The organism is Polyangium jinanense, assembly GCF_028435265.1.
Classification (GTDB): Bacteria; Myxococcota_A; Polyangia; order Polyangiales; family Polyangiaceae; genus Polyangium; species Polyangium jinanense.
This window is the reverse complement of the sequence record NZ_JAGTJK010000001.1, coordinates 170,842-394,270: the sequence shown is the minus strand read 5'-3', so window position 1 is coordinate 394,270 and position 223,429 is coordinate 170,842. Positions and strand designations below refer to the sequence as shown.

At 68.7% G+C, this 223,429-nt stretch carries 179 protein-coding genes, 7 tRNA genes, 1 other RNA gene and 2 pseudogenes (1 of these 189 cut by a window edge); 94 read left to right on the top strand and 95 right to left on the bottom strand.

Annotated features, from left to right (window positions below; all coding sequences use genetic code 11):
* The first annotated feature begins 114 nt into the window (after nt 1-114).
* The gene (locus tag KEG38_RS01690; protein WP_136930390.1) at nt 115-723 is read left to right on the top strand and encodes a response regulator; all 609 of its coding nucleotides are present in this window, start codon (nt 115-117) and stop codon (nt 721-723) included.
* Nucleotides 724-798: 75 nt separating this feature from the next.
* Here KEG38_RS01690 and KEG38_RS01685 read toward each other — a convergent pair whose 3' ends face one another.
* Nucleotides 799-1,551: a thioredoxin family protein gene (locus KEG38_RS01685; RefSeq protein WP_272417189.1), complete on the bottom strand. Its 753-nt coding sequence runs from the start codon at nt 1,549-1,551 to the stop codon at nt 799-801.
* Nucleotides 1,552-1,561: 10 nt separating this feature from the next.
* Between KEG38_RS01685 and KEG38_RS01680 the strand changes: the two genes are divergently transcribed.
* Nucleotides 1,562-3,100, top strand: coding sequence for an anthranilate synthase component I family protein (locus KEG38_RS01680; protein WP_272417188.1), 1,539 nt, complete (start codon nt 1,562-1,564; stop codon nt 3,098-3,100).
* A gap of 12 nt (nt 3,101-3,112) precedes the next feature.
* On the opposite strand, the gene KEG38_RS01675 is transcribed toward KEG38_RS01680, so the two are convergent.
* From KEG38_RS01675 to KEG38_RS01665, 3 genes are all read right to left on the bottom strand, one after another.
* A complete protein-coding gene (locus KEG38_RS01675; RefSeq protein ID WP_272417187.1) occupies nt 3,113-4,738 on the bottom strand; it encodes an NHL repeat-containing protein in 1,626 nt (541 codons plus the stop codon).
* 154 nt (nt 4,739-4,892) lie between these two features.
* Nucleotides 4,893-5,270, bottom strand: coding sequence for a hypothetical protein (locus KEG38_RS01670; RefSeq protein WP_272417186.1), 378 nt, complete (start codon nt 5,268-5,270; stop codon nt 4,893-4,895).
* 57 nt (nt 5,271-5,327) lie between these two features.
* Nucleotides 5,328-6,650: an amidohydrolase gene (locus KEG38_RS01665; RefSeq protein ID WP_272417185.1), complete on the bottom strand. Its 1,323-nt coding sequence runs from the start codon at nt 6,648-6,650 to the stop codon at nt 5,328-5,330.
* Between the two features lie 138 nt (nt 6,651-6,788).
* On the opposite strand from KEG38_RS01665, the gene KEG38_RS01660 reads away from it, so the two are divergent.
* From KEG38_RS01660 to KEG38_RS01625, 8 genes are read left to right on the top strand one after another with little or no spacing between them, the layout of a single operon-like run.
* Nucleotides 6,789-9,212 (top strand): type VI secretion system Vgr family protein, encoded by a 2,424-nt coding sequence (locus KEG38_RS01660; protein WP_272417184.1) that lies wholly within the window; start codon nt 6,789-6,791, stop codon nt 9,210-9,212.
* A gap of 28 nt (nt 9,213-9,240) precedes the next feature.
* Nucleotides 9,241-11,889, top strand: coding sequence for a DUF2169 domain-containing protein (locus KEG38_RS01655; RefSeq protein ID WP_272417183.1), 2,649 nt, complete (start codon nt 9,241-9,243; stop codon nt 11,887-11,889).
* Nucleotides 11,886-12,935, top strand: coding sequence for a pentapeptide repeat-containing protein (locus tag KEG38_RS01650; protein ID WP_272417182.1), 1,050 nt, complete (start codon nt 11,886-11,888; stop codon nt 12,933-12,935). Before KEG38_RS01655 ends, KEG38_RS01650 begins: the two co-directional genes overlap by 4 nt.
* A gap of 23 nt (nt 12,936-12,958) precedes the next feature.
* A complete protein-coding gene (locus tag KEG38_RS01645) occupies nt 12,959-13,609 on the top strand; it encodes a DUF3540 domain-containing protein (RefSeq protein WP_272417181.1) in 651 nt (216 codons plus the stop codon).
* Between the two features lie 19 nt (nt 13,610-13,628).
* Nucleotides 13,629-14,033, top strand: coding sequence for a hypothetical protein (locus tag KEG38_RS01640; RefSeq protein WP_272417180.1), 405 nt, complete (start codon nt 13,629-13,631; stop codon nt 14,031-14,033).
* A 36-nt stretch (nt 14,034-14,069) separates the two neighbouring features.
* The gene (locus KEG38_RS01635) at nt 14,070-14,462 is read left to right on the top strand and encodes a DUF4150 domain-containing protein (protein ID WP_272417179.1); all 393 of its coding nucleotides are present in this window, start codon (nt 14,070-14,072) and stop codon (nt 14,460-14,462) included.
* Nucleotides 14,459-14,908 (top strand): hypothetical protein, encoded by a 450-nt coding sequence (locus tag KEG38_RS01630; RefSeq protein WP_272417178.1) that lies wholly within the window; start codon nt 14,459-14,461, stop codon nt 14,906-14,908. The genes KEG38_RS01635 and KEG38_RS01630 overlap by 4 nt, the downstream gene beginning before the upstream one ends.
* Before the next feature lie 13 nt (nt 14,909-14,921).
* Nucleotides 14,922-15,797, top strand: a complete 876-nt coding sequence (locus tag KEG38_RS01625; protein ID WP_272417177.1) for a S66 peptidase family protein — start codon at nt 14,922-14,924, stop codon at nt 15,795-15,797.
* An 82-nt stretch (nt 15,798-15,879) separates the two neighbouring features.
* On the opposite strand, the gene KEG38_RS01620 is transcribed toward KEG38_RS01625, so the two are convergent.
* From KEG38_RS01620 to KEG38_RS01605, 4 genes are all read right to left on the bottom strand, one after another.
* Nucleotides 15,880-15,956: transfer RNA gene (locus tag KEG38_RS01620), tRNA-Met, on the bottom strand.
* Between the two features lie 69 nt (nt 15,957-16,025).
* Nucleotides 16,026-16,102, bottom strand: a tRNA-Met gene (locus KEG38_RS01615).
* A gap of 123 nt (nt 16,103-16,225) precedes the next feature.
* On the bottom strand, nt 16,226-18,481 hold the full coding sequence (locus KEG38_RS01610) for an ATP-binding domain-containing protein (protein WP_272417176.1): 2,256 nt from the start codon (nt 18,479-18,481) through the stop codon (nt 16,226-16,228).
* A 269-nt stretch (nt 18,482-18,750) separates the two neighbouring features.
* Nucleotides 18,751-20,379, bottom strand: coding sequence for a SulP family inorganic anion transporter (locus tag KEG38_RS01605; protein ID WP_272417175.1), 1,629 nt, complete (start codon nt 20,377-20,379; stop codon nt 18,751-18,753).
* A 245-nt stretch (nt 20,380-20,624) separates the two neighbouring features.
* Here KEG38_RS01605 and KEG38_RS01600 point away from each other — a divergent pair, with 245 nt between their 5' ends.
* Nucleotides 20,625-21,026: a hypothetical protein gene (locus KEG38_RS01600; RefSeq protein ID WP_272417174.1), complete on the top strand. Its 402-nt coding sequence runs from the start codon at nt 20,625-20,627 to the stop codon at nt 21,024-21,026.
* A 216-nt stretch (nt 21,027-21,242) separates the two neighbouring features.
* On the top strand, nt 21,243-22,199 hold the full coding sequence (locus KEG38_RS01595; RefSeq protein WP_272417173.1) for a GHMP family kinase ATP-binding protein: 957 nt from the start codon (nt 21,243-21,245) through the stop codon (nt 22,197-22,199).
* On the opposite strand, the gene KEG38_RS01590 is transcribed toward KEG38_RS01595, so the two are convergent.
* From KEG38_RS01590 to KEG38_RS01575, 4 genes are all read right to left on the bottom strand, one after another.
* Nucleotides 22,196-23,230, bottom strand: a complete 1,035-nt coding sequence (locus KEG38_RS01590) for a zinc-binding dehydrogenase (RefSeq protein WP_272417172.1) — start codon at nt 23,228-23,230, stop codon at nt 22,196-22,198. The genes KEG38_RS01595 and KEG38_RS01590 overlap by 4 nt on opposite strands.
* A 1-nt stretch (nt 23,231) precedes the next feature.
* The gene (locus tag KEG38_RS01585) at nt 23,232-24,350 is read right to left on the bottom strand and encodes a D-alanine--D-alanine ligase family protein (RefSeq protein WP_272417171.1); all 1,119 of its coding nucleotides are present in this window, start codon (nt 24,348-24,350) and stop codon (nt 23,232-23,234) included.
* A 101-nt stretch (nt 24,351-24,451) separates the two neighbouring features.
* Nucleotides 24,452-24,799, bottom strand: coding sequence for a hypothetical protein (locus tag KEG38_RS01580; protein ID WP_272417170.1), 348 nt, complete (start codon nt 24,797-24,799; stop codon nt 24,452-24,454).
* A 62-nt stretch (nt 24,800-24,861) separates the two neighbouring features.
* Nucleotides 24,862-25,470 carry a 2-hydroxychromene-2-carboxylate isomerase gene (locus KEG38_RS01575; protein ID WP_272417169.1) on the bottom strand — a complete coding sequence of 203 codons (609 nt, stop codon included), beginning with the start codon at nt 25,468-25,470 and terminating at the stop codon, nt 24,862-24,864.
* Nucleotides 25,471-25,596: 126 nt separating this feature from the next.
* Here KEG38_RS01575 and KEG38_RS01570 point away from each other — a divergent pair, with 126 nt between their 5' ends.
* Nucleotides 25,597-25,848 (top strand): hypothetical protein, encoded by a 252-nt coding sequence (locus KEG38_RS01570; protein ID WP_272417168.1) that lies wholly within the window; start codon nt 25,597-25,599, stop codon nt 25,846-25,848.
* Between the two features lie 119 nt (nt 25,849-25,967).
* Here KEG38_RS01570 and KEG38_RS01565 read toward each other — a convergent pair whose 3' ends face one another.
* From KEG38_RS01565 to KEG38_RS56385, 15 genes are all read right to left on the bottom strand, one after another.
* The gene (locus KEG38_RS01565; protein WP_272417167.1) at nt 25,968-29,252 is read right to left on the bottom strand and encodes a hybrid sensor histidine kinase/response regulator; all 3,285 of its coding nucleotides are present in this window, start codon (nt 29,250-29,252) and stop codon (nt 25,968-25,970) included.
* Nucleotides 29,253-29,318: 66 nt separating this feature from the next.
* Nucleotides 29,319-30,134 carry a lysophospholipid acyltransferase family protein gene (locus KEG38_RS01560; RefSeq protein ID WP_272417166.1) on the bottom strand — a complete coding sequence of 272 codons (816 nt, stop codon included), beginning with the start codon at nt 30,132-30,134 and terminating at the stop codon, nt 29,319-29,321.
* Nucleotides 30,131-31,579, bottom strand: a complete 1,449-nt coding sequence (gene gatB / locus KEG38_RS01555; protein ID WP_272417165.1) for an Asp-tRNA(Asn)/Glu-tRNA(Gln) amidotransferase subunit GatB — start codon at nt 31,577-31,579, stop codon at nt 30,131-30,133. Before gatB ends, KEG38_RS01560 begins: the two co-directional genes overlap by 4 nt.
* Nucleotides 31,580-31,688: 109 nt before the next feature.
* Nucleotides 31,689-32,363 (bottom strand): NuoI/complex I 23 kDa subunit family protein, encoded by a 675-nt coding sequence (locus KEG38_RS01550; protein ID WP_272417164.1) that lies wholly within the window; start codon nt 32,361-32,363, stop codon nt 31,689-31,691.
* A 12-nt stretch (nt 32,364-32,375) separates the two neighbouring features.
* Nucleotides 32,376-34,145 (bottom strand): complex I subunit 1/NuoH family protein, encoded by a 1,770-nt coding sequence (locus tag KEG38_RS01545; RefSeq protein ID WP_272417163.1) that lies wholly within the window; start codon nt 34,143-34,145, stop codon nt 32,376-32,378.
* Nucleotides 34,142-35,767, bottom strand: coding sequence for an NADH-quinone oxidoreductase subunit G (locus tag KEG38_RS01540; protein ID WP_272417162.1), 1,626 nt, complete (start codon nt 35,765-35,767; stop codon nt 34,142-34,144). The genes KEG38_RS01545 and KEG38_RS01540 overlap by 4 nt, the downstream gene beginning before the upstream one ends.
* 1 nt (nt 35,768) lies before the next feature.
* Nucleotides 35,769-36,983 carry an NADH-quinone oxidoreductase subunit D gene (locus tag KEG38_RS01535; RefSeq protein WP_272417161.1) on the bottom strand — a complete coding sequence of 405 codons (1,215 nt, stop codon included), beginning with the start codon at nt 36,981-36,983 and terminating at the stop codon, nt 35,769-35,771.
* A 3-nt stretch (nt 36,984-36,986) separates the two neighbouring features.
* Entirely contained in the window at nt 36,987-37,568 is a 582-nt protein-coding gene (locus KEG38_RS01530) for an NADH-quinone oxidoreductase subunit C (protein WP_272417160.1), read from the bottom strand.
* Nucleotides 37,565-38,152, bottom strand: coding sequence for an NADH-quinone oxidoreductase subunit B (locus tag KEG38_RS01525; protein ID WP_272417159.1), 588 nt, complete (start codon nt 38,150-38,152; stop codon nt 37,565-37,567). Before KEG38_RS01525 ends, KEG38_RS01530 begins: the two co-directional genes overlap by 4 nt.
* Nucleotides 38,140-38,496 (bottom strand): NADH-quinone oxidoreductase subunit A, encoded by a 357-nt coding sequence (locus KEG38_RS01520; protein WP_272417158.1) that lies wholly within the window; start codon nt 38,494-38,496, stop codon nt 38,140-38,142. Before KEG38_RS01520 ends, KEG38_RS01525 begins: the two co-directional genes overlap by 13 nt.
* A 233-nt stretch (nt 38,497-38,729) precedes the next feature.
* Complete coding sequence (locus KEG38_RS01515) at nt 38,730-39,848, bottom strand: hypothetical protein (protein ID WP_272417157.1); 1,119 nt, start codon at nt 39,846-39,848, stop codon at nt 38,730-38,732.
* A 206-nt stretch (nt 39,849-40,054) separates the two neighbouring features.
* A complete protein-coding gene (locus tag KEG38_RS01510) occupies nt 40,055-41,038 on the bottom strand; it encodes a hypothetical protein (RefSeq protein WP_272417156.1) in 984 nt (327 codons plus the stop codon).
* A 148-nt stretch (nt 41,039-41,186) separates the two neighbouring features.
* On the bottom strand, nt 41,187-42,182 hold the full coding sequence (locus KEG38_RS01505; protein ID WP_272417155.1) for an FAD binding domain-containing protein: 996 nt from the start codon (nt 42,180-42,182) through the stop codon (nt 41,187-41,189).
* A 7-nt stretch (nt 42,183-42,189) separates the two neighbouring features.
* Nucleotides 42,190-44,520 carry a xanthine dehydrogenase family protein molybdopterin-binding subunit gene (locus tag KEG38_RS01500; RefSeq protein ID WP_272417154.1) on the bottom strand — a complete coding sequence of 777 codons (2,331 nt, stop codon included), beginning with the start codon at nt 44,518-44,520 and terminating at the stop codon, nt 42,190-42,192.
* Between the two features lie 2 nt (nt 44,521-44,522).
* A complete protein-coding gene (locus KEG38_RS56385; RefSeq protein WP_272417153.1) occupies nt 44,523-46,142 on the bottom strand; it encodes a hydroxymethylglutaryl-CoA lyase-like TIM-barrel protein in 1,620 nt (539 codons plus the stop codon).
* A gap of 236 nt (nt 46,143-46,378) precedes the next feature.
* On the opposite strand from KEG38_RS56385, the gene KEG38_RS01490 reads away from it, so the two are divergent.
* Nucleotides 46,379-46,507, top strand: a complete 129-nt coding sequence (locus KEG38_RS01490; protein WP_272417152.1) for a hypothetical protein — start codon at nt 46,379-46,381, stop codon at nt 46,505-46,507.
* 45 nt (nt 46,508-46,552) lie between these two features.
* Here KEG38_RS01490 and KEG38_RS01485 read toward each other — a convergent pair whose 3' ends face one another.
* Nucleotides 46,553-46,705 (bottom strand): hypothetical protein, encoded by a 153-nt coding sequence (locus KEG38_RS01485; RefSeq protein ID WP_272417151.1) that lies wholly within the window; start codon nt 46,703-46,705, stop codon nt 46,553-46,555.
* Nucleotides 46,706-46,880: 175 nt separating this feature from the next.
* On the opposite strand from KEG38_RS01485, the gene KEG38_RS01480 reads away from it, so the two are divergent.
* The 4 genes from KEG38_RS01480 to KEG38_RS01465 all read left to right on the top strand — a co-directional run bounded on the left by KEG38_RS01480 (nt 46,881) and on the right by KEG38_RS01465 (nt 52,787).
* The gene (locus KEG38_RS01480; RefSeq protein ID WP_272417150.1) at nt 46,881-47,645 is read left to right on the top strand and encodes a hypothetical protein; all 765 of its coding nucleotides are present in this window, start codon (nt 46,881-46,883) and stop codon (nt 47,643-47,645) included.
* A 108-nt stretch (nt 47,646-47,753) separates the two neighbouring features.
* Nucleotides 47,754-50,063 carry a S16 family serine protease gene (locus KEG38_RS55370; RefSeq protein WP_272417149.1) on the top strand — a complete coding sequence of 770 codons (2,310 nt, stop codon included), beginning with the start codon at nt 47,754-47,756 and terminating at the stop codon, nt 50,061-50,063.
* A gap of 29 nt (nt 50,064-50,092) precedes the next feature.
* Entirely contained in the window at nt 50,093-52,120 is a 2,028-nt protein-coding gene (locus KEG38_RS01470) for a hypothetical protein (RefSeq protein ID WP_272417148.1), read from the top strand.
* A gap of 31 nt (nt 52,121-52,151) precedes the next feature.
* Nucleotides 52,152-52,787, top strand: coding sequence for a hypothetical protein (locus KEG38_RS01465; protein WP_272417147.1), 636 nt, complete (start codon nt 52,152-52,154; stop codon nt 52,785-52,787).
* Here the strand turns inward: KEG38_RS01465 and KEG38_RS01460 are convergent.
* From KEG38_RS01460 to KEG38_RS01450, 3 genes are all read right to left on the bottom strand, one after another.
* Complete coding sequence (locus tag KEG38_RS01460) at nt 52,784-53,911, bottom strand: hypothetical protein (protein ID WP_272417146.1); 1,128 nt, start codon at nt 53,909-53,911, stop codon at nt 52,784-52,786. The genes KEG38_RS01465 and KEG38_RS01460 overlap by 4 nt on opposite strands.
* A 72-nt stretch (nt 53,912-53,983) precedes the next feature.
* Nucleotides 53,984-55,009: a tetratricopeptide repeat protein gene (locus tag KEG38_RS01455; RefSeq protein WP_272417145.1), complete on the bottom strand. Its 1,026-nt coding sequence runs from the start codon at nt 55,007-55,009 to the stop codon at nt 53,984-53,986.
* Complete coding sequence (locus KEG38_RS01450) at nt 55,006-56,007, bottom strand: tetratricopeptide repeat protein (protein ID WP_272417144.1); 1,002 nt, start codon at nt 56,005-56,007, stop codon at nt 55,006-55,008. The genes KEG38_RS01455 and KEG38_RS01450 overlap by 4 nt, the downstream gene beginning before the upstream one ends.
* A gap of 166 nt (nt 56,008-56,173) precedes the next feature.
* Between KEG38_RS01450 and KEG38_RS01445 the strand changes: the two genes are divergently transcribed.
* Nucleotides 56,174-59,875: a serine/threonine-protein kinase gene (locus KEG38_RS01445; RefSeq protein WP_272417718.1), complete on the top strand. Its 3,702-nt coding sequence runs from the start codon at nt 56,174-56,176 to the stop codon at nt 59,873-59,875.
* A gap of 51 nt (nt 59,876-59,926) precedes the next feature.
* Entirely contained in the window at nt 59,927-60,976 is a 1,050-nt protein-coding gene (locus KEG38_RS01440; protein ID WP_272417143.1) for an NAD(P)-dependent alcohol dehydrogenase, read from the top strand.
* Nucleotides 60,977-60,979: 3 nt separating this feature from the next.
* On the opposite strand, the gene KEG38_RS01435 is transcribed toward KEG38_RS01440, so the two are convergent.
* A complete protein-coding gene (locus KEG38_RS01435; protein WP_272417142.1) occupies nt 60,980-62,263 on the bottom strand; it encodes an adenylosuccinate synthase in 1,284 nt (427 codons plus the stop codon).
* A gap of 72 nt (nt 62,264-62,335) precedes the next feature.
* Here KEG38_RS01435 and KEG38_RS01430 point away from each other — a divergent pair, with 72 nt between their 5' ends.
* From KEG38_RS01430 to KEG38_RS01415, 4 genes are all read left to right on the top strand, one after another.
* The gene (locus KEG38_RS01430; RefSeq protein WP_272417141.1) at nt 62,336-63,358 is read left to right on the top strand and encodes a hypothetical protein; all 1,023 of its coding nucleotides are present in this window, start codon (nt 62,336-62,338) and stop codon (nt 63,356-63,358) included.
* A gap of 149 nt (nt 63,359-63,507) precedes the next feature.
* On the top strand, nt 63,508-63,711 hold the full coding sequence (gene tatA / locus KEG38_RS01425) for a twin-arginine translocase TatA/TatE family subunit (protein WP_272417140.1): 204 nt from the start codon (nt 63,508-63,510) through the stop codon (nt 63,709-63,711).
* Nucleotides 63,712-63,807: 96 nt separating this feature from the next.
* Nucleotides 63,808-66,957: an MXAN_5808 family serine peptidase gene (locus tag KEG38_RS01420; RefSeq protein WP_272417139.1), complete on the top strand. Its 3,150-nt coding sequence runs from the start codon at nt 63,808-63,810 to the stop codon at nt 66,955-66,957.
* A 34-nt stretch (nt 66,958-66,991) separates the two neighbouring features.
* A complete protein-coding gene (locus KEG38_RS01415; protein ID WP_272417138.1) occupies nt 66,992-67,480 on the top strand; it encodes a tellurite resistance TerB family protein in 489 nt (162 codons plus the stop codon).
* Here the strand turns inward: KEG38_RS01415 and KEG38_RS01410 are convergent.
* On the bottom strand, nt 67,477-67,752 hold the full coding sequence (locus KEG38_RS01410; protein WP_272417137.1) for a hypothetical protein: 276 nt from the start codon (nt 67,750-67,752) through the stop codon (nt 67,477-67,479). The genes KEG38_RS01415 and KEG38_RS01410 overlap by 4 nt on opposite strands.
* An 83-nt stretch (nt 67,753-67,835) precedes the next feature.
* On the opposite strand from KEG38_RS01410, the gene KEG38_RS01405 reads away from it, so the two are divergent.
* Nucleotides 67,836-68,693 carry a uroporphyrinogen-III synthase gene (locus tag KEG38_RS01405; RefSeq protein WP_272417136.1) on the top strand — a complete coding sequence of 286 codons (858 nt, stop codon included), beginning with the start codon at nt 67,836-67,838 and terminating at the stop codon, nt 68,691-68,693.
* A gap of 21 nt (nt 68,694-68,714) precedes the next feature.
* On the opposite strand, the gene KEG38_RS01400 is transcribed toward KEG38_RS01405, so the two are convergent.
* A complete protein-coding gene (locus KEG38_RS01400) occupies nt 68,715-69,467 on the bottom strand; it encodes a hypothetical protein (RefSeq protein ID WP_272417135.1) in 753 nt (250 codons plus the stop codon).
* Between the two features lie 267 nt (nt 69,468-69,734).
* On the opposite strand from KEG38_RS01400, the gene KEG38_RS01395 reads away from it, so the two are divergent.
* Genes KEG38_RS01395 through KEG38_RS01380 form a run of 4 tightly spaced genes read left to right on the top strand, consistent with a single transcriptional unit; the run spans nt 69,735 to nt 74,341 of the window.
* Entirely contained in the window at nt 69,735-70,937 is a 1,203-nt protein-coding gene (locus KEG38_RS01395) for a hypothetical protein (RefSeq protein WP_272417134.1), read from the top strand.
* A gap of 23 nt (nt 70,938-70,960) precedes the next feature.
* Nucleotides 70,961-72,172 carry a DUF1549 domain-containing protein gene (locus tag KEG38_RS01390; protein ID WP_272417133.1) on the top strand — a complete coding sequence of 404 codons (1,212 nt, stop codon included), beginning with the start codon at nt 70,961-70,963 and terminating at the stop codon, nt 72,170-72,172.
* Between the two features lie 28 nt (nt 72,173-72,200).
* On the top strand, nt 72,201-72,947 hold the full coding sequence (locus tag KEG38_RS01385) for a hypothetical protein (RefSeq protein ID WP_272417132.1): 747 nt from the start codon (nt 72,201-72,203) through the stop codon (nt 72,945-72,947).
* Nucleotides 72,948-72,958: 11 nt separating this feature from the next.
* Nucleotides 72,959-74,341 (top strand): hypothetical protein, encoded by a 1,383-nt coding sequence (locus KEG38_RS01380; RefSeq protein ID WP_272417131.1) that lies wholly within the window; start codon nt 72,959-72,961, stop codon nt 74,339-74,341.
* A gap of 57 nt (nt 74,342-74,398) precedes the next feature.
* On the opposite strand, the gene KEG38_RS01375 is transcribed toward KEG38_RS01380, so the two are convergent.
* The 3 genes from KEG38_RS01375 to KEG38_RS01365 form a co-directional block, all read right to left on the bottom strand.
* Nucleotides 74,399-76,339 (bottom strand): RCC1 domain-containing protein, encoded by a 1,941-nt coding sequence (locus KEG38_RS01375; protein WP_272417130.1) that lies wholly within the window; start codon nt 76,337-76,339, stop codon nt 74,399-74,401.
* Between the two features lie 71 nt (nt 76,340-76,410).
* Nucleotides 76,411-78,861: a tetratricopeptide repeat protein gene (locus tag KEG38_RS01370; protein WP_272417129.1), complete on the bottom strand. Its 2,451-nt coding sequence runs from the start codon at nt 78,859-78,861 to the stop codon at nt 76,411-76,413.
* Between the two features lie 178 nt (nt 78,862-79,039).
* Nucleotides 79,040-79,462 (bottom strand): HemJ family protein, encoded by a 423-nt coding sequence (locus KEG38_RS01365; protein ID WP_272417128.1) that lies wholly within the window; start codon nt 79,460-79,462, stop codon nt 79,040-79,042.
* 137 nt (nt 79,463-79,599) lie between these two features.
* Between KEG38_RS01365 and KEG38_RS01360 the strand changes: the two genes are divergently transcribed.
* From KEG38_RS01360 to pdxA, 3 genes are all read left to right on the top strand, one after another.
* Nucleotides 79,600-81,048: a TldD/PmbA family protein gene (locus KEG38_RS01360; protein ID WP_272417127.1), complete on the top strand. Its 1,449-nt coding sequence runs from the start codon at nt 79,600-79,602 to the stop codon at nt 81,046-81,048.
* Nucleotides 81,049-81,109: 61 nt separating this feature from the next.
* Nucleotides 81,110-81,850: a winged helix-turn-helix transcriptional regulator gene (locus tag KEG38_RS01355; protein ID WP_272417126.1), complete on the top strand. Its 741-nt coding sequence runs from the start codon at nt 81,110-81,112 to the stop codon at nt 81,848-81,850.
* Nucleotides 81,847-82,899 (top strand): 4-hydroxythreonine-4-phosphate dehydrogenase PdxA, encoded by a 1,053-nt coding sequence (pdxA, locus tag KEG38_RS01350; RefSeq protein WP_272417125.1) that lies wholly within the window; start codon nt 81,847-81,849, stop codon nt 82,897-82,899. The genes KEG38_RS01355 and pdxA overlap by 4 nt, the downstream gene beginning before the upstream one ends.
* Here the strand turns inward: pdxA and KEG38_RS01345 are convergent.
* Genes KEG38_RS01345 through KEG38_RS01330 form a run of 4 tightly spaced genes read right to left on the bottom strand, consistent with a single transcriptional unit; the run spans nt 82,894 to nt 85,393 of the window.
* A complete protein-coding gene (locus KEG38_RS01345) occupies nt 82,894-83,868 on the bottom strand; it encodes a ketopantoate reductase family protein (protein WP_272417124.1) in 975 nt (324 codons plus the stop codon). The two genes, pdxA and KEG38_RS01345, sit on opposite strands and share 6 nt — an antisense overlap.
* Nucleotides 83,869-83,912: 44 nt before the next feature.
* Nucleotides 83,913-84,362: a D-aminoacyl-tRNA deacylase gene (dtd, locus tag KEG38_RS01340; RefSeq protein ID WP_272417123.1), complete on the bottom strand. Its 450-nt coding sequence runs from the start codon at nt 84,360-84,362 to the stop codon at nt 83,913-83,915.
* Between the two features lie 6 nt (nt 84,363-84,368).
* On the bottom strand, nt 84,369-84,785 hold the full coding sequence (locus tag KEG38_RS01335; protein WP_272417122.1) for a hypothetical protein: 417 nt from the start codon (nt 84,783-84,785) through the stop codon (nt 84,369-84,371).
* Nucleotides 84,782-85,393, bottom strand: a complete 612-nt coding sequence (locus KEG38_RS01330) for a hypothetical protein (protein ID WP_272417121.1) — start codon at nt 85,391-85,393, stop codon at nt 84,782-84,784. Before KEG38_RS01330 ends, KEG38_RS01335 begins: the two co-directional genes overlap by 4 nt.
* Before the next feature lie 483 nt (nt 85,394-85,876).
* Between KEG38_RS01330 and KEG38_RS01325 the strand changes: the two genes are divergently transcribed.
* On the top strand, nt 85,877-87,400 hold the full coding sequence (locus KEG38_RS01325) for a YcbK family protein (protein ID WP_272417120.1): 1,524 nt from the start codon (nt 85,877-85,879) through the stop codon (nt 87,398-87,400).
* Here the strand turns inward: KEG38_RS01325 and KEG38_RS01320 are convergent.
* The 8 genes from KEG38_RS01320 to KEG38_RS01285 form a co-directional block, all read right to left on the bottom strand.
* A complete protein-coding gene (locus KEG38_RS01320) occupies nt 87,383-87,913 on the bottom strand; it encodes a hypothetical protein (protein WP_272417119.1) in 531 nt (176 codons plus the stop codon). The two genes, KEG38_RS01325 and KEG38_RS01320, sit on opposite strands and share 18 nt — an antisense overlap.
* Complete coding sequence (locus KEG38_RS01315; protein ID WP_272417118.1) at nt 87,910-88,368, bottom strand: hypothetical protein; 459 nt, start codon at nt 88,366-88,368, stop codon at nt 87,910-87,912. Before KEG38_RS01315 ends, KEG38_RS01320 begins: the two co-directional genes overlap by 4 nt.
* 11 nt (nt 88,369-88,379) lie before the next feature.
* Nucleotides 88,380-88,577, bottom strand: a complete 198-nt coding sequence (locus tag KEG38_RS01310) for a hypothetical protein (protein WP_272417117.1) — start codon at nt 88,575-88,577, stop codon at nt 88,380-88,382.
* A gap of 75 nt (nt 88,578-88,652) precedes the next feature.
* Complete coding sequence (locus KEG38_RS01305) at nt 88,653-89,231, bottom strand: HD domain-containing protein (RefSeq protein WP_272417116.1); 579 nt, start codon at nt 89,229-89,231, stop codon at nt 88,653-88,655.
* Nucleotides 89,232-89,420: 189 nt separating this feature from the next.
* Nucleotides 89,421-92,888, bottom strand: a complete 3,468-nt coding sequence (locus KEG38_RS01300; RefSeq protein WP_272417115.1) for a UvrD-helicase domain-containing protein — start codon at nt 92,886-92,888, stop codon at nt 89,421-89,423.
* Complete coding sequence (locus tag KEG38_RS55365) at nt 92,885-96,136, bottom strand: PD-(D/E)XK nuclease family protein (RefSeq protein WP_272417114.1); 3,252 nt, start codon at nt 96,134-96,136, stop codon at nt 92,885-92,887. The genes KEG38_RS01300 and KEG38_RS55365 overlap by 4 nt, the downstream gene beginning before the upstream one ends.
* A 93-nt stretch (nt 96,137-96,229) precedes the next feature.
* Nucleotides 96,230-97,258, bottom strand: coding sequence for an RNA 3'-terminal phosphate cyclase (rtcA, locus tag KEG38_RS01290; protein ID WP_272417113.1), 1,029 nt, complete (start codon nt 97,256-97,258; stop codon nt 96,230-96,232).
* A 5-nt stretch (nt 97,259-97,263) separates the two neighbouring features.
* The gene (locus KEG38_RS01285) at nt 97,264-98,490 is read right to left on the bottom strand and encodes an RtcB family protein (RefSeq protein WP_272417112.1); all 1,227 of its coding nucleotides are present in this window, start codon (nt 98,488-98,490) and stop codon (nt 97,264-97,266) included.
* Nucleotides 98,491-98,643: 153 nt separating this feature from the next.
* Between KEG38_RS01285 and rtcR the strand changes: the two genes are divergently transcribed.
* A complete protein-coding gene (gene rtcR / locus KEG38_RS01280) occupies nt 98,644-100,275 on the top strand; it encodes an RNA repair transcriptional activator RtcR (protein ID WP_272417111.1) in 1,632 nt (543 codons plus the stop codon).
* A 21-nt stretch (nt 100,276-100,296) separates the two neighbouring features.
* Nucleotides 100,297-101,091, top strand: coding sequence for a sulfite exporter TauE/SafE family protein (locus tag KEG38_RS01275; protein WP_272417110.1), 795 nt, complete (start codon nt 100,297-100,299; stop codon nt 101,089-101,091).
* Here the strand turns inward: KEG38_RS01275 and KEG38_RS01270 are convergent, their stop codons facing one another.
* Together KEG38_RS01270 and KEG38_RS01265 are read right to left on the bottom strand one after the other, a co-directional pair.
* Nucleotides 101,092-102,597 carry an NHL repeat-containing protein gene (locus KEG38_RS01270; protein ID WP_272417109.1) on the bottom strand — a complete coding sequence of 502 codons (1,506 nt, stop codon included), beginning with the start codon at nt 102,595-102,597 and terminating at the stop codon, nt 101,092-101,094.
* Nucleotides 102,594-103,142, bottom strand: coding sequence for a hypothetical protein (locus tag KEG38_RS01265; protein WP_272417108.1), 549 nt, complete (start codon nt 103,140-103,142; stop codon nt 102,594-102,596). Before KEG38_RS01265 ends, KEG38_RS01270 begins: the two co-directional genes overlap by 4 nt.
* A 166-nt stretch (nt 103,143-103,308) precedes the next feature.
* Here KEG38_RS01265 and KEG38_RS01260 point away from each other — a divergent pair, with 166 nt between their 5' ends.
* From KEG38_RS01260 to KEG38_RS01235, 6 genes are all read left to right on the top strand, one after another.
* Nucleotides 103,309-104,169, top strand: coding sequence for an urease accessory protein UreD (locus KEG38_RS01260; protein ID WP_272417107.1), 861 nt, complete (start codon nt 103,309-103,311; stop codon nt 104,167-104,169).
* A 78-nt stretch (nt 104,170-104,247) separates the two neighbouring features.
* The gene (locus KEG38_RS01255; protein WP_272417106.1) at nt 104,248-105,009 is read left to right on the top strand and encodes an urease subunit beta; all 762 of its coding nucleotides are present in this window, start codon (nt 104,248-104,250) and stop codon (nt 105,007-105,009) included.
* Nucleotides 105,010-105,031: 22 nt separating this feature from the next.
* The gene (gene ureC / locus KEG38_RS01250; protein ID WP_272417105.1) at nt 105,032-106,747 is read left to right on the top strand and encodes an urease subunit alpha; all 1,716 of its coding nucleotides are present in this window, start codon (nt 105,032-105,034) and stop codon (nt 106,745-106,747) included.
* 12 nt (nt 106,748-106,759) lie between these two features.
* On the top strand, nt 106,760-107,428 hold the full coding sequence (locus KEG38_RS01245; RefSeq protein WP_272417104.1) for an urease accessory protein UreF: 669 nt from the start codon (nt 106,760-106,762) through the stop codon (nt 107,426-107,428).
* 16 nt (nt 107,429-107,444) lie between these two features.
* Nucleotides 107,445-108,170, top strand: a complete 726-nt coding sequence (gene ureG, locus KEG38_RS01240; protein ID WP_272417103.1) for an urease accessory protein UreG — start codon at nt 107,445-107,447, stop codon at nt 108,168-108,170.
* Between the two features lie 153 nt (nt 108,171-108,323).
* A tRNA-OTHER gene (locus KEG38_RS01235) sits at nt 108,324-108,448 on the top strand.
* A 176-nt stretch (nt 108,449-108,624) separates the two neighbouring features.
* Here KEG38_RS01235 and KEG38_RS01230 read toward each other — a convergent pair.
* The gene (locus KEG38_RS01230) at nt 108,625-109,020 is read right to left on the bottom strand and encodes a hypothetical protein (protein WP_272417102.1); all 396 of its coding nucleotides are present in this window, start codon (nt 109,018-109,020) and stop codon (nt 108,625-108,627) included.
* Between the two features lie 439 nt (nt 109,021-109,459).
* Between KEG38_RS01230 and KEG38_RS01225 the strand changes: the two genes are divergently transcribed.
* A tRNA-OTHER gene (locus KEG38_RS01225) sits at nt 109,460-109,583 on the top strand.
* 156 nt (nt 109,584-109,739) lie between these two features.
* Nucleotides 109,740-109,865 (top strand): annotated as a pseudogene (locus KEG38_RS01220).
* A 77-nt stretch (nt 109,866-109,942) separates the two neighbouring features.
* On the opposite strand, the gene KEG38_RS01215 reads toward KEG38_RS01220, so the two are convergent.
* From KEG38_RS01215 to KEG38_RS01205, 3 genes are all read right to left on the bottom strand, one after another.
* Complete coding sequence (locus KEG38_RS01215; protein WP_272417101.1) at nt 109,943-110,458, bottom strand: GNAT family N-acetyltransferase; 516 nt, start codon at nt 110,456-110,458, stop codon at nt 109,943-109,945.
* Between the two features lie 72 nt (nt 110,459-110,530).
* On the bottom strand, nt 110,531-111,145 hold the full coding sequence (locus KEG38_RS01210; RefSeq protein WP_272417100.1) for an HdeD family acid-resistance protein: 615 nt from the start codon (nt 111,143-111,145) through the stop codon (nt 110,531-110,533).
* Nucleotides 111,146-111,270: 125 nt separating this feature from the next.
* Complete coding sequence (locus KEG38_RS01205; protein WP_272417099.1) at nt 111,271-112,224, bottom strand: dioxygenase family protein; 954 nt, start codon at nt 112,222-112,224, stop codon at nt 111,271-111,273.
* A gap of 128 nt (nt 112,225-112,352) precedes the next feature.
* On the opposite strand from KEG38_RS01205, the gene KEG38_RS01200 reads away from it, so the two are divergent.
* From KEG38_RS01200 to KEG38_RS01185, 4 genes are all read left to right on the top strand, one after another.
* Nucleotides 112,353-113,024, top strand: a complete 672-nt coding sequence (locus KEG38_RS01200) for a winged helix-turn-helix domain-containing protein (protein WP_272417098.1) — start codon at nt 112,353-112,355, stop codon at nt 113,022-113,024.
* On the top strand, nt 113,021-114,451 hold the full coding sequence (locus tag KEG38_RS01195; protein ID WP_272417097.1) for a sensor histidine kinase: 1,431 nt from the start codon (nt 113,021-113,023) through the stop codon (nt 114,449-114,451). The genes KEG38_RS01200 and KEG38_RS01195 overlap by 4 nt, the downstream gene beginning before the upstream one ends.
* Nucleotides 114,452-114,749: 298 nt before the next feature.
* On the top strand, nt 114,750-116,381 hold the full coding sequence (locus KEG38_RS01190; RefSeq protein ID WP_272417096.1) for a TROVE domain-containing protein: 1,632 nt from the start codon (nt 114,750-114,752) through the stop codon (nt 116,379-116,381).
* 56 nt (nt 116,382-116,437) lie between these two features.
* On the top strand, nt 116,438-117,103 hold the full coding sequence (locus KEG38_RS01185) for a hypothetical protein (protein WP_272417095.1): 666 nt from the start codon (nt 116,438-116,440) through the stop codon (nt 117,101-117,103).
* Nucleotides 117,104-117,106: 3 nt separating this feature from the next.
* On the opposite strand, the gene KEG38_RS01180 is transcribed toward KEG38_RS01185, so the two are convergent.
* On the bottom strand, nt 117,107-118,306 hold the full coding sequence (locus KEG38_RS01180) for a hypothetical protein (RefSeq protein WP_272417094.1): 1,200 nt from the start codon (nt 118,304-118,306) through the stop codon (nt 117,107-117,109).
* Between the two features lie 387 nt (nt 118,307-118,693).
* Between KEG38_RS01180 and KEG38_RS01175 the strand changes: the two genes are divergently transcribed.
* From KEG38_RS01175 to KEG38_RS01155, 5 genes are all read left to right on the top strand, one after another.
* Nucleotides 118,694-120,466 carry a vWA domain-containing protein gene (locus KEG38_RS01175; RefSeq protein ID WP_272417093.1) on the top strand — a complete coding sequence of 591 codons (1,773 nt, stop codon included), beginning with the start codon at nt 118,694-118,696 and terminating at the stop codon, nt 120,464-120,466.
* A gap of 83 nt (nt 120,467-120,549) precedes the next feature.
* Nucleotides 120,550-121,881, top strand: a complete 1,332-nt coding sequence (locus KEG38_RS01170; RefSeq protein ID WP_272417092.1) for a P-loop NTPase fold protein — start codon at nt 120,550-120,552, stop codon at nt 121,879-121,881.
* Nucleotides 121,874-124,000, top strand: coding sequence for an ATP-binding protein (locus tag KEG38_RS01165; RefSeq protein ID WP_272417091.1), 2,127 nt, complete (start codon nt 121,874-121,876; stop codon nt 123,998-124,000). Before KEG38_RS01170 ends, KEG38_RS01165 begins: the two co-directional genes overlap by 8 nt.
* An 11-nt stretch (nt 124,001-124,011) precedes the next feature.
* Nucleotides 124,012-125,250: a phospholipase D-like domain-containing protein gene (locus KEG38_RS01160; protein WP_272417090.1), complete on the top strand. Its 1,239-nt coding sequence runs from the start codon at nt 124,012-124,014 to the stop codon at nt 125,248-125,250.
* A gap of 38 nt (nt 125,251-125,288) precedes the next feature.
* Nucleotides 125,289-126,824 (top strand): hypothetical protein, encoded by a 1,536-nt coding sequence (locus tag KEG38_RS01155; protein WP_272417089.1) that lies wholly within the window; start codon nt 125,289-125,291, stop codon nt 126,822-126,824.
* Nucleotides 126,825-126,828: 4 nt separating this feature from the next.
* Here KEG38_RS01155 and KEG38_RS01150 read toward each other — a convergent pair whose 3' ends face one another.
* Nucleotides 126,829-128,760, bottom strand: coding sequence for an ABC-F family ATP-binding cassette domain-containing protein (locus KEG38_RS01150; protein WP_272417088.1), 1,932 nt, complete (start codon nt 128,758-128,760; stop codon nt 126,829-126,831).
* A 123-nt stretch (nt 128,761-128,883) separates the two neighbouring features.
* Here KEG38_RS01150 and KEG38_RS01145 point away from each other — a divergent pair, with 123 nt between their 5' ends.
* On the top strand, nt 128,884-130,887 hold the full coding sequence (locus tag KEG38_RS01145; RefSeq protein ID WP_272417087.1) for a protein kinase domain-containing protein: 2,004 nt from the start codon (nt 128,884-128,886) through the stop codon (nt 130,885-130,887).
* A 1-nt stretch (nt 130,888) separates the two neighbouring features.
* Here the strand turns inward: KEG38_RS01145 and KEG38_RS01140 are convergent, their stop codons facing one another.
* A complete protein-coding gene (locus KEG38_RS01140) occupies nt 130,889-132,190 on the bottom strand; it encodes a DUF362 domain-containing protein (RefSeq protein ID WP_272417086.1) in 1,302 nt (433 codons plus the stop codon).
* Between the two features lie 116 nt (nt 132,191-132,306).
* On the opposite strand from KEG38_RS01140, the gene KEG38_RS01135 reads away from it, so the two are divergent.
* Nucleotides 132,307-132,389, top strand: a tRNA-Leu gene (locus tag KEG38_RS01135).
* Nucleotides 132,390-132,464: 75 nt separating this feature from the next.
* Nucleotides 132,465-133,064, top strand: coding sequence for a DciA family protein (locus KEG38_RS55955; protein ID WP_372518153.1), 600 nt, complete (start codon nt 132,465-132,467; stop codon nt 133,062-133,064).
* Here the strand turns inward: KEG38_RS55955 and KEG38_RS01125 are convergent.
* From KEG38_RS01125 to purD, 4 genes are all read right to left on the bottom strand, one after another.
* Nucleotides 132,949-133,815, bottom strand: coding sequence for an FHA domain-containing protein (locus KEG38_RS01125; protein ID WP_272417084.1), 867 nt, complete (start codon nt 133,813-133,815; stop codon nt 132,949-132,951). The genes KEG38_RS55955 and KEG38_RS01125 overlap by 116 nt on opposite strands.
* A gap of 9 nt (nt 133,816-133,824) precedes the next feature.
* Complete coding sequence (locus KEG38_RS01120) at nt 133,825-134,766, bottom strand: FHA domain-containing protein (protein WP_272417083.1); 942 nt, start codon at nt 134,764-134,766, stop codon at nt 133,825-133,827.
* Nucleotides 134,767-134,844: 78 nt separating this feature from the next.
* Nucleotides 134,845-135,351, bottom strand: a complete 507-nt coding sequence (locus tag KEG38_RS01115) for a hypothetical protein (protein WP_272417082.1) — start codon at nt 135,349-135,351, stop codon at nt 134,845-134,847.
* 27 nt (nt 135,352-135,378) lie between these two features.
* Nucleotides 135,379-136,722 (bottom strand): phosphoribosylamine--glycine ligase, encoded by a 1,344-nt coding sequence (purD, locus tag KEG38_RS01110; protein WP_272417081.1) that lies wholly within the window; start codon nt 136,720-136,722, stop codon nt 135,379-135,381.
* Between the two features lie 174 nt (nt 136,723-136,896).
* On the opposite strand from purD, the gene ffs reads away from it, so the two are divergent.
* From ffs to KEG38_RS01090, 4 genes are all read left to right on the top strand, one after another.
* Nucleotides 136,897-136,984, top strand: an RNA gene (gene ffs, locus KEG38_RS01105) — signal recognition particle sRNA small type.
* A 64-nt stretch (nt 136,985-137,048) separates the two neighbouring features.
* Entirely contained in the window at nt 137,049-137,840 is a 792-nt protein-coding gene (locus KEG38_RS01100) for a hypothetical protein (protein ID WP_272417080.1), read from the top strand.
* Nucleotides 137,841-137,904: 64 nt separating this feature from the next.
* Nucleotides 137,905-138,666, top strand: a complete 762-nt coding sequence (locus KEG38_RS01095; RefSeq protein WP_272417079.1) for a TerC family protein — start codon at nt 137,905-137,907, stop codon at nt 138,664-138,666.
* Nucleotides 138,663-139,208, top strand: a complete 546-nt coding sequence (locus tag KEG38_RS01090; RefSeq protein WP_272417078.1) for a DUF2914 domain-containing protein — start codon at nt 138,663-138,665, stop codon at nt 139,206-139,208. The genes KEG38_RS01095 and KEG38_RS01090 overlap by 4 nt, the downstream gene beginning before the upstream one ends.
* Before the next feature lie 28 nt (nt 139,209-139,236).
* Here the strand turns inward: KEG38_RS01090 and KEG38_RS01085 are convergent, their stop codons facing one another.
* Nucleotides 139,237-139,857, bottom strand: a complete 621-nt coding sequence (locus KEG38_RS01085; RefSeq protein WP_272417077.1) for a DUF4360 domain-containing protein — start codon at nt 139,855-139,857, stop codon at nt 139,237-139,239.
* Between the two features lie 207 nt (nt 139,858-140,064).
* On the opposite strand from KEG38_RS01085, the gene KEG38_RS01080 reads away from it, so the two are divergent.
* Entirely contained in the window at nt 140,065-142,797 is a 2,733-nt protein-coding gene (locus KEG38_RS01080; RefSeq protein WP_272417076.1) for a phosphoenolpyruvate carboxylase, read from the top strand.
* On the opposite strand, the gene KEG38_RS01075 is transcribed toward KEG38_RS01080, so the two are convergent.
* Complete coding sequence (locus KEG38_RS01075; RefSeq protein ID WP_272417075.1) at nt 142,794-143,555, bottom strand: hypothetical protein; 762 nt, start codon at nt 143,553-143,555, stop codon at nt 142,794-142,796. The two genes, KEG38_RS01080 and KEG38_RS01075, sit on opposite strands and share 4 nt — an antisense overlap.
* Before the next feature lie 170 nt (nt 143,556-143,725).
* A complete protein-coding gene (locus KEG38_RS01070; protein ID WP_272417074.1) occupies nt 143,726-144,127 on the bottom strand; it encodes a DUF6184 family natural product biosynthesis lipoprotein in 402 nt (133 codons plus the stop codon).
* A 154-nt stretch (nt 144,128-144,281) separates the two neighbouring features.
* Here KEG38_RS01070 and KEG38_RS01065 point away from each other — a divergent pair, with 154 nt between their 5' ends.
* The 5 genes from KEG38_RS01065 (at nt 144,282) to KEG38_RS01045 (ending at nt 151,480) form a co-directional block, all read left to right on the top strand.
* Entirely contained in the window at nt 144,282-145,067 is a 786-nt protein-coding gene (locus KEG38_RS01065; protein ID WP_272417073.1) for a sterol desaturase family protein, read from the top strand.
* Nucleotides 145,068-145,161: 94 nt separating this feature from the next.
* Nucleotides 145,162-148,650: a WD40 repeat domain-containing serine/threonine protein kinase gene (locus tag KEG38_RS55360; protein WP_272417072.1), complete on the top strand. Its 3,489-nt coding sequence runs from the start codon at nt 145,162-145,164 to the stop codon at nt 148,648-148,650.
* 96 nt (nt 148,651-148,746) lie between these two features.
* On the top strand, nt 148,747-150,081 hold the full coding sequence (locus tag KEG38_RS01055) for an NfeD family protein (RefSeq protein ID WP_272417071.1): 1,335 nt from the start codon (nt 148,747-148,749) through the stop codon (nt 150,079-150,081).
* Nucleotides 150,082-151,071: a flotillin-like protein FloA gene (floA, locus tag KEG38_RS01050; RefSeq protein ID WP_272417070.1), complete on the top strand. Its 990-nt coding sequence runs from the start codon at nt 150,082-150,084 to the stop codon at nt 151,069-151,071.
* Between the two features lie 4 nt (nt 151,072-151,075).
* The gene (locus tag KEG38_RS01045) at nt 151,076-151,480 is read left to right on the top strand and encodes a hypothetical protein (RefSeq protein ID WP_272417069.1); all 405 of its coding nucleotides are present in this window, start codon (nt 151,076-151,078) and stop codon (nt 151,478-151,480) included.
* Between the two features lie 2 nt (nt 151,481-151,482).
* Here KEG38_RS01045 and KEG38_RS01040 read toward each other — a convergent pair whose 3' ends face one another.
* Complete coding sequence (locus KEG38_RS01040) at nt 151,483-152,346, bottom strand: SIMPL domain-containing protein (protein WP_272417068.1); 864 nt, start codon at nt 152,344-152,346, stop codon at nt 151,483-151,485.
* A 240-nt stretch (nt 152,347-152,586) separates the two neighbouring features.
* Between KEG38_RS01040 and KEG38_RS01035 the strand changes: the two genes are divergently transcribed.
* Nucleotides 152,587-156,006 (top strand): ATP-binding protein, encoded by a 3,420-nt coding sequence (locus KEG38_RS01035; RefSeq protein WP_272417067.1) that lies wholly within the window; start codon nt 152,587-152,589, stop codon nt 156,004-156,006.
* A gap of 3 nt (nt 156,007-156,009) precedes the next feature.
* Here the strand turns inward: KEG38_RS01035 and KEG38_RS01030 are convergent, their stop codons facing one another.
* Nucleotides 156,010-158,412 (bottom strand): FG-GAP repeat domain-containing protein, encoded by a 2,403-nt coding sequence (locus KEG38_RS01030; protein ID WP_272417066.1) that lies wholly within the window; start codon nt 158,410-158,412, stop codon nt 156,010-156,012.
* Nucleotides 158,413-158,572: 160 nt separating this feature from the next.
* Between KEG38_RS01030 and KEG38_RS01025 the strand changes: the two genes are divergently transcribed.
* Nucleotides 158,573-160,372, top strand: a complete 1,800-nt coding sequence (locus KEG38_RS01025) for an NYN domain-containing protein (RefSeq protein WP_272417065.1) — start codon at nt 158,573-158,575, stop codon at nt 160,370-160,372.
* A gap of 26 nt (nt 160,373-160,398) precedes the next feature.
* Nucleotides 160,399-161,961, top strand: coding sequence for a carotenoid oxygenase family protein (locus KEG38_RS01020; protein WP_272417064.1), 1,563 nt, complete (start codon nt 160,399-160,401; stop codon nt 161,959-161,961).
* Here KEG38_RS01020 and KEG38_RS01015 read toward each other — a convergent pair whose 3' ends face one another.
* The 4 genes from KEG38_RS01015 to KEG38_RS01000 form a co-directional block, all read right to left on the bottom strand.
* Nucleotides 161,962-162,801 (bottom strand): helix-turn-helix domain-containing protein, encoded by an 840-nt coding sequence (locus KEG38_RS01015; protein ID WP_272417063.1) that lies wholly within the window; start codon nt 162,799-162,801, stop codon nt 161,962-161,964. It abuts the gene before it with no gap.
* 1 nt (nt 162,802) lies between these two features.
* Nucleotides 162,803-164,425 (bottom strand): PAS domain-containing protein, encoded by a 1,623-nt coding sequence (locus KEG38_RS01010; protein ID WP_272417062.1) that lies wholly within the window; start codon nt 164,423-164,425, stop codon nt 162,803-162,805.
* Between the two features lie 104 nt (nt 164,426-164,529).
* Entirely contained in the window at nt 164,530-165,870 is a 1,341-nt protein-coding gene (locus KEG38_RS01005; protein WP_272417061.1) for a plastocyanin/azurin family copper-binding protein, read from the bottom strand.
* Nucleotides 165,871-166,017: 147 nt separating this feature from the next.
* Complete coding sequence (locus KEG38_RS01000; protein ID WP_272417060.1) at nt 166,018-167,127, bottom strand: DUF4215 domain-containing protein; 1,110 nt, start codon at nt 167,125-167,127, stop codon at nt 166,018-166,020.
* 68 nt (nt 167,128-167,195) lie between these two features.
* Here KEG38_RS01000 and KEG38_RS55355 point away from each other — a divergent pair, with 68 nt between their 5' ends.
* Genes KEG38_RS55355 through KEG38_RS00980 form a run of 4 tightly spaced genes read left to right on the top strand, consistent with a single transcriptional unit; the run spans nt 167,196 to nt 171,598 of the window.
* Entirely contained in the window at nt 167,196-169,301 is a 2,106-nt protein-coding gene (locus tag KEG38_RS55355; protein WP_272417059.1) for a c-type cytochrome, read from the top strand.
* Nucleotides 169,298-169,801, top strand: coding sequence for a hypothetical protein (locus KEG38_RS00990; RefSeq protein ID WP_272417058.1), 504 nt, complete (start codon nt 169,298-169,300; stop codon nt 169,799-169,801). The genes KEG38_RS55355 and KEG38_RS00990 overlap by 4 nt, the downstream gene beginning before the upstream one ends.
* Before the next feature lie 37 nt (nt 169,802-169,838).
* Nucleotides 169,839-170,747, top strand: a complete 909-nt coding sequence (locus tag KEG38_RS00985) for a formylglycine-generating enzyme family protein (protein WP_272417057.1) — start codon at nt 169,839-169,841, stop codon at nt 170,745-170,747.
* Between the two features lie 8 nt (nt 170,748-170,755).
* Nucleotides 170,756-171,598: a phosphate/phosphite/phosphonate ABC transporter substrate-binding protein gene (locus tag KEG38_RS00980; RefSeq protein WP_272417056.1), complete on the top strand. Its 843-nt coding sequence runs from the start codon at nt 170,756-170,758 to the stop codon at nt 171,596-171,598.
* A gap of 1 nt (nt 171,599) precedes the next feature.
* Here the strand turns inward: KEG38_RS00980 and KEG38_RS00975 are convergent, their stop codons facing one another.
* A complete protein-coding gene (locus tag KEG38_RS00975; RefSeq protein ID WP_272417055.1) occupies nt 171,600-172,628 on the bottom strand; it encodes an aldo/keto reductase in 1,029 nt (342 codons plus the stop codon).
* Nucleotides 172,629-172,718: 90 nt separating this feature from the next.
* On the opposite strand from KEG38_RS00975, the gene KEG38_RS00970 reads away from it, so the two are divergent.
* Nucleotides 172,719-173,273 carry a hypothetical protein gene (locus tag KEG38_RS00970; protein WP_272417054.1) on the top strand — a complete coding sequence of 185 codons (555 nt, stop codon included), beginning with the start codon at nt 172,719-172,721 and terminating at the stop codon, nt 173,271-173,273.
* Between the two features lie 51 nt (nt 173,274-173,324).
* Entirely contained in the window at nt 173,325-175,502 is a 2,178-nt protein-coding gene (locus KEG38_RS00965) for an SBBP repeat-containing protein (protein WP_272417053.1), read from the top strand.
* Between the two features lie 15 nt (nt 175,503-175,517).
* Here KEG38_RS00965 and KEG38_RS00960 read toward each other — a convergent pair whose 3' ends face one another.
* The 5 genes from KEG38_RS00960 to KEG38_RS00940 form a co-directional block, all read right to left on the bottom strand.
* Nucleotides 175,518-176,732: an aminotransferase class V-fold PLP-dependent enzyme gene (locus tag KEG38_RS00960; protein WP_272417052.1), complete on the bottom strand. Its 1,215-nt coding sequence runs from the start codon at nt 176,730-176,732 to the stop codon at nt 175,518-175,520.
* A gap of 13 nt (nt 176,733-176,745) precedes the next feature.
* On the bottom strand, nt 176,746-177,249 hold the full coding sequence (locus KEG38_RS00955; RefSeq protein ID WP_272417051.1) for a hypothetical protein: 504 nt from the start codon (nt 177,247-177,249) through the stop codon (nt 176,746-176,748).
* A gap of 11 nt (nt 177,250-177,260) precedes the next feature.
* On the bottom strand, nt 177,261-178,685 hold the full coding sequence (locus tag KEG38_RS00950) for a reverse transcriptase family protein (RefSeq protein WP_272417050.1): 1,425 nt from the start codon (nt 178,683-178,685) through the stop codon (nt 177,261-177,263).
* Between the two features lie 61 nt (nt 178,686-178,746).
* Nucleotides 178,747-179,091, bottom strand: coding sequence for a DUF4351 domain-containing protein (locus tag KEG38_RS00945; RefSeq protein ID WP_272417049.1), 345 nt, complete (start codon nt 179,089-179,091; stop codon nt 178,747-178,749).
* A 47-nt stretch (nt 179,092-179,138) separates the two neighbouring features.
* Complete coding sequence (locus KEG38_RS00940) at nt 179,139-179,801, bottom strand: Rpn family recombination-promoting nuclease/putative transposase (RefSeq protein WP_272417048.1); 663 nt, start codon at nt 179,799-179,801, stop codon at nt 179,139-179,141.
* A gap of 358 nt (nt 179,802-180,159) precedes the next feature.
* Between KEG38_RS00940 and KEG38_RS00935 the strand changes: the two genes are divergently transcribed.
* Nucleotides 180,160-180,999, top strand: a complete 840-nt coding sequence (locus KEG38_RS00935; RefSeq protein WP_272417047.1) for a hypothetical protein — start codon at nt 180,160-180,162, stop codon at nt 180,997-180,999.
* Nucleotides 181,000-181,408: 409 nt separating this feature from the next.
* Here the strand turns inward: KEG38_RS00935 and KEG38_RS00930 are convergent, their stop codons facing one another.
* Entirely contained in the window at nt 181,409-184,330 is a 2,922-nt protein-coding gene (locus tag KEG38_RS00930) for an aldo/keto reductase (RefSeq protein ID WP_272417046.1), read from the bottom strand.
* 115 nt (nt 184,331-184,445) lie between these two features.
* Here KEG38_RS00930 and KEG38_RS00925 point away from each other — a divergent pair, with 115 nt between their 5' ends.
* A complete protein-coding gene (locus tag KEG38_RS00925; RefSeq protein WP_272417045.1) occupies nt 184,446-185,213 on the top strand; it encodes a hypothetical protein in 768 nt (255 codons plus the stop codon).
* A 3-nt stretch (nt 185,214-185,216) separates the two neighbouring features.
* Here KEG38_RS00925 and KEG38_RS00920 read toward each other — a convergent pair whose 3' ends face one another.
* Both KEG38_RS00920 and KEG38_RS00915 read right to left on the bottom strand, forming a co-directional pair.
* Nucleotides 185,217-185,738, bottom strand: a complete 522-nt coding sequence (locus KEG38_RS00920) for a Uma2 family endonuclease (protein WP_272417717.1) — start codon at nt 185,736-185,738, stop codon at nt 185,217-185,219.
* A 10-nt stretch (nt 185,739-185,748) separates the two neighbouring features.
* The gene (locus KEG38_RS00915) at nt 185,749-186,324 is read right to left on the bottom strand and encodes a Uma2 family endonuclease (protein ID WP_272417044.1); all 576 of its coding nucleotides are present in this window, start codon (nt 186,322-186,324) and stop codon (nt 185,749-185,751) included.
* 357 nt (nt 186,325-186,681) lie between these two features.
* On the opposite strand from KEG38_RS00915, the gene KEG38_RS00910 reads away from it, so the two are divergent.
* Nucleotides 186,682-187,329, top strand: a complete 648-nt coding sequence (locus KEG38_RS00910) for a hypothetical protein (protein ID WP_272417043.1) — start codon at nt 186,682-186,684, stop codon at nt 187,327-187,329.
* Nucleotides 187,326-187,904 carry a hypothetical protein gene (locus KEG38_RS00905; protein WP_272417042.1) on the top strand — a complete coding sequence of 193 codons (579 nt, stop codon included), beginning with the start codon at nt 187,326-187,328 and terminating at the stop codon, nt 187,902-187,904. The genes KEG38_RS00910 and KEG38_RS00905 overlap by 4 nt, the downstream gene beginning before the upstream one ends.
* 25 nt (nt 187,905-187,929) lie before the next feature.
* On the opposite strand, the gene KEG38_RS00900 is transcribed toward KEG38_RS00905, so the two are convergent.
* Nucleotides 187,930-188,538 carry a hypothetical protein gene (locus KEG38_RS00900; protein WP_272417041.1) on the bottom strand — a complete coding sequence of 203 codons (609 nt, stop codon included), beginning with the start codon at nt 188,536-188,538 and terminating at the stop codon, nt 187,930-187,932.
* 42 nt (nt 188,539-188,580) lie between these two features.
* Between KEG38_RS00900 and abc-f the strand changes: the two genes are divergently transcribed.
* Both abc-f and KEG38_RS00890 read left to right on the top strand, forming a co-directional pair.
* Nucleotides 188,581-190,512 (top strand): ribosomal protection-like ABC-F family protein, encoded by a 1,932-nt coding sequence (gene abc-f / locus KEG38_RS00895; protein WP_272417040.1) that lies wholly within the window; start codon nt 188,581-188,583, stop codon nt 190,510-190,512.
* Between the two features lie 146 nt (nt 190,513-190,658).
* Nucleotides 190,659-191,996, top strand: a complete 1,338-nt coding sequence (locus KEG38_RS00890; protein ID WP_272417039.1) for a hypothetical protein — start codon at nt 190,659-190,661, stop codon at nt 191,994-191,996.
* A gap of 135 nt (nt 191,997-192,131) precedes the next feature.
* On the opposite strand, the gene KEG38_RS00885 is transcribed toward KEG38_RS00890, so the two are convergent.
* From KEG38_RS00885 to KEG38_RS00875, 3 genes are all read right to left on the bottom strand, one after another.
* The gene (locus KEG38_RS00885) at nt 192,132-192,710 is read right to left on the bottom strand and encodes a hypothetical protein (protein WP_272417038.1); all 579 of its coding nucleotides are present in this window, start codon (nt 192,708-192,710) and stop codon (nt 192,132-192,134) included.
* 131 nt (nt 192,711-192,841) lie between these two features.
* Nucleotides 192,842-192,914 (bottom strand) — tRNA-Lys (locus KEG38_RS00880).
* Nucleotides 192,915-192,979: 65 nt separating this feature from the next.
* Nucleotides 192,980-193,053: transfer RNA gene (locus tag KEG38_RS00875), tRNA-Arg, on the bottom strand.
* A gap of 149 nt (nt 193,054-193,202) precedes the next feature.
* Between KEG38_RS00875 and KEG38_RS00870 the strand changes: the two genes are divergently transcribed.
* Complete coding sequence (locus tag KEG38_RS00870) at nt 193,203-194,246, top strand: penicillin-insensitive murein endopeptidase (RefSeq protein WP_272417037.1); 1,044 nt, start codon at nt 193,203-193,205, stop codon at nt 194,244-194,246.
* 4 nt (nt 194,247-194,250) lie between these two features.
* Here KEG38_RS00870 and KEG38_RS00865 read toward each other — a convergent pair whose 3' ends face one another.
* From KEG38_RS00865 to KEG38_RS00855, 3 genes are all read right to left on the bottom strand, one after another.
* The gene (locus KEG38_RS00865) at nt 194,251-194,691 is read right to left on the bottom strand and encodes a hypothetical protein (RefSeq protein WP_272417036.1); all 441 of its coding nucleotides are present in this window, start codon (nt 194,689-194,691) and stop codon (nt 194,251-194,253) included.
* Between the two features lie 119 nt (nt 194,692-194,810).
* Nucleotides 194,811-195,596, bottom strand: a complete 786-nt coding sequence (xth, locus tag KEG38_RS00860; protein WP_272417035.1) for an exodeoxyribonuclease III — start codon at nt 195,594-195,596, stop codon at nt 194,811-194,813.
* A 39-nt stretch (nt 195,597-195,635) separates the two neighbouring features.
* On the bottom strand, nt 195,636-196,472 hold the full coding sequence (locus KEG38_RS00855; protein ID WP_272417034.1) for an alpha/beta fold hydrolase: 837 nt from the start codon (nt 196,470-196,472) through the stop codon (nt 195,636-195,638).
* Between the two features lie 62 nt (nt 196,473-196,534).
* Here KEG38_RS00855 and KEG38_RS00850 point away from each other — a divergent pair, with 62 nt between their 5' ends.
* Nucleotides 196,535-197,041, top strand: coding sequence for a pentapeptide repeat-containing protein (locus KEG38_RS00850; protein WP_272417033.1), 507 nt, complete (start codon nt 196,535-196,537; stop codon nt 197,039-197,041).
* Between the two features lie 19 nt (nt 197,042-197,060).
* On the opposite strand, the gene KEG38_RS00845 is transcribed toward KEG38_RS00850, so the two are convergent.
* A complete protein-coding gene (locus KEG38_RS00845) occupies nt 197,061-197,720 on the bottom strand; it encodes a response regulator (RefSeq protein ID WP_153821281.1) in 660 nt (219 codons plus the stop codon).
* Between the two features lie 238 nt (nt 197,721-197,958).
* On the opposite strand from KEG38_RS00845, the gene KEG38_RS00840 reads away from it, so the two are divergent.
* From KEG38_RS00840 to KEG38_RS00820, 5 genes are all read left to right on the top strand, one after another.
* Nucleotides 197,959-198,372: a response regulator gene (locus KEG38_RS00840; RefSeq protein ID WP_272417032.1), complete on the top strand. Its 414-nt coding sequence runs from the start codon at nt 197,959-197,961 to the stop codon at nt 198,370-198,372.
* 129 nt (nt 198,373-198,501) lie between these two features.
* Nucleotides 198,502-201,345 carry a glycoside hydrolase family 65 protein gene (locus KEG38_RS00835; protein WP_272417031.1) on the top strand — a complete coding sequence of 948 codons (2,844 nt, stop codon included), beginning with the start codon at nt 198,502-198,504 and terminating at the stop codon, nt 201,343-201,345.
* The gene (locus tag KEG38_RS00830; RefSeq protein ID WP_272417030.1) at nt 201,342-202,250 is read left to right on the top strand and encodes a universal stress protein; all 909 of its coding nucleotides are present in this window, start codon (nt 201,342-201,344) and stop codon (nt 202,248-202,250) included. The genes KEG38_RS00835 and KEG38_RS00830 overlap by 4 nt, the downstream gene beginning before the upstream one ends.
* A gap of 99 nt (nt 202,251-202,349) precedes the next feature.
* Complete coding sequence (locus tag KEG38_RS00825; protein ID WP_272417029.1) at nt 202,350-204,665, top strand: AAA family ATPase; 2,316 nt, start codon at nt 202,350-202,352, stop codon at nt 204,663-204,665.
* Nucleotides 204,666-204,863: 198 nt separating this feature from the next.
* Nucleotides 204,864-206,174 (top strand): choice-of-anchor L domain-containing protein, encoded by a 1,311-nt coding sequence (locus KEG38_RS00820; RefSeq protein ID WP_272417028.1) that lies wholly within the window; start codon nt 204,864-204,866, stop codon nt 206,172-206,174.
* A 131-nt stretch (nt 206,175-206,305) separates the two neighbouring features.
* Here KEG38_RS00820 and KEG38_RS00815 read toward each other — a convergent pair whose 3' ends face one another.
* Entirely contained in the window at nt 206,306-208,552 is a 2,247-nt protein-coding gene (locus KEG38_RS00815) for a TonB-dependent receptor family protein (RefSeq protein WP_272417027.1), read from the bottom strand.
* 116 nt (nt 208,553-208,668) lie between these two features.
* Here KEG38_RS00815 and KEG38_RS00810 point away from each other — a divergent pair, with 116 nt between their 5' ends.
* The gene (locus KEG38_RS00810; RefSeq protein ID WP_272417026.1) at nt 208,669-210,399 is read left to right on the top strand and encodes a bifunctional metallophosphatase/5'-nucleotidase; all 1,731 of its coding nucleotides are present in this window, start codon (nt 208,669-208,671) and stop codon (nt 210,397-210,399) included.
* A gap of 4 nt (nt 210,400-210,403) precedes the next feature.
* Here KEG38_RS00810 and KEG38_RS00805 read toward each other — a convergent pair whose 3' ends face one another.
* Together KEG38_RS00805 and KEG38_RS00800 are read right to left on the bottom strand one after the other, a co-directional pair.
* Nucleotides 210,404-210,925 carry a M17 family peptidase N-terminal domain-containing protein gene (locus KEG38_RS00805; RefSeq protein ID WP_272417025.1) on the bottom strand — a complete coding sequence of 174 codons (522 nt, stop codon included), beginning with the start codon at nt 210,923-210,925 and terminating at the stop codon, nt 210,404-210,406.
* A gap of 11 nt (nt 210,926-210,936) precedes the next feature.
* Nucleotides 210,937-212,562 (bottom strand): thiamine pyrophosphate-binding protein, encoded by a 1,626-nt coding sequence (locus KEG38_RS00800; protein WP_272417024.1) that lies wholly within the window; start codon nt 212,560-212,562, stop codon nt 210,937-210,939.
* 48 nt (nt 212,563-212,610) lie between these two features.
* Here KEG38_RS00800 and KEG38_RS00795 point away from each other — a divergent pair, with 48 nt between their 5' ends.
* Nucleotides 212,611-214,038, top strand: a complete 1,428-nt coding sequence (locus tag KEG38_RS00795; protein ID WP_272417023.1) for a hypothetical protein — start codon at nt 212,611-212,613, stop codon at nt 214,036-214,038.
* A 2-nt stretch (nt 214,039-214,040) separates the two neighbouring features.
* Nucleotides 214,041-214,886: a LysR family transcriptional regulator gene (locus tag KEG38_RS00790; RefSeq protein WP_272417716.1), complete on the top strand. Its 846-nt coding sequence runs from the start codon at nt 214,041-214,043 to the stop codon at nt 214,884-214,886.
* Between the two features lie 179 nt (nt 214,887-215,065).
* On the opposite strand, the gene KEG38_RS00785 is transcribed toward KEG38_RS00790, so the two are convergent.
* Nucleotides 215,066-216,442 carry an MATE family efflux transporter gene (locus KEG38_RS00785; RefSeq protein ID WP_272417022.1) on the bottom strand — a complete coding sequence of 459 codons (1,377 nt, stop codon included), beginning with the start codon at nt 216,440-216,442 and terminating at the stop codon, nt 215,066-215,068.
* Nucleotides 216,443-216,557: 115 nt separating this feature from the next.
* Between KEG38_RS00785 and KEG38_RS00780 the strand changes: the two genes are divergently transcribed.
* Together KEG38_RS00780 and KEG38_RS00775 are read left to right on the top strand one after the other, a co-directional pair.
* Complete coding sequence (locus KEG38_RS00780; protein ID WP_272417021.1) at nt 216,558-217,706, top strand: pyridoxal phosphate-dependent aminotransferase; 1,149 nt, start codon at nt 216,558-216,560, stop codon at nt 217,704-217,706.
* A 42-nt stretch (nt 217,707-217,748) separates the two neighbouring features.
* Nucleotides 217,749-219,197 (top strand): serine/threonine-protein kinase, encoded by a 1,449-nt coding sequence (locus KEG38_RS00775; protein ID WP_272417020.1) that lies wholly within the window; start codon nt 217,749-217,751, stop codon nt 219,195-219,197.
* Nucleotides 219,198-219,206: 9 nt separating this feature from the next.
* Here the strand turns inward: KEG38_RS00775 and KEG38_RS00770 are convergent, their stop codons facing one another.
* From KEG38_RS00770 to KEG38_RS00760, 3 genes and pseudogenes are all read right to left on the bottom strand, one after another.
* A complete protein-coding gene (locus KEG38_RS00770; RefSeq protein WP_272417019.1) occupies nt 219,207-220,721 on the bottom strand; it encodes an amino acid permease in 1,515 nt (504 codons plus the stop codon).
* Nucleotides 220,722-220,775: 54 nt separating this feature from the next.
* The gene (locus tag KEG38_RS00765; RefSeq protein ID WP_272417715.1) at nt 220,776-221,261 is read right to left on the bottom strand and encodes a peptide chain release factor-like protein; all 486 of its coding nucleotides are present in this window, start codon (nt 221,259-221,261) and stop codon (nt 220,776-220,778) included.
* 9 nt (nt 221,262-221,270) lie between these two features.
* Nucleotides 221,271-221,717, bottom strand: a pseudogene (locus KEG38_RS00760) (PCRF domain-containing protein); the annotation flags it as partial.
* On the opposite strand from KEG38_RS00760, the gene KEG38_RS55350 reads away from it, so the two are divergent.
* Together KEG38_RS55350 and KEG38_RS00750 are read left to right on the top strand one after the other, a co-directional pair.
* Nucleotides 221,628-222,644 carry a 2OG-Fe(II) oxygenase gene (locus tag KEG38_RS55350; protein ID WP_308215617.1) on the top strand — a complete coding sequence of 339 codons (1,017 nt, stop codon included), beginning with the start codon at nt 221,628-221,630 and terminating at the stop codon, nt 222,642-222,644. The pseudogene KEG38_RS00760 and the gene KEG38_RS55350 overlap by 90 nt on opposite strands.
* 127 nt (nt 222,645-222,771) lie before the next feature.
* A protein-coding gene (locus KEG38_RS00750; protein ID WP_272417018.1) for a hypothetical protein crosses the window boundary here: on the top strand, nt 222,772-223,429 show its 5' portion. It continues 407 nt past the right edge of the window; 658 of the gene's 1,065 nt are visible here — the first part of the coding sequence; the start codon lies at nt 222,772-222,774; the stop codon falls past the right edge of the window.

Genomic DNA, 223,429 nt, shown 5'->3' with positions numbered 1-223,429 from the left:
CCCCCCTCTCTGTGCTCCCCCCCTCCCTCCTGTGCCGTGGGGGCGGCCGCCCCCCCCCCCCCCCCCCCCCCCCCCCAAACCCCCAGTCGATGTGGCCGCGAATAGGAGGACAAGGTGGCAATCGAGCTTCCGGCAGTTCGCATCCTGATCGTGGACGATGACCGAGCCATCTGCGACTACATGCAGACGCTGCTCGAACGGGATGGATACCAGGTGAAGACCCTGGTCGATCCATCAGCCGTGGAGGAGGAGGTCCGCACAGGCGGGTATCACCTCATCATCCTCGATCTGATGATGCCCAAGCTCGACGGCATCGAGGTGCTCAAGCGCATCCGCAAGGTCGACACCGACATCGCGGTCGTCATCTTCACGGGCTTCCCGAACCTGGAGAGCGCCGTGCAATCGATGAAGCTCGACGCCGTCGACTACATCAAGAAGCCCTTCAACGTGGACGAGTTCCGCGAGGTGCTCGCCCGCGTGATGCGCAAGAAGGGCCTGGCGCGCACACCCGAAGAGCAGCTGCACCGCGTCATCGGCGACACGATCCGAAACCTCCGCAAGGAGAAGGACCTGACGCTGAAGCAGATGGCTCGCCGCACAGGGCTCAGCGTGTCGCTGCTCTCGCAGATCGAGCGCGCCGAGTCGAGCGCGTCGATCTCGTCGCTCTACAAGATCGCGGTCGCCCTGGAGTCCCGCATCCAGGACCTCTTCGGGCAGTACTGACAGACTCCCTCACCCCCAACCCCCTCTCCCTGGCGGGAGAGGGGGCGAAAAGCCGCGTTCTCCGAGGAGAAGAGGCTAGGGCGAGGAACCTTTGATGATCGCGCGGTCGAGCCGCGCTAGGTCCACGCCGGCGATGCGGTCGATCGCAACGCCGCGCTTGTCGTACACGACGACGTACGGGAGTTGGGGCACGTTCGCGAGGTAGCGCTTCGCGAGCGGCGTGTCCCAGTCCCCCACGTCGAGGCGCCGGTACGCCACGTCCGTGCGCGCGCCGAGCACCTTCGCCATGTGCTCGTCCACCTGGCGGCACGGGCCGCACCACTCCGCAGAGAAGTCGACGACCGTGACCTTGCCCGACGCGAGATGCGGCGCGAGGTCCGGTACGTCGCTTCCGTCCTCCACGACCATGCGCACGTCCGCGCCTTCGGGGAACGGTACATGTTCGAGGTAGCGGCCCTTGCCCGCACCGAGGATCGCCTCGAACCCGTCCTCGGCGGCAAGCGTGCGGACCGCCGTGAACACGTCGACGTTCGGCGCAGCCACGACTTGCACCTCGGCCTTGCGGCGATCGAAGCGAGCGTCGTAGACGCCCGGGCGCTCGCGCAAGTCCCGGGCGATCCCGTCGCCGCAGTCGCTGCAATCGAGCTTGTCGAGCGAGACGATCACGGTGCGCGCATCCTTCGGATAGGAGCGCGCGCCGCCGCACGCCGTGAGCAGGACGAACGCAGACAGCGTGAACAGGTGCTTCACCGAAATGCGCATCGCGAGGCGCACACGATGCCGCCCCGGTCGCACGAGAGCAAGGCGCGCGCGCAGGCCTGAATCCACGGGGCAAGGCATGCTCGCTCGGTGTACGCTCTCGCGCGTGAGCCAGAGCCAGATCCTGACCCGGACCCTCGCCGCCGATCACGTCACGCCTGTCCGCGCATACAACGCGCTCCGGGCGCAATCCGTCGGTCGCTCGTCGTTCCTGCTCGAATCCGTGCTGCCTGGAGAGCGCTGGGGGCGTTACTCGATCCTCGGCTACCGCGCGCGCACCGAGCACGCCTACCCGCCGGGCGCAAACGCGCTCGAGCTGCTCGCCAGTGACGCCTCCGAGCTCGAGAACGCCGAGGGCCTCGCCGCGCGCTTCTCGCAAGCGCTCGTCGGCTTCCTCGTCTACGACGCGGCCAACGTGGCGAACGGCATCAAGCCGTGGCCGAACGAGGGCATGAGCGGAAGGCTCATGCGCGACTGCACGGTGGTCGTGTTCGACAACCTCCAGCAGACGCTCACGATCGCAGGGCGCTCGAAGGGCGCGATCGATCGGTGCGCCTGGGAGATGACGCACGGGCCGGAGCTCGATCCGCTGCCGTCGCCGGATCCGACGCTGGAGGCGCTGTTCACCGAGCCGAACATCGACGACGACACGTACGCGGCGAAGGTCGCGAAGGCGAAGCAGTACATCGAGGCGGGCGATTGCCTGCAGATCGTTTTGGCTCGAACGTTCCGCGCGCCGATGCGGAACGCGGACGCGTTCGACGTGTACCGCGCGCTGCGCGTGCTCTCGCCCTCGCCTTACCTGTTCTTCCTGGACTTCGCGGAGACGCCGTTCGCCGAGGGGATGGCGATCGCGGGTGCGTCGCCCGAGACGATGGTGCGTGTGTCCGGCGGAAAGGTGACGCTCCGGCCGATCGCGGGGACGCGCAAGCGCGGGGCGACGCAGGAGGAGGACGAGGCGCTCGAACGCGAGCTCGTGGCCGATCCGAAGGAGCGCGCCGAGCACGTGATGCTCGTCGATCTGGCGCGCAACGACGTGGGGCGCGTGTCCGCGCCAGGGTCGGTGTCCGTGACGAGCGAGATGCGCGTGCAGCGTTTCTCGCACGTGATGCACCTCGTGAGCGAGGTGGAAGGGGCGCTCGCGGAGGACAAGTCGCCGATCGACGCGGTGCGCTCGGCGATGCCCGCGGGGACGCTCTCGGGCGCGCCGAAGGTGCGGGCGATGCAGATCATCCGCCAGCTCGAACCAGGTCCGCGCGGCGTGTACGGCGGCGCGATCGGGTACGTGCTGCCGGATGGAACGGTCGATTTCGCCATCCCGATCCGCACGGTGATCGCGCGCGGGGCAGACTTCGAGGTGACGGCGGGCGCAGGGATCGTGGCGGACAGCGATCCGCTGCGCGAGGCCGAGGAGACGCGCATCAAGGCGCGCGCGGCGCTGGCGGCGATCCGGAGCGCCCAGGACGCGGTCGAGCGGCGCGAGGCGGAGGCCGCGGCGCTGCAGAAGCGGCGTGAGGAGGCGGAGCGGAAGAAGGCCGAGGCCGCCGCAGCGGAGGCAGCAGCCAAGGCGAACGAGGACGGTGGAGGGGGCTCGGGCGAGCCGGGCGCGATGAACTGAGGGCTCTCTCGATCAGGGCGAGAGCTTGGCGAGGAAAGCGTCGCCGCTAGTGAGGTACGCGCTCAGCGGCCCGCCGCCGAAGTCGATCGAGCCGCCGTAGAGCACGCCCGCGAGGATGGTGTTCCCGGCGGTGTCGACGGCGAGGCCGCCGAGCCGCTGCTCGCCGCTGTCGCCGAAATGCCCGGCCGAGAGCGTCGCGCCCGAAGGATCGAGCTTCGCGGCGAAGACGTCGTACGTCGTCGTGGAGGAGCCGGGGACGTAGCCGAGGCCGAGATCGACGCTGCCCTGGTAGCTGCCGGCGACGCTGATGTTGCCGGCGGCGTCCACGTCGAGCTGCACCTGCTCCTGATGATTCGGGCCACCGAGGCGCTTGGTCCAGACGTGGTTGCCCGTCGGGCCGAGCTTGACGACGAACCCGTCGGAATTGTCGATGCCGTTGAGCGTCGGCCCGCCGAAGTTCGCGCGGTAAACGAAGTGGCCGCCGAGGAGGAGGTCGCCGCTCGGATCGACGCGGAGCGAGGACAACGTCTGGTCGTACGGGCCGCCGAGGCTCTTCGCCCATACCGTGCTCCCCGAAGGGTCGATCTCCGCGAGGAGGATCTCAGCGCCCGAGCCAGGGAACGCGCCCGTGCCCACGTCGGCGGAGCTACTGTAAACGAAGCCGAGGATGACATTGCCCGAGGCATCGACGTCGATCACCGGGAGCATTTGCGATTTCGTCGCGACGTACCGTTTGCCCCAGACGAGGTTGCCCGCCGCGTCGAACTTCCCGAGGACGACGTCACTATCGGCGCCGGTGAGCGCGCCCGCGCCGAAGTCGAAGGGCAGCTCGCTGTGGCTCGCGTAATAGACGTTGCCCGTCGCGTCCACGGCGACGCTGCCGCCGTGCGAGCCCCCCGTGAAGGGTCGCGCCCATAACGTATTGCCGGCGGGGTCGAGCTTCACGACGAAGGAGCCGAGTCCCGTGACCGTCATGGGTCCGGTGCCGAAATCACAGGTGCCGCTGAAGATGCCGGCGGCGAACACGTTGCCCGCCGCGTCTGTCGCGAGGGAGTAGACGCCTCCGCCACTGGCGCCGCCGACGTTCGGGCAGAGGGGCTTCATCCAGGCGTGAGAGCCGGACGCGTCATATTTGACCACGGCCATCCCGCCCGTGATGGGGATCGGGCCGCTGCCGAAATCGACGCTGCCGCTCGCGCCGAGGGCGACGAAGATGTTGTTCGAGGCGTCGGTCGCCACGGCACTGTAGTTCTGCCCTCCTGCGCCGAGGAGCCCGCGGCTCCAGACGTGCGTGCCGCCGGGGCAGCCGCCGAAGCCGTCGCAATCCTCGTCCTCGGGGGTGTTGCAATCCTCGGGCTGCGGCGCCTGATCGGGCACGCATTCGAGCTCGGCGTAGTAGCCGCAGGTGAGCGTGCCGGCGGCGCAAATGCCGGGCTGGCCGGTGTCACAGGCGAGGCCGTACGACGGATCGTCCTCGTCGACCTCGCCGTCGTAATCGTTGTCGAGGCCGTCGCAGACCTCGTCCCCAGGCGGCCCGAGGACCGCGGGCGGCGGGCCCGGGACCAGGGAATTCGTCTGCGGGCTAGGATCGCCGGGCTCCGCGCCGCAACCGGCGAAGCCCCAAGCAGTGACGAGCATGAGAACAGGAATGGAAGCGGTGAAATGGAAGCGCATTCGGACCTCCCTGCGGGTACGCCATCGACAATTCCGTCGATAGCCGATTCGCAGAAGAGCCGAGCCTACACCGGTCGAGGCCGGTCGGCAGTATCTTTTGGAAATGCCGGAGATGAAATCAGATGCGGGGCGCGCCCACGCCGAAGGCCAAGCGCACGTTCGGGCGCGTCAGATAAAAGACGACCACGGCCGCTATCACGATGGCGATCCACGCCGGCCAGGCGGCCGGCGCCGCCGCGACCGACACGATTGCAAAGAGGCCGTTCACGGCCTGGATTCCGAGCGTCACCACCCACGCCCAGGCGCGCAGCGTGATGAGGCCCCACGCGACGGCGAACATGGCAATTCCGACGGCCACGTCGAGCGCGATCGCCCAGGGCGGCAGCTCCGCGCCCGTGACGGCTGGGACGCTGGAGAGCACGGTGAGCACGCCGCTGAGCGCCATCAGCACGGCCACCACGGTGACGCCCGCAGGCCTCGTCTTCAGTTCATTCATGAAGACGGGCCGATGCAAGAGGCGCGCGACGCGTGATTCCGCTCCCGGTCCGCGCGGCTAGGACTGGTATTCGCGGAGGACGGTCAAATCGCGGGAGACCATGCGAAATGCCGCGCGCTCGGCCTCGGCGCGGATCTTCTCCTCGTCGAGCGTCAGGATCGTCCCGTTCGCGTAGAGGAGGTTTCCCGCGACGAACACGTGGCTCACGTCGCTGCCCTTCGCGGCGTGCACGAGGTTCGCGACGAGGTCGTGACGCGGCACGAGGTGGGGTTTGTCGAAATCGAAGAGCACGAGATCGGCCGGCCGCCCGGCTTCGAGCACGCCCGCCTTGGAAAAACCCATCGCGCGTGCGCCGGCCTGCGTGGCGATGCGGAGCGAGGCGTCGCCGGCGATCACCTCGGCGTCGCGGCGCGCAAGCTTCTGGAGCAGCGGCAGGAAGCGGACGGCTTCCTTCATGTCCATGTCGTTGTTCGACGCTGGCCCGTCGGTCCCGAGCGCGACGTTGACGCCCGCGCGGAGCAGCCGCGGCACGTCGCCCGGGCCCATCGCGAGCTTCATGTACGTGATCGGGCAATACGCCACGGTCGTCCCGTGCCGCGCGAGGATCGCCACGTCGTCGTCGCTCAGGTAGAGCGCGTGCGCCGCGATCGTCGGTACGTCGAGTACGCCCGTCTCTTCGAGCAGCCGCGCGGGCGTCACGCCGTGCGCGGCGAGCGAGCGGCTCACCTGCTCTTCGCTCTCGGCGATGTGAATGTGCAGGCCGAGGCCCTTCTCCTTCGCGAGCGCCGCGATCTCGCGCAGGAACGCGGGTGGACAGACGTAGGGCGAATGCGGCCCGAGCATCGCGCGGATACGCCCGTCCGCTTTGCCGTTCCATCGCTCCGCGAACGCGAGCGCGCCTTCGAGATCCGCGCCGACCTCCTTGTCCGCGCCGAGCCCGAACTGGCACCACGTGAGCGAGGCGCGCATCCCCGACGCTTCCACGACCTCGGCGACGTGGTCCATGTAGAAGTAGTGATCATTGAAGGCGACCGTGCCCGAGCGGATCATCTCGCACGCGGCCAAGAGCGCGCCGGCGCGCACTTCCTCGGGGCCGAGCGCGGATTCGGCGACCCAGACGCGCTCGTTGAACCAGCGATCGAGCGGCAGGTCCTCCGCGTAGCCGCGCACGAGCGACATCGACGCGTGGCAGTGGGCGTTAAAAAATCCAGGGACGGCGACGTGGTTCGTGCCGTCGATCGTCGTGTCGGGCACGAATTCGACGGGCGCCTCTCCGACGGCCACGATATGTGCGCCGTCGATGGCGAGGGCGCCGCCCCGGATCACCGTGCCTTTTTCGTCGAGGGTCACGATGTCCACGTCCTTGATCAGCGTCTTCACGGCTCTTCCTCCGGGCTCCGGGCGCTAGCGCCGTGGCGCATCCTACAACGAACATTCGTGATCCCAAAGCGCGAGGGACGATGCTAGTCTCGACGGCGCTTCGAGGACTTTGGGGGTCATCCCCGGGAGAGCTGGGCCATGGCTTTGACCGACCTCATCACCATTTCGTCGAGCGTGCTGCCGGACACGACGCGCGTGATCGCATTCCGCGGCGTCGAGGCGATCTCCCGGACGTACGAGTTCGAGATTTTCCTGTCGCTCGAAGGGGAAGAGGGCGACGGGCTGGATCTCGGCGACGCGATCGGCGCGAAGGCGCAGCTCGTGATCGACCGGGCGGACGATAACCTCCCTCCATTCGTGTTCGCCGGGATCCTGGCGAGCGTCGAGCTCCTGCACGCGGTCGAGGGCCGATCGCTCGTCCGCGCGGTGCTCGTCCCGCGGCTATGGCTGCTCGGGCTCTCGAAGCACAGCCGCATCTTCACGAAAAAGAAGCTGCCCGAGGTGATCGAGTCGATCCTCGAGGAAAACAGCCTCTCCGGCGACGATTACGAGCTCCGCCTCGGCTCCTACGAGACGGAGGAGCACATCTGCCAGTACCGGGAGAGCGACCTCGATTTCATCTCGCGCTGGATGGAGCGCGAAGGCATCTATTATTACTTCATCCACGGCGAGGAGGGCGAGAAGCTCATCATCAGCGACGGCTCCTCGTACGAGGAGGACATCCTCGGCAAACCCGTGCGGTATTACCCGCAGACCGGGCAGGATCGGAGCGCGGGGGCCTCGTTCCGCGCGTTCACGAGCCGCCACCGCACGCTGCCGTCGATGGTCAAGCTCAAGGATTACGATTACGCCCGGCCAAACCTCACCATCACCGGATCGGCGCAGGTCTCGTCGAACGGCGCGGGCGAGGTGAGCCTCTACGGCGAGCGGTTCTTCTCGGCCGCCGCGGGCGAGCGATTGGCCAAGCTCCGGGCCGAGGAGATGCTCGCGCGCGAGGTCGTCTACCAGGCGCGCGGCACGCGCTCGCACCTGCGCGCCGGGCACGTCTTCGAGATCGAGGAGCACCCGCGCGCGGCGCTCAATGCCCGTTACCTCGCGGTCGAGGTGCGCCACCACGGCAACCAGGCCGCGGGTGCGTCGGCGTTCAAGCAGCTTCTCGATCTGGACCACGACGAGGTGTATTTCGTCGAGGTCGAGGCGACCCCGGAGGGCACGCAGTTCCGGCCGGAGTCGCGCACGCAATGGCCGCGGATCTACGGCTACGAGAATGGCACCGTGGACGGGCCGGCCGACAGCGAGTACGCGCAGATCGACGACCATGGCCGGTACTCGGTCAAGTTCAAGTTCGACGAGACGAACCTGAAGGACGGCAAGGCGAGCACGTTCGTGCGCATGATGCAGCCGCACGGCGGCGGCATCGAGGGCTTCCATTTCCCGCTGCGCAAGGGCACCGAGGTCGTCTTCAGCTTCCTCGGCGGCGATCCGGACCGGCCCGTGATTTCGGGCGTCGTGCCGAACGCGCTCACGCCGAGCCCGGTCACGAGCGGCAACCACACGAAAAACGTGATCCAGACGGGCGGGCGCAATCGCCTCGAGCTCGAGGACAAGAACGGCCAGCAGCGGGTCACGCTCTCGACGCCGTACTCGAACTCCTACGTGCGCATGGGCTCACCGAACGAGGACCACGAGCTCATCGTGCGCACCGACGACAATACGCTCCTGCACGCCGGCAAGAACTATGACCAGAAGGTGGGCGAGAACAACGGCGGGACCTGGACGGTCACGGTCGCGAACGACTGGAAGTCGTACATCAAGGGCGGCATGTCGCTCGGCGTGGGGACGTTCTACGGCGGGCCCAAGGCCGGCTGCATCGGGATCGCGGCGCACGATAGCATCGGGATCGAGGCGAACACGGGCAGCTATACACTCACCGTGAAGAAGGGGCCCTGGACGACGAAGGTGCCGGAAAACTCGATGACCACGACCACGAAGGGCGATTACACGGTCACGGTCACCGCGAACAACACCAAGATCGACACGCAGAACGGCAAGACCGACATCCTGAGCAAGGGCAACATCAAGATCGAGTCTGCGAGCGGCGACATCACGATCGATGCGAAAACCGGAAAGATGACGATCAATGCCAAGAGCGGCATCGACATCACGTCCGAGGGCGACATCAGCGTGAAGGGCGCGCAGAAGTGGTATCAGTACACGGCCGGTGACTGGATCAAGTTCAACTCGAGCTCGGGCATCTCGCTCACGATGGGCATCACGAGCGACACGAAGATCGGCATCGCCAACGAGAACTTCATCGGCGGCAAGGTCTCGACCACGGTCGGCGGGTTCGCCGAGTTCAATGCGGCGTACAAGTTCTCCGTGACGGCCGCGGTCGCAATGGAATTCAAGTTCGGCGCGTCGCTCTGCATCAACGCCGCCGCCGAGGTGACGGCGAAGGCCACGCGCGTCAATGGCGTGGCCGCCGCCATCGAGAACATGCCCACGTGGATGGGCACGAGCGCCGTACGCTTCAGCCTCTCGGGCGTGCATACGCTCATGTGAAAGCGGCGTCCCGCCCTCTCCTCCCATCATGCGCGTCATCAAACCCCTCCGTCTTTCGGTCGTGCAGCGCATGCTCATGGTGCGGCGCGAAAACCGCCTGAGCATTGGCCTGCTCGTATATTTCCCGTTCGAAGCGCCCGATCGGCCGCTGCCCGAAATCGCGATGTGGCAGAAGGTCGTGAAGGAGATCGGCAAGGACGCCGCGCTCGACGAGGGTTTGCCCAAGCCGCGCGGCGAGGTCCTCGTCCACGGCAAGGCCCATGCGCCGGGTGGGCAGCCGCGGACCGCGTTCCAGGCGCGCCTCTCCATGGGCGACATCGACAAATCGATCGTCGTCGTGGGCCGGCGAAAATGGACGCTCGGCGGGCCCACGCCGCCCGAGCCGATCACGGAGATGCCCGTCACGTACGAAAAGGCGTTCGGAGGCGCCAGCTACGCGCAGAACCCGATCGGAATGGGCGCCGCCCCCGTGGAGGAGAACGGGGCCAAGGTGCATTGGCTCCCGCACCTCGAGGACCCGAAACGCCTGCTCAAGCACCCGGACGACCGGCCCCCGCCGGCCTGCTTCGGGCCGATCGACATCACCTGGCCCCAGCGCGCGAAGAAAGCTGGCACGTACGGCACGAAATGGCTGGAGACGGACTTCCCTGGCCTCGCGAGCGACATCGATCCGGAGATGTTCCAGACCGCGCCCGAGGATCAGAGGCTCGTCGGGTATTTCAAGGGCGGCGAGGAGATCACGATCGAGAACATGCACCCGACGAAGCCACGCCAATCGACGCGCGTGCCCCGGCTGCGGGTCCGGTGCTTCGCCTCGATGAAGCGGGCCGAGAGTGATTCTCCGCTCCTCGAGGTGCCGACGCGCCTCGAAACGGTGCTCCTGTTCCCGAACCTCGAGCGTGGCGTCGCGCTGTACCGCTGCGTGCTCCAGACCGTCGAGGACGACGCCGCCGACGTGGCGAGCTTGGTCGCGGCGATCGAAAAGCCCGAGGCGCCGAAGTCGCTCGACCATTACGAGGCCGCGCTCCGCAACCGGCTCGACAAGGAAAAAGGTCATCTCTACGGCCTGCGCGACAAGGACCTCATGCCCGAGCCCGACCCCGACGCGCCCGCGCTCCCGGACGAGGTCGTGAGCGACATGGACGAGCTCGTGAAGCGCGAGGACATGCTCCAGAAGCGAGGACACGCGCGGGCCGAGCGGGAGCTCGAAAAGGCGCGGCTCGCCATGCGCGTCGCCGGGCAGGACCCGGACGCGGCGCTGCCGAAAGCGATCCCGCCGCCGGAGAAACCGCCGAAGATCGAGGACCTGCCCGATTACGTCGAGAAGCTCCAAGCCGAATCGAAGAGGGTCCAGGAAGAGGCCGAGGCGAAGCGCAAAGACGCAATGGCGGAGGCCCGGGCCCAATGTGAAAAGCAGGGGGTCGATTTCGACGCGCTGCTCGAAAAGGCGAAGCGCGAGGGCGGCGGCCCGCCCGCGTTCCGCGCGGAGCTCGAAATCCAGCGCCTCCGGGACCTCGCCGACATCGCGCGGAACGGCGGCACGCCGATGGAGGAGCTCGAAGCGAAGATCGAGGATCCGGCCTTCCGCAAGAGCCTCGAAAAGATCGAGGAGATGCAGCTTTTCGCGTATCGCGGCTTCGCGCACCACTTCCCGCCGGCGCCCGATCGGTCGCCGGAGGATCAGGCGCGGCTCCGCGCCGAGGTGGAGGCCGCGATTGCCGCGAAGAAGCCGCTCGTCGGCTGCGATCTGACCGGCGCGGATCTACACGGGCTCTCGCTCGCCGGGGCGAACCTGCGCGAGGCGCTGCTCGAACGCGCCGATCTTTCGGGCTGTGATCTTTCGGGCTCGGATCTCTCGGGCGCGGTGCTCACGCGGGCGACGCTCGCGGACGTGAAGTTCGCCGGCGCGAAGCTCGTCGGGACGAACCTCGGCGAAGTGCTCGCCGAGGGGACGAGTTTTTCCGGGGCGAACCTGGAGAAGGCCGTGTTCTACAAGGCGCGGCTCTCGTCGGCGAAGCTCGCGGGCGTCACGCTCCGCGGCGCCGACATGATGGAGGCCGTGCTCGAAGGGGCCGACCTCTCGGGCGTCGAGGCGGCGGAGGTGCTGTTCTTCAAGGCAAACCTCAAGGGCGCGCGGTTCGAGCGGGCGAAGCTCGGCAAAGCGACGTTCTTCCAGTGCTCCTGCGACGGGATCGATTTCAGCCGGGCAAACCTCGACGCGACGAGCTTCGTGGAGCTCTCGGCCGAGCGCGCTTCCTTTCGGGAGGCCGCCGCGCAGAACCTCCGGCTCGTCTCGGCGACGTCCTTGCCCGGCGCAGATTTCACGGGCGCCGACCTCCGGCTCGCGAACCTGCGCGAGGTCGATTTCAAGGGGGCGATCTTCGACGGCGCGCTCTGCGAAAACGCGGACTTCGGAGAGTCGAACCTGAAAGGCGCGCGCCTGCGCGGGCTGCGCGCTCGGGGCGCTCGTTTCATCCGCGCGGACCTCACGGACGCGGATTTCACGGGCTCGAATCTCATGGAGGCGCTGCTCCTTCACGCGAAGCTTCCCGGCGCGAAGTTCGAACAGACAAACCTCTTCCGCGCGACGCTGATGAACGCGAAGGGCGACGACCGCACGAGCTTCGCGGGCTCCTACGTGCGGCAGACGCTGTTCACGCCGAGGCAAGGCTCATGACGAACGAAGAGGTCCTCGCGAACGTCGAGAACGCCGAGCCGATCACGGGAGTGGATCTCGCCGGGATCGATCTTTCGGGCCGCGATCTTTCGGGCGCGGTGTTCGAGAAGGTCAGCCTCCGCGGCGCCAAGCTCGCGGGCGCCAAGCTCTCCGAATCGCTCTTCAGCGAATGTGATCTGTCGAGCGCCGATCTCTCGGGCGTGCAAGCGCGGCACACGACGTTCAGCAAGTGCACCTTCCTGCTCGCGAACCTCGTGGACGCGAATCTCGTGGGCGCGAGCCTCGTCGACGTCGACGTGTCCGGCGCGCGGCTCGATCGGGCAAACCTGACGATCGCGGCCCTCATCAAGCCACGGGCCGACGAGACGAGCTTCCGCGACGCGACGCTCGATCGCTCTGCGCTCGTCGATTTCGTCGGCGCGCGCGCGGTCTTCGAGGGCGCGCTGCTCAAGCAGACGGGGCTCATCAAGGCCGACCTTCGGACGGCGATCTTGCGCGGCGCGAAGCTCGAGAACGCGCTGCTCATCGGCTCGAACCTGGAGGGGCAAGACCTGTCGAAGATGAGCCTCGTCCTGACGCAATTCACGGACGCGGACGTCTCGCGCTGCGATTTCCGCGGGGCGAACCTGACGCAGGCGATCTTCAAGGGCGCGAACCTAAGGGGCGCGAAGCTCGACGGCGCCACCGCGGAGCGCGCGCTGTTCGTCCAGGCAGACCTGTCGGCCGCGAGCCTCGCCAAGGCCGTCCTGCGGCAGTCGATCTTCCTCGAAGCGACGCTCGCGGCGACGGATCTGCACGAGGCCGACCTCTTCCAGGCCATCTTCAAGAGCGCGAAGTGCCCCCAGGCGAGTTTCCGCGGCGCGGAGCTCACGTATGCCGACTTCTCGTACGCCCGCCTGGAGGAGGCCGATTTCTCGAAGGCGCAGCTCTTCCGCGCCCGATTCCATCAAACGGAGGAGCGCGGCGCATTGTTCACGAACCGGGCGCTCGCGCTCGGCGACGACGAGGAGCTCCGCGCGGCCGAGCGCTGGAAGCCCAAGGCATGATAGGCTGATCAAAGGAGACGACGATGCGAGACAACTTGGCCAGGCAGCGGGTCCAATCGTTCGCGACGCAGGAGGTCGGCACCATCGTCGCGCTCCTCGGCCGCACGTTCCGCGTGCGGTGCGGGTCCGGCGAGCACGAGGCGCGGCGCGCGGTGAGCTGCCTCGTCGCGCCGGCGCTCGGCGACCGCGTGCTCGTCGCGCTCCACGACGAGGGTTGCCACGTGCTCGCGATCCTGGACCGCGACGCCGAGGCGCCGACGCGGCTCGTCGCAGACGGTGACCTCGAGCTCAGCGCGCCCGAAGGCACGGTGACGGTGACGGCCGGGGAGGGCGTGCGCGTCGTTTCGCCGGGAGAAACCGCTATCGCGTCGGGCACGGTGCGCATCGCCGCGTCGGACGCGTCTCTCGCGGTGGGCGCGCTGCATTACGTGGGCGAGCAGATCGCGGCGCAGGTCGACCGCGTGAAGACGGTGTCACGCGAGCTCGAAAGCGTGGCGGATCGCTGGGTGCAACGGCTCGGAAACGCGTACCGGTTCATCACGGAGTCGGAGCAGGTGCGCGCCCATTACCTCGAATATTCGGCGACCGCGGCCGTGAACGTGAAGGCCAAGACGACGATCGTCTCGGGCGGCGAGCTCGCCAAGATCGACGGCTCGCAGGTCCACATCGGTTAGAGTGGCGAGGAAGTCGCGCATGCTGGTTCTCGTCGCGCTCGTCCCGATCACCATCCTGCTCGTCGCGGGTATCGTCGTGTATCGCCTCGTCCGAGGGGAGCACCAGGCCGCGGAGATGGGCGCGGAGCAGCGGGCGGAGCTCGGCGCGCGCATGGCGCTTGGAATCGGCGCGCGCGCCGCCGTCGTGAAGAGCCAGACGATCGTGGCCATGCCGGGCCGCGGCGCGGCGGCAATTCAGGTGCACCTCGACGTGGAGGCGCCCTCCGGCGAGAGGTACCCGGCGAGCGCGAAATGGGAGGTCGATCTCATCTCGCTTTCGCGCCTGCAACCTGGGCAAATCGTGGGCATCAAGATCGATCCGGACGACAGGACGAGGGTGTATCCGGGCGAGTCGTGGGCCCGAATTTACGCAGACGGTCGATGACGGCGCGTCGCCGCGCGGCGCTGGAGGAGGACGACGATGTTCGCGAATTCGCAGATGATGGGCATGTCGCTCGGCTTCCCCGACGTATGCCTCACGCCGACGCCCGCGCCGGTGCCCATTCCGTATCCAAACATCTCGGCGCAGCCGATGGGCGTGCCCGCGGCGTACAACATTCTCTTCATGGGCACGCCGGCCCACAACATGGCGACGTCGGTGCCGCTCACGAACGGCGATAACCCCGGCGTCGCGCTGGGCGTCGCGTCGGGGATCGTCATGGGGCCGTCGCGGCACCTGACGGCGGCATTCCGGGTGCTCGCCGGCGGAATCCCGGCGACACGAATGACGAGCATGACGCTCACGAACTCCACCAATTGCCCTGGTGTCTCGATCGTGCCGAGCCAGGTGAAGGTCCTCTTGCTCGGCCCGTGAAAGAGCAAAACAAGAATCGCCTCGCGACCATCACGGGTCGATACGCCTCGCGGCAACGCGAGAAGGCTGCGCTCGACCGTCGCGCCTTCGACGAGGCCTTCGTCGAGGTGCGCGAGAAGGTCCTCCGGCCCGTATTCGAGGACATCGCGGACGAGCTGCGAGGCGCAGGGCACACGGCGGTCGTCGCTATCGACGGTGCGACGGAGACGCCGAGTATCGAGCTCGTGCTCGGGATCGGCGGGAATACGACGAAGGACGCGCACGATCGTGTCGCCTTCGTGGTCATCACGCGCAGGCCGGCGCCCGAGGTGCTCGCGTATCTCGTGGTGCGGCCACCGGCGCTCGACCTCGTGCGATTCGCGTCGCCCTCGGACATCACGGCGGAACAGGTGGAGCAAATCCTGGTCGACGCCGTCGAGCACATCTTCGCGTGCCATTCGGTTTGAAAGCGGATCCGCCATGCTGAAACGGAATGCCACCATCGCCGTCGTCGCCCCCGCAGGGATCCCGCAGCTCGCCGGCGTCGCGGCCGGCGTACGGCTCGTCAAGAGCTGGGGCTACGAGGTCGTTCTCGCGCCGAATCTGGAAAAGCAACACCATTTCACCGCAGGCACGGCCGAGGTGCGGACGCAGGATCTCCTCTGGGCGCTTTCGGCCGAGGGGATCGACGCGGTGTGGCTCGCGCGAGGCGGCTACGGGTGCATGCATTGCCTGCCGAGCCTGCCGAGCGAAGGGCTCGACGGGAGGCCGGTGCTCGGATGCTCGGACGCGACGGCGCTGTTCGCGGCGCTCGTGAAGTCACGCGGGGGCAAACTCGTGCACGGGCCGATGCTGGAGACGATCGCGACGAAGGTGGACGACGCGACACGCGAGCGAATCCGGGCAATGCTGGCCGGCGAGGAGGTCGCGGCCATTCCAGCGCAGCACTTCGCAGGGCCGAAGGAAGAGGTGCACGGGCGGGTCGTCGGGGGAAACCTGTGCGTGCTTTCGAGCCTGGCAGGCACGCCATGGGCGCTCGACGCGCGGGGGGCGATCGTGGTGCTGGAAGAGGTGACGGAGGTGCCCTATCGGGTCGATCGGCTGATCATGCAGCTGCGCCTGAGCGGGGCGCTCGACGGAGCGGTGGGGATCGCGCTCGGCGATTTCGTGAAATGCGACCCGCCGGAGGGCGCGCGCTACGAGCTCACGGACGTGCTGCGCGAGGCGCTCGAGCCGCTGGGGCTGCCCGTATGGTCGCGGCTGACCCTCGGCCATGACAAACGCAATCTGGCGTTCTGCATCGGCGAGGAAGGGTCGCTCGGGCCGGGCGGGCTGTCGCAAGCGCGATCGGTCTGAGGACCGACGAAACATCCGAGCGCCAAAAAGCAAAGGGGCCGACCCATTTCGAGTCGACCCCTTGCTTTCCGCTTTGCGGACTTGGTTGCGCGGGCAGGATTTGAACCTACGACCTTCGGGTTATGAGCCCGACGAGCTACCAGGCTGCTCCACCGCGCGTCAATTTGTCACTTCTACAAAAACAACCGAGCGTGGAGGACAGCGACTACGGCTGGCCCCACGCTCCGCTGGTTGCGCGGGTAGGATTTGAACCTACGACCTTCGGGTTATGAGCCCGACGAGCTACCAGGCTGCTCCACCGCGCGTCATGTTCGCCAAACGAAGCGGCGACGACGGGTCGGAACCTACTCCTGTCCGTGCAGGAGTCAAGCCCCTCGTGACCGTTCGATCACGCTTCCCGCGGGAAGGCCGTTTTTCCCAGGTCTCCGTCAGGCATTGAGCAGCCACGCCGGCACGAGCGCACTCGGCTTGGACGTCGAGATCACCCAGAGCTGATGCGCCGCGCGCGTCGCCCCGATGTGCAGGAGGTGCCGCGACTCGTCGTCCGCCGGGTAGGTCGATGCGTTCACGTCGACCAGCACGACGTAGTCGTACTCGAGGCCCTTCACCTGCCGGATCTCGGTGACGTCCACGCCCGGCCGGAAGAGGAAGTCGAACGCGCGCACGCGGCGGAGGCTCGGAATCTCCGCCATTTTCAGCGCCTCGTAGTACGCGTCCGCCTGCTCGGGGTGGCGCGCGAGGATCGCCAGCGTGGCGCGCGGCTCGCGCGTGAAGAGCGGGCGGATCGAGTCCGCGAGGAACGCGACGGCCGCGCCCTGGCTCGGGAAATGGTGGTGCTCGACGGGCGCGCCCGTGCGCGGCGCGACGGGCGGCGTGGGATCGGCGAGCGGGCCGAGGATGTCACGCGCGACCGCGAGGACTTCACGCGTCGAGCGATACGCGATGCGCAGAGGCTCGATGTTGACCGAGGAGAGACCGAGGTCTTCGAGGACGCGGCTCCAGTCGCGGAAGCCCGAGTCCATGAAGAGGCGCTGCGCGGTGTCGCCCGCGAGCGTCACGGACTTCTGCTTGGAGACGACGCCGAGCAGGACCGCGAGATCCACGGGCGCGAGGTCCTGCGCTTCGTCGACGAAGAGGTGCTCGACGACGTAGGGCTGTTTGCCCTTCTTGAGGTCGCCCTTGATGACCTGGTAGGCGCGGAGCAGGAGCGCGTCGTCCTCGGGATCGAGCAGCGCGCGCTCGTCCTCCTCGATGGGCTTGTCGTCGGCGCCGAGGCGCTCCTCTTCGGGATCCTCGTCCACGGGCTCGTCCGCGAGCGCCGCTTTGCGCTCGGCGCGATCGCCGGGATCACGATCGAGGACCGCGGGGCAACGCTCGGCGCACCAGCGCCACGCCTGGCGAACCTTGTCGAGGCTGAACTCGGGATCGTTTGCAGAGGCGAACGCCTTCTCGATGCTGTCCTTGTCCGTGAGCAGATCGGCCCAGAACCAGAGGATGCCGCGCGAGTCCTTGCGGGTCGTGGGATCCTCGGCGTACGCCCTCGCGCGCTCTTCGAGCAGGCGCAGGAGCGCCGGGTGCGTCTTGTACCGCGTGACCGCGCTCGGGGTGTTCTCCTCGACCGGGACGTCGAGCCACGGGTAGGCGCGCAAGCGCACGGCGCGGGCCCACTCGGCGAAGGTCTCGACCTGGACCTGGCCGATGCCGAGCGCAGGCAAGACCTCGCTGATGTACGCCCTTAGCGCGGGGCTCCCGACGATGACGAGCATCTTGTCGCCGGAGAAGCGAGCGCGGTTGTTGAACGCGAGGAAGGCCATGCGGTGGACGCCGATGGTGGTCTTGCCGCTGCCCGCTCCGCCCTGGATGACCACGATGCCGGAATCGGGCCGCGAGATGAGCTCGAACTGGCGCGGGTCGAGGAGCGCGGCGATCTCGGGCAGGTGCCGATCCTCCTTCGCCGCGAAGCTCGCGCCGGTGCCGAGCGCGCCGCGCATGTCCTCGGGGCGAACGGCTTTGCCCTGCCCGCCCGCGAGCACGACGGCGCGGCTGTCGAGCCGGCGATAGCCGTTCTCGACCCGCACGAAGACGCCCTGCGGCGCGGCGATGCGATAGAGCTCGCCGTCCTCGATGGTGACGGTGCGCCGGGCGAGGACCTTGCCCTCGACCTCGCGGTCGCCGAAGGTCTCCTCGTACTCGGCGCCTTCCTCGTAGCGGTAATAAAGCTGGCTCACGGGCGCATGGCGCCAGTCGACGATGCGTACGCCGGCCTTGGCGTCGACGTGCGTGGTGCGGCCGATGAGGACGTCGCGGTCCTGTTTGCCGCGCTCGCGGAGACGGAGGTGACCGAAGTAGGGCGAGCGCGGGTCGACGGGCTCGGTGACGACCTCGGCGCGACGCGCGGCGACGCCCGCGATGCGCTCCATCTGCTGCACGAGCGCAGGGACGTCTTCGAGGCGGCTCGCCGCGATCTGATCGCGCAGCGAGATCATCTGCGACTCGTAGTCCTCCGTGGGCGGCGGGCGCGAGGGCTTCACCGTCGCGAGGTGCTCACGGACGCGATCGAGCAGCGCTTGCTCTTCGCGAACGATCGTGAGCTCGTCCGCGCCGTTCGTCTGCGGCGTGCTTTGGGGGTTGCCCGAGCTCGACTCGGGACGAAGCGGCTGCGCGGTCGTCTGCTTGGCGGTCACGGTGGATTACGTAGCGCGCGGAGCGGGGTTGGGAGGGACAGGGCCCCTCGATTTCCATTTCCATCCGCTGTCCGGAAGACCGGTGGACGGACGGCAGAGCTCGCGGATGTTCCGGAAAAAGGGCTTCGGCCGCGAGGCGACCGCGCGTTTTGACCCATCCTCCCGGGCCGCGCAAGGGTTTGTCGAGGGAGAGCCTCACGCTCGGACGGACCGGTTCGGCCGTCCGGGCAGGAGGTGACCGTGGGGCGAGAGGGATGGGGCGGGACGCGTCAGGTGCGCGCTTCGGCGGGCGCCGGGCTCGACTCGGAGACCGAGGACATCGTCGGCCTGCGCGCGTTCTCTTTCGTGCGGACGTCGCGCACCTCGACGTGGATGCCGCGCATCGCCGCGGAGATCTGGAAGTCCTCGATCACCTCGAGGATGTCCTGATCGATGAACTCGGCGCGGGTGCCGTCGATGATGACCGACGAGCCGTCGGGGATGCGCTTGAGGACGCCGATGAACGTCGCCTTGTTGAGGAAGGAGACGTCCTTCTTGAAGGTGATCACGCGCTTCTTGCCCTCCTTCGCGATCGTGAACGCCGCGCGCATGTGGCTGCGCAGGACGAAGCCGACGCCGACGACGATGCCCGCGAGGATGCCGCGCAGAAGGTCGGTGAGGAGGATGGCGGAGATGGTGAAGACGAACGGGATGAACTGATCCCAGCCGAGCTTGTACATCTTCTTGAAGAGCTCGGGCTTGGCCAGCTTGTAGCCGGTCATCAGCAGGATCGACGCGAGGCACGCGAGCGGGATCATGTTGAGGAACCGGCCGATGAAGAGGACGGCGAGCAGCAGGAAGAGGCCGTGGAAGGCCGTCGCGGCCCGCGTCCGTCCGCCGGCGTTGATGTTCGCGCTGGAGCGGACGATCACGCTCGTCACGGGCAAACCACCGAGCAGGCCGCTCGCCGCGTTGCCGATGCCCTGCGCGACGAGCTCGCGGTCGAGCGGGGTGTTGCGCTTCCACGGATCGAGTTTGTCCACGGCCTCGATGCTGAGCAGCGTCTCGAGGCTCGCGACGATGCCGATCGTGAGCGCGACGATGTAGACCTGCGGGTTCGAGAGCGCGGCGAAGGTCGGCGTGCGGAGCTGCCCGAGCGCGCCGCCCACGCCGTCGTAGGCGGGCAACGTGACGAGGTGCGTCTGCTCGAGCGCGATGGGCAAGCTCGCCTTGCGGAAGAGGAGGTTGAGCCCGGTGCCGACGAGGACGACGACGAGCGCGCCCGGGAGCCACGAGAGCTTGCGCAGCCGCTCGGTCTTCTCCCAGAGGACGAGGATGCCCATGGAGACCGCGCTGATGACGAGCGCGCCACGCTCGAGACGGCCGAAGGCGTGGAGGATCATGGTGAACGTGTTCTCCTCCTCGGAGACCACGAACTGCTCGGAGCCCTCCTGATCGAGGTCGTACCCGACGGCGTGCGGGAACTGCTTGAGGATCAGGATGAGGCCAATCGCGGCGAGCATCCCTTTGATGACGGACGAAGGGATGAGGTAGACGGCCGTGCCGAGGCGCGCGACGCCGAGGATCACTTGCAGGACACCGCCGAGGACGACGGCGACGAGGAAGTTCTCGAAGGTGCCAAGCTTGTCGATGCCCGCGAGGACGATGGCCGTGAGGCCCGCGGCCGGCCCGCACACGCTGAGCGACGAGCGGCTCATGAGCGGGATCAAGAGCCCGCCGATCACACCCGCCGTGAGACCCGCAAAAAGCGGGGCATTCGACGCGAGCGCGACGCCGAGGCACAGCGGCAGCGCCACGAGGAACACGACGAGGCCCGCGGGCAAGTCGTATTTGAGGTTCGCGAGCGGGCTGAGGTTCGGCCGAGTCACACCGGCGCCGCTCGTCTTCGCGTTGGCCATCGCTTCCTTGCTCCGTATCCGGCTTGTTTTCCCCACCGCCGAAGGACCGGTAGGGGAGTAGCGTGCGCGGCAAACCCCGGCAAACGCCGAGGTCCGACGCGCGCAAATTCATCCGAACTCGAAGGATCGCACAAACGCGGCGCAAGAGCGAATCGCAGGCGGTTCCGTGTTCCAAAGTACGCAGTCTGCCCGGGGTCCACGGCGGTCTTGAGACCGAGGCGCACTGGGCTTATGGGTTTTCATGCATGGAACGCTCCTTTTCGAATGACGCGCTTCCCCTCCACGACCTGATTTTGCGCTCCTTCCGGCAACGGGATGCGCTCTTCCACCTGGTGCTCGCGACGTATCGCGTGGAGCTCACCGGCGTGCTCAGTCGCGCCGCGAAGACCGGGTTCGAGCTCGGAGACGCAAACACGGTGATCGATCTGGCCGATCAGATCGCGTCGGCCGCGCGCGCCGTGGATCTCACGGCGATTCGCAAGGACGCGCTGTCGCTGCGGACCTTCGCGTCCGCTGCCCAGGACGGCGGCGAACAGGAGGAAGGCAAGGTGCTCCTCGCAGGGCTCCGGTTGATCGATCGGATCCTCGACGAGGCCAAAGAGCGCGCGAAGGCGGCCGAGCCGTCCACGCCGCTGGTCTTGAACTAGCCGGGCGCGAGGGCTCGCCGTGTCACCCCGGTGCGCACGCGTTCCCCTAGCCCCCTGGCGCGGTCCGTGCTGCACCGCGCGCCGCGGACGTCCGTGCCGGCGTGATACGCCGAGGGGCGGCACCTCCGCGCGCACCCCATGAGCACCTGCGCCGTCTCCATGCCCGAAGCCCGCTCCGCACGTAGCCCGCAAAGGCGCGCCGTCGCGAGCGCACCGATGCGCGTGTCGTTCGCCGGAGGCGGCACCGACCTGCCGCCCTTCATCGAGGGCCTTCCCGGGCGTGTCGTGGGCAGCGCGATCGGCCTGCGCGTGCGTGCGCTCGTGGAGCCGTTCGATCGAGGCTGGGTGCGGCTCGAGGTGCCCGTGGCGGACGAGACGACCACGCGGCGAAGCCACGAGCCGCCGTCGAGCGAGCTCGCGTTCCGACTGCTCGAAGCCGCGCTCGCGCACACGGGCGTGACGGACGGCGTAAAACTCCGGATCGACACCGACGTCGCGCCGGGCGCAGGGCTCGGGGGGAGCGCGTCGACGGCAGTGGCCACGCTGTCGGCATTGCGGTGGAGCGTGGGTGAGGTGACGGCCGAGGAGGAGCTCGCACGCGAGGCGACGACGATGGAGCGCGAAGGGCTGTCGATCGTGTGCGGCGCGCAGGACGCGATCTTCGCCGCGTGCGGCGGTCTGCTCGACCTCGCATTCGGCGAGGCGGGGTGCACGCGGATCGAGCGGATCACGCCGGAACAAGCGCTCGCGGCGGAGCTCGAAGCAGGGCTTTTGCTGGTCGACACGCACGTGCGACGCGTGTCGGGCGCGGTGCTCGAGCAGGTCGACGCGGCGGCGGCGCTCGCGAACGTGGCGGAGCTCGTGGAGTCCGCGACGGAGGTGGCCGCGGCGCTGCGCGAGGGATCCCTCGCGCGTGCGCTCGCGGGGATGCGAAGGACCGCGATGGCCAAGGTGCGGCGCGCGCCGGAGGCGAGCGCGCTCGCGACGGAGCTTGGTGACAAGCTCGCGGGGCTCGGCGTGGAGGTGATCCGCGCGTGTGGCGCGGGCGGAGGCGGGCACGTGCTCGTGTGGGCGCCCGAGGCGCGTCACGCGGAGATTTTGCGCGCGCTCGGCCCTGCCACCGTGCGAAGGCCTGCGCTCTCCGCGCCTGGCGTGCGGATCGAGCCTGCCTAGGGGATCAGCACGACGCGGCCGAAGACGGCGCGCGCTTCGAGCAGTGAGTGCGCTTCGGCGGCGTAGCGGAGCGGGAGCTTGCGATCGATCACGACGCGCAGCGCGCCCGAGGCCGCGAGGCCGAGCACGTGTTCGAGGTCCTGCCGCGTGCAGGAGGCCGACCCAGCGATCGTATGACTCCAAAGGATCAAAGCGCCAAGCTTGATCGAGACTTTGGCCTGATCGATGTTGCCGACGACGACCATGCGTCCGCCGCGGCGGAGCGACTTCAACGCGGAGCTGAAGGTGGCGCTGCCGGTCAGCTCGAGCGCGACATCGACGGGGCCGCCGAGGCGCGCTTTGACGTCGTCTTCGAACTTGCCGTCGGGGCTCACGACGACCTCGTGCGCGCCGAGATCGGCGAGGGCGGCGGCCTTCGAGGGGCTGCCGGTCACGGCGACGACGCGGGCGCCGAGGTGCCGCGCAACCTGGATCGCCGCGGTGCCGACGCCGCCGCTCGCGCCCGTGATGACCACGGTCTCGCCCGCGGCGAGCCGCGCGCGGGCAGCAAGCGCCTGGTAGGCGACACCCGCGGTGCACATGAGCGTCGAGGCGTCCTCGAACGGGACGGACGCGGGGACCTTTACGAGGGCGCGGTGGTGCGCGACGACGAGCTCGGCGTAACCGCCGTCGACGGTGTGGCCGAAGCTCTGATAGGCGCGCTCGCAGAGAAGCTCCTCGCCGCCCACGCAACGCGGGCATTCGCCGCAGCTCGGCCGATGCAGGTTGGCCACACGATCGCCCGGGGCAACCCCGGCGCGCGCAGCCTCCTCACCCACGGATTCGACCTCGCCGGCGAACTCGTGGCCGAGGATCGTGGGCAGCTTCATCAGCGGGAAGCCACCACGCCGATCGATGAGATCACGGCCGCAGACAGCCGAGGCGCGGACGCGGACGAGGACCTCGTCGGCCGCGGGGACGGGGTCGGGCGTGTTCGGCGACGGGACGAGTTTGTCCGGTCCGCCGGTCTCACGAAGGACGACGGCGCGCATTTCAGGTCGAGGTCCGCAGCTTGCGACGGCGCTCGGACCGCGCGAGCGCGAGGTCGATGAGGCGCGCGACGAGCTCACGCGGCGGGATGCCGCTCGCCTCCCAGAGCTTCGGATACATCGAGATCGAGGTGAAGCCGGGCAGCGTGTTGATTTCGTTCACGTAGACCTCGCCGCTCTTCGACATGAAGAGGTCGATCCGCGCGAGGCCGGAGGCTTCGAGGACGCGGAAGGTACGCAGCGCGAGGAGCTGTACGGCGCGCGTCTCGGCATCGGTGAGGTCGGCCGGAACGCGCGTGGTGGCGCCGCGCTCGTCGATGTACTTGGCGGCGTACGAGTAAAACCCGTCCGGGTGATCGACCACGATCTCGCCCGGGATGCTCACGATGGGCTCCTCGTCGCCGAGGACCGCACACTCGATCTCGCGCGCGCCCTCGACGCCCTGCTCGACGACGATCTTGGTGTCGTACTCGAACGCGAGGCTGATCGCGTCGGCGAGCGCCTCGTACGTTTTCACCTTCGTCACGCCGACCGACGAGCCGAGGTTCGCGGGTTTGACGAAGAGCGGGAGCACGAGCCTCTCGCAACGCGCGAGAACCTCGCTCGGATCACGCTCCCACGCGAGGCGACGCACGGTCTCGTAGGGGACGAGGGGCAGCTCATCCTGCGCGAGAAGGCGCTTCATCACGTCCTTGTCCATGCCCACGGCCGAGCCGAGCACGCCCGAGCCGACGTACGGCACGCCCGCGAGCTCGAGCAGGCCCTGTACCGAGCCGTCCTCGCCCATGGGCCCGTGCAGCACGGGGAAGACCACGTCGATCGCCTGCGAGGATCCGCCGATCGTGAGCGCCGCCTCGCCGGCCGGGCTCGGATGCGCGAGGAGCGCGACGTCCGGCGCAGACTGATTGAGGCGCGCGAGTCGCGGATCACGCGACGCGCCGAGGAGGAGCGCCTCCTCCTGCAAGAGCCACCGGCCCGCCTTGTCGATGCCGATGAGGACGGGCTCGAAGCGATCCCGATCGAGGGCCTCGACGACGTTGCGGGCCGAAAGGAGGGAGATCTCGTGCTCGGCAGAGCGACCGCCGAAGAGCACGGCGACACGGAGCTTGCGCGGGGCGCTCATGAAGGCCGCACCCTAGCAGGGTGCTCGGGCCCGGTGAAACATCCGGCCGAGGAGCCCCGATCCACGCAGGATCGAGCGCTCGTCCCGCCGCCCTCGCTCGGCTACTCCTTGGACTCGTCGGCGACGGTGAACGCCTTGCGGATCGCGTCGACCGCGACGCGCTTCAAGACGTGCCCATCCGCGAGCTCGACGTCCACCGTGGCCACGCGACCCTTCTGCAGACCGACGCGCGTGACGTGGATACGCGCGCCTTTGCTGAGCGCGGCGTCGCGCAGGGTCACGTCTTCGGTAGCGACGAGATACATCCCTACGCCGATCTCGCGTGGCTCGCCGGCCTCAGGCGCCTCTTTCGTATCCGGCGTGTCTGCGTGGGCGACGCTCGACGTGGCCACGAGGCCCGCCGAAGCGGCGACCAGGGTCAGGAGCGAAGACAAAAGCCGCGCACGCATGAACACCATCCTACAAGATCCCCTCGATCGAAGCTCTACTTTTCACCGGGCGGCCGCGGCCTTCACGATTCCTTGGGACGCCAACCATCGAGCGCCTTCTCCACGAAGAGCAGGCGGTCCTGACCCCAGAACAAGAGGTCGTCGACGAGGAAGCTCGGCGCGCCGCAGACCCCGATCCGCTCGGCCTGTTCGGTAACGTCCTTGAGGCGCTGCTTCATCCGCTCGTCCACCGTCGCAGCCACGAGCGCGGCGCCATCGAGCCCCACGGAGGTCGCGATGTCGGCGAGGACCTCGTCCGCGGAGATGTCGCGATCCTCTACCCAGTAAGCGCGGTACACGGCGGCGACGAGCGCGGAGACACGATCCTCCGGCGCTGCGAGCACCATCCGCAGCGGCTTGACCGTGTTCATGGGGAAGCGCGAGGCGAAGCGGAACGGAACGCCCCAGTGATCCGCCCAGCGATGAAGGTCCGCCCGCACGAGCCTTTGCTTGGGTTCGGGCATGGCGAAGAGCGGGACGTTGGGAGTGCCGATCGCCTTGAAGAGAGCGCCGAGCAGGAAGGGCCGATACACGAGCGAGGCTCCCTTCCGCGCCGCGAGGTCCTCGATTTGCGTGGAGGCGAGATAGGCGAAGGGGCTCGAGAAATCGAAGAAGAACTCGACGCGCTTCATGGAGGTTCGGAACACGAGATTCGACCGAGGTTCCCCCGGAGCTCAACCGAAAATTCTTCCGTCCGCGATCGGGGCCCAAAGCCCGGCGAGGGGGCCGTGTCGGAAGGAGCGAACGGAGGAACGACGATGCGAAAGACGACGATGATCCTGCTTGCGACCCTCGGCACGACCCTCTTCACGAGCGCGGCGTACGCAGAGCCCAAGAAGGAGAAGAACGACAACTACGGCTACACGTTCGAGGACGACGACCTTCTCGGAGGTGACCTCGGCGTCCAGACCGGCATGATCAAGGTCCGGCAGAAGGGGACGCGCGACAGGCTGATCCGCCCGCGCGTGCAGTTCGTGAACGAGCTGCTCAAGTCGGTCGAGGCGCTCTGAGCCGCGGCGCCTTCGCGGCGCTCTCCCCTCTCCCCCATCCCCCCAACATCCCCTCGCATCGTCACGAGAAGCGCCTCCGCGCGGGCCCATCTACGCCCGCCCGCGCGGAGGCTCGTCCCTCACGTCGCCACGGACGGCGGCGCAGACTCGCGCGACGTCGTGCGCGGGGACAAACTGGCCACCGTCGCAGCAAGCTCGGCCGCATCCACAGGCTTCGGGACGTGCATCTGAAAGCCCGCCGCGAGCACACGCACGCGGTCCTCGGCGCTCGCGTATGCAGTGAGCGCAACGGCGGGCAAGGCGCCCCAGCGCGCAGGCTTCAGCGCACGAATCTGCCGGATGAGCGCGTAGCCGTCCTCGCCGGGCATGCCGATGTCGGAGACGAGGACGTCGGGGCGGAACTCGTCGAGCGCGGACAAGGCCGCAGCCGCCGAGGACACGCACCGCACGACGGCGCCGCACTGCTGGAGCATCGCGGCCAGCATCTCGCGGCTGTCCTGTTCGTCGTCGACGAGCAAGAGACGCAGGCCTTTGAGCGAAGGCAGCTCTTCGAGGCCTGCCGGCTGCGGCGTGAAGCGGTCGAGGCTCGCGAGCAAATCCGGGTTCGGGCTGAGCGGCAGGAGCACCGAGAAGATCGCGCCCTTGCCCTCGCCCGCGCTGTCGGCGCGCACCACGCCGCCGTGCAGCTCGACGAGGTGCCGCACGATCGCGAGCCCGAGTCCGAGACCGCCGTGCTTGCGCGTCGTGGTGCTGTCGCCCTGGCGGAACCGATCGAAGACGTACGGGAGGAACTCCGGCCTTATCCCTTCGCCCGTGTCGCGGACCGTGATGCGCGCGTGCTGGCCCGATCGGCCGAGCGTGAGCTCGACGCGGCCGCCGTGCGGGGTGAACTTGATCGCGTTCGTCAGGAGGTTCCAGACGATCTGCTGCACGCGGCTCGGATCCCCTTCGACGAGGCAAGCGCCGCGCTCCAGGTTGTTTTCCAGGCAAACCGACTTCGCCGTGGCCGCCGGACGAACCGCCTCGATGGCCGCGTTGATCGGGCCGACGAGGTCGAGCGTGCGTAGCTCGAGGCGCAGCTTGCCCATGACGATGCGCGAGGCGTCGAGTAGGTCCTCGACGAGCCGCGCCTGCAGCATGGCGTTGCGCTCGATCGTCGCGAGGGCGCGCTCCTGCGAGGTGCCGTTGAGCGACGCGGTGCGAAGCATGCGCGTCCAGCCGAGGACCGCGTTGAGCGGCGTGCGAAGCTCGTGCGAGACGGTGCCGAGGAACTCGTCCCGCATGCGCGTGGCCTCCTGCGCGTTCTGGTAGAGGCGCGCGTTCTCCAGGGCCATCGCGGCGCGATGCGCGAGCTCCTCGGCGAACGGAAGATCCTTCGTCGTGTACCGATCACCGACGCGGAAGAGCGAGAGCGTGGCAGAAGCCGTGTCGCCCACGGTCAAGGGGATCACGATGGCCGAGCGCGCCCGGAGCTTCGCAAGTCGCGCGGCCTGATCGGGCGAACCCACGATGCGTTCGAGCGAGGAGACGCCAAGGTCAGTGAAGATCTCCGAGGTGCGGGTGCGGAGCGCGCGCGTGACGGGGCCATCGCTCCAGCCGTCGGGCGCGCTGCCGCCGCGGAGATCCTGGACGTCGCGCTCGAGATCCGGATCCTCGTGCGCCACGGCGACGGTGACGATGGTGCCGTCCTCGGAGGCGATGTCGAGCATCGCGTACGTCGCCATCGTGGGCACGACGAGGCGGACGATCTTTTCGAGCGTGGCCTCGTAGTCGAGCGAGGCGGAGAGCAGCGCGCTCGCCTCGGCGAGGAACGAGGAGCGCCGGGCCGCGTCCTCGGCCTCGGCGCGCGCGATCTGCTCGCGGATGAGGCGCGTCCTCTCCTCCTCGGCGCGCTTGCGCTCGCTGATGTCGCGACAAACGCCGACGAGGAAACGCGCGCGGCCCTCCTTGTCGAAGACGGGCTTGGCCGTGGTCTCGATTGGGACCGTCGTACCATCCTTTCGAACACAAACGAGCTCGCCGAGGAACGCGCCCTGATCGCGGATGCCACGCAGGATGCGCGGGCCGATGCGCTCGACCGTGTCGGGGTGCGCGAGGATCGTGACCGGGCGGCCGACGGCCTCGGTCTCGGTGAAGCCGAAGATCTGCGTGGCCTTGCCCATCCAGCGCAGGATCGTGCCGTGGAGGTCGGTCACGAGGATCGCCTCGGGCATCTGCTTCAAGATCTCGTGCGAGAGGTGGACCGCCTCCTCGGCAGCGCCGGCGGAGAGCGAGGCGCGATCGAGGGCGTCGGCGCAATGCTGGGCGAGCGAGAGGACGAGCCAGCGCTCGTTGTCGTCGAAGGCGCGCGGCTCCTGGAACGAGAGCGCGAGGCTGCCGACGACCTGGCCGTCGACGAAGAGCGGCACCGCAGCCCACGCGTGGCTGCCCTGCACGAGATCGCCGAGCGGAAGGCCTGGATAACGTGCCGCGAGATCGGCGCGCGAGCGGAGCCAGATCGGCTGCTTGATGCGCACGGCCTCGGCGACGGGCGCCTCGGTGGCCATGGAGATGCGCGGGGTGTGCGCAGGGATCACCTCGGGAAAACCCGCGGCATGGACGATCTCGAGCTCGGCGCCGCAAGGCGAGAGGCGTGCGATCACGCACGCGCGAGCCCCGAGCACACGCGCGCCGTCCTCGACCACACGCCGCGCGACCTCGTTCGGCGAGACCGCACGCGAGAGCGCCGCCGTGACCTCGGAGAGGCGCTTCATCTGCACGAGCCCACGCTCGGCCGCCTCGAAAGCGCGCTCGCGTGATGCGCGCGCGAGCGCCGTGTCGATGGCCGAAGCGCCAAGGCGAACGAGCATCTCGATCAGCGCGCGCTCCTCGCGCGGCATCACCTCGCGGAACGGCCCCACGCCGACCGACAGGACGCCGTGCGTGCGGTTCGCGACGCGCAAGGGGTAGATCATCTCGCTGAGCACACGCGTCTCGCGCGACCGCGCAGGCGTCGCCTTGCCGTCGGGTGCGATCCGCGTGATGCGCATGGATCCGCGACGCGTCTGCGGCTCGCCGCTTTCGAGGGCTGCACGCGCGGCGCGTTCGTGGGCCTCGGCGTCGCCGTCCGGGCTACACACGTCCCAGAGCCGCTGCTCGTCACGCATGTCCACGTGCGCGACGGCGACGCGGCGAAGCTCGCCGCGCTCCAGGAGGTCGAGCGTGCAGTAATCCGCGAGGTCCGGCACCGCGAGCCATACGACCCGCGTGAGCACCTCTTCGAGTGTCGACACGCGCAAGAGCTCGTCGGCCGCTCGCTCCACGAACGCGGCGCGGCGCCGCGTCCGAGCGTCGTTGATGTGCGTCACGCCGGTCTGCGCCTGCTCGCGGACGCGCTCCGTCTTCGATGCATCCCCCGCCATCATGCCCCGATCACTCAGCCTAGCGATCGGTGAGCACGCTCGCCAGCGAGCGGGTCCCTTGCTCTCTTGTCAGGAAGAGCCTTCTCCGTCTGCGTCGAGCGCCCGGCGCGCCGCGTAGACGAGCGACTGGACCTCTGCACGTGCACGCTCACGAAGCTCGCCGACGTCGCCCCCAACGTCGACGATCGGCTCACCAACGACGATCGCCGCGCGTGTCCGCGGTGCACCGCTCACGCGAACCATGTGATCGGCGAAGCTCTCGGAGCCGAACGACGCAGCCGCGCCTTCGTACGCGAGGCCAACCGGGACGATCTCCGCGTCCGTGCGTTGTGCGGCAAGGAAGGCGCCGGGCTTGAAAGGTCGCACCTCGTCGCCCTCGTACGTCGTGCCCTCGGGGTAAACGAGCACGCCGCGGCCTCGCTCGATGGAGGCGGTCATGGCGTTGATCGCGGCCGCTCCGCTCTGCTTGTTCGTGCGATCCACGAAGAGCGTGCCCACGCGCCGCGCGGCGACGCCGATGACGGGCCAGCCCGAGAGGTCGGCGCGGCTCAGGATCGTGGCCTCGATGTGGGCAAGGCAGATCGGGATGTCCAGGCCGGAGCGGTGGTTCATGACGAACACGCGCCCGCGCCCGCTGGCGCCGCGGCCCGGGTAGATGTCGCCGCGCTCCACGTGAGGACCGCGGGCGATCATTTTGACCCCATACAATTTGAGGAGCGCCTCGCCGTAGCGACGGATCCACGCGTGGAGCACGGCTTCGCGCTCGGACGCGGGCGAGATCGCCGTGTCGAGCTCGAGCATGCCGTACATGCTGAACGTGAGGCCCACGAACGCGGCCGTGCGCCCGACGAATCGCCCCTTCTCCACGATGGACTGTCCGCTCATGCCTCGCTCCCTTCGCCGAGGAGACGCACGAGCACCGCGTTCACCGTGGCCGGGTCCGCGCTGCCCTTCGTCTGCTTCATGATCTGTCCGACGAAAAACCCGAGGAGCGCCGTCTTGCCGGCGCGGTACGAGGCGACCTGCTTCGGGTTCGCCTCCATCACGCCGCGCGCGATGGCCTCGATCGCCGACACATCGCCGAGCACCGCCATGCCACGCTCGCGCACGACGTCGGAAGGCGCGCGGTCCGTGCCCGCGACGGCCGCGTAAAGCTCCTTCGCCTGCTTGCCGCTGATCGTGCCCGCGTCGACGAGCCGCAGGATCTCGGCCACCTGCGCGGGCGTCACGGGCAAGCTCGCCGAGAGCCCCGTCGTCGTGACGTCGCGCAGGACCTCGCTCTGCACGAAGTTCGCGAGCTTCACCGCGTCGGGATAAAGCGCGCGCGCTTCGTCGAAGAACCGCGCGATCGCGGGATGCGCGCCGAGCACGCCGGTCGCATACGCGGTGAGGCCGAGCTCGAGGGCCCATCGCGCGCGTTTCGCGACGGGCAGCTCCGGCAACGCGCTGCGGATCGACTCGATCTGCGCCTCTTCGAGCACGAGCGGAGGCAGATCCGGCTCGGGGAAGTAGCGGTAGTCGGACTCGCTCTCCTTGTCGCGCAGGAGGTAACTCTCGCGCTTTTCCGCGCTGTAGCCGCGCGTCTGCTGACGGACGCGCTCGCCGCGCTCGACGAGGTTCACCTGCCGGCGGATCTCCACGTCGATCGCGTCGGCGACGAACTTGAACGAGTTGATGTTCTTGAGCTCGACGCGCGTGCCGAGCCGCGTCTCGCCCACCTTGCGAATCGAGACGTTCGCATCGCAGCGGAAGCTGCCCTGTTCGAGGTTGCCGTCGTTCACGCCGGTGAACATCAGGACCTCGCGCAGCCGCCGCAGATACTCGGCCGCCTCGGCACCGGATCGCAGATCAGGTTCGCTCACGATCTCGATGAGCGGCGTGCCCGCGCGGTTCAGATCGACGACGGACTCGTCGCCGATGCCGTGCAGGTTCTTGCCCGCGTCCTCCTCCATGTGGATCCGGCGGATCCCCACGCGGCGCGGCGTGCCGTCGACCTCGACGTCGAGCACGCCCGAGAGCGCGAGCGGCAGGTCGTACTGGCTGATCTGGTAGCCCTTCGGCAGGTCCGGATAAAAATAGTTCTTCCGGGCAAACACGCTGCGCGTCTGCAAGGAGCAGCCGAGCGCGAGCGAGGCGCGCACCGCGAGGGCCACGGCCTCGGCGTTCAGGACGGGGAGCGCGCCGGGCAAGCCGAGGCAGACGGGGCAGGTGTGCGTGTTCGGCGGGTCGCCGAAGCTCGTGGCGCAGCCGCAGAACGCCTTTGTCCGCGTGAGCAGCTGCGCGTGCACCTCGAGCCCGATCACCGGCTCGTACGCACCGTAGGCGGTCATCGGGCGGATTATGGCAAGCCGAGGCGCGGATGCCCCTGTTTTCCCGCTGAAAGCAAAAACCCCCTCTCCCGCGAGGAAGAGGGGGTTTCTGTCCATCAGCGAATCGGACTCAGTGATCCATCTGCTCGCGCGACAGGCCCGGATGCGTCGGATCGCCCGGCTCGTGGCGCGGGTTCGCCGACTTGCGCGAACCGTCCCGGCCGGTGAACTCCATGAGCAGGTCCTTGCGGTAGATGAACTGCTCGCGCGAGTCGTACGGCGTCGCGTGAATGCCCGTGTCCATGCGAATCGCGTCGCAGGGACAAGCCTCGACGCAGAACCCGCAGAAGATGCAGCGCAGCTCGTCGATGACGAACGTCTTCGGGAAACGCTCGTAGCCGCGCCGATTGTCGCCCTCGGCGTACTCGCCCGCCTCGATGTGGATGCACTGCGCGGGGCAAGCCGTCGAGCAGCACAGGCACGCCACGCAGCGCGGTGAGCCGTCGTCACGGAGCGTGAGGCGATGCAGCCCGCGGAAGCGCTCCGGATAGGGGCGCTTCTCCTCGGGGTAGCAGATCGTCGTGACGCCGTCGTTGAGGGCCTCGAGCACCGGGTCGGGCTTCTGGCCGAGCATCATCTCCTTCGTGTTCTTGAAGAAGTGACGCATGGTGATCGCCATGCCCCGGAAGAGCTCGGGCAGGTAGGACTGGACCTCGGCCGTGCGGCGCGGCCGCGGGATGGGCTTGCCCTGAATGGGCGCGCCGGCCGGCTTGGTCCACGGGTTCGAGGGAGTGCGCTTCGCCATCGTTCGATCCTCTCAGGCCTGCTGAGGCTCCGGCTTGACCCCGCCCACCGCGGCCGCGAAGCGCGCCGCAGACGAGGCGAGGAACTTCTTGCGCTCGACCGGCTCGAGCAACCCGACCACGACCGCCACGAAGCCGGCGAGTGTGGCGACCGCGACGACGCCCTGCGTGATGTCCCCGAGGAGCTTGACCCACGCGTCCGCCTCCGGACCCGCGTTGCGAAGCGCCAGCACGACCACGCCCGTCACCATCATGTTCGCGATGGCGAGCGGCAGGAGCTTGGTCCAGCCGAGCTTCATGAGCTGGTCGTAACGGAAGCGCGGGAGCGTCCAGCGGAAGAAGATCTGCACCCACGTGACGAAGACCGTCTTGCCGAAGAACGCGAGCGCCGAGATGAGGCTCACCGCGAGGTGCGTCATCTTGTACTGGAACAGCACCGTGTTGCCGAACGCGACGGTGATGCCGTCCGGGTGCAGGAACGGCAGCGAGTAGCCGCCGAAGAAGAGCGCGACGAGCAGCGCGCTCGAGAAGACGAGCTCGATGTACTCGCCCGTCATGAACATGCCCCACTTGAACCCCGAGTACTCGAGGAAGTAGCCGGCGACGATCTCGCTCTCGCCTTCGGGCTGATCGAAGGGCACGCGCTTCGTCTCCGCACAGAGCGCCGTCAGGAACAGGATGAACCCGAGCGGCTGCACGAAGACGCCCCACGCGTTCTGGCCCTGCCACACGGCCATGTCGCTGAGCCGGACGCTGCCGTAGACGAGGAAGAGGCCGACGAGCGAGAGGCCCATCGCGACCTCGTACGAAACCATCTGGCTCGACGCGCGCAGGCCGCCGAGGAGCGCGAACTTGTTGTCGCTCGCCCAGCCCGCGATGGCCGCGCCGATGATGCCCGTGCCCGCGATGCCGAAGATGTAGAGGATGCCGACGTTGAGGTCGATGATCTGCAGCTTCACGCGGAAGCCGTTGCAAGCGCCGCTCGCGGGGACCGTGGCCAGGAGGTTCGTGAGGTCCGAGAAGTCGAGCGTGCCGTTCTTGTTGCCGTCGGCGAAGCAGAGGTCGTTGCCGAAGGGGATGACGGCCATCACCGCGAGCGCGGAGAAGACCGCCAGCATCGGCGCGAGGCCGTGGAGGAGACGATCCCCGTTCTTCGGGATGAAGTCCTCCTTCCAGATCATCTTGATCGAGTCGGCGAGCGCGTGGAGAGTGCCCGCGAGGCGCAGCGGGATCTTGCCGTCGGGCACGCGCGAGGTCGCGTAGAGGCCGACGAGCAGGAAGACGCCGCCGAGCACGAAGCCCGAGACCTGCGCCGCGAGCGGCCACGCCGCCTGCGTCACGAGGCGCCCGGCCACGAGACCGATCGCGTGCACGCCGAGGCCCGCGAAGAAGATCGATCGCGGATCCACGTCCTCGAACACCTGCTCGGCGCGGTTGATGGCGCCGCCGCTGCGCACCTTCGCGCAGAGCACGAGCAGGCTGAACCAGGCCACGAGGATCGTGAGCTGCACGTTCACCGTGAACCGCTCGGCCGCCGCGCGCCCCACGACCTGACCGAGCGAGCTGAAGATCGCGAGCACGCCGAAGAGCGCGGGCGGCAGGAGCACGATGGCCCGCGCCGCCATGTTCGGCAGGTACACGACCGCGCGGTTCGGACCGACGCGGTCCTGCACCATCGCGCCCTGCCGGCGGTCCGCCCACGTGCTGAGCGCCGCCATGTTCAAGAAGAACAGGGCGAGGATGAGGATCTTGACGACTGCCAGGACGATCTCGACGGCACTCATGCGCTCACCTCGGGCTTCGCGGCCCGATCCGCGTCACGGCTCGGGGCCGGCGTCTCGGGCGTCATGGCCCGACGCACGTCCGCGAGCGTCTTGTAGGTCATCGCGTAGCCGAGCTCTTTGCCGAGCTTCGCCACGAGCTCCCAGCCGGGTCGCGCGTCGCCGCGCGGCTTGAGCGCGCGCTCGCTCTTCTGCGCGAGACCCTGACGGTTGACGTACGTGCCGTCCTGCTCGGCCCACGCGGTCGCGGCGAGCGCGACGTGCGCGGCACGCGCGAGCGGCCCGTCGTGCGCGGCGATCGTCACCACGCCCTTGAGCTTCGACAGCGCGCTCTCGGCGTCCTTCGCGTCGACCTCGATCTCGGCGCCGAGCGCGATCACGAACGAGTACTTGCCCGCCTTGATCGCGTCGAAGAGCGACGCGATCGGCTTCGGCGCCGGCGCGCCCGCGAGCTGCATGACGCCGAGCGTGTTCGGGTTTTTGTCCTCGCTCATGAGGATCTTGTCGCCGCGGCCGAGCGGACGACCCGACACGTAGAGGTCCTTCGCGCCGATGAACGTGCGTGCGAGCGTGAGGAGCGCGTAGTTGTCCTCGTTCGAGTGCTGCGCGCTGAGCACCACGGCGACCCGACCCGGATCGTCCTTGAGGCCCGCGAGCTGATCCTTCGCCGCCGCGAGCGCCTCTTCGAGGCTCGCGTCCTCGCCGCCGACGAGCGCCGTGCCGAGGCGAGCCTCGACCGCGCGCCTGTACGAGAGCATGCCCTCGTCGCACATCCAGTACTTGTTGACCTCTTCGTTGTCGCGCGGGCGATGCCGATGCGGAACGTTCGTCCGCGGATCGTAATCGAGGTACGCGTTGCAGCCCGTCGCGCAGCCCTGGCAGACCGTGCGCGCGCTGCGGAGGAACCACACGCGCGCCTTGAAGCGGAAGTCCTTGGAGGTCAAAGCGCCGACGGGGCAGACGTGCTCCGTCATGAGCGTGTAGTCGTGGTCGAGCTCGCGGCCCGGCGAGACGACGATCTCGTTGAGATTGCCGCGCTCGCGCACGCTGAGGACCGGATCCTTCGCGACCTCGGCCGTGAAGCGGACGCAACGCGTGCACACGATGCAGCGCTCGGCGTCGTAGACGATGGTCGGCCCGAAATCGACGGCCTTCGGCTTGTGCACGACCTCCTGCTGCATGCGCTTGCCCGTGCCTTGATGCTCGAGCCAGTAGTCCTGCAGCCGGCACTCGCCCGCCTGATCGCAGATCGGGCAGTCGACCGGGTGGTTCAGGAGCAGGAGCTCCTGCACCGCGCCGCGCGCCTCCTCGACGTGATCGCTGCCCTCGGAGAGGACCTCCATGCCGGGCGCGCAGGCCTGCTGGCAGGCGGGAACGAGCTTCGGCTTGCGGGCGGGGACGTAGTCCTTCTTCTGCGGATCCCAGCGCAGGATGTCGAGCTGCATCGCGGGACGGCCGGGAGGCGGCGCGACCTCGACGAGGCACATGCGGCAGTTCGCCGCGACGGAGAGGCCCGGGTGCCAGCAGTAGTGCGGGATGTCGATGCCGGCGCGGTGCGCCGCTTTGATGATGGTGTCCCCTTGCTCGAAGGGGATCTCGCGCCCGTCGATCTTGATCGTAGCCATCTCAGTGATCGCACTCCCCGCCGATCATGTTGAGGGAACCGAACGTCGGGACGACGTCCGGGATCATCAGGCCCGTGATGAGCTGCTCGAGGCCCTGCGTGGTGGCGAAGCAGGGGGGCCGGATCCGCACGCGGTAGGGCGTGCCGCTGCCATCGGAGACCAGGTAGAAGCCGAGCTCGCCGTTGCCCGCCTCCGTGTACGAGTAACACTCGCCCGCCGGGACCTTGATGCCCTCCATCACGATCTTGAAGTGCTGGATGGTGGCCTCGATGGTCGTGTAGACGTCCTGCTTCGGCGGCAAGACGATGCGCGGATCGTCGATGTTGATCGGACCCTCGTCCGGCATCTGATCGAGCGCCTGCTCGATGATCCGCGCCGTCTGCCGGATCTCCTCCTGGCGGCACATGAACCGGTCGTAGTTGTCGCCCGTCGTGCCCACAGGCACGTCGAACTCCATCCGGTCGTAGACCATGTACGGATGCGCGCGGCGCACGTCGTACGGCACGCCCGAGGCGCGCAAGACGACGCCCGTCCACCCGAGCGCGAGCGCGTCCTCCTTCGACATCACGCCAACGCCTTCGAGGCGGTCGAGGAAGATGCGGTTCTTCAGGAGGAGCTTCTCGCCCTCGCTGATGAGCTGCAGCACGCGCGGAACGCCCGCGCGGACCATGTCCTTGAAGTACTTCGTCGGCGGGTTCGCCATGCCGCCCACGCGGCCGAAGCTGTGCGTGACGCGCGCGCCCGTCTCCTCCTCGAAGATGTCCCAGATGATCTCGCGGGCGCGGGCGAAGTAGAGGAACGGCGTGAACGCGCCGAGCTCCATGCACATCGCGCCCGAGCAGATCATGTGGTCGCAGATGCGCGCGAGCTCGCCGAGCGCCACGCGGTAGTACTGGCAGCGCTCGGGCACCGTCACGCCGAGCATCTTCTCCACCGCGAGCGCGAAGCCCACGTTGTTCAGCATCGGCGAGACGTAGTTGCAGCGATCGACGTACGGGAAGATCTGCGTCCAGGTGCCCCGCTCGCACATCTTCTCGAAGCCGCGATGCAGGTAGCCGATCTGCACGTCGGCCTTCTGGATCATCTCACCCGAGAGCTCGAGCACGATGCGCACCGTCCCGTGCATGGCCGGGTGGGACGGGCCCATGTTGAGCATCATCGGCTCGCTGGGCAGCTCGAGGAGACCCTCCTCGAGGTCACGATCCAAGGGTTCCATGGGTCAGTTCGTCTCCTCGCCCCGCGGGTAGTCGTGGGTCTGACGCCCGAACGGCATGCCCTCGTCGATGCCGAAGGGGGGTAGTTTGTCGGGGACGTTGCGCAGCTCGACGAGCGGCTGGATCTTGTCCGCCGGATAGTCCTTGCGAAGCGGGTACCCGACGAACTCGGGGTACATCAGGATCCGCCGCAGATCGGGGTGGCCCTTGAAGGTCACGCCGAACATGTCGAAGCACTCGCGCTCGAACCAGTTCGCGCCTTTCCACACGGGCACGACCGAGTCGATCTCCACGCCGTTCGCGTCGTCGTCGCCGATGCGCGCCTTCAGCCGGATGCGGTGGCCCCTCTCCAGCGAGCGCAGGTGCAGCACGACCTCGAAGCGCGGCGTCTGCCGGCCGAGGTAATCGACGGCGGTGAGGTCGACGAACATGTTCATCGCGCACTGCGAGTCGTCCCGGAGAAAGCGCGCGATCTCGCGCCACTTCTCGGGGTTCACCACGGCGGTGTCGTCGCCGAACTGCGAGTGGGTCTCGTAGATGTCGCCGCCGAACTTGCTCTTCAGGATTTCGAGGACGCGCTTGCTCATGTTGCGGTGCTCTTCTTGCCGAGCCTCACGAGGTTGCCCGCTTGCACGGTGGGGTCGCGGCGCGGCTTCACGATCGCCGGCGTGCGGTCACCACGCGCGATCTTGTCCTGCAGCAGGAGGAGCCCATCGATCACGGCCTCGGGGCGCGGGGGGCAGCCAGGGACGTAGACGTCGACGGGGATGACTTTGTCGATGCCCGCGAGCGTCGTGTAGTTGTCGTAGAAGCCGCCGCACGACGCGCACGTGCCGAAGGCGAAGACGTACTTCGGGTCCGCCATCTGCTCGTAGATGCGCTTGAGCGCGGGCGCCTGGCGCTGGCTGATCGTGCCCACGACCCAGAGCAGGTCCGACTGGCGCGGCGAGAAGCGCGGCGCCTCGGCGCCGAAGCGCGCCATGTCGAACCGCGGGCTCGCCATGGCCATGAACTCCATGGCGCAGCACGCCGTGATGAACGGGTACTGGAACAGCGAGTACTTCCTCGCCCAGTTGAGGAGGTCGTTGAAGCGCGTCGTGGCGAACCCGGTCTCCGATCCCTCGAGGACCTGAATCGTCGTGCCAGCGCCGCCTGAGGTCACTTCTCCCATTCGAGGGCTCCTTTTTTCCAGACGTAGAGCAGCGCCACCACGAGCATGAGGATGAACGACCCCATGGTCGCGAGGCCGATCCAGCCGAGGTTCTTGAACTCCACCGTCCACGGGTAGATGAGCACCGCTTCGATGTCGAAGACGACGAAGAGGATCGCCGTGAGGTAGAACTTGACGCTCGGCTTGACGAAGCGACCGCCCGTCGTTTCGCTCCCGCACTCGTACGGGATCATCTTCTCGGGCGTCGGGTTCTTCGGCCCGAGCACGGTGCTGATCGTGAACAGCGCGCCCGCGAGGACCGCTGCCACGATGAAGAGCAGGAACAGGGGGACGTAGGTGGACATCGTTTGCTCCGGGTGCTCCGGGTGCTCCGGGGTACGCGGTGTACTCCGGTTCTAGTGCCGACCGAGAAGGTGGGTCCTCGCTCGCGATCGCTCGCGATCACGAGCGGACGCTGGCAGGCTCCGAGATGCATCGAAATCCGTGCGATCTCGGCACAATCGCCGCGGCTATGTAGCTTTGGGGTTCTGGGGTGTCAATTGCGCGGCCAGGGGGTATGGGGCCACCTGCGCGCCCGTCAACTCCTGGTGCTCAGCACGAGCCCACGGAACGCCGTCAGCGCCGTGCCGAGCCGGGCCTCGATCTCGCGGATCTCCTCGATGAGCTCGGCGTCGGGCACGCCCGCCGCGCGAGCCTCCCGCACACACGCGAACGCGGCCACGTAGCGCTGCCGCTTCACGTACGCCTTCGCCAGGAGCGGCCAGATGAGCTTGGGCGGCGCGCCGAGGCTCGCCGCGCGCCGGAGCCCACCGATGGCCTCCCCTGCACGCCCGTTCTCGAGCTGCGCCTCCCCGAGCCGGCGGAAGATGTCCGCCGCCGCCGCCCCATCCTGCGCGTACTGCACCGCGAGGCGCATGACCTCCTCGCCCTGGTGCTCCTCGCCGAGCTTGACGCACGCCGTGCCGAGCAAGCCGAGCCCCTTCGCGATGAGCGCGCGCGCATCGGTCGTGAGCATCTGCCCCTCGGGCGTGCGAAGGAAGATCGCGAGCGGCGCCGGCCACGCGCCGAGGAGCTGCACCACGCGCGACCAATCGCCGCGCTGGCTTGCCGCCTCGGCCTCGGCCACGCGCGTCAGATCGATCGCCGAGCGCGAGCCCGCCGAAGCGCGCTCGAGCTCTTCGCGCACGTGCGCGCGGATGCGCGCCCGGAACTCGCCGAGCTCGTAGGTCTGCTCGAGGCCGTCACGCAGGACGAGCAGCCTCGAGGTGCGACCGTCGACGTAGAGCTTGCGCAGGCTGTAGCCGAAGAGCGGCGCGAGCAGCAGGTAGCGCACGCCGATGTGGAGCTGCAGCGCTTCGATGTCCGTGTCGCGCTCGGGGGGCCCTGGCGTCGCGTCCTCGGTGAGGAGCGCGCCGACGAGCCGATGCCGGAAATCGGCGAGCGTGAGCCGCTGGACCTCGCTCTCTTCTTCCTCGTCGCCCGGAGGCGCGATGACGAAGTCGACGAGGGTGTTGTCGGGGTTGCGGCGGTCGACCGTGAGCGCGGTGATGCGCGCTCCCGTGATCATCGAAAAGGCGAAGAACGTCTCGCCGACGATGTCGCAGAGAGCCTGAAAGCTGCCGATCCCATCGCCGATGCGTTCGAACCAGCCGTCGGTGCGGACCGCATCGAGAGAGAAAACTCGTTCCTTCGCCATGAGCGGGAGATTGGGGAGAGTCGCACGAGCCGCGCGGGATGTCACCGCCCGTGGTCGTCGCCGCGTGCAGTCTTGCCCGTCCATCGGGTCGTCGAAAAGCCCCCTTCTGCGAAGAATTTTGTGCTTCGTGCCACAAAATCCGCAAAAACCTGGGGGCAGGCCCACCAATCGACGCCGTGGCCGCGAATTTTGCGCGGTTCGGCGGATCAGGTCGCCGGGCGCGCGCTCGCGGAGGCGCGCACGTGGCGCTTGGGTCGCGCGCCGATGTTCGCCACGTCGAAGCTCACGCTGCCGCCGAGGCTGTCGCTCCCCCCGCCCTTGTTGATGTTCGTGCCGCCCGTGCTGCCGTCGGGCATCTGCAACTGCGAGACGACCTCGACCATCACGATCGCGCCCTGCGCGTACGACTCCGGCAGCGTGAACTGACGGCTCGCGAGCCGACCGCTCACCGCGCCCGCGACCGCGCTCCAGTCGCCCGCGTTGCCCGCCGACGAACGCACGACACGCACGCTCGCCACGCGACCGCCGGGCGCGATGCGCACTTCGAGCGTCGCGCGCGCGACGTCGGGCGTTCCCGAGCCGCGCACGACATCCGAGACGACGGACGCGATCGTGCCCGCGCCCGGCAGATCCAGGCCGAGCTGTCGATCTTTTTCGCGCATCACGTCGGTGATCACGCGGCCCGCGATCTTGCGATCGACCTCCGGCGGAGGCCCGACCGTGGTGGGCGCGGGCTTTGGCTTGCCGGCCTCGGGGATGACGCCGGGCATCGCCCACACGGGGCCGCCGATCCCGGGGATCCCAGGGCCTCCGGGCACCGGCGGCGGCGGCGCGCCGTACTCGTCGGGCGGGCCCGCCGAAGGCGTGCCCGTCGGCACGGGCTCGACCTCTTGCGGCCCGGTGCTGCTCGGTGGCGTGTCCGTCGGATTCACGATGCGCGGGTCGACGGACTCCGTCGTGCGCGGGCGCGTGTCGTTCATCGCGACGGCCGGATCCGGCTCACGCTCGGGACGGGGTTCGTCCGGGCGCATCGGCTCGATCGGGACGTTCTCGATGTCGATCTCCATGCGCCGCGCCATGCCGGTCGAGATCGCGAGGAGCGGCCCTTGAGGCCGCGGCGCGACTCGAGCGACGACCGGGATGAAAAAATGAAACCCGGTGGCGACGAGGACGAACGGGAGAAAGCGCACCTACGAGGACCTTGGTCCGCGCGCGTCGGCGCTGCAAGGGAGGAATTTGGAGGCGCGCGGGGATCCGCGCTCCCGTCGCGGGGTCAGGGACCGTCGTGGGTCCGAGGCGCCGGCAGGGAGGATCGCAATTTGCCTCGGATCTCGGCCTTCAACCTTCGAGGCGCGTGACGGCGCGCTCGACGAGGGCGGGGACCATCTCGCGGCGCCACTCGGTGTCGTCATCGACGTTCGGGAGAGGCTTGCACTCGGCGTAGGCGCCCTCGGCGAGCTCGCGGGCGGCGACGTCGAAGGGGGTCCCGGGACGGATCTTCGAGGCGGCTCGGATGCGGCGCGGGCGAGCGCCGAGCGCCGAGACGACGACGTCCGCGCCGTCGACGCGCGTGGTCTCCACGCCGGACACGTCGAGCCTCACGGCGATCGAGAGCAGCGGAAAGTCGATCGCGTTCCTGCGCCGCAGCTTTTCGAAGCTTGAACGGCGGCCGGGGTTTCGCGTGATGGAGACACGCACGACGAGCTCGCCGGGTTCGAGCACGGTGTTCTTCACGCCGTCGGCCACGTAAAAATCGTGAGCCTTTACGACACGCGCGCCGCGCGGGCCGAGGAGATGGAGGTCGGCTTCGAGCGCGATGAGCGCGGGTGCCGTGTCGTTCGAGGCGGCGGCGACGCAGCGTGATCCGCCGCGCACGACGTGGCAGACCGTGCCGTCCTTCTTGAGGCAAAAGCCCAGCGATTTGCGCCAGAAGTAGGTCTGGTTGTAGTAGCGGCAGCGCGTGTCGAGGCAGATGTTGCCGCCGAGCGTGCCCATGGCGCGGTGATGCGGTCCGCCCACCTGGCCCGCGGCCTCGGCGAGCGCGGGCGCGATGCGGCGCACGAGGATCGAGCTCTCGATCTCGGCGAGGCGCGCGCCGGCGCCGAGGACGAGCTTGTCGTCGTCGCCCTCGCGCACGAGCGAGATGCCGCGCATCTCCTCGATGCCCGCGATGGAGACGACGTGCTCCGGCTCCACGAGCCCGTGCTTCATGTTGGGCAGCACGTCGGTGCCGCCGGCGATGACGACGGCCTTGTCGCCGAGGCGCGCGAGCAGATCGAGCGCCGCCGAGAGGGTGCGCGGCTTGTGATGATCGAAGACGGGCAGCGGCAACATGAAGACCTCACTCCGCAGCAGCAGTCGCCGCAGCTTGCTCGTCGGCCTGCTTCTTCCGCAGGGCCGCGAGCACGCGCGCGGGCGAGAACGGGAGCCTGTCGATGCGTACGCCGACGGCGTCGAAGATGGCGTTCGCGATGGCCGGGATCGACGGGTGCAGCGGGCCCTCGCCCGACTCCTTGGCGCCGAGCGGGCCCTCTTGATCCTCGGACTCGACGATGAGCGCGTGGAGGTCCGGGACGTCGAGGCTCGTCGGGATGCGGTAGTCGAGCAGGTTCGGCCCCTTGTGCAGCCCGTCGGGACCGATCACGTGCTCTTCGAGCAGCGCCTCGGCCGCGCCCATATATGCCGATCCTTCCATCTGCCCCTCCACGATCACGGGACAGAGCGCCTTGCCGCAGTCGTGCGCGACCCAGATCTTCTCGACGCGAACGAACCCCGAGCGCGGGTCGACCGAGACCTCGGCGACGTGCGCGGTGAACGAGTACGCGGGCGAGGCGCCGATGGTGCCGCCGCGGTAGTCGCCGCCGAGCTTCGGCGTGTTGTAGTGACCGACGGCGCCGAGCGTGCCGAACTTCGCCTCGGCGAGCTGGATGGCCTCGGTGACGGGGACGCCGCGCGCCGGATCGTGCACGACCACGAGCGCGCCGCGCGTGACGAGCACGTTCCGCGGATCGACGTCGAGCTTCTCGGCGACGGCGGCGACGAGCTTGCTCTTGATCTCGCGCGCGGCCATGAGGCACGCGTTGCCGTTCATGAACGTGCCGCGCGAGGAGTAAGCGCCGAGGTCGACGGGCGTGAGGTCCGTGTCGCCGGAGATGACACGCACCGACCCGAGATCCAGGCCGAGCTCGTCGGCGACGAGCACCGCGAGCATCAGGTCGCAGCCCTGACCGATTTCGCTTTGACCTGAAAAGACCGTCACGACGCCCGAGCGATCGACCTTGAGCTGCACGGCGCTCTGGGGCATCGCGTTCGGGTAGATCGCGTAGTTCGTCCCGCTGATGTACGCGCTCGTGGCCACGCCGAGCCCGCGCCCCTTGGGCAGCTTGCCGAAGCGATCCTTCCAGCCGCTCGCCTTCTCGACCGCGTCGAGGCACTGCTCGATGCCGTTCGAGGTGACGCGCAGGCCGTTCAGCGTGGTCGTGTTCGGCGGGACGAGGTTTTTCCTTCGCAGCTCGATCGGATCGATCCCGAGCGCGCGGGAGATCTTGTCGAGCGAGACCTCGAACGCGAAACGCGGCTGCACGCTGCCGTGGCCGCGCTTCGGGCCGCACGGAGGCTTGTTCGTGAAGAGGCGCGTCGAGCGGAAGCGGTAGGTGTCGGCGAACGCGGGCAGCGTGAGGAGCTGGCCCGAGTAGTACGTCGTGACGAGACCAAACGACGAGTAGGCGCCGCCGTCGATGAAGGTGCGCGCGTCGACGCCCGTGAGCTTGCCGTCGCGGCTCGCGCCGACCTTCATGTGGATCTGCATCGGGTGCCGCCCGCGATGCGCGTAAAACTCTTCTTCGCGCGTGTAGAGGAACTTGACGGGGCGGCCCGTGATCATCGCGAGCTTGGCCGCGCAGAACTCGAGCGAAAAAGGCTCGCTCTTGCCGCCGAACGCGCCGCCGACGGGCGGCTGGATGACGCGGATGCGCGTGGGCGGGACGCGCAAGACGCGCGAGAGCTCGCGGTGCAGGTAGTGCGGCACCTGCGTCGTCGACCAGACCGTGAGCAGGCCGTTCTTGTCGAGGTTCCCGATGGCGCAGTGGGTCTCGATCGGAACGTGCGCGCTGCCCTCGTAGTAGTAGTCGCCCGTGATGACGACGTCGCTCCCGGCGAGCGCGGCGTCGACGTCCCCGAACGCGAGGTCGACCTCCTTCGAGACGTTGTCCTTGCCGCCCTTGCCGAGCCCCACCTCGGGCTTGTCGATCGCCGTCTGCAGATCGGTCGCGGCCGGCAGCACCTCGTACTCGACGTCCACGAGCTCCGCGGCCTCGTGCGCGATGCGCTCGTCGGTCGCGGCGACCGCGGCGACGGCATCACCGACGAAACGCGCGCAATCGAGGGCGAGCGGGTACTCGTCCGGTGTCCACGGGATGATGCCGAAGCGCTCGGGCATGTCCTTGCCCGTGATGACGGCGATGACACCCGGCTTCGCGAGCGCGCGTGTCGCGTCGATGCGCACGATGCGCGCGTGTGGATGAGGGCTGCGGACGATCCGACCCCACAGCATGCGCGGCAGGTGGATGTCGTCGGTGTAGCGGACCTGCCCGGTCACGCGCGGCGCGAGCAGCGTGCGCGTGCGGCTGCCGACGAGGCCTCGGAGCTCACTCGGCTTTCGCGTGTCCGTCATGGCTAGCCCTGCCTCCCCTCGCGCGAGCTCTTGTTCGAAGGCAACGGCGGCGGCGTGTTCTCGATCCCCGGCAAGCCCACGCCCGCCTCCGCCTCGCCGCGACGGATCTGCGCCGCGAGCTCGATCGCGTCGACGATCTTCCCGTAGCCCGTACAGCGGCAGAGGTTGCCCGCGATCGCGCACTTGATCTCGTCACGCGTGGGACACGGGTTCCTGTCGAGCAGCGCCGTCGCGGTCATGAGCATGCCGGGCGTGCAGAAGCCGCACTGCCCGCCGCCGAGCCTGTCGAAGCCGTCGAGCAGCGCGTCGATGTGCGGCGCGCCTTCGAGCGTCTCGACGGTGCGGACCTCCTTGCCGTCCGCGTCGAGCGCGAGCGTGAGGCAAGAGAGGATCGCGACGCCGTCCACGACGACCGTACACGCGCCGCAGTCCCCCTTGTCACAGCCCTGCTTCGTGCCGACGAGGTCGAGGTCGTACCGCAGCGCTTCGAGCAGCGTCCTGCGCGGAGGGACGGCGAGCGCGACGGCGCTGCCGCCGATCTTCATGCACATCGGGACGAGTTTTTCCATGGGCTCCAAGGGCTCGGATGCAGGCGCCTCCTCGGGCGTCGCGTGGTAAGGGCGTACCTCGAAACGCGCGCCGCGCATGTTTGCGCCGGCGATCGGATGTCCCGCGGGGATGGGATACCGGAGCGCGCGGGAGGCGAGCTCGCAATACTCGACGAGGCGCGCCTCGGGCACACGCGGACGCGCGCCGAGCAGGCCGAGGTTCTCGACGAGCAATTCGAGGCTGGTATTGCCGACCCGCTCGCCGACGCCGAGGCCGGTACCATGCACGCGATCGACGCCCGAGGCGGCCGCCCAGAGCGCGTTCGGCAGGCCGATGCCGCGGTCGTTGTGCCCGTGCCAGTCGAGCTCGACGTGCCGCGCGCCGAGCTCGTCGAGGGTGCGCCGCGCGAACCCGACGAGCGCCTCGATGCCGTACGGCGTGACGTGGCCGGTGGTGTCGCAGAGGCAAATGCGGCCCGCGCCCGCTTCGATGGCGGCGCTGTAGAGGCTGCGGAGGACCTCGGGGTTCGAGCGGGTGGTGTCCTCGGTGACGAGGCAGAAGGGCAAGCCCGCGGCCTTGGCCTCGCGCGCGGCGGCGGTGATGGCGCCGATGAGGAAGTCCGTGTCCCAGTTTTCGACGGCGAGGCGAATGGGGGAGCTGCCGATGAAGGCGTAGACCTCGATGGGGATGCCGGCGCGATCGGCGGCGCGGGCGATGCCGTGGACGTCGGCGACGACGGTGCGCGCGGCGGCGGTGGGGACGACGCGGAGCTTGGAGCGGACGATCTCGCGGCAGAGGAGGAAACAATCCTCGGCATTGACGAGGCCGGCGGCGGGGAGGCCGACGCTGACGACGTCGACGCCGATCGCGGCCATGGCGTAGAGGAGATCGATCTTCTGCGCGGCGTCGGGCTGGTAGCCGGCGGCGCTCTGCAATCCATCCCGGAGGGTCTCGTCGACGACCTTCACGGGCCGCACCCTGCGCGCGAAGTCGCGCCGCACAGGCCCGCCGGAGAGGGAGAGCACGCGGCCCGATCCATCGACGGACGGGACGCTGTCGTTCCAGTCGTACATGGCAACCCCCGGGAGTGATTCCGAGGTGATGAGTACCACGGAACGAGGTTCGGCCGGGACGCTGGATCGCGGGGACGTACGGGGAAAAAGCTATGGCGCGGTGCGGCGGAGGACGGCTGTAACGTTACTGTATCTGTTGCAGTACGCGCCCCCTCCATCCAGCCCATTACCTCGGCGTTCGGCCGGTCGGAGGGCCCGCGAGGGTCATTGGGCCGCCAAGAAAGCCGCGTCGAGGCGTGGAATGGCGACTGGCATTGGCCTTGCTCTTCGCAAGGAAGATCATGACCCTCCTCGAAAAGCACCAATCGCTTGTGCAGAACCTCGCCCTCAATGCGTGGCAGACGCCTGCGCCCGCGCTCTCCTAACTCCGCGGCGTCGAGGGGCACGTACCTCGAAGCGCAAGCAGCCGATCAAGCGATCGGCAACTTCGAAAGCAACATCCCCCGCTCCGAACCCCCGATCCCCGTATCCGCCCCTACACTCCCCTGCTCCCCGAGCTCGATCCCCTGCTCCCGCAGGTCGATCCCCTGCTCCCCGAGCTCGATCCCCGTATCCGACTTCACACTCCCCCGCTCCCCGAGCTCGATCCCCGCCTCCGCCCACCGAGTCCCCGGGGGGATCCGCCTTCCGGAGCGGGGGACGCACCTTCCGAGAGCACGATTGCGTCGTTCATGATCGGGTTCACACGCGTTCTGGACGGGAACTACCTGGGTCCACCCCCATAGGGAGGTTTCCATCATGGCAAGGCTCACCATTGGTCAGAAGGCCGAACGCGTCCTCAAGCTCCTCATCGCCCTCCGCAACCCGCGGATCGCCGCCCCCCTCGCCCGGCACGGCTTCACGAACGTCGACCTCGACGAGGGATGGTCGCTTCTCAAAAACGTGACGCGCACAAAACTCGATTTCGTCGAGGCGCCGCCCACCACGGACCCCGACGCCCTGCGCGCCCTCGACGCCTGGGAGAATCAATGGTTCGTCATCGCGGATGCCACCTTGACGCGGCACGCGCCGGAGATTCACGCGCAGGTCTTCCGCAACCTCTCCCAGACCGACGGCATGGCCGTCATCGTCTCCGTCGGCACCTTCGTCGAACGACTCGACACCATCGACAACCCCGAATGGAACGGCGGATTCGGCCAGGCCGGGAAAGATGCCCGAGCCCTGCTCGCCCAGCGCGGGCTCACGGAGATGGTGGTCGACGAGGCCAAGGCGCTGCTCGGAAAACTCCGCAACGTCGACGGGCCGTTGCCCGATCTGGAAAAGATCGCCGCCGAGGACGAGACCTTCGAGAAGGCCGAGGCGGCGCTCTGGGCCTGGTACCTCGAATGGAGCGCCATCGCCCGGAGGGCCATCACCCAGCGCGGCCTGCTGCGGCAGCTCGGGTTCCTGCGCACGACGCCCGGCGGAAAAGACGTCGAGGTGACGGACGACGAGGTCCCGGAAGACGCGCCCGCCGCACGCACCCCGCCGGTTCGAGCGGACGCCACCACGATTCCGGCGTAACCCGCGCCTCCCCCCACCGAATCTGGCTGGCGCACCACACCGTTGGACCGGTAAAACCCCGGTCCGTCCACGGGCAATCCCTGCCCTCGGACCCTCGCTTGCACGAACGTGGCGCGTACACAGCTCCCCCTCGTCGGCCTCCTCGAAGAGGCCATCCTCCCCGGCGAAGAACGCACGTTCGCCGTGCCCGCCATCGACACGGTCGCCCTCGTCGCGCTGTCGCGCGTCGCCCGCGACGGAAAACTCCCCGCGGAGATCCTCGCCGTCACGATCACCTCGTCGGTCGAGCTGCCCTCGCTGGTCACCGGCAGGTGGGGCACGACGTGTCGGATCGTCTCCGTCGACGCAGCTTCCCTCACGCTCGCCGGCCTCCGAAGAGGTCGGCTCGTGGCGGCGCGCGGCAAGGAGCCCCCGTACACGGCCGACGTGGACACGCCCGACGAGGACGAGCCCACGCCGGACACGAAGGCGCTGCTCTCCGCCGCCCACCTGCTCTTCGCCGCCCTCGACGAAGGCGCGGTGCCCGAGCCCCTGGACTTCCACGCCCCCCTGCGCACCGCGCTCGCCGCCGCCACGCGCGCGGTCTCCGGCAAGAGCGAGCTCGCCGAGCTCACGCAACACCCGCTCGAAGAAGGGATCCGCCGCGTCGCGCTGCTCCTCGCGTCCCGCGCCGAGGGTCGACACGCCGCCTCCGAGCTCGAAGCGATGCTGCGCCAGGCGATGGCCAAACCCGAGGTGCCGAAGGCCCTCCGGCAGAAGCTCTGGTCGCAGATCGTGGAGCTCCAGAAGCGGCTCGACCTGCACGATCCCGCGATCGCCGAGGAAGGCGACGACCTCGCCCGGCTCCAGCGCAAGCTGTCGCAAGCAGGGATGCCCAAGCTCGCGCGTGAGACGGCCAAGCGCGAGCTGCGCCTCTTGCGGGGCATGCAGTCGAACCACCACGACTACTCCACGTACACGAACCACCTCGACTTCATGGCGCGCCTGCCCTGGCAGCCAGACCCGGAGCGCCCGATCGATCTCGCCGCCGTGCGCGCCGCGCTCGATCGTGGTCACCACGGCCTGGAGAAGCCGAAGCGGCGCGTCGCCGAGTACCTCGCCGTGCGCAAGCTCGGCGGCGAGAACGCTTCGATGATCCTCTGCCTCGCCGGCCCGCCCGGCGTCGGCAAGACGACCATCGCCCGCGCGATGGCCGAGGCCCTCGGGCGCCCGTTCGCACGCGTCGCGCTCGGCGGCGTGCACGACGAGAGCGAGATCCGCGGCCACCGTCTGAGCTACGTCGCCGCGTCGGCAGGCCGGATCCTGCGCGCCATCGCGGAGGCAGGCAGCGCGAGCGCGCTCGTCTTGCTCGACGAGATCGACAAGATCGGCGAAGGGCGCGCCCGCAGCCCCATGGCCGCGCTGCTCGAGGTGCTGGACCCGGAGCAAAACCCCCACTTCCAGGACAACTTCCTCGGCGTGCCGTACGACCTGTCGCACGTGCTCTTCGTGGCCACGGCGAACGACACGTCCCAGATCCACCCGACGCTGCTCGACCGGCTGGAGCTCTGCGAGATCGAGGGATACACGGCCGTCGAGAAGACCATGATCCTGCGGACGCACCTGCTCGATCGGCTGCGCGCCGAGATCGGGTTGCCGAAGACGCCCGCGATCGAGGACGACGCCGTGATGGCGCTCATCGACGGCTACACACGCGAGGCCGGCGTCCGGCAGCTCCGTCACACGCTCGCGACGGTGCTCCGCGCCCGCGCCCTCGCGCTCGTCACGCGCCGAGAGCAAGGCGAAGCCGACGCCGCCGGCGAGGAGCAAGCCCCGCCGATCACCCAGGCCGAGGTCGAGGCCGTGCTCGGTCCGCCGCGCTTCACGAAGGCGAAGGCGCTCGGCGCGCTTCCCATCGGCGTCACGACCGGCCTCTCCGTCGGACCCGGCGGCGGCTCGGTGCTGTTCGTGGAGGCCGCGACCATGGCGGGGCGCGGCGAGCTCGTGTCGACGGGCAACCTCGGCGACGTGCTGAAGGAGTCCGTCCGCGCGGCGTTCTCGCACGTGCGCGCCGAGACGAGCCGCTACGGCGTCGAGCCGGGCAGGCTCGCGGCGACCGATGTGCACGTGCACGTGCCCGAGGCGAGCCTCGCGAAGGACGGTCCGAGCGCCGGGACGGCCATCTTCGCCGCGCTGGTCTCGGCCCTCTCGGGCAGGCCGGCGCCCGCCGATACCGCGCTCACCGGGGAGCTCTCCCTGAGCGGCCGCGTGCTCGCCGTCGGCGGCATCCGCGCGAAGCTCATCGCCGCCGAGCGCGCGGGTCTCGCGCGCGTGGTGATCCCCGAGGCGAACCGAGCCGATGTCCCCGAGGACATCCATCTCGACGTGACCTTCGTGCGCACGATCGACGAGGTATACCGCGCGCTCTTCCCGTCGTAGGACAGCGCGCCGAGGGAAAGGACGCGCTCATGCCCAAACAGTATCCGCTGCTCGCGACGGCCGAGGAGATCCGCACGATCGCGCGCCGCGCCATCACGCTGATGGAGGTCCTGCACGAGGGGCACGACGACGACACCGCGTGGAACGATCCGGACGCGCAGCGGCTCGACAACCTCGTCTTCCGCGGCGCGAAGGAGGCCATGCGGTTCTGCGCGACCGCGGCAGGCCTGCTCGGAGACGCGTCGCTGCTCCAGCTCGTCGCGACGCTGCTGGAGGAACAAGGCGGGTGGGACGATCACGCCGACAAGGACACGGACGTCGTGGCCGAAGGGCTCGGGGAGCTGCTCCGGCGAGGCGCGCCGGTGAACGACAGCGTGGCGGCGTTCGCCGCGAGCCCGAACGACGACATCCGCGCCGTGATCGCCGCGGGCCTGCGCCCGACGAACGAGCGCGCCATCAAGCTCCTCGAGACGCTGGCCAAGGACCCCATCGCCGACGTGCGCAAGCCCGCGCAGGAGGCGCTGGCCTCGCGTGGCGAGCTGCACTGGTGGGCAGGCAAGTGGCAACGTGATCCCCTCGCGCACCTGCCCGCGGCGGACGCCGAGGCCCTCCGCGAGCCGATCGAGCGCATCTCGGCGATGCTCGACGAGTCCCGCTGGGCCTTGATGAAGCAGGACCGCGAGTTCACCGAGCTCGTCGCGAAGCTGCCGGACCCGATCGCCGTCGACGTGCTGGAGACGACGCTCGCGTCGGGCGGCAACCACGACACGAGGATGCCCCTGACGGGGGCGCACCTCTTGTCACGCGAAGGCGGCATCGAGGCGTTCCTCCGGGTGCTTTCGGGCTGGGCCAAGGCCCGCGCGTTCCACCTGACGCCCGATCACAAAGCGATGGTCGCGACGCTGCCGCACGATCGGGCCGTGGTGGTGGGCCTCGCGCTCGCGAAGTACGCGCTGTCCGCGCCAGCCTCGGTGCGCGACGAGGTGTCCACGGCTTACTTCCTGGCCGCCGAGCTCGTGGAGGAGGTGATGCCTCCGGGCGCGGACCTCGCGCCGATCGTCGAGCTGGTCCTCGAAGCGCCCGAGACGGCGAGCCGGATGGACTTCATCATGAACAAGATCGCGAACGTGCTCGGCGCGAAGAACGCGAGGCCCGGAGCGCTCTCGGAGCGCCTGCTCGCGGCGCGCCTCGCCGGGTATCCAGGCGCCTGGTCGCGGATGGCCGGGAACATCGACAAGCTCCTGCAAAAGGCGCCGTTCGAGCAGCTCCGCCCCGCCGTGGAGCAGGCCTTGCGGAGCGACGACGACAAGCTCACGCGCTGGGCGTTGCGGTGCATCCTGACGGACGCGCACGCCGCGGAGACGGACGGGAGCCGGCTCGAGCTCGCGGCTCGCCTCTGCGAGGACACGCGTCTGCGGGGCCTGCTCGTCGCCGACTCCTCGTTGACCAAGATGGCCATCACGCCGCTACGCGCCGCGCTCCGGCGTGGAGAGCTCGCGTGCATGGAGGCGCTCAACGTGGTCTCGGCGATCTCCGAGCTCTGGGGCGGCGTCGCGCCCATGTTCTTCTCCAGAGCCTTGACGAGCGCAGGCAAGGAGGAAGCACGCCAGAAGGCACGCGCCGAACATGCGCCGTTCCTCGGGCCGGAGGAGCTCTCGGGCCCCGTCACCGAGGACGAGTGGACCGCGCTGCGCCGCGCCCGGGAAGCGAACACCTCGCACGAGTACGGGGACTGGATGCGCATCCTCAGCGTGCTGCCCGAGGGGCCCTGGCACCCGGAGGATCACGCGCTGCTCGATCGCGCACTCGCGGCCTTCGAGGAGCACCCGGAGCTCGCGATGCCGATCTCGATGTGCCTCACCGCGAAGGCGACGGTCGACGATCTGCCCATCTTCGATCGGCTGATCGAGCGCGCCCCCGACCACCGCGCGCTCGTGCGCTCGAACCTGTACTCGACCCGCGAGAGGCTCGGCTTGCCCAAGAAGCCCGCCGACGACACGGCGAAGGCCGAGGCGACGTCCGGCGGGGACTGGATGGACGAAGACGACGATGCGTGATCCCGGATCGCGTGGTACACCCTTCCCCTCGATGCCCGCCCTGCTCCTCGGAATCCTCGGCGCCCTGCTCTTCGCGCTCATCGCAGGGAACCGCATGAGGCCGCACCCCACCAGCATGAGCCCGCACCCCCGCACGGAGCGCCGCGCGCTGCAAAGGAGCGTCGAGCGCGCGAACGCCGTCGCGAAAGCTCTCGGGTTCGTCGCGGAGCAGGACGCCGAGATTCCCACCACGTTCCGGCTGCATGCGCCCGAAGCGAGCGACGGCGTCACCTTGCGGATGGGCTCGCCCGCAGTTTTCGCGGGCTCGTTCAAAGAGGACAAGCTCGTCGACTGGATGAAGCTCGAAGCCAAAGGCCCGCCCGGTTTCCCCGCAGGGGTGAAGGTGCGGCCGCCCGTGCAGACCTCCCTCGAACGGCGCGAGGGCCTCCCCGGCGAGTCGCCGACGCTGGTCACGCCGGGCGGCGTCAAGCTCGTGATCGAGAACGAAGCGGGCGCGGCGATCGATATCGCGGCCCTCACCGGATGGATCGATTCGTTCCCCAAAGGAACGTGGCTCGTCACGATGAACGCCGAAGCGCTGGAGTTGCGCGCCGACACGCCCGCGGCGGAGGACGCGATCACCTGCGCGCGGATGCTGCTCGAAGAAGCGCGCAAGCCCCGCGTTTAAGCCACCGACGGGATCGCCGGCTCGCTGGGCGCGCGCAGGATGATCCGGCGCACGGCCTCCGGGTCCGTGATGCGGCGGAGCACGGGCTGGAGGCCCTCGGTGTCACGTTCGCCAAACGCGCCGCTCGACGCAAAGGCGCGCGCGCGCGGGCCGTCGAGCACCAGGAAAAGATCGTTGAGCCCGCCAGCCGCCGGGCTGTCGATGACGTCGACGATGCGCGTGCGCTCGAGGTGCAGCTCCTCGTCGCCGCGCTGGATGAGGACACGCCGGTTCGTCACCCAGTAACGCGTGCGCGTTTCGAGCCGCGCAGGCCGGACGATCGAGGCATACACGACGAGCACGCCCGCCGAGACGAGCAGGAGGATCGTGAGCGCGAGCGAGGTGACGAGCGCGAAGAAGGAGAGCGACTCGGGCGAGAGGCCACCACGCACGACGGTACGCGCCGCGTGCACGGCGTGGGTCGACGAGACGATCGCCGCGGCGAAGAGGCCGACGCCGAGCAGGAGGCCAAGCGCCGCGCGTCCGCTCGACGGGAGCCATTTGCGAAAGCCGTCGGGCGGATGGCCCGACCAGAGGACACGCTCGCCATCGTCGAGGCGCTGCGCGAGGAGGCGCTGGCCGTCGCCCGCCGGGGTGGAAGGCGTGACGCCACGGACGATGGCCCAGACGCGGTCGGGCGCGACGAGGCCGTGGAAGACGATCGCGAGGCGGCGGCGCAAGGCGCCCGTGGGCACGGCGCGCACGAGCTCGAGGTCGCCGATGCCAGGACGCTGCGGGTCCCAATGAATGCGGGCGAAGCTGATCGCGGATCGATCCATCATGCGGCGGAGCCGGCCGCGATGGAGGATGACGTGGCGCTCGGTCACGACGAACTCGAGCTCGCTGCGCCACCACTTGGGGCCGAGCGCGAAGGCGACGGCGAGGATGGCCGTCCACGCAGCGAACGCGAGGAGCGTGCCGGGGCTCGATCCGAGCGCGGTGGCGACGACGACGGCCGAGGCGGTGGTGATCGCCGAGACGACGCCCGCGATCGCGGCCGCGATCTGGTAGAGCACCGGGCACGTGACGACCTTGGGGCGCCCCGACCAGACTACCGACTCCTCGAAGAGCGAATCCCGCTTCAACGAACGCCCTCCGCCGTGGTGACAGTGGAGCGTGGAGCGTCCTTGGGTCACCGTAAAGAGGTCTGTGCGATGTCAGCGCCTTCGCGCGGCCTGAAGGACGCGCTCCCGCTCTTTCTTGCAAGCTTCGAGGCGCACGCGGCCGAGCGGGATCCAGCGATCGTCGTCGGGCGCACGTTCGAGGTACGCCTCCCAGGCCTCGATGGCCCGCGTGTACGCCTCGGCACGCACCGCGCCGAGGTCCGTGCTGCGCGCCGCGCTCCACGCGCCGAGCGCCTCGTACCAGGCCTCGTCGTGCGGCGGTGAGAAGAACCAGCTCGGCTCGTGGATCTTGCGATCGTCGCGGTCGTAGGCGCGGGCGAGCGCGATCGAGGCGAGCGCGCCGTCGAGGTCGCCGTCGCGATCGGTGGCGACGGCGAGGCCCCAGAGGGCGGTGACGCCGTACTGGAACATCTCGATCGGCAAGAGCGAGCGGAGCGCCTCGCGGTAGCCCTGAATCGCGTCATCGAGGCGGCCCATGCCCATGTACGACTCGGCGCGGTTGGCGAAGAGGACGGCGCGGTGATGGCCGAGTGGCTCGTGCGCGAGCGCCTGGCCGTACGCGTGGACCTCTTGATCGCGCTTGCCGAGGACGGCGTACGCAATCGCGAGCTCGTTCCACGCGGAGGTCGTGATCGCTTGCGGCGCGCTGCCGTGCGCGACGGTGAGGAGCACGCGGATCGCCTCCTCGATGCGGCCCGGGTTCAGCGGCTTGCGGTCCTGACCGAGCCGGCGCAGCACGTGGCCCATGCGCAAACGCACGCGCGGATCGGGGCTCTCCGCGCCGCCGGCTTGTTCGAGGCGCTTGAGCGCTTCGAGCAGGTAGACGTCCCGCATGCGCAGGAGGTCGACGGCGGGGGTCGCGTCGAAGATGGACTCGCTCTGCGCGAGGTCGTGCTTGAGGAGGAACTGATCGGCCTCTTCGAGGAGCGTGGCACGCGACGCGGCGACAGGATCACGCGCCTTGAGCCACACGGAAGGCTCGGCGAGCGCCTCGCCCGCGAGGGGCACGGAGAGGAGCGCGGCCGCGACGAAAGCGGCAACAAAAAACCTTCGTTTCACGGGCCTCCCTTCGCGCCGGCGGGACGCGGCGCCTTCTTCGCGGCTTCGAGCCGCGCCCGCGCGGAGGCCGCCCACGGGGTCTTTCCGCCAGGGCCGGCGAGGTACGTCTCCCAGAGTTTCACGGCGGCCGCGCCCTCGGCCGCGAGCGCTTCGAGGCAAGACTTGTCCTCGGTCGCCGCGAGGTAACTCGGGCCGCCCGCGCGCAGGCGAACGCCCGAGGCGCGCGCATCGGCGAGCGCCGCGTCGGCCTGCACGCGATCGCCGTTGCGATCGAGGACGAGCACGAGCGAGAGGAGCACGTCCCCGGAGAGCGCGCTCGGCGGGCGTTGCCGCGCTTCACGCAGGTACGCCGCGGCCTCGTCGAGCGGCGCGCGCTTCGGCTCGGCGACCGGCGCTTCGGCAGGCGCGGCGCCGCTCGCCGCGCGCGAGGCCGCGACGGCCATGGAGACGTGCGCGGCTTCGAGCAGCACGGCGACGCGGCGATCGGGCGAGCCGAGCAGGTCGATGCGCGGCACGAGCGCGCGGTAGACGGCGAGCGCGTCCTCGAGTTTGCCCGTGCGGCGAAGGACCTCGGCGAGGTCGTGCATCGTGGGCGGGTCCTCGACGCTGCGCGGATCCTTTCCGCGCGCGGCCTCGAACTCGCGCGCGGCGTCGTCGATCTTGCCGAGCGCGAGGGCCGAGCGAGCGAGGAGCACACGCGGTGCGGCGTACCCGGGCAGCACCTTTTCGGCGTTCTCGGCGGCGCTCTTCGCGGCGGCTGGGTCCGAGCCGAGCAGTGCCTTGGCGCGCGCGACGAGGTCGCAATACCGGCCGAGCTCCGGGGCGCGCGCGAGCTCCCAGACCGTGGGACGTCGGGACAATCCACGCCGGACGGTCGAAGCGCACTCCTGCGGACGCCCCGACGCGGCCGCGGCGGCGACGAGGCTCGCGCCTTGTCCGCTCGATGGAGGCGTCGGAGACGCGAGGACGATCGAGGCGAGGAAGACGCTCGGGATCACGGGCGCAGTATACCGACCCGCCGCGTGGCGCGCATCACGCGGTCCGCGCGAGGGCGAGCACGGACGGAGAGAGCGCACGCATTCGTCGCGTCTTGGCCGTATCTTTCGGGCTTCGCCTCCGGCAGTCTGTAGAAGCAGAAAGAACGACCTCGAAGGGTTCGATGTGATGGAGGGCGACCGCTGGCTCGAGCGAGGGGCACGGGTCGGGGACTACACCATCGAGGATCTCCTCGGCGAAGGTGGGTTCGGAGCCGTGTTCCGCGCGCGAAGCGACGCCGGGGTCCTCGCCGCGCTGAAGGTCTTCAAGACGACGGCGGCCGAGCTCACGGCCGAGCGGCTCATCAGCCAGCAGAACGAGATCGAGGCGCTGCTCAAGCTCGATCATCCCTCGCTGATCCAGCTCTACGGCTACGGGTTCGTCGAGGGCGTGGGGTTTTACCTCGCGATGGAGATCGCGGCCGGCGAGACGCTCGACACCTACCTCGAGCGCGTCGGTGCGCTCGATACGCTCGATGCGGTGCGGCTCATGCGCAAGGTGGCCGAGGCGCTCGCGCACTGCCACGCGCGCGGCGTGCTGCACCTCGACCTCAAGCCGAGCAACATCGTGATCGTCGATCCGCACGAGCCACGGGTCAAAGTGCTCGATTTCGGGCTCGCCACGCTCACGTCGAGCTGGCAGCCGGACGATACACGCGTGACCGCGGGGACCGTGGGCTACATGGCGCCGGAGTGCCTGCGCAGCGGACGCGCGCGGCCCGATCCACGCATGGATCTCTACGCGCTCGGGACGATCCTCTACGAGCTCGTCTCGGGGAAATTGCCGTTCGAAGGCCGCGGGCAGCGGACGATCATGATGAACCGGACCGTCGGCGAGATGGTGCCGCTGCGCGACGTGGCCCCGAGCGTGCCGCCCGCGATCGCGGCGCTGATCGACGAGCTGCTCGCGCAGGATCCATCGCAGCGGCCGGGGAGCGCGGCGCAGCTCTGCGCGCGGCTGAAGGAGGTCTACTACGACACGCTGCGCGGCGAGGAGCCGGACGGAGAGCGCGGGCCGCAGACTCCGCGGGTGCCGCAGAGCGGGCGGATGACGTCGCTACCGCCGCGGCACAACACCGAGGAGGCGCCGTTCGTGGGGCGCGAGAGCGAGCTGTCGCTGCTCGCCTCGCGCGTGCTCGGCACGACGTCCCGCACGGCGTCGCCCGTGGTGATCGTGGGGGACGCGGGGATCGGCAAGAGCCGGCTCGTCTCGGAGCTCTTGAACGTCGTCGAGCAGGACGGCGCGGCGGTAGTGATCTACGCGCGCTGCCGCGAGCTCAGCGCGCTCGTGCCGTACTCGCCGCTGCGCGAGGCGCTGAGCCGCGTCGCCACGGCCACGCGGCGCAAGAGCATGACGGGCGCGCTCGTGCAGGCCGCGATCGACGCGGCGAACGAAGAGGACGCGGAGCTGCTCACGGCGCTCGTCCCCGAGCTCGGCCGCGGCCTCGGCGACGCCGACGCGCGGCGAACGTTGCTCCGGCCGTCATCGGCCAGGCGGGTGGCCGAGCTCGTGCGCAGGCTCGTCACGCGCATCGCGGCCGACCTGCCCGTACTCGTCGCCATCGAGGACATGCACTGGGGCGACGAGGCGACGCTCGCCGTGCTGGAGCTCCTCTCGGGGACGCTCGGCCTCGCGAAGGTGTTTTTGCTGGGCACGACGCGACCCCCGCTGCGCGTGGCCTGGCGCGGCGCGGCGCTCATGGATCTCGGTCCGCTCGATCGCGAGGAGAACGGGCGGCTGCTCGCCGAGCTCGCGCGCGGCGGAGACGAGTCGATCCTGCGCGAGCTCGAACGGCACGTGCCGCTGCTCGCCGCGGGAAACCCGCTCTTCGGGATCCAGGTGATCCGGAACCTCGAAGTCGAGGGGTTCGTCAGTCGAACCACGTTCGGCACGTTGTCCCTCGGCTCGCGCAACCTCGCCGATTACCGCGCCCCGGCCACGATCACCGAAGCGCTCCGCCGCGGCGTCGACAGCCTCTCGCCCGAGGCGCGCGAAGTGCTCGGCGTGGCCGCGCTCCTCGGCCGTCACTTCCTGCGCTCGGACCTGCGCGCGCTCGGGCTCTTCTCGATCGAGCGCATCGATCGCGCCCTCGAGGAGGCCGAAAACCGTTGCCTCCTGGTCGACGAGCGGACGTCCACCACGTTCGTGCACGACGTCGTGCTCGAACAGCTCGAACGACGCGCGGTGCGCGCCGATCTACGCGAGCACCACCTGCGCATCGCCCGCCAGCTCGAACGACGCGGCGCCGATCCCGACACGCTCGCGCGCCACCTCGAGCGTGCCGGCGAGAAGCAGAAGGCGGCGGACGCATACCTCACGGCGGTCCTCGCGAGCCCCGGAAACGATCCCGGCGCCGGCCAGAAGCTCCACCGCGCGATCGAGCTCGTCGCCACGCTCCCCGCCTCCCCGGAGCAGCGTCGCATCCAGCTCGTCGCCACCGCCGAGCTCGTGCGCATGCGCTGGTTGCTCGGTGGCACGGAGGAGCTGCACAAGCTCGTCGAGCGATGCACCGCAGACACGCCCGCGGCCTCGGCCATGCTCGGCGCCGCGCGCGCCCGCGTGCACGAGGTGCGCGGCGAGCTCACGGAGGCGCGCCGCCACGCCGAGCAATCGATCGCCACGGCGGGAAAGGATCCCTCCCTCGAACGGCACAGGACCGCCGCGACGAACGTCCTTGGCCGCGTCGATCTCGCCCGCGGCTTCGTCGAGGAGGCCGCGCGCTCCCTCGCCGCGGGCTCTTCGCTCGCCGAGCGCGAAGGTGACCTCGTCGAGCTCTGCCACGCGCGGAGCCTCTACGGCGTGGCCCTCGGCTCGACCGGCGATCTCGACGGCGCCGAGCGCGAGATCCAGGCCGCCGCCCACCTCGCCGAGCAGCTCGCCGATCCTGCACGTCTGCTCGGCGCGTGGCATGCGTGCGCGCTCCTCGCGGAGGCGCGGTACGACTGGGATCTCGGCGTGAGCTCGACAGCGCAGCTCCTCGCGTACGCCGAGGAGCACAAGCTCGGCGGCCACTACCTCTACCTGGGCACGCTCTACGCGGGCCGTCACCAGTTCCACGTCGGCCACCTGCACCGCGCCCGCATGCTCGTCACGAACGCGCTGAACCTCGCGCGCATCGTGGGCACGAACCTCGGCCGCGCCCTCGGGCAGGCGTTTCTCGGCGACGTGCACCTCGTCGAGGGCCACCTCGCCGACGCGCTCCTCTCGTACGAGCGCGCCATCGAGCAGGGCACGGGCCCGAACGGCGACGAGCGGGCCGCCTGCCTCGGTCTCCTCGGCCGCATGCACGTCACCGCGCTCCGGCGCGGCGATCCGCGGGAGGTTCGTCGGCTCGGCGAAGAGGCCACGTCGCGCCTCATCGTCGCGGGCCAGCGCGCGCTCCTGCTCGGCGCGCTCGAGCGATTCGCGGAGTCACTCGCCGAGGTGCGGCTCGGCGAGGACGCGGCGAACGTGCGGGCCCGGCACGAGGCGCTCGCGCAATCGCTCGGCACGGCGAACGGCGGCTTCTGGCCGCGAATCCCCGACCTCGACGCGCGCGCGGCCGGCATGCGCCCGCGCGATTACTGGCGGAGCAAACAAGCGCGCAGCCGCGCCTCGGGCGAATGGAGTTTGCCGGCGCAGCAGGTCTCGCCGTCGCGGCTCTTGACGACGCGCGGAGGGCAAAACCCGACGTCCGTGTCGTCGACGGCGCAGGTGATGCCGAGTCGAACCGTGCGCGCGCCGCAATCGGTTGGATTGCAAAGCACGGTGCCGCGCACGGGGCTGCTCGAAGCGCTCGCGACGGTGGAAGGGTTCGTCCCCGCTCTTTTGGAGGAGGAAGCGGGGATGTGACCACCTTGCGCTGCGGTTGCCGCGCCTTTGCTTTCCGTGTACGCAGGACGGATGATCAAAGCCCAAGGCTACGCCGCGCAAAATGCACAGTCTGGCCTCGCGCCGTTCGCGTTCGATCGGCGTGATCCCGGCGACCACGACGTCGTCATCCAGATCCTTTACTGCGGGGTCTGCCATTCCGACATTCATCAGGTCCGAGGCGAGTGGGGCAATTCGACCTTTCCCATGGTGCCGGGCCACGAGATCGTCGGCCGCGTGACCCGGAAGGGCAAGGGCGTCACCAAGTTCCGCGAGGGCGATCTGGTCGGCGTCGGCTGCTTCGTCGATTCGTGCCGCGAATGTGGGAGCTGCAAGGAAGGGACCGAGCAGTTCTGCACGGGCGGGATGGTCCTCACGTACAACGGCGTCGAGCGCGACGGCAAAACGCCGACGTTCGGCGGGTACTCCGACGTCATCGTGACGGACGAGAACTACGTGCTGCGCGTGCCGGAAGGCATCGATCCCGCGGCCGCGGCGCCCCTGCTCTGCGCCGGCATCACGACGTATTCGCCGCTGCGCCACTGGAAGGTGAGCCCGGGGCAGCGCGTCGGCGTCGTCGGCCTCGGCGGACTCGGGCACATGGGCGTGAAGTTCGCCGCGTCGTTCGGCGCCGAGGTCACGGTGATCAGCACGTCGGCGCGCAAAGAGGCCGACGCGCGCCGGCTCGGCGCGAGCCAATTCCTGGTGAGCAGCGATCCGAGCGCGATGGCCAAGGCGATGGGGTCGTTCGACTTCATCCTCGACACCGTCTCAGCGATGCACGACGTCAATGCGCTGCTCGGCCTCCTCCGCCGCGACGGCACGATCGTGCTCGTGGGCGCGCCGGAGAAGCCGCTCCCCATCGCGGCGTTTGGCCTCGTCATGGGACGCAAGACGCTCGCGGGCTCGCTCATCGGCGGCATCGCCGAGACGCAGGAGATGCTCGATTATTGCGGCGAGAAGGGGATCACCTCCGACGTCGAGGTGATCCCGATGCAGCAGATCAACGAGGCGTACGACCGGACCGTCAAAGGCGACGTTCGTTATCGCTTCGTGATCGACATGAAGAGCGTGTCCGTTTGACCTTCAACCAAACGCGTCCCTGAGGACGATCGTCTCGTCCCGCCGCGGCCCCACCGACACCAAAAACACCGGCACGCCGATCTCGGCTTCGAGGTACCGCACGTAGTCCTGCGCGGCCTGGGGCAGCTCGGCCATCGTCCGCGCGTGGGAAAGCGACTCGCGCCACCCCGGCCGCTTTTCGTACACGGGCACGACCTTGCCGACGTGCCGGATCGGCAGCTCCTTCGTGCGTCCCTCCGGCGTGTCGTACGCGACGCACACCTCGATCGTGTCGAGCCCCGAAAGCACGTCGAGCTTCGTCACGGCGAGCCCGTCGAGCCCGTTCACCCGCGCCGCATACCGAAGCGCCGGCAGATCGAGCCAGCCCGTTCGCCGCGGCCGCCCCGTCACCGAGCCGAACTCGCCTCCCGCGACCCGCAGCCGCTCGCCGAGTTCGCCCGCAAGCTCCGTCGGGAACGGCCCCTCGCCCACGCGCGTCGCGTAGCCCTTCGTGATCCCGAGGACCCGCTTGATCCGCGTCGGCCCTACGCCCGCGCCCACACACGCGCCGCCCGCCACCGCGGACGACGACGTCACGAACGGGTACGTCCCGTGATCGAGGTCGAGCAGCGTGCCCTGCGCGCCCTCGAACATCACGCGTTCGCCCTTCTGGATCGCGTCGTTCGCGAGCACCGCCGTGTCCGCGATGAGCGGCACGATCCGCGGCGCGAGCGGCCGGAGCTCCGACATCATCGCGGACACGTCCGGCATCTCGCCGCCGAGCTCACGCACCACCGGACCCCACGCGCTCGCCGCGCGCGCGAGCTTCTGCTCGAGGCCGTCGAGATCCGCGAGGTCTCCGACGCGGATCCCGCGCCGCGCCGCTTTGTCCTCGTAACACGGCCCGATCCCGCGCTTCGTCGTCCCGATCTTCTGCCCGTCCGTCGCGGTCGCCTCGCGCAACCCGTCGACGAGCCGGTGGTACGGCAGGATCAGATGCGCGAGGTCCGAGACGAACAGCCGCCCGCGCGTCGCGTGCCCTTTTGCTTCGAGCACGTCGAGCTCCGACACGAGCACGGCCGGATCGACGACCATGCCTTGCGCCATGATGCATCGCGCCTGTGCGCGGAGAATCCCGCTCGGCACGAGCCGGACGACGATCTTGTCGTCGCCCACGACGAGCGTGTGCCCGGCGTTTGGCCCTCCGGCGAAGCGCACGACCACGTCCGCGCTCTCCGTGTACAGGTCGACGATCTTGCCTTTTCCCTCGTCCCCCCACTGGGCGCCGACGATCACGACCGCGGACATCCGGCCTCCTTGCGTGCTGCTCGGTCCGTCACGAGCCGGAACGTTAGTACACTCCCCGCACCCGTCCCACCCATGAGCCGCTCGATCGTCCCGATCCCGCCCGGGCTCCGCCTCCTCGCGCTCCCCACCTTCCGGGACGGCTCGCTCGTGGCCGCGCTCGTCACCTCGGTTTCGCTCCTCGCGGGCCTCGTCCGTTCGATGCCGCTCCTCCTCGCGCCGAGCGTGCCCGTGCGTCTCGGCTTGCCGTTTGCCCGGGCTGCCCTCGCCGTCTCGCTCGAAGTCGCGCTCGTGCTCGCCCCTTCCCTCGGCGCGGCGCTTTCGGCGGCTCGGTTCGTCGATCGTGGCGAGGCGCGCGCCGTCTTCGCCCTGGGCGCTTCGCCGCGATCGCTCGTCGCGTCCGCCCTTCCCGTCTGGCTCCTCGCGTTCGTCCTTTCCGCGCTCGCCTCGCTCGCGTGGGGAATCGAAGCCGAAGCGCCCGGCCGCCTTGCATCCCGCCTCCTTGCGGACGCCCGCGCCGCATGTGTCGACGGCGCCGCGCGAGATCCGCGAACCCCGCATGCCGCGACGGTCCCGATTGCCGAGGCCACCTGGATCTGCTTGCCCGGCGAGCCTCCGCGCCTCGTCATGACCCCTTCCCTCCTCGGCGGATCCGCGCTCGCTGCTCGCTCGATCGAGCTCTCCGCCGACACCGCATCCCTCGAGGCCGACGACCTCGTCCTTGCTTTGCCCTCGAACGAAACGACCGGGCCCATGACCGTCCGTGTCGCCCGCGCTTCGGTGCGAGGCCTCCTTCCGCTCGGCCGCCCCTCGAACCTCCGCGCCCCCGTACGCGCCGTGCTCCTCGGCGCGACCTCTGCGGCGAGCGCCCTCCTCGCGAGCCTCGCCGTGCTCGTTTCCTCGATCGGCGGCCGCGCGCTCGCTCTTTTCGTCGGCCTGTCCGGCCCGGCGCTCGCGCTCCTCGTCCTTTCGGCGCTCGAACGCGAGAAAAGCCCGCTCTTCGCTTATGGCCTCGTCCCTGCGCTCGGCTTGCTCGGTCCGCTCCTGGCGGCCCGCTTCGCGCGATTTCTATCGTCGCGCCGCGCCCCGGGCGCATGACGAAAGAAGACGGCGGATCCAGCGCGCCGCGTCTCCGTCACCCGCGATCGTGCGGCCTTGGCGTCCATTGCCGGAGGCGCCCGAGGGTGGTACGGGTGGTGATGTGTGGACGCGGGAGGCTCGGAGCTTCCCCGGGCAGGAGTACGACCATGGGCCGATTGAACATCACCGAACTCCTTCTGATCCTGGGCGTCGCTCTGCTCTTGTTCGGCGCCGGGCGCATCTCCGACATTGGCAAGGGCCTCGGCGAGGGCATCCGGAACTTCAAGAAGGGCCTCAAGGACGAGGACCAACCGCCGCCGAAGCAGCTGCCGAAGAAGGACGAAGAGGGCGGCGAAAAGTCGACGTCCTGAGCGCCGTCGGCCCGCGATCTTTCTTCGCCGGCGGGGGTTCGGGGACGCAGCGCGTGGTCGACGCGGACGCCCCGACGCCTATACTCGAGGAATCGTATGAAGATCCTCGAGCGTCTCGGGAAGATCGGCATCGCGTTTGCTTCGTTCGCCATCGCCGCGTTTTTCGCGGTGCAGTTCGGGGCGGGCGGTCTGTGGCGCGGATTCGAACCCGCGCTCGCCGTCACGGGCAGCGGCCCGACGGCAAAAGCGCCCTACGATCTGACGCGGCTTGAAGCCGTCAACGAGACGCTCAAGCTCATCCGCGACAAGTACGTCGAGCCAGGACGGGTCAAGCCGAAGGAGATGCTCCTCTCGGCCTTGAACTACGTCCAGCGTGACGTCGCCCAGGTGATCGTCGTGAACGACGATCCGAACGAGGTGACCGTCCGCGTCGAGACGGCGGAGAAGAAGTTCCGCATCGACAACGTGCAAGGCCCCTGGGACGTATCGGCGCGCCTGCGCGAGGTCTTCGCGTTCCTCCAGAAAAACCTGCGCGGCACCGAGGTCGATCTGCGCGAGGTCGAGTACGCGGCGTGCAACGGCATGCTGCACACGCTCGACCCGCACTCGGTCTTCCTGAGCCCCGAGGCCTACAAGGAGATGAACCTCTCCACGTCGGGCCATTTCGGCGGCCTCGGCATCGTGATCTCGATCCGCGATCAGGTCCTCACCGTGATCAACCCCATGCCGGAAACGCCGGCGGGGCGCGCGGGCATCAAGCGTCACGATCGGATCGTCAAGATCAACAACGAGTCGACGCTCAACATGCCGCTCGACGACGCCGTGCGCCGCCTGCGCGGCGACCCCGGGACGAAGGTCACGGTGTGGGTCACGCGCGACGGCGAGCAAGGCTGGCAGACGCCGAAGCCCTACGAGCTCGTGCGTGAGGTCATCAAGGTCCGCTCCGTCGAGTCGCGGCCGCTCGAGACCTCGGGCATTGGCTACGTGCGCATCAAGAACTTCCAGGCGACGACGTCGACCGAGCTCGACCTCGCGCTCGACGATCTGCGTAACAAGGGCTCGCTGAAGGGCCTCGTGCTCGACCTGCGCGGTAACCCCGGCGGCCTCCTCGATCAGGCCACGCGCGTCGCCGACAAGTTCCTCGCCGACGGCGTCATCGTCTCCACGGTCGGCGCCTCCGAGGGCCGCGACGAGAAGAAGGCCAAGAGCCCCGGCACCGAGCCTACGTATCCGATCGTCGTCCTCGTGAACGGCAACTCCGCGAGCGCGAGCGAGATCGTCGCGGGCGCGCTGAAGAACCACGATCGCGCCGTCATCGTCGGCTCGACGACGTTCGGCAAGGGCAGCGTGCAGCTCGTCTTCCCCGACGTCACGCCGGAGAAGGCCGCGCTCAAGCTCACGATCGCGCAGTACCTCACGCCCGGCGATGTCTCGATCCAGGGCGTCGGCGTGACGCCCGACATCGAGCTCGATCCGATGACGGTCGACGACCTCGAGATGGATCTCACGATCCAGAAGGACGGCCTGCGCGAGCGTGATCTCTCGGCGCACCTGACGAACGGCAAAGCCCAGGCCGGGTCGAAGCCGCGCGAGGTCGTGCGCTACCAGCTCACGAGCGCCGAGCGCGAGGAGATGCGCGAGCGCGGCGGCGAGACCGACGACGACTTCCGCGTCGACTTCCCGATCCGCTTCGCGCGTGATCTCGCGCAGCGCATCCCCCCCGGCGCCGCGCGCAACGCGCAGATCGACGCCGCGCGCGACCACATCGAGAAGGCGCGCAAGGACGAGCTCGACAAGGTCGCCGCCGAGCTCTCGAAGCTCGGCTACGACTGGTCCGACGCACCGGAAGGCGCACCTGGCCCGGCGAAGAGCGACCTCGAGGTCAAGGTCGAGACCGACCGCGCGAACAACGAGGTCACGGCGGGCGAGCCGATGAACCTCTCGGTCACGGTGAAGAACAACGGCAAGCAGCCGATCTATCGCCTGCGCGCCTCCACCGAGAGCGACAGCGGCTACCTCGACGGCAAGGAGCTCGTCTTCGGCAAGATCGCGCCCGGCCAGAGCAAGACCTCGAAGGCGCCGCTCGGCTGGTGCGAGGTCGAGGGCCGCAAGATCGGCACGACGAAGCCGCGCCTCGCGAACCAGAAGCGCGTTTGCAAGATCCCGATGGACGCGCTGAGCCGCGCCGACGGCGTGAAGGTGAAGTTCGAGGCCGCGGGCGGCTTCGAGCCCCCGACGGCCGAGATTCGCCCGACGATCCGCGCCCTCGAGCGCCCGCTCTTCCAGTACGCCTACCAGATCGTCGACGACCGCAGCGGCAACGGCGACGGCCGCATCCAGCGCGGCGAGGGCGTCTCGATGTACCTGACCGTGAAGAACGTCGGCAAAGGCCGCTCGTTCGAGACGCAGGCGAACGTCGCGAACCTCTCGGGCGAGGGCCTGCTCCTTCGCGCGGGTCGGTTCGACATCTCGAACATGAACCCCGGCGACGTGCGCAAGGTGGTCTTCACGTTCGACGTGCAGCCCGAGCTGCAAGACACGGAGGCCACGCTGAGCCTGTCCGTCGGCGATCGCGACCTGCGCGAGGTCGCCACCGAGAAGGTGAAGATCCCCATCGGCAACCCGATGACGATCCCGAAGGCCTCGGGCACGGCGAAGGCGGGGCCGCAGGGCGCGACGCTGTTCGCGACGGCGGACGCGAACGGGCTCGTCTTCGGCAAGCTGCGGCCCGGCGAGACCGTGGCGATCACGGGCAAAGCGGGCGACCTCTACAAGGTCGACCTCGGTTCGAGCCGCTTCGCCTTCGTGTCCGTCGGCGAGACGACGCCGGGCAGCGGCGCGCCGTCGGTCACGCCGTCCTTCGAGGACATCTACTCGAAGGCGCCGCCCACGCTCGACGTGAGCGCCGCGGCCATGGCCACGCGCGACGACAAGGTGAAGATCACGGGCGCCGCCTCGGACGCCGAGCGCTTGCTCGACCTCTACGTCTTCGTCGGCTCGCGCAAGCTCTACTACAAGTCGAACCGCGACGGCGCCGACCCCAAGAAGGCGACGTTCGAGTTCGATGCGCCGCTCCGGCCGGGCGTGAACGTCATCACGGTCGTGGCGCGCGAGAACCCGGACACGACGACGCGCCGCACGCTCGTCGTTCGCAAGGACGGGACGGACGGCTCGATCCTGAAGACACCGAAGACGGACGATCCGGTCGCCGAGTGGCTCGGCGAAGCGGCGCTCCCCGAGGATTGACCCCCGAGAATCACCCCGAGTACGTTGGTCTGTCGTGGGACTTCTAGCCTGGCTCGGCCTCAAGCGAGGGGACACGTATCCGAACGTGGATGCGTTGCTCGCGGAGCTGCGCCGCGCCCTGCCTGACGACGAGGCCGTCGTCCTTCGTTACATCGCTGCGGTGGTCGTCCTGCTCGGCAAAGTCGCGGGCGTGGACGGCCGCCTCACCGAGGGGGAAGAGCAGACGCTCCGCAGCTTGCTCGCGCACATCGAGGGCTTGTCCCCCGAGGCGATCGAGGCCGTCACGCACGCCTTGAAGGGCAAGCTGCCGGAGCTCCGCGAGGAGGAGCTCACGCTCTGCGTGCGCGAGCTCAAGAGCCTCTGCGACGGCCGCGAGCGCGTCGAGGTCATTCGTTTGCTCGCCAAGGTCGCGGTGGCGGATGGAAGGCTCTCGGACGTGGAGCGCGCGGAACTGCACCACGTCGCCGCAGACCTCGGCGTGCCCGAGAGCGAGCTCGCCGCCGTCGAGGAAGAGGTCGCTTAACTCTTCGCGCTACGCGCTGCTCGTTGCTTCATCGCCGTAAGGGCGACGAACAGGACGAACGTCACAGCCCCGCCGACCGCGATGAACATCCCCGCGTTGAACACGTAGTGCAGGTCGCGCGCTCCGCCGAGGCCCATCAAGAAGATGCCAAACAGCGCGAGGCCGGCGCCGATCACCGGATCGGGCCCCTCTGCTTTCCTCGTGTCGAGCGCTTCCCCGACCTCTTCCTGGTCGCCGCCGGCTCCGTGCAGCCCGTCTGCGCTCTCGTCCATGCGCACCTTCCTTGCTCGATCCGAGTCTAGCGCAGACTCGGCCCTCGACGAAGCGCTGGCGGCGCGGGACGCGTGGGCGCACGATGGCCCACGTGTCTCCCGGTCCTGCCTCCTTTGGCGGACGCCTGGTCGTCTCCTTCGAGAGCCGGCGCGCGCCCGAGATGGCCTCGCTCGTCGAGCGTCACGGCGGCCTGCCCGTCCGCGCGCCTGCGCTCCGGGAGGTCGGTCTCGACGCGCCCGAGGGCGCGCTCGCGTTTGCCGAGGCCCTCGCCGCGGGCACGATCGACGTCGTCATCTTCATGACCGGGGTCGGCACCCGCGGCCTCCTCGACGCCGTTTCGCCCGTGCTCGATCGCTCCGCGTTCGCCGCTGCGCTCGCCCGTGCGACCGTCGTCGCGCGTGGCCCGAAGCCAGCCGTCGTGCTCCGTGAGCTCGGCGTCCCTGACTTCGTCACGGTCGCCGCGCCGAACAGCCACCGCGAGGTTTTGGACGCGCTCGACGCACGAGGCCCGCTCGTGGGGAAGCGCGTCGCCGTGCAGGAGTACGGCGTCCCGAACGCACCGCTCCACGAGGGCCTCACGGCGCGTGGAGCCCTCGTCCTGCCCGTCTCCGTCTATCGTTACGCCTTGCCCGAGGACACGGCGCCGCTCCGCAGCGCCCTCCACAGACTCGCGGCCGGTGAGATCCCGATCGCCCTCTTCACGAGCCGCGCGCAGGTCGAGCATGCGCTGCTCGTCGCGGCCGAGGAGGGGATCGACGGCCCTGTTCGGGAAGCGCTCGGTCGTGGCCTCCTTGGATCGATCGGCCCTGTCTGCTCGGAGGCGCTCCGCCAGGAAGGGCTTTGCCCCGACGTCGAGCCGGAGCATTCCAAGATGGGCCACCTCGTCAAGGAGGCGGCAAACCGCGCAGGCGAGATCCTCACGCGAAAGGGCCGCCCGTAACGCCGGGCGCGGCCATTCCGATCACTCGTAATCTTCGTAATCGCTGCGGGCGACCTGGGGCTCCTTGCCCGTCTTCGTCTCGACCACGTGGCCGACGTTCACGACCTCGGCGCGATAAATGACCGAACCGTCATCGGCCGTGATCTCGCCCGAGAGATCACCCCAGGAGAATTTGTCGCTGACCACCGTGGTCAGCGTGGCCTTCTTTTCGCCGATCTTCACGCGGAAGCTCGTGCGCTTCGCGGGCAGGAGGTCGTTGCCCATCACCGCGACCACGTGCTCCGAGCCGAGGGCCGCCTCGTTCTCGTCGGCGACGACCATCGTCTTCGCCATCAGCGCCTCGTATTCGTCGACGCCGGCCGGCACGAGCTTTCCTTTTTCGATGCGCTGCACCCCGAGCACCTCGCCGCGCGTCTCGGGCGCGTCGCTCAGGCGCACGCGAAGCTCGGTCGCCACCTTGCCTTCTTCGAGGATGAAGTCGATCACGAGCGCATTCTTCTCGCGGGCGACGACGCGCTCCGTGAGCGTCACGGGCGCTTTCTGGAAGCTGCCCGAGAATCGATACACCACGTAATCGCCAACCTCGTGACGCCCCTCCGCGGGCGCCTGCTCCTCGGCGGCCTCGGGCTCGGCCTTTGCGACCGTCTCTTTTTGCGTGGTGACGGCCGGAGCGGGCTTTTCCGGGGCGAGCGCTTGCGTGCGGACCGCGGCTTTGCCGCAGCCCATGGCGAGGAGCGATACGAGGGCGGGGAGCAGGATCCGATTCATGCGCATCGGGTACATCCGCCGGGCGGATCGGGACCAGTTTTGTGCGATCCAAAAATCGGCGCCGGTTGGTCCCTTGGACCTGGTTCAACACAGATCCACCCTGGGGCATCGCTCACCCACCCCCACGCAGCGAGGACGTCCCAAGGGCCTCGTTCGTACGGCTCGGGTGCAAACACACAGGCTGAGCGGATGGCGCAGGGCGTGCAAGAGCATTTGGGGCTTCTCGCCGGTCTTCGACTCGGCCATTCTCGAACCATGGGCATGCTTGCGACGATGAAACCGAAACAGCAATACTTTCGAGCGATTGCCATCGGCCTCGGGGCGCTCACGGTTGCGGCTTCCGCCGCTTTTGCGGGCTGTGTCGAGGCGCCTTCGGGCCTCGCGCCCCCCCCCACGGGCGGCGGCGGTACGGAGGATGGCGGCGCCGGGGATGGGGGGCCCGTCATCATCAGCGGGCGGGATCTCTTCGAGTCCATGGAGGCGGACCTGATGAGCGCTTGTGGCCTCTGCCACGACGTCGCCGGGCTCGCGGACACGCCTTTCCTCGCCGGCCCGGATCGTTATCAATCCTTCGCGAGCTGGCCGGGCGTCGTGGCCACGGACCCCGAGCACAGCCTCTTGCTCTCGTATGCAATGACGGGCAAGGGGCACAGCGGGACAAACCTCGATTCGCCGGCGCTCAAGAACACGCTCTTGCCGAAGGTCAAGGCGTGGCTTGCGCAGGAGGCGATGAATTTCACCCAGCCGCCGCCGCAGGCGGGCCCGCACATCGATCCGTTCGTGCCCATCATGGGCTTCAATGCGATCTACCTCGGCGCGCTCGGGCCCGAGTTCGAGGGAATGGCCGTCACGTTCCAGGCCGATCTGCTCGCCGAGACCACGCTCGAGCTCACGAACATCGAATTGCACCCGACCTCGAAGACGGGCGTGAAGATCGTCCACCCGCTCTGGGTCGTGCACCCGCTCGGCAAGGATCCGAATCCGGATCCGGTCGACAGCTTCTCGAACGTGGACACGATTTACCAGGCCGGCGAATCCGGCGCGCTTGGCCCCGGCACGCTCGTCCTCGTGAACTATTCGAAGGACGCGAAGCTCTCGCTCGCGTTCGAGCTCATCCAGAAATACGAGCCTGCGTCGCCCGACGCGGGCGACGGCGGGCCCACGGGCGGATGCAAGGACGTCGCATCGTTCGACGCCAATGCGAAGCAGCAGTTCGGGGCCTGCCTGAATTGCCATGGCGGTGGCAATGGTCAGGCCGTCGCGGCGGTCGACATGTCGGGACTCAATAACGACTCGGCGAAGGCCTGCGGGCAGATCAGAAACCGCGTCAACCCCAATGATCCGGCCTCGAGCCAGATCTTCATCACGACGAATCCCGGCGGAAATGCCGCGCATCCGTTCAAGTTCGGCGGGCAGAGCGGCGCGTTCAACAACTTCCGCGACAGCGTATCCATCTGGATCGCGGCGGAGAAATGAAGAGGACGAAAGGTAGGCGGCCCATGAAGCGGACCAGAATGCTCACCTTGCTCGCCGCGCTCGCGGCGGGCGCGTGCTCGAGCTCGGGGCCCAGTAGCCTCGAGCCGCCGACGGGAGGCAATACGACCACCGGCGGGAACAACAACACGTCCGGCGGCGAAAATACGACCGGCGGCGATCCCGAGGCACCCCCGATCCCGGACAAGACCGTGCTCGACGACCGGGTGACGAGCTATACGGAGGCCCTGCGCACGGCGTCGCTGAAGCTCGTGCGAAACCTCCCGACGCTCCAGCAGATCAAAAACGTCGAGACCGCGACCGACCAGCGCGCTGCATACGAAGCCGAGATCGACGCGATGCTCGCCGATCAGCGCTTCACCGCGCGCATGATCAAATGGTGGCGCGATACCATGCGTCAGGGCGGCGGCGCGCAGGACAACAAGCCGAGCCGTGACACCGCGCCCGTGTTCGCGACGCGCGTGATGGTCGAGGAGAAGCCCTACACCGACCTCTTCACGGCCACCACGAACACCTGCCCGACGTACGACGGCGCGACGAACACGTTCACCGACGGCAATTGCGACAACGGCGTCCCCACGCATGCCGGCGTGCTCACGAACCCCGGCGTCATGATGCAGTTCTACGGCAACATGGCGTTCCGGCGCGTGCGCTGGGTTCAGGAGATCTTCGTCTGCACGAAGTTCCCCGCTGAATACGCGGCCGAGCCGAAGCAGGTGAACGGCGCCGATTATACCGGCCCCTGGCCCTTCGAATCGGTGGCGACGGCCCCGATCGATTTCCAGGACACGTCGTCGGTCGTCTGCGCGAACTGCCACGTGACGATCAACCGCGTCGCGCCGCTCTTCGCGAACTTCAACATGAACGGGCAATGGATGAACGACAGCCAGGTCGAGACCCCGACCGTGCCCGATCCGCAAAAGACCGTGCTTTCGCATTGGCTCAAGGACGGCGAGACCACGGCGTGGCGCTTCGGCGAGCCCGTCGCGGACCTGCCGGCGCTCGGCCAGGCCATGGCCGCGGACGCGGACGTCCACGATTGCGCCGTCGCGCGCATGTACAATTTCGCGATGTCGAAGGAAGACATCGTCTCCGACCTCGCGACGGTGCCGCCCGAGGTGCTCAAGCCCTACGTCGAGGATTTCCTCGCGAATGGCATGAACCTGAAGAAGACGCTGCGCACGATCCTGCTCAGCGACGACTTCACCAAGTTCTAGGCGCATGCGGAAAGAAAGGAGAGAGACCATGAATCGCATCATCTCGACGTTCCTCCGCGGCGCACCCTTTGCCCTCGCCGCGGGCCTCTTCGCGACGGCCTGCGTGCAAGAGCCGCCGTCCGGAAACCTTTCGCGCCCGTCCCCGGTCATCGACGATCCGACGACGGATTTCGAGAACCAGCCGGGCGTCTTTGCGGGCGACGAGGACAATACGCACAGCCACATGGGCGACCTCGGTGAGGGCGTGTTCAAGGATCCGTTCGAGGTCCTCGCGCAGCGCCAGGAAGAGGGCCCGCCCGAGGTGCGCACGCGCCTGCATTCGTGCCAGAAGCTGCAAAACAATGCGCTCCAGAACGTGCTCACCTCGCTCGGCGTCAACATCGACGGGACGGCGCAGGTGCCCACCGCGGGCCAGCTCTTCAAGGGCGGCGGCGGCGCGCTCGGCGCGGCGAGCTACGACGCGCGCGTCGGCGAGGCGGTCGTGTGGAGCGCGGCCGGCGCGGCCAAGCTCTTCGACATCTTCGTGCAAGCGGCGCCCGAGATCATCGCGAACCTGCCGAACGTCGACCAATGCAAGGTCGACGGCGTCGGGGTCGAGATGTTCGACGCGAACAACCAGTGCAATCGGGACGCCATCGCCTGCATCACGGGTCGCCCCGCGACCGACTCGCACGTCGCGATCTGCAACAAGGTCGTGACGAGCGCCTCCGATGTGGAAAAAGGCAAGCGAATCGCGGTCGGTACGATGATGGCCGCGGCCCATTCGTGCGAGTGACGGAGGAGACCATGGTCGACGAGAAGCTCAAGTACCTCCAAGGCAATGCCCGGCGCAACTTCCTGCGCTGGACCACCGCAATGGGCGCCGTCCTCGCCCTCGACCGCGCGAAGGTGCTCGACGTCATCGCGGACTCGGCCGGCACGGCCATGGCCGACGACGCGTGCGCCGCGACGAACCGCTCGGTCCACCTCGTGGCCGGCGACGGCGGATTCGCGTGGTTCCAGCTCCTCTGGCCCCACACGCAGATCGCCAAGGCGAACAACGACAATTTCGCGTTCCACGCGTTCGGCCAGACCGAAGACGCGTCGGACACGGACAAACCGTTCGTCTACGCGCCCGAGAGCCCCTGGAAGAAGCGTGACAAGCGCTTCCGCATCTCGGCGTTCATGGCCGGGACGAACCAGACGCACACGCCGACGCCCGGCTCCGCCGCGACGCTCGGCAATGGCGTCAGCATGCTCGCCACGGCGGCCGCCATTCAAAGGCAAACCCCGTCGCTCCTGCCGGTCATTGCGATCAATCCGTTGAACTTCGGCGCCGCCCCGGGCGCGCCGCAGGTCGCGACGGTGAACAACGCGGGCGGCATGGTCGATCTCTTCGACAGCGCGGCGTCCCGCGTGACGCTCGCCGTCGAGGAGGACGCGGCGCTGTTCGAGGCCTATTACAAGGCCTTCGTCGGCCTCAATGCGGCGGCCGGCCGCCCGACCTGGTCGCGCCAGCTCCGCGTGGGCAAGACGAGCGCGAACTTCCTCGGGAAAAACCTCTCCGCGCAGCTCGCGCCGACGGCCGACGACCTCACCCGCTACAACATCGGGCAAGGCACGCCGAACCGCCTCGCCGAGATTGGCCGCGCCTTCATCACGACAGCGCGCGCCTTCAAGCTCGGCCTGACGCAAAGCGTGATGATGCCGGCGATGCGCGACGATCCGCACGGGGCGTTCAATGACATGAACAACCTGCGCAATACGGTCGCTCAGCTCGGCAAGATGTTCGACGAGTTCGTGAACGACCTCGCCGCCATTCCGGACCCGGTCTGCACGTCGCGCACCCTCGCCGACAACATCGTCATGACGGTGCACGGCGACACGCCGAAAAACCCGCGCGACCGCGGCGGCTGGCCGGACGGGACGCCGAACAACTCGAACTGGCTCTACGTGATGGGCAATGGCTTCACGAAGACGGGCTGGTTCGGCGGCGTGCGCGCCGACGGCAGCACGGACGGCTTCGATCCCACGACGGGCGAGAACGTGCCGGGCCAGCAGAGCAACGCGACGAGCGCGGCGGCGGGCGCGGCCGTGGCCTTCGCGGTGGCCAAGGGCGACATGCGCCGGGTGCAGGACTTCTACACCGGCCCGAGCATCAAGGGCATCGTGAACGAGAATCCGGTCTGAGAACGGGTGGGGGTTTTCGGGACAACCCGAAAGCCCCCATGCTCTCGATTGCGTCGCTCATTCCGGAAGTCGAAACGACGATTTCCGATCCTTCGGGCGGCCCGGCGCGCGGTCGCGCTGGCAGACGACCTCGCCCTTCTGCGTGATGATACAAACCGCCGCGTGCGACATGGCCACGCTCGTGGCCTTCGGCAGGTCGAGGCGCACCGGCGTTTGACCGCTCGAAGACGCGGGGATCACGCTCGTTTGCCCCCAGCACCACACGGCATTCTCTTCGTCGAGCGCGCAAGTCGCGCTCGTGCTGGCGGCGACGTCGAGGACCTTTCCGATTCCGACCGGCGCCACGGGCGTCGCGCTCACGCGGCCAGGCTCGTTTGCGGCCGCGCCCTTGGGCAGGCGCGGGCCGCCATTGCCGAGGGCGCCGTAAAGATCCTCCCCCCAGCAGCGCAATTCGCCCGTCTGCAAACGCGCGCAGACGTGCGCCACCGCCGCCGCGACCTGCGCCGCGGGCCCCGGCAATGCGGCCCTGCCCTCGGCCATCACGAACCGCTTCGCCGCGTCGTACGCGCCCTTCGCCACCACCCGACCGTCGCCGAGGATCCCCACCTCGGTGTCGTTCACCCGGCATTGAATGACGCCCTTGTCGTCGAGGACGCACGCATACGTGCGGTCCATGTCCCAGCCTGCCGCGCGCGCCCGGATCGATTTCACGTCGTACGTCGATACACACGCATTGCCTGAACCAGGACAGCGAGTCTGGACGAGCTGGCCCTCCGGCGTGATCGCGCCGGGGACCCCGGAATCGACGAGGGACGCATAACGACGTTTCGCGAGCGGGCCCTTGAGAGGCGCCGCCGCGCCCGCGACGAGCCTGCTTCCCTCGTGGAGGTCGAGCGGAATCTCGACGACGGTCCCGTCACGACGAAGCGCGACCACGCGTACGAGGTTCACGGTGATGTCGAGGGCGTCCTGGATCGGCAACGCAATGGGCGCCGTTTCCCCGACGACCCAGCAAGAGACCGCGCCGCCGCGGGTCCGCGCACACGCAATCGGGTGGTTCTTGTCGACGTCGGCGCTCAGCCGGACCTGCGCCACGTCGGCGAGGCCGGCGACCGGCGCGGGCGGGCTGGGCTCGCCGAAACGACCATCGCCGAACTGCCCTCGATCGCCGATTCCGTGACACTCGATCCGACCGTCGGGATAACCTCCACAGCCGACATCACTGCCAAAGAAATGAGCCACGGCGAAGAGCGGCGGCCGGGTCTCGAAATGCCGTCGCCATGCCGGGGGCGCGTCGCTGAAACCGTCGAGGTGGAGTTTGTCCTCGACGGGGCACGCGCGCCCTTTCGGGCCGATGAAGCAACCGTCGTCGTCGATCGCGGTCGCGCCCGCGGGCGCGGGGATCGTCTCGATGCTGCTCCGGCAAACCGGCGCCCCCGGGGCCGGGAGGGTTTGTCCACAAACGAAAATGCTCTTGATGGCGCGGGGCCGATTGCCATCACGGAAGGGGACGAGTTTTTCGACTCTGCCCAGCGTGCCGCCGAAAAGCGTGCTGTTTCCGGGGCCCGCCTCGACCTCGACGACGATCGTGTCGCCCCCGAGCGCCACGTCGCGCGCTTTGCCAGGCAGCGGCACCACGCGCGGCGCCCTCCAGAGCCCATTCCCCCAGCAGGTGAGGGACCCGTCGCCGAGGACCGCGCACGTCGCTCGACCGCCCGCGGCAATACGGGTCGCGCCCGCGATCCCCTCGACCAGCCGTGGGGTGCCGATCGCCTGATCGTCGACGTCGCCCGCCTGAAAATCCTCGTTATTGCCCCAGCAGAGGACCCGCCCGTCGCCGCGCAGCGCGCAGAAATGCTGCTCGCCGGCCGCCAGCGCGCGCAGGCGCGGGGCCGCCGGAGGGGCGACGATGGGCTCCCCGGCCGCCCCCGCCGCGCGCGCGGGCTTTTGGCTCGCTTGTCCGCAGCCCACCGCGACGAGGGCGATCAGCGCGAACAACGGAAGGCGATACCGCGTCATGAGACGACACGATACACCGCGGAGGATGATGCTGGGACGAATTGCGAGAGCTACAGCTTGCCTTTGCTGGTGCTGAGCAGATCGTCGAACGCGAGATCGAAATCGTCGCCGAGGAGCTCCGCGCCGACGGCCTTTGCCTGCTTGGCCGGCCCCGGGATCGGCTCCAGCCGACGAATACGATCCTGCACGCCGCCGCGCGGATCCCGATAATTCGCATCGATCTGCCCGGCGCGCTTGAAGTAATAGAGCGCCTGTTCCGGGTTTTTCCGGGCCTCGTACGCGTCCGCGAGCTCGTACGCGAGCGCGAGCTCCTGCTCCCGCGTCTTCTGCCGCGCCTCGAGCCCGCGCAGAAACGCGTCGATCGCCGCGTCCACATTGCCGAGCTGCAGGTGGATCATCCCGATCACCGACCGACACACGCATTCGCGCGACGGGTCCCGCGCCGCGACCTCGAATTCGCCGATCGCGTCCGTGTACATGCCCATTTCGCGATAGGCGACGCCGAGATCGTAATGCGTGGCCGCGTCCGCGTCCGAGATCTGCGCCTGCACGCCAGCCTTGAATTGCTGGAAGATCGTGTCGACGTTGACCCCGGGGAATTCGGCCGGCGCCGCCGCCGCCGCCGGCTCGAATTCGATGTTGTTGATCATGTTCTGGATGTCGGCAAAGCCGTCATCCGCGGGATACTCGCTCTTCTTCGTGAGGATCCCGCTGCCGCCGCCCGGCAGCTCCGGCACGTACGACGGCCGGCCCATCTGCTCGAGCTCGGCGCGCTTGTAGAGCAGGAGCGGGTGGTTCGGCAGGAGCGCGAGCTGCTCGTCGAGCATGGCGCGCGCGTCGTCGAGCATGCCCTGGTTCGCGTAGAAATCGATCTGCTCGAGGACGTCCTCGTCGAGGACGTGCCCCGTCTGGCTGCGCGTCGGCGCGGGCTGCTGCGGCGGGTACTGCGGCTGCGGCGGGTACTGCGGCTGCGGCGCGTAGCCGTGGTGCTGCTGCGCCTGAACGCCCGTGAACGGATCGTCGAGCGCGCCGAGCTGCCCGGGCTGCGGCGCATACGGGTAGCCCTGTTGCTGCGGGTAAACCTGCTGCGGCTGCGGCTGCGGCGCCTCGACCTGGTAGCCGAGCGCGCGCAGCATCTGGATCGCCTCGGGCTGCGCGGGATCCATGAGGCGGACCTCGTCGAGCAGCTCCGCCGCCCTCCGCACGTCGCCGTCGACGCTCAGGCGCTGCGCGAAGATCAGCATCTGGCGGATGGCGCCTTCTTCGTCGCCGGCCTCCTTGAGCACGTCGACGAGCCGCGATCGCAGCTCGTGCGAGCTCGGCACCATGGCCACGCCGTCGAGCAGGATCGCGATCGCGTTGGCGTAGTCGTACTGGCTCCGGGCCGCCTCGGCGCGCTGCAGGATGTGCCGCGCGCGCAGGGCGTCGTCGTCGTGATGCGAGGGCTGGAGCGGGATCGGCGGCTCCGAGGACTCGGGCGGCAGGTCCTCGACGTAATCGTACTCCTCCTCCTCGACCTCCTGAACGACGATGACCGAGTCTTCCTCGACCTGCTTGCGCGGCGCCGCGGGCCGCTGCGCCGCGAGCTGCCGGACCGCATCGTCGTGCGGCGCGCGCGCGAGGAGCGCGTCGACGAGCTCGTTGAACTCGTCGTTTTTCTTGGCCTCCTTCGCGAGGCGCGCGGCCTCCTTCAGGACCTCGGTCGCCTTCGGCGCCTGACCGAGTTTGTCGAAGGCCTTCGCGAGCAAGCTCAGCGTCTCGAGGTCCTTCGGGTTTTCCTTGAACGAGATCTGGAGCTTCGCGAGCGCGGTCATCGCGTCGGTCTGCTGCGCGCGCTCCAGGTACATCTTCGCCGCGACCTTGGCGTACCTGCCTTCGGCCTTGATCGTGAGCAGCCGGTCGAGGACCTTCAGCGCGTCGTCGCGCCGGCCCATCTTGACGAGGACCTCCGCCGCTTGTCCGAGCTGCGCGATCGACGCCGGCGTGTCCTTGATGCGGCTGTACGCCTCGGCGAGGCGCAGGCGCGGCACGGGGTTGTGCGGGTCGAGATCAACGACCTTCTTCAGCGGCTCGATCGCCTCGCGATCCTTGTTCGCCTTGTGTAGGCGGTTCGCGATGTCGTCGTACGCCGCGGCCGCGTCACTCGTCAGGCCGAGCTGCGTGTAGAGCTCCGCGAGGCGCGGCAGCACATAACCGAACCGCTCGAGGAGCTTCGGCGCGCGCTTGTCGATGATCTCCAGGATCTGACGGTAGACGCGGATCGACTTGAGCGGCTCGGGCGGCTTCTGCTCGATGTAGAGCCGCGCCACGATCTCGTACGTCTCGATGGCCTCGGCGTACTGCTCGATCCTGAGGTGGCAGTCGCCGATCTTGAGCAGGACCCGGACGTCCTTCGGATCTTCGGCGATGAGCTTCTGGAACTCGGCGATCGCTTTGTCCCAGCGCTTGCCTTCGACGAACTTCTGCGCTGCTCGGAGCACCTTGTCGCGATCGACCGCCACGGCGATGGGATTCTCCTCGAGAGAGCGACCGGGGACGACGCGACGCGACGCTTCGCGCCGCCTCATCCACGATTAACGATCTAACGGAACGACGAGCCGCGCACAAGCGCGGTCACGTGCGAACGGAATATCGAGACGAAAACCGGGCGATCTCAGGCGAGCCGAGATCCCGATTTTTTCAGTTCGGCAGCTTGAAAACCGCGAAGAAGGCGGCGATGACCGCCGACACCGCGAGGATCACTGACATCATAGCAGTCGGCCCGGCGTCCTGCACAGTTCCCCGCGAGAGCTTTTTCGCCCGGCCGCCGATCACGTGGTGGATCCCGATCACCACGAGCGCGAAGAACAGCTTGCCGTGCATCCAGTGGTGCTCGACGAGGTAGTAACGCGTGTCCATCAGGAGACGCGCGACGCCAGTCACGAACGAAAGCACGAACGCAGGCACACTGAGCAGCCGGTAGATCCGCTCCCCGAGCGCACCGCGGACCTTCGGGTCCGCCCCACCCGCCGTGAGAGCGAACGCGACCGCGAGGATCGAGCCGATCCAGACGAGGTTGCCCGACACGTGGAGCCACACGAGGGCGATCTGGGGTCCGTTCATCGTGAAACCGCGTTACCGCGTCGCCCGAGCGACGTCGACTTTTCTGCGCCCGCGGCCGCGAGAAACCACACGCCAAGGCCGGATTTCCGGGCCTTCGGCTCGACCGATCCAGGGGCGCGCTCTACATTGGTGGGCCCATGACAAGAAGCGCTGCCTATCGTGCCCCGTTCGCGCCGGGCGGGGACAACGAGATCGACGCCGACCTGTGCGGCCGGCTCCTCGCCGTCGCGCTCTCCAAGGGCGGCGAGTACGCCGATCTGTTCTTCGAATACCGCGCCGGCGGCGGCTTCTCCTTCGACGAAGGCATCCTCAAGGCCGCCTCGCGCGGCGTCTCCATGGGCGTCGGCGTGCGCGTGCAGCGCGGCGACGCGACAGGCTACGCCTACACCGAGGATCTCTCGTGGGAGTCGATGAAGCGCGCCGCCGAGACCGCCGCGCAGATCGCCACGAGCGCGGGCGGCACGACGCACGTGCTGCCGAGGTTCCGCGACATTCCGAACCGCTACGACGTGCCGCTCGTCACGCTCGACGTGCCCGGCATGGAGAAGCGCGCGCTGCTCGAACGCGCGAGCGCCGCGGCCCTCGCCGAGGGCCCGCACATCGTGAAGGCCGAGGCGAGTTTTTCCGAGGAGATCCGCGAGATCCTGCTCGCGACGAGCGACGGCGTGATGGCGCACGACGTACAGCCGCTCTTCCGCTTCGGCGTGCGCGCGATCGCCGAGCGCGACGGCAAACGCCAGGAAGGATCGAGCGGCGGCGGCGGACGAACCACGCTCACAGCCTACTTCGCCGATCATTCGCCGGAGATGCACGCCCGCGAAGCCGCGCGGCAGGCAGCGACGATGCTCGACGCCGAAGAGGCGCCGGCCGGCGAGATGAACGTGGTGCTCGGCCCCGGCGACAGCGGCATCCTCTTGCACGAGGCCGTGGGCCACGGGCTCGAAGCCGACTTCAACAGGAAGGGCACGTCGAACTACGCGGGCAAGGTCGGCGAGCCGGTCGCGAGCCCGCTCTGCACCGTGGTCGACGACGCGACGCTGCTCTCCTCGCGCGGCGCGATCAACGTCGACGACGAGGGCAACGAGCCCGGAAGGAGCGTGCTCATCGAGAACGGCACGCTCGCCGGCTACATGCACGACAGGCTCTCGGCCAAGCACTACAAGCTCAAGCCCACGGGCAACGGCCGGCGCGAGAGCTTCGGCGCCGCGCCCCTGCCGCGTATGACGAACACGATCCTGCTCGCGGGTCCGCACGATCCGGAGGAGATCGTGCGCACCGTCAAACGCGGCGTGTTCGCCAAGAAGTTTGGCGGCGGCCAGGTCGACATCTCGAACGGCGACTTCGTGTTCTCGTTGACCGAGAGCTACCTGATCGAGGACGGCAAGATCACGCGGCCTTTGAAGGGCGTGAACCTCATCGGCAACGGCCCCGACGTGCTCGGCAAGGTCACGATGCTCGGCACGGATCTCGCGATCTCCGACGGCATCTGGACGTGCGGCAAGGACGGCCAGAGCGTTCCCGTCGGCGTCGGATGCCCGACGATCAAGATCGACAAGATCACCGTGGGCGGCACCAAGATCGGCTGAAGATCCGGCGCGGCAGGCTCACGCTTGCCGCGCCGCAGCATGAGCTTTATAGCGACGCCCGATGTCGCGCCGCTCGTCGTTCATCGTCATCGTCGGGCACGGTCCCGAGCTGGAACGCGAAGAGGGCGCGGCGAGCGTGCTGCGTGGCCTCGGCGCCACGGTGCGCACGCTCGATCTGTGGGACGAACCCGCGCGGTGTTTCCAGCGCGAGGACGACGAGGCGCGGGCGATCCTCGTGGAGACGCCGGAGCGGCCGGACCTCGCGGCCTCCGCGCTCCGGGCGCTCCGGCGCGAGCCGCGGCTCACGGGCGTGCCGGCGATCGCGGCCGTCTCGGTGTCGCAGGTCGCGCGGATGGATCCCGCGAGCGGCTTCGACGATTTCGTCCTCTCGCCGTACGTGCCGGCGGAGCTTTACGCGCGCATCCGCAAGGCCGAGTGGCAGAAGAGCGAGTTCGCCACGGAGGAGCGCGTGAAGGTCGGCGCGCTCGTCGTCGATCGATCGGCGCACGAGGCGTGCATCGACGGGCGCAGCGTGCCACTCACGGCGAAGGAGTTCGCGCTGCTCTCGTACCTCTGCGAGAAGCGCGGCAAGGTCGTGTCGCGTGAGGAGCTGCTCGTGAAGGTCTGGGGGTCGCGGTATGAAGGTGGCCCTCGCACGGTGGACATCCACGTGCGGAGGTTGCGCTCGAAGCTCGGCGTCGCGCTGCCGCTCGTGACGCTGCGAGGCGCGGGCTACAAGCTCGAAGCACCGGACCATCTGAACACGCCCGCGGCCGAGCTGCGGAGGGCGATGCTCGCATGAAGAGGGTAACGATCGCCGTGAGCGTGGGTTGCCCGAGCGGAATCGGGCCCGAGGTCGCGGTGCACGCAGCCGCGAACGCCGAGGCCGAGGCGCGGTGCGTGCTCGTCGGCGACGCCGAGACGCTGAGGCGCGCGGCGCACGACGGGAAGATCGCGGCGGCGAGGTTTCGCGTCGTGAAAAACGCGCCGGAGATCGAGTCGCTCGCGCTCGGGGAAATCGGGGTGTGGGGGCCGAGTACGCAGCTCTCGTCGCTCGCGCGACCCGGCGCGCCCGATCGCGAGGCCGGCGCCGTGCAGCTCGCGTGGGTGAACGAGGCGCTCGCGCTCGTGACGGACGGCACGGCCGCCGCGCTCGTGACGGGGCCGGTGTCGAAGTTCGCGATCGCGACGAGCGGCGCGCGGGGGGCGAAAGGTTTTTCAGGACATACGGAGCATCTCGCGGCGCGGCTCGGGGCGCGCGAGGTGGTGATGGCGTTTCGCGCGGCGAACATCACGACGGCGCTCGTCACGACGCACCTGCCGCTCGCCGAGGTCCCGACGGCCGTGACGCCGGAGGCGGTGTCGACGAGCTGTTACTGGCTCGTGCGGCTGCTGCGATCGCTCGGCATGGAAGCGCCGCGCGTGGCCGTGGCGGCGCTGAACCCGCACGCGGGCGAGGGCGGGATGCTCGGGATCGAAGAGGAGACGTGCATCAAGCCGGGGATCGAGCGCGCGAACGAGCGGCTCTCTGCGGGCGGGTTTTCCGCGACGCTCGCAGGCCCGCTCGGCGCCGAGACCGCGTTCCGCAAACAAGCGGCGGGGGCCTTCGACGGGGTCGTCGCGATGTACCACGATCAGGCGACGATCCCGTGCAAGCTCGTGGGGTTTGGCGAAGCGGTGAACGTGACGCTCGGCCTGCCCGTGATCCGCACGAGCGTCGATCACGGGACGGGCTACGACATCGCGGGCATGGGCAAGGCCGATCCACGCGGGATGGAGAGCGCCCTCGGGCTCGCGCTCAGGCTCGCGAAGGTCGAGGGGCGCGCGTCGCTCACCGCGCGCGCGTCATGACGCGCGGAGCCGCTGCATGAGGTGTTCGAGCTGGGGCATGTCGAGGCCCTGCTCGCGGCCGAGCTCGCGGATGCTGTCGCCCATGGCGAGGTGCTGGGCGTGGAGCTTCGGGCCGAAGTGACGCTCGACGAAGCGTACGGTCTCGGGCGCGAGGCGGCGCGCGAGGGCGACGCCCGGCTTGATGGTGTACGGCCCGACAAACCGCGTGAGCACGTGCGCCCACGGCGCGACCTTGCCGAGCTTTTTCGCGAGGCCCTCGCACTCCTTGGCGGCCGCGAGCGCGGTGTCGAGGAGGTCCTTGTCGTGGAGCACGCCGTCGATGCCGCGGCCCGCGTCGATCGACGCGATGAGCGGGAAAAACGAGACGGTGCTGGCGGCGTCGAGCGAGGCGACGTCGCGCTCGAAGCGCGTGGGCAAGCCGCCGTTCGTGAGGCGCCGAGCGAGGACCTCGAGCGCGTCGCGGGACATCGAGTGCGCAGGGCCCGAGGCGTCGTCGTCGAGGAGCGTCGAGACGATGCCCGTCGACCAGTAGCGAACGACGCCACGATCGTCGACGTCGTCCACGTACCCCGCGACGCCCGGCATCGCGCTGACGGCGCGCCGCCCGATCGCCTTCTCCAGCGCCGAGAGCTGCGGCGGCAGGACGGGCGTAAGCACGACGAGCGGCACGCCGGGGCCCTGGCGGAGCGCCTCGGCGAGCGCGTCGTCCTGGTTCTGGCGCAGGAGGTCGAGCTGGTCGAAACGAACCGCGAGGAGCACGAGCGTCGCGTCGGCGGGGATCGTCTCGATGCGGCGCGGCTCTGCGATGACGTCGCGGCGCTTGTCCCCGTTCACCTGCTCGACGACGAACGAGTACGTCTCGGCGAGGCGCGAGGGCCGGACGACGAACGAGACCTGAACGCCCGCCGCGGCGAGGCGAACACCGTAAATGCGCCCGAGCGCGCCCGCTCCGAACACGATCACGTGCATGGTGAGCCGTTACGTACCGCCGCGGGCCGCACCTGGGAAGTCGGTCAGAACAGGCGACGCGAATCGACGAGGATCGTGACCGGTCCGTCGTTCTCCACGAAGACCCGCATGTCCGCACGGAAGCGCCCGGTCTCGACCGGGACGCCGCTCTTGCGGGCGGCCTCGACGAAGCGGTCGTAGAGCGCCTCGGCGCCCGCGGGCTCCATCGCGCCGTCGAAGCTCGGGCGCAGGCCCCGGCGCACGTCGCCGAAGACCGTGAACTGGCTGATGACGAGCAGGCCCCCGCCGACGTCGGCGAGCGCGCGGGTCATCTTGCCGCGATCGTCGGGAAAAACGCGGAGGCCCAGGACCTTGCTCACGACGTAGTCGAGGTCGGCCTGCGCGTCGCCCTTCTCGGCGCCGACGAACGCGACGAGGCCCAGGCCGATGCGGCCTGTGACCTCGCCATTCACCTCGACGCGTGCGGAAAGGGCGCGCTGCACGACGGCGCGCATCGCCGCTCAGCCGAGGCCGAGCTCGCGCGCGAGGCGGCTCGTGATCGCGAAGTACGTGCTGCGGTCGTAGGGCTTGTTCAGGATGTGGAAGTCTTTCCGGACGAGCCCGACGCAGCCGAAGCAGTACGTGCACTCGGTGCAGTCGACGGAACGGACCACGTAGGAGCACTGGGTGCAGCGCTCGCACGCGACGCAGTGGTTGCAGCGCACGAGGTCGCGCGAGCTCCGGCAGTGCGTGCTGTCCGAGCAGCGCTGCGAGTCGACGCAGTAGTGGCACCGCGCGAGGGCCTTCGAGTTCTTGCAGAACGTACAGTCGACGCAGCGCTCGCAGCCTGTGCACTGCACACAGCGCTCGTTCTCGGTGCGGGTCTCGTGGGCCTGGAAGAGCTTGCGCAGCTCGGCCTCGAACTCGGCTTTGTTCATTGGGCGGACTGGTTCTGCGTATCGGGCCTGCCGCTCACCTGCCTGCGGAGCTGGGCGGCGGCGTCGCGGGTGGACTCGTCCTCGGCGAACTCCTCGATGCGGCGCAGGCGCGACTCGAGCACGGCGCGGCGCTTCGGCAGCTCGCCGACGAGCAGCGAGGCGAGCGAGGAGAGCGCCTCGCGCACGCGCGACTCGTCGCTGTGCTCGAGGAGCTTCAGGTGCACGTCCTGGTCGTCGGGGAAGTTGAAGCCGGCACCGAGGAACTCGTTCGCGGCCTTCGTGATGTGCGGACGCCCTTCGGCGCCGAGGAGCTTGCCGAGGAGCCGCTGGCGCTCGGTGGCGCGCGGATCACTCTGCGGAGGCGGCGCGAGCACGATGCGGCCTGGCTTCGGTGTGGAGTCGCGGCCGTTCTTGCCGTTCTTGCCGCTGCCTTCGGGCTCGGGGTCCCGGCGCGGTGCGAAGAGCGCCTCGAGCGCCGCGCGATGCTCCTTCGCGACGCGACTGTCCTGCTGGGTCGTACTGTTCCGGCTCGTGCTGCCGGTCTTCGGCGCTCGCGCGAACGGCGCGAGCTCGGGGTTGTGCCAGACCTTGGTCTCGTCTTTCCGCATCCGCCGCATAAATTCGTCCTTGCTGCCGCCGGAGGGAGATGGCTTGGCAGTGCTCGCGGTTCTTGGTCCCGGGACTGAGTGCTCCCGGAGGCAACGTTCATGCTCGACGTCCGCGCGTCGTTTCGTGCTCGAGCTTCGCTCGTTCACGCGCGGGCTCGCCGTGCGGCGTTGCGCTTGTCTGGTTCTCCAAGAACGCTCGTCTGCTTCGAGCCGACCTTTCCCCCGGTGCGGGCCAACTGCGCGGGCGCCTCGATTGGATTCTGCCCGCCGCCGTCCGAGCGACGGGACGTGCCAGGAACGAGGGCGACGTCCGCGCCATCGAGGCGCGCATGGCGCCGCGATGGGTGCCCCACCTCTACCACAGGCACCCGTGGAAGCCTCAGAAAATTAGGCCCGCGTACCCACCCCATGACACAACGCGAGACACCGGCGTACCCAGCGTCCCCCGCGTGGACGGATGGGCGTCGGTGGAGAGCACGACACATGGTCAGCGGTCGTTACGGTCGGATCAGGCGTAGGGTTGCGTCCACGCTCGCGGCGCTGCTCACGCTCGCGGCGCCCTTCGCTTTCGGCGAGGCATTCGCGGAAGAGGCGGCGGCGCCGAAGGCGGCAGCGCCCGCGAAGGCAGAAGAGCCCTCGAAGACGGAGAAGGCGCCCGAGGAGGCCCAGAAATCCGCCGCTGCGCCGAAGAAACGCAAGAGCCGCCGCAAGGCCCCGCCGAAGCGGATGGTGCAAGCCGACACGAAGACGGCCGAGGCCCCGAACAAGGCCGCGTCGACGAAGGCGAAGCCCGAGGGCGCCACGAAGCCCGCCACGCACGCGAAGGGCGCAGGGGCGAGCGCGAAGAAGTCCGACGGCGCGACCACGACGGCCAGCACGAAGACCACGACCGCGAAGAAATCCGAGGCCGCGACGACCACGGCGAGCGCGAAGAAGACCGACGGCGCAACCACGACGGCCAGCACGAAGAGCGCGACCCCGACGAAGACCGAAGGCGCGGCGGGCGTCTCGCGCTCGAAGAAGGCGTCGACGCGTGCGCCGAGCAAGAAGCGCAAGGGCACGAAGAAGGCGGAAGCCGAGACGGATCGCCCACCCTGCTTCGCGCCGGCGATATCGATCGATCGGAACGGCCTCGAAGGCGAGACGTTTTCGCTCGTCGACTGCAAGGGCAAGGTGCTCGACGAGGCCCGCGAGAAGCTCAGCGTGCTCGCGCGGCCCTGGGGTACGCCGCGGCCCGAGCTGCCGAAGACGAAAAAGCCCGATCCGCGCACGGCGAAACAAGAGAAGCCGGGCCCGGCGAAGGGCAAGGGAAGCAAGGAGAAGGCGGCGGAGCCGGCGCTCGCGGCGGGTGAGATCGCGCCGAACGTGCGGCTGCTCGATCCGGGGCTCCTTTCGCGGGTCGAGGCGATCGCGAAGCATTTCCCGGGCAAGGGGATCTCGCTCGTGAGCGGCTACCGCCCGAAGAGCCGAGGCAGCTTGCACCAGAGCGCGCGCGCGCTCGACATGCGCGTCGCGGGCGTGTCGAACGAGGAGGTCGTCGCGTTCTGCAAGACGATCGCGGACACGGGCTGCGGCTACTACCCGAACAGCTCGTTCGTCCACGTGGACGTGCGCACGCCGGGCACGGGCTCGGTGAGCTGGATCGACGCATCAGGGCCGGGAGAAGCGCCGCGCTACGTGAGCCAGTGGCCGCCGCCGCCGGAGCCCGCCGACACGCAAGCGACGTCGCCCGTCGCCGCAGCGGACGAGGCGATGGAGGAGCAAACCAAGGAGCAGCCCGCGGCGAAGGAGCAACCGGCCGCGAAGGAACAACCGGCCGCGAAGGAACAACCGGCTCCGAAGGACGCACCCACGGCGCAGGCGCCGGCCCCGACGAATCCAACGGCGCAGCCGCCGGCGGAAAAGGACGAGGAGCTCAAGGAAGCCGACCCGAAGGATCCGGTGCCTCCTCCGAAGAAGGCGCAGCCGACCCCGCCCCCCGCGGCGACGTCACCGACGGCTCGATAACGCCCAGCCGAGAATCCCGACGGGCACGCGCAGCTTGCCATAAGCCGCCCAGACAACCCCGTCGTCCTTGTCCCACCGCACCTGACCTTCGACACCGAAGAGACTCCAGCCGAGCGCGAGCTTCGCGCCGGGGCGCGGCTGCACGTCGACCAGCGCCCCGAGCTGGAGCCACGCGCCCGAGGCGAGCCCGAGCGTCTCGACCTCGATGCCGAAGGTGGCCGGCGAGAAGTCCGAAAGCTCGTAGGTCAGGCCGAGCGCGAGGAAACGAGGCTCCGAGACGGAGCGCTCGTCGACCCGCAGAAACCCTCCACGAACCCGGCCGAAACCCGAGAGATGCGCGCGATCTTCGAAGAGCGCGCCGAGGCCGCCCTCGACATTCGCGTCCCAGGTCCAGAACGGAGCAGCTCGTTTTTCGGCGGGCGCCCTGGGGGATTCGTTCGCGTTTGCCATCGCCGCCGTCGAAAGGAGCGACAGCACGAGCGCGCCAGACGCCCCGACGCGCGATCGCTTCATGGCGTGCTTGTCGGAGCCGTCGGAACGGGCGCGTCGGACGGGAAGCGGATCTCGGCGAGCACGGCGAGTTTGTCCGGCGCGGCGATGGGTTTTCCCCCGATCGCGCCCGTGACACACGTCGCCTGGACGCCCTTCGTCTCGACCTTGCCGATCGCGCCCTGCTCGACGCGGAACCAGACGCCCACGATCTCGCCGCGCTTTCCGGCTTGCACGATCTCCGGGCACAGCTCGACCGCCGCGTGCAAGGCCGCGCCGAGTGCCGGGACGAGCGGCCCGACGTCGGTCCCTTTGGACACGGCGACGGCGATTTCATAGTCCGGCATCCCGCGCTTCGTCGCCATCCGAAGCCCGACCGGCTCGCCATATTCGATCGCGGTCTCCGGCGGCTCCGAGCGACACGCGGAGGCCAGAGCGAACACGAGCGCGAGCCCCACCCACGAATTTCGGTGTTTCATGCGCAGAACGATCAGGGCGTCTCGCCGTCGGCGGCGCACTCGGTCAAGCCCCGGTCCGCCACCTTGCAGACGTACACTTTGCGAAGCGCGCCGAAGAGGAAGAGGTCGTTCCGCGTGATCACGACCTTGTCGCCGACCGTCGCGATGCCGCCGTACGAGCAGCCGCCGAGCATGCCCGCCGCCATCAACAAGCCGAGGGTCTTCTTCATCGCGCTACCTCCTCTCGTGGGGCCCGGAGCGCGCGAGCGGCCGGGCGATCCGCACATATCACAGACCCCGGGTGTTCAGGCCGAGCGATGTTCGAGGGCGGCGCCGGCCGGGGCGGCGAGGACGTCGGCGAAGGCGCGTTCGAACTCGTCGATCAACGCGTGCGGCGGCAGGCGCAGGATGCGCTCGCGCAGCGCACGGAAGCCGGCGATTTGCGTGTCGCGGCCGCGGCGGAACATGGGCCAGGGGTCGCCGTGGGTGCTCGCGCAGACGACGATCGATTGGAAGTTGTCGATCTTGTCCGCAATGGTGATGGCCTGGGCGTCCCAGGGGTTCTTCGCGAATTGCTCGAGATAGCGCTGCTTGCGCTCCTCCCAGGCGAAGGACTTCGCTGGCTCGGTCACGGCGAGGACCAGATCGGCAACGCGGCGCCCGAAGAGCCGCGCGATTTCCTCGGCTGTCGCGCCGGTGTCTTCGATGGCGTCGTGCAGCGCGCCTGCCGCGATGACCTCTTCGTCGAAGCCATGCTTGGCGAGGAGGATCGCGACACCGGCCAGATGGCTGACGTACGGCACGTCGACGCCGGGGTACTTGCGTTTCTGTCCCTGATGCCAAACCGCCGCCTGATCGAGCGCGCGCTTGAGGAGGGGCGTCATGCCTGGAATCTAGTGCCCCCGAGGCGCCTCGGCGAGGGCCGAGCGCGCGCGTCTCGCCAACGCCACGCCGGCGCGCCTGCTTCGGCGCTCCGTACATGTGCTGGATCCGCTGCAATCACGCTGATGCACGGGTTCAGAATCCACCACGACGCCGACTGCGGCGAGCATCCGGCGTCCGAGGAAGACCCCTCAAACCCGTAACAAAATCGCCGCGCACGCCTCCCCGGTCGCCCGGCCGATCGCCGTCGCATAAAGCGAAACCTGCCGTCGATACACGGGCCCCGCGCGGTCGATCTCGCGGTCGGTCTTGAAATCCACCACAGTCCAGCCGCTCGGCTCGCGAAACGCGAGATCGACGATGCCCTCGATCAGCGTCCCGTCCTCGGCCATCAAGCTGAGCGGCGTCTCTCGCCGGCATTCGCCGCGCGTCTCGGCCGCGCGCGCCCTCTCGATCACCGGATGAGCGAGCGCGAGGACCACCGCGCGCACGGCTGCCGCCTCCTCGATCTCGGTCGCGCCGAAGAGCCGCGCCGCGAGCGCCGCCGCTTGCTCCACGACGTCCCGTTTGGCCGAGAGCGGCACTTGCGCGAGCACGGCATGCACGAGCTCGCCGAAGCGAGCTCCCCCCGGTCGGCCCGCCTCCCGACCGACATCGAGGATCGGCACGTCGAGGGCGGGTGCTTCGTTCGAGGTCTCGGCCCGCTCGGTGACCGTCTGGACTTTGTACAGCGGCCGCGCGCCGCGCTCGCGATCGGCCGCGCGCTCCCGGACCCAGCGTCGATACGTCTCGAGGTCCTCTTCCACGCGGCCGACGGGCGCGTCCTTGCGCAGCATGTCCTCGCGGCGCACGCCGAACGCAGGCTCGCGTTCGAGGTCGAGGCGCGTCACGTCCCACCACACGACGTCATGCCCCCCGGGCAAACGATATCCGCCCGGACAAACCGTTGCCGGCCCGCGTGAAAGCCCCTCGGGCCGCGACAAAACCGTATCGTCGCCGAACGGCGGGCAACCCGGCGCCGCTTCGGCAGAAGGCTCGGCGCCCGAAGGAGGCGCGATCGCCGCATGGATCGGCCCGATCCACGATTGCTCGGGGAAACGTGGATCGTCGCCCACGGCCGGCACGATGACGAGGTCACGCGCGCGGGTTGCAGCCACGTACACGAGCCGCGTGCCTTCGGCCTCGTCGCGGCGCATTTCAAGCGCTTCGTGCTCGACGAGATCCCAGGGCGCGACGCTGCCGAGGCGGAGCGCGCAGAGCGAGCGCGAGGCGTCGACGTAGCGGCTCACGGCTTGCGCGCCGAGCCGCGCGGTCACATCGGCGAGCACGACGACCGGGAATTCGAGGCCCTTGGCCCGATGCGCCGTCATGATGCGCACGCCGTCGCCGCCCTCTTCCAGGATCGGCGCCTCGGGCGCGCGACCACGCTCCGCGTCCTCTTCGAGTTGCTCGACGAACGCGCGGAACGACGTACCTCCCGAAGCCTCGTACGCGCGCCCGAGCTCGGCGATGTGCAGCACGTTCGCGAGCGCGCGTTCGCCCGAGGGACGCAGGGCAAACCCCACGCAGGCGCGGGTCGCGTCGCAGAGCTCGGCGACCGTGGTCTCGATCGGCCGCGCGTTCCGCCCCTCGGAGAGCCGCGCGAGCAGCGAAAGCGCCGCGCCGATCGGCGCAAGATGCGGCGGAAGCGGCGTCTCGGGGATTCGCTGGGGGGAAAGCTTCCCGTAGGTGAAGCGGTACTCGAGCAGCGCCTCGTCGCCGACGGCGAAGAGCGATCCGCGCAGCGTCGCGAACACCGCGAGCTCGTCCTCGGGCCGCTCGATCGCGCGCAGCGCCGCGAGCATCGTCTCGACCTCCTCGCGGGCGTAAAACGACTTTCCGCCGACGAGCACGTGCGGGATGCCGCGCGCTTCGAGGGCCTCGACGTAAGCGCGCGTGACGTCCTCGCCGTGGCTCTCGAAGCGCCGGAAGACCAGACAAACGTGCCGCGGCGCGACGGGAACGAATTCTCCTGGTTGATCCCGCTCGGTCACCTTCCAGCCGCTCTCGTGCAGCAGCCAGTCGAGGTACGCGCCCACCGCGGCCGGCACGCTTTGTTCGACCGCGGCCGAGGTGAGCCGCTGCTTGCCGTAGGGCTCGGGCACGGGCACGCACACGATCGACGGCTGCCCCGCGATCGCCTTGCGCGCGGGCCGGAGCGGCACGTAGCGCGCGGAGAGCGCCTCGCGATCCCCCACCATCACCGGCGCGAACGCGGTGTTCACGAGCTTCTGGATGCTGGGGACCGATCGGAAGCTCGTGCTGAGCTCCACGAAGAGCGCGCCGCGCCGGACGAGCAGTTCTTTGACCTCCTCGTAGACCGAAAGATCAGCCCGGCGAAACCGGTAGATCGCCTGCTTCGGATCGCCGACGAGGAAGAGCTTTCCGGGCACGGGCTGCACGTCGCGATACGCGCGGACGCTCGGATCGTCGGCCGCGAGCAGCATGAGGATCTCGGCCTGGAGCGGGTCCGTATCCTGGAACTCGTCGACGAAGATGCAGCGGTAACGCTCCTGAAAACCGCGGCGCACCTCGCCCTGATCACGCACGAGGTCCCGTGTGCAGACGAGCAGATCTTCGAAGTCGAGCGCGCCCACCTCGGCCTTGCGCGCCTGGTACGTCGCGACGAGCGCGCCAAGCTCGTCCTGCAAGAGCGCCGCGAGATCGCCGTCGGCCTCGCGCTGGAATCGTTCGAGCGAGGCCACGAGCGCGCCGTGCGCCGCGAGCAGATCGGCCCGCGTCGTGTGCGCGCCGTAGCGGGATCCGGCGCCGCGGCGCGGGCGCATGAAGTCGCGCTGCCTGCTGAGCGCGCAGAGCTCGGCCTCGATCTCGTCACGATCCCAGTGATGCTCGCCCTCGGCGCGCAGACGCATGACGAGCGCGCGGGCCGGCTCGGTGTCGCGGTGCAGCGGATCGTTCGCGTGGAGCGCGCCCTCGCTCGCCTCGGCGAACGCGGTCATCTCCGCGAGGATCGCGTCGAGGGCGCGATCCCGATCGAACGGAGGCCGCTGCCAGCGCGCGGTGAAATGCCGCCAGGCGATGAGCTCCTGACCGGCGCGGCGCAGCCGCTCGATCGGCCCGGGTCCGTGCTCGCGCCGCCGCAAGAGCCTTCGAACGCCCTCGGGCGGGCGACCGAGGATCTGTTCGAGCCACCTGCTGAACGCCTCGCCGTAGCGTCGATCCGCCTCGGCCTCGGTCATCACGCGGAACGCTGGATCGACGCCCGCCTCCACGGGACGCTCGCGCAGAAGGTCGGCGCAAAACCCATGGATCGTGCTGATCCGCGCCTCCTCCAGATGCGCGAGCGCGCGCTCCAGGTTCGCGCGTTGCGCCTCATCCGGGGCGAGCCTGCGTGCGCGCTCGATTCCGCTGCGGAGCCGCAGCTTCAGCTCGCCGGCCGCTTTTTCGGTGAACGTGACCGCGACGATCTCCTCGATCTCCGCGCGCCCCTCGGCGAGCACGGCGACCATGCGCAGCACGAGCTCGGTCGTCTTGCCCGTGCCGGCCGCGGCCTCGACGATCATCGTGCGCCCGAGCGCGCCGCGGATGAGCGCGCGCGCCTCCGCGTCGGCGAGCCCCTCGCCTTGCGGCGCCTCGAACACGAACGCGCTCTCGGTCACGGCTCACCTCGGAGCATCCGCAGCCGCGTGAACAACGCGCCGCCGTCGAGCGAAGACTCGTCCTTGCGCGCCGCGCGCCTCTCTTCATGCGGCCCGCACACGAGCCTGTAGCCGCACGTGTCACACGCACCCGGCCTCGGCGCGGGCGGGAAAAACCCTTTGTCGATCGCCTCGTCCACGAGCGAGAGCACCTGGACGGCCTTCGCGCGGGCGGCCTCGTCGAGCTCGATCACATGCTCTACATACCCGCCGCGCGTGGTACAGAACGACAAACTCGCGTCCGTCACCGGCTCCTTCCACACCGCCTCGTACGCGAGGCCGTAGAGCACCGGCTGCAGCACCTCGCCGCCGTCGATCACGAGCCCCGGCCGCGCGAAGTTCGCCCCCGTCTTCACGTCGGTCACGCGCGCATGCCCCGTCGCCGCGTGCCGCTCGACCACGTCGATCGCGCCGTGCAGCAAGTACTGTCCTTCGATCACCGCGGCCTCAGCCACGCTGCGTGGATCTTCATGCTCGTGCGGCGGCAACCCGAACGCGAGGTCGTACCGCACCGGCCACACGAGCCAGCTCTGATCGGCCACGCGCGCGAGCCACGCATGAAGCTCCACCCGCGCACGCTCGATCTCGTCGCGGAACACGCTCTCCACGGGCGGCAGCGTGCGCTCCTCGTGCTCGCGCGCCGCCGCGTCGAGCCGCTCGTCGAGCACCGCCTGGGCTCGCGACAAACCTTCCGGGCCGAACGGCAGCGCCCCTTCCCGCTCCAGCGCCGCGAGCGTCTCGGCTTGCACGCGGTGAAAGAGCACGCCACGCGAGATCGGATCGAGCCTGTCCGGCGAGCCACGCCGCTCGCGCGCCGGCAACCGATGGATCGCCGCCAGCAAGAATCGATACGGGCACGCCGCGAACTTCTCGAGCGCCGTCACCGCATACGGCCGCACGCGCAGGCGGTTCGCCGCGAGCACGGCCGCCGTGGCCGCGGTCTTGCGCACGATGCCATCATGATGCGTGACGGGTTTGTCCCACCGCGCCGACCGCGCGCGGAGCGACCGCGCGAGGTGCGGATTCAGGTCGAGCAAGTACTGCGCGCGCCCCGCCGCCTCGGCCTCCTCGCCTCCGTGCAAGAGCCGCCCCAGCATCGCGAGGTCGTGCTCGGCATCGTCGATCGCATCCTCGGGCTCGGCCGGCGCGGGCCACGCGAGCCGCGCGCCCGCAGCGCCCGCCGCGTCTCGCTCGAGCGCGTCGTGATCGGGCAACGTCCCCGTCGTCGCGCGCCGCACGTCGAGCCCATAAAATGAAGGCACGCGCGGCCGTCCCGCCGCCACCTCGACACGTGGATACGAAAGATGCACCCGCTCCCGCGCGGCGCCCACGGACAAACGCAGAAGCAACCTCTCGTTGCGGCTCCGATCCGCCTGCGCCCGCAGCGTCTTCGAGATCGCACGCCGATCCGCGTCGAGCAGGATCGGATCCTCGCGCGGCGCCTCCGGGAACAGCCGCTCCGCAAGGCCGGGGACGAACACGACCGCGAACGAGCGACCGCGTGCAAGCTCGGGCGTCCCGACGAACACCGCGCCGTACCGCCTCCCCGACGGCGGCGTCACGCGTGACCCGAGCCGACCTTCGAGCACGCGCCGCACCTCGTCGAACGACACCGCCGGAAGCTCCGCCATCGGCGCGAGCTCGCTGAGCGCGGACAGCACGTCTTCCGGCTGCTCCAGCGCCATCCGCGCGAGCTGGCCGAGCTCCTCGATCCACACGCCCCAGCTCCCGTGCTCGGGCAACGCCGCGAGCGCATCCACGAGCGGCAGCGCGAACCGCGTGAGCTCGCCGAGCGCCTCGATCTCACGCTCCACCGTCTCGATCCGCGGCGAGCTCGGATCCCGCCGTCGCAAAAGCGCTAGCTCTCGCTCGAACGCCTTTCCGAGCGCCGCGAGCCGCTCGGCCCAGCGCTCCTTGCGCCCGACGATCGAGGCCTTCGTGAGCAGCCGCTCCCATCCGATCGGCGCCGACCGCACGGGCACACGCGCGCCCTCGCTCGCCGCCGCTTGCTCTCTTCGAATGCGCTTCGCCGACGGCTCGCCTTCGAGCAGCGCGCCGAAGAGATCGGCCCGCGGAAGCAAGGCCCGCGGCGCCGCCTCCACCGCGACACTCTCCTTCGGCATCGGCGCGAGCGACAGGTACTCCGCGAAACGCCGAGGAGAAAGGTCCTCCGCGCGGCACGCGAGCAGCGCGAGGAACGCGCGCCCCGAGGGGTCCGGCCGCGCGGCCCCGATCGCGAAATGCGCCGGGATCTTCGCACGACGCAGCGCGCTTTCGAGCAGCGACGCGTACGTGTCCGGCGCCCGCAAGAACACCGCGATGTCGTCGAACGGCACGCCCCTCCGTGCCTCCGCCAGGATCCGTCGCGTGATCTCCACGCACTCGCGCCCCTCGCCCGGCGCCGAGAAAAACGACACGTCGTCGCCTGCCTCCGCGGCCGGAAGCTCCGCCGCGGCGAACAGGTATTGATGCAGCCGCGAGAGCGACGAATGCGACCGCTCGCTCCGATCCGTCACCACCTCCGAAGCAAGCGCCGCGAGCGCCTCGACTGCGCGATCATCGCCCGTCGGCGCCGTCGCGAACGCGCTCTCCGCCGCGGCGACGAGCTCCGCGACGAACCTCTCTTCGAGCCGCGACGTGATCGGCACGTCGAGCAAAAGCAGCCGCGCCCTTCGAATCTCGTCCGCCTCGCGCACGGCCACCGTCGCCGCCGCGAGCACCTCCGCGCGATCGGCGATCCGCGCCCGCTCACGCTGCTCGTCGTAACGACGCGCGAGCTCACGCAGGTCGCGACTCCTCGGATCGTCGCCTCGGATCTCCGCGGGCCCGATGCCCTCGATGCGCAGCTCGCTCAGCGTCGCCGCGAGCGTGCTCGCGAAGCTCGGCGTCCGCGCGACCGGCGCGAAATATCCGAGCGCGCCCGCTTCGAGCGCGCTCGCCACCGCGCGCGCCACCACCGCCTCCACGCCGAGCGGCGTGGCCGGCGCGAGCCTCCGCCGTGCGAGCTCCGGCGCGGCGAGGCGCGCTGCGAGTTGCCCGAGCGTCAGCCGATGCAGCCCGAAGATCGCGCCTCGCGACGATCCCACCCGCGCCGCGAGATCGAGCGCCGCCCCGCGCGACGGACCGACCAGGAGCGCGATCGCGTCGGCTTTCCCCTCCCCGAGGAAAACCTCCGCGGCCCGGAGCCGCTCCTCGCTTCGGGGGGACACGAGCAGACGCAGCACGTGCCCGTCATGCCCGGGGACGGCCGCTTTGTCGAGCGTTCCCTTGCGTGACGAGCCCGAGCGCCTGTCCGCTCGCTCCTACCGCCGCGTGCCTTCCACTTCGATCACACATTCCTCCGCGCTGCGCTCGTCCATCCGCACCTTCGTTCCCAGGAAGGTCCGGATCACCTCGACTTGCGTCCGCGTGTGACCCGACGGCGACAGCGTATGAAACGCCCCGCCCTCGCCGAGCGCCATCGGCAAGAGCAGTTGATCCGCGAGATGCTCGCCCACGGGCACACCCGCTGCGAGGTAGCGCTTCACCTCCTTCGCGAGCTTCGAAGCCACCTCCTCCGCGCGCACCCCACGCTCGCCGAACGCCGTAAAAACCTCGGTCACGTGCTCGCTCTCCACGTCGGCCACGAGCGCGTTTCCTGGACCCGGGCTGTTCTTCACGACCTCGGGCCGCGCGCACGATCGATCCCACGGCACCTCCGCGAGGAACGCGTCGACCTCGCGCACCCCGACCGTGCCCGGGATCTGCGACACGAGCGCGCGCAGTTGCGTTCTTCGCACCTCGCCCCGATCGAGCAGCGAGAGAGCCGCGAGCCGCGGACAGCCCTCCACGGCCACCTCCACACGACCTCCGCCAGCCGGGTAAAACCCGTACGACACGATCCGCGCGGAGACGTTCGCGCCCATGCGCCGCACGATCGGCAAGAACGCGCGCTCCACGAAATCGTAGGGCGGCGCCATGGGGTTGTGCGTCCCGCCCTCGAACACGAGCGACGAGCTGCCGGCCGTCGCGAGCAGCGCCGGCAGCACCGTTTGCAACACGAGCGTCGCGCTCCCCGCGCTCCCGATCGCGAACCGATACGACCCGTGCTTCACCGCGCCCGGCCTGAACACGAGCTCGGTCGAGCCGATCTCGTCCCCCGCGAGCACCGCATCGCTCACCTCGGCGGCCGCGCGCACGGCCACGAGGTGTTGACGCATGAGCCCCGGCTTCGACCGCTTTGCGCGGATCGAGTGCACCCGGAACGCCTGACCCGTCACCATCGACAGGGCGAGGGAGGAGCGCAGGATCTGCCCTCCGCCCTCGCCCGTTGCTCCATCCAGCGTCAGCATCGCCCTCACCCCTTCACGCACACCACTTGTCGCAGCGTGCGCACGACCTCGACGAGGTCGCGCTGCGCATGCATCACATCGTCGATCGACTTGTACGCGCCGGGCGTCTCGTCGATCACGTCCTCGTCCTTGCGGCACTCGATCCCGGCCGTCATGCGCGCGTGGTCCTCGAGCGAGAACGCCCGCTTCGCCGCCGTGCGCGACATCTTCCGACCCGCGCCGTGGCTACACGAGCAGAACGACTCGCGGTTCCCGAGTCCACGAACGATAAAGCTCTTCGCACCCATGCTCCCGGGAATGATCCCGAGCTCGCCCTCGCCTGCGCGCACCGCACCCTTGCGCGTCACCCACACGTCCTTGCCGTAGTGGTGCTCCTTCGACACGTAGTTGTGGTGGCAGTTCACGGCTTCGCGGGCGAGCTCGAACGACGGCAAAAGCCCCGTCTTTCGCACGGCCATGATCGTCGCCTCCATCATCAACGCGCGGTTCGTCCGCGCGAACTCCTGCGCCCAGGCGAGCGCGCGCCAGTACTGGCCGAACGTCTCGCTTCCATCGGGGATGTAGGCGAGATCCGCGTCCGGCAGGTGGATGAACCACCGCTTCATGTCCTTCTTCGCGAGGTCGATGAAGTGGCTCCCGATGCGGTTTCCCACGCCGCGCGAACCCGAGTGCAGCATGAACCACACGTGGTCGCGCTCATCGAGGCAGACCTCGATGAAGTGGTTCCCCGTCCCGAGCGTCCCGAGGTGCCCGATCGCCGTCCCGCGCCCGATCGACGGGTTTTCCTTCACGATCGCCTCGTAGGCCGGCGCGAGCTCCGCCCACGCCTTCTGCACGCGCTCGGGCGCGTCTCCCCACGCGCCGCGATCGCCGGGCCCGCCGTTGTTCGTGCGCCCGTGCGGCACGGCCGCCTCGATCGCGCTGCGGATCTCCTTCAGGTCGTCGGGGAGATGCGACGCCGTGAGCGTCGTCTCCACCGCGATCATCCCGCAGCCGATGTCCACGCCCACCGCTGCCGGGATGATCGCGCCGTTCGTCGCGATCACGCTCCCGACCGTCGCGCCCTTCCCGGCGTGCACGTCGGGCATCACGGCGACCCACTTGTGGAGGAACGGCAGGGTCGCCAGGCGCCGGACCTGCTCTTCGGCCTCGGTCTCGAACGGCACGCCGCGCGTCCAGGCCTTGATCGGCACGCCGTCGGTCTCGAACGTCTGGTGGGTCGTCTCGTTCATGGTCGCCTTGCCTTTCACGTCACGGGTGGACGCGGACCGGTAGAGCACGCCGCGTGCCTGGCTCCCGGGGCCTTTTTCGGGCCCGCTCATAGACGCCTGGATAAATTCCGATACGGGGGACGAAGAACGTGCTATTCCGTCGCCCACCTTACCATGTCCTCTCGACCTCTCGTCGTGTTCGGCATCCTCGGCACCTCGCTCGACGCGGGCAAAGGCCCGGCGCGTTGGGAGCGCTGGCGGCCCACGGTCGCGCTTTGCCAGCACGAGGACCTGCTCGTGAGCCGCCTCGTCTTGCTTGCCGAGCCAAAAAAATTTGGAGAGCTCGCTACGCAGGTCGAGGAGGACGTCCGCCACGCCTCGCCCGACACGATCGTCGAGCGAATCGCGGTCACCTGGAAGGACGCCTGGGATTTCGAGGAGGTTTATGCCGGCCTGCACGACATCGCGCGCGCCTATCCGTGGAAGCCGGAGCGCGAGGAGTACCTCGTCCACCTCACCACGGGCACCCACGTCGCGCAGATCTGCCTCTTCCTCCTGACCGAGGCCCGTTATTTCCCCGGCCGCGTCATTCAGACCTCGCCCCCGCGCAAGGAAACCCGCGGCGGGCCGGGCACGTATTCCATCGTGGACCTCGACCTCTCTCGTTATGACCGCATTGCCTCGCGCTTCTCCCGCGAGCGCCACGAGAGCCAGAGTTTTCTCAAGGCGGGCATCGATACCAAAAACGCCTCGTTCAATCGCCTGATCGAGCGGGTCGAGGAGGTCGCCAAGGCCTCGCGCGCCCCGATGCTCCTCATGGGCCCCACGGGCGCCGGCAAGAGCCAGCTCGCCGCGCGCATTTACGAGCTCAAAAAAGCGCGGCGCCAGATCCAGGGCGAGTTCGTCCCGGTCAACTGCGCCACGCTGCGCGGCGACGCGGCCATGGCCACGCTCTTCGGCCACAAAAAGGGCGCATACACCGGCGCCGTCGCCGATCGCCCGGGCCTTTTGCGCAAAGCCGACGGCGGATTGCTCTTCCTCGACGAGATCGGCGAGCTCGGCCTCGACGAACAGGCCATGCTCCTCCGCGCGATCGAGCAAAAGGCATTTTATCCGGTCGGCGCGGACCAGGAGGTCAAGAGTGACTTCCTCCTCATCGCCGGCACGAACCGCGACCTCGGCACCCGGGCCGCGCGCGGCGATTTTCGCGAGGACCTATACGCCCGTATCAACCTCTGGACGTTCCGCCTCCCGGCCTTGCGCGAGCGCCCCGAGGACATCGAGCCGAACCTCGATTACGAGCTCGAGCTCGCCTCGCGCCTCCTCGGCGTGAACGTCACCATGAACCGGGCCGCACGGGAAGCCTTCCTCGAATTCGCCGTATCCCCGCGTGCGCTCTGGAGCGGCAATTTCCGCGACCTCAACGCCTCCGTCACCCGCATGGCCACGCTCGCGCACGGCGGACGCATCACGAAGGAGATCGTCGCCGAGGAGATCGAGCGATTGGAGCTCTCCTGGACGAGCGGCCGCATTCACCTGCCAAATGGAAGCTCCGTCGGCGGCGGCGACATCCTCGCCGAGGTCCTCGGCTCCGAGGCGGGAGCGAAGCTCGATCGATTCGACCGCGCCCAGCTCGAAGAGGTCTTGTGCGTCTGCCGCGCCTCGCGCACCCTCAGCGAGGCGGGCCGCACGCTCTTCGCCGAATCGCGCAAGGAGCGCACCACGGTCAACGACGCCGATCGATTGCGCAAATACCTCGCCCGCTTCGGACTCGACTGGCAAACCGCGAGCGGACGCGCTTCCTGAATCCGATCCGAGGACCCTTTCATGCCGCTCGTCTCCCAGGACCTCGGTTTTTCCGGCCAGAACCCGCTCGCGCTCGCGGCCCTCTTCGTCTTGGGCTTCGTGGCGTCGTCGATCAACGCCGTCGCCGGCGGCGGCTCCCTCGTCTCCTTTCCGGTCCTCGTCGCGTTCGGCGTCCCCCCGCTCGCCGCGAATGCCACGAACTCGGTCGCCCTCTGGCCCGGCGCGCTCGCCAGCGCCTTTGGCTTCCGCGACCAGCTCGCGCGCACGAAATCCCATTTACGTTACCTCGTGCCCCCCACGATCGCGGGCGCGCTCTTCGGTGCGTGGCTCCTCACGCACACGCCCGAGCGCCTCTTCGATTTCGTCGTCCCGCTCCTCGTCCTCACCGCCACGCTGCTCCTCGCCTTCCAGGCGCGCATTCGCAAGGCCGTGCTCGGCAAGAAGGCCCGCGTCCCCGTGGCGCTCGGGGTCTTTCTGCAATTTTTGGTCGCCGTCTACGGCGGGTATTTCGGGGCCGGAATGGGCATCGTCATGCTCGCCGTTTTTGGCCTCTTCATCGAAGGCACGCTGCACGAGCTCAATGCGATGAAGGCCTGGCTCGGCGTGGCCATCAACCTCGTCGCCTCGATGTTTTTCCTCGGCGAGGGCTTGCTCTGGCTCGTCCCCGGCTTCGCCGTCATGGCCGGCGCCATTGCGGGCGGTTATTTCTCCGCGCGTTTCTCGCAACGCATCGACCCCGACAAACTGCGCCGGGGCATCGTGGTCCTGGGCCTCGCCATGACGGCCTGGTTTTCCCGGGCCGCCTTCTTCCCCTGATCAGGGCGCCTCGGCGGGCCTGCGCACGAGCCTCCGCTGGAGACTCGAACCAGGCCCATACCCCTCGGAACTCACCGAGAGCTCCTCTTGATCGAAGAGCAGGACCACGTCGCCGCCCTCGGCCCACGTGACCGCCAGCGCAAAATCGTTTCCGGATCCGCCAAACGCCTTGGCCGAGCGCACCTCTCCCTCGGGCGACAGCACCGAGAACCACGCGTCGAGGGTGGTCCCGTCGAACGACATTCCATGCTGCCACGTGCGGCGAATCCGCTTCGCCTGGAGGGTCGTCCCGGAAACCTTCATCTCGGCCTCGAACGTCCCGAAAAGCGCGATACGGCCGCTCGAATCCACGTCCAGGGCCGACACTTCGTCATTCCTCGTCCCGCCGAAAGACTTCGCCCACAGGGCTCCGCCATTCCGATCGAGCTTCACGACCATCGCGTCGTTGCCCCCGTTCGACCGAAGCGCCATTCCCGCGAGCTTGATCCCGTCGGCGAATCGACCGGCCGCGACGACCTCGCCGCCCGTCGTCGTCCGGAGCACTTCGACGCGCGCCTTGCCTTCGATCGGCGCCTCCCACGCCTTCTGCCCGAACGGCGCGAACGAGACGATCCGCGCGGCGCCGCAATCCGGCCTTTTGAATTCATCCTCGAGCCCACCCGCGACGTACGCGACATGGACCGCCGACGACCCCTCCGTCGCGATCCGAGGCTCGCGCTCGTCCGTTGGGCCCCCCATCCGGAGCGCTTCGATCGGCTTTCCCTCGGGCGAAATGCGTGCGACGAACACGTCGAGCCCGCCCGCGCTTTCGAGCCTCTGCTTTCCTACCTTCACGACCCCCGCGAACGTCCCCACGACATAAATGTCTCCGGCCGCGTCCACCGCCACGTCCGTCGCCTTCGATCCCCATTCGAAATCGAACACCCAAAGCGGGCCGCCCGATGCCCCGCGCTTCTCGACGCGGGCTCCCCCAACAGCCACGATATCGGACGCCGCGTCGAAGACGACGGCCGTCACGGCCCTGTTGTCCCCGGCCAGGTCCCAGGCCTTTTGCCCCTCGCGATCGAACCGCCCGAGCCAGGCATCCCGGACCCCGACCACGGCCCCGCCCCCGCCCTTGTCGAGCGCAACCGCGCGCGGCGACGAGACGAAGAAACGGCCGTCGCCGAGGGGACGATCGTACCGCGCGGCCGCGTCGCTGAACGAGGCCGCGACCCATCGCTGCCGATCGAACGGCAGGACGCACGGCATTCGCCCGGTGCACGGCCCGGAAAAACCATCGAAGCGCGACCCCGGGTGCGGGTGCCCGATGATCCGCAACGCCGCGCCTTTCCCCATCACGCCCAGGCAATCGACCCCGCATCCCTCTTTCGGCATCGAGACCCGCATCTCGCCGCTCCCGATGCCGTTCGTCACGACGAACAGCGCGGGCGCAGTCGGGACCGTCGGCGCGGCGCATCCCGCCGCGAGCGTGAGGAATCCCCCGAGGGCGGCGACCCGCCTCATTGCAAAGCTCGCACGAGCGCCGCGGCCCGCGCTCGCACGTCTTCGTGCGGATCATCCTCCGCCATCGGCTCAGCGATCCCGGCGAACTCGCGCCACCGCGCCTGCTCCATCGCGTAAATCGCCGCCCGCCTCACGCCGGCATCCCGGTGATTCGCGAGATCCCCGAAGCAGCCGAAGAGCTCCGGATCGAACGTGGGCCCGGCCGTCACCGCGAGCTTGTACGCCGCCCAGATCCCCTCGGCCTCCGTCCGCGCTTCGCTGCAAAGCGTTAGAATCTCGGCGCGCTCGTACACCGGCAGGCTCCGCCGGATGAGCTCGATCGTGGCCTCGCACCGCGGCCCCTCCACGTCGAACCACTTGAGCCCCAGCCGATGATCGTCCACGTATCGGATGCGGCAATCGCTCGCGGGCGTCGCCCACTCGTAGACGAGCGGCTGATGGTCGAGCGGCTCGATCCGGTTCCACAGAAACCAGTTGCCCTGCGCGAATTGCCGGACCGCCTCCGTCTGTACCCCGTCCTTGAGCAGAAGCCGCCTCGCCTGCATCCATCGCCTCCGAGCCGCCGATGGTACAGGCCACACCCGGGACGTCAATCCCGTCGCGAGGAGGAAGAAGGATCCGCCCAGGCGAAACCTCGCCCGCGCCGCCCGATTTGCTGTCGTAATGCGCTTGACGCCCGAGGCCACTCGGTGCCATTGCTATTCTCTCGCCATGGACCGGCCTGGCTTCACGCTGCCCGCCTCGGTCACCGTTCCCGGTGCCGGATCGCTCGTCGTCGAGCGCGTCGCCGCTGCGTCCACGGTCCTCAGCGCGCGTGCCTCGGCGCCGCTCAAGCTCCTCGTCCCGCGCCCGCGCGGCCCCTCCGTCTGGGCCTATGCGTCGACCTTTGGCGGCGGCCTGCTCGAAGGCGACGCCATCACGCTCGATGTCCGCATCGGCCCCGGCGCGACGACGCTCTGCGCCACGCAGGCCTCCACCAAGGTCTACAAGAGCGAACGTGGTGGATGTTCCCGCCAAACCTTGTTGGTCTCGGTCGGAGAGGACGCCCTCTTCGCCTCGCTCCCGGATCCGGTTTGTCCTTTTGCCGGCGCGATCTATCAGCAGCGCCAGCGTATCGAGCTTCTGCCCGGCGCCTCCCTCGTCCTCGTCGATGGTCTCGTCTCGGGCCGCGCGGCGCGGGGCGAGCGGTATCGATTTACCTCGTATCGGACCACCACCGAGGTTGTCCAGGAAAACCGGCTCCTCGTGCTCGACGCGCTCACGCTCGAGGACACGCCCGAATCCTCGATCGCCGAACGCATGGGTCGATTCGACGTGTACACGACGGCCATCCTCGTCGGCCCCCGGGTCGAGGCGGCGGCGACCGCCCTCATTGAAGACACCACACGCGCGCCCGTCCGCCCGCCGGATCACGTACGAAGCCGCCTGCTCGCGACCGCGAGCCCCATCCCCGGAGGCGCCGTGCTCCGCGTGGCCGGCGAGGAGCCTGAGCCAGTCGCCGCGTTCCTCCGCGTTTCCCTCGCGTTCCTCGTCCCGCTGCTCGGCGACGACCCCTGGGCAAGAAAATGGTAGCGCCCCAAAAACAAACTTGACGCGTCGCGTCGTGATGGTGTAACCAGGAGCTTGGGCAGGGGGGCTCCCGGTGAAGCCATGCATCTTTCTCCGCGCGAGCTTGATAAGCTGCTCCTTCACAATGCCGGTTTTCTGGCGCAGAAGCGCCTCGCCCGCGGCGCACGGCTCAACGTGCCGGAGAGCGTCGCGCTCATCGCCACGCAGCTCCTCGAATTCATCCGGGATGGCCGGCGTGTCGAGGAGCTCATGGACCTCGGGCGCAAGCTGCTCGGACGCAATCAGGTCATGGAGGGCGTGCCGGAGCTCGTGACCGAAGTGCAGGTCGAGGGCACGTTCCCCGACGGAACGAAGCTCGTCACGGTTCACCACCCCATTGCCGCCGAGCACGGCGACCTCGGCCTGGCCCTTTACGGGAGCTTCCTCCCCGTGCCCGATCGTTCGCTCTTCACTGCAGCGCCGAGCGGGCCCACGCCGGGGGAAATCCTGCCCGCGGAAGGGACGATCGTGCTCAACGAGGGCCGCTCCTCGATTTCGCTCCGGGTCACGAACCTGGCCGACCGCCCGATCCAGGTCGGCAGCCATTACCATTTCATCGAGGCGAACCCGTACCTGCGCTTCGACCGCGAGAAAGCCTATGGCCGGCGGCTCGACATCCCGGCGGGCACTGCCGTGCGCTTCGAGCCGGGCGAGACGAAAACGGTCGCGCTCGTGGAGATCGCCGGCGAGCGGGTCATTCGGGGTGGAAATGCCCTCGCCGACGGACCGGTGAGCCCCGAAGGCCTCGCCCGCGCGATGGAGCGCGTCCGCGCGCTCGGCTTCGCCCACGAAATCGAAGGCTGACTCGATTCGCTCGGAGGACGCCATGCCCCGCACCATCGACCGACGCACCTACGCCGAGATCTTCGGCCCGACCACCCGAGACCGGGTCCGGCTCGGCGACACCGATCTGATCATCGAGATCGAAAAGGACTTCACCGTCTACGGCGACGAGTGCAAGTTCGGCGGCGGCAAGGTTCTTCGTGACGGAATGGGCCAGCGCGCGGGTGCCGCCCAGCGTGACGCCCTCGATTGCGTCATCACGAACGTCGTCGTCGTCGACTGGACGGGCATTTACAAGGCCGACATCGGCATCAAGGACGGCCTCATCGCGGGGATCGGAAAGGCGGGGAACCCCGATGTCATGGCCGGCGTCACGCCGGGGATGGTGTTTGGCCCGACGACCGAGGCCATCGCGGGCGAGGGACTTATCGTGACGGCGGGCGGGGTCGACACGCACATTCATTTCATCTGCCCGCAGCAATGCGACGAGGCGATCGCCTCGGGGATCACCACGATGATCGGCGGCGGCACCGGCCCGGCCACGGGGACGAACGCGACGACCTGCACCCCGGGCGCGTATCATCTCCGCATGATGCTGGAGGCAACCGACGGGCTGCCGCTGAATTTCGGATTCACCGGAAAAGGCAATTCGTCCAAGCCCGAGGGCCTGCACGAGCAGATCCAGGCCGGCGCGATCGGGCTCAAGCTACACGAGGACTGGGGCACGACGCCCGCGGCCATCGATTCGTGCCTCTCCGTGGCCGAGCAATACGACGTGCAGGTGACGATTCACACCGACACGCTCAACGAGAGCGCGGCCGTCGAGCACTCGATTGCGACGTTCAAGGGTCGCTCGATCCACACGTATCACAGCGAAGGCGCGGGCGGCGGGCACGCCCCGGACATTCTTCGTGTGTGCAGCGAGCCGAACGTGCTCCCCTCGTCGACGAACCCCACGCGTCCTTTCACGGTGAACACGCTCGACGAGCACCTCGACATGCTCATGGTCTGTCACCACCTCGACCGGAGCATCCCCGAGGACGTCGCCTTCGCGGAATCACGTATTCGCGGCGAGACGATCGCCGCGGAGGACATTCTCCACGACATGGGCGCGATCTCGATCGTTTCCTCCGATTCGCAGGCGATGGGCCGGGTCGGCGAGACCATCACGCGCACCTGGCAAACGGCCGACAAGATGCGCAAGGAGCGCGGGCGGCTCGCGGAGGAGCGCGGCGACAACGATAATCTTCGCGTGCGCAGGTACGTCGCCAAATACACCATGAACCCGGCCGTCGCGCACGGGGCCTCGCACCTTCTCGGCTCGGTCGAGGTCGGCAAACTCGCGGACCTTGTCTTGTGGCGATCGGCCTTCTTCGGGGCCAAACCCGAAATCGTGATCAAGGGCGGCGTCATTGCGTGGGCGCAGATGGGCGATCCGAACGCCTCGATCCCCACGCCGCAGCCGGTGCGCATGCGGCCGATGTTCGCGAGCTTCGGCCGCGCGCCGGGCCGCGCCGCGATTGCGTTCGTGAGCGGCGCGTCAATCGAATCCGGCGTCGCGGCCTCGTATGGCCTCGACAAACGTATCGAGGCCGTGCGTGGATGCCGCGCGCTCGGCAAAAAGGACATGCGCCTGAACGACGCCATGCCCCGCATCACCGTGGATCCGGAGACGTACGCGGTGACGGCGGACGGCGTGCGCCTCACGTGCGCGCCCGCGACGGTCTTGCCGCTCGCGCAAAGGTTTTTCCTGTTCTGAGCGTCCGCGCGCATGGCCCTCTCGCTCCTCGTCCTCCAGCTCGCCGACTCGGCCTTTCCGGCGGGCGGATTCGCGCACTCCGGCGGGCTCGAAGCGGCGGCGCAGCTCGGGGAAATCACGGGGCCTTCGAGCCTCGAACGATTCCTCCTGCACAACCTGGAGCAAGCGGGCGCAGGCGCCCTGCCGATCGTCACGGCCGCCCACGCCTCGCCGAAAAGGCTTTCCGATCTCGATCGACGCCACGATGCATTCCTGACGAACCACGTTTCGAACCGGGCGAGCCGCGCGCAAGGGCGGGCGTGGCTCGCGGCGGCGGCGCATTCGTTCGGCATCGCGTCCCTCCGGGAGCTCCGCGTGCGCGCTCGCGAGGACGAATCGTTTTGCGGGCATTTTGCGCCCGTCTTCGGCGCGGTCTCGGCGCTGCTCGGGCTCGAGCGCGACGAAGCCCAGCGACTCTTTCTTTTCTTGCACCTCCGGGGCCTCGTCTCGAGCGCCGTGCGCTTGAGCCTCCTCGGCCCGCTGGAGGCGCAGGCGTTGCAGCATCGCCTCACGGGCTCGGTCCTCGCGGTCCTCTCCCGGCACGCAATGCGGGGGGAAGAAGACCTCACGACGACCGCGCCGCTCGTCGACCTCTTCCAGGGCCACCAGGACCGGCTCTACTCGCGTCTCTTTTCGAGCTGAATTTCCGGAGAGAAGCATGCACGGCCATTCCCACGGACACGGGCACGATCACGGACACACGCACGAACCCATGGCGCACCCGGGGCGCTTCGACGAGCGCGACCGCCCGCTCGTGCGCGACTTCGATGAGCGTGCCTTCACGGTCGGAATCGGCGGGCCGGTCGGCAGCGGCAAGACGGCGCTCGTGCTCGCGCTCTGCCGGGCCCTCTGGGATCGCATGAGCCTGGCCGTCGTCACGAACGACATCTTTACCCGCGAGGACGGCGAATTTCTCATTCGCAACAACGCATTGCCGACGGATCGCATCCGTGCCGTGGAGACGGGCGGATGCCCGCACGCGGCGATCCGCGAGGACATCACCGCGAACCTCCTCGCCCTCGAAGAGCTCTCGACGCGGCACAAGCCGGAGCTTTTGATCATCGAGTCCGGCGGGGACAATCTCGCGGCGAACTTCAGCCGGGAGCTCGCCGATTACATCATTTACGTGATCGACGTCGCTGGCGGCGACAAGGTCCCGCGCAAGGGCGGCCCCGGAATCACGCAGTCGGACCTCCTCGTCATCAACAAGACGGACCTCGCGAGCGCGGTGGGCGCCGATCTCGGGGTCATGGAGCGTGACGCCAAGGCGATCCGGGGCGGCGGGCCCATGGTCTTCACGCAAGCGACGAAGGGCGTCGGGGTCGAGGCGATCGTGAACCACATCGTCCACGCGTACCAGCATGCGCGTGGCATCGAACATTGATCCCCAGAGATAAATTTTATCCTCTGGGCTAGCCTCTCCTCCGGGCGCGGGCCGTCCTTGGCGAACCAGGTCACCAAATCCGCTCCGAAACGAGCCATCGTGGGGTCCAGACGGGCTTGGCACGCCGCCTGCTTCAAAGGGGAACACGAAGACGCCAGGATAGCTCAGTGGTAGAGCACGTAAAAACACCTTGGCCGGTATTCTCCGGCGACGGCAGTGATGGCCAGGGTTACTTCCATTAAAGGACGTGGTCGCGGGTTCGAATCCCGCTCCTGGTACCGCGAAGGGCTCGGGTTCCCCCTCGTTCCTTTCGCGCGCAAGCTCCTCGGGCAGTGAGGTTCGCGGTTCCTTCGTTTTGGGTACGAAAAAGACCCCGCGGCCAGTTTTCTCCCGAGGAGCGTGCGTTTTTCATGCGAGGGGCGTCAAGAACCGCGCTACAGCGGCGCCTCCGTTTTCAGTCGTCATCTCCCTCGTAGCCGCCGCTCTTTGGTCCGCAAGACGCGGCAATGTTGCGTTGCAGGTCCTCGCACTCGGACAGGCTCACCACCGCGGTCTTGACGTCCAGGCACGACTGCTGCTGGATCCGCTTCACGCACGCCTCCACGTCCACCTTCGGATTGCAATAAGCGACCTCGCTGCACGAGTCGGTCCCGTACCCGCAGACCTCGGCTTCCCCGACCGGAGGCTCGTTGCACCCTGCGAGCACGCCGTTCACCGCGTCGACGAGCTTCTGGCAAGCCTCCTTGCCATTGAATTCGTCCTCGTCGCAGCTACACCCCACGCCGATCAGGGCCGTGAGGGCGAGGGTGAACGCCAGAGCGAGCGCGTGGGTCAAGTTTTTCATTCGCATTGAAGCTCCTTACCTAAGTCCGGACTGGCCGGTGCGCCGACCCTACCCAAGAAGCCTCCGCCGGTAAAGCACGGACGCACGAATCCATCGCCGGTCAGAAACACAATGTCCGGCATTCATTTCTACCCCGACCACGTGCGCAGACATTCCGCCCGATCCTCGCAATGAGGATCGGGCGTTGTCGTTTCGAACACCCTGTCCCGGCGACGGCAGGCCCCGCCTGCGAGGAACTCGTCGAGCTCTACTGCCATGCGGGTCGTTCCACACCCCGTCCCCACGTTTGAGCATACAGGATAGTCTTTATCCCTCTGGATAATACGCCTCCCAGGCACCCGACGACCTTTGCGACCAGGACCCCAAAAATCCGCTCTGAGGCGGCTCTTTGTGGGGTCCTGGCCGGCTTGGCACGCCACCTGCTTCAAGGGGGGAACACGAAGACGCCAGGATAGCTCAGTGGTAGAGCACGTAAAACACCTTGGCCGGTTTTCTCCGGTGACGGCAGTGATGGCCAGGGTTACTTCCATTAAAGGACGTGGTCGCGGGTTCGAATCCCGCTCCTGGTACCGCGAAGGGTTCGGGTTCCCCCTCGTTTCCTTCGCGCGCAAGCTCCCCGGGCAGTGAGGCTCGCGGTTCCTTCGTTTTGGGTACGAAAAAGACCCCGCGGCCAATTTTCTCCCGAGGAGCGAGCGTTTTCAAAGCACAGTCAAGAGACGATAGATGCCAGGATAGCTCAGGGGTAGAGCGCGAAAAAACACCTTGGTCGGTATTCTCCGGCAACGGCAGTGATGATCAGGGTTACTCCGCTGTCAACGGCGAGGCCGCGGGTTCGAGTCCCGCTCCTGGCGCTTGGAAAGCTCGGAAGGAGCTTTCTGCCCGATCCCCGAGAATGGGGATCGGGCTTTGCTGTTTCGAATGGCAGCCCTCAGAGGACCTTCCTCATTCGAATCTTCTCCTCATCAAATCCGTGCCGCGCATAGAGCGCGCGAGCGCGCGTGTTCGCAGGCCACACGTGGAGCGTCAGCGCCGACAGTCCGCGGCCCCGCGCCCAATCTTCCGCCGCGGCCATGAGCGCGCTCCCCACGCCCTTCCCCTCATGCCCCGGCACCGTCGCGAGATCCTCGACGTGGCCCACCGGCTGCTGCGTGAAAGGGTCCACCGCCACCCTTACCCAAACGAAGCCAATCGCCTCGCCGGCTGCCGTCTCCGCAATCAACACGACCTCGACCGTGGTCGTTTGGGGCGGTGTGTCGGACAATGCCTGCCGTTCGAGCAGGGCCGCCGCGCTCTCGCGCTGGCGAGCGCCGAGTTCCTCGAGCGTGTACCACGCAGGAAAGCCGACACTCGTCGAGCGCTCGAAGAGGGCGAGCACGAGCCCGCGTTCGGCTTGGTTCTCGATTCGGAGAGGACGAATGGTCACGTCTGCCATGGGCTGAGCCATGCCGCCACGATACAACGTCGTGGGAGGGGTTTGGCAAGGCCGACGGCGAGGGGGACCGAAAGGAGCCGCCCGTTACGGCCGCGTCGTGGCGATCGGCCCGCGGAGCGCGGCCCCGGCGCCGAGACCAATCAAGATCATCGACGTCCCGCCGAGCAGCAGATCGATCCCGACCAGCATACCGAGCGCCCAGGCGGCCGTGCTCGGCCAGCCGGAGGCGATCAGCACACCGAGCGCCAGGGAGATGATGCCGTCGAAGAAGAGCCAGCCCCAGGCGGGGATCCGGCGGTTCTGCACGGCCCGTATGATCTTGACCACGCCATTGGCCGCGAAGAAGGCCGCGAGTGTGAGCGTCAACGTGAGCGTGCCCGTCAGCGGGAAGGCCGCGACGAGCGCACCGGCGACCACGAGCAGCGCCGAGCCCACGAGCGACCAGCCCGCGCCTTTCCAGCCGCGATTGCGGACTGCGTGAAACCCCTGGAAGATGCCGGCGATCACCATGACCCAGCCGATCACGAACGCCGTGGCCACCGAGGCGATCACGGGCATGAGGAGCAAGAGAACACCGAACACCATGAAAGCGACGCCGAGCCCGAAAAACCATGCGCGGTTTTTCCGCACCACATCCTCGACCTGCCCGACCACTGTTATGCGGGTCGTGCCAACCGGCCCTTCCGGAGGTTGCGTCATGGGAGTACCCTCCTTTTCCTGCGCGAAACAGGGTGCCACCCTCGGCGGGTGTCAAGGAGGTCGGCGCGCGTGAGGCGGCCCGGGCGATTGCAATGGCGTGCAGGCGCTCGCAAGCACGAGCCGGTTCAGGGCCCCGGAGGCGGGCCGCCGCCCGGGCCTCCCATTCCACCCGGCGCCTGACACAAGGTATCCGCGAGCGAGGAGCGAATCACGAGCGTCTTCCACGCGAGCAGCGCGCCGTCCGACATCTTCTTCGCCTGGAGCGTGTAATCGGCGGCGGCGTCGGCCGCGATCACCGTGTCGTTCTCGTTCGTCGTGTCGCGCGCGCCGCGGTCCTTGTAAATCGGCTGCGTCGCGATGATCTCGTCGCTGAGCTCGTCCGGGAAGAAGAGCTGGGACGTGACGTATTCGTTTCCGCCGACGCGCACCGTGAAGTGGATGTGGATCGTCCGGCTCGAATACCAGCCCGGGAAGCACGAATCGAAATCCACCCGACCGTTCGCGTCCGTGGTCTGCACGCCGCGGAACCAGCGGGCCGCGAGGGCCTCCGCGTCGTTGCCCGTGCACATCTCCACGGAGTCGTCGCCCGAATAAAGGCCCGTGGCGGACGTGTGCCAGACGTCGACCTCCGCGCCCTCGACAGGCTTACACGACTCGTCGACGACGCGCAGCGCGAGCCGCATCGGCAGGCCGGCGGATCCCTCGCTGATGTCTTTCCGGACGACCGTCTCGGCATAACAAGGCCCGAGCGTCATCGCGCAGACGAGCGCACACGCCGCGCCCGGGTCGTCGGTGAACGGATCCACGTAATCGCCGGACATCGAGGCCGTACCGCCCGTGGCCCATTCGCCATTCCCGGCGCCGCCCGTGCCCCCGCTGCCGCCCGCGCCGCCGGATCCGCCGGCGCCGCCGGCACCGCCCGTCCCGCCCGTGCCGCCGGAGCCTGTGTTTTCGTTCGTTCCTCCGCAGCCGGCGAACGCCGCGAGCGGCGCGGCGCAAAGGGCCGTGCCAATGCCGCGGAGAACGGCTCGGCGCGTGATGGTTTCCTGGGAGCGGTCCTTCTTCGTGTGGCGAGGCATGCGCGTTCCTCCTGGACTCGTATGTAGATCCGAAATCTTACGAATTCCTTACGTGCCGGGACACGCCTTCCGTCCTCGGCTACGATGGGGCTCGCGCCGTCGGCGAAAGCGATCCACAAGAGGGGACGATGGGAAAGAAGGTGCTCGTCATCGAGGATGATCAAGAGCTCGGCGCGCAGATCGTCAAGCGACTCCGCGACGCCGGCTACGAGCCGACCTGGTGGAAGGAGGGGCGGCGTTTGTCCCGAGAGACCTTGCTCAACGTTGATCTCGTCGTGCTCGATCTGATGCTGCCCGGAACGTACGGAATGGACATCCTGAAGGACCTGCGCGTGCTCTCCGAGGTTCCGGTGCTCGTGCTCAGCGCGCGCAACGACACGGCCGACAAGGTCCGCGCGCTCAGGCTCGGCGCCGACGACTACATGACGAAACCTTTCTGGCCCGAGGAACTCGTCGAGCGCGTGCGTGCGCGCCTGCGCAGGCCCACGCTCGGGCGCGGGGACGTCGTCGAGGTTGGCGCGCTCCGGATCGATCGCGGGCGGCGCGAGGTCTCCGTGCGCGGGGAGCGCGTGGAGCTCACGCGACTCGAATTCGAGTTTCTCGCGGCGCTCGCCGAGCGGCCGGGCGAAGCCATGACACGCGGCTCGCTCGCCGAGCGCGTGCTCGATCCGGAGCGCGACGGGACCGAGCGGACGCTCGACGTGCACGTCTCGAGATTACGCAAAAAACTCGGGCGTGGCGCGTTCGTCGAGACGGTGTGGGGGATCGGCTATCGGCTGGGCGACGGGCGCGACGAATGAAGCTCCGCGCGCGACTCGCGGTCGCCACCATTCTGGTGATGGTCCCGATGACGTTCGCGCTGTTCTGGTACGACGGCGCGGCGAAGCATCGTGCCGCGGAGCAGAACCTCACGGAATTCGTGCTCGGGCAAATGCCCACGGTGCGCGAGGCGTGCGAGGCGGCCCCGTCGTCGTTCGGCGGCGAACTCCGGCCGAGCCGGCTTCCGGGGCCTCCACGCGGCAATCGTCCTCCGCCCGGACCTCCGCGGCCCCGCGGCGCGCGGCCCGCGGTCGTACATGCCTACGACGAATCGCTTCATTCGGCGAACCCCGACGCGCCTACGATCCCCGAGGCGCTCGCGCGCGACATCCGGGAGCAAGACGTCGCCATTGTGGCGTATGTTTTGCCAACCTCGTCGGTCGAGATCCTCGCGCGCATGCCCTGGGGCACGGGCCCGTGCGCATACGTGCTCGCCCGCGGGACGACCGATCCGACCTGGGGCGCGGTGCTGCCCGAATCGAACATTTGGCTCTTGCCCACGGTCGCCGTCTTCGCGGCCATGCTCCTCGCCCTGGGCCCGGTGGTCCGACGCATTCGCAAGCTCACCGAGGCCGTGGAGCGTTCGGCGTCGGCCACGTACGCGGACGCCGTCCTGATCGAGGGCGACGACGAGATCGGCGTGCTCGGGCGGGCCTTCAATGCGGCGGGCCGCGAGATTCGATCCCAGCTCGAAGAGAAGGATCGGCGCGAGCAGGCGCTCCGCCATTTCCTGGCCAATACGACACACGACGTGATGATCCCGCTGACGGTGCTGCAGGGTCACCTCGCGACCTTGCGCGAAGATGCGGCCGCGGGAAAACCCGTCGACGTCGACGCGCTCGTCTCGGCGATGGACGAGGCGCATTACATGGCGTCGCTCGTGCACAACCTCGCGGCCACGGCGCGGCTCGAAGCGGCGGACGTAAACCTCCAGCGGTGCGAGGTCGATCTCGAAGCGCTCGTGAAGCGGGTCGTCGGCCGGCACAAGCCCATTGCGAAGCAGCTCGGGGTGTCGGTCGAGACTGCCGTGCCCGGAGAGCCCGTCACCGTCTCGGCCGACGTGACGCTTCTCGAACAGGCGATCAGCAACGTCACCTACAACGCCGTTCGTTACAATCGCCCCGGCGGCCACGTCGCGGTCATCCTGGAGCGCGTTGCGAAGGAGGGATTCCGTTTGCGCGTGGTCGACGACGGCCCCGGCATCCCGGAGGCCGAGCTGTCGCGGCTCGCGGAGCGCGGCTTTCGTGGCAATGAGGCGCGTTCACGCGCTCCGGACGGACAAGGGCTCGGACTCCACATCACGCACCGCGCCGCGGAGCTGCACGGCTTCCGGCTGACGCTCCGGCCGTCCGAGTATGGCGGCCTCGAGGTCGAGCTCGAAGGAAAGCTCGACGCTCCTGTGGGATAATGATTTATCCAACCGTCTACACGCCGCGCTCCGCTTCCTTCCCCTGACGGCCGCATTCCCACGAAACCCGCACGAACGCCGTCTTTCTCGGTCTCACGAGGCGCTGGCACGCCCGCTGCAATGCCCTCGCCCCGAGCACCCTCCTCGCGAGGGCCGCTCCCCCGAGCCCCGGGCAGTGAGGGCGGCGGTTCCTTCGATTCCAACGAAACAAACCCGCCGCCCATGGTCCTCCCGGGCTCCTCGGGCGTTTTTTTCGATCCGCGCGGCGCGTGCCGAGCGGAGAACCGGTAGGTTCGTCATGGCGTTTTTCAGCTTCATCAAGAAGGAGAAGGCTCGCGCGAAGGCGGCGTCCCAGACGCCCCCGGCCTCGGGACACCTGAATTTCATGGCCGGCGTGTCGTACGACCTCTCGTCGCCGCTCCTGCGCCTCCGCCTCGCGGCGTCGACGTGCTTCTTCGGCGAGCCTATGTATTACCATCGTGACGAGAAGGACGCGCGTCCCGTGAAGGCGGCGAGCTCGTCCCGGCTCTCGAACAAGGAGGTCGATTACCTGCGCGAGACGCTCGACGCGGTCGACCCGCAGGCGTGGCGCAAGATGTCGCCCGCGGAGCTCATCGAGAGCGCGATCGACGAAGCGCTCGAGCACGACGCCGAGGCGACGCTGGAGGAGGCGGCGCGATTGCGCAATGAGGAGCATATCCGCACGACGCCGCAGGTCATCCTCGTGCGCGCGGCGAACCACCGCGCCGTGAAGGGCACGGGCCTCGTGCGCAAGTATGCGCCGCGCATCGTGAAGCGCGCGGACGAGCCGGCGGTCGGCCTCGCGTACCAGATGTTCCGGTACGGCAAGCCGATCCCGAATGCGCTGAAGAAGGCGTGGCGTGACGCGATCACGCGTTTCGATACGTACGGGCTCGCGAAGTACCGGCTCGAGGACCACGCGGCGAAGACCGTGGACGTCGTGAACCTCGTGCACCCGAAGAGCGAGGCGGCCCATAAGCTCGTGAAGGGCGAGGCGAAGAACACGGGCCGCACGTGGGAGGCGATCGTGAGCGCGCGCGGCTCGAACCGCACGGCGTGGAAGAAGGCCATGGCGGTCATGGGCCACATGGCGATGCTGCGCAATATCCGCAACATGCTGGAGGCGGGTATCAAGGCGGACGAGATCATCCCGTCGCTCCTCGCGGGCGCGAAGGATGGCAAGCAATTGCCTTTCCGGTACTTCTCGGCCTACAAGGCCGTGGAGGACAAGGCGCCGGGGCCGCTGCTCGACGCGATCGAGAAGTGCCTCGTCACGTCGCTCGGTGAATTGCCCCATTTCCGCGGTCGCGTGATGGTGCTCGCGGACAACAGCGGCTCGGCGCAGGGGACGACGACGAGTGCGATGGGCACGATGAAGGTCTCGACGATCGGCAACCTGACAGGCGTGCTCGCGGGTATGCGCGCGGACGAGGGTCACCTCGGCGTGTTCGGTGACAAGCTGGAGACGTTCGCGATCCGCAAGGGCGCGTCGATCTTCGATCAATTGAAGCGCGCCGAGGCGCTCGCGAAGGACATCGGTCAGTCGACGGAGAATGGTATCTGGCTCTTCCTCGACCGGGCGATCCGGATGAAGGAGCACTGGGACTCGATCTTCGTGATGAGCGACATGCAGGCGGGCCACGGCGGGCTGTACGGTACGAACAAGGCGCATTACCGCGAGTACGGCTGGGGCGCGGGCGGGCAATACATCGACGTGGCGAAGCTCGTGTCGACGTATCGCAAGCGCGTGAACCCGAACGTGAAGGTGTTCCTGGTGCAAATCGCGGGCTACAAGGACACGCTCGTGCCGGAATTCTACGACCGTACGTACATCCTCGGCGGCTGGGGCGAGGGCCTGCTCCGCTTCGCCGCGGAGATGGAGAAGGCCTCCTCCGGGAAGGCCGCGTGATCGCGGGGGCGGGGCGCATCTTGTGCCTCGCCCCTCGATCTGCTCTCCTCTTTCGCATGGCTCCTCCGCAAGATCGAAGCTCCTACGTCCTCGAGCTCTCCGTCGGGCCCGGCGGTTCTCGCTGGGCCGAGCTTCACGCCTATTCCAGTCTCGATCACATCCGCGCGTGCCTCGACGTCTTCCTCGAGAATGGCGGCGGAATGAGCGCTTACCACGCGATCTGGTACGGCGCGACGCTCGGCATCTGGACGGTCCAGCGTGGGAAGGTGGTGGACTTCCTCGACCTGCATTCCTTCATTCAGGTTCGCCTCGGCGACCGACCTCCCGTGCCGCTTTCGGACACGGCCGCCGCGCGAGCCCTCGTGTACGAGAGGCGCCGGCAGCGTTATCTCGACGATGGAGAGGACGAGGAGGACATCCCCGGCGAGGACGACCATGATGATGATGATTGGACCTCCTACGAGGCGATGACGATGGAGGTCGACTGGGGCGCCGTCACCCCGCGCCTGCCCGCGCTCGAACCGCCGATCCTCGCCCCTGGCGAGCGCGCGAACATCGATTACAGCAAGTGGAGGAAATCGCCGAAACGCATGTATGCCGGTGAGGGGAGCATCCGGTTCGGTTCGTACGATCCCGAGAACGGTGAGCGGCTCGATCCCCCCTTCAAGATCGAGATGCCCGAGCCGGACGACGAGAACGAGGACGAGGATGACGACGATTGAGCGTCACTCCTCGCAGCGCGTCTGTTCCACAGAGGCGCATTTGCCGCCAATGCAGACGAGCGAGGCGCAGGCGAGGGTCAAGCCGTCGACGGCGCAAGGCTCGCCCGCGGCCGCGGGCAGCACGCAGGTGTAATCGGCGAGGATGTCGCAGAGGCCCTCGGCGCAGGCGAACGGGGTGACGTTCGCGAGCATTTGCTCCTGGCAGCTCGCGCCGAGGCTTGGCGCCGGCAGGCAACGCTTTTCGGTGCAGCCCTCGTTGTCGCAGGTGCAGGCCGTACCGAGCGGACAGGCGCCGCTCTCGACGCAGCTCTGACCCTCTTCGAGCAGCGGGAGCTCGGAGACGATCGGCGCCTCGCCCGCGCATGTCCCGTCGACGCACGTGAGCGGATGCTGGCAGGCGCCGAACGAATCGCCGCACACCGCGCCGAGCCCGCCGCGCTTCGAGCAGCGGCCCTCGTCGTCGAAGTTGCAATAGAGGCCCTCGCCGCAATCGAGCGCCATGTGGCAAGGTTCGCCCTCGGCGCGCGCGGGGCGGCAAGCATAATCGGCGTCGCTCGTGCAATTCGCGGGGTCCGCGCAGAGGCAGGCCGCGCCTTCGCCGCACGCGTGGAGGTTTGCCCCGGCGCACGACGCGCCCGCGTCGAAGTCGGCCACGCAGACGGAATCCTGACAATGGGCGCCGGCCACGCAAGGGTCGTCGTGCAGGTTCTCGAAATCGACGAGCGTCTCGTCGCACGCCTCGCCGAGCGCCGCGCGGTCCTTGCACGCGCCGTCCGAGGCGCAGAACGCATTCGGGCCGCAGGAGCCCTCGCTGCAACGCTCGGGCGCGCGCGTGCAGGTGCCCGGGCATGTGTTGCCCTCGAACACGCAGGAGAGGCCCGTGGCGCAATCGGAGACGGTGCCGCCGCGGCAGCTCTCGCCCTCGGCGCGCGTGCCGACGACGTAATGCTCGCACGAAGGGTCGATGCCGAGGCCCTGCGCGGCGAGCGCTCCGCAGCTCGCGGCCTCGATCGCCGCGGCGCAGCTCTCGACGGCGTCGGGGTCGACCACGACGTCGGGCGAGGTGAGCACGTCGGCGACCGATTCGCAGCGCTGCGCTTCGAGGCAAGCATCGACGTCGCCCGGCGTGTTGTTGACGAAAGGATGCCCGCACGCGACCTGCCGCTCGCACGCGGCGCGCATGAGATCGCAGACGAGCGCCACGGAATCGTCGGGTTTGGCGGGACCACCTCCCGTGCCGGAATCGCTGGGGCCGGGGTCCGAGCAAGCGGGAAGGAACGACGCGAGGAAGAGAAAAGCAAGCGAAGATCGCAAGGGTTTGGCTCCGCAAAAGGGTTCGTCCGGCCGCATTGCAAAGGGAAGGCCAAGGTGGAATCGTCGGCGCGCCCCGGCATTCGAGGCCCCGGTTGCGCCAGGGCTGCTCGACTTGTGCAGGGGCGGCGCCGTCGTTTCGTTCACACTCCCCCGAGCGACCCGGATCCACCGGCCCAGCGCCCCGGACGCCTCCGCACACGATCATGCGAGGCGCCTGTAAGGTTCGCCGGACGCCGCCGTTCCTTGGGCGAAACGCCACTCGGAGGAACTTCTGCCATGTTGCGCTCCCGCCCCGTCGTCGCCCTCGTCGCCCTCGTCACCCTCGCCCAGACCCTCGCCGGTTGCAGCGCCAGCTCCGCCTCGTCGGGAGGCGCCGCCGAGCCGAGGACCACCGCGACGGCGGTCAGCGATTCCTCCTACCCGCAGCAATACACGGCTGCCGAAGCAGCGCCGGCCGCGGACGAGGCCGCGCCCGTGGCCGCCGGCGCGGCCGCGCCGATGGCGCAGCAGCCCGTGGTGAACCCCTCGCCCACCATGATGGCCCCGCCCCCGCCTCCGATCGTGCCCACGGCGCCCATGAAGAAGGCCGAGGTCGAGCGCAAGGTCGCCGTCGCCACGCCAAAGCCGTCGCCGCAGCAGCCCGCCCCGATCGCCGTCGCGCCGCCCGAGCCGAAGGGCACCGAGGATTACAAGGATTACGGCGTGAACCCGGTCGTCGACCCGGCGAAGGATCGGCTCTCGACGTTCGCCATCGACGTCGACACGGCAGCGTATTCGATCGCGCGCCGAAAAATCATGGAGGGCACGCTGCCGCCGTTCGCCTCCGTCCGCGCCGAGGAGTTTTTAAATTACTTCGATTACAACTACGAGAGCCCGAAGAGCGGTCCGTTCGCCGTGCACTTCGCCGCCGCGCCGTCGCCGTTCACGAAGGGCCATCACCTCGTGCGCGTCGCCGTACAAGGCAAGCGCGTGCCGGAGAGCGCGCGCAAGCCCGTGCACCTCGTGTATCTCGTCGACACGAGCGGCTCGATGGAATCGGCCGACAAGATCCCGCTCGCCAAGCGAAGCCTGAAGCTGCTCACGAATTCACTGAAGAAGGGCGATACCGTGGCGCTCTGCACGTACGCGGGCAACGTGCGCGAGGTGCTCGCGCCGACCGGGATCGAGGAAAAGGACAAGATCTTCCGCGCGATCGACGACCTCTCGGCCGCGGGGTCGACCGCGATGGCGAGCGGGATCGAGCTCGCGTACAAGCTCGCCGAGCGGACGCTCGTGAAGGGTCACGTCAATCGCGTCATCGTGCTCTCGGACGGCGACGCGAACGTGGGCGCGACGTCGCACGAGCAGATCCTCGACATGATCGGCCGCTACAAGGAGAAGGGCATCACGCTGAGCACGGTGGGCTTCGGCACCGGCAATTACAAGGACACGATGATGGAGCGCCTCGCCGACAAGGGCGACGGAAATTACGCGTACATCGACAGCGAGGTACAGGCGAAGCGCGTGTTCCAGGACCAGCTCTCCGGCATGCTCGAGGTCATCGCGCGCGACGTGAAGATCCAGGTGGAGTTCGACCCGAAGGTGGTGAAGGAGTACCGGCTCATCGGCTACGAAAACCGGGACATCGCGGACAAGGATTTCCGCAATGACAAGGTCGACGCGGGCGAGATCGGCAACGGCCACGCGGTGACGGCGATCTACGACGTGGTCCTCAAGGACACGAAGGCCTCGCCGATCGTGCTGCGCCTCCGCCACAAGCCGGCGCTCGCCGGGGATACGGCGACGGAGAGCGAGTTCAAGATGGATCCCGGGGCGATCGCGGCCTCGTTCGACGCGGCGGGGCGCGATTTCCGGTTCGCCGCGACGGTCGCGGCGTTCGCCGAGGTGCTGCGGCAGAGCCCGCACGCACGTGATTGGTCGATGAAGGACATCGCGCGGCTCGCCGATCAGGCCGCGACGACGCAATCCGATCAGCAGGAGTTCGTGAGCCTCGTGCACCGCGCGGAGAAGCTCGCGACGGGCAATCAGGGGCCGGCCGTGGCGCGCTGAGTGGCGAGAGGCGGACCGGGGCCGTCGGGGGCGGTCCCGGCCGCATGGTTGCCCGCGCGGGGGCGTTGCGGTAGGGTGCGCGCATGCCGCGGGCAACGACGCTGGAGGACGCACGGAAGGTCCTGGATCCGAGGCCGCTCGATTTCTCGGGGAAGGTCCACGAGAGGGCGAGCGATCCGGAGTTCCACGTTCCGTTCCCCGAGCAACAGGCCGGCTCCTTCAAGCTCCCCGGCCCGATCACCCGGCTCGAGAAGCGGCTCCTCACGGGCACGCGCGACACGAAGCTGTTCCTCTCCGGCCACATCGGCAGCGGCAAGAGCACCGAGCTGAACCTGCTCATGGTCAAGCGCGAGATCACGGAGCGGTTTGCCGTGGTTCCACTGCGCTTCGAGGAGCAGGAATGGGCGACGCTCGATTCTTCGCAAGTGCTCTTCCGGATCGCAGCGGAGCTATTTCACGCGCACGCGGACAAACTGGCCAAGAACACGGACGGCTTGAAGAAGAAGCTGGCGACGCTGAACGAGCGCGTCTTCGCCCCCGTCGGGATCCAGATGAACGAGGGGACCGTCGGGCTCGAGATCAACGCGATCTTTATCAAGGTGAAGCAAGACCTGAAGCTCAGCGCGAAATTGCGCCAGCAGTTCCGCGAATTCGGTGAGACGAACCAGAGCTTCCTTCAGGACCTCATCGCGAACCTCGTCGATGACATCGAGGAGGCGCTCACCAAGGAGGACGGGCCGAACGATCTGCTCGTCGTGGTTGACGATCTCGACAAACTTCGCAGCACCGAACAGCACACGGACGTCTTCGACACGAACCTGGCGGCACTGATGGCTCCGCCCCTGCGCGTGCTCTATACGGTCCCGACAGCCGTGCGCTTCAGCGCCGACGTGCGCGCCGAGATTCGGAACAACGCCGAGGATCTCTTTCCTGTTCGCGTGCTCAAAAAGGCCGTCGACACGTGGAACCCCGAGGATGCGTTCGACGACGAACGGATCGGATTCTTCCATGCCCTCGTGGACCAGCGGGTCGCGCGTCCGCTGATCGACCGCGCGGCGATCCGGCTCGCGGCGATCTACTCGGGCGGCGTCCTTCGCGATTTCTTCCGGCTCCTGCGCGAGGGCGTGCTGCTGGCGACGTACAATGGTTTGCCGGCCCTCGACGGCACTGTGATGCGGTATGCCGTCGAGGAAGAGCGCCGCAAGGAATCGGTCGGGATGTACGCGCCCGACTACGATGCGCTCGTCCACGTGCACCGGACGAACAGCCTACGCTCGGCGGCGGATCGGCGTTATCTGGCGCTTTCCCGGGTGATCGAGGCGTTCAATGGCACCGTGTGGTTCGAGGCGAACCCGGTGCTCTGGCACGTGCTCGAAGAGCACGTGAAGAGGCACCAGCAGGCGGAAAGTGGCTGACGCGCACCTGCTGCACGCGGACGAGGAGCAGCTCGATCGGGCGTCGATCGCGTTGGGAGATGGTACGGCGTTCGTCATCGCCGTCTGTCCCACGGAGGCAAGGAACGCGGCGCTCTCGCGCCTGCGCGGACGGGTAGCGGGGCTCTCGCTGCCGGATCCGATCGAGGTGGGGACGCCGGACGAGATTCTCGCGGCGCTCGAGGAGCAAGCAGGGCGGAAGGACAGGGTTTTATCGCTGACGGTCGAGCGCGATGGGGTTGGGGCGCTCGATACGCTGAATTTGCACCGGGAAAAGCTGCTCGCCGGCGGTCCGGTGGTCCTGTGGGTCAAAGACGTGGAGGCGCTCCGACGATTGCGGGAGCGTGCGCCGGACGCGTATTCGTTCCGGACGACGATGGTGCTGGTGCAGGGGGATGGGGGTCCGCTTCCCGTCTCGGCGTCGGAAGAAACCCAAGCCGTCCTCGTCGCGAGGAAGCGGCTGAGACGGGCACGAATGCCTGCCGACAAGGCGTCAGCCGGACTCGAGCTCGCGCAGGCGCTGCACGCTGCGGGCCGACTGGAGCAGGCCGAACAGGCAGCGCGGGCAGGGCTGCTTGCACTTCCTGCAATCGCCAACGACATCGATCGCGAGCTACGCGTTTGGCTTTGCGCGACATTAGCAAGCATTCAAGCGTCTGCTGGCAAGAAGACGCAGGAACAGTATTGGCATCGGCGCGCGATGGCCGAGCTTTCTCTAGAATCGTTCACCCATGAGCTGGCTGTTCGCGTTCAGATAATGCCGCGATGCCCAGGGCCGTTTCACGGCTACGATCGGAGGGCCGTGGACGAGGCCCTTGGGCTCGTCAATCGGTACGGGCTGGGGCCAAGTGATGCTAAAGAGGCATACTCTGCAGCCACACTGCTCGCGATTGTTCAGGGCGACAGTCGTCGTGCTCGTCGCATGTCGAGCCTTATTCGCGTGGAGGATACGGCCGACTCGATGACCGTGCTAGAGCTGGAGGGCCAGCGACATCTCCTCGAAGGCAGCATCTTGGAGGCTGAGTCGTGCTTTCGTCAATGGGCCACTCTCGCAGCCGAACAATCGGTTGACCTCGACTCGATGACAGAAAATATTGCCAATTGTTTGCTGCTGCGAGGTGAATGCGAGGCCGCAGAACGGCTGCTCGAGGGCAGCAGCAAGACATCCCCCGATGCATACTCCAAACAGTTACATCACTTGCGGACCTCTACGGCCCTCGAGCGCGCCGGTCTCCGCGCGGCTCTTCCAATCTGCATAAAAGCTCTGCGGGCCGCAGAGGCAAAGCATCAAGATCAGTGGATTTTGATGCATTACGAGGCCCTTGTCCTCGCGACGGCACGCCTTGCGGATTCAACGCTTTTGAGGACCGATCTCCTCAAACGAATTCTCACCGAACTCGACCTTGCGCGGGAGATCCTCCAGACAATCACATCCGATGGCGATGGTCCGGCGTGGTTCCCTATTCAACTGCTCGTCCTCATGACCCACCTGGACGACTACGCAGACGAGACACAGGAAGCGTGCATTGTTCATGCACGGGATGCTTTCAGCCAGGCCCGCACCACGTACCCCGATCTGGTGCCTCACACGGCCCGCGTCCTCACGGATCACATGATGCACGGCAGCGACCTCGAAGAGGCCCTAACGCTCATCAAAGAGGTTGAACCCCTCGCCCTCGAAACCGGCTTCCTTGAAGAACGTGCCCTCCTCCTCGCCAACCGCATCCTCGCGCTCGTCCTGATGAACGTCCCCGCGCCGGATCTCGAACCCCACATCGCGACGTTCCGCGAAGCCCTCGCGGCCACCGAATCGAAGCGCACCACGGCCGAAACTTTGCGCGACCTCGCGAGCCGCCTTCCCCCGACGGCGACCACCCCCGATCCCTTCGCCCTCGCCGACGAGGCGCATCGTCTCTTCGTTGCCATGCCCATGCCTACCGAGGAGTCACGCTGCCTCGAGATCATGGGCGACGTCCTCGTCGCACGAGGACACAAGGACGAGGCAAGAACCCGATACCTCACGGCCCGTGCTCGCCTCGAACGGTATGGCCTCGGGCTACGAATTCCTCTGCTGAACGAAAAGATCGCCGCTCTCGGCTGAACCCTCTTTCCATGCGCGTGCTCCTCGCTCTTTCGCTCCTCGCCCTCACCGGTTGTCCCCACGAACCGGCCCCGCAAACCCCTGCGCCCGCGCCCCCACCCGCGCAGCCGATCGCCGCGGCGCCGCCGATCGAGCTCGTCGAGACCCCGCCGACCGAGACCACGCTCGATCATCCCGACGTGCCGAACGCCGCCGACGTTTGGCTCGCAATGATCCAGGGCGCGAAACGGTCGATCGACATCGAGCATTTTTACATCAGCAATGCGCCCGGCGGAAAACTCGAGCCGGTGCTCGCGGCGATCGAAGAGGCCGCCTCGCGTGGGGTGCGCGTGCGGCTCCTCGTCGACATGAAGTTTTACCAGCGATACCCCGAATCCGTCGATCGGCTTGCCTCGCACAAGGTGATCGTCCGCAAGATGGATCTTCGGGCGCGCGACGGCGTGCAGCACGCGAAATACATGGTCGTCGACGATTCGGACGCGTACGTCGGCAGCCAGAACATGGATTACCGCTCCCTCGAGCACATCCAGGAAATCGGGGCGCGGGTGCGCGTGCCCGAGGTCGTCGCGGCGTTCGCGCGGGTCTTCGAGCAAGATTGGGCGGCGTCCGGCGGAGAGCCGAATGCCGAGCCGCCGAAAACGACGCCGCTTCAGCTCCCCGCGAGGGTCATGCTCGGCGGCGAAGAGGCGCGAATCCTGCCCACGGCGAGCCCCAAGGATCTCCTGCCCGCGGGCGTGCCGTGGGAGCTGCCCGAGCTGCTCGCGCGGATCGATGGCGCCGAACGCACGCTCGACCTGCAGGTCCTCACGTACCGCACGAAGATGCGAAACGGCACGCCGTGGACGGACCTCGACGACGCGCTCCGAAGAGCGGCGAAGCGCGGCGTGCGCGTGCGTTTGCTCGTCGCGGATTGGAGCAAGCGCGAGGCGTCGCTCGAAGGGCTGCGGGAGCTCGCGCGCGCGTCCGGGATCTCCATCAAGTTCATCGTGATCCCGCAGAGCTCGTCCGGCTTCATCCCGTTCGCGCGCGTGGCCCACGCGAAATACATGGTCGTCGACGGCAAGCGCGCCTGGATCGGCACGAGCAACTGGGAGGGCGACTATTTCACGGTGAGCCGGAACGTCGGGCTGTTCATCGACGGCAAGACGATCGCCGAACGGCTCGGGCGCATCTTCGAGGACGGGTTCGGCAGCACGTACACCGAGGCGCTCGATCCCGATCGGAAGTACGAGCCGCCGCGCATCGAATGAGATTGACGGGCGGGCGCATTTCGTTTTCTCATCTGCGCGTGCACGACTTCCGCCGCGTAGCCCCGCTCCTTCCCCTCGTCCTCGTCGCCGCGTGTGACCGCGGGTCGAGCGACATCACGCCCTCGCCCATGCCCTCGGCCGCTGTCGCGGCCTCGGGGGCATCCCCGGCTGGATCCACCACACCCGCCGTCGCCGCCGCGACCACCACGGCCGCGCCGATCAAGCCCCCGGAGGGGCCGCCCGCGTGCAAGGTGGGCGAAAAGAAGGTGTGGGGCGCGGGCGCAAACAAGCTGACGGGCCTTTCGGTCGTGGACCTCGGCGAAGGCCGGCACGGCGTGGGCCTGGCGATGGGCTACGACCCGCACGTGCTCGTCGTCGAGAAGTCGGGCGAGGGCCGGCTCGTGAAGGTCGCCGTGGGCAAAAGCTCGCCCCTCGCGAAGCCGCCGAAGGCCGAGGAAGGGACGCGCAAGGTCATGCGCGTGACGCCGTCGAAGGTCGATGGCGACAAGGTCTACGCGTTCGTCGATTACCACGACGAATACAAGGACAAGCGACGCCGCGTCGCCTGCGGCCCGGCCGACACGAGCGACGCCTGGAACCATTTCGACGGCACGCCCTGGCTCGATCGTCCGGAAAAACCCACGGGCGAGGAGCGAGCGAAGCTGCTCAAGGGCCACGATTACGATCGGGGCCACGCCGAGGATGACGCGAAGGCCAAGGTCGACGAGGCCGAGGACGAGAAGGGTTATCACGAGCTGCGCGATTGCCGCACGTTCTCGGACGGCGGCGGCAGGGCGTGGATCGTAGGCTCCGAGCTCGAAGCGGACGAGAAGGCCGAAGGCGCGCTCGAATGGAAGAGCACGCTGATGGTGGATACGGGGAACAAGGAGAACGAGGTCCACCTGCACGAGATCGTGCTCAAGGGGGATCCGCCCGCGCTCGCCTCGTTCGAGGTGCCGATCTCGCGCGCGTTCGACGACGGCTCGCTCCTGCTCGCGACGCGATTCAGCTCGACGCTTCGCGTGGGGATCCTCGGCAAAAACAAGCGCCTGAAGAGCAAGCTCGTGAGCTACCCGGGCTTCCCGACGATCCCGTACGCCGCGGAGGACGGCGAGGATGTCGTGATCGTGACGTCCGTGGCCAAGGAGAAGGGCCATTTCGCGCTGCGGGCGCTGCGGGTGCCGAAGAGCCAGGAGCTACCGAAGAAGCTCGTCGCAATCGACACGCACATGGGCGACGCGGGGCACGACCACGCGCACGGGCACGACGACGAGGCCGACCACCACGACCATTCCGAGACGGATCCGACCTTCCTGCGCGACACGCAGGGGCGGCGCTGGCTCGCGTTCATCGAGGGCAAGCGCGGCAGCGGCGACCTCGAGCTCGTGCCGATCGACGAGAAGTTCCAGGCGATCGGCAAGCGCTTCTCGGTGCTCGACGACAAAGCCCTGGCCTCGGAGGTGCGCCTCTTGCCGCTTCCCGACGGGAAGATCCTCGTGGTCTCGCTGCGCGAGGGCACGGGCGGCACCGAGCTCGTCTCCGAGGAGCTCACGTGCGATATCGTGAAGGAGTGAGCGGCTAAGCGCCGGCTTGCTTCTGTTCGAGCTCTTCCCACCGCGCAAGCAACGTCGCGGCGCGGGCCTTCGCCTCGTCGAGGCGCTTTCCGAGCACCGGGACCTCCGCGCCGCGTGACGAATACAGCGTCGGATCCGCGAGCTCCTGTTCGAGCGTCGCGACCTCGCCCTCCGCCTCCTCGATCCGGCCCATGATCCCTTCGAGTTCGCGCTGCTCGGCCCAGGTGAGCCCCTTCGATTTCGGCGCGGTCGGCTTCGCGGCAGCGGGTTTGTCCTTGCTGGTCACCTTCGCAGCCGCCGCCGCAGCTTTGGCCGCCTCCTCCTTCGCCGCCTCCGCGGCTGCCTTTTGCACCAGATAATCCTGGTGCCCGCCGGCATACCGCACGACGCGGCCGTCGCCCTCGAACACGAGGAGCGAGGTCGCCACGCGATCGAGGAACCACCGGTCGTGCGTCACGACGAGCGCGCTGCCGCCGTATTCGGTGAGCATCTCCTCCAGCGCCGAAAGCGTGGGTAGATCGAGGTCGTTCGTGGGCTCGTCGAGAATCAGCAGGCTATGGCTCTGCGATAACATCTTCGCCAGCACGACGCGCGCCCGCTCGCCGCCGGAGAGGGATTTCACGGGTTGTCGCTGCGCATGTCCATCGAAGAGAAACCGTTCGAGGAACGAGCGGACCTCGATCGGCTGGCCGCCGAGCTCGATCTTGTTCCCCGCCGCCGCGACGTTGTCGTAGATCGATTTGTCTTCGTCGAGCCCGCTCCGGTGCTGATCGAAATACCCCACGCGGGTGTTTTTCCCGACCACCACCTCGCCGCGCGCCGGCGCGACGTCGCCCAGGACCGCCCGGAGCAGCGTGGTTTTTCCCGTGCCATTCCGCCCCACGATCCCCACACGCTCGCCGGCCGCGAGCACGAAATCGAGATCCTTGACGAGCGTGCGGCCCCCCATGTCGAGCGTGAGCTTGCGCAATTCGAGGACGGTTTTCCCCGTAAAACTCGACTCCGCGACGAGCTTCGTGGTCTGCTCGGCACGCGCGGGGACGGCCGCCTTCGCGGCCTCGGCCCGCTGGATCCGCGCCTTCTGCTTCGTCGTGCGCGCCTTCGGCTGGCGCCGCAGCCATTCGAGCTCGGTCCGGAGCAAATTCTGCCGGTTTTGCTCGGTGCGCGCCTCGAGCGCGAGCCGCTCCGCCTTCGCTTCGAGGTAGTCCTCGTAGCCGCCCTCGTACGAATACACCTTGCCGCGGTGGAGCTCGATCGTCCGATCGACGACGCGGTCGAGCAAATACCGATCGTGCGTCACGATGAGCAGCGCGCCCTTGTACTCCTCGACGAGCCAGCCCTCGAGCCAGTCGATCGTCTCGGTGTCGAGGTGGTTCGAAGGTTCGTCGAGCACGAGGAGCGAAGGCGGCGCGATGAGCAAGCAAGCGAGCGCGACGCGGCGTTTGTCCCCGCCCGAGAGCTCGGCCGTGGGCGCGTCGGGGCGGGTCACGCCGACATGGCCGAGGATCTCGTCGACCTTGTGAAGCTGATCCCAGCCGCCGAGGCGCTCGATCTGCGCAGCCGCCTCCGCCTGCTCGGCGAGGAGGGCATCCTGATCCCCGTCGCCATGGCCGAGGCGCGCCGAGATCGCCTCGTATCGCGCCTTCGCCGCGGCCCACGGGCCGAGGCCCTGAACGACGAGTTCGCGGCCCGTTTTCACGGGGTCGAGCGCGGGCTCCTGCGCGAGATACGCGACGTCCGCGCCGCGCCGCTGCGCGACCGTGCCCGTGTCGGGCTTGTCGAGGCCCGCGAGGATACGTGCGAGCGTGCTCTTGCCGCTCCCATTGGCTCCGACGAGCCCGACGTGTTCTCCGCTGTGGATGGAAAGCGAGACGCCATCGAGGATGCGTCTCTCACCAAAGGACTTCGTTAACTCCTGCGCAACGAGGACGGGCACGGAACCGAGCGTAGCACTGCGGCGAACTTCTGGTGCGACAGGAACGACAGACCTTCCGTCATGGAGCCTCGAACGGCGCGTTGACGACGCGAGGGACCATCGGCTAGAGTCGGGAAAATCCTCATGTCCCAGCGCTTCATCGCCGGCAAATACGAGCTCGTGCGGCAGATCGGGCGTGGGGCCATGGGCTACATCTGGGAGGCGCTCGATCAACATCTGCGCCGGCGCGTGGCGCTCAAGCTCATGTCCCCGGACCACGTAGCCTCGCCCACGGCGCGGACCCGGTTCGACCGAGAGGCGAAGGCGATTGCGCAGCTCAAGAATCAGCACGTGGTGCAGATCTACGATTACGGCATTGATGAGGGTTCGCCGTACATCGTGATGGAGCTCCTCGAAGGCGAGGACTTCGAGAGCCGACTCGAACGGATCGAGCGTATCCCGCTCGGCGCGCTCGTGCCAATCGTGACGCAGGCGGCGATCGGCCTCGCCGCCGCGCACGCGAAGGGCATCGTGCACCGCGATTTCAAGCCCGCGAACGTGTTCATGGCGCGCGGCGAAGCCGACGAGACGGTCAAGATCCTCGATTTCGGCGTGGTTTCGATGCTGACCAGCGAGGACGATCCAACGGAGGACGAGCTTCAGCTCACGTCGGCGGGCAGCATCGTGGGAACGCCGCTCTACATGAGCCCCGAGCAGATCCGCTGCGGCGCCGTGGATCTACGGAGCGATCTGTGGTCGCTCGCGGTGCTCGCCTACCGGGCCCTGACGGGGCAACACCCATTCCCAGGGCAATGGCTGGGAATGCTGATGGTGCGCATTTGCACCGATCCGTTCCCGGCACCGTCGACCCTTTTGAAGGAGCTGCCGCCGGAGGTCGATCGATTCTTCGAGCGGGCGCTGGCAAAGGACCCGGACAAGCGTTTCCGCTCGGCGCGGGAATTCGCCAGCGCATTCGCAGCGCTCGCCGAGCGCAAGGAGCAGGGGACGGCGAAAATCCTCGTCGTCGACGACGAGCCGGACGTCCCGCACCTCATCAAGCAGCGCTTTCGTCAGCAGATCAAAAAAGAGGTCTACCATTTCGTCTTCGCGACGAACGGCGAGAGCGCGCTCGAGGAGTTGCGCAAACACGGGGACATCGACGTCGTCCTGACCGACATCAACATGCCGGGCATGGACGGGCTCACGTTCCTCTCACGCGTGGGCGACGTGAACCCGATCGTCCGGACGATCATCGTCTCGGCCTACGGCGACATGACCAACATCCGCACCGCGATGAACCGCGGCGCGTTCGATTTCCTGGTCAAACCGATCGATTTCAAGGACCTCGAGGTCACGATCGAGAAGACGCTGAAGCACGTGACCGAGCTCCGGACGAACGTCCGTTCGACCGAGGAAAACAGCGTGCTGCGCATGTTCGTGAGCCCGAGCCTGGTCGATAGGCTGCGCTCGGCGTCGCCGTTCGGCGCGATCGATACCTGGCAAGGCACGGTCGTGTTCATCGACGTGGCAGGCTTCCACGCGAACTCGAAGACGCAGGCGCCGAATGAACGCGTGCGCACGCTGAACGCGAATTTCGAGGTGATCGTGCCGGCCGTGACGAACCGCGGCGGCGTGGTCGACAAGTTCCTCGGCGACGCGGTGATGGCGACGTTCCGGGGCGACCATCACGTGGCGCGCGCGCTCGAAGCGAGCCTCGACGTGCGCATGCAGCTCCGGACGCTGGCATTACGCGCCGGTCAGGATTCGCCGTTCGCGCTCGGCGTGTCGATCGGCGTGGCGACGGGGGAAATGCTGTCCGGCGAGATCGGGTCGAAGGCGTTCGGCCGCCTCGATTACACGATCCTCGGCGAGGTGCCGCGCACGGCGGCGATGCTGCAAGCCGCGGCCACGAAGAATCAGATCTTGATGAATCGCAGCGCGTTCGACGTCGCGCGCGATTCATTCGATTGCGTGCCCATGCACCCGAATACGAGCGAGCCGATCGAGGCATTCGAGCTCGTACGGCGGGCGGGCGGGGATCTGATCGGCGGCAGGGGCGGGCCGAATTCGATGGCCGAGACGATCGACCTGTCGGGCGGCCCGTCGGGAGGGAACGCGGCGACCGGGGGCGGGTCGCCGCTGATCTGATTCACGGATGCTGGCTGCGCGCCGCCTCACGCTCCTGGCGCATGCGGCGGTGCTTGAGCTCGGGCGACTCGGCGACGGCCATGCCGATGAGGCGGAAGGCCTCGAGGAAGTGCTTGATGCCGATCCGGATGAGCTCGGGGCTCACCTCGCCGACGTCGGGGTAGCCGCGGCCCTCGGCGTCAGGCTGGACCTTGCCCCAGTTCGCGAAGAGCCGGCCCCACTCGCTCGCGAGCACGCGCTGCACGTTCTTCTGCGCGTACATCGGGTACCAGAACGCGTCGTGGTACGCGACGGACGCGACGTAGGCCCACGGCGCGAGCCACGTCTTCAGCGACCACTCGATCGGCTTCTTCAGCGGGCCCCAGTAGATCCGGTGCTGGTTGCGCGAGGCGAAGGTCATCTCCTTGAACGGGCCCTGGAAGTCCCACTTGTCGTTCAGCGCATCGACGTCGCCGACGATCTCGATGTCGCGCACGTCGCCGCAGCCGAGGCCGAGGTCGTGCGCGAGGCGGACGAACTTGAGATCACGCAGCGGGTCGAAGCCCATGAGCTTGCCCGCGACCGCGTCGATCGCGACCTGATCGGCCGACGCGAGGATCACGTTCTTCACGTGCGGGATCATGCAGCGCGGCCCCGGGCCGTCGCCGGCGAAGGTCCCGTCCATCACGGCGAAGACGCCGCGGTGGATCTTCTTCTGGATCATCAGAAGATCGACGAGCGTCTCGTGGATGACCGGGTGCGTCCAGTGGCGGTGCTCGTTCAAGAGGCCGCCGAACGCGTTCTTCATCGCGCCCGTGGTCGTGGTGAAGATGTGCGTCTTCACCGTGGGCAGGTGGATGATGTTCTCGCCGATGAAGCGCTTCGGGATGCTGAAGCCCTTCGGGTAGACCTCGTTCAAGCAGAGGAATTTCTTCGTCAGGTCACCGACGGCGTCGCGCACGTCGATCCACTCCTCGCCCTCGTAGAGGTGGACGTTGCGCAGGCCGTGGGCCTGGACGACGTCGATCTGCTTGTTCTCGCGCTCGCCGAGGTGCGCGTCGATCACGACCGTGCGGTTGTGGCAAGCGTGGATCAGATCCTTCGCGTAGCCGTCCCGCTCCATCGCGCGGATGACGCCCTCGAGCTGCCAGGGCACGGTGGACGAGCCCGGGAAGAAGAAATGCCAGGAGATGTTGACCTTGAGGGCAGTGTCGGCGTCCTTGGCGACGACGTCCTGGTAGCCCGCCAGGTTCATCAAGCGGTGGTAGTCCTCGAGGACCGTCCCGGGGGACGTTCGCAGGATCGCGACTTTCGACTTGCTCATCTAGACCTCGGCACTTTCGGGGCGTGCATATAGCATGGGGGGCGCAGCGGGCCGCCGATGCCGCCTCGGGCGTTGCAGATCGCCGCCGGGGTGGGTACAGTCGGGGTCCAAGACGAGCCGAAGTGGCGGAATGGCAAACGCGGTGGATTCAAAATCCACTGTCCTCACGGGCTTGTGGGTTCGAGTCCCACCTTCGGTACCGAGTTCGTCGCCGCGAAGCAGGCGGTAGCAGCGCGAAGAGGCGAGTTTGAAGCGGGGAAGACGGCGTTCGGGGATGGAGCCGCTCGTCGCGGTGCTCGCCCGCGAGCACGGGATCACGCCGCCGTCGGACACGGCGCGCGCGCCGGTCCACGCACGAGACTGGGAGGCCGCTGTAGGTTCGCGCATCGCAGCGCGCGCGCGGCCGGTCAAGCTGGAGCGCGGCGTGCTTCACGTGCGCGCGGCGAGCGCGACGTGGGCGCAGGAGCTCTCGATGCTGTGCGAGCCGATCCTCGCGCAACTCAAGGCGCGCGGCATCGCGGTCGAGTCGCTGCGCTTCCGCGTGGGGCCCGTGGACCCGCCCGAGCGCGCGAAGACACGGAACGACGTGCGCACCGCGCCGCCGGCCGTGAAGCTGCCCGAGCCGCTTGCCGCGGAGATCGAGCACGTGGCCGATGAAGCGCTGCGCGAAGCGATCCGGCGCGCGGCGGCGAAGAACCTCGGATGGCAACGCATGCGCGCGAGCCGCAAGCGGACGGCGGCGCCCGAGGCCGAGACGGCTACGACGACGCGAGCCGCTCGAGGCCCTCGACCCGCTGCACCAGAAAACGCTCCGCAGGACCGAGCTGGGGCGCAATCTTCTGCAGCTCCGCGACGTACGCGCGGATCAACCTGATGTCGTAGCCCTTGGCCTTGCGCACGATCGTGTAGAGCTCGTCGATCACGGAGCCGGGCAAGGGCGCGCTGATCGTCGTATAGAGATCGAAGACGTAGTCGATCCACGAGCCCTTCGCCGTCGCCGCGGCGAGGCGCGCGGCGTAGAGCGCGGCGTACTCGGCGACGCCGCCCTTCGGGCGCTGGCCCGTCTTGGCGCGCTTCAGGATGCCCTGCAGGAGCGAGGCGAGGATGCGCTCGGCCTCGTCGGCGCGGCCCATCGCAAGCGCCTTGTCCGCGACGCCGCAGAGCAGGCGCACCGACTGGAAACGTCGCGACGTCTCCGATCGACCGCCGAGCCGGATGTCGACCTCGCCCTTCGAGTCGATCGCCGCGGCCTCGATGGAGGCATGAATCTCGGCGACCTGCATGCCGCCGATCGTCTGCATCGCGCGGCGATGTTCTTCGTCCGCGAGCGGACCCGAGCGTGGCTCGTCGGTCTTGTAGATGATGATCTCCTGGTTGCCGATGCGGATCTTGTCGCCCGGCACGAGCTCGCGCGGACCGTCGATGCGCACGCCGTTGACGAGCACGCCGTTGCGGCTGCCGAGGTCCTTCGCGATGACGCCGTTCGAGCCCACGACGAGCGCCGCGTGCTTGCGCGACACCAGCGGATCATCGACCGCGAGCTGGCACTCGGGCCCGCGCCCGACGACGAACTCCCCGAACGGGAGCTCGAGGTCATGCGCGAGGTAGCGGATCCTGAACGGCATGTCGCAACCTCACTTGAGCCCGCCGAGGCGCTCGAGGCCCTCGAGTCGTTGCTGCACGAAACGCTCGCTCGGGCCGAAGCTCGCAGAGCGGCTCCGAAGCGACTCGGTGTACGCCCGCATCTTGCCCATGTCGAGCGTCTTGACCTTGCGCACCGCCGAGTAGAGCTCGTCGACGACCGTGCCCGGCACGAGCTGATCGATGCGCGTGTAGAGATCGAAGATGTAGTCGATCCAGATGCCCCTGCCCGTGGCCGACGCGAGCTTCGCCGCGTAGATGGCGGCCGTCGACGCGAGGTCGACCGGCGGCGCATGACCATCACGCGCCTTCTGCAGCACGTCGTTCAGCGAGCGAAGCAAGATGCGCTCGGCCTCCTCGGCGCGGCCCATCGCGAGCGCTTTGTCCGCGACGCTGCCGATGAGCGAGAGCGCGTTGACGTGCCGATCGGGCTGCGCGTTCGCGGAGACCGTGGCGAGGTTCGCGCTGTTCACGCTCGGCGTCGGGGACGTGTTCTGCTGCTGCGACGCGACACCGGGCGTCGTGTAGTCGGTCCAGAAGTCCTCGCGCGTCTCGAAGCCCTCGTGGCCCGCCACGGTCGGCATGCGCGCCGAGCGCGCGACGCTGCGTGGATGGCCGAACGCGATCGACTCGGGCACACTCGAGAGACCCTCCTCGGGGATGTTCTCGAGCACCATCTCCTGACCGCCGATGGTGATGTGATCACCGTGCGAGAGCTTCTGCGGTCCCTCGATCTTCGTGCCGTTCAAGCTCACGCCGTTGCGGCTGCCGAGGTCCTCGATCGTCACGCTGTCGCCGCGCACCGTGAGGAGCGCGTGCCTGCGTGATACAAGCGGATCGTCGAGCGCGAGCTGGCAGTCTGCGCTGCGGCCGATCACGAACTGGCCCAGCGGCACTTCGAGCTCGTGCGACAGATACCGCAGTCGGACCGCCATGTTCGAGCCATACCAATGGCGCAGAACGCCGTCAAAGCGGCTCTTTTCGGTCCGGCCGATGGGCCCCCGAAAGACGGCCTACCCCCAACCCGGACCCTCCTCGGACAGAACCCGCACGAGGAAGACGAGCAGCCGCGGATGCGAGAGGAGCCCGTAAATCGTGAGCTTCTCGTCCGCCATGGCACGCGCGATATCCCACAATGTCGCACCACCCTCCGCCGTGCGCATGAACACCTTCGGGAGGCGCAACCAGCGGGAGAGGCCGACGTTCGCGAGGCGCCGCAGGACGGCTTCGTCGCCGCAGAGGGTCACCGAGGGGATGCCCACGGTGCCGTCGTGGATCGTCAGGCGGCCGTGATCGAAGCGCATCGTGAGCGTATGCGTCGTGTCCTGCGCCACGATGAGCACGGAGCCACGGAGCGCACGGAAGTCCTGCATTTTCCGGGCGGTGCGCGTGACGTTTTGCCGGATCCGGTCGGCGAGCAGGATCGCGAGGGTGTTTTCTTCCGTGCCTTCGGCGAGGTCGATGATCGGGTCCACGGTGCCGCTCGTCCCGCGCTTTGACGCGCCGGGTGAGAGGAGCATGACGAAGGCGCGCCGCGCGGTCGAGCGCTACCGCGCGCCGGGGAGGGCCGAGGCGCCGATGTCGGCGCGGAAGTGCGCGCCCGCAAAGGAGATGCGCCCCGTCGCCTCGTAGGCGCGCTCCCGCGCCTCCACGATCGAAGCCCCGACGGCCGTGACGGCAAGCACGCGCCCGCCCGCGGTGACGATCCCCTCGGCGGTCCTCTTCGTGCCCGCATGAAACACGACGACACCGGGCACCTCGGCGGCCTCGTCGAGCCCGCGGATCACGTCGCCCGCGCGTGGCGTGCTCGGATATCCGGCCGCCGCGAGCACCACGACGACCGCGCTTCGCCCCGGCGCGACACGCACCGCCGTGGGATCGAGCTTGCCGCTCGCGACCGACGCGCACATCGCGGCGAGGTCGCCGTCGAGGAGCGCGACGAGCGCCTCGCACTCGGGATCCCCGAAGCGGACATTATGTTCGAGCAGCAACGGATCGCCGGCCGGCGTGATCATGAGCCCCGCGAAGAGCACGCCCCGGAAGGCACGGCCCTCCGCGCGCATGCCGTCGATCGTCGGTCGCAAGATCTCCCGCTCGATCCGCGCAAGCAGCTCCGGCCCGACGTGCGGCGACGGCGCGAACACGCCCATGCCGCCCGTGTTCGGGCCTCGGTCGCCGTCGAAGACACGCTTGTGATCCCGGGCGACGGGCAGCACGAGGAGCGACGTTCCATCGGTGACCGCGAGGACGCTCGCCTCCTCGCCGACGAGCGCTTCCTCGATCACGACCGTGCGCCCCGCATCGCCGAAACGACGCTCGACGAGCATCGCGCGCGCCGCCTCGATCGCCTCCGCCTCGGTTTGCGCCACGACGACGCCCTTGCCTGCGCAGAGGCCATCGGCCTTCACGACCACGGGCGCGCCGCGCCGACGGATCTCCGCCTCGGCCGCGGCCATGTCCGTCACGATCTCGAAGTCCGCCGTGGGGATCCGGTGCCGCGCGGTGAACTGCTTCATGAACGCCTTCGACCCTTCGAGCCGCGCCGCCTCCGCGCTCGGCCCGAAGACCCGGATCCCCGCCGCTTCGAGCGCGTCCGACACGCCTGCGCAGAGCGGACCTTCCGGGCCCACGACGACGAGGTCCACCGCCTCGCGTCGCGCGAGCTCGACGACGTCCGCGGCATCGAGCCGCGCGCCTGGGATGGAGCGAATCGGCGCCGCGCCCGCCCCGCCCTCGTCCACGGTGCCTGCGTTGCCCGGCGCCACGAGAACCTCGGCCGTCGTGCTCGACCTCGCAAGCGCCCTGGCCAAAGCGTGCTCTCGCGCACCCGAGCCGAGCACGAGCACCCGCCGCCCCGACGACCGCTCCGATCCGGAAGCCCGCTGATTCACGGTGCGCCGGCTACCACGCGCCCCGACCTCGCGCGAACGAAAAGTGGCCCCGCGCGCCGAACGAGCAGGGACGTGCGGCCGCCCCTCGCACGCACCCCGATCTTTTTTTCGGACGGGCGCTCGACAGGCGCGTTGGGATGCAGTACGACTCTGGCCGTTCGGGACCCGTCCCGTTGTGGGTCCGCCGACAGCGCACTGTGAACCCCGCCAGGCCCGGAAGGGAGCAACGGTAGCAGGAAGCGGGTGTGGCGGGCCCTTTTGCTTTTTGTCCCTCGAAGTTCCGCGGGGGTTGCTCTCCCGACGCCTGGCCGTACGCTACGGTCGTCGTGGATTTTCTGTCCCCGGGCAACGGCGAGCCGCGCGAGAGCCGTGTCTTCCGATCGGTCGCGTTCGTCGCGTCCGCCGCCCTCGCCGCTGCAGGCTTGCGGTTTGCCCTGCACGAACCGCTCGCTGCCGTCGCCGTGATCGGCATCGTGCTCGCCGCGCTGATCGGCCGGTGGGTCTCGCGAAGGCGACTCCGGCGCGTGCTGCGATCGGGCGACGTGATCGCGGTGCTGCGGAGCTGGGCGGGCGCGCTCGAGCGGATCCCCTACCCGGCCACGATGGCGCCGCTCATGGCGGCCACGGCGTTCGCCGCGTGCGGCTGGATCGACAAGGCGCGCGCCGCGCTCGCCGCCGCCGAGCGAGGGCCCGTGTGGGAAGCGGCGCTCGAACATCGCCTCTTCCTCGACACGCTCCTCCTCACGTTCGAGGGCGACCGCGACGCCGCGCTCGAAAAAGCTCGTCGTCTCGTGCATTTGCCCTTGCCGCGTGGCCAAGGCGCGCTGCGCGATCGCGTCCTCGCTTTGCGCTCTGCGGCGTTCGCGCTCGCGCGCGCCTTCGCGCATCAGAGCGAGCCCGGCGACGACGAGCTCCTCGAACGAGCGAGCGAAAACAGCCCGCTCGTTTTCTGGGCGATGCGCTATGCCGCGGCCGTCATCGCGATCGACCGTGGCGACAACGACAAGGCCACGCGCCTGCTCGCCGGCGCGCCGCCCTGGCCAGAGGAGTCGATCTTCCGCGCCTTCCACCTGGAGATCGAGGAGCGCGCGCGGCTCTCGCCGTCCGCTTGTTCGTGAACGAACGAAGGATGCACGAGGTCGTTCGGCAGCCGAACGGCGGTCGTGCTAGAGCGAGCGCCTGATGTCCGGCCTCGAAGTCTTCAAGCACGCCGACAGCTGGGCGAGCCTCGCGACGCTCACGGGTCTCGAGGTCGTGCTCGGGATCGACAACATCGTCTTCCTGACGCTCACGACGAACAAGCTACCGCCGAAGCAGCAGCCGGCGGCGCGCTCGCTCGGCCTCGCGCTCGCGCTCTTCATGCGCCTCGGCCTGCTCTTCGGGCTGACGTGGGTGATGAGCTTGACGAGTGATCTCTTCTCGCTCCTCGGCCATGCGTTCTCCACGCGCGACCTCATCCTGCTCGGCGGCGGTCTCTTCTTGATCGCGAAGAGCACGCACGAGATGTTCGAGCGCCTCGAGGTCGAAGGCGGGAAGGACGGCAAGCCCGTCAAGCACATCTCGTTCGGCTTCGCGGTCGCGCAGATCGTCTTGCTCGACATCGTCTTCTCGCTCGACTCGGTCATCACCGCGGTCGGCATGGCGCAGCACCTGAGCATCATGGCAACGGCCGTCGTCATCGCCGTCTTCGTGATGCTGCTCTTCGCGGGTGCGATCGGCCGCTTCGTCAACCGTCACCCGAGCATGCGGATCCTCGCGCTGAGCTTCCTCCTGCTCATCGGCGTGCTGCTCGTGGCCGAGGGCATGCGCCAGCACATCAACAAGGGCTACGTCTACTTCGCCATGGCCTTCTCGCTCGGCGTCGAGCTCATCAACATGAAGCTGCGCGTGCGCCAGCAGGCGCCCGTTTCGCTGCACAACCCGTACGAGGATCGCGCGCCGTGACACGCGTCTTGCACCTCGCCGCGCTCGCCGCATCGATGTTCGCCCTCGCGGGTTGTCCCGAGGGCTCCGCCGTCGCGCAAAACGCCGACGCAGGAGCGCCCGTCGACGCGGGCGCCTCCGACGCACAGGGCACGATCCCCTGGCACGCATCGTCGTCCACGCCGTCGTCCCCGCCTGCCGAGCCGACGAGCGAACGTGCTTCGCTCGAGTTGCTTCAGCTCACGCTCACGTCCGACGTGCAGAAGAAAGAGCCCGTCGACACGCTCGACGTCGCGCCTCCGGGGACGCGCGTCTACGCGCACCTCAAGCTGCGCAACCGCTCGCAGGACAAGCGCAAGGTGCACCTCGACTTCCTCGTGAACGGCAAGCTCCGCACGCCGATCGACCTCACCGTCGAGCCTTCGTGGTCCTTCCGCACGTGGGGCTACAACACGATGCAAGCCGGCGACACCGGCGAGCTCGAAGTACGCGTGCTCGACGACGCCGGCGCGACGCTCGCCACGGCGCGGCTGCCCATCAAGGCCAAAGCGAAGGCCAAGTAGGCGCCGCGCGCGTGGCGCGCTGCTTCAGTTAGCCGCAACGCCTCCAGTGGAGCCGCAGGATCTGCACGCCCCACGCCGGCGTGAGCCGGATGCGACCCGAGCCGGAAGGGTTGCCGAGCGTGCTCACGTTCACGGCGGTGCGGATGTTGAGCGGCCGCTGCGCGCCGCACGGCGAGAACGGACCCACGGCACCTTGCGGCTCGCGCACCACGAAGCGGTCGGCGAACGGGCCGCGCAGCGTCGTCTGGATCGGGTTCTCGCCGAGTTCGCCCGTGAAGTAACGCTCGACGTCGAGCGTCGCGGTCACGCCGGCGTCGAGCTCCGCGTGGCCGCGGAAGCCGTACTCGTTCGTCACGGCGTACGAGTAGCCGGGCGTGTGATCGAGATCGAGGATGACCTGGCAAAACACGCGTTGCTCCGAGGGCGGCACGCCGGGCCCCGCGGAGGCCGAGAGCGCGCCGTCGGCGAGGGCGATGTGCTGACCATCGTTCGCGACGATCGCCCGCACCGAACCGAGCGGACATCCGGTGCCGAGCGCCGTGACCGAGCGGAGGGAGACCTCGGGCGGCACCTCAGCCTCTGCGACCGCGGGCGCGAACAACGCCGAGAGCCCGAGCCCGAACAACACCCGAGCCAACGTCTTTTTCATGGAATCCTCCCCTGGGGCCCGCGCCCCGGAATCGATGTGGGCGGCGCAAACGTGGTGCGCCGGTCGTGAGCACTTCGAGCCGATCGAGCTCGACGGCAAGGCGATCCGCGCCGGACTCGTTCGCTCTGTTCGCCACGGATTCCCGAGGAAAACCGATTCGCCTGTTCGGCGTCATCTTCGTCTTCGGCCCGGCGTACACTGCGCAGTATGAGCCGCGAGGTCGACGCACCGCTCCGCTCCGACGTCCGTTTCCTCGGTCGCCTGCTCGGCGAGGTGCTCGTCGAGCAAGAGGGCGAGGCGCTCTTCTCCGTGGAAGAGGTGATCCGCAAGCTCTCGATCCGCAGACGTCGAGGGCCACGCGCGGGGAGGGCCGAGGCGCAGAAGGAGCTCGTGCGTCTGCTCGAAGCGCTTCCGATCGAGCAAGCCGAGCCCGTGCTCCGCGCCTTCGCGATGTACTTCCGCCTCGTCAACATCGCCGAGCAACACCACCGCATCCGGCGCGCGCGGGCGCATGCGAGTAGCCCCGGCGAACCGCCGCAACGCGGCTCGCTCGCGGCCGTGATGATCGCCGCGAAGAACGCGGGCATCTCGGCCGAGGCCATGCGCGAAGCGCTCGCGCGGCTCGAAGTCACGCTCACGCTGACCGCGCATCCGACGGAGGCGGGGCGGCGCACCGTGCTCGAAAAACTCTACCGCATCGCGCGGCGCCTCGAAGAGCGCGACCGATGCCGCCTCTTGCCGCGCGAGGAGGAGGAGGCACGCGCGGCCGTCCGCGAGGAGATCACGGTCCTCTGGCAGACGGACGAGGTGCGTCGAGAAAAACCGACCGTCGGCGACGAGGTGAAGAACGTCCTCTGGTACGTCGAGGAGATCCTCTGGGACCTCTTGCCCGAGCTGCCGCAGGAGCTCGGGCGCGCGTTCGAGCGCGCGTACGGCGAGTCGCTCGGCACGTTGCCGATGCCGCTCCGCATCCACGCCTGGCCCGGCGGCGACATGGACGGCAATCCGAACGTCACGCCCGATGTCGTCGAGGACGCGATCCGCGCCTATCGCGCCCGCGGCCTCAGGCGCTGGCTCGGCGCGGCACGCGAGCTCGGCGGATCGCTCTCGCAGTCGGCGCGGCACGTGCGCGTGCCGAGCGCGCTGATCGAGTCGCTCGCGGCCGACGCGGTGGTCATGCCCGGTGTCGCGGCGCAGGAGAGCGCGCAGACCGAGGGCGAACCGTGGCGGCGCAAGCTGCGCTTCGTGGAGGCGCGACTCGCGGCAGCGCTCGAAGCCGTGGAGCAGGAGCGGCAGGTGGCGAGGCAACGCGCGCCACGCGTAGGCAGCGTGCCACCGCCGGCGCGAGGCCTCGCGGGCGCGATCGGCAGTCACGCAGAGCTCGGCGTCGCGTACACGACGAGCGACGAGCTGCATCGCGACCTCTTGCTCGTCGCCGACACGCTGCGCGAGGCGAACGCATCGAACGCGGGGGAGAAGCGGGCGCGCGCGCTCGCCGAGCGGGTACGTGTCCTCGGCCTGTCGATCGCCGAGCTCGAGCTCCGCGCGCCTGCGGAGGACGCGACGGCCGCGGCGGCGTGGCTCGCGGGCGGCGGCGAGGAGACGCCCGGCGCCGCGCGCCTACTCGCCGCGCTCCGCAAGCTCGCCGAAGCCCAGCGCCAATACGGCGAACGCTCGGCTCGCACGTTGATTCTCTCCATGACCCAGCGCGCGGAGGACCTGCTCGCGGCGCTCACCCTGGCGCGAGCCGCGGGATTGTATGACGTCGACAAACAGGCGGTCACGATTGACATCGTCCCGCTGTTCGAGACGCACGACGCGCTCGTCTCCGCGCCGACCATTCTGCGCACGCTGCTCGCGCATCCCGAGTATCGGCGCCACCTCGAGGCCCGCGGCGCGCAGGAGGTCATGGTCGGCTACAGCGATTCCGGCAAAGAAGTGGGCCTCCTTTCGGCGGCCTTCGCGCTCCGCAAAGCGCAAGCCGAGCTGACGAAGGTCTCGCGCGAGGCGGGCATTCCGCTGCGGGTCTTTCACGGCCGCGGCGAATCGGTGGCGCGCGGCGGGGGCCCCGCGCAGCAGGCCATTCTGGCGCTGCCGGCGGGGAGCGTGGCCGGGCGGTACAAGGCGACCGAGCAGGGCGAGGCGCTCGACCACAAATATGCGCGCCCCGAGCTCGCCATGCGCACGCTCGAGCTCGTGGTCGGCGGCGCCCTCTTGCATACCCTCGGCGCCGAGGAACGACCTTCCGAGGAGGACGAGCGTCGTTATGCGGAGGCCTTCGAGGAGCTCGCCGAGGAGGGGCGGCGCGTCTATCGCGCGCTCGTCTGGGAAAACCCACGCTTCGTCGATTTCTTCACCACGGCGACCCCGGTCGACGAGATCGCGCGATTGCCAATCGGCTCGCGCCCGAGCAAACGCAAGGCCGGCGGCCTCGAAGCGCTCCGCGCGATCCCCTGGGTCTTCGGCTGGACGCAGACGCGCGCCATCCTGCCCGGCTGGTATGGCGTCGGCAGCGCGCTCGATGCGTTCGCCCGGCGCGAGGGCGGCGCCGAGCTGCTCGTCGAAATGACGAAGCGCTGGCCCTTCTTCCGGACCGTGCTCGACAACGTGCAAATGGTGCTGGCGAAGAGCGACATGGAGATCGCCGCCCGGTATGCCGCCCTCGCCTCGCCCGCGACGCGCAAAGCCGTCTGGCCTGCCATCCAGGAAGAGCACGCGCGCACGGTGGAATGGATCAAGCGCCTCTTCGGCGTGAAGCGATTGCTCGACGAAAACCCCACGCTCCAGAGGTCGATCGACCTCCGCAACCCGTACGTGGACCCGATGTCGTTCTTGCAGGTGGCGCTGCTTCGGCGAAAGCGGGCGGGGGATGGGTGCTGCGACCGGGCGATCCTGCTTTCGATCAACGGGATCGCCGCGGGAATGCGAAATACCGGCTAGAAAAGACGGTTTCCGTCAAGATCGCAGCCGGGCTCGCCGGGCAGACACTTACCGCCCTGCTTCGGGCCCTCGTTTTGCCTCGGCGCGGACACCTGGCGGCCGCCGGGACGCGTCGCCGGGGCCTCGTTTGCCGCGTTCTTCGCCTCTTCGAGCTCGCGCGCCCGGCGCTTCTCCTCTTCGAGCCGCGCCGCGGTCTCGTCGAGACGTTTTCCATTCGCGTCGAGCTTCGCGCGCAGCCGCGCCGCCTCCTCGCGCGTCGCCTCGACTTCGGCCGACTGGTTCGCCAAATACGCGTCCTGGTCCGGCTTGATCTTGCCGAAATACAGGCCCATCCCGCCGCCGATGAGCGCCGCCGCGCCGATCACGGACGAGACCAGGGCGCGCTTCAGCTTCTTCTTCTTCTCGTCCTCGCGCAGCGCTGCGAGCGCCCGCTCGTGCTCGTCGGCCTTGCGCATCATCTCCATTCGCGCCTGGGCCTCGACCTCGGCGCGCGCGCGCTCCACCTCCGCGAGCCGCAGCGCCTCGAGCCGCGCTTCCTCCGCGCGCCGCGCCGCGTCTTCCCTGGCGATGCGCTCGGCCTCGGCCCGCGCCTTTTGCTCGAGCGCCTCTGCCTCGCGCCGCGCCGCCTCTTGCCGGGCGACGCGCGCGGCCTCGGCCCGCGCCCGCGCGGCCTCTTCTTCCTCGCGCATGGTCTGGTCGTGCAGAGAAAGGAGCTGGTTCAGCGAAAACAGGACGGAGTTGTCTCGCGTGGCGGACATGGGGGAATGCCTCCCGATAGGGCAAAAGATCACGACACCGACGGGCACCGCCGAGAGCGGCCATCACGTCGTGCGCATGGATTGGACGCGCATCCCCCATGGAACTTTGAACCCACCCGGTAAATTTTTCGCCGGGTGGGTTCGTGTGCGCTGGGCGCCCCGGGACGTCCTCAGTGGAGGCACATGTCGCTGGAGCGACAGGCCGCCATTTGGCTCAACGCGTCGAAGGCGGAGTCGCAATCGGCCGTGTTGATCTCGCTCAGACACTCCGAGAGCTCCTTCTGATCGATGCCCCCGGCGCATTCGTACAGGTTGATGTCCTCGCGCTCGTCTCTTCGCACGGACTGAACACACGCGTCGCGGCTCGCATAACGTTGCCCGCCGCCGATCTGGTTGCAGCGCATGGCGCGGTCGCAGCGCGCGTCGGCCAGCGATTGCAGGGCGCGGTTGACGTCGCTGCGGGGCGACTCGCCGAGGGCGCGGTTCTCTCGGCTGCAGGCGCCGAGCGCGACACCCGTGCCGAGAACCACGAACAGGAGAGCCGGAGCGTAGCGGGTGCGGGTCTTCTTCATGCCGCAAGCTCCGTGCAATCGGAGCGCCAGGCCGCGGCCACGCCGGACGGCACGGGATGTAACGAACGGACGGCGCGAACGAGTGTGGACGGATCGAGCGAGCAGGGCCACGGATCTCTTGAATGCGCAGCCTTTCGCCGCTACGGGTGGGAACATGCCCGACGTCCTTGCCCAGGCTACCTTGCCCGAGCTTTCGTTGATCGTACTCGCCTTCTTCGTGGGTTTGACGCTCTTCAACGTGCCGATCGGGTTCGCGCTCGAACGCCTGCTCCCGCGCCGCCGCATTTTCGACGTGCCCCTCGCGGAGGGTCAGTACCGCTTCGAGCTCGTGGGAAACCTCGTCTTTCTCGCGGTCACCGTGACGACGTTCACGGCGGTGCTCTCCTCGGGCCTCGTGCGCTTCGGCGAGACCTCGCTCCTCCGCGACGGCCTCACATTCTTCGTGATGGCCGCGGGCTTTCAAGTTTATTATTACTTCCTCCACCGGGCCATGCACCACCGGGCGCTCGTGCGGTTTCATCGGTGGCACCATCGCTCCCACGTGACGACGCCGCTCACGGGTCAATCGATGAGCTTCGTCGAGTCGTGCGCCTGGATGATCGGGTATGCCGGGATGCCGCTCGCCATGTCGTACGTCGCGCCGATCGGCTTCTGGGGCTGGGCCGCGTATCTCGTGGTCAACGTCGGCGGCAACATCGTCGGGCACGCGAACGTGGAGATCACGCGCTCCATCAAGGGCATCCGCTGGCGCTCGATCAACGCGAATCCGTTCGTGTATCACGCGCTCCATCACGCCCGCTGGACAGGCCATTACAGCTTCCAGTCCTCGATCATGGATCGGCTCTGCGGTACCGAATGGAAGGACTGGCCGGCCCTCGTCCAGCGCGTCATGGACGGCCGGCCGCTCCGGAGCCTCAAGGAGCGCGCCGAACCCTCTTGACCCGGACGTCCGGGTCCTCCGGTGGCGGAAAAAGCACGACCACGCCGCTTCGCTCCCTCGTGCCGGCCAAACGCAAATCGGATAGTCTGCCCCCGTGCCGGAAAGCCTTCCCCTCGACAGGAACTCCATCGAAGAGCTCGAGATCTCGGACGCGGAGATCGCCTCCCTCCGGAACGCGCCTCCTCCGCCGCCCCCCGCGGTGCGCCCCGCGCTCACCCCCGCCTCGCTCCCGGTCGTCCAGCGCACGGCCTACGCCGTGAGCGGCGCCTTCGCCGAGGGCGGGATCGGCCGCATCCTGAAGGCCCGTGACACACGGCTCGACCGCACGGTCGCCATCAAGGAGCTGCTCTCCACGGACGCGGCCGAGGCCGAGCGCTTCGTGTACGAGGCGATCATCACGGCGCGCCTCCAGCACCCGTCGATCGTCCCCGTGCACGAGGCCGGCCGCTGGCCGACGGGCGAGCCCTTCTACGCGATGAAGCTCATCACGGGCAAGCCCCTCGGCGACGTGATGAACGATGCACACTCGCTCGAAGAACGCCTCGCCCTGCTCCCGCACCTGCTCGCCGTGGCCGACGCGATGGCGTATGCGCATAGCCAGCGGATCGTCCATCGCGACCTCAAGCCGGCGAACGTTCTCGTGGGTCGGTTCGGCGAAACCGTCGTCATCGATTGGGGCCTCGCGAAGGACCTGAACGACGAATCCGCCGAGCCGCTCTCCGGCAAACCCCGGCCGCCGGCGTCCGAGGAGAAATCGGTCAGCAGGAGCGCGCATTTGACGTCCGTCGGCGCGATCATGGGCACACCCGCGTACATGCCCCCGGAGCAGGCCATGGCCAAACCCGTGGACGAACGCGCGGACGTGTATGCGATCGGCGCGCTGCTTTATCGCGCGCTCTCCGGCGTGGCCCCGTACGATGTCCCGGGCGGGGACGTGATCGACGTGGCCCTCAAGGTCCTCGAAGCGCCGCCCGTGCCGCTCGCCGAGCGGCAAAAAGGGATCCCCGAGGACCTGCTCGCCATCGTGGAAAAAGCGATGGCCCGCGACGCAGCGAAGCGATATCCGACGGCGAAGGAGCTGGCGGACGACCTGCGCCGTTTCCAGATGGGCCAGTTCGTCGCGGCACACACGTATTCGCGCGGCGAGATCGTCCGCCGCTTCATCAAGCGCCGCCGCACGCCGCTGCTCGTGGGCCTGGTCGGCGTCGTGGCCCTCTCGGTCGTCGGCATCTTGAGCCTCACCCGCATCATCCAGGAGCGCAATCGGGCGCAGGCGAACGAGGTCGAGGCGCAAAGGCAGAAGGCCGAGGCCCAGGCGCAGCGCCTCGAAGCCCAGCAAAAGCACGCCGAGGCCACGAAACGCGCGGACGAGCTCACGATCTCGCAGGCCCGCGGCCTCATGGATCGGGACCCGAGCCAGGCCATTGCGTGGCTGAAGACGCTCTCGCCGAACAGTCCACGTTTCCCCGCCGCGCGCACGCTCGCGGCCGACGCGCTCTCGCGTGGCATCGGAAAGGTCTTCCGGGCGCACGGCGGCGGCATCAATGCGGTCGCGTTCGCGCCCGACGGCAGCACCATTGCCACGGCGAGCGACGATCGCACGGTGCGGGTCTGGGACCTCGAAACGGGCACGCACAAGGTCCTCACGGGCCACGGCGACGAGGTCTGGGCCGCCGCCTTCTCGCCCGACGGAAAACGCCTCGCCACGGGCGGCAAGGACAAGTCCGTCCGGATCTGGGACCTCGCGACGGGCACCTCGCGTGTCCTCGCGGGCCACGAGAAATGGATCACGAGCATCCGGTTCTCCGCGAACGGCCAATGGCTCACCTCGCAGGGCTTCGGCGACGGCGTCTTCCTCTGGAACGTCGCGGCCGGCACGGGAAAGCGGGTCGCCGAGAACAGCGGCGTCGAATTGAGCCGCGGCGCGGTCTTTTCGGGGGACGGCCGCACGCTCGTCCTCGTCGAGAAGGGAAAACTCGTCGTCTGGGACCTCGCGACCGACAAGAGCCGTGATTTTTCCGGCCAAACCTCGACCTGCTCCAGCATCGCGGCTTCCTTCGACGGCATGTTCGTGGTCACGGGCGGCGTCGACGGCTCGCTCCGGCTGTGGAACACCTCGAAAGGCGCGCTCCGCACGTTCCCCGGCCACACGAAGGAGGTCACGGCGCTCGCGTTCTTGCCGAATGGCACCGCGTTCGTCTCCGGGGCGAAGGACCGCGCCGTTCGTTATGCCGATCTCTCGAACGGCGCGACCCGGCTGCTCGGCCAGTATGGCGGCGAAATCAAGACGCTCGCGCTCTCGCCCGACGGGAGCCGCGTCGCCGTCGTCGGACAGGATCGCAACGTCGTCTTGTGGGACGTCGCCAATGGCCAGCGCCGCACGCTCGGCGGGTTCCAGGACTGGCTCGGGCTCCACGGCGTCGCGTTCTCGCCCGATGGAAAACGCCTCGCCGCGGCGGGGTTCGACCAGACGATGCGCGTCTGGGAGCTCGGCACGCAGGTCGATCGCGTGGTCGGCGAGCACGACGGCGCGTCGACGACCGCGGCCTTCCTGCCCGACGGAAAACGCGTCGTTTCGGCCGCGGACGACGGCACGGTGCGCCTCTTCGACCTCGCCTCCGGCGCGCCGCAGATCGTCGATCGGCATGGCGCCAAGGTCAGCGACCTGCGGGTTTTTCCGGATGGAACGGCCGTCGCCTCCGCCAGCGAGGACGGCGCCGTGCGAATCGCCTCGCTCGCGGGCGAACCGCCCAAGGTCCTCCGGGGCCATAAGGGGCGCGTGGCACGTCTTGCCATTGCACCCGACGGAAAACACCTCGCCTCCGGCGGCGCCGACAAGAAGGTCCGGCTCTGGGACGTGGCCACGGGGCAAGCCGAGGTCCTCTTCGAGCACGAAAAACCCGTCGAGACGCTCGCGTTTTCGCCCGACGGCGCGGTCCTCGCGACGGGCAGCGCCGACAAGACCGTGCGCATCTATCGATTCGCGACGAAAGAAGCGAAGACGCTCGGCACCTACGAGCTCCCGGTCCGCGCCGTCGCGTTTTCGCCGGATGGAAAGACGCTCGCCTCGGGCAGCGCCGACCATACCATCGGGCTCTGGGACCTCGCGACGGGCCAGGGTCGGGTGATCGACGCGAGCGGCAATGGCGTCACGCAGATCGTGTTTTTCCCGGACGGCGCCACATTCGCCTCGCTCGGCTCGGAACCCTCGGTGCGGCTCTGGGAGACGGCCACGGGCAAACCCCGCAACATCCTGCGCGGGCACGGCAAAACCGTGGCGAGCATTTCCGTCTCCTCCGATGGAAAACGTATCGCCTCGGCGAGCCTCGACGGCAGCGTCCGCATCTGGGACCTCGAGAGCCACGAGGATCGGCCGCTCGCCGGGCATGCGGGCGGCGTCTCGTTCATCGCATTCTCGCCGGACGGCAGCGCGCTCGTCTCGACGGGCCAGGACCGGACGGTGCGGCTCTGGGGCGACGACCTTCCCGCGGACGAGGCGGGCCTGCGGGCCTGGCTCGACGCGGCGACGAAGGACGTCGTGCACCTGGACGATCGCCCGGCGTCGCCCGAGCCCACGCGCTGACATCCTCCCCTACCGCCGCGCCGCGGGAGCCCTAGCCTCAAGGCGGGGGTTTTCGTGGCGCATTGCGCTTCACATCGACGTCGCGTCTGGGTCCTCGTGCTCGCTTCATGGGCGCTCTTGCTCTGTGCGTTCGCGCGCGGGCAAGCGGCGCGGCCCATCGTGTATGTCGCGCCCATTCGCGGGGAAATCGACAATGGCCTCGCGCCGTACGTGCAGCGCGCCGTACGCGCGGCCGAGCAAGCCGGCGCGGCCGCGCTCGTCTTGCCGATCGATACCCTCGGCGGGCGCGTGGATGCGGCGCTCGTCATGCGTGACGCCCTGCTCGACGCGCGGATCCCCACGATTGCCTTCGTCGATCCGCGGGCGATCTCGGCGGGCGCGCTGATCGCGCTCGCGGCCGAGGACATCGCGATGGCCCCGGCCGCGACGATCGGGGCCGCCGCGCCCGTCCTTGCCGGGCCCCAGGGGCGACCGGAGCCCGCCGGCGAAAAGGCGACATCGTTCGTACGCAAAGAATTCCGGGCCACGGCCGAAGCGCGCGGCCGCCCGCCCGCGCTGTTCGAGGCCATGGTCGACGCGGACGTGGAAATGCCGGGCGTCGTGGCGAAAGGCAAACTGCTCACGCTGACGACCGAGGAGGCGCTCGCGCTCGGCGCCGCGAGTTACCGCGCCGAGACCTTGGACGACATCCTGGCCAAGCGTGGTTTGTCCGGCGCGGAGATTCGCACGCTCGCGCCGAACTGGGCGGAGGAGCTCGTGCGGTTCGCGACCTCGCCCATCGTCAGCTCGCTCCTCCTCGGGCTCGGCTTGATGGGCCTCTTCGTGGAGATCCGCACGCCTGGGTTTGGCGCGCCAGGCATCGTTGGGCTCGTTTGCCTCGCGCTCTTCTTCTGGTCGCACGCGATCCTCGCGCTCGTGGGCTGGGAGGAGGTCGTGCTCGTGGGCGGCGGGGTCGCGCTCCTGCTCCTCGAAATCTTCGTGATCCCAGGGTTTGGCCTGGCAGGCGTCCTCGGCGTCGCGGCCATTCTCGCGGGGCTCGGGATGAGCTTCGTCGGGCCCGGCGTGACCACGGCGGGCGCGGTGCAGGCGGCGGCCGAGGTCGCCGTCGCGCTCGTGGTCACGCTCGTCGGGGCGGCCCTCCTTTTGCGGTTCTTGCCTCGATTGCCGTTCGCCCGCAGCCTCATCCTCGAAACCGGGCGGCCCGAGCGCGCGCTCCCATTCGCGGCCTCGCCCCTCGACGCGATCCTGCCCGGCGACCTCGGCACGGCGGCCTCGCCGCTCCGGCCCTCGGGCATCGCGGAGATCACGGGCGCGCGGGTCGATGCGCTCTCCGAGGGAGAATACATCCCGGCCGGTACGCCGCTCGAGGTTTTGCGTGTGGAGCGGAGCTACGTGATCGTGCGACCGGCGGGTCAGAAGGAAAAAGGGTGAATGGACATGTTCGGCGTGGAGCTCGGGATCATCGGGATCGTCGGCCTCGTGCTCGTGGGCCTGTTCGTGGTCCTCTATCTGATCCCCGTGCCGCTCTGGATCGCGGCGTGGGCTTCGGGGGCGTACGTGGGACTGTCGTCGCTCATCGGCATGCGGTTTCGCCGGGTGCCGCCGGGCGTCATCGTGAACGGTCGCATCAGCGCGGTGAAGGCCGGGCTCGACGTGTCGACGAACGACCTCGAAGCGCATTACCTCGCCGGCGGCAACGTGACGCGCGTGGTCAATGCGTTGATTTCGGCCGACAAGGCGAACATCCATCTGCCGCTCAAGCGCGCCGCCGCGATCGACCTCGCCGGGCGAGACGTGCTCGACGCCGTAAAAATGTCCGTGTTGCCGAAGGTGATCGAGACGCCGCGGGTCGCCGCGGTCGCGAAGGACGGCATTCAGCTCATCGCGATCGCGCGCGTCACGGTGCGGGCGAACCTCGATCGGCTCGTCGGCGGCGCCGGGGAGGAAACGATCATCGCGCGCGTCGGCGAGGGCATGGTGAGCACGATCGGCTCGGCCGCGAACCACAAGGAGGTCCTCGAAAACCCCGATCACATCTCGAAAAACATCCTCGCGCGGGGGCTCGACGCGGGGACGGCGTTCGAGATCCTGTCGATCGACATCGCGGACGTGGACGTCGGCGCGAACATCGGGGCGAAGCTCCAGATCGACCAGGCGAACGCAGACAAACAGATCGCGCAGGCGAAGGCGGAGGAGCGCCGCGCGATGGCCGTGGCACTGGAGCAGGAGATGCGCGCGCGGGTCGTGGAGGCGGAGGCGGACGTGCCGCGCGCGATGGCCGAGGCGTTCCGGTCGGGCAACCTCGGCATCCTGGATTATTATCGAATGCGGAACATCGAAGCGGACACGGCCATGCGGCATTCGGTCGCGAACGACGTTTCGACCGACGTGAGGCCGGCGATCGGGCAAGGACAAAGGTGAGGCCGTGGACGGGCTCGTCTCCCTGCTCGTCGTGATCCTGTTCTTGATGATGCCGATCGTGCCGGCGCTTCTCGACCGAGTCGCCCGCAAAGCCCAGCAGCGCGCCGTGCAAAAGCTCGCGGCGCGCCGGCAAGTTTTGCTTGGAATGGCAAAGGACTCGGCGCTTTCAGCGCCGTCGCGCCCGCTGCCCGATCGTCGCTCCCCGGTGGAATATCGTTCGCTGGAGGAAATCCCCGCGCGCCCGGTCTCGCTCGAAGAGACGCGCTTTGCGCTCCCGAGCCCGCTCGAAAGCTCACGCGCCGCGCCGCGCCCAAGGCGCACGTCCCGGGTTCTTCTGGAAAAACCCGAGGACGTGCGTCGTGCGATCCTGCTTGGTACCCTGCTCGGCCCGCCGCGCGGCGCCGATTGAGATCACTCCGCCGGGGGCGGCTCGGGCGCCTTCTTGATGCCGAAGATGACCTCGATCGAAGTCGAGTACGTCACCTCGCCCATCGAGAGCGGCGGGCCGCCGCCAAATTTCGCCTCGGCCGTGGCCATCATCGGCATCGGGCCGATCGGGCCACGCCCGATGACCTCGCTCACGCTGATCACCGGCCCGAGCTCGAGCCCCGAGAGCTTCGCCAGCACCTCGGCCCGCGCCTTCGCGTCCGCGACCGCCTTTTCCCGCGCCGTCGCTTCGAGCGCCTTCGTGTCGTCGATCCCGAAGTTCACGTTCCACACGTTGTTCGCTCCCGCGTCGACCGCCGCCTGCACGACGCGGCTCGCCTTCGACACGTCGCGGATCGTGACCTCCACGGTGTTGCTCACCCGGTATTTCAAGGACGGCGGCGGCGGCACCATGGGGGCCGCCGCCCCCGCCGTCGTGGCCGCCGCGGCCTTTCCGCCCTTCGTCGCGGGGAGCGCCTCGGGCATGGGCATGGCCATGGGCACGGGACCCTCGAAGGGCCGCTCGATCGAGATCGAGAAATTGGCCGTCTGGATGTCCTTCTCCTCGAGGCCAAGCTTCTTCAGCGCGTCGAGGATTGCCTTCATCCGCGCGTTCGTCTGGTTCATCGCCTCTTCGACCGTCGGCGCCGAGGCCTCGACGCCGAGGCTCGTCCGCGCGATGTCGGGTTTGCCCTGGGCCTCGCCGTGGCCGACGACCGTGATGTGACGGACCGCCTCCTGCGAGGCGCGCGCGCCAAAGCCGCCCCCATGATGCGGACCGCCACAGCCGATGAGCCCGAACGAGGCGGGGACGAGCAAGACGAACGCGAGCACAGAACCGAAGCGCATACGAAAGATCCTCCTGACGAAGAAGATAACGCCGAACGACCGCCCAACTTACAGGCGGCGGCCCCGACTCTGGCAGATGGTCCGGCGGGTGTCGAGTTCTCCCATTGTTCCCGAGACCGCTCGATCCGAGTGGAAGGGATCATGCAACAGGGATGAACCGTCCCCCCCGCGCGCAATGTTCGTACCCGACACGCACGGGGGCCGCTGAGCGACGAAACACGAGCGTCGCCAAACTGCACCATGTTAGGGCGATCCAAGCATCACGAGCGAAGGCAGCCCCCGCGAGCGTGCGCCGACGGGCGGAACGGGGCATCCTGCCCAGCCACCGCCTCCCGGACGAGCGAGCCCGATTTCCGCGCGCTCTTCGAGTCCGCGCCCGAGAGTTACCTCGTCCTCGACCCGGACTTCCAGATCGTGGCCGCGAGCGACGCTTTCTTGCGGACGAGGCTGGTCTCGCGCGAGGCGACCGTCGGCCGCAACCTGTTCGATGTCTTTCCCGATAACCCGGACGATCCGAACGCCACGGGGACGCGCAACCTCCGCGCCTCGCTCGAGCGCGTCTTTTCGACGGGGGTCGCCGACACGATGGCCGTGCAGAAGTACGACATTCGCCGGCCCGCGTCGGAGGGCGGGGGCTTCACGGAACGCTACTACAGCCCGACGAATACCCCGGTCCTCGACGAGAACGGGACGGTCACGCACGTCATTCACCGCGGCGAGGACGTGACGGAGTTCGTGCTCCTGAAGAAGCTCGGCGGCGAGCAGAGCCGGCTCGTCGAGGAGGAGCGGACGCGCGCGGAGCGGATGGAGTCGGAGCTCTACCATCGCGCGCAGGAGATCCAGCGAGCCAACGAGCAGCTACGTATCGCGAACGAAAAGATGAGCCGCCTCGACGAGCTCAAGACCCGCTTCTTCTCCAACGTGAGCCACGAGTTCCGCACGCCGCTCACGCTCATGCTGGGCCCGGTCGAGGAGCTTATCCGCGGCGCGCACGGCCCGTTGAGCGACGAGCAACGGCGCGAGCTCGACGTCGTACGGCGCAATGCGCGGCGCTTGCTCAAGCTCGTCAATACATTGCTCGATTTCTCCCGGATCGAGGCCGCGCGCATGCAAGTGGCCTACGAGCCGACCGATCTCGCGACATTCACCGCGGAGCTCGTCAATACGTTCCGCTCGGTCGTCGAGCGGGCGGGGCTCCGGCTCGTCGTCGATTGCGCGCCGCTGCCGGAGCTCGTCTACGTCGACCGCGAGATGTGGGAGAAGATCGTCCTCAACCTGATCTCGAACGCCTTCAAGTTCACGTTCGACGGGTCGATCGAGGTTTCGCTGCGCTGGACCGGCGATAGCGTGGCGCTCTCGGTCCACGACACCGGCACGGGCATTCCCGAGGAGGAGCTGCCGCGGCTCTTCGAGCGTTTTCATCGCGTGCAGCGTGCCCGCGGGCGTACGTTCGAGGGCTCCGGCATCGGTCTCGCGCTCGTCCGCGAGCTCGTGGGGTTTCACAAAGGAACGGTCTCCGTCACGAGCACCGTCGGTCAGGGCAGTACGTTCACGGTCAGCATTCCGGCGGGCGCGGCGCACCTGCCCGCCGAGCGCATCGGCGCCGAGCGCGAGCTCGGACTCTCGGCGACGAACGCCGCGGCTTTCGTGGAGGAGGCGGAGCACTGGGTCGAGGCGCCCGCGCGGGTTGCGAGCGAGGGCCCGCCGTCGTCGTGCCCCGCGCCCGAAGGCGAGGGCGGCGTCCGCGCCCGCGTGCTGCTCGCCGAGGACAACGCCGACATGCAGCGCTACATCCGCCGCCTGCTCGAGCCGTACCACGACGTCGACGCGGTCTCGGATGGGATCGAGGCGCTCGACCACGCCCGCGTCCATGTGCCCGATCTGATCCTCACCGACGTGATGATGCCGGGCCTCGACGGCTTCGCCCTCGTCCGCGAGCTGCGCGCCGATCCACGGACGCAGACCGTGCCCATCGTGATGCTCTCGGCCCGCGCCAGCGAGTCGGCGCGCGTGGAGGGGGCCGCGTTCGGCGCCGACGATTACCTGGTCAAACCCTTTTCGCCGCGGGAATTGCTGGCCCGGGTCGAGGCGCGGATCGAGCTCTCGCGGCTGCGCCGGCAGGTGGCGAAGGAGACCGACCGCCTGCGCGAGAGCGAGCAGCGCTTTCGCACGCTGGCCGACAACGCGCCGGTCATCATCTGGATGACGGACGTGGCCGGGTCGTGTGTTTACATCAATGCGACCTGGCAGCGGCTCACGGGCCAATCGTACGACGAGGCGCTGGGCAGGGGCTGGCTCGCCCCGCTTCACCCCGAAGATCGCCCGCGGGTCCAGAGGATCTTCGAGGCTGCCGTGGGCGCCCACGAGCCCTTCACCTTCGAGTATCGCCTGCGGATGCCGGACGGCTCGTACCGGTGGTTCCTCGATTACGGCGTGCCGCGGCGGAGCGAGGAAGGCTGCTTCCTCGGCCACATCGGCTCGTGTACCGACATCACCGAGCGCAAGCAGGCCGAGGAGATGCAAGCCGAGGCGGACCGCCGCAAGGACGAGTTTCTGGCCATGCTCGCGCACGAGCTCCGCAATCCCCTCGCGCCGATGCGCATGGCGCTGCACATCATCCGGGCGCGGCACGCGAATGCGGGGACGGATCGGCACCTGCAGATCCTGGAGCGCCAGACCGACAACCTCGCGCGCCTCGTCGACGACCTGCTCGACGTTTCGCGCCTGACCCGCGGCAAGATCGAGCTCCGCAAGGAGCGGCTCGACGTCGCGACCGTGGTCTCGCGCGCCGTCGACGCGACGCGCGGGCTCATCGAGGGGCGGCACCACACGCTCACGATCGAGCTGCCGGACGAACCCGTGCCCGTCTTCGCGGACGCCGTTCGCCTGGAGCAGATCCTCGTCAATTTGCTCACGAACGCGGCGAAATACACCGATCCGGGAGGGCACATCACCCTGCGCGTGACGCGGATCGGAGCGCGGGTGGAGCTCTGCGTGCACGACAATGGCGTGGGGATCGCGCCGCAGATGCTCGACCGGGTGTGGCACATCTTCGAGCAAGCGGAACGCACGCTCGATCGGGCCCAGGGCGGGCTCGGAATCGGGCTTTCCATCGTGCGCCACCTGGTCGAGATGCACGGCGGCACCGTGGAGGCGCGAAGCCCGGGTCTCGGGCAGGGCAGCACGTTCTTCGTGTGGCTGCCCCTTGCGCCGGAGGAGCCGGCGTGCGCCGAGACCGAGCCTTCGCTGCCGGCACGGATTGGCCCGCCAAACCATGTGCATGCAGGCCGCAGGCTCCGTGTTCTCGTGGTGGACGACAACGTCGATGCCGCGATCATGATCGGCGAGCTCGTGCGGGAGCAGGGCCACGAGGTGCGGATCGTCCACGATGGGCTCAGCGCGCTGACGGCCGCGGGTGAGCAGCGCCCCGAGGTCGTGTTCCTCGACATCGGATTGCCCGGCATGGATGGCTACGAGGTCGCCCGGCGCCTGCGCGCCTCGGGGCACAGGCCGGCCAGGCTCGTCGCATTGACGGGGTATGGCCAGGACTCGGATCGCCGCCTGGCCGCGGCGGCCGGTTTCACGCAGCACCTCGTGAAGCCGGCCGAACCCGATGTGGTCCTGGGGCTGCTCGACGCGGTCTCGGCCGCCGCCGCTTGAAGCTTACTTCGGCGAATTGCAGGCGCCGCTCGCCGGAGCGGACACGTTGTTGTCGGTACGGCACTCGGTCCAGGCCGGGTGCGGCACGCTCGTGTCGTCGACGACGGCGTAGATTGGCGCGGCCCCGTTCGTGACATCGCCCGGCGCACCGGGGAGCGGGAGCAGGACGGACTCGGACTCCGCCGCATAAAGCACCTTCGAGGTCGTGCCCTGCCCGAGGAGCTCGCCATTGGGGTGGTTTCCCTTGTAAAACCCGACGACGACGCCCGCGGGCAAGGACGCCTCGCCCACGTTGCGCACGACCGCGACGAGCCCGTAAGGCCCGACGCAGACGGGCGCGAGCGAGACGACGGCATCCGGCGCGGCGAACTCGCTGCCCGGCTGCTTGTTCTGGCGGAAATTGTTGAGGCCGGGCTGGAGGTAGTTCGGCAATTCCTTCGTGGGGATCGTCCCGTCCTCCTCGACGTTCGTGATATGGTAGGCGTGCTCGTTCCACACCCGCCGCGTGCGCACCCACTTGCCCGAGGTGTCGCCGAAGATCCGCACGCCCGATTGCGCGATGCTCACGCCGTCGTCGCATTGCAAGCTCGCGCTCGCCTGCCCGTAGGCGTTCGACACGGCCACGATGTCGGCGTGCCCGTCGTTGTCCACGTCCGCCACGACGGGATTCTCGATCAAGGTCGCGGTCGTGTTGCAACGCTCCCAGAGCACGTTCCCCGTCGGCCCCTCGTACACGCGAAGGCGCTGCTGATCCGAATACACGACCTCTGCCTTGCCGTCGCCGTCGAAATCGAACACCGTGCTGCCCGTCGAGGCGCTCGAGCAATCGGACGTCTGCTTGATCCACAAGAACGCCTCGCTCCCGGGCACGGCCGCGTCGACGAGCTTCTTGCCGTCGAGCACCGCATACCCCACGCCGCCCGCCATCGCCACGTCCGGCGTCCCATCCCCATTGAAATCGGCAATCGTGGGCGGTCCACCGCCGTGCGTGTTGCCCCAGCTCCCCGCGGGGCAGAGCGAGGGCGAGAGCGTGCCATTGATGTCGAGCGCGGGACGCACGATCGTGAACTTGCCCGGCGCCGCCGCGTCGTACCGCCACACGACGAGCGCGTGGTTCAGGTTGTCGACGACGACCACCTCGGGTTTGCCGTCGGCGTCAAAATCGGCGACCGCCGGCCAGGGGCTCTTCCAGTCCTGCGTCGCGTAGAAGTTGCTCTGGTTCGCCGTGCCCGTGTCGAGCAGCAGCATGCCAGCCGCGTCGAAGACCTGGCTGCCCGTCACGATGTCGAGCACGCCGTCGCCCGTCACGTCGCTCACGACGAACGAGCTCGAGAGCTCCGCCGAGAACGAGGCCTTCACCGCGCCCGTCACGCCGTCGAGGATACCGCCCTCGACCACGACCTCCACCGTGCCGTCGCCGTCGAGGTCCGCGACCGTGGGCATGAAGCAACGCATCGGCGCCGTCGCCCAGAGCAGGCTCCCGTCACCCTTCAGCGCACGCACGCCCGCGTCCGCGCCCTCGGCGCACGCGACGACCTCGTTGCCCGCCGCGCCGTCGATGTTGCCCGCCGCGAGCTGCTTCGTCGGGTGAATGCCGGCCGCAGCCCACTTCTCCACGACCTGCCCGCCCACGACGCTGATCGCGTGCAGCATCCCAGCACCCTGGTAGGCGCCGCCCGTGAAGGTCGCGAACACGATCTCCGGGATGTCCTTGGCCGTGACCTTCCCGTCGCAGTCGTCGTCGTCAAGCTCGATCACGATCGGCGACATCATCACGTCCGTCGAGAAGGGCGCCGAGAGCTGTCCGCCCCAGGCGAACTTGAGCTCGGGCGCGAACGTCGACGCCGCGGGCTTGTATTGGCAGGACTCGAGGCACGTGAGCGGATCCCCCGGCTTCGGCGGGGGCATGCCCGGCGCGCACGTCGGCGGCTTCGGCAGACACTTGCCCGAAGGCACCTGCGCCCCGCCCATGCACCCCGCGTCCACGCCGCCGTCCATGCCCTGCGGATCGCCGAGCGAGAGCTCGCAATACTCGCCGGCCGCGCAGTCGCCCGACTCGGCGCAGCTCGCCCCCGGCGTCACGCACTTCTGGAACGAGCAGACCTCGCCCCCGCCGCAACACGCCTCGCCGCACGCGAGCTCCACCGCGCAGCACACGCCGCCCGCGCAGACGCCGCCGTCACACGCCTCGCCGGTCGGGCAGCTCCCCGCGTCGAACAGCGTGTCGTCGCCGCCCGTCCCCGACGACGACCCACCCATGCCGCCGGTCCCGGTCGTGCTGCCCGAGCCCGCCGCGCCCGTTCCGCCCGAGGACGACGATCCTCCGCCACCGCACCCTTGACCCAGCGCCGCGAGCAGCGTCGCGGCCGATGAAGAAAGCACCAGGAACGCAAACCGTCGTCGCATCCCTGGAGGAATGGCACTGGGACGCACGGGCGTGAAGGCCAAATCTCTGACACGCCCCCTTCCAGGCTCCGGCGATGCCCGAGATCTGCGTCGGGGTTCGCTTGACCAACCTCATCCCCCCATCCTAGGCTCGTGGTCCCGGATCGTCGGGGGGAACTCCATGCCTCAAGCCGAGCGGATCAGAACCGCCCTTTTCGTCGATTTCGACAACATTTACCTCGGGCTCCATCGGGTCGATCCGGAAGCGGCAGAGGTCTTCGCCACCGAACCAACGCGCTGGCTGGCGTGGATGGAGCGGGGCCTCATCGGCAAGTCGCAGAGCGACAGCGAGCCGGGGCACACGCCCCTCTCCGTGCTCGTCCGCAAGTGCTACTTGAACCCGAAGACGTTCCACAAGTACCGGCCGTACTTCACCCGCGCCGCGTTCGAGGTCGTCGATTGTCCGCCCCTCACGTCGCTGGGCAAGACGAGCTCCGACATCCGCATGGTGATGGACATCCTCGACACGCTCGGCCACCCGACGCGCTTCGACAAGTTCGTCATCATGTCCGGCGACGCCGACTTCACGCCCGTATTGCTGAGGCTCCGCGCACACGACCGGCGCACCGTGGTCGTGGCCGTCGGGTATGCGGCCTCGGCGTACATCGCCGCGTGTGATCGGCTCATCACGGAGGACCGGTTCATCGAGGATACGCTGCGCGTCCCGGGCGAGGGCGAAGGGTTCGAGCCGCCGGCGATCTCGCCGCCGCAGCGCGACCGGTCGTTCTCGATGTTCCCCTCGGCCTCGATCATGCCCCCGCCGGCCTCGCTGCCCGCGGGCGACGCGGGCGCGGAGCTACTCTCGCAGATGGCGGCGGCCGTCGTGGGCGCCGCGCGCGCGGGCGGAAGCCTGCCCGCCGCGAGTCTGCCGCGTGTCTACCGCCGCTTCCACGAGTTCTCCGCGGCGAGCGACTGGCTCGGCTTCAAGAGCCTGCGCGCCCTCACCGAGGAACTGTGTCGGCGCGACGTACGCCTGCGCATCGTCGACGACGAGGCCGAGAGCTGGCGCGTCACGACCGACCTCCCGCCTGCGCCTTCGCTCGCCGTGCCCACGGCGCCCACGCAGGGCCTCGTCCCGCCGCCGCCGTCGGTGCCCATGCCGATGTCGAGCCCAGCGCCGAGCATCCCCCTGCCGCCGAACCCGAACCCGAACATCCAGCTCTCGACCGTGATCGAGCCCTCGCCCGACACGCTCGCGCGACCCTCGGATCTACGCGCCGAGATCGTCCGTGTCCTGCGCGATTACGTGTCGAGCTCGCCGCGCCCCGTGACCATGGCCTCGGCCTCGCAGGAGGTCATCCGGCGGCTCGGCAACGTGGTCGTCGACAGCCGCTGGGCCGGGACCGGGAGCTTCAAGGATCTCTTGCTCCACGCGAGTGATCCCGGCTTCGTCGTGCACACGGCGAGCCCGGGCCACCTCTTCGATCCCACGCGGCACGAGCCTCCGGAGGCCGAGAGCGAGGACTGGCCGCCGCCCTCGCGCGACGAGTTCGGCGTGCTCCGGCGCGTGCACGAGATCACGGGCGTGCCCGTCCTCCGGCCGCCGGAGTTCGGCCTGCTCTTCCGGACGATCGCGGACATCCTCGGCCGGAGTTCCTTCCAGGTCACGGCGACCTCGAAATCGGTGCGGGATGCTCTGCTCGCCGAGGGCCATTCCGTGTCGCGATCGGCGGTGACGTTCGTCCTGCGTGGCATCATGTACGGCGGGCTGCCGCTGCACGAGGCGCCCAAACCCTGGGGCGCGCGCCTGCTCGCCGAGGCGTTCCAGCGCAACGTGCTGGCGATGTGCGAGGACGCCGAGCTGAACCTCTCCACGGCGGAGCGCGCGGCGATCGAGCGCTGGCTCATCGGCGCCATCGAGGAAGTGCCCGCCGTGGAGACGACCGACGTGAGCGGGACGGCGCACGAAGCCAAAGCCTGAACCTCGACTCGAAAGGAGCGTTTGCCATGGGCCTCGCTGAAGACCTTCTCCTCGCGCTCGACAAGAAGAGGCCGAGGCCCCGCGCGTTCCGGCCGAACCCTTACCTCGAAGGCAATTTCGCGCCTGTGGGCCGGGAGAGTGATGCGCCGTCGCTCGAGGTCCTCCGGGGCGAGGTCCCGCGTGATCTCCGCGGCACCCTTTATCGCATGAGCCCCGGCCCCCGGTTCGAGCCGCCGAACCCGGACCTGTATCATTGGTTCGACGGCGACGGGATGATCGACGCGTTCGTGATCGAGGGCGGCCGCGTCTCCCACAAGAATCGCTGGGTCCGCACGGAAAAACTGGCCCTCGAAGAGCGCGCCGGGCATGCGCTCTTCGGCGGGATCCGCGACCTCGCGCTCTCCACGACGATCGAAGGCTGGCTCGCGCTCGGCTTCTCCGGGACGGAGCTCATCACCCTGCAGGCGCAGGCGCTCCTCGGCAAAGGGCCGAGCGAAGAGCAATTCGAGCGCATCTTGCGCGCCGTCGACCGCAGCAACACGAGCATCCAGAGAATGGCCGGCCGGCTGCTCTCGCTCGTCGAGGGCTCACCCGCGCACGAGATCGACCCGGTCACCCTCGCGACGAAAGGCCGCTTCGATTTCGGCGGTACCGTGCGTTCCGGCAAGGGCGGCATGGTTGCGCACCCCAAAATCGAGCCGGGCACGGAGACGATTTATACGTTCGGCTACTGGGGCGGCCGCGGCGGGCTCACGTATCACGTGTTCGAAAAGGACGGCGCTGTGCGGCTCTCGCGCGACATCGAGGCGCCCTTCCCCGCCATGATGCACGATTTCAGCGTGACCGAGACGCGCGCCGTCTTTTATCACCTGCCGGCCGTGCTCCACATGGACGACATGAAGAGCCCGAACTCGGTCCGCTGGCAGCCCTCGCGCGGCGCGCGGATCGGCGTGGTTTTACGGGACGACCCCGCGGCGCCCGTGCGCTGGTACGAAATCCCGCCCTGCTACGTGTTCCATCCGATGAACGCGTTCGATGACGGGAATGCGGTCGTCCTCGACATCGTCCGTTACTCCCGCTTGCCGCTCTTCGATCCGGGCGGCGAGACGATGAACCCGCACATCGAGGAATACCCGCCGGGGCTGCTCGTGCGACTTCGGCTCGACCTCGACACCGGCAGGATCAGCGAGACGATCCTCGATGACGCGCCCTGCGAGTTCCCCGTGGTCAACCCGCGCTTCGCGACGCGCCGCCATCGGTATGGCTGGGTCGCGGCGCGGATCGCCCCGACGTGCGGCCGCGGCATCATGAACGCGATCGGCCGCGTCGATTTCGAGACCGGCGAGGTGCGATATCGCAACCTCGGCCGATCGACCTACACGAACGAGGCGCTTTTCGTCCCGCGCACGGAAACCGCGCCCGAGGGCGATGGGTACCTGATCACCACGGTCTACCACGCCGACGAGGCCGCGAGTGACCTCTTGATCCTCGACGCGACGAACCTCGACGCCGAACCTGTCGCCGTCGTCCGCGCCCGCCAGCGCGTCCCCTTCGGCTTTCACGGCACGTGGGTGCCCGCCTCGGACTGATCAGGCGAGCGCGCCCCAGAGCTCGCAGAGCTCTTCGGTCGAAAGCTCGTGCCGATAGTCGTCCGGGTCTTTCCCCTTCCCCGCCTCGAACGCCCGCACCCACCGCGCGGCCGTGGCCGCACCCACCCGGGTGATCTGGACAATCTCCTCGTCGGAAAAACCTTTCTGGTGCAGCCGGACGACGAGGTGGGGCCGCCCCTTTTTCGTCCGCGCCGGCTCGGTCGTGAATCGATACGGCCGCCCGAGAAAGGCCCGCCGTTCGGGCGTCGCGCCCTTCTTCAAGGTCAAACCCACCCGCGGCGAATCGAAGACCTCCGCCGCGCCGCCCCGGGGATCCTCGTGTGCGAGATACAGCGGCGAACCCTGCCGCGGATCGATCGACCCCTCGAACGAGCCCGCGAGCGCCGCGACGCTCTCCTTGCCGGTCCGCAAAAGCACGTGATCGACACACGTGCACGAACCTTCGATCAACGTCCCGCTCGCCGGGTCCACGATGCTGCGAATCAGAATGCCGATGTACGTATCGGGCTTTCGCCCCATCGCGATGTCGACGCCTTTGTACGTCCCGCCCTTGTACGTCCCGCCTTGCCGATGAAAATACCAGACCCCCGCGTTGACCTGGATCGGATCTCGATGCGCGAAAGGATCCTGATGCCCTGGGCCGTACCAATAAAACTCGATTTCGGCCAGGCGATGAGGTGTTCCGGCAATAAAAAGCGTCGCGTGATTGAGCAGGACGTGCGCCGCCCGGCGAAAGGCCTTTGCGTGCTCTGCGTCCGAGGCGCCCGGCCCGGGCAGCATCGACGCGAGGACGGGCGTGAGCGGGGCCGGGCTCGGCATGTCACGTCCTCGGGCTCGACCGCCCCTGGCCTTGGCCCGCTTTCGCGGCGTGCCGGCGCCGCCGCCCCTCCGCCGCCGCCCGCATGCCCGCCCGGAGGTCCCCATACGTCACGAGCGCGCCGAAATCGACCCCGAGGTCCACAATCGTGCGCGCCACGTCCGGAGATACCCCCACGAGCGCGGTCTCCGTGCCGAGCAGGCCCGCCGCGCGCGTGGCCCGGAGGAGCTGCTCGGCCACGGATGCGTCGATCGAAGGCACCCCCGTGATGTCGATGAGCACCGTCTCGGCCTGGTGATGCTGGATTCCCGCGAGCAGCGCCTCCATGAAATGCTGCCCCCGCGCCTCGTCCATCTGCCCCACGAGTGGCGCCACGAGCACGCCCTGCGAAAGCGGCAGGAGCGGCGTCGAGAGCTGCCGGACGAGCTGCATCAACTTCGTCTGCGTCTCCAGCAACACGAGCTCGCGCCGCTTCGCGTCCTCGGCCGATTTCCGGTCCGTGATGTCCTCGCTCATTCCGATCAGGAAGAGCGGCTGCCCCGCCTCGTCGTACAGCGGGATCTTGCGGGTATGGCAAACGCGCATGCCCACGCCGCGGATCGGGACCTCTTCCGCGGGAATGTCCACGATGACACGGCCCTCGAAGACGGCCCGGTCCGCCTCGACGAACCCGTCGGCGATCTCCTTGGAAAAAATGTCGTAATCGGTGTACCCGATCCAGCCGACCGGCGACGAGAAGCGCTCCTCCATGTATTTGTTGATGTGGACGTACCGGAGCGCCTTCGCCTCCTTGATGAAGATCATCATCGGGATGTTGTCGAGAATCGAGTCGAGGAACTGCGACGTGCTGCGGAGCGATTGCTCGGTCTCCCGCTGCTTCGTGACGTCCTCGAAGATCGAGCCCACGCATTGCCCCGAGAGCGGGAAGGCCTTGATCGCCCAGGAGACGTCCTTGCCCGTCCTCGCGTCCGTCACCGTGTAATCGATGTCGACCGTCTTCTTCTCGTGGACCACCTCGACGTATCGGTCGATGAGCCCCTTTTGCCGCGGGACACTGCTGACCTCGTCGAGCAGTTTTCCCACGAACTTCGCCGTGGGCCTTTGCGTGAGCTGCTCGGCGGCGGGATTGCCGTACACGCAGCGCAGCGCCGCCTCGTCGCCTTTTGATTCTTCGAGCCGGTAGACGTAAAGCCCGAGCTGCATGGCCTCGACCACCTCGGCGCAGCGTGCGCGATGCTCCTCCTCGGCCGTACGCAGGCGCACCCGCACGAGCGCGCCGCGGCCGCCGTCGACCGCACACGCAATCGCAAGCAGCGAGCTTCCCGGGGCCCCGAGGTCGAGCTCGAGCCGCTCGCGCGCCCCCGCGAGCACGTCCTCGATCCCCCGCGCGGCCGCGAGCGCCGCGCCGTCGAGCACGCTCGTCGGCAGGAGCCGAAACGCGCCGTGACGCTCGAAGAACGGGAGAAAACGCGTGCCCTCCTCGGAGGCGAACAGGCGGTCCATGCGCGGGTTCGTGAGGCGAACGCGGCCGCGGCCGTCGACGAGTGCCGTCGCGTCGTCGAGGACCGACAGCAGGAGATCCGGGTGGATCGAGAACGAGGCTGGCGCTCCGTCGGGGGTTGCCATGACTTTACCGGGGACGATAACACGACCCGGCAAGTTGGGCGACGGCGCGCAAGGAGCGGGCACGGCTCGGACGAGGGTGCCCGCACTTCTGCGTCATCTTCCTGTCACGGAACGACGAACACCGCGCCGTTCATGCCGAGCGTCGCGTGCGGCACGCAGTAGAAGGGATACGTCCCCGGGTCCACCATCCCGAAGTCCTTCATGGTGCCCGAGTCCGTCACCGTGGCGAACGGGCCGCTCGCGGTGGGCGTCGCCGTGCCGTTCACGACCACGCCGCCCTGCAGCGGATGGGTGCTGAAGTTGCTCGAGAACGTCACGGTCGACCCCGCCTTCACCTTGATGCACTTCGGGCTGTAGGCCAGGCCGCTGGACGTAATCGACGTCGCCCCCTGGGCGGTGAGATCCACCGCCGACGCGGGCGTGCAACCATTGACGCTGGCCACGCACTGGCCGCCGTTGCAGATGCCGCTCTGGCATTCGTTATCGGCCGTGCAAGCGTCGCCATTGCACTTCGGGCAGGTCCCGCCGCAATCAACGCCCGTCTCGCCGCCGTTCTGGATGCCGTCGTTGCACGTCGCGGGAGCCACGCACTGGTTTCCGACGCACGTGGAGCCGCTCATGCAATCGCCGTCGACGTTGCACTCGACGCACGCGCCCGTGGCGCTGCAGACCTTGCCGCCGGACTCCATGCACGTGGTCCCCTCCGCCAGGGGGGTATACAGGGGCGAACCATTGTCACAGGTATCGGTCGTGCAGGACTTGCTGTCGTCCGGGAGGTCCAGGTCGTCGTTCTCGACCGTCGCGGCGCCGCTACCGTCGCAGACGTGCTTCTTGCAGTCGCCGGCCGTTTCCCCCGAGGTCGGCGTGCCGGCCATCTTGGGTTCCGCGCCGCACATGCCATTCGAGCACGCCGCCTGCTCGCACTCGTTCGGCGGGGTCGGACAATCGGCCGGCGTGAGGCAGACGTTGGTCATGCCACCGGTGCCGCCCATTCCACCAACGCCGCCCATTCCACCGGCGCCACCAGCACCACCCATGCCGCCGACGCCCATTCCACCGGCACCGCCCATTCCACCGGCACCGCCCATTCCACCAACGCCGCCCATTCCACCGGCGCCGCCCATTCCACCAACGCCGCCCGTGCCGCCGGTCCCGCCACCGACACCGCCCATGCCGCCGGTCCCGCCGCCGACGCCGCCCATGCCGCCGGTCCCGCCGCCGACGCCGCCCATGCCGCCGGTCCCGCCACCGACGCCGCCCATGCCGCCGGTCCCGCCACCGACGCCGCCCATGCCGCCGGTCCCGCCGCCCGTGCCTCCCGGGCCCCCCTGGTCGATCTGGGATCGATCGACGGTCGCGATGAGCTCGCAGCCCGAAGCGAAAGAAACGAGCCCCGCGACGGCAAGCACGGCGCCGGTCAGGATCTTTGCGTTCTGCATCTTCATGAGGTGCCTCGAAGGGTAAAAGTCATCCGAACGGCCACCGAGCGGCCTCGGCGGCAACGCAATTGACAAACTTTTACGCGCCTGTCAAGAGTGTTGCGCGGCGTAACGTTGCAGCTCCCACGGTCCGCACGCCGCGGCGATTTTTCTTCAATCGGTGGATCTGCAATCCGCCGCGCACCCATCGAGGTCGACGACATTTCCGTCGTCGCACACCTCCCCCGCATCGAGGATTTTATCGCCACACGCTGGAATCGTGCAATCGAGCCGACACGCCGAGGGGACGTCGCGCGCCACGATCCGGGCCGTGGTGGTGCGATCGAGCACGATCGTCTCGCCACTCCCGTCCACCCATTCCCAGCGATCGATCCCCTGAAGGAAGCTCGGCACGACGTCGATCACCCACGCGCCCGGCGATAGCAGGCCGGAGAGCGCGCCGCCATCCGTGTTACCGTCGAACTGAAAGTCCCCGCGCGCCGTCGTCGCGTCGAGCAGCGAGAATTCGGCCTTGGTGTCGTCGGAGACCGCGACGAACGTGCCCGTGGGCAAGCCGAAAAACGACATCTCGACGCGCGCCTCGGGCTGGATCTCTCCGTTCACATTCTTGTCCACGCCGTGGATCGTGACAAGCCCGAGCAGGCCGTTCGGCGTGATGTCGCGATACAGGAAAAGCTTGCTCGCCCCGCGTTCCTCGAACCCCGTGTGCGCGCTGGCCGAGCCGTAGTCGTAGAACGAGACGAGCGGCATGGGCCGCGTGACGGGCAGGACGGGCCGCGCGAGCGCGCCTTGCAGCAGCAAAAAAGCCGGGCTGTCGGCGTTCGCCGCGCCCGCGTCGCAGGCCTCCACGCCCGCCTGCACGAAGCCGTCGCCGCATGTCGCCGGCAAGCAGCGCGAGGGGCAATCGTCCGTGTCGATGCCATTGCCGTCGTCGCAGACCTCCCCCGGCTCGACGATGCCATTGCCGCAGCTCGGCAGCGCGCAGCTCGCCGTGCAGCCGTCGCCGGAGACCTGGTTTCCGTCGTCGCAGGCCTCGACGAAGGCCCGGACGATGCCGTCGCCGCAGCGCGCGAGGGCGCAGCCGGGGACGCAGGCGTCGACAGCGACGTCGTTGTGATCGTCGCAGGCTTCGCCCGGATCGACGAGCCCATCGCCGCAAAAAGGATCACGCCGCTCGGCCTCCGGGCCAAAAAGCGTGCTTCGCGCGCCACACGCGGCGGCGAGGCCGAGGAGCGCGCCGACAGCGAGGCCACGTGCGTGCATGCGAGCGACCCTACCACGATCGCTCCGCCTCTTGCCGCGCGCGCGGCGCTCCGATAAAGCTTTTCCTCGTGGGTGGACCCAAGCCTCGCCTTCGTTTGGCCCTGGCGATCACGATCGCTTCGCCTCTCGCTTGCTCGTCGCCCAAGGACACGCCCGACGCCTCGGCGCCCGCGCCTTCGGCCTCGCAAGCCGTCGCACCGCCCCCGAGCAGCGCCGCGCCCGCGCAGCCGTTGCCATTGTCGCCGGCCGAACGACAAGGCGGCGTGATCGCGCGGAGCCGACAGGGCGATGCGCTCTTCGTGGCGGACGAGGATCACAAGGTTCTCCGCCGAATCCCGCTCCCGCTCGCGCCGGGCGCGTCCGCGACCGAGCTGCAGCTCCCCGGCGCGCCGGCCCAGGTCCTGCCGATCGACGGCGCCGTGCTCGTGACGATCCGCGATCCGGGCCTGCTCCTCGTGCTGAAGCCCGACGCGTCGGGCGCGCTCACCGAGGCGAGCCGCGTGGCATTGCCCGCGGACGCGTGGGGCCTCGCGGCGACGGCGGATGCGCGTCATGCGTTCGTGACGAGCGCCTGGATGCATACGGTCTCGAAGGTCGATCTCGCGGCCGGGAAGGTCGTGTGGTCGGCGGACGTCGCGCGCGAGCCGCGGGGCATCGCCGTGCTCGGGACGGGCGAGATCCTCGTGAGCCACCTCGTGGGCGCGGACGTGACGCACATCGGGGAAGCTTCGGGCGCGCCGGTCGTGAAGACGATCGGCGTGATGCCTTCGCCCGTGCGCGCGCCGTCGGGCAAGAAGCTCCATGCGTCGCTCGGGTATTCGCTCGTGACCTCGCCCGACGAGGGCCGGCTCTTCGTGGCGCGGCACGCGGTGGGCGCGCTCGCGCGGCGCTCGTGGTTCGGGCAGCCGACGGTGGACGTCGTGCTCCTGCCCGGGAAAAACGGCCGCGCCGCGCCGGAGCAGCTCGCCGCGACGCACGTGGGCGGGCTGCCTGCGCAAAAGAGCCGGGTCGCGGATCTGACCATGACCGCGGATACGCCGGTATCGATTCCGGGCCGTGACAAGGGCCCATTCACGCAGCCACGCGCGATGGTCTACCGCGCGAAATCCGACACGCTGCTCGTCGCGGGCGAGGGCGACGACGTGGTCGCCGAGCTCGACGCGATCGCGCTCGATCCGACGCTCGCGATCGTGCGTATCTTCCAGGTGGGCCAGAAATACGACCCGGGATACGGCGCCGCGAGCGAATGCGGCGCGCCCTCGGGCATCACGCTCTCGGCCGACGAGGACACGGCGTACGTCTTTTGCCGCTCGACCTACGACGTGGTCGCGATCGACCTCGCCGCAAAGGCGCCCGTTGATCCCATCGTGCGTGACCGACAAACCCTCGTGCACCTCGCCGACGACACGCTCTCGGCCGAGGCGCAGAAAGGGCGACGGCTCTTCTACAACGCGACGGATCCCATTCTGAGCGGCGGCCTCGGCTGCGCGGGTTGTCACCCCGATGGGCGCGACGACGGGCACGTCTGGCACGAGGCGACGTTCGACACGATCGACGGGCTGCACACGAACTTCGTGGGCGTGTACGAAAATGTCCCCGATCTCGCGAAGACAAAAGGTTTTCCGCGACGAACCCCGATGCTCGCGGGCCTCGTGAACGCGGCGGGACCTTATGGCTGGCACGGCGAGAGCCCGGACCTCGGCGCGCGCATCACGGCCGGCATGGGCCTGCATCGCTGGGGCGGCATGCCGCAGAACATCGGCGGCGCCGCCGTCGGGCGCGCCTCGCTCGTCGCCGCGTTCGTGCGCGAGGGCCTCGTCCCGCCCCCGCGGGAAAACCGCGAGCTCACGGAAAAGGAAAAACGCGGGCGCGAGCTCTTCACCAGCGACGCCACGAAATGCGCCCGCTGCCACGTGCCGGCGAGCCATTATACGGATCGCACGCCGTATCCGCTGAAACGGCTGCCGCCCGTGAGCGGCTTCGACGACGAGTCGAAGCAGGAGTTCAAGACGCCCTCACTTCGGTTCGTCGCCGGAAGGGCGCCTTATTTCCACGACGGCCGTATCTCGACGCTGGAAAAACTCGTCGAGCTGAACGGCGATCGCATGGGCAACACGAGCCAGCTTTCCGCCGAGGACCGCGAGGCCCTCGTCGCCTTCCTGAAGACCTTATGAGCCGCGCCCGGACCCTCGCCGCCCTCACCTTCCTCCTGCTCTTGCCGGCCGCCAAGGCCGATCCTCCGGGAAACGAGGAGGAAAAGCCGATCGATTTCGAGCCGATTCCCATCGAGGAAGGCACGCCGAAGCCGCCCACGCCGGCCGAATGGCAAAACGCGACGCGCGTGCGCATCACCCGCAAGGGCCCGCGCGCCGAGCATTGCCGGGCGTGGCGGGCGCGGGGCTGGCTCAAAGTCCATTGCGACGCCCAGACCACCGCGGCCTCGCTCGTCGGCGGCACGAACCGGGGCGTCGCGCTCTGGATGCCCGAGCCGAAGGAGGGCGTTCCCGCGCCCCAGGCGGGCCAGGTGATGTTCCCGATCAAACCAGGTGATCGGCGGATCTTCGAGCTGTTTTCGTTCGGCGAGACCTACGGCGGCTCCATGGTCTCCCCGGGGCTCATCCTGCAAGAGCACTGGATCGAGGGGGAGCCAGCGCCGATTCTCGTGCTGCGCTGACAAACGTATTTCTTTTCGTCGTCGGAGGATGGTTACCATGAAGGCTCTTCGTTGGCTCACGTTCGGCACGGCGTTTCTCGGCTTTGGCCTCGCGGCCGCGTTCGGCTGCGGCGGCGCGCAGGAGGGCGGCGACGTAAAGGAGCCGGGCGCGGGCGCAACGGACGCAAAACCCGCCGAGACGGCTGCGAAGGCCGACCCGCCGCCGAAAAGCGACCCTGAGCCCGCGAAGATGGCGGAAGCAACGCCCGAACCCGCGAAGACCGCCGACGCCAAGCCGCCCGAGCCCCCGAAAGCGCCGCCGAGCCCGTGCCCCGAGGGCATGGCGTTCATCAAGGGCGGGTCGTACAAGATGGGCTTTCTGAAGAACGAGGCGAAGATCGCCGATTTCTGCTTCGACAAGACGGAGGCCACGGCGAAGGACTACGAGGCGTGCGTCGCGTCGAAGAAATGCAACGACGCGTTCGCGACCTGCGCGCCCGAGGCGACGTACAAGAAGGCCGGCAAGGAAGATCATCCGATGGTCTGTGTCGATTTCCAGCAGGCGATCGATTACTGCACGGCGCAAGGAAAACGTCTGCCCTCGGACGAGGAGTGGGAGTGGGCGGCGCGCGGCGGCGAGGAGGGGCGCGCGTATCCCTGGGGCAACGAGGCGCCGAAGGATCAGCTCTGCTGGTCGGGTGGGAAAGAGGGGCTCTTGAAAGGCACGTGTCCGGTCGCGGCGCACCCGACCGGCGCGAGCAAGGACGGCCTGCTCGGAATGGCGGGCAACGTCTTCGAATGGACGACGAGCGCGCAGGACGCGAAGACGAAGGACCGCGTGGGCCGCGGCGCGAGCTGGCGCGACGGCATTCCCAACATGTTCCGCGTGGAGCGGCCGGGCCGGTTCCAGGTGACGTACCGGTGCGGATTCCTCGGCATTCGCTGCGCGACGACGGCAGGCAAATAGGAGCGGCCATGGGGGGCCTCCTGTTCGTCCTGCCGCCCGCGCTCGGACGCGCCAAGGCAGAGGCGCGCGCCGAGCTCATCCGGGCCGCGCTGGAGCAGAAGCTCGGCGAGAGCGTGGAGACCCACGTGGCCGCGAATTACGCTGATATCGAGGAGCGTACGGCCTCCGGCGAGGCGCAGCTCGTCTGGGCGCCGGCCGGCGTGACCGCGAAGCTGCCCGCGGCCCGCGCGGTCCTGACGATCGTACGCGAAGGACAAACCAATTACCGGTCCGCGATCGTGGCCCGGAAGAACGCGAGCTTGCGGCTCGCGGCGCTCGTGGGGACGAAGGCGGCGTGGGTGGATCCGCTCTCGGCCGGAGGGTATTTGCTGGCGATCGCGAAGCTGCGGGCCGAGGGGATCGATCCGGCGAAGACGTTCGCGTCGCAGATCTTCCTCGGCTCGCATCGGGCCGCGGTGGAGGCGGTGCTCCACGAGACGGCCGACGTCACGGCCGTCTCGTCGCACAAGATGGACGCGGCCAGCATGGCGGAGAAGCTCCGCTGGTATGCGGGGCCCGCCGGGGACAAACTCACGGCGATTGCTTTCACGGAGAGCTGCCTGAACGACGCGATCGTGCTGCCCGCCTCGCTCTCGGAGGCGAAAGCCATTGCGCTCGCGCAGAAGCTCGTGCCGACGACGCCGAGCGAGATCGCGCGGTCGCGGCTGCTTTCGGCGCTGGAGGCCGAGGGGCTCGTGCAGACGCCCCTCGAAGAGTATCACCGCCTCGCGCCGCTCTTGACGCCGCCGCCGGCCGAGGACCGGATCACGTTGACCCCGCCGTCACGGTCGTCCCGGCCCTCGTGGCATTGAGCTACCAGCGGCCCTGCTGCACGCGGCCGATCATTTCGTAGGGATATCCGGGCTCGAAGGCGCTGGCCTCGTCGAGCCGCTTCATTTCCTCGGCGGAGAGCGCGAGCTCCGCGCCGGCGAGGCAAGCGTCGAGCTGTTCCAGGGTGCGCGCGCCGAAGATGGCGCTCGTGACCGCGGGCTTGTGGATGAGCCACGCGAGCGCGACCGCGGCCTTCGTGGCATTGCGCTCCTGAGCGACGGCGGTGACCGCGTCGAGAATGCGCCAGTTGCGCGGGGTGTCGAAGCCCGCGAGCTGGCTCTTCCACTTGTCGAGCCGCGCGCCTCCGGGCGGGGGCTGGTTTTTCTGATACTTGCCAGTGAGGAACCCGCCCGCGAGCGGCGACCACGGCAAGATGCCGAGCCCGAATTTCTTGCAAAGCGGCACGTGCTCGCGCTCGAGCTCGCGCGAGACGAGGCTGTATTGCATTTGCAGAGACACGAACGAGCTGAGATGCGAGGCGCGGCTCGTCCAGAGGCTATCGGTGAGCCGGTACGCCGCGTAATTGCTGGCGCCGATGTAGAGGACTTTGCCTTGGCGCACGAGGTCGTCGAGCGCGCGGAGCGTCTCTTCCTCGGGCGTGTCGTTGTCCTGCATGTGAATCTGGTAGAGGTCGATTCGATCGGTGCGCAGGCGGCGGAGGCTGTCCTCGACGCAGCGCATGATGCGATACCGCGAGGCGCCCGTGCCGTTCGGGCCGTCGCCCATACGAAAGCGGAATTTCGTGGCGAGGACCGTGCGCTCGCGGTGCTTGCCCTGCACGAGCCAGCTCCCGACGACGCGCTCGGACAGGCCCTCCTGCCCGTAAACGTCGGCCGTGTCGATGAAGTTCACGCCGCGATCGAGGGAGCGGCTCATGATCGCGTGGGCCGTGGGCTCGTCACAGCCCACCTTGTGCATGAACGATTTCTCGTCGGCCTCGCCGAACGTCATGGCGCCGAGGCAAAGGGTGGAGACCTTGACGCCGCTATTTCCGAGGGTGCGGTATTCCATGCGGTCCTCTCGCTTGGTTTGACGGGCGGTCCGAGTCTAGCCGCGAAGGCGCCGCTGTCGACCCCGCCGGCGTCGTGGTAACCTCGGTCCATGGCGCGGCAACCTCGGCTCTCGGTCTTGCGGATCCTCTGGTTCGCGATGCTCCTCGCCACGATGCTCTACGCCGGCATCGCATTCTCGGGCATCTTCAAGCCGAAGGGCGCGCCCCTGGACCCCATGATGCCGCTCGTGTTCGGGCTCCTGTCGATTGTGCTCACGATCGTGAGCTTCGCCCTGCCGCGCACGATCTACACGAGCGCGGCGCGAAACGTCGAGGTGGAGACTCGCGAGGAGGCGCTGCCGGACGCGTTCTCGGCGCGATATCGCGAAGCGATCGGGAAGCGCACGGTGTTCGCCGATCCGCAGGCGGCGACGGCCAAGGCTTACTCCGTGTTCATGACGCCGTTCATCCTCTCGCTCGCGCTCTCCGAGGCCATCGCGCTCTTCGGGATGGTCCTCGCCGCGCTCGGCTTCGAAAAGATGGTCGCCGCGCCGTTCTTTGCGGCGGGCGCCGTGCTGATCGCGGTCCGCTTCCCTTCGGAGCGGAAGATCCTCGGCGCGTTCGTGGCGGCGCGGGGCGTATCGTTCCCCTCCTCCGCTTCGTAGCGCCTGCGGGTCATTGACGCGCGCCCCCCGCGCGGGTTACCTGCGGGAATCATGAAACGTCGATTCTCCCGCTCTCGGCTGTCCCTCGTCTCGATCCTCGTCCCCGTCGCGCTCACCTCGGGCTGCGCGGCCGGAGGCAATACGACGTCGAGCTCGAGCAACGGCCAGGGCGGCGACGGCGGCGAGGCGGGCTGGGGCGGGCCCGGCGGAATGGGCGGAAGCGGCGGCATCGGCGGAATGGGCGGCGCGGGCGGCAGCGGTGGCGCGGGTGGCACCGGCGGAATGGGCGGAATGGGCGGCGCGGGCGGCAGTGGCGGCGCGAGCGTGTGTACGCCCGGGGAACTCGACGCGTGTTATTCGGGCCCGCCGGGCACTCAGATCGTGGGCTTGTGCAAAGCGGGGCTCAAGACGTGCCTCGACGACGGGAGCGGATATGGCCCGTGTGTCGGCGAGGTCGTGCCCATGCCCGAGTCGTGCCAGACGATGGGCGACGACGATTGCGACGGGCTCTCGAACGAGGAGGGCTGCGCTTGCACCCCCGGCGCGACGGCGCCTTGTTACACGGGGCCAATGGGCACGCTCGACAAGGGGGCGTGCAAGGCGGGCACGCAGACGTGTAATGCCGAGGGCACGGCATACGGGGCCTGCGTGGGGCAGGTCTTGCCCGCGACGGAGACGTGCCTTTCCCCGGAGGACGAGGACTGCGACGGGCTCGTCAACGAGAGCGGCACGGGCTGCGTCTGCGCCCCGGGTTCCACCACGGCTTGTTATACCGGGCCGGGCGGAACGCTGGGCGTCGGTATCTGCAAGGCGGGCACGCAGACGTGTAATGCCGAGGGGTCGGCGTACGGGCCGTGCGTGGGCGAGGTCTTGCCCCAGGCCGAGAATTGCATGACGCCCGCGGACGAGAGCTGCACGGGGCTCGTGGGCGACATGTGCGCCGCGACGGGGTGGATCCGGTCGTTTGGCGATCCGTTCGATCAGGACATCATTGACATCGCCACGGACGCGCAGGGCAACGTGATCGTCGTGGGACAGTTCGTCGGGACGATTGATCTCGGCGGCGGGCCGCTCACGACGCCGAACACGGTGCACGACATCCTCGTGGCCAAATACGACGCGCAGGGCAATCACGTCTGGAGCCGTCGATTCGGCGCGAACGGCACGGACGGGGCGCGCGGTGTGGCCGTCGACAGCACGGGAAACATCGTGGTGACGGGGGTTTTCCAATCGACGGTCGATTTCGGCGGCGGGCCGCACGTGAGCGTGAGTGGAACGAGCGACGTGTTCGTGCTGAAGCTCTCGTCCGCGGGCGCGTTCGTGTGGAGCCGGGCGTACGGGGCCGCAGGCGGGGACGAGGGCTCGGCGGTGGCCGTGGATCCGGCGGGCAACGTGATCGTCGTGGGGCATTATCGCAACACCGTCGATTTCGGCGGCGGCGCGATGACGGCCGCGGGGCTCGACGATCATTTCGTGCTGAAGCTCGATCCCGCCGGGCTCCACGTCTGGAGCCGGAGCTACGGCGACGCGACCACCCAGGGGATGCGAGGCGTCGCCACGGACGCGGCCGGCGACGTGTATTTCACGGGCTTCATGGAGGGGACGGTCCATTTCGGCGGAGGGGACCTCATCAGCTTGGGCGGTCAGGACGCGGTGCTGGTCAAGCTCACGGCGGCGGGGCAACATCAATGGAGCCGCCGCCTCGGTGGAATCGGCACGCAGATCGGCAATGGCGTCACCGTGGACGGCGCGGGCAACGTGATCGTGATCGGCGCGGCCGCGGGCACGGTCGATTACGGCGGCGGAGACCTGACGAGCGCGGGCAGCAACGACATCTTCGTCGCGAAGTACGCCGGCACGGGCGTGTTCCAGTGGGCCAAACTCTTCGGCGACACCGGCGACCAGGTCGGATTCGCCGTCGCGACGGACGCGCAAAACAACGTCGTGCTCGCGGGCCGGATGACGGGCTCGGTGAATTTCGGCGGCGCCTCGCCGCTCGCGAGCCTGGGCGGCAACGACGCGTTCGTCGTGAAGCTCGACGCGCTGGGCGCGTACGTCTCGGGCCGGCGCGGCGGGGACAACCTCGAACAATGGGGCCGCTCTACGGCCGTGGACGGGTCGGGCAACGTGTTCGTCGGGGGGCGATTCCAGGGCACGCTGGACCTCGGAACCGGCTTCGTGTCGAGTGCCGGCGCCAATGATGCGTACGTGGCGAAGCTCTTGCCCTGACCGTGCCGGAGGCGCTCAAGATACCCCTTCGGCCCGGAGCGCGTCGATGAGGCGCGCATATTCCTCGGGGTCATTGTAGATCTGCGCCGAGATACGGAGAACCCTGCCGCGGGGGGGCGGAAAAGGGATCACGGGGACCTCGATGCCGTGGCGCGAAAAGAGGGCTTCCTGCAAAGGGTCGAGGAAGAGCGGAGGCGCGGCCGGGGCGCCTCCGGCGTCCGGCAGACGGATAGCGGCGAGCGAGCCGATCATGGATGCAGGCGCGGGCGGAGGCGTGCCGAGGGCCGCGCACAAGCGTTCCCGCGCGGCCAGGGCCGTCTGCCGGTTGTGCTCGGCGAGGGCCGGCGCGCCGCCCGGCAGGAGCGACGCGAGGAAACGAATCGCCTCGGGGAGCACGAGATACGGCGTGGGATCGTGCGTGCCGGTCCAGTCGAATTCGAGCCGGAAGCGCGACAGATCCGTCCGGGGGCTGTTCGCGCCATGGCTGATCGAGAGCGGGCGGATCTGCGCCTGTTTGTCAGGGCGCACGTGGAGGAACGCCGTTCCCTTGGGCGCGCACATCCATTTGTGACAGTTGCCGGTGTAATAGGCGGCGCCGAGCGCGCGGAGGTCGAGCGGGACCATGCCGGGGGCGTGGGCGCCGTCGACGAGGGTATCGATGCCGCGGCGGGCGAGCTCGGGGACGAGGTGCTCGACGGGAAACACGAGTCCGGTCTGGCTCGTGACATGGTCGACGAGCGCGAGGCGGGTGCGCGGCCCCGTGCAATCGAGGACGGCCCGGACGACGTCGTCGGGGGATGCGAGGGGGAAAGGAACGGCGGCGACGACCACGCGGGCCCCGGCGCGCGCGGCCACGAACTCGAGAGCATTGCGGCAGGCGTTGTATTCGTGGTTCGTCGCAACGAGCTCGTCGCCGGGGCGGAGGTCGAGCGAGCGAAGGACGGTATTGACGCCGGCCGTCGCATTGGGGACGAACGCGAGGTCCGCGGCGCCCGCGCCGACGAAATCCGCGAGGGCGTGCAGGGCGGCATCGAGGAGCGGCTCGAGCTCGCGGACGAAAAACCGAACGGGCTCGCGCTCCATCTGCGCGCGGAACCGATCCTGCGCCTCGCGGACGCGAAGCGGGCAGGCGCCGAAGGAGCCGTGATTGAGGAAGGTGATGGTGGGGTCGAGATCCCAGAGCGGCCGTACGCGGGCGGCGTGGGACGGAGGGTATTCGTGCAGGGTCATCCGGTGCGGCGGTTCAGCGGGGGAGGAGGAACAGGATGCTACCGCCGATGATGAGCGCGTACAGGCCGAGGAGGACGACGGTCATCATGCCGACGAACGCCCAGAACTCGCGCTGGCGCTCGATCGCGGTCGCGATGAAATCGAGGCGCCCGTCGGTCGCGATGACCTGATTGATGCTGTCGCGATACCGGAAGAGGCGCGAGCCCACGACGGCGTAGAGAATGGCGAGGATGAGGTACACGATGAAGGCGATGGCCCCGTAGTCGCCGATCGCGCGCGACGTCGAGGTCGAGGTCATCGTGTAAAGGCCGAAGACCACGAGCCCGACGGCGCCGATGTAGCTCAACGTCCCGAACAGGCTGATCCAGGGCCGCGTCTTCTGGAGCGAATAGACGATCGCGTCGATCGACGGATCGTGCGGGGCGTCGTCTTCGGCCGCCTTCTTTTTCTTGGGCCGCTTCGTGGTCTTCGTTTCCTTGGGCGCTTCGTACGGATTCAGCTCGTCCTCGTTCGACACGATCTCCTCCCCTATTTCGACAAGATCTCCTCGACCTCGCGCTGCCATTTCGCGCCGAGCTCGGGATGAATCATGCGCACGTAGGCCGCGTATCCGCGGAGCCACGCCGGAAAGTCGGGGTTTCCGCGGGCCTGGGAGGCCACGCCGTGGCGGCGGCAGTTGTTGAGGATGGCCTTGAACCGGCGGCGCTCCTCGCGCGGGATGGACGGCTTCTGGTCGACGACGAGCCCCGTCACGCGCTGGCGATTGCCCTTGCGCATGATCCGGCGCTTCTTGACGTTCTCCGCAAACCCCTCCTGCTGGAGGATCGCATTGACCCACCAGAGAAACCGCCCGAGGCGCGCGGGCGGGTCGCGGAAGGAGAACGTGAGGTCGTCGGCATAACGGGTATACGTCGCGCCGGTCTTCTTGGCGAGGGCGTCGAGGCGCGCGTCGAGGCGGCGGCAGACGAGGTTCGCGAGGGCCGGCGAGGTGGGCGCGCCCTGGGGCAATGCGCCCGGCCAAACCACGGTGCCATCCGGCAGCTTGGCCCGATGGGTCGTGAGGCCGGCGAGCGCGACGGCGACCTCCTCGTCGTAATGGCGCCGAAAGAATCCGACGACGCGGCGGTAATGGACCGTGGGGAAGAAGTCCTCGATGTCGACGCGCACGACGACGGCGGCGCCGACGTGGGGGGTCGCATTGGTGAGCGTGGAGCGCTCCTCGATGAAGCCGTGGGCCGCGGGGTGCGCGGGGATCTTGGCGAGGATCTCGCGCAGGATGGCGCGCTGGACGCCCTTCAAACGGACGCGGGGGGCCGAAATCTTCCGAAGTCCGCCGGTGCGCTTGGGGATCTCGAATTCGACGTAGCCGCTCCCCTTGCCGGTGCCGGGGCGCATGAGGGCGGGCAGCTCGCCGGGTTTGACGCCGACGAGCTTGGCCACGCCGGCGCGGGAGCTCAGCTTGGGGACGTCGACCTGCGGCGGGGTCTTGGTCGGGGCTGCGCCGCGGCGGAAGACATACCGGGCGCGAAAGAGCCCGAAGGTCCAGCCCGTGGAATTCCAGCCCCCGGGCGCAATCGGGTTCGCGAACCGCGAAGGCGAGGCGCGCCGATCGGGCGGCGCGACATCCGCGAGGCCGAGCGTCTTGACGGCGGCGCGCGCGGCATGCGCGACGGCGTTGTCGGCGTCCTTGACCATGCGGCGGAGGTGCTGCGCCGCGTTCCCCCGGGCAAAGATGAGCGGGACGATCCGGACACCACGCAGCCGCTCGCGCGGATCCTCGCTGCAAAGGAGCTTGCCGACAGGCCCGACGAAGGCGCGACCCGCGTAGAAGCGCGCGACTTCGTACTCCGCGAGGCCCTGATGTCGCTCGAGCAGCTCGGCGACGCGCTCGAAGTTCGCGTCGGGATCGGCGAGCAAGGGCTTGAGCTCGAGGAGGAGGCCGACAAGGCTCATGGCGGCGCATCCTACCAGGGATGAGGGGAGGTTTTTAAGGGGGAATGGAGGCGGTGTGCGCTCAGCGTCCGCGGGTGCGGCGCTGCGGGGACTTGCGGGCGGGGCTCTTTCGGGTGGGCTTCGGCTCGGCGGGGGTATCGGAGCCGAGGACTTCGGCGAGCGTGGAGGCGGTGAGGATCCGGTCCGTCATGCGGTCGAGCGCCTCGATCGAGGCCGCATCGAGGGCTTCCATGACGGTGGCGGGGAGCTCGCCAAAGCGGAGCTTGAGCTGGCGCGCGAGAACGTCGCGACGGCCCTCGCGTTTGCCCCGCTCGATCCCCCGCTCGATCCCCTTCTGCTCCAGCCGCTCGCCAGCGTGGAAGATCTGATCGAACACGCTGTCGCCCACGGCTTTCCGCACCGCCATGACTACCTCGTCCTCCTCTCGCCTGCCGACCTTTCGAAGATACATCATCACCGCCGCGATCGCAGCATCCCCGTTCGGTGCGCCCACCACCTGTGCCGGAGCGCCTCTGCCCACCGGCCGAGCCCTGCGAAAAGCTCCTCCGGATCGCGCGCGTGACGGAAGAGGTACAGGACCAACCGACCAAGCACCGTCATCGCCCGCCGCGACAGCTCGGCGTCATCCACGCGGCTGATGTCGTCCAGCACGAACTCGAACCGAGGTACGTGCGCGAGCACGGAAAGGCCCGCTGCGTCGACGTCCACCAGATCCTCGAACCGCCGTGCCGCGCGCCAGCCCGTCTTGCTGTGGTGCAAGACGACCGGGACGATGACCGGCAACTTCTTCGCCCGCGGGTGTTCGTCCCGGTAGGAGCGCCAGATCCGCACCATGTACTCGAGCAGCCGCAAGAGCAGCCACGTATCCACGTAACTCTGGTGCTCCCAGAGCACGTAGATCAATGCATCGCGGCCCGCGATCCTGGCGGAGAACAGCAGATCACTCCGGTGCCCGTCGAGCTCCGGGTCCACGAAATGCCCCGGCGCGAGCACGAGCGTCGAAAAGTCGACCTTCTCGGCGAGCGCCGCCGGGAGCATCGACCGCAGCGCCGGGGCCGCGTGCTCCGGATTCGAGAAGACGTACTGGAAGAGCGCGTCGTGCGGGTTGTCGGTCATGCACCGACAACCGAGCGTACCTGGAAAAACCTAGACGTCCAGCCGATGCTGGGAGCTCGGTGCCATTCAGAGGCAGATCGATATCGAACTCAGTTTGACAAGACGCCTCCAGGACACCCCCCTCCCCCTCCAGGACACCGACCCCCGCCTCCAGGACACCGACCCACCCCTCCAGGACAGCAGGACGCCCCCTCCCCTGTCCTGCCCGAACGCAAAATTCCTGCTCGACCCATTGCAGCCTGGCAGATGGTGATGATCCCCAGCGTTCACTCATTTCGGAGGCGGGCTCATCCTCCTCCATCGACCGGGGCGCTGCCGGCCGCGTTTGGATCGTCTGCGCCCCAGGGAGCTCTACATCATGTCGAAGCCGAGCACCGATTTCGTGCGGTGGTCCGAGGTCGTTCGTTCGATGAACGTGGACGCCGAGGCATTGCCCCAGTCGCCCGTGCCCTTGCACGTGCTCTTCGGGGAGGCCGTGGACGTCGCGCGGTTCTTCGAGAAGTATTACAAGACGCAGGTCGGCGAGGGAGGCGTGGTCCTCCGGCGCGGGCTCGATTCCGTGGCAGGTCGCGGGAAAGGGAAAGGGGCGCGGAGGATCGGGCCGAAGACGGGCAAGGAGATCCTGTCGATCCAGCGCGCCGCGCAGGAAGCGCAGACGCGGTATCTGCTCACGGTCGATTCGGCAAAGCCCGACGAGGATCCGCTCGAGCGGGGGCTGTTTTTGCTCAGTGAGATCAAGGCCGCGCTCACGTACCATTTCGATGATGGAGTGACGGACGCGGCCGACGCGCAGCTCGCGCGGGTCAGCGCAGCGCACGAGGCAGATCCGCGCTCTGCCGATGCCGTCGCGGCCGCGCTCGCAGATCATGCGGCGCTCGCGGCTACGTACGAGAAGGAGCTCGACGGGTTCGGGGGATTCTCGGCAGCCTACATCGGCGAGGCGAAAAAAGTGGCGGCAGCGCTACGAGAAAAGCCCGCGCGCGTGGCCACGAGCGAGGCGACGAGGGACGCGATTTTGCTGCGGAATCAGCTCGTAGCGCTGCTCCTCGAGCGAATCGCAATCGTGCGGGCAGCGGCGCGGTTCGTGTTCCGCGATCGACCGGAGATCGTGCGAGAGGCGACGAGCGAGTACGCGCGCAAGCGGCGTGCGGAGGCGCGGCGCACCAAGGAAAGCCCCGCGGAGACGGCGGGCGGCTGATCCGGACGAGGAAAAAAGGCTCCCGGAGACCTCGCCACTTGCTCGGCAGAGGCGTGCACAAGACCTACAGCTGAAAGCTGTATCGCCCCGCAGGGCGGTCTCGTGACGCATCGTTCTTTCATGGGGTACAGGTCGCAGCCGCGACGTGACATCGCGGGTGATAGCTGGCTGCTCGTGTCCCCGGGAGCCGCACCCATGGGAACATATTTTCCCGATGCAGGGAAGCCCCGAAAGAAAACCGCTCACGGGAGGCGCCGCCACCTGCTCGGCAGAGGCGTACGGGGACGAAAAGCCCTGCGGGGCGGTCCCCGTGACGCTTCATTCTCCATGGGGAGTCGTTCGCAGCCGCGACGTGACATCGCGGGGTGATAGCTGGCTGCTCGCGCCTCCCGTGAGCCCGGCGATGAGATCACATCTTGGGCTCGGGCGGAAGGGCGTCGTCGGGGCGCGTCGTGTCTTCTTCGAGCAGCGCGCGCAGGCGGTCGCGCGGGCCGCCCGGAGCGCGGCGGACCAGGGCGTCGAAGCGACGTGTCTCGGCCCGGATGCGCTCGCCGTGGGCACGGAGCGCGGGGAGGGCCTCCTCGGGGAGGGTCGGGCGGGCGAGGACCGTGAGGTTTTCGAGGAGCTCGCGGTGGCTGCGCGGCGCCGTGAGCGTGGCGCTCACGCCGGGTTGCGTGAGCGAGTAACGGTAGCAATCGGGGGCGCTCGGGGGTTTTGTTTCCGGGGCGTCGCCCGGCGCGGGGCGCAGGAGGCGGCCGTAGGAGGTGGCCGTGAACGTGAGGACGCCCGTGCCGCGCGCGACGGCCTCGGGCAGGAAAAGGGCCTCGGCGCCGGGGTGCGCGGCGCTGTGGCGGGTCATCACGACGGGCCAGGGGTGCTTCTGGAGCGCGGAGACGGCCATGGCGCGGTCGTGCGTGGAGAAGCCGAATGCGCGCAGCTTGCCTTCGTCGCGGAGGCGCGCGAGGGCGTCGTAATCGTCGTCGGCGAGGCGATCCGGGGAGCGGACCCAGAACAGGAGGAAGACGTCGATCCAATCGATACGCAGGCGCGCGAGCGTACGCTCGACGTCGGCGCGGAGGGCGTCGGGGCCAGAATGGTAGGTGCCGGCGACGAGGACGAGGCCCTCCCGTCCGGCTCGGCGCGACCGCAAAAAACGCGTGAGCTCGTGATAACGTGGCTCCCAGAAGAAGGCATTGACCCCGGCGTCGCGGGCATCGGCGAAGCTCGACGCGACGAGGCCGTGGGCGCCGGAGACCACGAGCGGCGACACGAAAAGCCCCGTCGTTCCGAGGGGCCGCAGGGTGACGCCTTCGGGCCGCGCGGGCACCGGAGCGCGTTTTCGAGCCGGCTCCGCGGCGGCCGGGGGTGACGCCGGGCGATGCTGGACGAGGGATGGCTGCTTTGAAAATGCCTCGTCCGGGAGCACGAGCGTCAAGGCTTCGAGGTGCGCCTTCACGAGGGCCCCTTCCGCGCCGGGTGCGAGCGCAAGGGCGAGGCGCGCGAGGGCCCGATCGTCGCCGTCGCGAAGCAGCCAGGTATAAGCCGACGTGCGTACGGCCTCGTCGGGCTCGGGTTTCGACGGGTCGAGCAGCGCGAGGAGACGATCTTCCAGGCCGACGACGGCTTCGAGGGCGCTCGCGGCGGCCGCGCGGACCATGGGGGCGCGGTCCTGGGAGAGGCGGAGCAGGGTGCGGAAGGCTTCGGGGTGGAGCGATTCGTCCTCGGGCGCGAGCAGATCGGCGGCGCGGGCGCGGAGGAAGGGGTCCGCCGCGAGGGCAGAGGCGAGCGCGCAGGCGCGAACGTCGTCGGGCGCGACGGCCTCGCGAGCGCGGAGCACGAGGATCATCGCCTGGCGGCGGATCCACGGGTCGGGATCACTGACGGCGGCGGCGAGCGCGGCGTCCGCATCGAGCACGGCGGCGCGAATCCACGGGTCCTCGTCGGCGAGGGCGCGGGCGCGTTCGGCGGGCGGGAGGTCGTCCCCGGCGGCGCGGGCGGCGAGGGCGACGGCGCGGGTCGCCGGGTCCGCGCCTTCAGCGGCGCGGGCGAGCAGGGGGGCGTCGCCGAGCAGGGCGGCGGCTTCGGCGACGGCGCGGCGTTCCCGAACGGACACGGCGCGGGGGGCAGAGGCGACCAGCGCCTCGGCCCAAGCCGCCAGCATCCGCGGCGATCCGGGACGCCTTTCCCATCCTGCGAGCGCAGCCGCGCGGACCTCCTCGTCCGGATCGTCGAGCGCCGCCAGCACGACCGGAAGCGACCGCTGATCCCGCAGCAATCCCGTCACCGCGGCCGCGCGCAGCCCCGGCGCGCCGCTCTTCGCCAAGCCTCGCACCCGCTCCAGATCCTCCGCATTCCCTCGCACCGCGAGCACCTCCGCGGCCCAGGCGAGCGCCCCGGGGGACGGCGGATCCGCCGCGAGAACACGCCGCGCGAGCGGGAGATCCTCCCCGCTCCCGAGCCGATCGAGCACGGCGCGCACTTCCGCGGCGGCGTGGGGGACGCGGGGCTCGTCGATCCATCGCAACGCGAGGAGGAGCGCGTCGGGATCGTTCCGCTCGCGCAAACGACGACGAGCGAGGGCACGCAAAGGCGCGTGGGGGTCGCCGAGCCAGGCGACGAGCGCGGCGGCGGGCACGAGCGAGGGATCGGCCTTTTCGAGGCGCGCGGTGACGACGGCGGGATCCTCGTCGGCGAGGCCTTCGGCAAGAAACACCGGCGGCGAAGCGGACGCGACGGGCGTATCGGCAACGCCGGCCCACGCGGCGCCGAGGTAATGCGCGGCGGAGACGACGGTCCCGGTCGGATCCTTTGCGGCGGCCTGGGAGACGGCTTCCCGCACCTCGAAATCGTCCTCGCCGAGCACCACGAGCGCCTGCACGGCCGCGTGCCGGACGCGCCAAAAGGGGTCCGCGAGCGCCTCGACGAGCAGCGACAGCGCGTCCTTCCCTCCGGCCGCGGCCGCGGCGCGCACGGCCGATCGACGCACCCACCACACGGGCTCCTTTCGAATGGCGCGGCCCGCGTACGGCAAGACGTCGCGTGATTCGAGCCTGGCGAGCGCGCGATAGGCGCGGTCGCGCACCGAAGGCATCACGTCGTCGAGCGCCTCGACGAAGGCGAAGGCAAAACGCCGGCTGCGCATCTCGCCGAGCTTCTGGGCGGCGGCGGCGCGAACCTCGGCATCCTCGTCGCCGAGCATGGCCTGGCGGAGGGCGAAGCGCGCGGGGAGTGGGCGGGGGTCGAGGGTAAGGGCGGCGTCGCGCCGGACCTCGGCGTCCTCGTCGAGGAGGCGGACGAGCGCGGGCGGGGTTGCGGGGGAGGAGCGGTCCACGGGATCGCCTCCGAGCGGGACGGCAAAGTCGAGCGAATGTCAAGCGGCGCGGCATTCTGGCTTGCCGGGCTCGTTCGCTCCCGATTACCCTCGCGGCCGCTCGGAGGGAGTGCCCATGTCGAAGGTCAGCGAACAGGTGCAGAATCAAATCCGCGTGAGCGACAAGGTCGTCGCCTCGGCCCGCACGCATGGCACGGCCGTCGCGGAGATCCTCGCGGCGCGGGCGCAGGAGGTCCAGGGGCCGCTCACGAAAGCCACGAAGGCATCGTACCTCGCGCTCTTCGAAGCGCTCGCGGACGGCCTCGCGCGGGCTGCGTCGGAGCTCGGCCAAGCGGAGGAAGACCTCGCGGCCGAGCGGGCGGACGACATCCCGGTGCGGGCCTCGCGCGACGCGGCGGCGACGGCGCTCGCGGCCTTGCTCGGGCTTTTGCGCCGGACGATCGAGGACCACATGGGGGCGGCGGCGCTCGCGACGTACGGCCTGTCGACCGAATCGCCGCGCGTGCCGGCGAAGCTGCTCCAGTACACGAAGACGGTGGCGCGGCTGCTCGGCGAGCACCCTGCGGTCGTGGTCTCGCCGCTCGGCTCGACGTTCAATACGGCCGTCGCGCAGCAATCGGTGATCAAGCAATCGAGCCAGCTCGATGCGGCGGTGGGGGACGACACCCGCGAGGCGCGCGAGCTCGAGACGGCGCTCGCGGCCCGGGACCGCGCGGCGGCGGCGTGGTCGGATGCATATCAGGGGACGGCGTCGACGCTGGAGGGGCTGTACCGGCTGGCCGGGTATCGGGACCTGGCGGAGAAGGTGCGGCCGACGCAGCGGAAGCTCCGCGGCGAGGATGAGGGGGCGGAGATCGAAGGGACGGAGCCGCCGAAGGAGTGAGGGTCAGGCGTCCGAGGGGAGCCAGAGGTCGGCGAGAGGGAGCTCGATCGCGTCGAAGGGCTCGATGCTTACGCGCTCGTCGTCTCCCCACGTGCCGAGATCGTGCCAGCGGCCGTTCCGCAGCCGATGAGCCGTGAGCACGTGGGCCTCGGGGTCGACGATCCAGCACCACGTCACGCCGTGTTTCGCGTAAAACGGCTTCTTGATGCGCTGGTCGTAGTTGCGGGTGCTCGGGGAAAGAATCTCGCAGACCCAGTCGGGCGCGAGCGTGCTGGCCTCTTCCGGCAGATGGGGCATCCGCTCGCGGCGCCATCCGGCTACATCCGGGACGACCTCCGGCGAATCGGGCAACGCGATGCCGGGTCGAATGAGGATCCACCATCCCCCCGGACCACGCCAGCCACTATCGAAGGGGCTGCTGAGGTGCCCGCCGAGGATCGTCGCGGTTCGCATGTGCGAAGGCCACGGACGCGGATGGGTGTACACCTCCCCGTCCAGGATCTCGCGTTGCACGTTCGGCGGCATGCTGTCCACGTCAACCCTTCGCGGGCAACCAGAGATCGGACAGATCAAGCTCGATCGCATCGAACGGCTCGATCCGCGCGCGGTCGTCGTTCCGCCAGGTGCCGACATCCAGCCAGCGGCCGTTTTCCAGACGATGCGCCATGAGCACGCGGGCTGCGGGGTCGATGAACCACAACCATCGGACGCCGTGCTTCGCGTAAAACGGTTTCTTGATCTGCTGGTCGTAGTCCCGTGTGCTCGGTGAGAAGATCTCGCAGACCCAGTCGGGTACGATCTTGATGGGATCGTCACCCGGCGGATCAGGCATCCGCTCGCGACGCCAGCCGGCCAGATCCGGAGAGACTTCGGGCGAATCGGGCAGCTCGATGCCGGGCTCCGTGGCGATCCACCAGCCACCGGGACCGCCGATGCCACGGCGGAAAGGCGGACCGAGCTGTTCCTGCACGCTCGACGCCCCGTGAACATGCCGAAACCGCGGCCGCGGCTGCGTGTACAGCACCCCATCCAGGATCTCCCCCTTCACGTTCGGGGGAAGCGCCAGGAGGTCCTCATACGTCGCACGTTTCCGCGCAGCATCGGCGGCCATGCCAAGAGGTTGCCCGAGCCCGTGCCCCGCCGCAAGCCGCCAAGGACGCTGGGAAACGCCTTCGCGCCGGCCGCAAGCCCGACGTTTCCATGGGAAACGCCTTCGCGGACGGCGCAGGCCCGTTTTTTCGGCAGCAAACGCCTTCGCAGTCGCCGAAAACCCGTCCGTCAGACGACAGACGCCTTCGCGCCGGCCGCGAACCTCTCCGTCGGATGACGGACGCCTTCGCGGTCACCGCGAACACGTTTCCCACCAGGAAATCGGGCGTGCGGACTCCGCGAAGACGTTTCCCACGGCGGAAACCCGATCGCGGGATGGCCCCTGACCTTCCGGGCCCGTTCTGGTAGAGTCGCGCGCATGCCGGACGTCCTCGCCATCGTCAGCAAGGCCGTGTTCGAGAAGGAAGCGGGCGGGCGCAAGCCGGGCAAGGTGTGGCCCATCGATACCTACCACAGCCAGAGCAAGGGCCTCGCCCCGCTCGCCGGCGGCGGACGGCTGTTCATGGTGACCGTGCGGCCGCCGTCGGACACGCTCTGGCTCGTCGCCGTGCTGGAAAATCCGCAGCTCTCCGGCAAGGGATGGCGCAGCGGGCGAAACCGCGTGCCGATCAGCGATATCACCTCACTCGTGCCAAGGATCCGGTTCGCGAACGGAAAAGGGATCACCGCGGCGCCCGGCACGCTCGGGATGTCGCTCCAGACGCCACGCATGCTCGACGCGCCCTCGGCCGCGCTCTTGCTCGGCGCAGCCTGGAGCGCGGGTGTGGCGCCGGCCGTGAACGTGACGAAACACGATGCCGCCGGGCCGCTTCCGTGCCTGTGCAAGGTGTGCCTTCCGCAAAGCACCGAGCGGGCGGAGACGGGCGGAATGGCGTTCGTCCGGTCGAGCACGGAGGCGCTCGGGCGCGTGCTCCATTTCTGGATGCCCGAGGAGCTCAAGAAGGTCGAGGACGCCGTGGGCCGCTCGGTCCGGACGGCGCTCTCCGCCCGCCTCGCGGCGCGATGATTCGACTCGAAGTCCTCGGCGCCCATACCCAGCTCCTCTCGACCCTCTGCGCGAAATGCCCGCAGGGGCCGGCAGGCTGCTGCAAGGCGCCGCCCGAGATGGATTGGTCGGACGTGGGGCGCGTCATCGCCGGGGGCGGGCGTGATTTCGTGCTCGCGCGAATCGCCAAGAAGGAGCTGATTCCGACCAAGCGCGGGCTCGAGCTCCGGCGGGTGAAGCGGCGGGAGGCCCCGACCCATCCGATGGAGCGCAAATGCGTGTTTCACGGGCCGGGCGGATGCACGATCGACGCGGCCATGCGCCCCGCGACCTGCAATTACTTTCTCTGCGAGGATACGTTCATCGAGGGGGGCGAGCGGAAGGGCGAACGGAGCGCGGTGCTGGCCAGGCAGGCGCACGGGGCGCTGCGGGCGGTGTTCGAGCGGTGGGACGCGGAGTTTTCCGAGAGGATCGCGGCGAGATGGCCGGAGGGGCCGGCGTGGGACGCGGCGTTCCTCGATTGGCTCGGAGAGGTGTTCGTGGAGCTGGAAGAGGCGTCAGGGACGGCGCTTTCCGCGTTGCCCGTCCCTGCGTAGAGGCACGGCGCGCCCCGGGGCGGGGTCAGCGGTCGCGGCAGAGGATGAAGTAGTGATCGAGGGCCTTTTCGCCCTTGTAGGCCGCGCCGATCGAGACGTGCGTGGAGACCTTGCGCATGTAGTCGCGCGTGCCGTTGTAGACGAACGTCTGGAGGCCCTTGGAGTTCGGGATGACCTTGGGCCAGCCCGCCGCGACGGGGCCGTCGGGGACCTGGAAATAATCGATCACGACGCCGCCGCGCGCCTCCCACTCCGCGCGGCCCTTCGTCGGGACCGCGACGAAGAAGCCCGGGCCCACGGTGCCGAGGAACGGCGACTCGTTGTACCCGAAGAGCCGCTCCGAGCCGTCCTCGGGCCGGCAAAACCGCTTCTGGAAGAGCTTGAGGCTCTTCGGCAAGGGGAGCGTGTTGCGGCCGTCGTGGTGGACCGGCGAAAGCTTCGTGATGTCCGTCGGGACGAAGTGGTCGAGCGTGATGAGGGACGCCTTCTCGGCCCTCTGGTAGAGCTTGCGTTGCTCGTCACGCGAAAGGGTGCGGGTCTCTTCGAGCCTGTCTTCGGCGGAGAGCCCGTCGAGGTAGCTGGCGATGGCGTCGATGGTGGCGCTGGAATCTTGGATGAGCTCTCGAAAGCGCACGTGGCCTCCTCAGTTGCGGGAGGATATACCACCGCCCGAGCGATGATCGTCACGTCGAACCTGGGCAAATCGTACGGCGACCGGACCCTCTTCGAGGAGGTGTCGCTGAAGCTCAACCGGGCAAGCCGCTACGGGCTCGTCGGCGCGAACGGCTCCGGCAAGACGACGCTGCTCGAGATCCTGGCCGGCGACGAGGCCCCGACCGAAGGTAGCTTCAACATCCCCGCGGGCGCGCGCATGGGCGTGCTCCGGCAAGACCGGTTCCTCGAAGACGAGGCGAAGATCCTCGACCTCGCGATGATGGGCGACCGGATCGTGTGGGAGGCGCTCGAAGAGGAGAAGCGGATCGTGGAGGACGGGGCGGGCGACGCGCAAAGGCTCGCCGAGCTCGCCGACGTGATCCGGGCGTACGACGGCTACACGCTGAAGGCGCGGGCGACGTCGATCCTGGCGGGCCTCGGGATCCCGATGGAGGCGCACGAGCGGCCGCTCGCGACGCTGTCGGGCGGCTTCAAGCTGCGCGTGCTGCTCGCGCAGGTGCTCGTGGGCGGGCCGGACGTGCTCTTGCTCGACGAGCCGACGAACCACCTCGACATCCTGACGATCCGCTGGCTCGAAAAATTTCTGAACGCGCACGAGGGCTCGGTGCTCGTGATCTCCCACGACCAACGCTTCCTCGACAACGTGGCGACGCACATCCTCGACATCGATTACGGCACGGTGACGCTCTACCACGGCAATTACACGGCGTTCGTGAAGGAGAAACGCGCCGAGCGGGAGCGGCAGCAAGCGGAGGTCGAGCGGATCGAGGAGGTGATCGCGCACAAGCAGTCGTACGTGGACCGGTTCCGGTACAAGGCGACGAAGGCGAAGCAGGCGCAGAGCCGGCTGAAGCAGATCGAGAAGATCGAGGTGCCGGAGCTCGAAGAGAGCTCGCGGCGGACGCCGGTGTTCAAGCTGTCGATCGCGCGGCCAAGCGGGCGGGACGTGCTCGATGTCGCGGGGATCAACAAGGCGTACGGGGAAAAACGGGTGCTCACCGCGGTGTCGCTCGTGGTGCGGCGGGGCGAGCGGGTGGCGGTGATCGGGCCGAACGGGATCGGCAAATCGACGCTGCTCAAGATCCTCGCCGACCGGCTCGACAAGGACGCGGGTACGGTGCGCTGGGGGCACGAGGCGCGCGTGGGGTATTTCGCGCAGGATCACCGGGAGATCCTCGACGATGCGGAGGCGACGCCGCTCGGGATCATGAAAGCCGCATGCCCGACGGAGCCGGAAGCCGCGGTGCGGGGGCGGCTCGGGCGGATGCTGTTCTCGGGCGACGACGTGAACAAGAAGGTCGGGCTGCTCTCCGGGGGAGAGGCGGCGCGGCTTTTGTTTTGCCGGATCCTCGTGGAAGAGCCGAACGTGCTCTTGCTGGACGAGCCGACGAACCATCTCGACGTGGAGGCGATCGAGGCGCTCGCGGAGGCGCTCGTGGCCTACGAGGGGACGCTGATCCTGGTGTCGCACGATCGCTGGTTCGTCTCGAAGATCGCGACGCGTATCCTCGAGGTGCTGCCGACGGGCCGGAACGATTTCCCGGGTACGTACGAGGAATACCTCGCGCGCTGCGGCGACGATCACCTCGACGCGGAGGCCGTGGTCCAGAAGGACAAGGCCGCGAAGAGCGCCGCCAAGGGGCAGGAGCCCGCGGCGCAGGTGTCGGGCTCGGCGTGGGAGGACCAGAAGAAAAAGCGCAATCGCTTGAAGGAGCTGCCCGGTAAGCGCGACAAAGTGGTGGCGGCGATCGAGGCGGCCGAGTCGCAAAAACGAGAGCTGGAGTCGCGTTTTTGCGAGCCGGGGTTTTTCGAGCGGACGAGCAAGGAGGACGTGGCCGCGCTGGATCGGCTACGAAAAGAGCTCGACGGGAAGATCGACGCCCTCATGGGGGAGTGGGAAGCGATCGAGAAGGAGCTCGCCGAGGGCGGCTGACGTCCCAGGTGGTGGGTTGCCAAGAGCCGCCAGCGCGTGATAGCTGGCGGCCCGGTACAATGAGAAAAGCTGCGATTGTTCTGCTGTCCGGCCTGTTCGCGGCTGGATGTGGTCTCGTCAACGTCCAAACGAACATCCCGGGCCTCATGGGTGGTTCGTCCGACGGCACGCCCAGCACGGGGCCGTTCGGCATGTTGCCGTACGACGAGGACGAGGCGGGCAAGGCGGTGCTCGCGACGTTCAAATCATGGGATTACACGTCCTGCGAGAACCACATGTGCGTGCCCGATTTCAAGAAACAGGCGGGCGTGAAGGAGTACCAGGACAAGGCGACGTACATCTACCTGTACAACCCGCGCCGGACGCTGAAGAACCCGGACCCGACGTGGCTCACGGGCTGGGACAAGATGCCGGAGGACGAGAAGGCCAATACGTCGGACGAGACGTACCAGGCGCTGATCGTGGCGGCCATGCGCAGGACGTGGCTCGCGAAGTGCTACGCCGATTACCTCGCGATCGACAAGGAGGCGCGGGCGCTCGACGCGAAGTGGGCCACCGAGATCGCAGAGGCGTCGAAGGTCCCGGGCCCGTACGGGCGCATCGGCGCGCTGCTCGACCTGCAGAAGACGGCCCAGAAGTCGGCGTCGAGCCAGTCGGTCATCGACATCCTGATGACGCAGGTCGGGTTTCAAAGGGACCTGCGTATCGCGATCAAGAAGGCGTACGAATCGACAGGGCGCGATTACCTGTACGCGATCGTGAGCGGCGCGCCGCAGCAGAACGACGTCCGCGCCCGGCTCGACGCCGCGACGGAACGGGACATGTATTGCGCCTACGCGGCCTCGAACGGGACGCCGAAGACGCCGGCGCTCGACAGCGCCGGGCGCGGTAACTCGTACACCGAGCGCGGCGCGAAGTACGTGAAGCCGCTTTTCTCCGAGGAGACGCTGAAGAAGATCGATCGGCTCCAGGAGAAGGAGGAGAAGAAGTCCGTCGACGAGGTGCGGCCGGGCAATTTCTCGAAGGTGTACATCGAGGGCATCGAGAAGGGCGAAAAGGAAATCCCCGGCCACCCGAAGCTCGGGTACTATTCGGGGTTCGGCGAGGTCAAGAAGATCACGCAGAACAGCGGCAAGACCGAGCTCGAGATCCTGTACGCCTACACGAACGAGTATGCCTACGATTGCGTGGAGACGAACCGGATCCACAGCATCCAGAATGGTCGGATCGTCTACCGGGAAATCTGCAAGACCGGCAAGAGCATTCAAGAGACGACGGTGCGGCTCACGCTCGGGGAGATGCCCGAGGGCGTGACGGTCCAGGTCGGCGACAAGGTCGAGGGCTACGCCATCGTGAAGAAGCACGAGGCAAAGACGGTCACGGACACGAAGCCGTTGATCAAGAAGACCGAGCTCTGGGTGCTGGAGCTCGAGCACCTTTCGAAGCTGACCCGCAAGGAAAAGCTCGTCGGGCAGTGGTTCTGAGCTGAACGGACTGTCCAACACGAAAGGCCGGGACGCGGGAAGCGTACCGGCCTTTTTCGTTCTGGCCTCGAACCGTCAACCCGATCCGGCTGCGTCGAGGTTGTCAGGGCCAACCGCACACGGGCCGATGAGACGCTACTGAATCGACCCCCACGGTCGACTCGGCGGCTGGCTCGGAGGCGGCGTGCCGAGCCCCAATCCACGACGAACGCTGACGTCCTCGGGGTCGATCCCCTCCACGAAGAGGAGGATCTGGTCGACCTCGATATCGTCGACGTCGCCATTGGTCTTCTTCCCGGTGACCAGACAAACCTCCGAGGGCCCAGGCTCCAGATGTACGGCGAAGACGGGCGATGTCTGCGTCGAGAGCGGCGTGTTCCCGTACGGGTCGCGCTCGAGCGTGATCCCCAGGGGGAAAGGCTTGCCATTCACCGTGATCAGGTTGCTCAAGGTCTCGGAGTTCCGGAGGTTGACCACTTGCAGAAAGGCGTCGAGCGCCTCCGGCACGTTCACGAGCGAGCAGAGGCGCGCCGCCGTTGCCAGCCCGCTCGGGAAGTTCTGGCTACCGGCGCGGTTGTCGCCCAGGTGCGCCGTCCCCTCCAGGAGAGCGATCGGCTGGCCGGGAGGATAGTTGCTCCGCGTCCCCGAGCCTCCACACCCGGCAAGCAGGATCGCCCATGTACCCGCGAGGAGGAGGCCACGGCAGAATTGCATGATGGTCTCTCTTCCTCACCAAACCCGGGAAGCGTCGTCAAGCAGGAAGGCACACAGACGCGCTCCGCGGCCAGAAAAACGAAAGGCCGGCACGCGGGAAGCGTACCGGCCTTTTTCGTTCTGGATCCGGGTGGGCCATGAAGGACTTGAACCTTCAGCCAATGGATTAAGAGTCCACTGCTCTACCAATTGAGCTAATGGCCCGGTTTTGCTGCTTCTCTTTTCAACGGTCTCCCGAGCTCCCCTGGAAGAGTCGACTCGGAACCCGGTACGCCCGGCCCGATTCGAACGGGCGACTTTCGGATTCGAAGTCCGACGCTCTATCCAGCTGAGCTACGGGCGCATCCTGCACCGCCCTCGGGTGGCACGCGACGAGCCTTCTACCCGTCCCGATGGCTCATGTCAAGCACCTGGATGCATTCTTTTTTCGTGTAGGCTGGCTCATGATCCCGGCACGGCTGAGGTCGGTCGCGCAAAACCCCACGATCGGCCGTGCACATCCCCTCCCCCGCGCGCGCCGAGCGCGCTAACGTCCGCGGCATCATGCGCCTGCTCGCCCGGATCGCCGCGCCCCTCACCCTCGGCCTCGCGCTCGTCGCCACAGGCCCGCGCGCCTCCGAGGCCGCCCCCGGCGCCAAGACCGCGAAGACGGAGCCCACGAAGGACAAGGGCAAGAAGGACAAGGTCGAGCCAAAGAAGGGCGCTGAGAAGCGGCCGAAAGGCGCGCTCTCGGCAGGGGCGCCGAACAAGGGCCGGCTGTACGGGGGCGAGAAGCTCGCGTCGAGCAAGTCGGTCGAGGTGCGCGGCGGCGGGCACGCGTACGGGCTGCCCGACCTCGTGCGGGTGCTGCGGCGCGCGGCGGCCAAGGTGAGCGGGAAGCACAAGGGGTCCGTGCTGTACGTGGGGGACCTGTCCGCGAAAAACGGCGGGGCGCTCTTCGGGCACAACTCGCATCAGTCGGGGCGCGACGCGGACGTCGGCTTCTACATGGTGAGCGAGAAGGGCAAGCACGTGAACCCGCACAGGTTCGTGGCGTTCGGCAGCGATGGGCGGCCCCGCGGCGGCGAGGTCGTGCGCTTCGACGACGAGCGGAACTGGGCCTTCGTCGAGGCGCTGCTCACCGACACGAAGACCGACGTGCGGTACCTGTTCGTGTCGGCCGGGCTGCGCACGCGGCTGCTCAAGTACGCGGCGAAGAAGAACGTGTCGAAGGAGCTCTACACGAAAGCCGCGTCGGTGCTGATGAGCCCCGCGGACGCCGACGTGCACGACGATCACTTCCACGTGCGGATCGCCTGTCCCGAGAGGATGAAGTCGGCGTGCGTGGAGGAGTCGCACGTGCGCGGAGGCGGCGGGGGGAGCGCGGCGAGCGCGGCGAACGCGGCGGGCGCGAGGAGCAAGGACGCAAAGGGGGAGCCGGCTCCGAAGGAAGAGGCGGGCGAAGCGAAGGAAGAGAAGGAAGCCAAGGAAGCGGCGCCGCCCCCGCCCGTGGCCACGAAAGCCAAGAAGGACGAGGGCGGCGACAAGGACCGCTAGATCGTCAGGACCAGCGCAAGGAGCGCACGATCGCCTCGCGATCGGCCTCCTCGCTGTCGCGTTCGTCCCAGGGGCAGACATAACTCGCCTGCACGACGCGGTCGCCGTTCGAGAGGAACCAGATCTGCACGAAACAGCCACGCACGAGGTAGGTGGCCGTGGCGACGACGCCGTCGGGGCGCTCGAGGGTGCCCATCTCGAGGGGTTCGAGCCTGCGGCGTTTGCCCCAGGCGCGTGCGAGGGCTTCGAGCTCGGTGGGTTCGTTGCCGGGCTGCTCGTCGTCGTCGTCGAAGAGCATCTCGGCCACCATGAGCCGGCCCGTGCCTCCCTCGGCCGCGAGCGCGACCGGAGGCAGGGTGCTCGGATCGGAGTAGGTCACGTCTTCGAGACCGGACCAGGCGGGGGGAAGGTCGAGCGAATAACCATCCAGGTTGAGCCGCATCACGCGGAGAAAACTAGCAAATCGCGCCGTTCGATCGGGGGCGAAATAGGGGTCGATCGGACAGGATATGTCCTATCTCGGGTCAGACATTTCTGGTCCGATCGGACGGAGATTGTCCGAAGTCAGGCTTGACTTTCGCCGATGTCGATCAGGACGGGGGCGTGGTCGCTGGGCCGTTCGAGCTCACGGACGCTGCGGTCGACCCACACGTCCTTCGTGCGCGCGAGGAGCGGCGGCGTGACGAGGGCGAGGTCGATGCGCAGGCCATGGTTCTTGCGGTAGGCGCCCATGCGGTAATCCCACCAGGAGTAGATCTTGTCGTCGGGATGGCGCGCGCGCAGGGCGTCGACGAGCCCCCAGGAGAGCAGTCGCCCGAGGGCGGCGCGCTCGTCCGGGTGGCAGAGGACCTGCCCTTCCCAGCGCTTGGGCTCGTGGACGTCGAGGTTCGTCGGCGCGACATTGAAGTCGCCGCAGACGAGCAAGGGTTCCTCCGGCTTGTGGTGCGTGGCGAGGTCGAGCCCGAGCCGCTCGAACCAGGCGAGCTTGTAGGCGAAGGGCTTCGTGCCCACGGCCTGCCCGTTGGGTACGTAGACGTTCACGATGCGGACGCCCTCGATCGTGGCGGCGAGGAGCCTGCGCGGGGCGTCGTCCTCGTCGCCGTCGAGGTTCTTCTTCACGTCCTCGATGCCGAGGCCGTACCGCGCGGCGATGGCGACGCCGTTGTAGGTCTTCTGCCCGAAGTAGACGACGCGGTAGCCCGCGTCGCCGAGGGCCTCCTCGGGGAATTTCTCGTCCTCGACCTTGGTCTCCTGCATGCAGAGGACGTCCGGGCTCGCGCTCGTGAGGAAGGTGCGAAGGTGTTCGAGGCGGGCGCGGATCGAGTTCACGTTCCAGGAGGCGATTCGCATGGCCCTCCCGTAGCCCGGAAAAACCCTCGCGAGAAGTCCTCAGCCGCCGAGGGACGCCGCGAGGATGCGAAGGAGGCCCTCGGGGTCGTCGACGTGCACCCAGTGGTCGGCGTTCGGGAGGATGTGGACGCTGAGGGTCGGGTCCTTGGCGGCGAGCGCGGCGAGGCGCGCGCGGTCGTCGGGGCTCACCGTGTTCGAGCGGCCGCCGATGACGAAGCCCGTGCGGCGACGGCCGTCGGGCTGCTCGACGACCGGCCAGAGGTCCTGGGCGAAGTAGTCGTCGAGCAGGTCGCGGATCGCGGCGAGGTCGAGGCGGAAGCGGAAGGCGTCGCCCTCGCGGCGGACGTTCATCGCGAGCCAGTCGGCCTCGGCGCGGGAGACGCCGTGTGAGGTGACGAGCTCGAGGAAGCGCTCGCGGGACGGAAGCTCCGCGGGGAAGGATTCGAGCATGGCGAGGATCTTCGCCGCGCCGACGTTCTCCATGCCGAAAGGACGCGCGCTCGGGGTCGAGTCGAGCACCCAGAGCTGGTCGAGCTCGCCGCGCCTCCTGTCGGCGTACGCGAGCGCGACCTTGCCGCCGAAGGAGTGGCCCATCACGCCGCGCACCTCGAACGGGAGCGCAGAGCCGAGCCGCACGAGGTCGTCGGCCGCGGCCCCGAGCGTATGCGGGGGCGGGAGCGACGTGGAGAGGCCGTGCGCGCGGAGGTCGACGAGCACGAAGGCCCAGGTAGGGCAGGCCGACGCGAGGGCGCGGGTGAACGTCCGAAAGTTGCCGCCGGAGCCGAAAATGCCATGCAGTACGAGCATGCAGCACGAAGGCGACGCACCGGGCGCGGTGACGATGGCGTGATGGGGAAGCGTGGCGGGGTCGTGCATGGCGTCCTGGATCCGGCTGTACGGCGGAAGCCGGAGTCGGTGAAGAGGGGTAGCATGTGCGCATGAAGAAGAAGGCGCCATCGAAGCCCAGGAGCCCTGCGAAGACGACTGGACCGAAGTCCGGAAACACACCGACGCTGCCGATGAAGCTTTCGAACGCATCGTTCGAAAAAATCGAGCTTGATGACGTGTCGATGGCCGACGCGAAGGTGCACGACACGACGTTCGAAAGGGCTTCGTTCGACGATGTGAATTTTTCCAGCGCGACGATTCACAACGCGTCGTTCGAGGACACGAAGCTCGACGACGCGAGCTTCGCGCGAGCCAACGTGAAAAACGTGTCGTTCGAGTCCGCTGCGTTCGACGACGTGACGTTCGCGAAAACGAAGATCCGAAACGCCTCGTTCGAAGGCGCGTCGCTCGACGACGTGAGCCTCGCCGGCGTGACGATCACGAACTGCTCGATCGAAGGGCTGACGATCGACGGCGTTCGAATCGATCTTTTGTTGCAGCACAAACGATCAGGCGCGCCGCAGAGCGACGCGCATGATCAAAAACCCGAAGGATGAGTTCGGTTTTTCCGATGGTTCAGGCCTCGATGAGGCCGGTGCGGACCGCGATCCGCGTGAGCTCGACGGCGCTCTTGCAGCCGAGCTTCGCGTAGATCCGCACGCGGTGGGTCTCCACGGTCTTCGGGCTGATCGTGAGACGCGCGGCCGTCTCGCGGGTGGAGATGCCCGCCGCGAGCAGGCGCAGGACCTGCCGTTCGCGCGGCGTGAGCGCGTCGAGACCACCCGTGCCTTCGGGCGCAGGTTTGCGCATCGCGCGGACGACGGCGCCCGCGATGCGTTGACTGAGCGGCGCGCCGCCGCTCGCGATTCGCCGAATGCCGTCGATCACTTCGGCGAGCTCGCTGGTCTTCACGAGGTACCCCTGCGCCCCGGCGCGAAGCGCTTCGGCGACGCGGAATTCGTCGTCGTAGCAGCTCAAAACGAGCAGCTTTGCGGTGGGCACCTGGACGCGAAGGGCCGCGAGAAGCTCGATGCCGTCGCGATCGGGAATGTTCAAGTCGACCAGCACGACTTCGGGCTTGATCGACTGTACTTCCCGAAGCGCATCGGCCGCCGTGCCCGCCTGACCGACGACGGTCATCCCCGGTTCCGCTTCGAGTGCTTTCGCAAAACCCTCCCGCAAAACCGGATGATCATCGATGAGGTAAACGCGGATGCTGTTATTCGTGTCCGACATGACAAGGACCGCCCTTCAACGAATTGGGCCTCAGCCTGACTCGCGCGTCAAGTGCGGCTGTGGTCGGGCGCACGCGGAACACGCCCTACGGAAAGTCCCTACCCCGCTCGATTTCCACTTGGACAAACGAGCTTACAAACCCCAGCCAGCCGTTCACAACGTATGAATCGATCAGCCAGCGGCGGCAAGGGGTCCGGAGGCTCGACGACGCGGGGAACCTGCTCGATGGAAGGGGCCCATGAGTCCGAGCCCGAACGTGCCGGCCGCGCCACCCGGTAGCCCCGACGACAAGAAATCCGGGCCCTCGGTTTTCATCGTGGATGACGATGATGCCCTGGTCGAAGCACTTTCCGATCTGCTCCGAGAAGAAGGCTACGAGGTAGAAGCGCACACCGTGGCAAGCGAGGCGCTCGCAAGGCTGGTAGCAGGCACCCGGCCCGATGTGATTCTCCTCGATTACTTGATGCCCGAGATGAAAGGCGACGCGTTCCTCGCCGCGCTCGATCGCGCAGGGATCGACGTTCCCGTGATGGTGCTCTCCGCGATGAACGAGTCGCGCCTCGATGTGCCCGTTCGTCGGGTGCGCGCGATGATTCGCAAGCCCTTCGATCTCGAAAAGCTGCTCGACGAGCTTTCACGTCTCGCCGCCTGAACGGCGCCCCGTACGCTCGTTCGTTTCGCGCTCCGTGCGCGGTGGATGCAAATGCCACGGCGCTGCACGGATCGGGGGACCGCGGGGGCGCACGACGTCGGCACGGTCCTCGCTCGATGAACGGGGCCCATGACGTCCACCGCATCTGCCGAGATCCGAGAGCCCGCATCCGGTCGCTCGTCCGGGTTCGTCACGACGTCCCCCCTGCCCGAGCTCGATCACCTCTTTCGCCTGTTCGTGCTGAGCTGGGATCTGTGCGGAACGTCAGCCCAAGCGCCCGAGTCGACGCGGGCCCTCGGCCTCGTGGGCGCACTGCTCGATCGAGGCGCACGGGTAGCGATCGTGACGGACGCGAGCCTCGACGCGCTCGCGCCCGCGATCGAGGCGGCGATCGCAGAGGAGCCGAGGAAACGGCTCCACGTCGCGGCGAACGGCGGGGATCACCTCTTCGGATTCGATCACCGCGGCAGGCCCATCGAGGTCGTGCAGACGGTAGACCGCGGGGACGTGCTTTCGTTCATGATGCACGAAATCGCGCGGCCGCTCGGGCTCGCTCCGGAGGACGTGCTCGTCGTGGGCGAGGCGTACGGGCTCGCGGGGCTCGCGGACATCCTGGAGCAGCAGCTCGCGCTGGAAGCCGAGCTCGGGCCGTTCGCGCCGCCGCGGGACCCTTCGTGGGTGGTGGTGGAGAGCGGCTTCGACGTGGCGCGGGAGCACGAGATCGAGTCGCTTTTGACGATCGCGAACGGCTACCTCGGGATGCGCGGGTCGCTGGCGGAGGGAAGCAGCGTGTCGCGGCCGGCGACGTTTCTGGCGGGGGCGTTCGAGGCGTCGTCGGATGTGTCGCCGGTGCCGGAGCTCGTGATCGCGCCGGACTGGGGGCGGCTGCGGTTCACGGTGGAGGGCGAGCCGTTCGGGGTGGAGACGACGTCGATGGAGCGGCACCACCGGACGCTCGACCTGCGGCGCGGGCTCCTCCTGCGCGAAGGGCTCGGGACCGGGCCGGGCGGGCACGCGACGCGGATCCGGACGGTGCACCTCGCGTCGCTCGCGAACCGGCATCTGCTGCTCGAGGCGGTGGAGATCTCGCCGCACAATTTTTCGGGCACGGTGGTGGTCGACGCGGTGCTGTCGGGCGACGTGAAGAGCGGGAGCGGCTCGTCGCACTGGGCCGGGTTCGAGCCGCGTCACGGGCTCGTGGGGCCGATCCTCGTGGGCAAGACGCACGGCGGGCTCGAGCTCGCGCTCGCGTCGCGCACGACGGCAGCGGATCCGGGGTCGCTCGAGATGCGCTGCGAGCGGGAGGTCGGGCCGGTGTCGGCGATGGAGCGGTGCACGCTGCACGTCCGGCTCGGCGAGCCGAGCGTGCTGCATCGTGTGGTCGGTCTGTTTACGTCGCGTGACGGAACGGCACCGGTGCAGCGGGTCGAGCTGCTCGAACGGCAAGCGGCGGGGACGTCGTTCGACGCGTTGCTCGCGGATCACGTGGCGGCGTGGCAGGCGCGGTGGAAGCAGTCGGACGTGGAGATCGACGGGGCGCCGGGGATCGAGCGGGCGCTCCGGTTCGCGCTCTACCACCTGATCGCGACGGTGCAGCCGCACGATCCGCGCTGCTCGATCGGCGCGCGCGCTCTCTCGGGCGAGGCGTACCGCGGTCACGTCTTCTGGGACACGGAGATCTTCATGGTGCCGTTCTACGTGCACACGTGGCCCGAGGCGGCGCGGACGCTCTTGCTCTACCGGCACCTCACCCTCGACGGCGCGCGGCGCAAGGCGAAGAAGCTCGGCTTCGAGGGCGCGCTCTACGCGTGGGAGTCGGCGGACACGGGGGACGAGACGACGCCCGAGTTCGTGCGGAGCCCGGTCGGCGAGATCGTGCCGATCCTGTCCGGGCTGGAGGAGCACCACATCAGCGCGGACGTGGCGTACGCGATCTGGGCCTACGCGCAGAGCACCGGCGACGAACGGATCCTCGGCGAGGAGGGCGCGGAGATCCTCATCGAGACGGCGCGCTTCTGGGTGAGCCGCGGCTCTGTGAAGGTCGACGGCAAGTTCCACATCGACCGGGTAATCGGGCCCGACGAGTACCACGAGAGCGTGGACGACAACGCGTTCACGAACTGGATGGCGCGGCAGAACCTGCGGTACGCGGCGGCCATCGCGCGGGGCGTGGGGAGCGCGAAGGCGGCGGCACTCGGGGTCACGCCGGAGGAGATCCGCCACTGGGAGGAGATCGCCGCGCGGATGTACCTCGGCGAGGATCCGCGCACGGGGCTGATCGAGCAGCACAAGGGCTTTTTTGGTCTCGAATACGTCGACGTCGCCGCGTACTCGCCGCGCACGGTGCCGATCGACGTGCTGCTCGGTCGCGAGCGGACGAAGCACTCGCAGGTGGTGAAGCAGGCCGACGTGGTGCAGCTCCTCGCGCTGCTCTGGGACGAGTTCTCGCCCAGCGCGCGGCGGGAGAATTTTCTCTATTACGAGCCACGCACGGCGCACGGCAGCTCGCTGTCGCCCGGGATCCATGCCCTCGTGGCGGCGCGGCTCGGTCTGCTCGAGACGGCCGCGCGGTACCTCGAGCAGACGGCGTCGATCGACCTCGGTAACAACATGGGCAATGCCGCGGGCGGCGTGCACGCGGCCGGGCTCGGGAGCCTGTGGCAAGCCGTGGCCTTCGGCGTGGCGGGCCTGCGCACGGCGCCCGAGGACCCGGAGACGCTGATCGTCGCGCCGACGCTCCTGCCAGGGATGCGGCGCGTGTCCTTGCCGATGCAGCTCCGCGGCCGCTCGCTCCAGGTGCACGCACTGCCGGGCGAGGTGGAGGTGCACGTGACCTCCGGGACCGCGCCGATCGGGCTCACCGCTCCGGGCAAGGCCGGGGCGACACACACGGTGCGCGCCGAGCCCGGACGCGCCTACGTGGCGCGGCGCGAGGAAGAAGGATTTTTGGCGTGGGAGGAGATCGAGCCATGAAGCCGGCGGATCTCGCGGAAGGTACGTCCCACGGCGCCGAACGAGGCGTCGAGGAAGGGCCGCGCAGCGAGGCGCGGCCGAAGAGGCAGCGGGTGCTCGTGGCCCTGAACGGCGCGGACGCAGCCGCATCACAGGCGGCGATCGCGATGGGTCGGCTCGTGGCGAGGACGCTGCACGAGCCACTGCACGGCATCTTCGTGTCCGAGGCGAAGGTCCCGCCCGGCGAGCTGCCGAGGCTCCTCGGGATACCTACACACGCGCTCGACGGCATGGTGCTCGACGTGGAGGTCGGCGATCCCGTGGAGCGGATCGTGGCCTTCACGGAGGCGCACCCGACGGCGTTCGTGATCGTGGGGGCCGAGACCCGGGAGCGCGGGGGGCTCGGGGTGGGTGAGCTCGCTGCGCACACGATCGAGCGGTCGCACGCGCCGGTAATCGTGGTGCGGCCGGAGGAGCGGCTCGCGCTCGCGCGGATCCTCGTGCCCCTCGACGGGACGCCGAGCACGGCGAGCGCGCTCGAGCCGGCCGGGGACCTGGCGCGGCGGGCGGGCGCGTCGCTCGACATCGTGCTCGTGGGCGAGGCGCAGCACGGCCCCCACGTCGAGCCGGGCGCGATGGGCGCGCCGCAGTACGTGGACCAGCCGCATCACGAGTGGCCCGCGTTCTCCGCGGAGTTCGTGCATCGCTTCGCGAAAACGATCGGCCACTGCCCCGAGGACGTGCCGACACGCTTCTTCCTCGGCGCTGGCGACCCCGCGGACGAGATCCTCCGCTTCGCCGACACGCTCGCCGCGGATCTCACCGTGCTCGCGTGGCACGGGCTCCGGAGCGAGGAGCACGGGGCGGTCTTCGAGCGCGTCCTGCGTAAGGCCACCTGCCCCGTGCTCGTCTTGCGTTGCCCATGACGGGACGGACAGGCCCTCGCTCGTGGTGTCTCGGACGAATGCGACGCATCGCGCGGAGGGCCGGGCGGGGTGCGGGGTCGGGTGGTATCTTTCGGCGATATGCCCGCACGTGAGCTTACCGCAGCGGAGTGCCTCAAGCGCATCGAGCCCGCGGAGCTGTCATTCCATACGACCGAAGAGGTGGAGCCCGTCTCGGGCATCGCGGCCCAGGAGCGCGCCCTCGCGGCGCTTTCGTTCGGGCTGGATATCCGCCACTCCCGGTTTCACGTGGTCGTCGTTGGTCCCTCCGGTTCGGGACGGACGTTCTGCGCGCGTCAGGTCGCCCGGCGGCTCGCCGCGACGCTCCCCACGCCCGACGACATGTTGCTCCTGCCGAACCCGCGAAGGCCGAGCGAGCCGACGGTGCTGACCTTGCCCGCGGGCGAAGGCCGTCCGTTCACGGAGGCGATGGAGGAGCTCTACGCGAAGCTTCTGGAGTCGATCCACGGCGCGACGGAAGGCGAGCGGTGGAAGCAGGCGCGCGCGCGCGGGCAGCGGCGCGTGGAGGCGGAGGAGTCGCGGCTCGAAGAGGAGCTCCGCACGCATGCGAAGGGGCTCGGGCTCGACGTGGTGCGCGCGGGGCGCGAGTTCCAGGTCACGCCGCTCGTCGACGAGAGCCCGCCGAGCGAGTCGATCCGGGAGATCACGACGGCGATCGAGGCCTTCGAGGAGCGGCTCGCCGAGGTGCAGGACGAGGCCGATTCGGAGCTCCGCGCGACGACGAAGCAGCTCCTCGGCGACGCGGTGAAGGCGTGCTTCTCGCCGGTGCGCGCGCGCTTCGAGGGCCGCGAGGAGCTACTCGCGTTCCTCGGCGACGTCGAGACGCTCGTCACGCGCGAGACGCGCCTGCTCGTGGACGAACCTGGCAACGACGAACAGCCCGTGCTCGTGCAGGGCATCGTGGTGCCCACGCTGCTCACCGAGCACAAGCCGGGGTCGGGCGCGCCGGTCGTGGAGGTCCCGTATCCGACCTTGTCGGCGCTGTTCGGCCGGAGCTACGCGCCGCCCGACACGGGCACGCCGCCGGAGCCGGGGTTCGCCGTGGCGGGCGCGCTGCACCTCGCGAACGGGGGATTTTTGATCCTGCCGGCGAACGCGCTGCTCAAGAACGAGGCGCTCTACGAGCAGCTCAAGGCGTGCTTGCTCGCGAGCAAGTTCATCGTGCCCGAGCACAACCCCACGTATTACCGCGGCACGAGCGAGGAGCTCATGTTCCCGCCGATGCAGCTCGACTTGAAGGTCGTGCTCATCGCGAGCCCCGACCTCTACCAGGACCTACACGAGGCCGACCCCGAGTTCTCGCAGCTCTTCAAGGTGCAGGCGCGCTTCGAGGGCACGATGCCGCTCGGCGCGGCGCTCGCGACCTACCCCTCGTTCCTCGCGGACATCGTGCGCGAGCGGCGCCTCTTGCCGCTCACGGCCGACGCCGTGGCGGAGCTCTTCTTCTACGGCGGCCGCCTCGCCGAGAGCCAGCGCAAGGTCACCGCGCAGCTCGGCCTCCTGGCGGAGGTCGCTACGGAGGCGAGCTACCGCGCCACAAGCAAGGGCAAACGTGTCGTCGACGGCGGCGAGATCGTGGGTGCGCTCGCGGCGGCGCGGCGGCGGAGTGATCATTTCCGCGACCAGGTGCACGAGCTGCTCGCCGACGGCACGATCCGCATCGACGTCACGGGCCGGCGCGTCGGCCAGGTGAACGCGATCTCGGTCTTGAGCGACGGACCGGTCACGTTTGGCCGGCCGTGCCGCGTCACGGCCGTCGTGTATCCGGGGACCGAGGGGCCGGTGAACATCGCGCGCGAGGTTGAAATGAGCGGGCCCATCCATGCGAAGGGCGTGCTCGTTTTGTCGGGCTTCTTGTCGCTCCGGTTCGCGCAGATCCGCCCCCTCTCGTTCGGCGCCTCGCTCGTCTTCGAGCAGACGTACGAGCCGATCGACGGCGACAGCGCCTCGTCGCCCGAGCTTTACGCGCTGCTCTCGTCGCTCTCTGGTTATGCACTGCGGCAAGACCTCGCGGTGACGGGCAGCGTCGATCAGCAGGGCGGCGTCCTGCCCGTGGGTGGTCTCAATGAAAAAATCGAGGCATTCTACGATCTCTGTGCGGCCAAAGGCCTGACCGGCCACCAGGGCGTCCTGATCCCGGCCACGAATCAGCATGCGTTGATGTTGCGCAGCGACGTGGTCGAGGCTATCGAGCGTAAACAATTCCACGTTCACGTGGTTTCTGCGGTCGAAGAAGGTATCGAGCTGCTCACAGGCTCGCCCGCAGGTATCGCGGACGACACCGGTCATTACCCTGCGGGCACGGTCTTCGGCGCGATCGAGCACCGGCTCGAGCGGTTCTGGCGCGCGATGGCGGAAACCGGGCGGGCCCGTTAGCTGCGGGACGGGAGGAGCCGACCAATGGGCGTCCGGGGTTTCGCCCCGGACGACGGGTCCTCGATTTTCGTACGTCCCCTCGCCGATTTCTTGCTGCACGAAGGACACGCCTTGCCTGTAGACTGCTCGCGGCCGCACGGCCCCCAGGTTTGTCGGGGCCGGAGGCCTCGACGCGGATCAGCTTTTCAAGGAGTGGCCATGCGGAACTTGGTGAAGTGGATCGGGCTCGTGGGCCTTGCAGGCAGCACCGTGCTGGGCGCCGCATGCACAGCCACGGGTGGCCGCAACGTCTTTGGTGACGGTGGTTCCGGCGGCGAGGATTGGTCCGGGGAGGGCGGCGCGGGCGCCACGCCGGGCGGCAACGGCGGCTCGAACCCCGACGGCGTCGGCGGCTCGTTCGTCGGCCCCGGCGCGGGCGGCAGCGGCGCCGGCGAGAACCTCTGCGATACGGACGTCAACGTGGACGACGACGGCGACGGGTTCAGCGAGGCGACGGGCGACTGCAACGATTGCGACGTGAACGTCAGCCCGAACTCGGTCGAGGTCGTAGGCGACGCGATGAACCCCGACTACAAGCCCTCGGACGAGAACTGCAACATGGCGATCGACGAGGCGGTCGAGACCTGCGACGGGGCGATCGCGGTCGACACGCAGGATCCGCTCGACGCGGCGCGCGCCGTGGAGCTCTGCAAGATCGCCACGCCGGGCGGGACCGATTGGGGCGTCGTCAGCGCGCAATGGGTCATGGCCGACGGCTCGCCGGCGAACGGCAGCGCGAACTATCACCTCGGCCACGGCGTCCTGAGCGGCTTCGGCCCGAATGTCAAGCCGCGGGCGGGCGGCAAGATCTTCAGCGTCTCCAGCGGCGCGGCGCGTCAGCCGACGGACGGGGGCTATCAGAGCCCGAGCGGCTTCAGCAAGGGGTACAACAGCGGCCATCCGCAGGGTTTCCCGAAGGAGTCGCCGGCGTGCCCGGGTGTCGTCACGGGCACGCCGTACGACGCCACGGCGGTCGAACTCGAGATTCGCGTGCCGCAGAATGCGAAGGGCTTCTCGTTCGACTTCAACTTCTACACGTACGAGTGGCCGGGCTACATCTGCAGCAAGTACAACGACTTCTTCGTGGCGATCCTCTCGCCGATCCCGGCGGGCCAACCGGACGGGCAGATCTCGTTCGACATGCAGGGCAACCCCATCAGCGTGAACAACGCCTTCATGAACGTGTGCGGCTGCTCGGCTGGCCCGCCCTGCACGGCAGGCGGCAAGAGTTTCGACTGCCCGCTCGGCACGGCGGAGCTCGACGGCACTGGATTCGAGTCGCACGCGGCCACGAGCTGGCTGAAGACGCAGGCGCCCGTCACGCCGGGCAGCACCATTCGGATTCGCTGGGGCGCCTACGACTCGGGCGACGGCGTCCTCGACTCGACGGCCATCATCGACAACTGGCAATGGAGCGCCGAGGCCGGCACCACGGTCGGCACGACCCCGATCCCGCCGATTCCGAAGTAAGAGATTCATAGCGAGGTGCCGAGAAACGCAGCGAGCGCATCGAAGCTAGGAAGGGCGACGCAGGAATACTCCAGTATTCCGAGGAGCCCGACCGACGATTCGAGGCGCGCAGCAAGTTTATCGGCACCTCGCTAGCGGTGGTCCCACCGCAGCCCGACGTTGACTTGACGGAATCCCCCCGTTTGAATGCCGTCGGGCAACCTCGTCGCCACGAACACCTGATCGAGCGCGTTCTTCACCGTGAGGAGCGCGCCGAGCCCCGTCTTCGCGTGGCGGTAGCGCAACGCCACGTCGACGAGGTGATACCCCGGCACGACGCCGAGGCGCCCCGTCGGGTCCACGAGCACCGTGTTGTATTCGTCGGCGAACTGGTCGCTCAGGTAGCTCCAGGCGACCTGCGCCCCGAGCCCGATCCGGTGCTCGACGTCGAGCGTCGCGCTCGCCGTGTGGAGCGGCGCATATGGCAGGCGATTGCCGTCGAACGGACCGCCGCGGAACGTCGAGACGGAAAAGGTATATCGTCCGGTCACATCGATTGCGAGCGGCAGGGAAAGCGCCTGGCCGATGCCGAGCGTGACTTGCGCTTCGGCGCCTCGGTGCAGGGTTCGTCCGCCATTCGCGAGCTCGCTCTGCTGCCCGCTCGCCTCCGTGCCGGTCACGATCTGGTTGCGGAAGCTCATGATGAACCCCGTGACCTCGGCGCGAATCCATTTCGGGCGCGCGAGCCGCATGCCGATTTCGTAGTTCGTGCTCTCCTCGGCGTCGAGCTGGGCGTCCTGGCCGCCCGGCGAAATCGCGGCCGACACGCGCGGCGGCGCATACCCGACGTGCACGCCCCCGAAAAAGTTCAGCTTCGGCGTGCCGTACACCATTCCGATGCCGGGCATCACCGCCAGCGAATCGCTCGTGCCGCGGTTCGTCACGTCCCGCGATGTGCCGGTCTCCGCCGTTCGATCCACGCTGCGCAGGTTCGCCGCGTATTCGACGCGGACGCCGGGCGTCACCAGCAAATCGTCCCGGAACGCGAGGCGGTCCTGGGCATAGGCGGCGATCGCGAACGTGCGGTGGTGCTCCCGGTCCTGGAGGTTCCCGGCCGCCGTATCCACGATGTCGCCCTGGAATTGCTTTCGGTCGGCGGTCTCGACGTGCGCGCGCGCGCCGGCCGTGAGCGTGTGGCGCACCCGGCCCGTCTCGAAGCGGTGCTCGACACGCGGCTCGATGCCGAGGACCTGGTAATCGCGGTCCCGGACCATCGAGGTATTGCGGAAGAAGACCGCGGCGCCCGAGACCGACGGATCCCCAACGATTCGCTCGTACGTGACGTCGGGCTTCGCATCACGGTCGTAGTTCTGCCGGCGCCAGTCGCGATCCGTGATGTAGCCGTAGATGAACGTGCGCAGCCGCGTCGCCTCGGAAAAACGGTATTCATGGGTGAGCGAGGCGTCGTAGCGGCGCACGTTGAACCCGTCGTGCGGCGCGATCGAGGGGGTTCGCGGGTCGAGCTCGAACATGCGCCGCGTCAGGCCCACGTACGTCGAGCGCGAGAACTCGTCGTACACCGCGATCTTGAACGTGGCTTCGCCGCGCGCCGAGGTCGGGAACGCGATCTTGCCCATGAAGTCCGTGGCGTGGAACTCGATGTTGCGGAAGCCGTCGCCTTGCTTCCTCGTGAACTGCAGGACGTACCGTGCGTCGCCCGCCGTGCCGCCGTAGAGGCCGGAGAGCTTGTAGTAGTTGCGCTGACCGGCCTGCGCTTCGAGCGACCACTCGGGTTTGTCCGGGGGCAGCGCCGTGAGGAAGTTGACGACGCCGCCAATGGTTTGAGGTCCGAACAAAATGCTGCCCGAGCCCTTCACGACCTCGACCGCGCGGATGCGCTCGACGGGCGTCGAGTAGTAGAGATCCGGCTCGCCGTAAGGGTTGATCGCGACGGGCATGCCGTCTTCGAGGATGAGCACCTGACGGCTGCGCGTCGGATCGAGGCCGCGCATGCCGACGTTGAGCCGCAGGCCGAGGCCCTCCTCGGGCCGCACCACGAGGCCCGGCACGCGCCGCAGGATCTCGCCCGTTTCGGCGGGCATCGAGCGGCGGATCTCCTTCGCGCCGATCAACGTGCCCGAGCCCGGCACCTTCTGGAGCGCGTCGTCGCTCCGGCCGATCACGCTCACCTCGATCACCGGCGGCGGCGCTGCCTGCGCCTCGGCGGCCTCGCCTTTCTTGGGCTTTGCGGAGGCGTCTTCGGGGCTCGGCTCCGCCTTCGCGGGCGCCTCGTTTGGCGGGGCGTCAGGAATGGGGGGCGCGGGTTTGGCCTCGTCGGCGAAGGCTTCGGTCGCGCAGGCGAGCAGGAAAAACGAGCCGAGCAGGGTGCGGGGGCGCATGCGGTTCTCTGGGAGTCGATGCCCTGTAACGTTCTTGAAATTCAAAGTCAACAGACGATGTCGCGCGGGATTCCGGCGGCTGGATTTTGGCGTGGGGAGGCGTGTACGCTCGAACGATGACGCCTCGGATTCGTGATCGCGCCCGGACGCACGCCCCTGCCCTGCTCATGGCCCTCGCCCTCGCCTCAGGCTGCGGCGCGCCCGCGACCGAGACGCCCGCGAAAGGCCCGGACGAACCCGTCAAGACCACCCCGACGACGGAGACGACGACGGCCACGACGCCGCCGGCGCCGAAGACGGGGTGTGCGGTGCTCTCGATCAACGACACGTATCGGATCGAGCCGCTCCCCGGCGGCAAAGGCGGCATGGCGCGGGTCCGGACGATCCGCAAGGAGCTCGAAAAGAAGTATCCGGACCTCGTGGTGCTGCACGCGGGCGACATGCTGTTCCCGTCGCTGATCAGCCAGATGTACAAGGGCCGGCAGATGATCGAAGCCGTGAGCCGGCTCGATGGCGGCCCCGGGCAGGACGCCCGGCTCTTCGCGGCGTTCGGCAATCACGAGTTCGACAAGGACGACCCGGCCGTGATCTCGTCGCGGGTCGCGGAGTCGGAGTTCCGCTGGCTCTCGGCGAACGTGCATTTCAAGGTCGACGACGCGGGCAAATCCGCGGTGAACCTGCCCGAAGGAAAAGTCCTGCCGCGTACGATCGTGCCCTGCGGCCCGCTGAAGCTCGGCCTGTTCGGCGTGACGATTGGCGCGGATCAGCCGTACATCGCGGCGATTCACGACCCGGCCGAGGCCGCGCGTGTGCAGACGGCCGCGCTGCGCAAAGAGGGCGCGGACGTGGTCGTGGCGCTGACGCACCTGTCCATGACGACGGATCGGGGGCTGCTCGAAAAACTCGGCGCCGAGGGGCCGGACGTGATCCTCGGCGGGCACGAGCATCAAAAGCAAAAAGCCGCGGCGGGCGAGCGCGTGGTCTACAAGGCCGACGCGGACGCGGTGAGCGCGAACGTGCTCACGATCGATCGTTCGAGTGGCAACCTTCGGATCTCCCACGAATGGGTCCCGCTCGAAGGCGCGGCCGTGCCCGAGGATCCCGAGATGAAGGCGTGGGTCGACGGCACGCTCAAGAAACACGAGGACGATTTCTGCGCGAAGACGCGCAACTTGCCCGCGGGCTCGGGCTGCCTCTCCGAGGTGCTCGGCGCGGCGGGCGAGGATCTCATCGCCGAGGAGCTCGAAATTCGCCGCTTCGAGACGAACCTCGGGAACTGGATCCTCGATCAGGCGCTCGCCGCGTTCCCCAAGGAGAAGAAACGCCCGCAGATCGCCTTCATCAACAGCGGGACCTTGCGGATCAACCTGAACCTGCCGAAAGGCGAGCCGATCACGACGCGCAACATCGAGGAGCTCTTCGCGTATCCGGCGATCCTCCACCTCATCGAGATCAACGGGGAGACCTTGCAGAAGGTCGTGAACCACAGCATCGAGAACTGGACGGGCGAGGGGCATTTCCTGCAAATCGCCGGGTTCGCCTTCGAGCACGATACCACGGCGAAGACGGCGTCGAAGTTGACCTTGCTCGGCGCCAAACCCAAAAAGATCGGGCCAAAGGACGTGCTCTACGCGGTCACGATCGATTATATGGTCGACCCGAAGGGGAAAAAGGACGGCTACTCGATGCTGGGCTCGGCGAAGGTGATCGCCAAGGGGCCGGACATCAAGCAGGTCGTGCTCGACAGGCTCGCTGCGCTGAAGAAAGAGAACAAGCCGCTCGCGCCGAAGGTCGACGGGCGGATCTGCAATACGGAGCGGAAAGGGGTTTGTCAGGTCCTGCCTTGAACCGCTAGAGCACCCGCCGCACCCGCCTCCGCTCCTCGATCATGTGTTGCGTGATGCGCTGCTTGCCGTCGGCGCCCTCGACGAGCGTCCAGACGTCGTGCTCGCGCTTGCGGCCGGCGCTCGCGAGCAGGATGTCGGCCGCTCGTTCGGCCGGGATCAGGCCGTCCGGGCGGCCCGGCAATTCGACGACCGCAACACGCGCGGCGAGGCCCTCCATCACGTCGAGCATGTGCTGAACGACGCGGCGGAAGGCCTCCTCGCCGAATCCCTCGCGCGGACCCGCCCCGAAAAACAGGAGCTTGTCGAACGTGAGGCGCGGTTTGCCCGGGACCATCAGGACCTCGCCGAGCTTGCCCGTCAAAAAGCCACTACGCAAAAGCCCGGACAGGTGCCCAGCCATGCGCCAATCGCAGAGGCCAAAGGCGCCATGCACCGGGCGCGCGTCCGCCCACACGCTGCACGCGAGGATCTCGGTGTCGAGATCGTCCAGGCTCGTGAGCTCGGGGTTGCAGAAGCGGAGCTCCACGTCCCGCCCCGCTATACGCTGATCGCGCCCTTGCGGAACTCGCTGGTGGCGATCTTGACGTTCACGCAAGACGGTTTGTCGGCCGCGAATGCGGCGTCGAGGGCCGGGCCGAGGTCGGCCATCTTCTCGACCCAATACCCCACGCCGCCGAGCGCCTCGACGACCTTTTCATAACGCGTATATTCGAGCGCCGTGGCCGGCGAGCGATCCGCGCCGTAAAGATCGACCTGGCCGCGGCGAATCTGCATCCACGCGGCGTCGTTGCCGATGATGCTGACCACCGGAATGCCCTGCCGCGCGAGCGCCTCGAACTCGGCCGCGTTGAAGCCGAACGAGCCGTCGCCGTAAATGAGCACGACGCGCGCGCCGGGACGGGCGAGCTTCGCGGCCATCGCATACCCGGGGCCGACGCCGAGCGTGCCGAGCGGGCCCGGATCCATCCAGAGCTGCGGCCATTCGAGCTTGATCACGTTCGCCGCCGTGGCCACGAAATCGCCGCCGTCGCCGATGACGATGTCCTCCTTGCCGAGGCGTTTTCCGATTTCGTCGCAGACGCGCAGCGGGTTCGGCGGGTCGGTCGTGGCGTCGATCTCGGGCTGCATCTTGGCCCGCGACTTGTCCTCGGCCGCGCGCATCGCCGCGATCCAGCCGGGCGCGCGCTTCTCTTTCACCTCGGCGAGGAGCTGCTCGAGGACGAGGCCGCTGTCGCCGTGAATCGCGACGTCGACCTTGCGATTGCGGCCGATCTCGTTGCCGTCGAGGTCGATCTGGATGACGCGCGCGCCCGGGTTGATGGCGCGGCCGTATTCGAGGCGGAAATCGAAGGGCGTGCCGAGGACGACGCAGAGGTCGGTTTGTCCGAGCGCGACGCGGCGCGACCGGGCGAAGAAGTTCGGGTGCGCATGCGGCAGGCCGCCGCGGGCCATGCCGTTCAGGAAATACGGGGCGTCGATGGCGTCGGCGAACGCGCGCAGGATCTCCTTGCGCGGCGACCAGCGGAGCTGCGTGCCCACGATGAACATGGGCCGCTCGGCCTCGCGCAGCATGGCCGCGGCGCGGGCGATCGCGTGCGGATTGCCGGCGGGGCGCGGGGGTTCGTCGAAAGGAACCGTGGCGGGCGGGGCGTCGTCGCCGAAGTTCATGAGGAGATCGAGCGGCATCTCCAGGAAGACCGGGCCGGGGACGTTGCCCTGCGCGATGCGGAAGGCGGCGTCGATGTACTCCTGGATGCGGTCGGTGGAGGGGACGGAGACGCTCCACTTCGTGACCGGGCGCATGAGCTCGACGTGGTTCATGTCCTGGAGCGAGCCCATGTCGGCGAGCAGGCGCGGGCCGGCGCCGCCGATCACGATCATGGGGATGCCGGCGCGCTGGGCATTGGCGACCGCGGTGACGGTGTCGGTGACGCCAGGGCCGGCTGTGACCGCGCAGACGCCGGGCTTGCCCGTGACGCGGGCCCAGGCGTCGGCCGCGTGCCCCGCGGTCTGCTCGTGCCGGACGTCGACGACGCGGATGCCGTCGTCGAGACACCCATCGTAAATGGCCTGGATGTGCCCGCCGCAGAGCGTGAAGAGGTGCGTGACCCCGTGCCGCGCGAGCGCCTTCGATACGAGCCTGCCGCCGTGGACCTGTGCCATGGCGGGGCATATACCACGGGAGGGGCGGGCGATGATAGGCTCCCTGCCATGACGAACCGGCTTGCGTGGAACATCGGCTGGGCCGCGGCGGCGGCGGTGGCGCTCGTTTGCTGGGGCTGCTCGGGAGACGGCCCGGGCGCGAATGCGACGGGATCCGGGGGATCCGCGGGCTCGGGTGGTTCGGGCGGCGACGCGGCGGGCCCGGGCTCGGGCGGCAGCGCGGGCGCGGGCGGGAGCGGCGGCAGCGGCTCGCGCGGGCCCGCGTACGAGGCCGGGACGGCATTCTGTCCGGCGGACGACAGCGTGCGCCGGATCAAGCTCGTGAACAATTGCAGTGAGACGCGCTGGTTCAAGATGGATGGGAGGACCACGCCGATGTGGGCGCGGCCGACGGATTGCGCGTGGAACGGCGCGGCGTGCGGCGATCCCGAGGGCGTGGGGCAATGCACGGAGATCGCGAAGAACATGGCCGGCGGCGGGGATCCGGGGCTCGTGTATTGCAAGGGGAGCACCTGCGCGTGCAATCCGTTCTTCGAGCTCGAGCCGGGCGAGCAGCACGAGATCGTCCTGCCGAACGATGCCGGGTTCCCGAGCGGGACGGGCTGGCTCGCGACGGGGTGCAATCCGTACGGCAATGCCTGCGAGGTCGGCAGCGAGGCCGCGAAGAACGCGACGTTCGAGTTCACGTACGACAATCCCGGCCAGGGCTCGCTCTATTACGACATCAGCGCGGTCAACGCGTGGACGACGGCGAGCGCGGTCGGCATGAAGAGCTGCGGGGGCGGCGCGCCGGATCCGAACAACATTTTCTGGTGCCGCGGGACGGGGTGCCGGTTCGACGTGAACACGCAATGCCCGGACGGCTCGGACGCGTTCGCGCCGGCGCCCGCGGGGTGCAAGGAGTGCCCCACGATGATCGACGGCAACGGCAAGAAGGTGATCGTTGGCTCCTGCGGGACGTGTCCGGATGGCAAGGAGTCGAATCGGATTCCGACGGGCACGGTGTTCAACGCGGGCAACATCGGCGGGCCCGAGTGGACGTGGAACGGAGCGCCCGATTTCGCGGTCGGGTTTGGTCACGACGAGGGGGTCCACGCGAATCGAAGGTTCTCGTGTGGCCCCGCGGGCTGCACGGACGCGGAGGCGGGGAAGGCGAATACGTGCCTCGGCGGGTGTGATCTCTGCACGGTGACGCAAAAGGTCGGCGCCGGGGACGATGCTTGCCTCAAGTATTGCTGCCCCAACTCGGTGCACACGTACAATGGTTTTCCCTACCGGTACGACAGCGCGGGCTGCACCGCGCTCGGGGTGCAGGCGGGCACCGATTACAGCCCGGCCGTGAAGGACGAATGTCCGTACGTGTACACGTTCGGCTACGAGGACCACTCGTCGACGTTCCTGTGCACGACGAGCGCGTCGCTCCTCATTCAAGCGTGCCCCGATCCGGTTGACTTTCCGTCGAAGATCGAGCCGTGAATATGTCGATTCTCTGGGAAGACGTCCGATATCTGGAGGCCGTCGCCCGCGCGGGCGGCGTGGGCGGCGCCGCCCGCGAGCTTGGCGTGTCGGCTTCCACCGTGTACCGACGCATTGCGATCCTCGAATCCACCGTGGGCTCGCCGTGCCTCGAACGTGGCGCGGCCGGCGGCGGGTTGACGGAGACCGGCGCCATGCTCGCGCAGGTCGGCCACCGCATGCGCAAAGCCCTCGCCGAGGTCTCGGGGCACGTGCACGCCCAGGCCACGGAAATCGTCGGCGAGGTCAGCCTCACGACCGTGGAGGCCTTGCTCCCGTTTCTCGTGGACCCGATCGCCGAGATCACCACACAATACCCCTTGCGCGTGAACCTCATTCTCGGCGATTCGGGGCCGAGCGTCCGTGACCGGGAGGTCGACGTCGCGATCGGCGTCATGCGGCGACCGCCTACGGGGTGCTGGGGGGTTCGGCTCGGCAAACTTCCGTACGGCGTCTTCGGGACCGCGGAGGCCGTGAGGCGCGAGCCCGAACCGCTCTGGGTCGTCCGCGCACTGAGCGAGCGCTCCTCGGCCGAATCCGCATGGGAGCGCGAGCACGCCAGCCGTTATGCCAGCCGCGCGCAGTTCAGCGCGCTCGTGTCGCTCGTCGCCGGCGGCGTGGGCGTCGGGCTCATTCCGCGCGCCATTGCCGCGCTCCACCCCGAGCTCGTGGAGATCCCCGCCTATCGCGAGCGCGTCGCGCCGCTCGAACGAACCGCCTGGCTCCTCACCCACCCCGACCTGCGCAAGACGCCCCGCGTGCGGGTGCTCATGGACGCGCTCACGCGGCGGTTTCGCGCGGCGCTCTGAGCCGGCGGCTCTGCAACGCGACACGAACGCGCATGCGTCGCAGAAATGGGCCACCTCGACCCATTGCGGCGACAACATCGAGTGCTCCTCGGTGGCGGCGTGCAATGCGTGTCGACGAACGATTGCTCGAACGATCAGAGCTGTGTGGAAAACGCCTGCGTCGGTCGCGTGTAGCGGCCCTAGACTTCGACCTTCTTCCACCGCCCCCGCGCAAACGCCCAGCCGAGCAGCACGGCCCTGCAGATCCAGTCCGCCGTGCTGCCCATCCAAACGCCGGCGAGGCCGAGGTCGAGCTTGATCGCGCAGAGCCAGGTCACGCCGGCCCGCAAGAACAGGCCGCAGAGGATCATCGTGCCGAGCACCGTGCGCGTGTCGCCCGCGCCGCGCAGCGCCATCGCCGTGACCATCGCGAACCCCATGAACGGCTGCGCGAATCCGCCCACGCGCATCGCCGGGACGGCCGTCTCGACGATCGTCCGGTCCGGCGTGAACGCCGAGACGAGCAAGGGCGCCATGGTCAAAAAGGAGAGCCCGACGAGGGTCAAGCAGAACACGGCGAGCATTGCCGCGACCCGGCCCGCCCGCGCCGCCTCCTCGGGCCGCTTTGCCCCGAGCTTCTGGCCCACGATCGCGCCCGCCGCGATGCCAAACCCATCCGCCGAGAGCCACGAGATCGACTCGATGCTGATCGCCGCCTGTTGCGCCGCGAGCGCGACCTCGCCAAGGAGCGCGACGATCGCGACGTAAAACATGTACCCGAGGTGATACGCCGCCTTCTCGCCGAACGCCGCGCTCGAGACGCGCAGGACACGCCTCAAAGCATCCCCCGCGCCCTCGAAGCTCGCGCTGTTCAATGGCAGCGGGCTCGTGCGGCGGAAGAGCGCGAAGGTGAGCAGGAGGCCTTCGAGGGACATGGTCGCGGCGTTCGCGACGGCGGCCCCACGAATGCCGAGCTCGGGCAGGCCGAGGAGGCCGAAGATGAGCAGCGCGTTGAGCGCGAGGTTCAGGACATTGCCCACGCCCGCGACGACGAGCGGCGTACGCGTATCGCCCGAGGCTTGCAACGACGCGGCCGCGATCGCCTCGACGAACGTGAGCGGCATGGCCCAGCATGCGATGCGGAGGTACGCGCCCGCTTGTTCATGCACGGCCGCGCCGGCGCGAGGAAAGAGGGTTCGAATGAAGGGGCCTTCCGCGAAAAACAGGGCACACGCGACGACGACGCCGAGCCCGGCCGCAAAGAGGAGCGCGGCGCGGGCGGCACGGGCCGCGCCCGGGCGGTCGCCGGCGCCGACACGCCGGGCCACGACGGCAAGGGTGCCCGCGGAGAAGGCCGTGCAAACGGAGTAGAGGGTCCAGCTCGTGGCGCCGCCGATCTGGATCGCCGCGAGCGCGGTCGACGAGTACCGGCCGAGCATGAGCCGCCCGACCAGAAAGACGAGCGTGATCAGCAGCATGTGCGTGATCGCCGGCCAGGCGAGCGACCAGACCTCGGCCATGAGGGCGCGATCATCCTCACGAACGAAGCGGGTCTCGGCGATGGATGACGGACGCACGGCGCCGGGGGTGCCATGGTCCGGCTGTTCAGGCAAGGGGCGGCCGACGGCTTCGTGGTCACCGCCTTGCGCAGCGGAGGGGATTTTTAGGTCCGTGTTGAGGTAGGGTGCTGCCATGCGGATCGGTCAACGCCTGAGCTCGCTGGTCATCTCCGACATTCGCGCGATGAGCCGCGCGTGTGAGGCGGTGGGCGGGATCAACCTCGGGCAAGGCGTGTGTGATCTGCCGACGCCGCCGCCCGTGGCCCGCGCGGCGAACGCCGCGATCGACGCGAGCGTGGCGATCTACACCGCGCCCGAAGGGATCCTGCCGCTCCGACAAGCGATCGCGGCCGATCTGAAGAAGCGCTACGGGCGTGAGGTCGATCCGGCGAGTGAGGTGGTGGTGACGTCGGGCGCGACGGGCGCGTTCGCGGCGGCGTGCCTCGCGCTGCTCGATCCGGGCGACGAGGTGATCCTGTTCGAGCCTTATTACGGCTACCACTTGAACACGGTGCTCGCGCTCGGCCTTCAGCCCGTGCTCGTGCCGACGCGGCCGCCGTCGTGGGAGATCGATCGGGAGGCGTTTGCGCGAGCGATCGGGCCGCGAACACGCGCCGTCGTCGTGTGCACGCCGTCGAACCCGAGCGGCAAGGTGTGGAGCGAGGAGGAGCTCGACTGGCTCGCGGACGCGATCGCATCGCACGACCTCGTGGCGATCACGGACGAGATCTACGAGCACATCGTGTTCGACGGGCAGAAGCACGTGCCGCTCGCGACGCGGAAAAACGCGGCGGCCCGCACGGTGTCGATCTCGGGATTCTCGAAGACGTTCGCGGTGACGGGCTGGCGGTGCGGGTACCTGACGGCGCCGCCCGACGCCGCGCGGCGGATCACGGTGGCGCACGATCTGCTCTACGTCTGCGCGCCGACGCCGCTCCAGCACGCGATGGTGGCAGGTCTCGGGATGCCGAACGATTACTTCGCGTCGATCGGGCAGAGCTACCAGAAGAAGCGCGATATCCTCTGCAGCGCGCTCGCGGACGCGGGCCTCACGCCGTACGTGCCGCGGGGCGCGTATTACGTGCTCGCCGACATCCGGCGGCTCGGCGCGCCGAACGCGAAGGCGGCGGCGATGCTGCTGCTCGAAAAGCTGCGCATCGCGAGCGTGCCGGGCACCTCGTTTTACGGGGATCCGGTGGGCGAGACGCTCTCTCGGTTCTGCTTCGCGAAGGAGGACGCCGTGCTGGAAGAGGCGGCGCGGCGCATTCGATCGCTTCCGTGAAGGATTTCCGCAATCGGGCATGAATTCGGGTCGAGCAGGGCAATGAGCGGCGGCGAACTCATCGGCGATAGATACGGTCTCGTGCGGCAAATCGGGACGGGCGCGCTCGGGGCCGTCTGGGAGGCGGAGGACCACACAGCGTCGCGCCATGTCGCGCTGAAGCTCCTCAGCATTCCGAACCAGGAAGTCGGGCGGCGGCTCGGCGAGGAGGCGCGCGCGGCGCAAGCCGCCAAGCACCCCACGCTGGTCACGATCCACGACGTGGGCGAGACGGGCGGCGGCGAGCCGTTCGTCGCCATGGAGCTGCTCTCGGGCGAGACGCTCGCCGACCGGCTCGCGCGCGAGCGCACGCTGCCGCCGCCGCTCGCCGCGCAGATCGGGCGCGACATCGCGTCGGCGCTGTCGATCGCCCACGCCGCGCGGCTCGTGCACGGCGATCTCCGGCCGGCGAACGTGTTCCTGCATGGAACACCGGGCACGAATGAGCCGGTGGTGAAACTCTTGGATCTGTGGGTCGCGCGGGCGGTGCCCGCGGTCGTGGCGGAGACGCTCGGGCTGGGATCGCCTTCGTACCGGAGCCCGGAGCAGCTCGCCACGCCGGAGTCGTTCGACGTGCGGACCGATCTCTGGTCGCTCGGCGTGGTGCTCTTCGAGATGCTCTCGGGGCAGCGTCCTTTCGAGGGCGGGCGCGCCGACATCACGGCGCGGATCACGAGCGGGCCGGTGCCGCGGATTTCGCAGCTCACGAATGCGGTGGACCCGGCGCTCGAAGAAATCGTGGCGCGGTGCATGGAGCGCGAACGCGACAAACGCATCGGCAGCGCGATGGTCGTCGCGCACATGCTCGAGGTGTTCGCGGCCGCGGGGCGCAAACCGTCGCTCGCGCCCGCGGCGTCGGTGCCGGCGTCGGCGAAGATTCACGACGAAAACACGAACGGCGCGGCGCACGCGCCGGTGCTGGAAGAGCTGCCGATGCGGGGTCAGCTCGGCACGCTGGTGATGGCGGAATCGGCGCCGTCGACCCCGTCGCCTGCGCTGCGGTCGTCGACGTCGGGGAGTTTTCCCGCGCCCTCGTCCGGGCCGCTCGGAACGCTGCTCATGGCCCCGCCGTCGTCTTCGTCGCCACGCGCGGAGGAATCGACGCGGCGCCCGAGAGCCGCGTACGTCCCGCCGCCGCGAGCCTCGCACGATTCGGAGCCGACGCAGGTCTACATCGAGCCGTCCGGCGTGTTCGCGCCGCCGCCGATGCCCATGGCCGGCGCGCACATCGTGGACGAGCCGACCGAGCCGCCGCCGACCGCGCCGCCGCCCGGAGCCACGGCGCCGCCGCTGTTCAGCGCGCGGCAGCAGCAGATGACGGTGACGGAGCTGCACCAGCGGCCGGCGCAGCGCGTGGAGCACGTCGACAAGACGGGGTTTTACCTGGCCGTCGCGGTGGGTGCGGCGACCGTGCTGCTCATCGGGTTCTTCGTGATCTTCCTGTTCTTTTGAGAAACGAATTCAGGCCGGACCGGCGGCCGGCGGCCCCTTGAACACCCGCCGGAGACCACCAAACCACACGAGAATCGTGACGAAAAGCGCGCCGAGCGTGATCGGCAAGGCCTTGTCGTTCGGGGGCGCGACGCCGATGGCGAGAAGGAGCGCGCAGCCGAGCACGCAGATCACCGCGACGAGGCGATACCAGGGGCCGAGCGAAAAGGGCCCCATCGTGGTCCAGGTGCGGCCGTAGGCGAAGAGGCCGAGCGCGATGGGCATGCCGTAGGAGATGTAGAGGAAAATCGTGCAGACCGCGGTGATCGTCGAATACACGGGCGTGTAGATGGTGAACGCCGTGCTCACGGCCGCGACGACCCAGATCGCATGGGCGGGCGTCCTGTGGACGTCGCTCACGCGGCGAAGGGCATACGAAAAGGGAAGGCCGCCGTCGCGGGCGAACGCGTACGTCATGCGCGAGGCGCTGGTGACGGTGGCGAGGCCGCAGAGGTACTGGGCGATGCCGATGCCGACGTAGAGGGCGATCTGCAAAGGACGCGGGAGGATCTCGCCCATCACCCAGAAAAACACGCCCGGGCCTTTCGAGGCGCCGACCTCCACGCTCGGCATGGCGAGGAGGATCGAGGCGACCATCAGGTACCCAAAAACCCCCGAGTAGAGCACGGCGCGCAGAATGGCCCGGGGGACGTTCGTCGCGGCGCCGACGGTCTCCTCGGCGGTATGCGCGGAGGCGTCGAATCCGGTCACGGTGTACGCCGGCATGAGCAGGCCGAGCAAAAAGAGCCAGGTCATGCCGTTCGTCGCGGGCCAGACGTCGCCGCCGGCCGCGCCGCTGAAATTGGTGAAGGTGACGAGCCGCGACGCGTCGAGGCGCGGGGCAAACAGGAGCATCGAGGCCGTGAGGACAATCGCGACGACGAAGATGAGATACCCGCTGAAATCGGTGAGGCGCGTGGTGAGGCGAATGCCGCGGTGATTGAAGAGGGCCTGCGTCGCGGTGATGACGACGATGGCGGCGAGCTGGTGGCCCGGGCCGAGTTTTTCCGGGTCGATGCCGAAGACGGGGCCGAGCGAGCTCGCGATGAAGAGATACGCGCCGACGTTGATCGCGGAGAGGACGGTGACGAGGCCGACGAGGTTGAACCAGGCCGTCGCCCAGCCGAGTCCCTTTCCGCCGAGAATGGAGGCCCAATGATAGAGGCCGCCCGCCGTCGGGAACGCCGAGGCGAGCTGGGCCATCGCGAGCGCGAAGCAAAAGGAGAGCAGGCAGGAGAGCGGCCAGCCGAGGCCAATCGAGGCGCCGCCCGCGGCGGAGAGGCCGAGGTGATAGGAGGTGAGACCGCCGGCGAGGATGCAGATGATCGAAAAGGAGACGGCGAAATTGGAGAATCCGCTCATCCGCCGGAGGAGCTCCTGGGCATAACCCATCCGGTGGAGCTGGCGGACGTCGTCTGCGATGACCTCGGATTCGGCGGTCGGGGTGGGTTCGGTGGGGACGTCACTGCGCGCTGGGTCTTGCATGGGAGGCTCGCCGAGGAGACGTTTCAGCGTAGGCGAGCGCGCGCCGAGGTGGGATCAGTTTTTCGCGGGAAGTTCGAGCAGGGCGTCGAGATCTCCGTCGAGGACACGCTCGACATGGGGGCTGACGACCCCGGTGATTTCGTCACGCACGAGTCGCTGCGGCGCAAAGACATAACTGCGCCGCTGGTGCCCGAATCGAGCGACCGGCCGAGTGCCGCGTCTTGTGGCCGCAGCCTGTTCGCGCCGCTCGAGCTCGAGCTCGACGAGCTTGCTCCGGAGGAGCCGGAGTGCGCTCGCGCGGTTTTGATGCTGGCTGCGCTCCGACCGAGCGACGATGACGATCCCCGTCGGAAGGTGCCGCATCCGGACCGCCGACGCGACCTTGTTGACGTTTTGTCCGCCGGGCCCGCCGGCGCACATCGTCGTCACCTCGATATCGTCATCGCGAATCTCGACGGGAATCGTGTCGTCGATATCGAGCAGGACCTCGACCGCGACGAACGAGGTCTGTCGCCGATCCCCTTTGCCGAAGGGGCTCACGCGCACGAGCCGATGGACGCCGGTCTCGCCCCGGAGAGCGCCATACACACCGGCGCCCGGGATCCGGATCGCGGCGCCATCGATCCCCGCTTCATTTCCTTCCTGCCGGTGGAGCTCCTCGACGAGGAGCCCCCGCCGCGCCGCCCACCGGAGGTACATCCGCAAGAGCATGGCCGCGAAGTCCCTGGCGTCGACGCCGCCCGCGCCCGGTTGAATGGACACGATCGCGCCCATGCACCCCTCCGGTTCGGGGGGCGCGCACGAGCGCTCCGCGTCTCGGAGGTCGACCTCGATGGCTGCGAGATCGGCTTCGGCCGCGGCGAGCGCGTCCGCGTCGCCTTCGTGGAGGGCGAGCAGAACGAACGTATGCGTATCGTCGAGCCCGCGCTCGGCGTGCGTGATCCGATCGTTCAGGGCGCCGAGACGTGCTCGCTCCGCGAGGAGCTCTTCCGCACGTTCGCGGTCGCGCCAGAGGTCGGTTTCGCTGAGAAGGAAGTCGAGTTCGGCGAGGCGCCGGGCCTGCCGGGGGAGGTCAAAGACCGTCGCGGAGCCGGGTCAGGCGTCGACGAAGCTCGGCGAGGCGTTCGAGGATGGGAGAATTCATACGTGATCGTATACACTCGGGCGCTCACGCCGTCAAAGGCGTCCAGGCTGCCCGAGGAGATGTCCATGAAATCCCGAACCCACATCTCCTTCCGCCGAGAGGAGACCTTCCGCGCCGTGCCGCATCGCCTCGACGAGGTCTTGCTCGACGAAGACCGCGCCGTCGCGGTCCGCCGCGAGGACGTCGAGACGGGGGTGTATCTCCTGCACGGCGTGATGTCGCCGAAGGAATGCAAGCGATTGATCACCACGGCGGAGGCGATCGGCTTCACGCACGCGGGGCTCGCCATTGGCAACGACACGTACCGGGTGAACCTCGCGGCCCGCAACAACCTGCGCGTCGTGCTCGACGCAGAGCGGCTCGCCGAGGGGCTCTGGGCGCGCATTCGCGGCCACGTGGACACGGAGCACGAGGCCTCGCCCCTCGTGGGCCTGAACGATCGCTTTCGGGTCTATCGGTACGAGGTCGGGCAACGCTTCTCCCCGCACCTCGACGTGCGCACGGCCGTGCCGCGGGGGGAGACGCGCGCGTCGCTCATGATTTATTTGAACGAAGGGTTCGAGGGCGGCTCGACGCGTTTCTTCGAGGAGAAGGACAAGAAGAGCCGCCGCGGGGAGGGTCGAGGGCGCAAATTCAACAATCGCGTGCGATTCGCGGTGCGTCCGGCCCCGGGGAGCGTCGTCGTGTTCGACCACCTGCTCCTGCACGAGGGCGCCGAGGTCACGGCCGGCGTGAAGTACGCCGTGCGCTCCGATCTCATCTATGCGCCGTCCCGGTGACGGGAGGTAGGCGAGCGCGCTGCTCCTGAATCTCGGTTTCCTCGGACGAACTCCAGCGTGGACGGCGCATACCGCGGGTGACGGTGCTTGCGCCGCACGCCCGCTCTCCCCTACCCTCGGGTTCGTCATGGCCTACCGCGCTGCTGCCCTCGCCGCTGCCCTCCTCGCGCTCGCGCTCCCGCGGGCGGCGGCGGCCGAGCCTGCGCCGAAGATCGCGTTCCGACTGGACTTGCAAGCGCTCCCCGGGCGCGGGTGCCCCACGGCGGAGGAGTTTGGCCTCATCCTCGCGGCAGAGTTCGGGTATCTCCTCGTGCGGGACGACGCCCGGGCGACGTTGCGGATCGAGACGCATCCGAACGGGAACAAGCTCGATGCCGTGATCACGGTGCCGGATCCCGAGAGCAACGGGGAGTGGCGGCGCGTGCTCACCCAGGGGGACTGCCGCGAGCTCCTCTATGACGTCGCGGTGCTCGTGTCCATCGCCTTCGGCCCGCGCGCTTGGCGAGGGTCGGAGCCGCCCCCGTGGCTCGTCGCGCCGGTCGATTTCGAGGTCGGGCGCCCGGTGCTGGATTTCGAGCCGTCGTCCGCCATCGTGAAGCTGCTCCACCCGGTCGAGGAGGAGGCGTACGAGCCCGTGGTCGTGGTCTCGAAGGAGCCGTTGCCGCGTCCGATCGAGGACAAGCCACCGTTCAAGGTCGAGGCCGCCCTGGGCCCGGCCGTGATGCTTCACGGGTTGCCCGGGGTCGCTGTGGGCGGAAACGGCTTACTCGGGCTTCGCTGGCGCC

Coding starts and splice junctions, on each gene's coding strand:
- KEG38_RS01680 (WP_272417188.1), top strand. CDS start 1,562: ATGCTCGCTCGGTGTACGCTCTCGCGCGTGAGCCAGAGCCAGATCCTG.
- KEG38_RS01675 (WP_272417187.1), bottom strand. CDS start 4,738: ATGCTCGTCACTGCTTGGGGCTTCGCCGGTTGCGGCGCGGAGCCCGGC.
- KEG38_RS01670 (WP_272417186.1), bottom strand. CDS start 5,270: ATGAATGAACTGAAGACGAGGCCTGCGGGCGTCACCGTGGTGGCCGTG.
- KEG38_RS01660 (WP_272417184.1), top strand. CDS start 6,789: ATGGCTTTGACCGACCTCATCACCATTTCGTCGAGCGTGCTGCCGGAC.
- KEG38_RS01655 (WP_272417183.1), top strand. CDS start 9,241: ATGCGCGTCATCAAACCCCTCCGTCTTTCGGTCGTGCAGCGCATGCTC.
- KEG38_RS01650 (WP_272417182.1), top strand. CDS start 11,886: ATGACGAACGAAGAGGTCCTCGCGAACGTCGAGAACGCCGAGCCGATC.
- KEG38_RS01645 (WP_272417181.1), top strand. CDS start 12,959: ATGCGAGACAACTTGGCCAGGCAGCGGGTCCAATCGTTCGCGACGCAG.
- KEG38_RS01640 (WP_272417180.1), top strand. CDS start 13,629: ATGCTGGTTCTCGTCGCGCTCGTCCCGATCACCATCCTGCTCGTCGCG.
- KEG38_RS01635 (WP_272417179.1), top strand. CDS start 14,070: ATGTTCGCGAATTCGCAGATGATGGGCATGTCGCTCGGCTTCCCCGAC.
- KEG38_RS01625 (WP_272417177.1), top strand. CDS start 14,922: ATGCTGAAACGGAATGCCACCATCGCCGTCGTCGCCCCCGCAGGGATC.
- KEG38_RS01605 (WP_272417175.1), bottom strand. CDS start 20,379: ATGGCCAACGCGAAGACGAGCGGCGCCGGTGTGACTCGGCCGAACCTC.
- KEG38_RS01600 (WP_272417174.1), top strand. CDS start 20,625: ATGGAACGCTCCTTTTCGAATGACGCGCTTCCCCTCCACGACCTGATT.
- KEG38_RS01595 (WP_272417173.1), top strand. CDS start 21,243: ATGCGCGTGTCGTTCGCCGGAGGCGGCACCGACCTGCCGCCCTTCATC.
- KEG38_RS01590 (WP_272417172.1), bottom strand. CDS start 23,230: ATGCGCGCCGTCGTCCTTCGTGAGACCGGCGGACCGGACAAACTCGTC.
- KEG38_RS01585 (WP_272417171.1), bottom strand. CDS start 24,350: ATGAGCGCCCCGCGCAAGCTCCGTGTCGCCGTGCTCTTCGGCGGTCGC.
- KEG38_RS01580 (WP_272417170.1), bottom strand. CDS start 24,799: ATGCGTGCGCGGCTTTTGTCTTCGCTCCTGACCCTGGTCGCCGCTTCG.
- KEG38_RS01575 (WP_272417169.1), bottom strand. CDS start 25,470: ATGAAGCGCGTCGAGTTCTTCTTCGATTTCTCGAGCCCCTTCGCCTAT.
- KEG38_RS01570 (WP_272417168.1), top strand. CDS start 25,597: ATGCGAAAGACGACGATGATCCTGCTTGCGACCCTCGGCACGACCCTC.
- KEG38_RS01565 (WP_272417167.1), bottom strand. CDS start 29,252: ATGATGGCGGGGGATGCATCGAAGACGGAGCGCGTCCGCGAGCAGGCG.
- KEG38_RS01560 (WP_272417166.1), bottom strand. CDS start 30,134: ATGAGCGGACAGTCCATCGTGGAGAAGGGGCGATTCGTCGGGCGCACG.
- gatB (WP_272417165.1), bottom strand. CDS start 31,579: ATGACCGCCTACGGTGCGTACGAGCCGGTGATCGGGCTCGAGGTGCAC.
- KEG38_RS01550 (WP_272417164.1), bottom strand. CDS start 32,363: ATGGCGAAGCGCACTCCCTCGAACCCGTGGACCAAGCCGGCCGGCGCG.
- KEG38_RS01545 (WP_272417163.1), bottom strand. CDS start 34,145: ATGAGTGCCGTCGAGATCGTCCTGGCAGTCGTCAAGATCCTCATCCTC.
- KEG38_RS01540 (WP_272417162.1), bottom strand. CDS start 35,767: ATGGCTACGATCAAGATCGACGGGCGCGAGATCCCCTTCGAGCAAGGG.
- KEG38_RS01535 (WP_272417161.1), bottom strand. CDS start 36,983: ATGGAACCCTTGGATCGTGACCTCGAGGAGGGTCTCCTCGAGCTGCCC.
- KEG38_RS01530 (WP_272417160.1), bottom strand. CDS start 37,568: ATGAGCAAGCGCGTCCTCGAAATCCTGAAGAGCAAGTTCGGCGGCGAC.
- KEG38_RS01525 (WP_272417159.1), bottom strand. CDS start 38,152: ATGGGAGAAGTGACCTCAGGCGGCGCTGGCACGACGATTCAGGTCCTC.
- KEG38_RS01520 (WP_272417158.1), bottom strand. CDS start 38,496: ATGTCCACCTACGTCCCCCTGTTCCTGCTCTTCATCGTGGCAGCGGTC.
- KEG38_RS01515 (WP_272417157.1), bottom strand. CDS start 39,848: ATGGCGAAGGAACGAGTTTTCTCTCTCGATGCGGTCCGCACCGACGGC.
- KEG38_RS01505 (WP_272417155.1), bottom strand. CDS start 42,182: ATGTTGCCGCTGCCCGTCTTCGATCATCACAAGCCGCGCACCCTCTCG.
- KEG38_RS01500 (WP_272417154.1), bottom strand. CDS start 44,520: ATGACGGACACGCGAAAGCCGAGTGAGCTCCGAGGCCTCGTCGGCAGC.
- KEG38_RS56385 (WP_272417153.1), bottom strand. CDS start 46,142: ATGTACGACTGGAACGACAGCGTCCCGTCCGTCGATGGATCGGGCCGC.
- KEG38_RS01480 (WP_272417150.1), top strand. CDS start 46,881: ATGGCAAGGCTCACCATTGGTCAGAAGGCCGAACGCGTCCTCAAGCTC.
- KEG38_RS01470 (WP_272417148.1), top strand. CDS start 50,093: ATGCCCAAACAGTATCCGCTGCTCGCGACGGCCGAGGAGATCCGCACG.
- KEG38_RS01465 (WP_272417147.1), top strand. CDS start 52,152: ATGCCCGCCCTGCTCCTCGGAATCCTCGGCGCCCTGCTCTTCGCGCTC.
- KEG38_RS01445 (WP_272417718.1), top strand. CDS start 56,174: ATGGAGGGCGACCGCTGGCTCGAGCGAGGGGCACGGGTCGGGGACTAC.
- KEG38_RS01440 (WP_272417143.1), top strand. CDS start 59,927: ATGATCAAAGCCCAAGGCTACGCCGCGCAAAATGCACAGTCTGGCCTC.
- KEG38_RS01435 (WP_272417142.1), bottom strand. CDS start 62,263: ATGTCCGCGGTCGTGATCGTCGGCGCCCAGTGGGGGGACGAGGGAAAA.
- KEG38_RS01430 (WP_272417141.1), top strand. CDS start 62,336: ATGAGCCGCTCGATCGTCCCGATCCCGCCCGGGCTCCGCCTCCTCGCG.
- tatA (WP_272417140.1), top strand. CDS start 63,508: ATGGGCCGATTGAACATCACCGAACTCCTTCTGATCCTGGGCGTCGCT.
- KEG38_RS01420 (WP_272417139.1), top strand. CDS start 63,808: ATGAAGATCCTCGAGCGTCTCGGGAAGATCGGCATCGCGTTTGCTTCG.
- KEG38_RS01410 (WP_272417137.1), bottom strand. CDS start 67,752: ATGGACGAGAGCGCAGACGGGCTGCACGGAGCCGGCGGCGACCAGGAA.
- KEG38_RS01405 (WP_272417136.1), top strand. CDS start 67,836: ATGGCCCACGTGTCTCCCGGTCCTGCCTCCTTTGGCGGACGCCTGGTC.
- KEG38_RS01400 (WP_272417135.1), bottom strand. CDS start 69,467: ATGCGCATGAATCGGATCCTGCTCCCCGCCCTCGTATCGCTCCTCGCC.
- KEG38_RS01395 (WP_272417134.1), top strand. CDS start 69,735: ATGAAACCGAAACAGCAATACTTTCGAGCGATTGCCATCGGCCTCGGG.
- KEG38_RS01390 (WP_272417133.1), top strand. CDS start 70,961: ATGAAGCGGACCAGAATGCTCACCTTGCTCGCCGCGCTCGCGGCGGGC.
- KEG38_RS01385 (WP_272417132.1), top strand. CDS start 72,201: ATGAATCGCATCATCTCGACGTTCCTCCGCGGCGCACCCTTTGCCCTC.
- KEG38_RS01380 (WP_272417131.1), top strand. CDS start 72,959: ATGGTCGACGAGAAGCTCAAGTACCTCCAAGGCAATGCCCGGCGCAAC.
- KEG38_RS01365 (WP_272417128.1), bottom strand. CDS start 79,462: ATGAACGGACCCCAGATCGCCCTCGTGTGGCTCCACGTGTCGGGCAAC.
- KEG38_RS01360 (WP_272417127.1), top strand. CDS start 79,600: ATGACAAGAAGCGCTGCCTATCGTGCCCCGTTCGCGCCGGGCGGGGAC.
- KEG38_RS01355 (WP_272417126.1), top strand. CDS start 81,110: ATGTCGCGCCGCTCGTCGTTCATCGTCATCGTCGGGCACGGTCCCGAG.
- pdxA (WP_272417125.1), top strand. CDS start 81,847: ATGAAGAGGGTAACGATCGCCGTGAGCGTGGGTTGCCCGAGCGGAATC.
- KEG38_RS01345 (WP_272417124.1), bottom strand. CDS start 83,868: ATGCACGTGATCGTGTTCGGAGCGGGCGCGCTCGGGCGCATTTACGGT.
- dtd (WP_272417123.1), bottom strand. CDS start 84,362: ATGCGCGCCGTCGTGCAGCGCGCCCTTTCCGCACGCGTCGAGGTGAAT.
- KEG38_RS01335 (WP_272417122.1), bottom strand. CDS start 84,785: ATGAACAAAGCCGAGTTCGAGGCCGAGCTGCGCAAGCTCTTCCAGGCC.
- KEG38_RS01330 (WP_272417121.1), bottom strand. CDS start 85,393: ATGCGGAAAGACGAGACCAAGGTCTGGCACAACCCCGAGCTCGCGCCG.
- KEG38_RS01325 (WP_272417120.1), top strand. CDS start 85,877: ATGGTCAGCGGTCGTTACGGTCGGATCAGGCGTAGGGTTGCGTCCACG.
- KEG38_RS01320 (WP_272417119.1), bottom strand. CDS start 87,913: ATGAAGCGATCGCGCGTCGGGGCGTCTGGCGCGCTCGTGCTGTCGCTC.
- KEG38_RS01315 (WP_272417118.1), bottom strand. CDS start 88,368: ATGAAACACCGAAATTCGTGGGTGGGGCTCGCGCTCGTGTTCGCTCTG.
- KEG38_RS01310 (WP_272417117.1), bottom strand. CDS start 88,577: ATGAAGAAGACCCTCGGCTTGTTGATGGCGGCGGGCATGCTCGGCGGC.
- KEG38_RS01305 (WP_272417116.1), bottom strand. CDS start 89,231: ATGACGCCCCTCCTCAAGCGCGCGCTCGATCAGGCGGCGGTTTGGCAT.
- rtcA (WP_272417113.1), bottom strand. CDS start 97,258: ATGCTGACGCTGGATGGAGCAACGGGCGAGGGCGGAGGGCAGATCCTG.
- KEG38_RS01285 (WP_272417112.1), bottom strand. CDS start 98,490: ATGAACGAGACGACCCACCAGACGTTCGAGACCGACGGCGTGCCGATC.
- rtcR (WP_272417111.1), top strand. CDS start 98,644: ATGTCCTCTCGACCTCTCGTCGTGTTCGGCATCCTCGGCACCTCGCTC.
- KEG38_RS01275 (WP_272417110.1), top strand. CDS start 100,297: ATGCCGCTCGTCTCCCAGGACCTCGGTTTTTCCGGCCAGAACCCGCTC.
- KEG38_RS01270 (WP_272417109.1), bottom strand. CDS start 102,597: ATGAGGCGGGTCGCCGCCCTCGGGGGATTCCTCACGCTCGCGGCGGGA.
- KEG38_RS01265 (WP_272417108.1), bottom strand. CDS start 103,142: ATGCAGGCGAGGCGGCTTCTGCTCAAGGACGGGGTACAGACGGAGGCG.
- KEG38_RS01260 (WP_272417107.1), top strand. CDS start 103,309: ATGGACCGGCCTGGCTTCACGCTGCCCGCCTCGGTCACCGTTCCCGGT.
- KEG38_RS01255 (WP_272417106.1), top strand. CDS start 104,248: ATGCATCTTTCTCCGCGCGAGCTTGATAAGCTGCTCCTTCACAATGCC.
- ureC (WP_272417105.1), top strand. CDS start 105,032: ATGCCCCGCACCATCGACCGACGCACCTACGCCGAGATCTTCGGCCCG.
- KEG38_RS01245 (WP_272417104.1), top strand. CDS start 106,760: ATGGCCCTCTCGCTCCTCGTCCTCCAGCTCGCCGACTCGGCCTTTCCG.
- ureG (WP_272417103.1), top strand. CDS start 107,445: ATGCACGGCCATTCCCACGGACACGGGCACGATCACGGACACACGCAC.
- KEG38_RS01230 (WP_272417102.1), bottom strand. CDS start 109,020: ATGCGAATGAAAAACTTGACCCACGCGCTCGCTCTGGCGTTCACCCTC.
- KEG38_RS01215 (WP_272417101.1), bottom strand. CDS start 110,458: ATGGCTCAGCCCATGGCAGACGTGACCATTCGTCCTCTCCGAATCGAG.
- KEG38_RS01210 (WP_272417100.1), bottom strand. CDS start 111,145: ATGACGCAACCTCCGGAAGGGCCGGTTGGCACGACCCGCATAACAGTG.
- KEG38_RS01205 (WP_272417099.1), bottom strand. CDS start 112,224: ATGCCTCGCCACACGAAGAAGGACCGCTCCCAGGAAACCATCACGCGC.
- KEG38_RS01200 (WP_272417098.1), top strand. CDS start 112,353: ATGGGAAAGAAGGTGCTCGTCATCGAGGATGATCAAGAGCTCGGCGCG.
- KEG38_RS01195 (WP_272417097.1), top strand. CDS start 113,021: ATGAAGCTCCGCGCGCGACTCGCGGTCGCCACCATTCTGGTGATGGTC.
- KEG38_RS01190 (WP_272417096.1), top strand. CDS start 114,750: ATGGCGTTTTTCAGCTTCATCAAGAAGGAGAAGGCTCGCGCGAAGGCG.
- KEG38_RS01185 (WP_272417095.1), top strand. CDS start 116,438: ATGGCTCCTCCGCAAGATCGAAGCTCCTACGTCCTCGAGCTCTCCGTC.
- KEG38_RS01175 (WP_272417093.1), top strand. CDS start 118,694: ATGTTGCGCTCCCGCCCCGTCGTCGCCCTCGTCGCCCTCGTCACCCTC.
- KEG38_RS01170 (WP_272417092.1), top strand. CDS start 120,550: ATGCCGCGGGCAACGACGCTGGAGGACGCACGGAAGGTCCTGGATCCG.
- KEG38_RS01160 (WP_272417090.1), top strand. CDS start 124,012: ATGCGCGTGCTCCTCGCTCTTTCGCTCCTCGCCCTCACCGGTTGTCCC.
- KEG38_RS01145 (WP_272417087.1), top strand. CDS start 128,884: ATGTCCCAGCGCTTCATCGCCGGCAAATACGAGCTCGTGCGGCAGATC.
- KEG38_RS01140 (WP_272417086.1), bottom strand. CDS start 132,190: ATGAGCAAGTCGAAAGTCGCGATCCTGCGAACGTCCCCCGGGACGGTC.
- KEG38_RS55955 (WP_372518153.1), top strand. CDS start 132,465: ATGGAGCCGCTCGTCGCGGTGCTCGCCCGCGAGCACGGGATCACGCCG.
- KEG38_RS01125 (WP_272417084.1), bottom strand. CDS start 133,815: ATGCCGTTCAGGATCCGCTACCTCGCGCATGACCTCGAGCTCCCGTTC.
- KEG38_RS01120 (WP_272417083.1), bottom strand. CDS start 134,766: ATGGCGGTCCGACTGCGGTATCTGTCGCACGAGCTCGAAGTGCCGCTG.
- KEG38_RS01115 (WP_272417082.1), bottom strand. CDS start 135,351: ATGCTCCTCTCACCCGGCGCGTCAAAGCGCGGGACGAGCGGCACCGTG.
- KEG38_RS01095 (WP_272417079.1), top strand. CDS start 137,905: ATGTCCGGCCTCGAAGTCTTCAAGCACGCCGACAGCTGGGCGAGCCTC.
- KEG38_RS01085 (WP_272417077.1), bottom strand. CDS start 139,857: ATGAAAAAGACGTTGGCTCGGGTGTTGTTCGGGCTCGGGCTCTCGGCG.
- KEG38_RS01080 (WP_272417076.1), top strand. CDS start 140,065: ATGAGCCGCGAGGTCGACGCACCGCTCCGCTCCGACGTCCGTTTCCTC.
- KEG38_RS01075 (WP_272417075.1), bottom strand. CDS start 143,555: ATGTCCGCCACGCGAGACAACTCCGTCCTGTTTTCGCTGAACCAGCTC.
- KEG38_RS01070 (WP_272417074.1), bottom strand. CDS start 144,127: ATGAAGAAGACCCGCACCCGCTACGCTCCGGCTCTCCTGTTCGTGGTT.
- KEG38_RS01065 (WP_272417073.1), top strand. CDS start 144,282: ATGCCCGACGTCCTTGCCCAGGCTACCTTGCCCGAGCTTTCGTTGATC.
- floA (WP_272417070.1), top strand. CDS start 150,082: ATGGACATGTTCGGCGTGGAGCTCGGGATCATCGGGATCGTCGGCCTC.
- KEG38_RS01040 (WP_272417068.1), bottom strand. CDS start 152,346: ATGCGCTTCGGTTCTGTGCTCGCGTTCGTCTTGCTCGTCCCCGCCTCG.
- KEG38_RS01035 (WP_272417067.1), top strand. CDS start 152,587: ATGTTAGGGCGATCCAAGCATCACGAGCGAAGGCAGCCCCCGCGAGCG.
- KEG38_RS01030 (WP_272417066.1), bottom strand. CDS start 158,412: ATGCGACGACGGTTTGCGTTCCTGGTGCTTTCTTCATCGGCCGCGACG.
- KEG38_RS01025 (WP_272417065.1), top strand. CDS start 158,573: ATGCCTCAAGCCGAGCGGATCAGAACCGCCCTTTTCGTCGATTTCGAC.
- KEG38_RS01020 (WP_272417064.1), top strand. CDS start 160,399: ATGGGCCTCGCTGAAGACCTTCTCCTCGCGCTCGACAAGAAGAGGCCG.
- KEG38_RS01015 (WP_272417063.1), bottom strand. CDS start 162,801: ATGCCGAGCCCGGCCCCGCTCACGCCCGTCCTCGCGTCGATGCTGCCC.
- KEG38_RS01010 (WP_272417062.1), bottom strand. CDS start 164,425: ATGGCAACCCCCGACGGAGCGCCAGCCTCGTTCTCGATCCACCCGGAT.
- KEG38_RS01005 (WP_272417061.1), bottom strand. CDS start 165,870: ATGAAGATGCAGAACGCAAAGATCCTGACCGGCGCCGTGCTTGCCGTC.
- KEG38_RS01000 (WP_272417060.1), bottom strand. CDS start 167,127: ATGCACGCACGTGGCCTCGCTGTCGGCGCGCTCCTCGGCCTCGCCGCC.
- KEG38_RS00990 (WP_272417058.1), top strand. CDS start 169,298: ATGAGCCGCGCCCGGACCCTCGCCGCCCTCACCTTCCTCCTGCTCTTG.
- KEG38_RS00985 (WP_272417057.1), top strand. CDS start 169,839: ATGAAGGCTCTTCGTTGGCTCACGTTCGGCACGGCGTTTCTCGGCTTT.
- KEG38_RS00980 (WP_272417056.1), top strand. CDS start 170,756: ATGGGGGGCCTCCTGTTCGTCCTGCCGCCCGCGCTCGGACGCGCCAAG.
- KEG38_RS00975 (WP_272417055.1), bottom strand. CDS start 172,628: ATGGAATACCGCACCCTCGGAAATAGCGGCGTCAAGGTCTCCACCCTT.
- KEG38_RS00970 (WP_272417054.1), top strand. CDS start 172,719: ATGGCGCGGCAACCTCGGCTCTCGGTCTTGCGGATCCTCTGGTTCGCG.
- KEG38_RS00965 (WP_272417053.1), top strand. CDS start 173,325: ATGAAACGTCGATTCTCCCGCTCTCGGCTGTCCCTCGTCTCGATCCTC.
- KEG38_RS00960 (WP_272417052.1), bottom strand. CDS start 176,732: ATGACCCTGCACGAATACCCTCCGTCCCACGCCGCCCGCGTACGGCCG.
- KEG38_RS00950 (WP_272417050.1), bottom strand. CDS start 178,685: ATGAGCCTTGTCGGCCTCCTCCTCGAGCTCAAGCCCTTGCTCGCCGAT.
- KEG38_RS00945 (WP_272417049.1), bottom strand. CDS start 179,091: ATGGCGGTGCGGAAAGCCGTGGGCGACAGCGTGTTCGATCAGATCTTC.
- KEG38_RS00940 (WP_272417048.1), bottom strand. CDS start 179,801: ATGACCGACAACCCGCACGACGCGCTCTTCCAGTACGTCTTCTCGAAT.
- KEG38_RS00935 (WP_272417047.1), top strand. CDS start 180,160: ATGTCGAAGCCGAGCACCGATTTCGTGCGGTGGTCCGAGGTCGTTCGT.
- KEG38_RS00925 (WP_272417045.1), top strand. CDS start 184,446: ATGTCGAAGGTCAGCGAACAGGTGCAGAATCAAATCCGCGTGAGCGAC.
- KEG38_RS00920 (WP_272417717.1), bottom strand. CDS start 185,738: ATGCCGCCGAACGTGCAACGCGAGATCCTGGACGGGGAGGTGTACACC.
- KEG38_RS00915 (WP_272417044.1), bottom strand. CDS start 186,324: ATGGCCGCCGATGCTGCGCGGAAACGTGCGACGTATGAGGACCTCCTG.
- KEG38_RS00910 (WP_272417043.1), top strand. CDS start 186,682: ATGCCGGACGTCCTCGCCATCGTCAGCAAGGCCGTGTTCGAGAAGGAA.
- KEG38_RS00905 (WP_272417042.1), top strand. CDS start 187,326: ATGATTCGACTCGAAGTCCTCGGCGCCCATACCCAGCTCCTCTCGACC.
- abc-f (WP_272417040.1), top strand. CDS start 188,581: ATGATCGTCACGTCGAACCTGGGCAAATCGTACGGCGACCGGACCCTC.
- KEG38_RS00890 (WP_272417039.1), top strand. CDS start 190,659: ATGGGTGGTTCGTCCGACGGCACGCCCAGCACGGGGCCGTTCGGCATG.
- KEG38_RS00885 (WP_272417038.1), bottom strand. CDS start 192,710: ATGCAATTCTGCCGTGGCCTCCTCCTCGCGGGTACATGGGCGATCCTG.
- xth (WP_272417035.1), bottom strand. CDS start 195,596: ATGCGAATCGCCTCCTGGAACGTGAACTCGATCCGCGCCCGCCTCGAA.
- KEG38_RS00855 (WP_272417034.1), bottom strand. CDS start 196,472: ATGCACGACCCCGCCACGCTTCCCCATCACGCCATCGTCACCGCGCCC.
- KEG38_RS00850 (WP_272417033.1), top strand. CDS start 196,535: ATGAAGAAGAAGGCGCCATCGAAGCCCAGGAGCCCTGCGAAGACGACT.
- KEG38_RS00845 (WP_153821281.1), bottom strand. CDS start 197,720: ATGTCGGACACGAATAACAGCATCCGCGTTTACCTCATCGATGATCAT.
- KEG38_RS00840 (WP_272417032.1), top strand. CDS start 197,959: ATGAGTCCGAGCCCGAACGTGCCGGCCGCGCCACCCGGTAGCCCCGAC.
- KEG38_RS00835 (WP_272417031.1), top strand. CDS start 198,502: ATGACGTCCACCGCATCTGCCGAGATCCGAGAGCCCGCATCCGGTCGC.
- KEG38_RS00830 (WP_272417030.1), top strand. CDS start 201,342: ATGAAGCCGGCGGATCTCGCGGAAGGTACGTCCCACGGCGCCGAACGA.
- KEG38_RS00825 (WP_272417029.1), top strand. CDS start 202,350: ATGCCCGCACGTGAGCTTACCGCAGCGGAGTGCCTCAAGCGCATCGAG.
- KEG38_RS00820 (WP_272417028.1), top strand. CDS start 204,864: ATGCGGAACTTGGTGAAGTGGATCGGGCTCGTGGGCCTTGCAGGCAGC.
- KEG38_RS00815 (WP_272417027.1), bottom strand. CDS start 208,552: ATGCGCCCCCGCACCCTGCTCGGCTCGTTTTTCCTGCTCGCCTGCGCG.
- KEG38_RS00810 (WP_272417026.1), top strand. CDS start 208,669: ATGACGCCTCGGATTCGTGATCGCGCCCGGACGCACGCCCCTGCCCTG.
- KEG38_RS00800 (WP_272417024.1), bottom strand. CDS start 212,562: ATGGCACAGGTCCACGGCGGCAGGCTCGTATCGAAGGCGCTCGCGCGG.
- KEG38_RS00795 (WP_272417023.1), top strand. CDS start 212,611: ATGACGAACCGGCTTGCGTGGAACATCGGCTGGGCCGCGGCGGCGGCG.
- KEG38_RS00790 (WP_272417716.1), top strand. CDS start 214,041: ATGTCGATTCTCTGGGAAGACGTCCGATATCTGGAGGCCGTCGCCCGC.
- KEG38_RS00780 (WP_272417021.1), top strand. CDS start 216,558: ATGCGGATCGGTCAACGCCTGAGCTCGCTGGTCATCTCCGACATTCGC.
- KEG38_RS00775 (WP_272417020.1), top strand. CDS start 217,749: ATGAGCGGCGGCGAACTCATCGGCGATAGATACGGTCTCGTGCGGCAA.
- KEG38_RS00770 (WP_272417019.1), bottom strand. CDS start 220,721: ATGCAAGACCCAGCGCGCAGTGACGTCCCCACCGAACCCACCCCGACC.
- KEG38_RS55350 (WP_308215617.1), top strand. CDS start 221,628: ATGCGTATCGTCGAGCCCGCGCTCGGCGTGCGTGATCCGATCGTTCAG.